Annotated in this window: 204 protein-coding genes, 5 tRNA genes and 2 pseudogenes (1 of these 211 cut by a window edge); 107 read left to right on the top strand and 104 right to left on the bottom strand. The window is 61.3% G+C overall.

Going from position 1 to position 230686, the window contains the following annotated elements:
* The 5 genes from kdgD to L9B60_RS16275 form a co-directional block, all read right to left on the bottom strand.
* A protein-coding gene (gene kdgD, locus L9B60_RS16295) for a 5-dehydro-4-deoxyglucarate dehydratase (protein WP_249671677.1) crosses the window boundary here: on the bottom strand, positions 1 to 186 show its 5' portion. The gene continues 726 nt to the left of window position 1, outside the view; only the first 186 of its 912 coding nucleotides appear in the window; its start codon is at positions 184 to 186; its stop codon lies off the left edge, out of view.
* A 218-nt stretch (positions 187 to 404) separates the two neighbouring features.
* Positions 405 to 1148 (bottom strand): FadR/GntR family transcriptional regulator, encoded by a 744-nt coding sequence (locus tag L9B60_RS16290; RefSeq protein ID WP_249671676.1) that lies wholly within the window; start codon positions 1146 to 1148, stop codon positions 405 to 407.
* Between the two features lie 68 nt (positions 1149 to 1216).
* Positions 1217 to 2956, bottom strand: coding sequence for an ABC transporter ATP-binding protein/permease (locus tag L9B60_RS16285; protein WP_249671675.1), 1740 nt, complete (start codon positions 2954 to 2956; stop codon positions 1217 to 1219).
* Between the two features lie 83 nt (positions 2957 to 3039).
* Positions 3040 to 3600, bottom strand: coding sequence for a response regulator transcription factor (locus tag L9B60_RS16280; protein WP_249671674.1), 561 nt, complete (start codon positions 3598 to 3600; stop codon positions 3040 to 3042).
* Entirely contained in the window at positions 3593 to 4855 is a 1263-nt protein-coding gene (locus L9B60_RS16275) for an ATP-binding protein (protein WP_249671673.1), read from the bottom strand. The genes L9B60_RS16280 and L9B60_RS16275 overlap by 8 nt, the downstream gene beginning before the upstream one ends.
* Positions 4856 to 5531: 676 nt before the next feature.
* Here L9B60_RS16275 and L9B60_RS16270 point away from each other — a divergent pair.
* The 13 genes from L9B60_RS16270 (at position 5532) to L9B60_RS16210 (ending at position 22440) form a co-directional block, all read left to right on the top strand.
* On the top strand, positions 5532 to 6236 hold the full coding sequence (locus L9B60_RS16270) for an SIMPL domain-containing protein (RefSeq protein WP_249671672.1): 705 nt from the start codon (positions 5532 to 5534) through the stop codon (positions 6234 to 6236).
* 65 nt (positions 6237 to 6301) lie between these two features.
* The gene (locus L9B60_RS16265) at positions 6302 to 7903 is read left to right on the top strand and encodes an ABC transporter substrate-binding protein (RefSeq protein ID WP_249671671.1); all 1602 of its coding nucleotides are present in this window, start codon (positions 6302 to 6304) and stop codon (positions 7901 to 7903) included.
* A 251-nt stretch (positions 7904 to 8154) separates the two neighbouring features.
* Complete coding sequence (locus L9B60_RS16260) at positions 8155 to 9762, top strand: ABC transporter substrate-binding protein (RefSeq protein ID WP_249671670.1); 1608 nt, start codon at positions 8155 to 8157, stop codon at positions 9760 to 9762.
* Positions 9763 to 10076: 314 nt separating this feature from the next.
* Positions 10077 to 11678 (top strand): ABC transporter substrate-binding protein, encoded by a 1602-nt coding sequence (locus tag L9B60_RS16255; protein ID WP_249671669.1) that lies wholly within the window; start codon positions 10077 to 10079, stop codon positions 11676 to 11678.
* 154 nt (positions 11679 to 11832) lie between these two features.
* On the top strand, positions 11833 to 13215 hold the full coding sequence (locus L9B60_RS16250) for an OprD family porin (RefSeq protein ID WP_249671668.1): 1383 nt from the start codon (positions 11833 to 11835) through the stop codon (positions 13213 to 13215).
* 69 nt (positions 13216 to 13284) lie between these two features.
* Complete coding sequence (locus tag L9B60_RS16245) at positions 13285 to 14880, top strand: ABC transporter substrate-binding protein (protein ID WP_249671667.1); 1596 nt, start codon at positions 13285 to 13287, stop codon at positions 14878 to 14880.
* Positions 14881 to 14957: 77 nt separating this feature from the next.
* A complete protein-coding gene (locus L9B60_RS16240) occupies positions 14958 to 15968 on the top strand; it encodes an ABC transporter permease subunit (RefSeq protein WP_249671666.1) in 1011 nt (336 codons plus the stop codon).
* 10 nt (positions 15969 to 15978) lie between these two features.
* Positions 15979 to 16890 carry an ABC transporter permease subunit gene (locus L9B60_RS16235; protein ID WP_249671665.1) on the top strand — a complete coding sequence of 304 codons (912 nt, stop codon included), beginning with the start codon at positions 15979 to 15981 and terminating at the stop codon, positions 16888 to 16890.
* Between the two features lie 10 nt (positions 16891 to 16900).
* Positions 16901 to 17869, top strand: coding sequence for an ABC transporter ATP-binding protein (locus tag L9B60_RS16230; RefSeq protein WP_249671664.1), 969 nt, complete (start codon positions 16901 to 16903; stop codon positions 17867 to 17869).
* Positions 17869 to 18840, top strand: coding sequence for a peptide ABC transporter ATP-binding protein (locus L9B60_RS16225; RefSeq protein WP_249671663.1), 972 nt, complete (start codon positions 17869 to 17871; stop codon positions 18838 to 18840). Before L9B60_RS16230 ends, L9B60_RS16225 begins: the two co-directional genes overlap by 1 nt.
* A 190-nt stretch (positions 18841 to 19030) precedes the next feature.
* Positions 19031 to 19837 (top strand): AraC family transcriptional regulator, encoded by an 807-nt coding sequence (locus L9B60_RS16220; protein WP_249671662.1) that lies wholly within the window; start codon positions 19031 to 19033, stop codon positions 19835 to 19837.
* Between the two features lie 48 nt (positions 19838 to 19885).
* The gene (locus tag L9B60_RS16215; protein ID WP_249671661.1) at positions 19886 to 21292 is read left to right on the top strand and encodes an NAD(P)/FAD-dependent oxidoreductase; all 1407 of its coding nucleotides are present in this window, start codon (positions 19886 to 19888) and stop codon (positions 21290 to 21292) included.
* Between the two features lie 68 nt (positions 21293 to 21360).
* Positions 21361 to 22440 (top strand): polyamine ABC transporter substrate-binding protein, encoded by a 1080-nt coding sequence (locus tag L9B60_RS16210; RefSeq protein ID WP_249671660.1) that lies wholly within the window; start codon positions 21361 to 21363, stop codon positions 22438 to 22440.
* Between the two features lie 63 nt (positions 22441 to 22503).
* Here the strand turns inward: L9B60_RS16210 and L9B60_RS16205 are convergent, their stop codons facing one another.
* Positions 22504 to 23388, bottom strand: coding sequence for a LysR family transcriptional regulator (locus tag L9B60_RS16205; protein WP_249671659.1), 885 nt, complete (start codon positions 23386 to 23388; stop codon positions 22504 to 22506).
* Positions 23389 to 23513: 125 nt separating this feature from the next.
* On the opposite strand from L9B60_RS16205, the gene L9B60_RS16200 reads away from it, so the two are divergent.
* Genes L9B60_RS16200 through catA form a run of 3 tightly spaced genes read left to right on the top strand, consistent with a single transcriptional unit; the run spans position 23514 to position 25950 of the window.
* A complete protein-coding gene (locus L9B60_RS16200; protein WP_249671658.1) occupies positions 23514 to 24662 on the top strand; it encodes a muconate cycloisomerase family protein in 1149 nt (382 codons plus the stop codon).
* Between the two features lie 12 nt (positions 24663 to 24674).
* A complete protein-coding gene (gene catC, locus L9B60_RS16195) occupies positions 24675 to 24965 on the top strand; it encodes a muconolactone Delta-isomerase (RefSeq protein WP_249671657.1) in 291 nt (96 codons plus the stop codon).
* Between the two features lie 52 nt (positions 24966 to 25017).
* A complete protein-coding gene (gene catA / locus L9B60_RS16190; RefSeq protein WP_249671656.1) occupies positions 25018 to 25950 on the top strand; it encodes a catechol 1,2-dioxygenase in 933 nt (310 codons plus the stop codon).
* Between the two features lie 131 nt (positions 25951 to 26081).
* Here the strand turns inward: catA and L9B60_RS16185 are convergent, their stop codons facing one another.
* A complete protein-coding gene (locus L9B60_RS16185; protein ID WP_249671655.1) occupies positions 26082 to 27665 on the bottom strand; it encodes a peptide chain release factor 3 in 1584 nt (527 codons plus the stop codon).
* 327 nt (positions 27666 to 27992) lie between these two features.
* On the opposite strand from L9B60_RS16185, the gene L9B60_RS16180 reads away from it, so the two are divergent.
* The 5 genes from L9B60_RS16180 (at position 27993) to L9B60_RS16160 (ending at position 33110) form a co-directional block, all read left to right on the top strand.
* Positions 27993 to 28706, top strand: a complete 714-nt coding sequence (locus L9B60_RS16180; protein ID WP_249671654.1) for an ABC transporter permease — start codon at positions 27993 to 27995, stop codon at positions 28704 to 28706.
* Between the two features lie 14 nt (positions 28707 to 28720).
* Positions 28721 to 29638, top strand: coding sequence for a glycine betaine ABC transporter substrate-binding protein (locus L9B60_RS16175; protein ID WP_249671653.1), 918 nt, complete (start codon positions 28721 to 28723; stop codon positions 29636 to 29638).
* Positions 29635 to 30288 (top strand): ABC transporter permease, encoded by a 654-nt coding sequence (locus L9B60_RS16170; RefSeq protein ID WP_249671652.1) that lies wholly within the window; start codon positions 29635 to 29637, stop codon positions 30286 to 30288. The genes L9B60_RS16175 and L9B60_RS16170 overlap by 4 nt, the downstream gene beginning before the upstream one ends.
* Complete coding sequence (locus L9B60_RS16165) at positions 30285 to 31454, top strand: osmoprotectant ABC transporter ATP-binding protein OsmV (protein ID WP_249671651.1); 1170 nt, start codon at positions 30285 to 30287, stop codon at positions 31452 to 31454. The genes L9B60_RS16170 and L9B60_RS16165 overlap by 4 nt, the downstream gene beginning before the upstream one ends.
* Positions 31455 to 31946: 492 nt before the next feature.
* The gene (locus tag L9B60_RS16160) at positions 31947 to 33110 is read left to right on the top strand and encodes a type III PLP-dependent enzyme (protein ID WP_249671650.1); all 1164 of its coding nucleotides are present in this window, start codon (positions 31947 to 31949) and stop codon (positions 33108 to 33110) included.
* Between the two features lie 69 nt (positions 33111 to 33179).
* Here L9B60_RS16160 and L9B60_RS16155 read toward each other — a convergent pair whose 3' ends face one another.
* Entirely contained in the window at positions 33180 to 33932 is a 753-nt protein-coding gene (locus tag L9B60_RS16155) for a tetratricopeptide repeat protein (RefSeq protein ID WP_249671649.1), read from the bottom strand.
* A gap of 2 nt (positions 33933 to 33934) precedes the next feature.
* Positions 33935 to 34615 carry a Fe2+-dependent dioxygenase gene (locus tag L9B60_RS16150; protein ID WP_249671648.1) on the bottom strand — a complete coding sequence of 227 codons (681 nt, stop codon included), beginning with the start codon at positions 34613 to 34615 and terminating at the stop codon, positions 33935 to 33937.
* 208 nt (positions 34616 to 34823) lie between these two features.
* Between L9B60_RS16150 and L9B60_RS16145 the strand changes: the two genes are divergently transcribed.
* Both L9B60_RS16145 and L9B60_RS16140 read left to right on the top strand, forming a co-directional pair.
* Positions 34824 to 37139: a TonB-dependent receptor gene (locus tag L9B60_RS16145; protein ID WP_249671647.1), complete on the top strand. Its 2316-nt coding sequence runs from the start codon at positions 34824 to 34826 to the stop codon at positions 37137 to 37139.
* A gap of 126 nt (positions 37140 to 37265) precedes the next feature.
* Positions 37266 to 39653 (top strand): PepSY domain-containing protein, encoded by a 2388-nt coding sequence (locus L9B60_RS16140; protein ID WP_249671646.1) that lies wholly within the window; start codon positions 37266 to 37268, stop codon positions 39651 to 39653.
* Positions 39654 to 39728: 75 nt separating this feature from the next.
* Here the strand turns inward: L9B60_RS16140 and L9B60_RS16135 are convergent, their stop codons facing one another.
* From L9B60_RS16135 to ptsP, 3 genes are read right to left on the bottom strand one after another with little or no spacing between them, the layout of a single operon-like run.
* Positions 39729 to 41468, bottom strand: a complete 1740-nt coding sequence (locus tag L9B60_RS16135; protein WP_249671645.1) for a PTS fructose-like transporter subunit IIB — start codon at positions 41466 to 41468, stop codon at positions 39729 to 39731.
* An 11-nt stretch (positions 41469 to 41479) separates the two neighbouring features.
* The gene (pfkB, locus tag L9B60_RS16130) at positions 41480 to 42421 is read right to left on the bottom strand and encodes a 1-phosphofructokinase (RefSeq protein WP_249671644.1); all 942 of its coding nucleotides are present in this window, start codon (positions 42419 to 42421) and stop codon (positions 41480 to 41482) included.
* A complete protein-coding gene (gene ptsP / locus L9B60_RS16125) occupies positions 42421 to 45282 on the bottom strand; it encodes a phosphoenolpyruvate--protein phosphotransferase (RefSeq protein ID WP_249671643.1) in 2862 nt (953 codons plus the stop codon). The genes pfkB and ptsP overlap by 1 nt, the downstream gene beginning before the upstream one ends.
* A 350-nt stretch (positions 45283 to 45632) precedes the next feature.
* Here ptsP and cra point away from each other — a divergent pair, with 350 nt between their 5' ends.
* Both cra and L9B60_RS16115 read left to right on the top strand, forming a co-directional pair.
* Complete coding sequence (gene cra / locus L9B60_RS16120; protein ID WP_249671642.1) at positions 45633 to 46628, top strand: catabolite repressor/activator; 996 nt, start codon at positions 45633 to 45635, stop codon at positions 46626 to 46628.
* A gap of 3 nt (positions 46629 to 46631) precedes the next feature.
* Positions 46632 to 47408: a TatD family hydrolase gene (locus L9B60_RS16115; RefSeq protein ID WP_249671641.1), complete on the top strand. Its 777-nt coding sequence runs from the start codon at positions 46632 to 46634 to the stop codon at positions 47406 to 47408.
* A 3-nt stretch (positions 47409 to 47411) separates the two neighbouring features.
* Here L9B60_RS16115 and ampE read toward each other — a convergent pair whose 3' ends face one another.
* The 3 genes from ampE to L9B60_RS16100 all read right to left on the bottom strand — a co-directional run bounded on the left by ampE (position 47412) and on the right by L9B60_RS16100 (position 51121).
* Complete coding sequence (gene ampE / locus L9B60_RS16110; protein ID WP_249671640.1) at positions 47412 to 48248, bottom strand: regulatory signaling modulator protein AmpE; 837 nt, start codon at positions 48246 to 48248, stop codon at positions 47412 to 47414.
* Positions 48245 to 48808 (bottom strand): 1,6-anhydro-N-acetylmuramyl-L-alanine amidase AmpD, encoded by a 564-nt coding sequence (gene ampD, locus L9B60_RS16105; RefSeq protein WP_249671639.1) that lies wholly within the window; start codon positions 48806 to 48808, stop codon positions 48245 to 48247. Before ampD ends, ampE begins: the two co-directional genes overlap by 4 nt.
* Positions 48809 to 48904: 96 nt before the next feature.
* Positions 48905 to 51121 (bottom strand): DUF1631 domain-containing protein, encoded by a 2217-nt coding sequence (locus tag L9B60_RS16100; RefSeq protein WP_249671638.1) that lies wholly within the window; start codon positions 51119 to 51121, stop codon positions 48905 to 48907.
* Between the two features lie 254 nt (positions 51122 to 51375).
* On the opposite strand from L9B60_RS16100, the gene nadC reads away from it, so the two are divergent.
* Both nadC and L9B60_RS16090 read left to right on the top strand, forming a co-directional pair.
* Positions 51376 to 52224 carry a carboxylating nicotinate-nucleotide diphosphorylase gene (gene nadC / locus L9B60_RS16095; protein ID WP_249671637.1) on the top strand — a complete coding sequence of 283 codons (849 nt, stop codon included), beginning with the start codon at positions 51376 to 51378 and terminating at the stop codon, positions 52222 to 52224.
* Positions 52225 to 52265: 41 nt separating this feature from the next.
* The gene (locus tag L9B60_RS16090; protein ID WP_249671636.1) at positions 52266 to 52541 is read left to right on the top strand and encodes a hypothetical protein; all 276 of its coding nucleotides are present in this window, start codon (positions 52266 to 52268) and stop codon (positions 52539 to 52541) included.
* 101 nt (positions 52542 to 52642) lie between these two features.
* Here L9B60_RS16090 and L9B60_RS16085 read toward each other — a convergent pair whose 3' ends face one another.
* A complete protein-coding gene (locus L9B60_RS16085) occupies positions 52643 to 53428 on the bottom strand; it encodes an EAL domain-containing protein (RefSeq protein ID WP_249671635.1) in 786 nt (261 codons plus the stop codon).
* A gap of 80 nt (positions 53429 to 53508) precedes the next feature.
* The gene (locus L9B60_RS16080; RefSeq protein ID WP_249671634.1) at positions 53509 to 54840 is read right to left on the bottom strand and encodes an aminotransferase-like domain-containing protein; all 1332 of its coding nucleotides are present in this window, start codon (positions 54838 to 54840) and stop codon (positions 53509 to 53511) included.
* Positions 54841 to 54934: 94 nt separating this feature from the next.
* Between L9B60_RS16080 and L9B60_RS16075 the strand changes: the two genes are divergently transcribed.
* Both L9B60_RS16075 and L9B60_RS16070 read left to right on the top strand, forming a co-directional pair.
* Entirely contained in the window at positions 54935 to 55816 is an 882-nt protein-coding gene (locus tag L9B60_RS16075) for a DMT family transporter (protein WP_249671633.1), read from the top strand.
* Positions 55817 to 55994: 178 nt separating this feature from the next.
* Positions 55995 to 57230 (top strand): site-specific integrase, encoded by a 1236-nt coding sequence (locus L9B60_RS16070; protein ID WP_249671632.1) that lies wholly within the window; start codon positions 55995 to 55997, stop codon positions 57228 to 57230.
* A gap of 57 nt (positions 57231 to 57287) precedes the next feature.
* On the opposite strand, the gene L9B60_RS16065 is transcribed toward L9B60_RS16070, so the two are convergent.
* Complete coding sequence (locus L9B60_RS16065; protein WP_249671631.1) at positions 57288 to 57872, bottom strand: hypothetical protein; 585 nt, start codon at positions 57870 to 57872, stop codon at positions 57288 to 57290.
* 99 nt (positions 57873 to 57971) lie between these two features.
* Here L9B60_RS16065 and L9B60_RS16060 point away from each other — a divergent pair, with 99 nt between their 5' ends.
* Positions 57972 to 58223, top strand: coding sequence for a helix-turn-helix domain-containing protein (locus L9B60_RS16060; RefSeq protein ID WP_349631951.1), 252 nt, complete (start codon positions 57972 to 57974; stop codon positions 58221 to 58223).
* A 284-nt stretch (positions 58224 to 58507) separates the two neighbouring features.
* Here L9B60_RS16060 and L9B60_RS16055 read toward each other — a convergent pair whose 3' ends face one another.
* The 5 genes from L9B60_RS16055 to L9B60_RS16035 all read right to left on the bottom strand — a co-directional run bounded on the left by L9B60_RS16055 (position 58508) and on the right by L9B60_RS16035 (position 66437).
* A complete protein-coding gene (locus tag L9B60_RS16055) occupies positions 58508 to 59287 on the bottom strand; it encodes a hypothetical protein (protein ID WP_249671629.1) in 780 nt (259 codons plus the stop codon).
* A 432-nt stretch (positions 59288 to 59719) separates the two neighbouring features.
* The gene (locus L9B60_RS16050; RefSeq protein WP_249671628.1) at positions 59720 to 60946 is read right to left on the bottom strand and encodes an anti-phage protein; all 1227 of its coding nucleotides are present in this window, start codon (positions 60944 to 60946) and stop codon (positions 59720 to 59722) included.
* Positions 60939 to 62075, bottom strand: a complete 1137-nt coding sequence (locus tag L9B60_RS16045) for a nucleoid-associated anti-phage protein (RefSeq protein WP_249671627.1) — start codon at positions 62073 to 62075, stop codon at positions 60939 to 60941. Before L9B60_RS16045 ends, L9B60_RS16050 begins: the two co-directional genes overlap by 8 nt.
* Positions 62076 to 62274: 199 nt before the next feature.
* The gene (locus L9B60_RS16040) at positions 62275 to 62991 is read right to left on the bottom strand and encodes a hypothetical protein (protein WP_249671626.1); all 717 of its coding nucleotides are present in this window, start codon (positions 62989 to 62991) and stop codon (positions 62275 to 62277) included.
* Positions 62988 to 66437 carry an ATP-binding protein gene (locus tag L9B60_RS16035; RefSeq protein ID WP_249671625.1) on the bottom strand — a complete coding sequence of 1150 codons (3450 nt, stop codon included), beginning with the start codon at positions 66435 to 66437 and terminating at the stop codon, positions 62988 to 62990. Before L9B60_RS16035 ends, L9B60_RS16040 begins: the two co-directional genes overlap by 4 nt.
* 197 nt (positions 66438 to 66634) lie before the next feature.
* On the opposite strand from L9B60_RS16035, the gene L9B60_RS16030 reads away from it, so the two are divergent.
* Positions 66635 to 67246, top strand: coding sequence for a recombinase family protein (locus tag L9B60_RS16030; protein WP_249671624.1), 612 nt, complete (start codon positions 66635 to 66637; stop codon positions 67244 to 67246).
* A gap of 48 nt (positions 67247 to 67294) precedes the next feature.
* Here L9B60_RS16030 and L9B60_RS16025 read toward each other — a convergent pair whose 3' ends face one another.
* A complete protein-coding gene (locus tag L9B60_RS16025; RefSeq protein WP_249679752.1) occupies positions 67295 to 67609 on the bottom strand; it encodes an HNH endonuclease in 315 nt (104 codons plus the stop codon).
* A gap of 356 nt (positions 67610 to 67965) precedes the next feature.
* Between L9B60_RS16025 and L9B60_RS16020 the strand changes: the two genes are divergently transcribed.
* Positions 67966 to 68184 (top strand): hypothetical protein, encoded by a 219-nt coding sequence (locus L9B60_RS16020; RefSeq protein ID WP_249671623.1) that lies wholly within the window; start codon positions 67966 to 67968, stop codon positions 68182 to 68184.
* Between the two features lie 161 nt (positions 68185 to 68345).
* Here the strand turns inward: L9B60_RS16020 and L9B60_RS16015 are convergent.
* The 3 genes from L9B60_RS16015 to L9B60_RS16005 form a co-directional block, all read right to left on the bottom strand.
* Positions 68346 to 68421: transfer RNA gene (locus tag L9B60_RS16015), tRNA-Thr, on the bottom strand.
* Between the two features lie 91 nt (positions 68422 to 68512).
* Complete coding sequence (locus L9B60_RS16010) at positions 68513 to 68929, bottom strand: pilin (RefSeq protein WP_249671622.1); 417 nt, start codon at positions 68927 to 68929, stop codon at positions 68513 to 68515.
* A 119-nt stretch (positions 68930 to 69048) separates the two neighbouring features.
* A complete protein-coding gene (locus tag L9B60_RS16005; RefSeq protein WP_249679751.1) occupies positions 69049 to 69444 on the bottom strand; it encodes a pilin in 396 nt (131 codons plus the stop codon).
* A 226-nt stretch (positions 69445 to 69670) separates the two neighbouring features.
* Between L9B60_RS16005 and pilB the strand changes: the two genes are divergently transcribed.
* From pilB to yacG, 5 genes are read left to right on the top strand one after another with little or no spacing between them, the layout of a single operon-like run.
* Positions 69671 to 71368 (top strand): type IV-A pilus assembly ATPase PilB, encoded by a 1698-nt coding sequence (gene pilB / locus L9B60_RS16000; protein WP_249671621.1) that lies wholly within the window; start codon positions 69671 to 69673, stop codon positions 71366 to 71368.
* Positions 71369 to 71371: 3 nt separating this feature from the next.
* Complete coding sequence (locus L9B60_RS15995) at positions 71372 to 72589, top strand: type II secretion system F family protein (protein ID WP_249671620.1); 1218 nt, start codon at positions 71372 to 71374, stop codon at positions 72587 to 72589.
* 2 nt (positions 72590 to 72591) lie between these two features.
* The gene (locus L9B60_RS15990) at positions 72592 to 73461 is read left to right on the top strand and encodes a prepilin peptidase (protein ID WP_249671619.1); all 870 of its coding nucleotides are present in this window, start codon (positions 72592 to 72594) and stop codon (positions 73459 to 73461) included.
* A complete protein-coding gene (gene coaE / locus L9B60_RS15985) occupies positions 73461 to 74084 on the top strand; it encodes a dephospho-CoA kinase (protein WP_249671618.1) in 624 nt (207 codons plus the stop codon). Before L9B60_RS15990 ends, coaE begins: the two co-directional genes overlap by 1 nt.
* Entirely contained in the window at positions 74081 to 74281 is a 201-nt protein-coding gene (gene yacG / locus L9B60_RS15980; RefSeq protein WP_249671617.1) for a DNA gyrase inhibitor YacG, read from the top strand. Before coaE ends, yacG begins: the two co-directional genes overlap by 4 nt.
* A gap of 140 nt (positions 74282 to 74421) precedes the next feature.
* Here yacG and L9B60_RS15975 read toward each other — a convergent pair whose 3' ends face one another.
* Positions 74422 to 75108 (bottom strand): energy-coupling factor ABC transporter permease, encoded by a 687-nt coding sequence (locus L9B60_RS15975; RefSeq protein ID WP_249671616.1) that lies wholly within the window; start codon positions 75106 to 75108, stop codon positions 74422 to 74424.
* Complete coding sequence (locus L9B60_RS15970; RefSeq protein WP_249671615.1) at positions 75105 to 75572, bottom strand: FAD/FMN-containing dehydrogenase; 468 nt, start codon at positions 75570 to 75572, stop codon at positions 75105 to 75107. Before L9B60_RS15970 ends, L9B60_RS15975 begins: the two co-directional genes overlap by 4 nt.
* Before the next feature lie 133 nt (positions 75573 to 75705).
* Between L9B60_RS15970 and L9B60_RS15965 the strand changes: the two genes are divergently transcribed.
* The 3 genes from L9B60_RS15965 to L9B60_RS15955 all read left to right on the top strand — a co-directional run bounded on the left by L9B60_RS15965 (position 75706) and on the right by L9B60_RS15955 (position 77978).
* A complete protein-coding gene (locus tag L9B60_RS15965; RefSeq protein ID WP_249671614.1) occupies positions 75706 to 76335 on the top strand; it encodes a DUF1780 domain-containing protein in 630 nt (209 codons plus the stop codon).
* Positions 76336 to 76424: 89 nt separating this feature from the next.
* Entirely contained in the window at positions 76425 to 76598 is a 174-nt protein-coding gene (locus L9B60_RS15960) for a DUF3094 family protein (protein WP_249671613.1), read from the top strand.
* An 84-nt stretch (positions 76599 to 76682) separates the two neighbouring features.
* The gene (locus L9B60_RS15955; RefSeq protein WP_249671612.1) at positions 76683 to 77978 is read left to right on the top strand and encodes an NAD(P)/FAD-dependent oxidoreductase; all 1296 of its coding nucleotides are present in this window, start codon (positions 76683 to 76685) and stop codon (positions 77976 to 77978) included.
* Between the two features lie 75 nt (positions 77979 to 78053).
* On the opposite strand, the gene L9B60_RS15950 is transcribed toward L9B60_RS15955, so the two are convergent.
* The gene (locus tag L9B60_RS15950) at positions 78054 to 79016 is read right to left on the bottom strand and encodes an isopenicillin N synthase family dioxygenase (RefSeq protein ID WP_249671611.1); all 963 of its coding nucleotides are present in this window, start codon (positions 79014 to 79016) and stop codon (positions 78054 to 78056) included.
* 352 nt (positions 79017 to 79368) lie between these two features.
* On the opposite strand from L9B60_RS15950, the gene hutH reads away from it, so the two are divergent.
* The 9 genes from hutH to hutC all read left to right on the top strand — a co-directional run bounded on the left by hutH (position 79369) and on the right by hutC (position 88619).
* Positions 79369 to 80898, top strand: a complete 1530-nt coding sequence (gene hutH / locus L9B60_RS15945; RefSeq protein WP_249671610.1) for a histidine ammonia-lyase — start codon at positions 79369 to 79371, stop codon at positions 80896 to 80898.
* A 6-nt stretch (positions 80899 to 80904) separates the two neighbouring features.
* On the top strand, positions 80905 to 82080 hold the full coding sequence (locus L9B60_RS15940; RefSeq protein WP_249671609.1) for an alpha-hydroxy acid oxidase: 1176 nt from the start codon (positions 80905 to 80907) through the stop codon (positions 82078 to 82080).
* Positions 82081 to 82103: 23 nt separating this feature from the next.
* Positions 82104 to 83510, top strand: a complete 1407-nt coding sequence (locus L9B60_RS15935; protein ID WP_249671608.1) for an FAD-binding oxidoreductase — start codon at positions 82104 to 82106, stop codon at positions 83508 to 83510.
* 151 nt (positions 83511 to 83661) lie between these two features.
* A complete protein-coding gene (locus L9B60_RS15930; RefSeq protein ID WP_249671607.1) occupies positions 83662 to 84498 on the top strand; it encodes a transporter substrate-binding domain-containing protein in 837 nt (278 codons plus the stop codon).
* A gap of 84 nt (positions 84499 to 84582) precedes the next feature.
* Complete coding sequence (locus L9B60_RS15925) at positions 84583 to 85242, top strand: amino acid ABC transporter permease (RefSeq protein WP_249671606.1); 660 nt, start codon at positions 84583 to 84585, stop codon at positions 85240 to 85242.
* Positions 85239 to 85910: an amino acid ABC transporter permease gene (locus L9B60_RS15920; RefSeq protein ID WP_249671605.1), complete on the top strand. Its 672-nt coding sequence runs from the start codon at positions 85239 to 85241 to the stop codon at positions 85908 to 85910. The genes L9B60_RS15925 and L9B60_RS15920 overlap by 4 nt, the downstream gene beginning before the upstream one ends.
* 23 nt (positions 85911 to 85933) lie before the next feature.
* Positions 85934 to 86734, top strand: a complete 801-nt coding sequence (locus tag L9B60_RS15915) for an amino acid ABC transporter ATP-binding protein (protein ID WP_249679750.1) — start codon at positions 85934 to 85936, stop codon at positions 86732 to 86734.
* The gene (hisC, locus tag L9B60_RS15910) at positions 86731 to 87885 is read left to right on the top strand and encodes a histidinol-phosphate transaminase (RefSeq protein WP_249671604.1); all 1155 of its coding nucleotides are present in this window, start codon (positions 86731 to 86733) and stop codon (positions 87883 to 87885) included. Before L9B60_RS15915 ends, hisC begins: the two co-directional genes overlap by 4 nt.
* Positions 87885 to 88619 (top strand): histidine utilization transcriptional repressor HutC, encoded by a 735-nt coding sequence (gene hutC, locus L9B60_RS15905; RefSeq protein ID WP_249671603.1) that lies wholly within the window; start codon positions 87885 to 87887, stop codon positions 88617 to 88619. Before hisC ends, hutC begins: the two co-directional genes overlap by 1 nt.
* A gap of 121 nt (positions 88620 to 88740) precedes the next feature.
* Here hutC and L9B60_RS15900 read toward each other — a convergent pair.
* The 7 genes and pseudogenes from L9B60_RS15900 to rluD form a co-directional block, all read right to left on the bottom strand.
* A tRNA-Pro gene (locus L9B60_RS15900) sits at positions 88741 to 88817 on the bottom strand.
* Between the two features lie 95 nt (positions 88818 to 88912).
* Positions 88913 to 88988 (bottom strand) — tRNA-Lys (locus L9B60_RS15895).
* Between the two features lie 5 nt (positions 88989 to 88993).
* A tRNA-Pro gene (locus L9B60_RS15890) sits at positions 88994 to 89070 on the bottom strand.
* A gap of 10 nt (positions 89071 to 89080) precedes the next feature.
* A tRNA-Asn gene (locus L9B60_RS15885) sits at positions 89081 to 89156 on the bottom strand.
* Positions 89157 to 89473: 317 nt separating this feature from the next.
* Positions 89474 to 92039: pseudogene (clpB, locus tag L9B60_RS15880) on the bottom strand (ATP-dependent chaperone ClpB).
* Positions 92040 to 92169: 130 nt separating this feature from the next.
* On the bottom strand, positions 92170 to 92904 hold the full coding sequence (gene pgeF / locus L9B60_RS15875) for a peptidoglycan editing factor PgeF (RefSeq protein WP_249671602.1): 735 nt from the start codon (positions 92902 to 92904) through the stop codon (positions 92170 to 92172).
* A complete protein-coding gene (gene rluD / locus L9B60_RS15870; RefSeq protein WP_249671601.1) occupies positions 92901 to 93863 on the bottom strand; it encodes a 23S rRNA pseudouridine(1911/1915/1917) synthase RluD in 963 nt (320 codons plus the stop codon). The genes pgeF and rluD overlap by 4 nt, the downstream gene beginning before the upstream one ends.
* A gap of 149 nt (positions 93864 to 94012) precedes the next feature.
* Between rluD and L9B60_RS15865 the strand changes: the two genes are divergently transcribed.
* The 4 genes from L9B60_RS15865 (at position 94013) to L9B60_RS15850 (ending at position 98378) form a co-directional block, all read left to right on the top strand.
* Entirely contained in the window at positions 94013 to 95041 is a 1029-nt protein-coding gene (locus tag L9B60_RS15865) for an outer membrane protein assembly factor BamD (protein ID WP_249671600.1), read from the top strand.
* A 178-nt stretch (positions 95042 to 95219) separates the two neighbouring features.
* The gene (locus tag L9B60_RS15860; RefSeq protein ID WP_249671599.1) at positions 95220 to 95453 is read left to right on the top strand and encodes a PP0621 family protein; all 234 of its coding nucleotides are present in this window, start codon (positions 95220 to 95222) and stop codon (positions 95451 to 95453) included.
* Positions 95443 to 97035, top strand: a complete 1593-nt coding sequence (locus tag L9B60_RS15855) for a sensor histidine kinase (RefSeq protein WP_283780516.1) — start codon at positions 95443 to 95445, stop codon at positions 97033 to 97035. Before L9B60_RS15860 ends, L9B60_RS15855 begins: the two co-directional genes overlap by 11 nt.
* Positions 97036 to 97037: 2 nt before the next feature.
* Positions 97038 to 98378 carry a sigma-54-dependent transcriptional regulator gene (locus tag L9B60_RS15850; protein ID WP_249671598.1) on the top strand — a complete coding sequence of 447 codons (1341 nt, stop codon included), beginning with the start codon at positions 97038 to 97040 and terminating at the stop codon, positions 98376 to 98378.
* Between the two features lie 81 nt (positions 98379 to 98459).
* On the opposite strand, the gene thiO is transcribed toward L9B60_RS15850, so the two are convergent.
* From thiO to L9B60_RS15815, 7 genes are read right to left on the bottom strand one after another with little or no spacing between them, the layout of a single operon-like run.
* Positions 98460 to 99563 (bottom strand): glycine oxidase ThiO, encoded by a 1104-nt coding sequence (thiO, locus tag L9B60_RS15845; RefSeq protein WP_249671597.1) that lies wholly within the window; start codon positions 99561 to 99563, stop codon positions 98460 to 98462.
* 19 nt (positions 99564 to 99582) lie between these two features.
* Positions 99583 to 99987 carry a type IV pilin protein gene (locus tag L9B60_RS15840; RefSeq protein WP_249671596.1) on the bottom strand — a complete coding sequence of 135 codons (405 nt, stop codon included), beginning with the start codon at positions 99985 to 99987 and terminating at the stop codon, positions 99583 to 99585.
* Positions 99988 to 99999: 12 nt separating this feature from the next.
* On the bottom strand, positions 100000 to 103191 hold the full coding sequence (locus L9B60_RS15835; RefSeq protein WP_249671595.1) for a pilus assembly protein: 3192 nt from the start codon (positions 103189 to 103191) through the stop codon (positions 100000 to 100002).
* A complete protein-coding gene (locus L9B60_RS15830) occupies positions 103178 to 103681 on the bottom strand; it encodes a pilus assembly PilX family protein (RefSeq protein WP_249671594.1) in 504 nt (167 codons plus the stop codon). The genes L9B60_RS15835 and L9B60_RS15830 overlap by 14 nt, the downstream gene beginning before the upstream one ends.
* A 9-nt stretch (positions 103682 to 103690) precedes the next feature.
* A complete protein-coding gene (locus tag L9B60_RS15825; protein WP_249671593.1) occupies positions 103691 to 104422 on the bottom strand; it encodes a PilW family protein in 732 nt (243 codons plus the stop codon).
* Positions 104419 to 104898, bottom strand: a complete 480-nt coding sequence (gene pilV / locus L9B60_RS15820; RefSeq protein ID WP_249671592.1) for a type IV pilus modification protein PilV — start codon at positions 104896 to 104898, stop codon at positions 104419 to 104421. Before pilV ends, L9B60_RS15825 begins: the two co-directional genes overlap by 4 nt.
* Positions 104895 to 105365: a GspH/FimT family pseudopilin gene (locus L9B60_RS15815; RefSeq protein WP_249671591.1), complete on the bottom strand. Its 471-nt coding sequence runs from the start codon at positions 105363 to 105365 to the stop codon at positions 104895 to 104897. The genes pilV and L9B60_RS15815 overlap by 4 nt, the downstream gene beginning before the upstream one ends.
* Before the next feature lie 154 nt (positions 105366 to 105519).
* Here L9B60_RS15815 and L9B60_RS15810 point away from each other — a divergent pair, with 154 nt between their 5' ends.
* Positions 105520 to 106059 carry a GspH/FimT family pseudopilin gene (locus L9B60_RS15810; RefSeq protein WP_249671590.1) on the top strand — a complete coding sequence of 180 codons (540 nt, stop codon included), beginning with the start codon at positions 105520 to 105522 and terminating at the stop codon, positions 106057 to 106059.
* Here the strand turns inward: L9B60_RS15810 and ispH are convergent.
* From ispH to murJ, 6 genes are all read right to left on the bottom strand, one after another.
* Entirely contained in the window at positions 106036 to 106983 is a 948-nt protein-coding gene (gene ispH, locus L9B60_RS15805; RefSeq protein ID WP_249671589.1) for a 4-hydroxy-3-methylbut-2-enyl diphosphate reductase, read from the bottom strand. The two genes, L9B60_RS15810 and ispH, sit on opposite strands and share 24 nt — an antisense overlap.
* Positions 106984 to 107016: 33 nt before the next feature.
* Positions 107017 to 107454: an FKBP-type peptidyl-prolyl cis-trans isomerase gene (gene fkpB / locus L9B60_RS15800; protein WP_249671588.1), complete on the bottom strand. Its 438-nt coding sequence runs from the start codon at positions 107452 to 107454 to the stop codon at positions 107017 to 107019.
* On the bottom strand, positions 107447 to 107962 hold the full coding sequence (lspA, locus tag L9B60_RS15795; RefSeq protein ID WP_249671587.1) for a signal peptidase II: 516 nt from the start codon (positions 107960 to 107962) through the stop codon (positions 107447 to 107449). Before lspA ends, fkpB begins: the two co-directional genes overlap by 8 nt.
* Complete coding sequence (gene ileS / locus L9B60_RS15790) at positions 107955 to 110786, bottom strand: isoleucine--tRNA ligase (RefSeq protein WP_249671586.1); 2832 nt, start codon at positions 110784 to 110786, stop codon at positions 107955 to 107957. The genes lspA and ileS overlap by 8 nt, the downstream gene beginning before the upstream one ends.
* Positions 110783 to 111733, bottom strand: coding sequence for a bifunctional riboflavin kinase/FAD synthetase (gene ribF / locus L9B60_RS15785; RefSeq protein WP_249671585.1), 951 nt, complete (start codon positions 111731 to 111733; stop codon positions 110783 to 110785). The genes ileS and ribF overlap by 4 nt, the downstream gene beginning before the upstream one ends.
* 129 nt (positions 111734 to 111862) lie before the next feature.
* On the bottom strand, positions 111863 to 113401 hold the full coding sequence (gene murJ / locus L9B60_RS15780; RefSeq protein ID WP_249671584.1) for a murein biosynthesis integral membrane protein MurJ: 1539 nt from the start codon (positions 113399 to 113401) through the stop codon (positions 111863 to 111865).
* Between the two features lie 251 nt (positions 113402 to 113652).
* Between murJ and rpsT the strand changes: the two genes are divergently transcribed.
* Positions 113653 to 113931: a 30S ribosomal protein S20 gene (gene rpsT, locus L9B60_RS15775; protein ID WP_007924739.1), complete on the top strand. Its 279-nt coding sequence runs from the start codon at positions 113653 to 113655 to the stop codon at positions 113929 to 113931.
* Positions 113932 to 114139: 208 nt separating this feature from the next.
* On the opposite strand, the gene L9B60_RS15770 is transcribed toward rpsT, so the two are convergent.
* From L9B60_RS15770 to rplU, 5 genes are all read right to left on the bottom strand, one after another.
* Complete coding sequence (locus L9B60_RS15770) at positions 114140 to 114601, bottom strand: CreA family protein (RefSeq protein WP_249671583.1); 462 nt, start codon at positions 114599 to 114601, stop codon at positions 114140 to 114142.
* 12 nt (positions 114602 to 114613) lie between these two features.
* Positions 114614 to 115732 carry a glutamate 5-kinase gene (gene proB, locus L9B60_RS15765; RefSeq protein WP_249671582.1) on the bottom strand — a complete coding sequence of 373 codons (1119 nt, stop codon included), beginning with the start codon at positions 115730 to 115732 and terminating at the stop codon, positions 114614 to 114616.
* Positions 115733 to 115838: 106 nt separating this feature from the next.
* Positions 115839 to 117062: an Obg family GTPase CgtA gene (gene cgtA, locus L9B60_RS15760; RefSeq protein ID WP_249671581.1), complete on the bottom strand. Its 1224-nt coding sequence runs from the start codon at positions 117060 to 117062 to the stop codon at positions 115839 to 115841.
* Positions 117063 to 117269: 207 nt separating this feature from the next.
* Positions 117270 to 117527, bottom strand: a complete 258-nt coding sequence (gene rpmA, locus L9B60_RS15755) for a 50S ribosomal protein L27 (RefSeq protein ID WP_008371588.1) — start codon at positions 117525 to 117527, stop codon at positions 117270 to 117272.
* 34 nt (positions 117528 to 117561) lie between these two features.
* Entirely contained in the window at positions 117562 to 117876 is a 315-nt protein-coding gene (gene rplU, locus L9B60_RS15750; RefSeq protein ID WP_003176051.1) for a 50S ribosomal protein L21, read from the bottom strand.
* A gap of 239 nt (positions 117877 to 118115) precedes the next feature.
* On the opposite strand from rplU, the gene L9B60_RS15745 reads away from it, so the two are divergent.
* From L9B60_RS15745 to L9B60_RS15735, 3 genes are all read left to right on the top strand, one after another.
* The gene (locus L9B60_RS15745) at positions 118116 to 119084 is read left to right on the top strand and encodes a polyprenyl synthetase family protein (protein ID WP_249671580.1); all 969 of its coding nucleotides are present in this window, start codon (positions 118116 to 118118) and stop codon (positions 119082 to 119084) included.
* A gap of 117 nt (positions 119085 to 119201) precedes the next feature.
* Positions 119202 to 119540, top strand: a complete 339-nt coding sequence (locus L9B60_RS15740; RefSeq protein WP_249671579.1) for a zinc ribbon domain-containing protein YjdM — start codon at positions 119202 to 119204, stop codon at positions 119538 to 119540.
* 148 nt (positions 119541 to 119688) lie between these two features.
* Positions 119689 to 119931 carry a PA4570 family protein gene (locus L9B60_RS15735; RefSeq protein WP_249671578.1) on the top strand — a complete coding sequence of 81 codons (243 nt, stop codon included), beginning with the start codon at positions 119689 to 119691 and terminating at the stop codon, positions 119929 to 119931.
* A gap of 81 nt (positions 119932 to 120012) precedes the next feature.
* On the opposite strand, the gene bamJ is transcribed toward L9B60_RS15735, so the two are convergent.
* The 5 genes from bamJ to L9B60_RS15710 form a co-directional block, all read right to left on the bottom strand.
* On the bottom strand, positions 120013 to 120630 hold the full coding sequence (bamJ, locus tag L9B60_RS15730) for a BamJ family beta-barrel-assembly machinery protein (RefSeq protein WP_249671577.1): 618 nt from the start codon (positions 120628 to 120630) through the stop codon (positions 120013 to 120015).
* A 96-nt stretch (positions 120631 to 120726) separates the two neighbouring features.
* Positions 120727 to 121032 carry a DUF6482 family protein gene (locus tag L9B60_RS15725; protein ID WP_249671576.1) on the bottom strand — a complete coding sequence of 102 codons (306 nt, stop codon included), beginning with the start codon at positions 121030 to 121032 and terminating at the stop codon, positions 120727 to 120729.
* Positions 121033 to 121139: 107 nt separating this feature from the next.
* A complete protein-coding gene (locus L9B60_RS15720) occupies positions 121140 to 121628 on the bottom strand; it encodes a TIGR00645 family protein (RefSeq protein ID WP_249671575.1) in 489 nt (162 codons plus the stop codon).
* A 199-nt stretch (positions 121629 to 121827) separates the two neighbouring features.
* The gene (locus tag L9B60_RS15715; protein ID WP_249671574.1) at positions 121828 to 122169 is read right to left on the bottom strand and encodes a PA4575 family protein; all 342 of its coding nucleotides are present in this window, start codon (positions 122167 to 122169) and stop codon (positions 121828 to 121830) included.
* A gap of 161 nt (positions 122170 to 122330) precedes the next feature.
* Positions 122331 to 124769 carry a Lon protease family protein gene (locus L9B60_RS15710; RefSeq protein WP_249671573.1) on the bottom strand — a complete coding sequence of 813 codons (2439 nt, stop codon included), beginning with the start codon at positions 124767 to 124769 and terminating at the stop codon, positions 122331 to 122333.
* A gap of 266 nt (positions 124770 to 125035) precedes the next feature.
* Between L9B60_RS15710 and L9B60_RS15705 the strand changes: the two genes are divergently transcribed.
* From L9B60_RS15705 to L9B60_RS15690, 4 genes are all read left to right on the top strand, one after another.
* Positions 125036 to 125524 (top strand): DUF3015 domain-containing protein, encoded by a 489-nt coding sequence (locus L9B60_RS15705; RefSeq protein ID WP_249671572.1) that lies wholly within the window; start codon positions 125036 to 125038, stop codon positions 125522 to 125524.
* Between the two features lie 84 nt (positions 125525 to 125608).
* The gene (locus L9B60_RS15700; RefSeq protein ID WP_249671571.1) at positions 125609 to 127462 is read left to right on the top strand and encodes an Lnb N-terminal periplasmic domain-containing protein; all 1854 of its coding nucleotides are present in this window, start codon (positions 125609 to 125611) and stop codon (positions 127460 to 127462) included.
* A 229-nt stretch (positions 127463 to 127691) separates the two neighbouring features.
* A complete protein-coding gene (locus tag L9B60_RS15695) occupies positions 127692 to 128042 on the top strand; it encodes a hypothetical protein (protein ID WP_249671570.1) in 351 nt (116 codons plus the stop codon).
* Positions 128039 to 128509 (top strand): GreA/GreB family elongation factor, encoded by a 471-nt coding sequence (locus L9B60_RS15690; protein ID WP_249671569.1) that lies wholly within the window; start codon positions 128039 to 128041, stop codon positions 128507 to 128509. Before L9B60_RS15695 ends, L9B60_RS15690 begins: the two co-directional genes overlap by 4 nt.
* Positions 128510 to 128560: 51 nt before the next feature.
* On the opposite strand, the gene ettA is transcribed toward L9B60_RS15690, so the two are convergent.
* Positions 128561 to 130225 carry an energy-dependent translational throttle protein EttA gene (gene ettA, locus L9B60_RS15685; RefSeq protein ID WP_249671568.1) on the bottom strand — a complete coding sequence of 555 codons (1665 nt, stop codon included), beginning with the start codon at positions 130223 to 130225 and terminating at the stop codon, positions 128561 to 128563.
* Between the two features lie 272 nt (positions 130226 to 130497).
* Here ettA and L9B60_RS15680 point away from each other — a divergent pair.
* Positions 130498 to 134326: pseudogene (locus tag L9B60_RS15680) on the top strand (sensor domain-containing protein).
* A gap of 192 nt (positions 134327 to 134518) precedes the next feature.
* The gene (glyA, locus tag L9B60_RS15675) at positions 134519 to 135772 is read left to right on the top strand and encodes a serine hydroxymethyltransferase (RefSeq protein ID WP_249671567.1); all 1254 of its coding nucleotides are present in this window, start codon (positions 134519 to 134521) and stop codon (positions 135770 to 135772) included.
* A 71-nt stretch (positions 135773 to 135843) separates the two neighbouring features.
* Here glyA and yjiA read toward each other — a convergent pair whose 3' ends face one another.
* From yjiA to L9B60_RS15660, 3 genes are all read right to left on the bottom strand, one after another.
* Complete coding sequence (yjiA, locus tag L9B60_RS15670; RefSeq protein WP_249671566.1) at positions 135844 to 136800, bottom strand: GTPase; 957 nt, start codon at positions 136798 to 136800, stop codon at positions 135844 to 135846.
* Positions 136801 to 136914: 114 nt separating this feature from the next.
* On the bottom strand, positions 136915 to 137112 hold the full coding sequence (locus tag L9B60_RS15665) for a YbdD/YjiX family protein (RefSeq protein ID WP_008371622.1): 198 nt from the start codon (positions 137110 to 137112) through the stop codon (positions 136915 to 136917).
* Positions 137113 to 137130: 18 nt separating this feature from the next.
* Entirely contained in the window at positions 137131 to 139197 is a 2067-nt protein-coding gene (locus L9B60_RS15660) for a carbon starvation CstA family protein (RefSeq protein ID WP_249671565.1), read from the bottom strand.
* Between the two features lie 281 nt (positions 139198 to 139478).
* On the opposite strand from L9B60_RS15660, the gene L9B60_RS15655 reads away from it, so the two are divergent.
* On the top strand, positions 139479 to 139847 hold the full coding sequence (locus tag L9B60_RS15655) for a PilZ domain-containing protein (protein WP_249671564.1): 369 nt from the start codon (positions 139479 to 139481) through the stop codon (positions 139845 to 139847).
* Positions 139848 to 139857: 10 nt separating this feature from the next.
* Here the strand turns inward: L9B60_RS15655 and radA are convergent, their stop codons facing one another.
* Positions 139858 to 141225: a DNA repair protein RadA gene (gene radA / locus L9B60_RS15650; protein ID WP_249671563.1), complete on the bottom strand. Its 1368-nt coding sequence runs from the start codon at positions 141223 to 141225 to the stop codon at positions 139858 to 139860.
* Between the two features lie 177 nt (positions 141226 to 141402).
* Between radA and mscL the strand changes: the two genes are divergently transcribed.
* On the top strand, positions 141403 to 141816 hold the full coding sequence (mscL, locus tag L9B60_RS15645) for a large-conductance mechanosensitive channel protein MscL (RefSeq protein WP_249671562.1): 414 nt from the start codon (positions 141403 to 141405) through the stop codon (positions 141814 to 141816).
* On the opposite strand, the gene L9B60_RS15640 is transcribed toward mscL, so the two are convergent.
* Positions 141817 to 142593 (bottom strand): ferredoxin--NADP reductase, encoded by a 777-nt coding sequence (locus tag L9B60_RS15640; RefSeq protein ID WP_249671561.1) that lies wholly within the window; start codon positions 142591 to 142593, stop codon positions 141817 to 141819. It abuts the gene before it with no gap.
* A 263-nt stretch (positions 142594 to 142856) separates the two neighbouring features.
* Between L9B60_RS15640 and L9B60_RS15635 the strand changes: the two genes are divergently transcribed.
* Complete coding sequence (locus L9B60_RS15635; RefSeq protein WP_249671560.1) at positions 142857 to 143561, top strand: autoinducer binding domain-containing protein; 705 nt, start codon at positions 142857 to 142859, stop codon at positions 143559 to 143561.
* Between the two features lie 154 nt (positions 143562 to 143715).
* Positions 143716 to 144840 (top strand): methyltransferase, encoded by a 1125-nt coding sequence (locus L9B60_RS15630; protein WP_249671559.1) that lies wholly within the window; start codon positions 143716 to 143718, stop codon positions 144838 to 144840.
* A gap of 92 nt (positions 144841 to 144932) precedes the next feature.
* On the opposite strand, the gene L9B60_RS15625 is transcribed toward L9B60_RS15630, so the two are convergent.
* The 3 genes from L9B60_RS15625 to L9B60_RS15615 are packed head-to-tail and all read right to left on the bottom strand — an operon-like array spanning position 144933 to position 147600.
* Positions 144933 to 145094: a DUF2474 domain-containing protein gene (locus L9B60_RS15625; protein WP_249671558.1), complete on the bottom strand. Its 162-nt coding sequence runs from the start codon at positions 145092 to 145094 to the stop codon at positions 144933 to 144935.
* A gap of 55 nt (positions 145095 to 145149) precedes the next feature.
* A complete protein-coding gene (gene cydB / locus L9B60_RS15620; protein ID WP_249671557.1) occupies positions 145150 to 146157 on the bottom strand; it encodes a cytochrome d ubiquinol oxidase subunit II in 1008 nt (335 codons plus the stop codon).
* A 3-nt stretch (positions 146158 to 146160) separates the two neighbouring features.
* On the bottom strand, positions 146161 to 147600 hold the full coding sequence (locus tag L9B60_RS15615; protein WP_249671556.1) for a cytochrome ubiquinol oxidase subunit I: 1440 nt from the start codon (positions 147598 to 147600) through the stop codon (positions 146161 to 146163).
* Positions 147601 to 147993: 393 nt separating this feature from the next.
* Between L9B60_RS15615 and L9B60_RS15610 the strand changes: the two genes are divergently transcribed.
* Positions 147994 to 149226: an MFS transporter gene (locus tag L9B60_RS15610; RefSeq protein WP_249671555.1), complete on the top strand. Its 1233-nt coding sequence runs from the start codon at positions 147994 to 147996 to the stop codon at positions 149224 to 149226.
* Positions 149227 to 149354: 128 nt separating this feature from the next.
* On the opposite strand, the gene L9B60_RS15605 is transcribed toward L9B60_RS15610, so the two are convergent.
* Genes L9B60_RS15605 through L9B60_RS15595 form a run of 3 tightly spaced genes read right to left on the bottom strand, consistent with a single transcriptional unit; the run spans position 149355 to position 153009 of the window.
* Positions 149355 to 151544: a xanthine dehydrogenase family protein molybdopterin-binding subunit gene (locus tag L9B60_RS15605; protein WP_249671554.1), complete on the bottom strand. Its 2190-nt coding sequence runs from the start codon at positions 151542 to 151544 to the stop codon at positions 149355 to 149357.
* The gene (locus L9B60_RS15600; RefSeq protein WP_249671553.1) at positions 151541 to 152530 is read right to left on the bottom strand and encodes an FAD binding domain-containing protein; all 990 of its coding nucleotides are present in this window, start codon (positions 152528 to 152530) and stop codon (positions 151541 to 151543) included. Before L9B60_RS15600 ends, L9B60_RS15605 begins: the two co-directional genes overlap by 4 nt.
* Positions 152527 to 153009, bottom strand: a complete 483-nt coding sequence (locus L9B60_RS15595; protein WP_249671552.1) for a (2Fe-2S)-binding protein — start codon at positions 153007 to 153009, stop codon at positions 152527 to 152529. Before L9B60_RS15595 ends, L9B60_RS15600 begins: the two co-directional genes overlap by 4 nt.
* A 333-nt stretch (positions 153010 to 153342) precedes the next feature.
* Here L9B60_RS15595 and L9B60_RS15590 point away from each other — a divergent pair, with 333 nt between their 5' ends.
* From L9B60_RS15590 to L9B60_RS15565, 6 genes are all read left to right on the top strand, one after another.
* The gene (locus tag L9B60_RS15590; protein ID WP_249671551.1) at positions 153343 to 154638 is read left to right on the top strand and encodes an NCS2 family permease; all 1296 of its coding nucleotides are present in this window, start codon (positions 153343 to 153345) and stop codon (positions 154636 to 154638) included.
* A complete protein-coding gene (trmA, locus tag L9B60_RS15585) occupies positions 154635 to 155720 on the top strand; it encodes a tRNA (uridine(54)-C5)-methyltransferase TrmA (RefSeq protein ID WP_249671550.1) in 1086 nt (361 codons plus the stop codon). Before L9B60_RS15590 ends, trmA begins: the two co-directional genes overlap by 4 nt.
* A 69-nt stretch (positions 155721 to 155789) precedes the next feature.
* Positions 155790 to 156500 carry a response regulator transcription factor gene (locus L9B60_RS15580; RefSeq protein ID WP_249671549.1) on the top strand — a complete coding sequence of 237 codons (711 nt, stop codon included), beginning with the start codon at positions 155790 to 155792 and terminating at the stop codon, positions 156498 to 156500.
* The gene (locus L9B60_RS15575) at positions 156500 to 157843 is read left to right on the top strand and encodes a HAMP domain-containing sensor histidine kinase (RefSeq protein ID WP_249671548.1); all 1344 of its coding nucleotides are present in this window, start codon (positions 156500 to 156502) and stop codon (positions 157841 to 157843) included. Before L9B60_RS15580 ends, L9B60_RS15575 begins: the two co-directional genes overlap by 1 nt.
* A gap of 99 nt (positions 157844 to 157942) precedes the next feature.
* Positions 157943 to 160183: a TonB-dependent siderophore receptor gene (locus L9B60_RS15570; protein WP_249671547.1), complete on the top strand. Its 2241-nt coding sequence runs from the start codon at positions 157943 to 157945 to the stop codon at positions 160181 to 160183.
* Positions 160183 to 161115, top strand: coding sequence for an alpha/beta hydrolase (locus L9B60_RS15565; protein ID WP_249671546.1), 933 nt, complete (start codon positions 160183 to 160185; stop codon positions 161113 to 161115). The genes L9B60_RS15570 and L9B60_RS15565 overlap by 1 nt, the downstream gene beginning before the upstream one ends.
* A gap of 816 nt (positions 161116 to 161931) precedes the next feature.
* Here L9B60_RS15565 and L9B60_RS15560 read toward each other — a convergent pair.
* Positions 161932 to 162576, bottom strand: coding sequence for a hydrolase (locus L9B60_RS15560; protein ID WP_249671545.1), 645 nt, complete (start codon positions 162574 to 162576; stop codon positions 161932 to 161934).
* 149 nt (positions 162577 to 162725) lie between these two features.
* Between L9B60_RS15560 and L9B60_RS15555 the strand changes: the two genes are divergently transcribed.
* Both L9B60_RS15555 and L9B60_RS15550 read left to right on the top strand, forming a co-directional pair.
* On the top strand, positions 162726 to 163610 hold the full coding sequence (locus L9B60_RS15555) for a LysR family transcriptional regulator (RefSeq protein ID WP_249671544.1): 885 nt from the start codon (positions 162726 to 162728) through the stop codon (positions 163608 to 163610).
* 291 nt (positions 163611 to 163901) lie between these two features.
* On the top strand, positions 163902 to 164786 hold the full coding sequence (locus L9B60_RS15550) for an EamA family transporter (RefSeq protein WP_249671543.1): 885 nt from the start codon (positions 163902 to 163904) through the stop codon (positions 164784 to 164786).
* On the opposite strand, the gene L9B60_RS15545 is transcribed toward L9B60_RS15550, so the two are convergent.
* Positions 164741 to 165685 carry a DMT family transporter gene (locus L9B60_RS15545; RefSeq protein ID WP_249671542.1) on the bottom strand — a complete coding sequence of 315 codons (945 nt, stop codon included), beginning with the start codon at positions 165683 to 165685 and terminating at the stop codon, positions 164741 to 164743. The genes L9B60_RS15550 and L9B60_RS15545 overlap by 46 nt on opposite strands.
* Before the next feature lie 110 nt (positions 165686 to 165795).
* Between L9B60_RS15545 and L9B60_RS15540 the strand changes: the two genes are divergently transcribed.
* On the top strand, positions 165796 to 166704 hold the full coding sequence (locus tag L9B60_RS15540; protein ID WP_249671541.1) for a LysR family transcriptional regulator: 909 nt from the start codon (positions 165796 to 165798) through the stop codon (positions 166702 to 166704).
* Between the two features lie 32 nt (positions 166705 to 166736).
* Positions 166737 to 168158: an MFS transporter gene (locus tag L9B60_RS15535; RefSeq protein WP_349631950.1), complete on the top strand. Its 1422-nt coding sequence runs from the start codon at positions 166737 to 166739 to the stop codon at positions 168156 to 168158.
* A 66-nt stretch (positions 168159 to 168224) separates the two neighbouring features.
* On the opposite strand, the gene L9B60_RS15530 is transcribed toward L9B60_RS15535, so the two are convergent.
* The 7 genes from L9B60_RS15530 to L9B60_RS15500 form a co-directional block, all read right to left on the bottom strand.
* Complete coding sequence (locus tag L9B60_RS15530) at positions 168225 to 169538, bottom strand: TolC family outer membrane protein (RefSeq protein ID WP_438865985.1); 1314 nt, start codon at positions 169536 to 169538, stop codon at positions 168225 to 168227.
* Positions 169535 to 170830: an HlyD family type I secretion periplasmic adaptor subunit gene (locus L9B60_RS15525; protein ID WP_249671539.1), complete on the bottom strand. Its 1296-nt coding sequence runs from the start codon at positions 170828 to 170830 to the stop codon at positions 169535 to 169537. The genes L9B60_RS15530 and L9B60_RS15525 overlap by 4 nt, the downstream gene beginning before the upstream one ends.
* A complete protein-coding gene (locus L9B60_RS15520; RefSeq protein WP_249671538.1) occupies positions 170827 to 172569 on the bottom strand; it encodes a type I secretion system permease/ATPase in 1743 nt (580 codons plus the stop codon). The genes L9B60_RS15525 and L9B60_RS15520 overlap by 4 nt, the downstream gene beginning before the upstream one ends.
* A 177-nt stretch (positions 172570 to 172746) precedes the next feature.
* Entirely contained in the window at positions 172747 to 173364 is a 618-nt protein-coding gene (locus L9B60_RS15515; RefSeq protein ID WP_249671537.1) for a heme acquisition protein HasA, read from the bottom strand.
* 82 nt (positions 173365 to 173446) lie between these two features.
* Positions 173447 to 176116, bottom strand: coding sequence for a TonB-dependent receptor (locus L9B60_RS15510; RefSeq protein WP_249671536.1), 2670 nt, complete (start codon positions 176114 to 176116; stop codon positions 173447 to 173449).
* A 118-nt stretch (positions 176117 to 176234) separates the two neighbouring features.
* A complete protein-coding gene (locus L9B60_RS15505) occupies positions 176235 to 176426 on the bottom strand; it encodes a FecR/PupR family sigma factor regulator (RefSeq protein ID WP_249671535.1) in 192 nt (63 codons plus the stop codon).
* A gap of 66 nt (positions 176427 to 176492) precedes the next feature.
* On the bottom strand, positions 176493 to 176999 hold the full coding sequence (locus tag L9B60_RS15500; protein ID WP_249671534.1) for an RNA polymerase sigma factor: 507 nt from the start codon (positions 176997 to 176999) through the stop codon (positions 176493 to 176495).
* A 187-nt stretch (positions 177000 to 177186) separates the two neighbouring features.
* On the opposite strand from L9B60_RS15500, the gene aroQ reads away from it, so the two are divergent.
* Both aroQ and L9B60_RS15490 read left to right on the top strand, forming a co-directional pair.
* Positions 177187 to 177636 carry a type II 3-dehydroquinate dehydratase gene (gene aroQ, locus L9B60_RS15495; RefSeq protein ID WP_249671533.1) on the top strand — a complete coding sequence of 150 codons (450 nt, stop codon included), beginning with the start codon at positions 177187 to 177189 and terminating at the stop codon, positions 177634 to 177636.
* 5 nt (positions 177637 to 177641) lie between these two features.
* Complete coding sequence (locus tag L9B60_RS15490; protein ID WP_249671532.1) at positions 177642 to 178502, top strand: shikimate dehydrogenase; 861 nt, start codon at positions 177642 to 177644, stop codon at positions 178500 to 178502.
* 20 nt (positions 178503 to 178522) lie between these two features.
* Here L9B60_RS15490 and L9B60_RS15485 read toward each other — a convergent pair whose 3' ends face one another.
* Positions 178523 to 179293, bottom strand: a complete 771-nt coding sequence (locus L9B60_RS15485) for an IclR family transcriptional regulator domain-containing protein (protein ID WP_249671531.1) — start codon at positions 179291 to 179293, stop codon at positions 178523 to 178525.
* Between the two features lie 138 nt (positions 179294 to 179431).
* On the opposite strand from L9B60_RS15485, the gene L9B60_RS15480 reads away from it, so the two are divergent.
* From L9B60_RS15480 to L9B60_RS15470, 3 genes are all read left to right on the top strand, one after another.
* Positions 179432 to 180241 (top strand): shikimate dehydrogenase family protein, encoded by an 810-nt coding sequence (locus tag L9B60_RS15480; RefSeq protein WP_249671530.1) that lies wholly within the window; start codon positions 179432 to 179434, stop codon positions 180239 to 180241.
* A gap of 67 nt (positions 180242 to 180308) precedes the next feature.
* Positions 180309 to 180629: an NIPSNAP family protein gene (locus L9B60_RS15475; RefSeq protein WP_249671529.1), complete on the top strand. Its 321-nt coding sequence runs from the start codon at positions 180309 to 180311 to the stop codon at positions 180627 to 180629.
* A gap of 11 nt (positions 180630 to 180640) precedes the next feature.
* Positions 180641 to 182365, top strand: coding sequence for an FAD-dependent oxidoreductase (locus tag L9B60_RS15470; RefSeq protein WP_249671528.1), 1725 nt, complete (start codon positions 180641 to 180643; stop codon positions 182363 to 182365).
* On the opposite strand, the gene L9B60_RS15465 is transcribed toward L9B60_RS15470, so the two are convergent.
* On the bottom strand, positions 182307 to 182975 hold the full coding sequence (locus tag L9B60_RS15465) for a TetR/AcrR family transcriptional regulator (protein WP_249671527.1): 669 nt from the start codon (positions 182973 to 182975) through the stop codon (positions 182307 to 182309). The two genes, L9B60_RS15470 and L9B60_RS15465, sit on opposite strands and share 59 nt — an antisense overlap.
* Before the next feature lie 111 nt (positions 182976 to 183086).
* Positions 183087 to 184997, bottom strand: coding sequence for a 3-dehydroshikimate dehydratase QuiC (gene quiC, locus L9B60_RS15460; RefSeq protein ID WP_249671526.1), 1911 nt, complete (start codon positions 184995 to 184997; stop codon positions 183087 to 183089).
* Positions 184998 to 185561: 564 nt separating this feature from the next.
* On the opposite strand from quiC, the gene L9B60_RS15455 reads away from it, so the two are divergent.
* Positions 185562 to 186893 carry an MFS transporter gene (locus tag L9B60_RS15455; protein WP_249671525.1) on the top strand — a complete coding sequence of 444 codons (1332 nt, stop codon included), beginning with the start codon at positions 185562 to 185564 and terminating at the stop codon, positions 186891 to 186893.
* 54 nt (positions 186894 to 186947) lie between these two features.
* Here the strand turns inward: L9B60_RS15455 and L9B60_RS15450 are convergent, their stop codons facing one another.
* Together L9B60_RS15450 and L9B60_RS15445 are read right to left on the bottom strand one after the other, a co-directional pair.
* A complete protein-coding gene (locus L9B60_RS15450; RefSeq protein WP_249671524.1) occupies positions 186948 to 187763 on the bottom strand; it encodes a sugar phosphate isomerase/epimerase family protein in 816 nt (271 codons plus the stop codon).
* Positions 187764 to 187833: 70 nt separating this feature from the next.
* Entirely contained in the window at positions 187834 to 188610 is a 777-nt protein-coding gene (locus L9B60_RS15445) for an IclR family transcriptional regulator (RefSeq protein ID WP_249671523.1), read from the bottom strand.
* Positions 188611 to 188802: 192 nt separating this feature from the next.
* Here L9B60_RS15445 and L9B60_RS15440 point away from each other — a divergent pair, with 192 nt between their 5' ends.
* Entirely contained in the window at positions 188803 to 190521 is a 1719-nt protein-coding gene (locus L9B60_RS15440; protein ID WP_249671522.1) for an FAD-dependent oxidoreductase, read from the top strand.
* A gap of 36 nt (positions 190522 to 190557) precedes the next feature.
* Entirely contained in the window at positions 190558 to 191391 is an 834-nt protein-coding gene (locus L9B60_RS15435) for an aldo/keto reductase (protein ID WP_249671521.1), read from the top strand.
* Between the two features lie 58 nt (positions 191392 to 191449).
* Here L9B60_RS15435 and pcaG read toward each other — a convergent pair whose 3' ends face one another.
* Positions 191450 to 192055 (bottom strand): protocatechuate 3,4-dioxygenase subunit alpha, encoded by a 606-nt coding sequence (gene pcaG / locus L9B60_RS15430; RefSeq protein WP_249671520.1) that lies wholly within the window; start codon positions 192053 to 192055, stop codon positions 191450 to 191452.
* Positions 192056 to 192067: 12 nt separating this feature from the next.
* Positions 192068 to 192787, bottom strand: a complete 720-nt coding sequence (gene pcaH / locus L9B60_RS15425) for a protocatechuate 3,4-dioxygenase subunit beta (protein ID WP_249671519.1) — start codon at positions 192785 to 192787, stop codon at positions 192068 to 192070.
* 152 nt (positions 192788 to 192939) lie between these two features.
* On the opposite strand from pcaH, the gene ypfJ reads away from it, so the two are divergent.
* Positions 192940 to 193836: a KPN_02809 family neutral zinc metallopeptidase gene (gene ypfJ, locus L9B60_RS15420; RefSeq protein ID WP_249671518.1), complete on the top strand. Its 897-nt coding sequence runs from the start codon at positions 192940 to 192942 to the stop codon at positions 193834 to 193836.
* Here ypfJ and L9B60_RS15415 read toward each other — a convergent pair whose 3' ends face one another.
* The 4 genes from L9B60_RS15415 to L9B60_RS15400 form a co-directional block, all read right to left on the bottom strand.
* Positions 193837 to 195114 carry a carbohydrate porin gene (locus tag L9B60_RS15415; protein WP_438865984.1) on the bottom strand — a complete coding sequence of 426 codons (1278 nt, stop codon included), beginning with the start codon at positions 195112 to 195114 and terminating at the stop codon, positions 193837 to 193839.
* 274 nt (positions 195115 to 195388) lie between these two features.
* Positions 195389 to 195976, bottom strand: coding sequence for an HAD family hydrolase (locus tag L9B60_RS15410; protein WP_249671516.1), 588 nt, complete (start codon positions 195974 to 195976; stop codon positions 195389 to 195391).
* Positions 195973 to 196842 (bottom strand): acyl-CoA thioesterase II, encoded by an 870-nt coding sequence (gene tesB, locus L9B60_RS15405; RefSeq protein WP_249671515.1) that lies wholly within the window; start codon positions 196840 to 196842, stop codon positions 195973 to 195975. Before tesB ends, L9B60_RS15410 begins: the two co-directional genes overlap by 4 nt.
* Before the next feature lie 66 nt (positions 196843 to 196908).
* Positions 196909 to 197472, bottom strand: a complete 564-nt coding sequence (locus L9B60_RS15400; RefSeq protein ID WP_249671514.1) for a GNAT family N-acetyltransferase — start codon at positions 197470 to 197472, stop codon at positions 196909 to 196911.
* Between the two features lie 34 nt (positions 197473 to 197506).
* On the opposite strand from L9B60_RS15400, the gene L9B60_RS15395 reads away from it, so the two are divergent.
* The gene (locus L9B60_RS15395) at positions 197507 to 198424 is read left to right on the top strand and encodes a histone deacetylase family protein (protein WP_249671513.1); all 918 of its coding nucleotides are present in this window, start codon (positions 197507 to 197509) and stop codon (positions 198422 to 198424) included.
* 59 nt (positions 198425 to 198483) lie between these two features.
* Positions 198484 to 199728: a TIGR03862 family flavoprotein gene (locus tag L9B60_RS15390; protein ID WP_249671512.1), complete on the top strand. Its 1245-nt coding sequence runs from the start codon at positions 198484 to 198486 to the stop codon at positions 199726 to 199728.
* 60 nt (positions 199729 to 199788) lie between these two features.
* Here L9B60_RS15390 and rhlE1 read toward each other — a convergent pair whose 3' ends face one another.
* Complete coding sequence (gene rhlE1 / locus L9B60_RS15385) at positions 199789 to 201123, bottom strand: RNA helicase RhlE1 (RefSeq protein ID WP_249671511.1); 1335 nt, start codon at positions 201121 to 201123, stop codon at positions 199789 to 199791.
* A 39-nt stretch (positions 201124 to 201162) separates the two neighbouring features.
* The gene (yedA, locus tag L9B60_RS15380) at positions 201163 to 202062 is read right to left on the bottom strand and encodes a drug/metabolite exporter YedA (protein WP_249679627.1); all 900 of its coding nucleotides are present in this window, start codon (positions 202060 to 202062) and stop codon (positions 201163 to 201165) included.
* Between the two features lie 156 nt (positions 202063 to 202218).
* On the opposite strand from yedA, the gene L9B60_RS15375 reads away from it, so the two are divergent.
* Complete coding sequence (locus tag L9B60_RS15375; RefSeq protein WP_249679626.1) at positions 202219 to 202662, top strand: Lrp/AsnC family transcriptional regulator; 444 nt, start codon at positions 202219 to 202221, stop codon at positions 202660 to 202662.
* A gap of 94 nt (positions 202663 to 202756) precedes the next feature.
* Here the strand turns inward: L9B60_RS15375 and L9B60_RS15370 are convergent, their stop codons facing one another.
* The 3 genes from L9B60_RS15370 to L9B60_RS15360 form a co-directional block, all read right to left on the bottom strand.
* Positions 202757 to 203365: a 3'-5' exonuclease gene (locus tag L9B60_RS15370; RefSeq protein ID WP_249679625.1), complete on the bottom strand. Its 609-nt coding sequence runs from the start codon at positions 203363 to 203365 to the stop codon at positions 202757 to 202759.
* Between the two features lie 16 nt (positions 203366 to 203381).
* Positions 203382 to 203861 (bottom strand): LabA-like NYN domain-containing protein, encoded by a 480-nt coding sequence (locus tag L9B60_RS15365; protein ID WP_249679624.1) that lies wholly within the window; start codon positions 203859 to 203861, stop codon positions 203382 to 203384.
* Positions 203862 to 203984: 123 nt separating this feature from the next.
* The gene (locus L9B60_RS15360) at positions 203985 to 204740 is read right to left on the bottom strand and encodes a DUF2076 domain-containing protein (RefSeq protein WP_249679623.1); all 756 of its coding nucleotides are present in this window, start codon (positions 204738 to 204740) and stop codon (positions 203985 to 203987) included.
* Positions 204741 to 204939: 199 nt separating this feature from the next.
* Here L9B60_RS15360 and L9B60_RS15355 point away from each other — a divergent pair, with 199 nt between their 5' ends.
* The 3 genes from L9B60_RS15355 (at position 204940) to L9B60_RS15345 (ending at position 207980) form a co-directional block, all read left to right on the top strand.
* Entirely contained in the window at positions 204940 to 205608 is a 669-nt protein-coding gene (locus tag L9B60_RS15355; protein ID WP_249679622.1) for a hypothetical protein, read from the top strand.
* Positions 205609 to 205672: 64 nt separating this feature from the next.
* Entirely contained in the window at positions 205673 to 206767 is a 1095-nt protein-coding gene (locus L9B60_RS15350) for an endonuclease/exonuclease/phosphatase family protein (RefSeq protein WP_249679621.1), read from the top strand.
* A gap of 283 nt (positions 206768 to 207050) precedes the next feature.
* The gene (locus L9B60_RS15345; protein WP_249677685.1) at positions 207051 to 207980 is read left to right on the top strand and encodes an IS110 family RNA-guided transposase; all 930 of its coding nucleotides are present in this window, start codon (positions 207051 to 207053) and stop codon (positions 207978 to 207980) included.
* A gap of 133 nt (positions 207981 to 208113) precedes the next feature.
* Here L9B60_RS15345 and hrpB read toward each other — a convergent pair whose 3' ends face one another.
* Entirely contained in the window at positions 208114 to 210639 is a 2526-nt protein-coding gene (hrpB, locus tag L9B60_RS15340) for an ATP-dependent helicase HrpB (RefSeq protein ID WP_249679620.1), read from the bottom strand.
* A gap of 120 nt (positions 210640 to 210759) precedes the next feature.
* Between hrpB and pmcY the strand changes: the two genes are divergently transcribed.
* Positions 210760 to 211179: a periplasmic Zn2+ metallochaperone PmcY gene (gene pmcY / locus L9B60_RS15335; protein ID WP_249679619.1), complete on the top strand. Its 420-nt coding sequence runs from the start codon at positions 210760 to 210762 to the stop codon at positions 211177 to 211179.
* An 8-nt stretch (positions 211180 to 211187) separates the two neighbouring features.
* Positions 211188 to 212099, top strand: coding sequence for a cation diffusion facilitator family transporter (locus L9B60_RS15330; RefSeq protein WP_249679618.1), 912 nt, complete (start codon positions 211188 to 211190; stop codon positions 212097 to 212099).
* On the opposite strand, the gene L9B60_RS15325 is transcribed toward L9B60_RS15330, so the two are convergent.
* Complete coding sequence (locus tag L9B60_RS15325; protein ID WP_249679617.1) at positions 212092 to 213141, bottom strand: DUF6515 family protein; 1050 nt, start codon at positions 213139 to 213141, stop codon at positions 212092 to 212094. The genes L9B60_RS15330 and L9B60_RS15325 overlap by 8 nt on opposite strands.
* 820 nt (positions 213142 to 213961) lie before the next feature.
* Between L9B60_RS15325 and L9B60_RS15320 the strand changes: the two genes are divergently transcribed.
* Both L9B60_RS15320 and L9B60_RS15315 read left to right on the top strand, forming a co-directional pair.
* Positions 213962 to 214441 carry an Lrp/AsnC family transcriptional regulator gene (locus L9B60_RS15320; protein ID WP_249679616.1) on the top strand — a complete coding sequence of 160 codons (480 nt, stop codon included), beginning with the start codon at positions 213962 to 213964 and terminating at the stop codon, positions 214439 to 214441.
* A 12-nt stretch (positions 214442 to 214453) separates the two neighbouring features.
* Positions 214454 to 214663 carry a DUF2788 domain-containing protein gene (locus L9B60_RS15315; protein WP_249679615.1) on the top strand — a complete coding sequence of 70 codons (210 nt, stop codon included), beginning with the start codon at positions 214454 to 214456 and terminating at the stop codon, positions 214661 to 214663.
* A gap of 10 nt (positions 214664 to 214673) precedes the next feature.
* Here the strand turns inward: L9B60_RS15315 and L9B60_RS15310 are convergent, their stop codons facing one another.
* From L9B60_RS15310 to L9B60_RS15295, 4 genes are all read right to left on the bottom strand, one after another.
* Positions 214674 to 215291, bottom strand: coding sequence for a pseudouridine synthase (locus L9B60_RS15310; protein ID WP_249679614.1), 618 nt, complete (start codon positions 215289 to 215291; stop codon positions 214674 to 214676).
* Between the two features lie 66 nt (positions 215292 to 215357).
* On the bottom strand, positions 215358 to 216857 hold the full coding sequence (amn, locus tag L9B60_RS15305; protein ID WP_249679747.1) for an AMP nucleosidase: 1500 nt from the start codon (positions 216855 to 216857) through the stop codon (positions 215358 to 215360).
* Positions 216858 to 216898: 41 nt separating this feature from the next.
* Positions 216899 to 218548 carry an acyl-CoA dehydrogenase family protein gene (locus L9B60_RS15300; protein WP_249679613.1) on the bottom strand — a complete coding sequence of 550 codons (1650 nt, stop codon included), beginning with the start codon at positions 218546 to 218548 and terminating at the stop codon, positions 216899 to 216901.
* 73 nt (positions 218549 to 218621) lie between these two features.
* Positions 218622 to 221018 (bottom strand): hybrid sensor histidine kinase/response regulator, encoded by a 2397-nt coding sequence (locus L9B60_RS15295; protein ID WP_249679612.1) that lies wholly within the window; start codon positions 221016 to 221018, stop codon positions 218622 to 218624.
* A gap of 266 nt (positions 221019 to 221284) precedes the next feature.
* On the opposite strand from L9B60_RS15295, the gene L9B60_RS15290 reads away from it, so the two are divergent.
* The 4 genes from L9B60_RS15290 (at position 221285) to L9B60_RS15275 (ending at position 224832) form a co-directional block, all read left to right on the top strand.
* Positions 221285 to 222082 carry a hydroxymethylpyrimidine/phosphomethylpyrimidine kinase gene (locus tag L9B60_RS15290; protein ID WP_249679611.1) on the top strand — a complete coding sequence of 266 codons (798 nt, stop codon included), beginning with the start codon at positions 221285 to 221287 and terminating at the stop codon, positions 222080 to 222082.
* A gap of 20 nt (positions 222083 to 222102) precedes the next feature.
* The gene (gene thiE / locus L9B60_RS15285; protein WP_249679610.1) at positions 222103 to 222729 is read left to right on the top strand and encodes a thiamine phosphate synthase; all 627 of its coding nucleotides are present in this window, start codon (positions 222103 to 222105) and stop codon (positions 222727 to 222729) included.
* 22 nt (positions 222730 to 222751) lie between these two features.
* Positions 222752 to 224035, top strand: a complete 1284-nt coding sequence (gene hemL, locus L9B60_RS15280) for a glutamate-1-semialdehyde 2,1-aminomutase (protein WP_249679609.1) — start codon at positions 222752 to 222754, stop codon at positions 224033 to 224035.
* Positions 224036 to 224283: 248 nt separating this feature from the next.
* Entirely contained in the window at positions 224284 to 224832 is a 549-nt protein-coding gene (locus L9B60_RS15275; RefSeq protein WP_249679608.1) for a tetratricopeptide repeat protein, read from the top strand.
* 43 nt (positions 224833 to 224875) lie between these two features.
* Here L9B60_RS15275 and L9B60_RS15270 read toward each other — a convergent pair whose 3' ends face one another.
* The gene (locus tag L9B60_RS15270; RefSeq protein ID WP_249679607.1) at positions 224876 to 225202 is read right to left on the bottom strand and encodes a DUF1820 family protein; all 327 of its coding nucleotides are present in this window, start codon (positions 225200 to 225202) and stop codon (positions 224876 to 224878) included.
* A gap of 130 nt (positions 225203 to 225332) precedes the next feature.
* Here L9B60_RS15270 and miaB point away from each other — a divergent pair, with 130 nt between their 5' ends.
* From miaB to lnt, 5 genes are all read left to right on the top strand, one after another.
* Positions 225333 to 226661, top strand: coding sequence for a tRNA (N6-isopentenyl adenosine(37)-C2)-methylthiotransferase MiaB (gene miaB, locus L9B60_RS15265; RefSeq protein ID WP_249679606.1), 1329 nt, complete (start codon positions 225333 to 225335; stop codon positions 226659 to 226661).
* Between the two features lie 133 nt (positions 226662 to 226794).
* Entirely contained in the window at positions 226795 to 227802 is a 1008-nt protein-coding gene (locus tag L9B60_RS15260) for a PhoH family protein (RefSeq protein WP_249679605.1), read from the top strand.
* Positions 227795 to 228289: an rRNA maturation RNase YbeY gene (gene ybeY, locus L9B60_RS15255; protein WP_249679604.1), complete on the top strand. Its 495-nt coding sequence runs from the start codon at positions 227795 to 227797 to the stop codon at positions 228287 to 228289. The genes L9B60_RS15260 and ybeY overlap by 8 nt, the downstream gene beginning before the upstream one ends.
* A gap of 6 nt (positions 228290 to 228295) precedes the next feature.
* Positions 228296 to 229135, top strand: coding sequence for a CorC family transporter (locus L9B60_RS15250; protein WP_249679603.1), 840 nt, complete (start codon positions 228296 to 228298; stop codon positions 229133 to 229135).
* Between the two features lie 23 nt (positions 229136 to 229158).
* Positions 229159 to 230676, top strand: coding sequence for an apolipoprotein N-acyltransferase (gene lnt, locus L9B60_RS15245; RefSeq protein ID WP_249679602.1), 1518 nt, complete (start codon positions 229159 to 229161; stop codon positions 230674 to 230676).
* Positions 230677 to 230686: the final 10 nt, after the last annotated feature.

Here is a 230686-nt window from a genome sequence, read left to right as displayed (position 1 = left end):
GGCAGCCAGCGAGAAGAACTCACCGGTGCCGCCGGCGGCGAACAGCGCGCTGGCGCCGTAGGGGGCCAGCCACTCCAGGCGCTTGATGTAGCCTGCGCGATGGAAGTCGCCCTGGGCGTTGAAATCGGTCACCGGGAAAGACAGCAGGCCGGCAGAAAGGATGGACTTCAGTTCTTGTGGATTCATTATTCGAACACCCTGGGTTGCATGGAATATGCGCTCAGCCGTGGCTGATGTCGTACGTCATCGTACAACCACACTTATAAATGCTCAATAGGGTGCATGATGAAATGTGGACCGGCGGTAGGGCCATTCGCGGATGAATCCGTGCCTACGGAATACCCTACCGTAAGCGCGGATTTATCCGCGAAAAGGTCAGCGCGGTTTAACCGTCACACCAGCCTTCAACCCTGCGCCGCCGCCTCTTCATGGGCATGGCGCAACCGTTCCCGGCTGTTGGTCAGGTGCAGCCGCATGGCCGCCCGCGCCGCATCGGAATCCTGACGGGCAATGGCCTCGTAGATTTCCTCGTGCTCGCGGCTCAGGCGGTTCATGTAGTGCTGCTGGTCATCATGGGCCAGGCGTGCCGAGTTCAGCCGCGTGCGCGGGATGATGCTGGTGCCCAGGTGGTTCATGATGTCGGTGAAGTAACGGTTGCCAGTGGCCAGCGAGATTTGCAGGTGGAACTGGAAGTCCGAAGCCACCGCGTCGCTGGCGTGTGCCACGCTTTCGCTCAGGGCATCGAGGGCTGCGCGCATCAACGCCAACTGCTCGGGCGAGCGGCGCTGGGCCGCCAGGCCCGCCGATTCCACTTCCAGGCTGATGCGCAGCTCCAGCACCGCCAGCACGTCACGCAAGGTGACGATGGTGGCCGGGTCGATGCGAAAGCCGCTGGGGCTTGGCGTATCGAGCACGAAGGTACCGATGCCGTGGCGGGTTTCCACCTGCCCGGCCGCCTGCAGGCGCGAGATCGCCTCGCGCACCACCGTGCGGCTGACACCCTGCTCTTCCATGATCGCCGACTCGGTGGGCAGCTTGTCGCCGCGCTTGAGTTCGCCGTTGAGGATGCGCTCGGTCAGCACGGTGACCAGTTCCTGGGCCAGGCTGCGGGGCTTTCTGCGGGCGCGCGGTGCGCTCTGAGTATCCATATCGAACATCTGTCTCGAAATGACGGTTATAGGCGCATCATAGCGCATTCTGGTTGTACGACCACAGTTCACACCGGTGAGGGCGCGCCCATAGGTTGTGTCACCAAGTGTCCACCTTCCAGGCGGATGTGCCGCGAATGGAAGCGCTTGAGGCTGCTGCGGTGGCCGACGCTGACCAGGGTGAGACCCGGCAGTTCATCGATCAAGGCTTGATATAGAGCGGCTTCGTCCTCTTCATCCATCGCTGAGGTGGCTTCGTCCAGGTACAGCCACTGCGGCGCATACAACAGCGCACGGGCGAAGGCCAGGCGCTGCTGCTCACCCGGCGAGAGCAGGCTCTGCCAGTGGTTGCTCTCGTCGAGCCGCTCGATCAGGTGCGGCAAACGGCAGGTGTTCAGTACCTGTTCATATTGCCCGGGCGTGTAGGCCTCAACCGGCTGTGGATAACTTAACGCCTCACGCAGGCTGCCAATCGGCAGGTAGGGCTTTTGCGGCATGAACAGCGAGCGCCCGGCGGGCATGTCGATACGCCCCTGCCCTTCGCTCAACAGGTTGCCCATGGCCCGCAACAGCGTACTTTTGCCACTGCCCGAACGGCCACTGAGCAACACCCGCTCACCCGCCGCCACGTTCAGCGAGGCCCCTTCAAACAACTGGCGACCGCTTTGCAGCTTCAGGCCCAAATCGCTGATCTGCAGCGCGCTGCCGGCGTGGTTGACCTGGATGCCGCTGCTGCGTTGCTCGTTGGCGTCCATGGCCGCGCGGAAACTGAGCAAACGATCACAGGTGGCGCGCCACGCCGCCAGGCTCACGTAAGCGTCGATGAACCAGCTCAGGCTTTCCTGCACGTTGCCAAAGGCGTTGGCCACCTGCATCAACCCACCCAGCTCCAACTTGCCGGCGAAGTAACGCGGCGCCGCCACTACCACCGGGAAGATGTTGGCGATTTGCGCGTAACCGTTGGTGAAGATGTTCATGCGCTTCTGCACGCGCATGATTTCCCAGTAGTTGCTCCACACCTGGCCAAAGCGTGCGCTCAGGCGCTGGTTTTCCACCGGCTCGCCGTCGAGCAGGGCAATGGTCTCGGCGTTCTCGCGCAGGCGCACCAGGCCAAAACGCAGGTCAGCCTCATAGCGTTGCTGGCGGTTGCTCAAACGGATCAGACGGCGGCCCAGCAAGTGAGTGATCAAGCTACCCGCCAAGGCATAGAGCACCGCGGCCCAGAACATGTAGCCGGGGATGGTGATGCCGAACACTTCGATGCTGCCGGAAATACCCCACAAGATCACCGAGAACGACACCAGGCTGACGATGTTGCTGATCAGGCCCAGGCCAATGCTCAGGGTGTCGGACGTAAAGCTGCGCAGGTCTTCGGTAAGGCGCTGGTCGGGGTTGTCGGTGCCACCTTGCCGTTCCAGCTGGTAGTAGTTCTTGTGGCCCAGCCACTTCTTGAAGTGTTTTTCGGTGAGCCAGCGCCGCCAGCGAATGGTCAGCATCTGCGTCAGATAGATGCGCAACACGCCGACCAGGATCGACACGGTGGCAATCACGCAGAAATACAGGATCAGGTGCACGAAGGTGTCGTACTGCTTGTCCTGCAGCGAGTTGTACATGTCGCGGTTCCAGCTATTGAACCACACCTGCAGCGCCACGCCCACCAGGGACAGGCCGATGACGGTAAGCAACAACAACCAGGCCTTGGCCTTCTCTTCACTTTTCCAATAGGGCGTGATCAGTTTCCAGACTTTGCGCAGGAATTGACCGTGCACGGCATCGTTGACCGCGGAATGCTCAGCGTTCTGATTCATTGTTCAGGCTCAAAGGAGAATGGCGGCGCCGGGCGGTTCGATCCTGAACCACCGGCACGGCAAAAACACTCACAGGTCAGCGCTCAGCGCCGGACCGGACGTTTCTGAAGCTTGCGCTGCAAGGTGCGGCGATGCATGCCCAGGGCGCGGGCAGTGGCGGAGATGTTGCCTTCGTGCTCGGTGAGCACGCGCTGGATGTGTTCCCACTGCAAGCGGTCCACCGACATGGGGTTTTCCGGCACCAGGGTGTCCAGGTCCGCGTGTTCGGACAGCAAGGCGGCCAACACGTCGTCGGCGTCGGCCGGCTTGCACAGGTAGTTGCAGGCGCCGCGCTTGATGGCTTCGACCGCCGTGGCGATGCTCGAATAACCGGTCAGGATCACCACGCGCATCTCTGGGTCCAGCTCCAGCAGCTTGGGCAGTAGCACCAGGCCCGAGTCGCCTTCCATTTTCAGGTCTAGCGCCGCGTAGTCGGGGATGTCCGCCAGGGCCAGCGCCAGGCCTTCTTCGGCCGAGCCTGCGGTGCTTACGCGAAAACCGCGGCGGGCCATGGCACGGGCCATTACCCGGGTAAAGGTGGCGTCGTCGTCGACCAGCAGCAGGTGCGGCAGCTCTTCGCTTTCGACCTGGGTTTCATCAGTCATCTCTGTCTCCTCGGGCGTCACGGGGCAGGCGCAGCTCGGTAAGCGTACCGCCCTCTTCATGACTATAGAGTTTTACCGAGCCGCCGGCGCGTGTCACGCTGGCCTTGCTCAAAAACAGGCCCAGGCCGAAGCCTTTGCCCTTTGTAGTGAAGAAAGGTTTGCCGATTTGCTCGGCGATAGCTAGAGGCACACCCGCGCCGTGGTCACGAATGCTGATGAAGATATCTTCAGTGTTCCAGTCCAGGCGCACTTCCAGGCCTTCGGCACAGGCATCGGCGGCGTTGTTCAGCAGGTTGAGCAAGGCCTGGGTCAAGTCCGGTGGCGGTGCCAGGCGCGGCACTTCGCCTTGGCCCAGGCGCTGAAAGCGGTAAGTGGCTTCGGGGCGCATCAGGTGCCAGCGGTTCAGCGACTCGTCCAGCCACAAGGTGACTTCTTTCTCTTCCACAGCCATGCGCCGGTTGGCTTCGGCGGCGCGTACCAGTTGCTGCAAGGTTTCCTTGCACAGCTTGACCTGGTCTTGCAGCACTTGCAGGTCTTCCTGCAGGGCCGGGTCGGGGTGGTCCTGGCGCATTTCCTTGAGCAGCACGCTCATGGTCGCCAAAGGCGTGCCCAACTCATGGGCAGCACCCGCAGCCTCGGTGGCCACGGCGAGCAATTGCTGGTCACGCAGGCCTTCTTCGCGGCGCTGGGCACGCAGTTGTTCTTGGCGGCGCAACTCTTCGGCCATTTTAGCAGCGAAGAAGGTGATCACCCCGGCCGCCAGGGCAAAGCTTAGCCACATGCCGTAGTTCTGCAGGTTTTCCCGGGCGATGGGCAAGGTTTGCAGCGGATAGAACCACACCAGCAGCAAGGTGTAGCAAGCCAGGGCGATGCCCGAGAGGATCAGCGAGTACAACCAGGGCAAGGTGACCGCAGCGATGGTCAGCGGTACCAGGTAATAAGAGACGAACGGATTGGTGGAACCGCCTGAGTAAAACAGCAACGCGCTGTGGATCGCCAGGTCGCACATCAGTTGCACGGCGTACTCAAGCTCCGTCACCGGCAGCGAAGTACGCAAGCGCATGGCCGTCACGGCGCACAGCACCACGGAAATGCCCAGCGTGATACCCAACTGCAGCCAAGGCAATGGAAACAGGTGCGTCAGGTAGGCAAACCCCAGCGAACCGGCCTGCGCGGCCAGCACCAAGGTGCGAATAAAGGTCAGGCGCCACAGGTTCTGGCGGGTTGCAGACAAAGGCAGTACGGGGGCGAGCATGAGCTCTCCTGATGAGCGCTCCAGGTAGATCGTTGCAAGTATACCCGTGTAAGGCTTGAGGCAGAGAAAAGTGCGGCAAAGCGCCGCAACACGCACTCGTGCCGGGCGCAAAATTCAATCAGGGCCACTACCGGCCGCCCCAGCGGCCTATCGCAAGCAAGCTTGCTCCCACACAAAGCCCCAAAAATGCAACTGCAGTACACCAAGGCAGGCAACCCCTCCCCACCAGACTGCGGCACGTTGCAACCCATGTGGGAGCAAGCCTTGCTTGCGATAGGTCTTGCAACACACCCATGCCTAAGTGCACGGCAAATGTACCTGCAGTTCAACCAAGGCAGGCACCGCCTCTCCATCAGAATGCGGTACGTTGCAGCACATGTAGGAGCAAGCTTGCTTGCTCCTACATTCTTGCAACACACCCATGCCTAAGTGCACGGCAAATGTACCTGCAGTTCAACCAAGGCAGGCACCGCCTCTCCATCAGAACGCGGTACGTTGCAGCACATGTGGGAGCAAGCTTGCTTGCGATAGGCCGCGCGGGCGGCCGGTCTCAGCAGCACTTGAGCCCTGAACCAAGCCCATCAAAGCCCCCCCCAGATACAGCCTGTAACACTCGCTTTATGAACCGGCGCCGCCGGTCTACAGTCTTAGCACTTTCCCCACAAGGAGTGCCTCAATGTCCACCCTCAGCCGCAGCGCCGCCATTGCCCTGGGCGCCAGCCTGCTTGCCAGCCTGCCTGCGCTGGCCGATGAGCCCCGTTACAACCAGATATCCCTGCGCGCCGAAGTCAGCCAGGAAGTGCCCCGCGACCTGATGCTGGTCACCCTCTACAGCGAAGCGCAAGACGCCGACCCGGCCAAGCTTGCCGCACAGATCACGCAAACCCTGAACAAGGCGCTGGGCCAGGCACGCGAAGTGAAGGACGTGAAAATCAGCCAGGGCAGCCGTAACAGCTACCCGATCTATGATGACAAAGGCCAGAAAATCACCGGCTGGCGCGAACATGCCGAACTGCGCCTGGAAAGCGCGAATTTCCCGGCGCTGTCCAAGCTCACCGGCGAGCTGTTGCAAGACCTGAAAATGGGCAACATGAGCTTCACCGTCTCGCCCAAGGCCCGCACCGCCAGTGAAGACGCCCTGCTCAAAGATGCAGTGGACGCCTTCAAGGCCCGCGCGCAATTGACTACCCAGGCCCTGGGTGGCAAGGGCTACAAGGTGGTCAACATGAACCTTAACAGCAGCGGCTACCAACCGCCGTTCCCGCGTGCGGCAATGATGATGAAAGCCAGCGCCGATGCAGCGCCCACCCCGGAAGTAGAAGCGGGCACCAGCCAGGTGACGATGAATGCCGATGGCACCATCGAAGTTCTAATGCCTTAAGGGCTGTCGCGGGGCGGCAACGGCGTTACTCTGTCACGCTGCCGTCCCCGCACCTTGAGGCCTTCATGGACTATCACGCCGTCAAACCGCTGCTTCTTGCCGCCGCCCTGCTTGCCTGCTCGCCCTTGGCCCAGGCGGCCAGCACCCTGGTCTACTGCTCCGAAGCCAGCCCCGCCGGCTTCGACCCCAGCCAATACACCAGTGGCACCGATTTCGACGCCTCGGCCGAAACCGTGTTCAACCGCCTGACCCAGTTCAAGCGCGGCGGTACCGAAGTGGAACCAGGCCTGGCCACCCACTGGGACGTGAGCCCGGACGGCCTGAGCTACACCTTCCACCTACGCCCCGGGGTGAAGTTCCACACTACCGACTACTTTACCCCTACCCGCGACTTCAACGCCGACGACGTGTTGTTCACCTTCCAGCGTTTGCTGGACAAGGACATGCCGTTTCGCAAGGCCTACCCGTCCGAGTCGCCGTACTTCAACGACATGGATTTGAACACCACCATCAAGTCCGTCGGCAAGACCGACGCGCAAACCGTGGTGTTCAGCCTCAACCATGTCGACGCCGCCTTTATCCAGAACCTGGCCATGAGCTTCGCCTCGATCCAGTCCGCCGAGTACGCCGATCAGTTGCTCAAGCAGGGCAAGGCCGAGCAGATCAACCAAAAGCCCATTGGCACCGGGCCGTTCGTGTTCAAGCGCTACCAGAAGGATTCGCAAATTCGCTACAGCGCCAACAAGGCCTACTGGAAGCCTGAAGACGTGAAGATCGACAACCTGATCTTCTCGATCAACACCGATGCCGCCGTGCGCCTGCAGAAGCTCAAGACCGGCGAATGCCAGGTCAGCGGCTACCCGCGCCCGCAAGACATCGAGCAAATGCAGAATGACCCCAACCTGGTGGTGCTGCACCAGGCCGGTTTCAACCTGGGCTTTCTGGCCTACAACGTAACCCACCCGCCACTCGACCAGCTCAAGGTGCGCCAGGCCCTGGACATGGCCATCGACAAGCCGGCCCTCGTCAAGGCCGTGTACCAGAGCGCCGGCCAGTTGGCACAAAATGCCTTGCCACCGGCGCAATGGTCGTATGACCCAAACATCAAGGACGCCCCCTACAACCCGGACAAAGCGCGTGAACTGCTCAAGGAGGCCGGGGTAAAACCGGGCACCGAGATCAAGTTGTGGGCCATGACCGTGCAGCGCGCCTCCAACCCCAATGCGCGGATGTCGGCGCAGATGATCCAGAGCGACTGGGCCAAGGTCGGCATCAAGGCCGATATCGTCAGTTACGAGTGGGGGGAATACATCAAGCGCGCCAAGGCCGGCGAGCATGATGTGATGATTTACGGTTGGACCGGTGACAACGGCGACCCCGACAACTGGCTGGGCGTGCTCTATAGCTGTGCAGCGGTGAAGGGCAGCAACTACGCGAAGTGGTGCGACCCGGCCTATGATCAATTGATCCAGAAAGCCAAGCTCAGTAGTGACCGCAACGAGCGCATCAGCCTGTACCAGCAGGCGCAAAAGATCTTGAAGCAACAGGTGCCGATCACGCCGATCGCCAACTCGACGGTGTTCCAGCCCATGCGCAAAGAAGTACAGGACTTCAAGATCAGCCCGTTTGGCCTCACCCCGTTTTATGGGGTCAGCCTGAGCAAGTGATACCAAATGCCCCAGCCCGGCTCACGAAATAACCGGGCCGGGCCGCTTTGGTGCGTGAAATGCCCGTTTTTGGGCGCGCGCAAACGTTCAACTTCGTATTTTTTATATCAATGCGACATTCTTGTACGTACGTTCCACGATTAGCTGCTCAACCGGTACTAAAGTATTGATTCGGGTACGACGCCTGCATAAGTATCGGCGGGTCGACCCACAAGGTCCCCTCTAATTAAAATGACAACACTGAGGCCACCATGCTCAAAACCGCGGTCATTCCGTTCCTCGTCAGTGCCGGCTTGCTAGCCGTTACACCGTTCGCCCAGGCGGCAGCACCCGTTAGCCTGGTGTTCTGCTCCGAAGGCAGCCCCGCCGGTTTCGACCCGGGCCAATACACCACGGGGACTGACTTCGACGCCTCAGCCGAAACCGTATTCAATCGCCTTTCGCAGTTCGCTCGCGGCGGCAGCACCGTGACCCCGGGCCTGGCCACCAGCTGGGACGTATCCCCGGACGGCCTGACCTACACCTTCCACCTGCGTGAAGGGGTCAAGTTCCACACCACCGACTACTTCAAGCCTACCCGCGAATTCAACGCCGACGACGTGCTGTTCACCTTCAACCGTATGCTCGACAAAGACATGCCGTTCCGCAAGGCGTACCCCACCGAGTTCCCGTACTTCACCGACATGGGGATGAACGAAAACATCACCAAGCTCGAGAAGATCGACGACCACACCGTCAAGTTCACCCTCAAGACTGTGGACGCCGCGTTCATCCAGAACATGGCCATGCCTTTCGCCTCGATCCAGTCGGCCGAATACGCCGACAAACTGCTTAAGGCAGGCACACCCCAGGACATCAACCAGAAGCCGATCGGCACTGGCCCATTCGTGTTCAGCAAGTACCAGAAGGACGCCCAGATCCGCTACAAGGGCAACAAGGACTACTGGAAGCCTGAAGACGTGAAGATCGACAACCTGATCTTCGCCATCACCACCGATGCCTCGGTGCGCATGCAAAAGCTGAAGAAAAACGAGTGCCAGGTAACCGCCTACCCGCGCCCGGCCGACATCAAGCCGCTGGAAGAAGACAAGGCATTGAAGATGCCTAACCAGCCAGGCTTCAACCTGGGCTACATCTCTTACAACGTGACCCACAAGCCGCTGGACAACGTGAAAGTTCGCCAGGCGCTGGACATGGCCGTCGACAAGCAGCAGATCATCAACGCGGTGTACCAGGGCGCAGGCCAACTGGCCGTCAACGCCATGCCGCCGACCCAGTGGTCTTACGACACCACCATCAAGGACGCCGCCTACAACCCTGAAAAGGCCAAGGAGCTGCTCAAGGAAGCGGGCGTAAAAGAAGGCACCGAGATCCAGTTGTGGGCCATGCCCGTGCAGCGCCCGTACAACCCCAACGCCAAGTTGATGGCCGAAATGCTGCAGTCGGACTGGGCCAAGATCGGTATCAAGGCCAAGATCGTCAGCTACGAGTGGGGCGAGTACATCAAGCGTGCGCACAACGGTGAAACCGACGCCATGCTGATTGGCTGGAGCGGCGACAACGGTGACCCGGACAACTGGCTGGGCACCCTGTTTGGCTGTGACGCGGTCAACGGCAACAACTTCGGCAAGTGGTGCGATGCCGACTTCGACAAACTGATCAAGGCGGCCAAGGCCACACCCGACCAGGCCAAACGGACTGAACTGTACAAACAGGCCCAGCACCGCTTGAAAGATCAGGTCCCCATGACCCCGATCGCGCACTCGACTGTCTACCAGCCGATGCGTGCCAACGTCACCGACTTCAAGATCAGCCCCCTGGGCCTGAACTCGTTCTACGGTGTCGGCATCAGCAATTAAGGTCTCTACCGAAGCGGCGCCCGATGACGGCGCCGCGGCGGCAGCTTCCCACCGATCATGTGGAAACGTCCTAAGAGCTTAATTACTGCATTTTCAAGCGGTACACACAGCTATTTGGGAATGGTCCTACACGACTGAAAGACTCTGCGCCTATACGGCTGGCCCTGACGAACCTAGTTTCGACAGGTAGCCCGCCGTTCGCGCCAGTGTGTCGGTGAAGCTGCAGCCATGGTTCATGCATCGGCCAGACAGGCGCCTGCAAAGGCCCTCAATCGAGTGCCCATGAACCCAGACCAGAAAGCATAGGGACCTTCATGCGCCATACCCATCTAGCAGCTTCATTGCTGAGCCTAGGCCTGTTGGCCGAGCTTCCACTCGCCCAGGCAGCCAGCAAGAACCTGGTGTTCTGCTCCGAAGGCAGTCCGTCCGGCTTCGACATTGCCCAATACACCACCGGCACCGACAACGATGCCGCCGAGCCTTTGTACAACCGCCTCACCGAATTCCAGAAAGGCGGCACGGCCGTCATCCCGGCCCTGGCGACCCGCTGGGAGGTGTCCGAGGACGGCCTGACCTACACCTTTCACCTGCGTGAAGGGGTCAAGTTCCATAGCAACCATGGGTTCACCCCGACCCGCGATTTCAATGCGCAAGACGTGGTGTTCACCTTCCAGCGCATGCTGGATCGCGACCACCCGTTCCGCAAGGCCTACCCCGCCGAGTTCCCCTACTTCGGCTCCATGAGCCTGGACAAGAACATCACCCAGGTCGAGCAAACCGGGCCAATGGAAGTAGCCTTCACCTTGCGCTCGGTGGATGCCGCGTTCATCCAGAACATCGCCATGGGCTTCGCCGCGATCCTGTCTGCCGAGTACGCCGACCACCTGCTTGAAACAGGCAAGCCCAGCGACATCAATCACAAGCCGATCGGCACCGGGCCATTTGCCCTGGCGCGCTACCAGAAGGATGCGCAGATCCGCTACAAGGCCAACAAACAGTACTGGGATCCCAGCCAGGTCAAGGTCGAGAACCTGATCTACGCCATCAACACCGACCCGTCGGTACGCGTGCAGAAACTGCGCAAGAACGAATGCCAGATCACCCTGAACCCGCGCCCGGCAGACCTTGCCACGTTGCACAAGGACCCGAAACTGAAGGTAGTCGAGCAGGCCGGCTACAACGTCGGCTACATCGCCTACAACACCCAGCGCGCGCCCTTCGACCAACTCCCCGTGCGCCAGGCGCTGGACATGGCGGTTAACAAGCAGGCCATTCTCGATGCCGTGTACGAAGGTTCCGGCCAACTGGCGGTAAACGCCATGCCACCGACCCAATGGTCCTACGACACCACGATCAAGGACGCTGCCTACAACCCTGAAAAAGCCCGCGAGCTGCTCCAGCAGGCCGGCATCAAGGAAGGCACCGAAGTGACCCTGTGGGCCATGCCCGTGCAGCGCCCCTACAACCCCAACGCCAAGTTGATGGCCCAGATGCTCCAGGCCGACTGGGCCAAGGTCGGCATCAAGGCGCGCATTGTCAGCTACGAGTGGGGCGAGTACGTGAAGCGAGTCAAGGACGGCGAGCACGACATCGTGCTGCTAGGTTGGACCGGTGACAACGGCGACCCGGACAATTGGCTTGGCACCCTTTACAGCTGCGATGCCATTGGCAGCAACAACGCCGCGATGTGGTGCGACGCCACGTACGACGCGCTGGTAAAAAAAGCCAAGGGCCTGACCGACCGCGAACAGCGCAGCGAGCTGTATCGCCAAGCCCAGCAATTGCTCAAACAACAAGTGCCCATCACCCCCGTCGCCCATTCCAAGGTCAGTCAGCCAATGAGTGCCAAGGTCGATGGGTTCCAGGTCAGCCCCTTGGGGCGCAACGACTTTTCCGGGGTCACCCTGATCGATTAACCCTGAGCCCTGATGCGCGGAGCATTGGCCCAGCGCATCACTGCACGCGAATTTCGCGTAGCAAACGTTTGCAATTATTTAATTGCAGCGAAAACAAAGCCAGATCACCAAAAAAGATCGGCATATAAGAAAGAAAAGTTAAAGGAGCTTCACCTTGAAATTCAAACAAACCGCAGTATTCGCACTGTCCCTGGGGGGCCTGATCCACCTGGCCCATGCCGAAGAAGTCAGCCAGGACTTTTTCCCCATCAGCCTGAAAAACAGCAGCGCCCAGGCCGATGCCAAAGGCTTTGTCGAAGACCAGAGCCTGAGCGGCTTCACGCGCAACTGGTATGCCCGCGAGCACACCACCCGCGGTACCCGTTTCACTTATTCGGACTCCACCGGCAAGCGCATCCCGACCCACAGCCGGACCAACTGGGTGCAGTCGACCGTACTGAACTACAGCTCCGGCTTCACCCAGGGCACCGTTGGCTTTGCCACCGAGGTGGCGGCCTACAACGCCGTGGCCCTGGAGCGTGACCGCCAGTCCGTGGCCGGCCCGCGCAGCAACCGTACCCTGACCGACAGCGATGGCGACGTGGTCGGCCAGTGGAGCAAGCTGGGCCTGGCCAACATCAAGGCGCGGGTGTCCAACACCACCCTGACTGCCGGCCGCCAAAGCATGGACACGCCCATGGTCGCGACCATTGGCAACCGTGCGCTGCCTTCGAGCTTCGAAGGCATCAGCATCAACAGCGAGGAGTTCGACAACCTGTCGTTTCAGGGCGGCACCTTCGACCGCGTGTCGCCGCGTACCGAGCAGAGCCTGAGCAAGTTCCGCACCGAGTACACCAATAACAAGGCCGAGACCGATCGCGTCAGCACCCTGGGGGTCAATTACCAGCCGTTCAAAAGCGTGAAGAGCAGCCTGTTCGCCACCAACGTCGAAGACTTCTGGAACCAGTACTACCTGGGCATCACCCACGAAATGGGCGACACCCAAGTGGTCGACATCACCACCGGGCTCAACTACTACAAGACCAAGGATGCCGGCAGCCGCAAGATGGGCAAGATCGACAACGACACCTATAGCCTGTCGTTGACCGCCACCCATCTGGCCCACAGCCTGACCTTCGCCTACCAGCAAGTGAACGGCAACGAGTACTTCGACTACCTGCACGAAACCAACGGCATCTTCCTGGCCAACTCGCTGTTCTCGGATTACAACGGCCCCAACGAAAAATCCTTCCAGGTAGCCTACGGCCTGAACATGGCCGAGTACGGCGTGCCGGGCCTGAAGTTCAGCATTTATACCGCACGCGGCTGGGGCATCGACGGCACGCACTACCAGGGCACTGCCTACGACGTCAAAAACCTGGATGGCGACAAGCACTACGAATACGGCATCGGCGCGTCCTATGCCGTGCAGAGCGGCCCGCTCAAGGCCAGCAGCATCCGCGTGAACTACACCGCCCACCGCGCCACGGCCAACCAGATCGACGGCAGCCTGGATGAACTGCGCGTGGTCACCACCATCCCGTTCAACATTTTGTAAGCCAGCAAGGGCGGCCGATTCGCCGAATCGGCCGCACCGACTAATCTGCAATGATCGTAGAGGGTACCCATGAAAACGCTTCCCCTTCGTGCCGCCATCGCGGCAGCACTGCTCAGCGTAACGGTCGGCGTCGCCGCCAAGCCTTTGGTCGTGTGCACCGAAGCCAGCCCGGAAGGGTTCGACATCGTGCAGTACACCGCCGCGACCACCGCCGATGCCTCCGCGGAAACGGTGTTCAACCGCCTGGTGGACTTCAAGCCCGGCACCACCGATATCCAACCTGGCCTGGCCGAGCGTTGGGAGGTGAGCGCCGACGGTACCGTCTATACCTTCCACCTGCGCCAAGGCGTGAAGTTCCAGACCACCGATTACTTCAAGCCAAGCCGCGAATTCAACGCCGACGACGTGCTATGGAGCTTCCAGCGCCAACTGGACCCCAAGCACCCCTGGCATGAAAAAGCCACCATGGGCTTCCCGTATTTCGAAGCCATGGGCATGAAGGACCTGATCAAGAGCGTCGACAAAGTCGACGACTACACCGTCACCTTCACCCTCGCCCGCCCTGAGTCGCCGTTCTTGCGCGACATGGCCATGGGCTTTGCCTCGATCTATTCGGCACAGTACGCCGATCAATTGCTCAAGGCCGATAAAACCGGCGATATCAACAGCAAGCCGATCGGTACCGGCCCGTTCATCCTGGTGCGCTACAGCAAGGATGCGCAAATTCGCTACAAGGCCAACCCGGACTACTACAAGGGCAAGCCGGCCGCCGACCCGTTGGTATTCGCCATCACCACCGACAGCAATGTGCGCCTGCAAAAGCTGCGGGCCAATGAGTGCCAGATCGCCGTTTACCCCAAGCCGGACGACATCAAAGGCCTGGCCGGCGACCCGAACATCCGGGTCGATCAGATGGAGGCGCTGCTGACCAGCTACCTGGCCATGAACACCTCGCACAAATACCTGAGCGATGTTCGCGTGCGCCAAGCCATCGCCATGGCCTTCGACAAAAAGACTTTCGTGAACACGCTGTTCGGCGAAGGCAACGCTGTGCCAGGCACTGGCCCCTACCCCTCCACCCTGCTGGGCTTCAATAAAGCCGTGCAAGACCCGCCCTATGATCCGGAAAAAGCCCGCGCCCTGCTCAAGGCCGCCGGCGTGCCCGAAGGCACCACCCTCACCGCATTCGCGCGCAACGGCGGTGGCCCCACCAACCCCAATCCACCGTTGGCGGCGCAATTGTTGCAAGCCGACCTTGCCAAGATCGGTATCAAACTGGATATTCGCATCCTCGAATGGGGCGAAATGGTCAAGCGCATCAAGCTGGGCGAGCACGACCTGGCGTTCTACGGCTGGGCCGGCGACAACGGCGACCCCGACAACTTTCTCAGCCCCAACCTAAGTTGCGATGCAGCCAAGAGCGGTGAAAACGCCGCACGCTGGTGCAACAAGGACTTCGACGCCCTGGTCACCCAGGCACGCACCGAAACCGAACCCAACGCACGCGCGGCGATCTATGAGAAGGCCCAGGTGATCTTCATGCAAGATCAACCGTGGATCACCTTGGCGTACCCAAAACTGTTTACCGTGCTACGCAAAAATGTCGAGGGCTACAACATCAGCCCTCTGACCAATAACAACTTCGCCACCACCCAGGTGAAGTAAAAAAGAAACACGCCACGCCCAGCCGACCCCGGCCGGGCGCGGGACATGCCTAACCGGCTGATGAGGTACCACACACGATGTTTAGTTTTATTGCTCGCCGATTGGGGCTGTTGATCCCCACCTTCTTCGGCATCACGTTGTTGACGTTCGCCCTGATACGGTTGATCCCCGGTGACCCCGTGGAAGTCATGATGGGCGAACGCCGCGTCGATCCCGAAATGCACGCGCAGGCAATGGAACGCCTGGGCTTGAACAAGCCCCTGTACGCGCAATACCTCGATTACGTAGGCAACCTGGCCCACGGCAACCTGGGCGAGTCGCTGCGCACCCGCGACAGCGTCTGGCATGAATTTTTGACCCTGTTCCCGGCCACCCTGGAGCTGTCCATCGCCGCGCTGATCTTCGCCGGCATCCTGGGCCTGCTGGCGGGGGTAATCGCCGCCCTCAAGCGAGGGTCGCTGTTCGACCATGGGGTAATGGGTATATCCCTGGCCGGCTATTCAATGCCGATCTTCTGGTGGGGCCTGATCCTCATCATGTTCTTCTCGGTAAGCCTGGGCTGGACGCCAGTGTCCGGGCGCATCGACCTGCTGTACGACATCGAGCCCAAGACTGGCTTCATGCTGATCGACACCCTGCTCAGTGACCAGGAGGGCTCGTTCATCGATGCGCTGCGCCACCTGATCCTGCCGGCCATCGTGCTGGGCACCATCCCACTGGCGGTGATCGCCCGCATGACCCGCTCCTCGATGCTGGAAGTGCTGCGTGAGGATTACGTGCGTACCGCCCGCGCCAAAGGCCTGTCGCCAGCCCGCGTGGTGTTCGTGCACGGCCTGCGCAACGCGCTGATCCCGGTGCTGACGGTGTTCGGCCTGCAGGTGGGCACCTTGCTCGCTGGCGCCGTGCTCACCGAAACCATCTTCTCCTGGCCTGGCATCGGCAAGTGGCTGATCGAGGCAATCGGCGCCCGCGACTACCCCGTGGTACAGAACGGCATCCTGTTGATCGCCTGCCTGGTGATCCTGGTCAATTTCGTGGTGGACATCCTCTACGGCCTGGCCAACCCACGCATCCGCCATCAACGCTGAGGTACAGAACATGAATACCCCAACCCCAGCGGTAGCAGTGGACCAAAGCCTGCTCTACCCCTCCCCGTACAAAGAATTCTGGCAAGCGTTCGCCAAGAACAAAGGCGCCGTCGCCGGCCTGCTGTTCATGTGCCTGATCGTGTTTTGCGCGCTGTTCGCGCCTTGGGTCGCGCCCCATGACCCCAGCGAGCAATACCGCGACTTTCTGCTGACCCCGCCGGTGTGGCTGCAAGGTGGCCAATGGCAGTTCATCCTGGGCACCGACGAGCTGGGCCGCGACCTGCTGTCGCGATTGATCCATGGCTCGCGCCTGTCGCTGCTGATCGGCTTGTCGTCGGTAGTAATGTCGCTGATCCCGGGCATCCTCATGGGCCTGCTGGCCGGGTTCTTCCCGCGCATCCTGGGGCCATCGATCATGCGCCTGATGGACGTGATGCTGGCCCTGCCTTCGCTGCTGCTGGCTGTGGCGATCGTTGCCATCCTCGGCCCTGGCCTGATCAATACCGTGATCGCCATCGCCGTGGTCTCGCTGCCCTCCTACGTGCGCCTGACCCGCGCCGCCGTCATGGGCGAACTCAACCGCGACTACGTGACCGCCGCCCGCCTGGCCGGTGCCACCCTGCCGCGCCTGATGTTCATCACCGTGCTGCCCAACTGCATGGCGCCACTGATCGTGCAGGCCACCTTGAGCTTTTCCTCGGCCATCCTCGACGCCGCGGCACTGGGCTTCCTGGGCCTGGGCGTGCAACCGCCAACCCCTGAGTGGGGCACCATGCTGGCCTCGGCCCGCGACTACATCGAACGCGCCTGGTGGGTAGTGAGCCTGCCTGGCCTGACCATTTTGCTCAGCGTGCTGGCAATCAACCTGATGGGCGACGGGCTGCGCGATGCGCTGGACCCCAAACTCAAGAATGCCGCCTGAGGAGCCGACCATGTCACTTTTGCAAATCAATAACCTGAACGTGCGCTTTGGCGACGCCAAGGCCGTGCCCGTGGTCGACGGGCTGGACCTGAGCGTGGAAAAAGGCGAAGTGCTGGCCATCGTCGGCGAGTCAGGCTCCGGCAAGTCGGTGACCATGATGGCGCTGATGGGCCTGATCGATCACCCCGGCATCATCACCGCCGACGCGATGAACTTCGACGGCAACGACATGCTCAAGCTCAGCTCGCGCCAGCGGCGCAAGGTGGTGGGCAAAGACCTGGCGATGATTTTCCAAGACCCCATGACCGCGCTCAATCCCAGCTACACCGTGGGTTTCCAGATCCAGGAAGTGCTGCGCCAGCACTTGGGGATGAACAACAAGCAGGCCCGCCAGCGCGCGCTGGAACTGCTGAAAAAAGTCGAGATCCCGGGCGCCGAAAGCCGCCTGGACGCCTACCCGCATCAACTGTCGGGCGGCATGAGCCAGCGCGTCGCCATCGCCATGGCGATTGCCGGCGAGCCGAAACTGCTGATTGCCGATGAGCCGACCACCGCCTTGGACGTGACTATTCAGGCGCAGATCATGGAGCTGCTGATCAGCCTGCAGCAGGAGCAGGACATGGGCCTGATCCTGATCACCCACGACCTGGCCGTGGTCGCCGAAACTGCCCAGCGCGTGTGCGTGATGTACGCCGGCCAAGCGGTGGAAATCGGCCACATCCCACAATTGTTCGATGTGCCCGGGCACCCGTACACCGAGGCGCTGCTGATGGCCATCCCCGAGCACAGCGAAGGTGCCGAGCGCCTGGCCACCCTGCCCGGCATCGTGCCCGGCCGCTACGACCGCCCGCAGGGCTGCCTGCTGTCGCCGCGCTGCCCGTATGTGCAAGACAACTGCCGCACGCAACGCCCAAGCCTGGACCCCAAGGTGCATAGCCAAGTGCGTTGTTTCTATCCGCTGAACCAGGAGGTGGCGTAATGAGCGTCGTACTGACCGCCCGCGACCTTACCCGTCACTACGAAGTGTCCCGCGGCCTGTTCAAGGGCCATGCGCTGGTGCGCGCCCTTAACGGCGTGTCGTTCGAACTGGAAGCCGGCAAGACCCTGGCCGTGGTCGGCGAGTCCGGCTGCGGCAAATCGACCCTGGCCCGCGCCCTGACCCTGATCGAGGAGCCCTCGTCCGGCTCGCTGAAAATCGCCGGCCAAGAGGTGCACGGCGCCAGCAAGGCCGAGCGCAAGCAACTGCGCAAGGACGTGCAGATGGTGTTCCAAAGCCCGTACGCCTCGCTTAACCCGCGGCAGAAAGTGGGTGATCAACTGGGCGAACCGCTGCTGATCAACACTAAGCTTACGGCCGCCGAGCGCCGCGAAAAAGTCCAGGCCATGATGCGCCAGGTGGGCCTGCGCCCCGAGCACTATCAGCGCTACCCGCACATGTTCTCCGGTGGCCAGCGCCAGCGCATCGCCCTGGCCCGCGCCATGATGCTGCAACCCAAGGTGCTGGTGGCCGACGAACCCACCTCGGCCCTGGACGTGTCGATCCAGGCCCAGGTGCTGAACCTGTTCATGGACCTGCAGCAAGAGTTCAACACCGCCTATGTGTTCATCTCGCACAACCTGGCGGTGGTGCGCCACGTGGCCGACGACGTGTTGGTGATGTACCTCGGCCGCCCGGCAGAAATGGGCCCCAAGGAAGACATCTACACCCGTCCGTTGCACCCTTATACCCAGGCGCTGCTATCGGCTACCCCGACCATCCACCCGGACCCGCTCAAGCCAAAGATCAAAATCGTTGGCGAGCTGCCCAACCCGTTGAACCCGCCGAGCGGCTGCGCCTTTCACAAGCGCTGCCCGTATGCCACCGAACGTTGCGCCAGTGAAATACCGGAGCTGCGCCAGGTTGATACGCGGCAGGTGGCTTGTCATTATGCGGAGCAGTTTTTGAACTGATGCCTACGGTTTGCTTGCGATGGCGGTCGCCAAACCGCCGTCGCGGGCACGCTTCCTTCTTGTAGGAGCGGATTTATCCGCGAAAAATCCAACGCGGTGTATCAGGGATAGCCGTGGCGTGCTTTTCGCGTCTAAATCCACTCCTACAGCGGCGCTGCGCGAGGCCCTCAACATCACCGCAGGAGCCTTGATGCTCGACGACACCCCCGCCCAAACCGCCATTACCCAGGCCACCGTCACGCGCTACCACCTGTGCTGGAAGCACCGCGACCTGGACGGCATCATGGCGCTGTACCACCCCGATATCGAATACCACGACTTCTTCCAGAACCGCCTGCTGCGCCTGCACGAGCTACGCGACTACGTGGGCGTCAGCCTGCCGCGCGGCCCCGACGAACTGCTTGAGCATACCGACCGCCTGCGCTTTGACGGCGACACCGCGTTCATCCAGTACAAAGTCACCCTGCGCGGCGGCCAAGGGCTGGTGTCCTTCCGTGCCAGCGAAGCCATCACCGTGCGCGAAGGGCTGATCTGGCGGGTCAACGAATACGCATCCCTGGTGCGCGAAAACGCCGAGGGCAAACAGGGTGACAACCTGCGCCCCACCGTCAGCCGCCTGGGCCTGTCGCCCCACCAGTTGAAGTTCATGGCCGAAGACCTGCAACAATACTTCCAGCGCAAGCAGCCCTACCTAAACCCCGACCTTGACCTGCAACAGGTCGCCCGCGAATGCGGCTACAGCCGCAACCAGATGTCTTACTTGCTGAACCAGGTGCTGGGCCAGAGCTTTTACCGCTACGTGACCCAGGCCCGACTGCACCACCTGCTGTCCGCCATCGACTGCACCCCCGGGGCGCGCATCGATGACCTGGCCTTCGCGGCCGGTTTCAATTCACTGTCGGCCTTCTACAAGAGCTTCCGCCAACACACCGGGCAATCGCCCACGGCCTACCTCAAGCAACTTTCTCTGCGGACACGCGCGCAAGACACACCCTGAGCCCAGCCACTAGCATCGACGCCATCGCAATGACGGATGGAGAACGGCATGTCGGCCTGGCGCAACATCAGCCTGTGGATGGACCAACTCGATGAACCCCTGACAGCCCGCGCCTCGCTGGCCGCGGACTTGAAGGTCGACGTGGCCATCATCGGCGCCGGTTTCACCGGGCTCTGGACGGCCTACTACCTCAAGCGCCAGGCACCCAACCTGAGCATCGCCATCATCGAAGGGCAAACCGCAGGCTTCGGTGCCTCGGGCCGCAATGGTGGCTGGGTGATGGGCAACCTGCTCAACGAAGACCGCATGCTTGCCGCACTGCCTGCCGAGCAACGCCGCGCTTCCTACGACTTGCTGCACGGCATCCCCGACGAAGTGGGCGCGGTGATCGAGCGCGAAGGCATCGCCTGCGACTACCGCAAGGGCGGCGCGCTGTATTGCGCGGCGCGCTACCCCGAGCAAGAGACCAGCCAGCGCGAGTGGCTCAAGCACTTGCACGGCCAGGGCCTGACCGAGGCGGACTATCGCTGGCTGGACACTGCGGCGCTTGCCGAGCAGATCCGCATCGCCACGCCTTTTGGTGGTATTTATTCACCACATGTGGCGACCATCCAGCCTGCGCGCCTGGTGCGCGGCCTGGCGCGTACGGTGGAGCGCATGGGCGTGGCCCTCTACGAAAACACCCCGGTTACCGACTGGCAACCCGGCAAGGTCACCACCGCTGGCAACACCGTGCGCAGCCATTGGGTCATCCCTGCCGTGGAAGGGTACGGCGTCACCCTGCCGCCCTTGGGCCGCTTTCAGTTGCCCGTGCAAAGTCTGTTGATCGCCACCGAACCACTGAGCGAACAGCTCTGGGCCAGCATCGGCCTTGAGCACGGCCAGGCCTTTGGCGAAAGCAGCCGGCAGGTCACCTACGGCCAGCGCAGCGCCGACAACCGCCTGGTGTTTGGCGCCCGTGGTGGCTATCAGTTCGGCGGCCGCCTGCGCCAGGACTTCAACCTTACCGACAGCGAGATCGGCCTGCGCCGCTACCTGTTTGGCGAGCTGTTCCCACAGCTCAAGGACGTGCGCGTGACCCACGCCTGGGGCGGCAACCTGGGCATGTCGCGGCGCTTTCGCCCGCACATGCTCTGCGACCACGCCAGCGGCATCGCCCTGGCCGGTGGCTACGGCGGCGAAGGCGTGGGCGCCAGCAACCTGGGCGGGCGCACCCTGGCCGACCTGATCCTGCAACGGGAAACCGACCTGGTACGCCAGCCCTGGGTCACCGCCACGGGCGGCCTTGCCAGCCTCAAGGCCTGGGAGCCGGAGCCCTGTCGCTGGCTGGGCTACAACGCCATCATCAAAAGCTTCGTACACGAAGACCAGACCCTGGCCAACCCGCACGCCGCCCCCTGGCGCCGCAAGCTGGCCAGCCAACTGGCGGGGTTCATGGAGAGTTTCATGCACTGACGACCCGGAGCCAACCGCCTGGGTCACCTGAAAGCCTGCCCTTACTTATAAACAGCAAGGAATAAGACATGCGCCGTATGACCATTGCCCCGCTGATGTTCGTCGCCTCGTTAAGCCAGGCGGCTGAAACGGTCAAAATCTACAACTGGTCGGACTACATCGCCCCCGACACCCTGCAAGGCTTTCAGGCAAGCACTGGCATCATCCCCACCTACGACGTGTACGACAGCAACGAAACCCTGGACGGCAAGTTGATGACCGGCCATTCCGGCTACGACGTGGTGTTCCCCTCCAACCACTTCATGGCCCGGCAGATCCAGGGCAAAGCCCTCAAGGACCTGGACAAGCGCCAACTGCCGAACTGGAAAAACCTCAACCCGGTGCTGCTCAAGGCCCTGGAAGTGAATGACCCCGGCAACCGCCACGGCTTCCCTTACCTGTGGGGCAGCACCGGCATCGGCTATAACATCGACAAGGTCAAGGCCGTGCTGGGCGACAACGCTCCGGTCGACTCCTGGGACCTGATCTTCAAGCCCGAATACATGAGCAAGCTCAAGGAGTGCGGCGTCGCCATCCTCGACAACGGCCCCGAGTTGCTGCCGGCAGCACTGAACTACTTGCACCTGCCACCGCACAGCAAAAACCCGGCCGATTACCAAAAAGCCGAAGCCCTGCTGATGAAAGTGCGCCCCTACGTGGCCTACTTTCACTCCTCCAAGTACACCAGCGACCTGGCCAACGGCAACATCTGCGTGGCGGTGGGCTTTTCCGGCGACATCCTGCAGGCCGAAACCCGCGCCAAAGAGGCGAAGAACGGCGTGAACATCGGCTACTCCATCCCCAAGGAAGGCGCCGCCATCTGGTTCGACATGGTCGCCATGCCCGCCGACGCCCCCGACGAGAAAGCCGGCTACGCGTTCATGAACTACCTGCTGGAGCCCAAGGTGATGGCCGGCATCAGCAACTACGTGCATTACGCCAATGGCAACGAAAAGGCCGACGTATTGATAGACCCTGAGGTGCGCAACGACACCAAGGTTTACCCCAGCGAGGAGATGATGGGCAAGCTGTTCGCGTTGGAGGCGATGCCGCTTGCGATCGACCGGATTCGCACGCGGTTGTGGACGAAGATCAAGTCGGGGAGTTGAAATCAGGGTGGGCCCAACCCTCTCCCACGGGGAGAGGGCTGGGTTGAGGGCAGTAGCCAAACGCTATCTGGCCCGCAATGCCTCCACCACCGCCAAACAATGCAGCACCCCTGGCGACACATCGCCCACCCGCCGGCTCAGGATAATTGGCGACGTCGCATTCGCCTCTACCAGCGACACATAACCAATGTCGTCGCGATGCTGCACCTGCACCGTCTCTGGCACCAGCGTGATGCCTATTCCTGCTGCAATCAGCCCTATCGCCGTCTGCAGTTCGTTGGTCCACTGCGCCACTTTTATACTCAGGCCATGGGCGGAAAACAGTGCCAGCACATGGTCGGCGTAACTCGGCCGTGGGTTGCCGGGGTAGAGCACGAACGGCTCATGGGCCAGGTCTGCCAGGCTCACCGTCCGGCCCAGCAGCGGGTGGCCGGCGGGCAGCACGGCAATCAGCCGGTCCTCGCGCAGCACGGTCTGCATCACCGCCGGGTCGTCGATATGAATGCGCCCGAAGCCCACGTCGATACGCCCGGCCTTCAAGGCTTCGACCTGCTGCAACGTGGTCATCTCGGACAGCCCCAACTCCAACTCAAGCTCGGCATCGGGGCTGCGCAGGCGGCGGATCAATTCCGGCAGCACGCCATACAAGGTCGATGGCGCGAAGCCGATGCCCATCCAGGTCTTTTTGCCCTGGCCGATGCGCCGGGTGTTTTCACACAAGGTATCGAGCTGATGCAGCAGCGTGCTGCTGTGCTCGTTGAAGTAACGCCCGGCTTCGGTCAGGCGCAGGGGCCGGGCACGCTCCAATAACTGCACGCCCAACTCGTCTTCCAACTGCTGGATCTGCCGGCTCAACGGCGGCTGGGCGATGTGCAGGCGCTCGGCAGCGCGGGTGAAGTTCAAGGTGTGGGCCAAAGCCTGAAAGTAACGCAGGTGCCTGAGCTCCATGACGAGCCTCCCGATCAGTCGACAATACCCGGCAGGTATCAAACAAGACCAATTCTATATTGGATTCCTCGATAACGGCGGATCACTATCGGCTTACACAAGAAAACGACTTCACGGGTATCGAAATGAGTCTTCCAACGATCACGTCCATCGAGACGATCATCGTCGACCTGCCAACCATTCGCCCGCACAAGCTGGCCATGCACACCATGCAGCACCAGACGCTGGTGATCATCCGCATCCGTGCCAGCGATGGCATCGAGGGCATCGGCGAGGCCACCACCATCGGCGGCCTGAGCTACGGCAACGAAAGCCCCGACAGCATCAAGACCAATATCGACACACACCTGGCACCCATGCTGATCGGCCAACCGGCCGGCAACATCAATGCCGCCATGCTGCGCCTGGAGCGCATCGCCCGTGGCAATACCTTCGCCAAGTCCGGCCTTGAAAGCGCCCTGCTCGACGCCCAAGGCAAACGCCTGAACATGGCGGTCAGCGAGTTGCTGGGCGGGCGCGTGCGCGACAGCCTGCCCGTGGCCTGGACCCTGGCCAGCGGCGACACCGCCCGCGACATTGCCGAAGGCGAGAAGATGCTCGACCTGCGCCGCCACCGCATCTTCAAGTTGAAGATTGGTGCCGGCGAGGTGAACAAGGACCTGGCCCATGTGATCGCCATCAAAAAAGCCATGGGCGAGCGCGCAAGCGTACGGGTCGACGTGAACCAGGCCTGGGACGAGGCCACGGCCCTGCGCGCCTGCCGCGTGCTGGGCGACAACGGCATCGACCTGGTGGAACAACCGATCTCGCGCAACAACCCGGCCGGCATGGCGCGCCTGAGTGTCAGCAGCCCGATCCCGATCATGGCCGATGAATCCATCGAGTGCGTGGAAGACGCCTTCAACCTGGCGCGCATCGGCGCCGGCAGCATCTTTGCCCTCAAGATTGCCAAGAACGGTGGCCCGCGCGCCGTGCTGCGTACCGCAGCCATTGCCGATGCCGCCGGTATCGGCCTGTACGGCGGCACCATGCTCGAAGGCAGCGTCGGCACCCTGGCCTCGGCCCACGCCTTCCTGACCTTGCCGCGTTTGGGCTGGGACACCGAACTGTTCGGCCCGCTGCTGCTGACCGAGGACATCGTGGCCAACAAGCCCGAATACCGCGACTTCCACCTGCACATACCGAACACCCCGGGCTTGGGCCTGGAACTGGACGAAGAGCGCCTGGCCTTCCACCGCCGCGACAAAGCCAGCACAACCTACAGCCATTCCTGAGGAGGCGTTGCGATGCTGTTCCACGTAAAAATGACCGTCAACCTGCCGGTAGACATGAACCCCGAGCAAGCCGCACGCTTGAAGGCTGACGAAAAAGCCCTGGCCCAGCGCCTGCAACAGCAGGGCAAGTGGCGCCACCTGTGGCGCATTGCAGGGCTTTACGCCAACTACAGCGTGTTCGATGTCGACAGCGTGCAAGAACTGCACGACACGCTGATGCAATTGCCGCTGTACCCCTACATGGCGATCGAGGTGGACGCAATGTGCCGCCACCCCTCCTCGATCCACGAAGACGACCGTTGATACCCGCCTGAACAGGCGAGCTGACTAATAATTACAAGATGAGGCCATAACCATGACTGCTATCAAAATCTCGCAAACCGAACCGGTGCAAAAATTCCTCGAAGAGGCCAGCGGCATCCTCAACGACGGCGGCAACCCACGGGCCAAGACGCTGATCCACCGCATCCTGAAAGACACGGTAAAAATCATTGAAGAGCTGGACGTCACCCCTGAAGAGTTCTGGAAGGCGGTGAACTACCTCAACGTGCTGGGCGCCCGTCAAGAAGCCGGGTTGGTGGTCGCAGGCCTGGGCCTGGAACACTACCTGGACCTGCAACTGGATGCCCAGGACGAGGCGGCCGGCCAACTGGGCGGCACCCCGCGCACCATCGAAGGCCCGCTGTACGTGGCCGGCGCACCGCTGAGCAAAAACGAAGCGCGCCTGGACGACGGCACCGACCCAGGCAAACCCCTGTTCATGAAAGGCCAGGTCAAGGACACCCAAGGCAAGCCCGTGGCCAACGCCATCGTCGACGTCTGGCAGGCCAACACTGGCGGCACCTACTCCTACTTCGACCCGAGCCAATCGGAATTCAACCTGCGCCGGCGCATCGAGACAGACGCCGAAGGCCGTTATCGCTTGCGCAGCATCGTGCCGTCAGGCTACGGCTGCCCACCGGACGGCCCTACCCAGCAGTTGCTCGACCAACTGGGCCGCCACGGCCAACGCCCGGCGCACATCCACTTCTTTATCTCGGCACCCGGCCACCGCCACCTGACCACCCAGATCAACCTGTCAGGCGAGAAGTACCTGCATGACGACTTCGCCTACGCCACACGTGACGAGCTGATCGCGCAGATCACTTTCAGCACAGACCAGGCACGTGCCAAGGCGTATGGGGTGAGCGGCGAGTTCGCCGAGATCGACTTCGACTTCACCTTGCAACCGACCGTGCAAGACCAGGCGCAAGAGCGCGGTGAGCGGGTGCGGGCCCTGGAAGAGTGAGGGCCTCTTCGCGGATAAATTCGCTCCTACAGGGGGACTTGTCGCCCTGTAGCGGAGTTATCCGCGAAAAAGCCACCGCTCAATTCCAGGCATAAAAAAGGGCAGCTCATGGCTGCCCTTTTTTCATTCCCTTAGTGATGCTCGCGCGTCGCGCGGAATTTCACGTCAGGCCAGCGCTCTTCCATCAGCGCCAGGTTGACCCGGGTCGGGGCCAGGTAAGTCAGGTGGCCGCCGCCATCCAGCGCGAGGTTTTCCACGGCCTTGACCTTGAACTCCTCGAGCTTCTTCTTATCGCTGCATTCGATCCAGCGGGCTGACCATACGGTGATCGGCTCGTAGGCGCATTCCACCTTGTATTCTTCCTTCAGGCGGCTGGCGACCACATCGAACTGCAGCACACCCACGGCGCCCAAAATGATGTCGTTGCTGCGCTCGGGGAAGAACACCTGGGTGGCGCCCTCTTCGGCCAACTGTTGAAGGCCTTGGCGCAGTTGCTTGGATTTGAGCGGGTCTTTCAGGCGCACACGGCGGAACAGTTCTGGTGCAAAGTGCGGAATACCGGTGAAGCCCAGCACTTCGCCTTCGGTAAAGGTGTCACCGATCTGGATGGTGCCGTGGTTGTGCAGGCCGATGATATCGCCCGCCCAGGCCTCGACCAGTTGCTCACGCTCCGAGGAGAAGAACGTCAACGCATCGCCCACGCGCAGGTCTTTGCCGGTGCGCACGTGGCGCATCTTCATGCCCTGGTCGTACTTGCCCGAGCAAATGCGCATGAACGCGATGCGGTCGCGGTGCTTGGGGTCCATGTTCGCCTGGATCTTGAACACGAAACCGGTGAACTTGGGCTCGGTGGGTTCTACGGTGCGCTCGTTGGCAACGCGGGCCAAGGGGCGCGGGGCCCAGTCGACGACCGCGTCCAGCACATGGTCGACACCAAAGTTGCCCAGGGCGGTACCGAAGAACACCGGGGTCAGTTGGCCGTTCATGAACTCTTCTTGGTTGAACTCATGGCAGGCACCCTGCACCAGTTCCAACTGGTCGACGAAACGATCGTACTCGTCACCCAGGTGCTCGCGGGCCTCATCGGAGTCCAGCTTCTCGATGATCTTGACCTCGGTGCGCTCGTGGCCGTGGCCTGGGGTGTAGACGATGATGTAGTCGTCGGCCAGGTGGTACACGCCCTTGAAGTCGCGGTAGCAACCGATCGGCCAGGTGATGGGCGCAGCCTTGATCTTCAGTACCGCCTCGATTTCGTCCAGCAGCTCGATCGGGTCGCGAATGTCGCGGTCCAGCTTGTTGATGAAGCTGACGATCGGCGTGTCGCGCAGGCGGCAAACGTCCATCAGGGCGATGGTCCGCGGCTCTACGCCCTTACCACCGTCGAGCACCATCAAGGCCGAGTCCACCGCCGTCAGGGTGCGGTAGGTATCTTCCGAGAAGTCTTCGTGGCCGGGGGTGTCGAGCAGGTTGACCATGTGGTCGCGATACGGGAACTGCATCACGGACGTCGTGATGGAGATACCACGCTGCTTCTCCATTTCCATCCAGTCGGAGGTGGCGTGACGGTCGGATTTACGCGACTTCACGGTACCGGCGACGGAAATCGCCTTGCCCATCAGCAACAGCTTCTCGGTGATGGTGGTCTTACCCGCATCCGGGTGGGAAATAATGGCGAAGGTGCGGCGTTTCGCGACTTCGGCGGCCTGTTGCGTCATGGGAACTCGCCTGGCGGGTGATTCAAAAAAGGGCGCAGATTATAGCTCAAAGTGAAGGCCGATCTGAACCGTTCGGTAAATTAAGGGTGGCCAAATGCTGTCTCAGATGGGAACCTTTTAATAAGCGGAGACGTCCACTCCCTGATTCGATCATTCGTCAGGGTTAGCAAAATCAGCTAGTTAGCCTGACGAGGCTGCGCTCATGGCACGCATCGACACTGTTTTCAAAACGTCTGCGTGCTGCTTCTCGCGACCCTGCAGTTGACCGCCAGGAATGGCCGGTCGCCACTGACTGCGGGCCGCCGACTGAAAAAAAGGAGTCCGCCTGTGGCTAATCGCTATGGCAAGGGGCTGATAGGATGCGTGGCAACGCTCGCGATCCTGGCCCTGCTGGTCCACTGGATCGGCATCAGTACCATCAAGCACTACCAGGATGACCTGCTGTTCTACCTGCAGGCTCATTTGATCCTGGTGCTGGCCTCGATGCTGGCCGCGTTGGTAGTGGGGATCCCCGCTGGCATTGCGTTAAGTCGACCGAACATGGTCGGCCGCGCCGAACGCTTCATGCAAGTCTTCAACATCGGCAACACCGTTCCCCCCTTGGCCGTCCTGGCCATCGCCCTGGGCATCCTGGGCATCGGCAGTGGCCCGGCGATCTTCGCCCTGTTCCTGGCCTCCCTGCTCCCCATCGTGCGCAACACCTACGAAGGCCTGAAGAATGTTCAGGGCTCTTTGAAGGAAGCCGCCGTGGGCATCGGCATGACCCCCCGCCAAGTGCTGTTCAAGGTGGAACTGCCCAACGCCGTGCCGATCATCATCGGTGGCGTGCGCGTGGCCTTGGCGATCAACGTCGGCACCGCCCCGCTGGCGTTCCTGATCGGCGCCAACAGCCTGGGCAGCCTGATCTTTCCCGGCATCGCCCTGAACAACCAGCCGCAACTGCTGCTGGGTGCCGCCTGTACCGCCCTGCTCGCCCTGCTGCTCGACGGCCTGGTGATCGTGGTGAGCCGTACCTGGCTGGAACGTGGCCTGACCCGCTGAGACAAGGAACTGCTATGAAGAAGTTATGCATGCTGCTGGGCCTGGCCCTGCTGTGCACAGGCGTTGCCCACGCTGCGCAAAAGCCAGTGATCCGCCTGGGCGCCCGAGTGTTCACCGAACAAACCATCCTGGCCGAAATTACCGCCCAGTACCTCAATGCCCGTGGCTACGACGTACGGACCACCGGCGGCCTGGGCAGCACCCTGGCGCGCAGTGCCCAGGAAACCGGCCAACTGGACATGGTGTGGGAATACACCGGCGTGTCGCTGGTGTCCTACAACCATGTCGATGAAAAACTCGACAGCGCCGCCACTTACGCCCGGGTGAAAGAGCTGGACGCGAAAAAAGGCCTGGCGTGGCTCGCGCCTTCCAAGTTCAGCAACACTTACGCCTTGGCGCTGCCTGAAGAAGTCGCCAAGCAATACCCGCAGGTGAACACCATCAGCCAACTGAACCAGGTGCTGCTGGACGAACCGAAGAAGGGCCACGTGCTGGCGCTGGACACCGAGTTCGCCAACCGTTCCGACGGTCTGGTGGGGCTGACCAAGACCTACGACTTGAAATTCACCCGCAACGACATCCGCCAGATGGACGCCGGCCTGGTCTACACCGCCCTGCGCAACGGCCAGGTATTCACGGGCCTGGTGTACACCACCGACGGGCGCCTGAACGCCTTCCACCTCAAGCTGCTGGAAGACGACAAGCACTACTTCCCCGACTACACCGCAGCCCCCGTGGTGCGCCAGGTGTTCCTCGACGCCCACCCGGACCTGGCCCCGTTGCTCAAGCCACTGGCCGAGTCGCTGGACGATGAAACCATGCGCCAACTGAACGCCAAGGTCGACGTCGAACACCAGAGCCCCAGCGTGGTGGCCGCCGACTTCCTGCGCCAGCACCCGCTGCCCGCCAACGCCGCGAAGGAGCAGCCATGAGTTTTCTCGATACCTTTTCCCACCTCGACTGGGCCCTGGTGCTGCACCTGACCTGGCAGCACATCACCTTGGTGGGCGTTGCCGTGACCCTGGCAATTGTCGTAGGCGTGCCCCTGGGCGTGCTGATGACCCGCTTCCCCAGCCTGGCCGGCCCGCTGCAAGCCAGCGCCACGGTGCTGCTGACCATTCCGTCGATCGCCCTGTTCGGCCTGCTGTTGCCGTTCTACTCCAAGTTCGGCCAGGGCCTGGGGCCGATGCCGGCTATCACCGCGGTGTTCCTGTACTCGTTGCTGCCCATCATGCGCAACACCTACCTGGCCCTGACCGGCGTGGAACCGGGCATCCGTGAAGCCGCCAAAGGCATCGGCATGACCTTCGGCCAGCGCCTGCGCATGGTCGAACTGCCCATCGCCGTGCCGGTGATCCTCGCCGGCGTGCGCACCGCCGTGGTGATGAACATCGGCGTGATGACCATCGCCGCCACCATCGGCGCCGGCGGCCTGGGCGTACTTATCCTCACTTCCATCAGTCGCAGCGACATGTCCATGCTCATCGTCGGCGCCGTGCTGGTCAGTGTTTTGGCAATTATTGCCGACCTGTTCCTGCAATGGCTGCAACGCGCCCTGACTCCAAAAGGATTACTCAAATGATCGAACTTCAAAACCTGACCAAGACTTTTCAAAGCAACGGCAAAGCAGTCAAAGCCGTGGACTCCGTGAGCCTGACCGTCAACGAAGGCGAGATCTGCGTATTCCTCGGGCCTTCGGGCTGCGGTAAAAGCACCACGCTGAAAATGATCAACCGCCTGATCATGCCGACCTCCGGCAAGGTATTGATCAATGGCGAAGACACCACCGGCCTTGACGAAGTGACCCTGCGCCGCAACATCGGCTACGTGATCCAGCAGATCGGCCTGTTCCCCAACATGACCATCGAGGAGAACATCACCGTGGTGCCACGCCTGCTGGGTTGGGACAAGCAGAAATGCCACGACCGTGCCCGCGAATTGATGAGCATGATCAAGCTGGAGCCCAAGCAGTACCTGCATCGCTACCCGCGCGAACTGTCCGGTGGCCAGCAACAGCGCATCGGCGTGATCCGTGCGCTGGCGGCCGACGCGCCATTGCTGTTGATGGATGAGCCGTTCGGCGCCGTGGACCCGATCAACCGCGAGATGATCCAGAACGAGTTTTTCGAAATGCAGCGCGCGCTGAACAAGACCGTGATCATGGTCAGCCACGACATCGACGAAGCCATCAAGCTGGGTGACAAGATCGCCATCTTCCGCGCCGGCAAACTGCTGCAGATCGACCACCCGGACACGCTGCTGGCGCACCCGGTGGACGACTTCGTCAGCAACTTCGTCGGCCAGGACAGCACCCTCAAGCGCCTGCTGTTGGTAAAGGCCGAAGACGCTGCCGACAACGCACCGTCGGTAAGCCCGCAAACGCCGGTGGCCGAGGCCCTGGAACTGATGGACGAACACGACCGCCGCTACGTGGTCATGACCGACGCGCAGAACAAAGCCATGGGCTACGTGCGCCGCCGCGACCTGCACCGCCAGCAAGGCACCTGCCAGGACTACCTGCGCCCATTCAACGCCACCGCCGCCTATGACGAGCACCTGCGCATCCTGCTGTCGCGCATGTACGAGTTCAACCGCGCATGGTTGCCGGTGCTCGATGCCGAGAACGTGTTCCTGGGCGAGGTGACCCAGGAGTCCATCGCGGCGTACCTGAGCTCGGGCCGTTCGCGCGGCATGAAGACCAACATCGTCTCGCCGGCTGATTTGGTGGAGCAGTCTCCGGCGGCCTGATCGGCGGCGTCTGGTTCGCGGATAAATCCGCTCCTGCAGGGTTACTCTGTAGGAGCGGATTTATCCGCGAAAGCCGTCACACGTTCTAGAACCCCACGTAGATCCCCGAAGCGCACAAATAGTAACGCTTCCCATTAAACCAGGCCGTCCCCCATTGATCCGCCCGACGGGGGGGAACATCAGCCTGTCATATCGGTCGGTTAGATAAGTGGCTGAACTGCAGTCGCGACGAACGTGTGTAAAAACGCGACATTTTTAGTTGATCTTGAGCCCCTCACGTCCTAAAGTTCGCGCCGAACGTCCATGCTGGAAACGATCCATCCGGCTCAAGTACTGACGACGAGACAGCAAGGCCATGTGGGAGTCCTCTCTTCTGATGGCCTTTTTGCTTTCGGCGACATGCCTTGGGAAGTAGGCGAACCAAAGTGGGGATACGGAGGGCGTTCATTTGCACCCATTTAATCAACGAGTTTGCCACTAGGAGTCCCTAGCATGTCGATCCAGGTCGAAGACTATTTCGCGCGCGCCACTTTTGACAAAATGAAGGCGTTCGCCGACAAGCAAGAAACCCCGTTCGTACTCATCGACACCGCCATGATCAGCCAGGCGTACGACGACCTGCGCGCCGGTTTCGAATTCGCCAAGGTGTACTACGCGGTCAAGGCCAACCCAGCCGTCGAAATCATCGACCTGCTGCGCGACAAGGGCTCGAACTTCGACATCGCCTCGATCTACGAACTGGACAAGGTGATGAACCAGGGCGTTGGCCCGGACCGCATCAGCTACGGCAACACTATCAAGAAGTCCAAGGACATCCGCTACTTCTACGACAAGGGCGTGCGCCTGTACGCCACCGACTCCGAAGCTGACCTGCGCAACATTGCCAAGGCCGCGCCGGGCTCCAAAGTCTACGTGCGTATCCTGACTGAAGGCTCCACCACTGCCGACTGGCCCCTGTCACGCAAGTTCGGCTGCCAGACCGACATGGCCATGGACCTGCTGATCCTGGCTCGTGACCTGGGCCTGGTGCCTTACGGCATTTCCTTCCACGTAGGCTCGCAGCAGCGCGACATCAGCGTGTGGGACGCGGCCATCGCCAAGGTGAAGGTAATCTTCGAGCGCCTGAAGGAAGAAGACGGCATCACCCTCAAGCTGATCAACATGGGTGGCGGCTTCCCGGCCAACTACATCACCCGTACCAACAGCCTGGAAACCTACGCCGAAGAGATCATCCGCTTCCTGAAGGAAGACTTCGGCGATGACCTGCCAGAGATCATCCTGGAGCCAGGCCGCTCGCTGATCGCCAACGCCGGCATCCTGGTGAGCGAAGTGGTACTGGTGGCGCGTAAATCCCGCACCGCCGTGGAGCGTTGGGTATACACCGACGTGGGCAAGTTCAGCGGCCTGATCGAAACCATGGACGAAGCCATCAAGTTCCCGATCTGGACCGAGAAAAAAGGCGAAGTGGAAGAAGTGGTGATCGCCGGCCCAACCTGCGACAGCGCCGACATCATGTACGAGAACTACAAGTACGGCCTGCCACTGAACCTGGCCATTGGTGACCGCCTGTACTGGTTGTCGACCGGTGCGTACACCACCAGCTACAGCGCAGTCGAGTTCAACGGCTTCCCGCCACTGAAGTCGTTCTACATCTAAGCGCTTCTGCAGTGATGAAAGCCCGGCCTGCATGCCGGGCTTTTTTGTCGGGTGTCAGGTCCGCGACCCTCAGGCGCCAGCCAACACGCTTGCCCGCGCCTGATACTCCACCGCCATTGCCTGAATCCGTGGATCAGCCGCTTGCAACAACGCCGGCCCACTCACCCGCAAGAAATTAAGATTGCCACCCGCCAACGCCACCCCAAGCCACTGCAGCGCCTGATCGATCAACCCCTGATCCGCCAACACCGCCGCATGGCTGAACTGCCCGCGAAAATCCCCCGCCTCGGCCGAGCGCCGATACCAGGCGTACGCCTGCGGCACGTCCACCGCACAGGCCAGGCCGCGCTCAAGATAACGCCCGTACAGGTTCATCGACTTGGCATGGCCCATTTCGGCGGCCCGCCGGTAGCAGGCCAGCGCTTGGCCATGGTCCAGGGGCACGCCGCGGCCGGTGCCCAGCAAATTGGCGTAGTTGTACAACCCCCAGTCCAGGCCGCCCATGGCCGCCTGGCGGTAATGGGTGGCGGCCAGCGTGGCATCGGCGTCGCCGCCCCAGCCGTGCTCCAGGCAGCGGCCGAGCATGTTGCGCGCCATCAGGTGGCCGCGCCGCGCGGCGATCTCAAACCAGCGCCGGGCCAGCACGGGGTCGCGCTCGATGCCCTGCCCGTCCAACAGGATCTGCCCCAGCAAAGCCTGGGCGTCGACCAGCTCGGCGCGGGCAGCCGACACAATCGCCTGCGCGGCCTGGGCCGGGTTGGCGTTGAGCATGGCCGCCAGTTGCTCGCCGTCGAGCACGTCTTCACGGCGCAGGTTGAACATGCTCAGACCTCGACCCAGCGGCGCAACAGGTTGTGGTAGGTGCCGGTGAGCTGGATCAGCGAGGGGTGATCGGGCACGTCGCGGCTCAGTTGCTGGATGGCGCCGTCCATTTCAAACAGCAACGCGCGCTGGCTGTCCTCGCGCACCAGGCTTTGGGTCCAGAAGAACGAGGCATAGCGCGCGCCACGGGTCACGGCGTTGACCTTGTGCAGGCTGGTGCTGGGGTACAGCAGCAGGTCACCGGCCGGCAGCTTGACCTGGCGGGTGCCGAAGGTGTCCTGGATCTCCAGTTCGCCGCCGTCGTAGTCCTCGGGGTCGCTGAAAAACAGCGTCGAGGACAGGTCGGTGCGCACCCGCTCGACGCTGCCCTTGGGCTGGCGCACGGCGTTGTCGACGTGGAAGCCGAAGCTGCCGCCGGCCTTGTAACAGTTGAGCAACGGTGGGAACACCTTGTTGGGTAACGCCGCCGACATAAACAACGGGTTGGCCCACAGGCGCTCCAGCAACGCGGCGCCAATTTCCACGGCCAGCGGGTGGCCTTCGGGCAACTGCAGGTTGTGCTTGGCCTTGGCCGATTGGTGGCCGGCGGTAATCTTGCCATCGGCCCAGTCGGCCTGCTCCAGCGCTTCGCGAATGCGCAGCACTTCCTCGCGGGAAAACAGGGCGGGAATGTGTAGAAGCATGGCCAAGGCACCAGAGAGCGAACGGGATGTCGATGATATTGATTCCCATTGACTGTGTACAACCGCCCGGACGAACGAATCGTCAGAAACCGTAACGCAAATGTGTAAAGAATGTAAATTCAGTGCGAATAGTAATCTGTCTCAATTGATACAAATACGTGTTTACAATATATTCCGCCGCCTCGTTACCTTGGGGAAGGCTAAAAATATGTCGCGTCAACACGTGCAAGTCCCGGTCAGTTCACCTCGCTTACTTGCCTCTGCCATCGGCATGGCGCTGACGGCGACTTCCGCCGTGCAGTTGGCCCACGCCGCTGAAGACACCGACGCGAAAACCACCGGCAAGTCGATTGCCCTGGACGCCACCAGCATTACCGGTGAAGCCCAGGAGGCCCAGTCCTACCAGGTGCAAAAGGCCTCGTCACCCAAGTACACCGCGCCACTGGTGGACACCCCGCGCTCGGTCACCGTGATCCCGCAGCAAGTGTTGAAAGACACCAACGCCACCAACCTGCAGGACGCGCTGCGCACGGTCTCGGGCATCACCTTTGGTGCCGGCGAAGGCGGCAACCCCCAGGGCGACCGCCCGATCATCCGTGGCTTCGACGCCCAGGGCGACACCTACCTGGACGGCGTGCGTGACACCGGCGCGCAAACCCGCGAGATCTTCGACATCGAATCGATCGAAGTCAGCAAAGGCCCCAACTCCACCTTTGGTGGCCGTGGCGCCGCCGGCGGCAGCCTGAACCTGGTGAGCAAGCAGCCCAAGGAAAACGACTTCCTGGATGCCGGCTTCACCTACGGCTCCGACCAGACCCGCCGCTACACCCTGGACGTGAACCGCAAGTTCCTCGACACCGCGGCGTTCCGCCTGAACCTGATGAGCCACGAGCAGAACGTCAGCGGCCGCGACTCGATCAACTACGACCGCTGGGGCGTGGCACCGTCGCTGACCTTTGGCCTGGGCACACCCACCCGCGTCAACTTCAGCTACTACCACATGGAAAGCAACGACCTGCCGGACTCGGGCATTCCGTACGGCTACGGCTCCAACTCGGCCACCGCCGTGCACGTGCACGACAAGCCCACCGATGGCGGCGACAGCAACAACTTCTACGGCCTCAAAGACCGTGACTTCCGCAAGACCCGCGCCGACATCAGCACCATCAGTTTCGAACACGATCTAAACGACACCATGACCGTGAAGAACACCCTGCGCCACGGCAGCAGCGGCCAGGACTACATCCTCACCCAACCGGACGACAGCCAGCACAACGTGAACCGCTTCGGTACTGTGTGGCGCCGTGCCAACGCCCGTGTCAGCACCACCGAAACCACCACCAACCAGACCGATCTGTTTGGCGAGTTCAACCTGGCAGGCTTCAAGAACAACTACTCCACCGGTATCGAAATTACCCGTGAAGAGAGCAAGGTCACCGGCTACACCTTTGCCAACCCGGCCAACAGCAACCCCGGCGCTACCTCGCCAGGCGGTGCTGGCTGCCAGGTGGGTGAAAGCAACGGCGGTACCTGCACCTCGTTGAGCGACCCTAACCCGAACGACGCCTACACCGGCACCATCAGCCGCAACTACGCGGGCACCAAGACCACCGCCGACACCCGCGCCATCTACGCCTTCGACACCATCGAACTGGACCCGCAATGGCTGCTGAACCTGGGTGCGCGCTACGACAGCTTCGACACCAAGGCCAACAACACCACCACCGGCAAGACCAAGAACGACAGCAACTTCTGGACCTGGCAGGCAGGCGTGGTGTTCAAGCCTACCGAAAACGGCAGCATCTACACCTCGTTCGCCACCTCGGCCACCCCGCCAGGCGCCATGCTCAACGAAGGCAGCGACGGCAACCCGCTGACCGCCGGCAACAGCACTTTGGCCAGCGACCTTGAGCCAGAAACCACCAAGAACTACGAAGTAGGCACCAAGTGGGACCTGTTCCACGACCGCCTGTCGTTGACCGGCGCGATCTTCCGCACCGAGAAAACCAACACCCGCGTGCTGACCTCCAGCAACACCTACACCAACGCCGGCGAGTCCCGCGTGGATGGCGTCGAGCTGTCGGCCAGCGGCAAGATCACCGAAAAATGGCAGTTGTTCGCCAACTACAGCTACCTGAAAAGCGAGCTGGTAGACCCAGGCCTGGTCGGCCGCAACGGCGCAGTCACCGTGGGTGCCGTTTCGCAGAAAGGCAACGAGATGCCTAACGTGCCTAAAAACAGCGCCAGCATCTGGACCACCTACGAGTTGATGCCAAAAGTCACCATCGGTGGCGGTGCCTTCTACGTCGGCGAAGTGTATGGCGACACGGCCAATACCGTGTACGTACCGTCCTACACCCGCTACGACGCCATGGCCAGCTACAAGCTGAACAAGAACGTCGACTTCCAGGTCAACGTGCAAAACCTGACCGACAAGGTCTACTACGACAAGGCTTACGCCGCGCACTTCGCCAACCAGGCCGCCGGCCGCACCGTGTTGTTCAGCACCAACTTCCACTTTTAAGTGAGGTTGGTGAAAAGCCCCGCCCATTTCGGTGAGCGGGGCTTTTTCGTGGTTGAGATGCATTCGCAATAAATGCGGCATAATGCGCGCCGCGGTCTCTTTTTCTGCAGGGCATGGTGGCTTGAAGTGTTGAAGAAAACACTGTTTCAACTGCATTGGTTTTTTGGCATCACCGCCGGGCTGGTGCTGGCATTCATGGGCATTACCGGTGCCATGGTATCGTTCCAGGATGAAATCCTGCGCGCGCTCAACCCCGACTCGCTCAAGGTCCAAGTGCTGGACAGCGGCGCATTGGCGCCCAGCGTACTGACGCAAAAACTGGAGGCCGCGCAAGGCGAGAAGGTCACCATGCTGTGGGTCGAGACCCAAAGCGACAACGCCGCGCGGGTGTTCTACGCCCCGCCCCCGGGCGAACGCCGCGGGCCCATGCGCTATTTCGACCCGTACACCGGCGAGCTGACCGGCGACGTCAACGGCCAGGATTTCTTCGGCCTGGTGCTCAACCTGCACCGCTGGCTGGCCATGGGTGAAGTCGGCAAGCAGATCACCGGCGCCTGCACCCTGATCCTGGTGTTTTTCTGCCTGACCGGGCTGTACCTGCGCTGGCCGCGCAAACCGCTGAACTGGCGCGTGTGGCTGACCCTGGACTGGGCCAAAAAGGGCCGCAGCTTCAACTGGGACCTGCACGCCGTGTTCGGCACCTGGTGCATGGTGGTGTACCTGCTGCTGGCCACCACGGGCCTTTACTGGTCTTACGACTGGACCCGCAACGGCCTGACCCAACTGCTGGGTGACAAGCCCGCCGCCGGCCAGGAGCGCAAAGGTGGCGAAGGCCGTGGCCGTCGCGGCCCACCCGAAGTCGCCAAAGACCAGCCCCCGCTGGTGGTGGACTACGATGCGGTCTGGGCCAGTATCCAGAAAGCCGCAGGGCCTGAGCTGAACGCCTACAACCTGCGCCTGCCACCGGCCGGCAACATGCCTGCCACGGTGTTCTACCTGCTGAGCACCTCGCCCCACGACCGCGCGCTGAACATGATCAACCTGGACCCGGCCACCGGCAAGGTCAGCAACGTTGAGCGCTACGCCGACAAAAGCCTGTCGGCGCAACTGCTCACCAGTAACTACGCGTTGCACGTGGGCAGCTACTTCGGCTTGATCGGGCGCATCGTGGTCACCCTGGCCGCGCTGACCATGCCGCTGTTCTTCGTCACCGGCTGGCTGCTGTACCTGGACCGCCGCCGCAAAAAGCGCCAAGTACGCCTGGCCCGCCAAGGCCTGAACAACCCCGCCGCGCACCCGGCATCGTGGCTGATCGGCTTTGCCAGCCAAAGCGGTTTTGCCGAACAACTGGCCTGGCAAAGCGCCGGCCAATTGCAGGCCGCGGGTGTGCCGGTGCGCGTGCAATCACTGGCCAGCCTGACCCAGGCCGACCTGCATAAAACCAGCAACGCGCTGTTTGTGATCAGCACCTTCGGCGACGGCCAGGCCCCCGACAGCGCCCGTGGTTTCGAGCGCAAGGTGCTCGGCCAGCCGTGGGTGCTGGACCACCTGAACTATGCCCTGCTGGCCCTGGGCGACCGCCAGTACCCGCAGTTCTGCGGCTTTGCCCGGCGCCTGCACCATTGGCTTGGCACCCGTGGCGCGCGCAGCGCGTTCGCCCCCGTCGAAGTCGACAGTGCAGACCCGCACGGCCTGCAACACTGGCAGGCGCAACTGGGCAGACTCACCGGCGCGCAACCCACCGTGACCTGGCAAGCGCCACTGTTCGAAGACTGGACGCTGAGCCAGCGCGAACTGCTGAACCCCGACAGCGCAGGCTCGCCGGTGTACCTGTTGGGCCTTACTCCACCTTCGGCACGCCAATGGGAAGCGGGCGACCTGATCGAGGTTAAACCGCGCTTGAGCACCGACGTGCCGCTGGACACCCAGCCGCGCGAATACTCGATCGCCTCCATCGCAAGCCACGGCGTGCTGGAACTGATCGTGCGCCAGGAGCGCCACCCCGACGGCAGCCTGGGCCTGGGCTCTGGCTGGCTGACAGAGCACGCGCCCTTGGGCTCGGCCATCAGCCTGCACCTGCGGCGTAACAGCGGCTTTCATCAGCCAGCCGATGATGCACCGGTGATTCTGATCGGCAACGGCACAGGCCTTGCCGGGCTGCGCAGCTTGCTCCAGGCGCGTATCGCGGCGGGGTATTCGCGCAATTGGCTGGTGTTTGGCGAACGCAACCAGGCCCACGATTTCTACCTGCGTGATGAGTTGCTGGGGGCGGGCTTAGCCCGGCTTGATCTGGCGTTCTCGCGGGACCAGGCCGAAAAGGTCTATGTGCAGGACAAGCTGCGTGAAGCAGCGGATGAACTGCGTGCCTGGGTTGATGACGGTGCGGTGATCTACGTGTGTGGCAGCCTGCAAGGGATGGCGGCAGGGGTGGATCAGGTGTTGCGCGAGGTGCTTGGGGTTGAGGGGGTGGAGCAGTTGGTGGAGCTGGGGCGGTATCGACGCGACGTTTACTGACCACTCACGCTACGTGTCGGTAGCTTCGCGGGTAAATCCGCTCCTGTAGGAGCGGATTTATCCGCGAAGGGGCCCTCAAGCCTTAACCGGCTCCACCGCCAACTCCACCATCTCCGGCCGCTTGACCACCGAATACACCACCGCCGTCAGCAACGAACCCGCCACGATCGCCAGCAAATACAGCAGCGCATGGTTGATCGCATTCGGTATCAGCATCACGAACAAGCCACCGTGCGGCGCCATCAGCTTGCAGCCGAAGTACATCGACAGCGCACCGGTCAATGCACCACCGGCGATGCTCGACGGGATTACCCGCAACGGGTCTTTGGCGGCAAAGGGAATCGCCCCTTCGGAGATAAAGCACAGCCCCAGCACCAGCGCTGCCTTGCCCGCTTCACGTTCGCTTTGGGCAAACTTGTGGCGGGCCAAAAAGGTGGCGATGCCCAGGCCGATCGGCGGCACCATGCCCGCGGCCATGGTAGCGGCCATGGGTGCGTAGCTGTTGGAGGCCAGCAGGCCCACCGAGAACGCGTAGGCGGCCTTGTTGATCGGCCCGCCCAGGTCGACGCACATCATGCCGCCCAGCAGCACGCCCAGCAGCAAGGCGTTGGTGGTGCCCATGCTGTCGAGGAAGTGCGTCAGCGCCTCGAGCATGCCAGCCACCGGCTTGCCCACCACGTAGATCATCACCAGGCCCGTGAACAGGCTGGCGAACAGCGGGATGATCAGGATCGGCTTCAAGGCCTCAAGGCTGGCCGGCAGGCGTGCGTAGCGGTTGATCGCCTTGGCCGCGTAGCCGGCGATGAAGCCTGCGACGATGCCACCGATAAAACCTGCGCCCAGGGTGCTTGCCAGCAAGCCACCGATCATCCCCGGCGCCAGGCCCGGGCGGTCGGCGATGGAGTAGGCGATGTAACCGGCCAGCAACGGCACCATCAGTTTGAAGGCGGTTTCGCCGCCGATCTGCATCAAGGCGGCGGCCAGGGTGCCCGGCTCCTTGAACGCGGTAATGCCGAACACGAACGACAGCGCGATCATCAAGCCGCCCGCCACCACCATCGGCAGCATGAACGACACGCCGGTGAGCAGGTGTTTGTAGACGCCGGTTTTTTCCTGCTTGGCCGGGGCCGAGCCGCTAGCGTTGGAGGCGCTTTCTTCCTTGGCTTCGGCCAGGGCTTTTTTCAGCGTGGCTTGCGCCTGCTTCAAGGCAATGCCGGTGCCGCAACGGAAGATGCGCTTGCCGGCGAAGCGCTCGGTGGCCACTTCGATGTCGCAGGCCAGCAGCACCACATCGGCGTCGCTGATGGTGGCGGCGCTCAACGGGTTGCGCGCGCCGACCGAGCCTTGGGTTTCCACCTGCAACTCATAGCCCAATTGCTTGGCGGCGGTTTGCAGGGCCTCGGCGGCCATAAAGGTGTGCGCCACGCCGGTTGGGCAGGCGGTGATCGCCACCAACCGTGGAGCACGCTCGACGGCGGGTGCAACTGCCGCTTGTGCCGGCGCCTGGTAGGGCGTGGCCTGGTCGGCGGCCATGCGCAGGAAGGCATCCGTGTCTTGCAGGGCGTAGGCCGGGGTGCTCTGGTACAGACGCTTGCCGGCGAAGCGGCTCAGGTCCAGGGCGCCGGTGTTCACCACCAGTACCCAGTCGGCCGCGTCGATGATGGCCTGGGACAGGCGTTTTTCCGGCTGGGCCGGGTCGTGCACTTCAACGCTGGTGCTCCAGCCTTGGCGCTGGGCCACGGCGTCGAGCAGGCGCGCACTGAGCACACTGGAAACCTTGCCGCTGGGGCAAGCCGTGATGATGGCAAGTTTCATTGCAACCCCTCTTATTGTTCTGTCAGTGCGCGAACGCAGACGCCGCTTTCCAGCCGCGCCAGGTGGTCCGTGTCGTTAATGCCAAAGCCGATCTGGGTGACCGCCATGGCGGCAATCGCCGTGGCGGTGCGCAGGGTCTGTTCGGGTGTGTGGTTGCTGAGCAAGCCGTGCACCATGCCGGCCAGCAGCGAGTCACCGGCACCCACGGTGCTGGCGACGTCGACCATCGGCGGCATGGCGTGCAAGTCGGGGGCTGCGCCAAACCAGCTCACGCCCTTGACCCCTTGCGACACCACCACGTTCTGGATGCCCCGGGCATGCAGCCGCTGGGCCACGGCCCATTGCTCAGCCGGCGACTCGACCGGGCTGCCGAGCACCTCGGCCAACTCGTCGGTGTTGGGTTTGATCAGCCAGGGTTGCGTGGCCAGGCCTGCGCGCAAGGCGGCACCGCTGGTGTCCAGAGCCACTTTCAAGCCCATCGCCACCAGGCGTTCGAGCAAAGCTTGCAACCACTGCGCACTCACGCCACGGGGCAAACTGCCGGCCACCACCACGGCGTCGTGACCGGGGGCGACAGTTTCGAGCAGGGTGAGCAATTGCTGCTGGGCTTCATCGTCGACGTGCGGGCCCGGGCCGTTCAGATCGGTGATGCGCCCGCCGGCTTCGGCCAGCTTGATGTTGCTGCGGGTTTCGCCGGGCACGCGAATAAACGCATCGGTAAAGCCGCGCGCCTTGAACAACTCGTCAAAGGGCAACGCATTGGCGCTGCCCAGAAAACCACCCACGGTCAGCTCATGGCCCAGGTCAGCCAGCACCTGCGCCACGTTCAGGCCCTTGCCAGCGGCATGGCTGTGCATCGCCAGGCTGCGGTTGACCTCGCCTGGCAGCAAGGCATTGAGCTCCACGGTCAGGTCCAGCGCCGGGTTCAGGGTCAGGGTCAGGATCTTGGCCATTAACGGTTCTCCACCAGGGCGCGCACTTCGCTGGCGCTGCCCAGTGCCAGCGCCTGTTGCGCCAGCTGTTGTGCCTCTACCAGGGTGAGTTCACGCACCCCGGCCTTGACTTCGGGAATGCTGCGCGCCGAAACGCTCAACTCGTCCACACCCAGGCCCACCAGCACCGGCACCGCCAGCGGGTCCGCCGCCAGCTCGCCACAAATGCCCACCCACTTGCCATGGGCATGGGCGGCACGCACGGTGATGTCGATCAGTTGCAGCACGGCCGGGTGCAGGCCGTCGGCCTGGGCCGACAGCGTCGGGTGGCCACGGTCGATGGCCAGGGTGTACTGGGTCAGGTCGTTGGTGCCCACACTGAAAAAGTCCACTTCCTTGGCCAGCACCGGCGCCAGCAAGGCGGCCGACGGCACTTCGATCATGATGCCCAGTTGCAGGTCGGCAACGGGAATTTCCAGGCGCAGGCGCTCGGTCATGTCACGGGCCTGGCGCCACTCTTCGACACTGCCCACCATCGGGAACATGATGCGCAGCGGGCGGTTGTCGGCGGCGCGCAGCAAGGCGCGCAACTGGCCTTCCATCACGTCGGGGCGTTGCAGGGTCAGGCGAATGCCGCGTACGCCCAGGAAGGGGTTTTCTTCCTTGGCGATCGGCCAGTAAGGCAGCGGCTTGTCACCGCCCACGTCCAGGGTGCGCACCACCAACGGCCGGCCGGCCAGGCCGTCGAGCACGCGGCGGTACTCGGCTTCCTGCACGGCTTCATCGGGCGCTTGGGAGTGGGCCATGAAAATCAGTTCGGTGCGCAGCAGGCCGACGCCTTCGGCGCCGTGTTCTACCGCCGCTTTCACGCCGGCGCTTTCGCCGATGTTGGCGAACACTTCCACGGCGTGGCCATCGCGGGTCACGGCAGTTTCGGTGCGCCGCGCGGCGGCAGCCTCCTGGCGCTGGGCTCGGGTTTCGCGCTCCTCGATGGCGCGTTGGCGCACCTCGTCGGTGGGCGCCACGATCAGGCTGCCGCGCTGGCCGTCGAGCAGCAGGGGGCAACCGGAGGCCAACAGCAACACGGCCTCACCGGCACCGACCACGGCAGGAATGCCCAGCGCGCGGGCGACGATGGCGCTGTGGGCGGTGGCGCCGCCACGGGCGGTCAGGATGCCGGCGACTTGCGCCGGGTCCAAACGCGCGACGTCAGACGGGCCGACTTCGTCCATTACCAGAATGTAGGGCTGGTCGGGCGCTTGCGGTGTTTCGATGCCGCACAGTTGGGCCAGCACGCGGCGGCCAATGTCGCGCAGGTCAGCGGCACGTTCGGCCAGCAGCGCGTCCTTGAGCGACTCTTGTTGGCGGGCGGCAGCTTCGATCACCGCCATCCACGCTGCTTGCGCGCTATCGCCCTGCTTGAGGCGGTTGGCAACTTCGTTGGTCAACTCGGGATCGTCGAGCATCTCCTGGTGGGTGACGAAAATCTCGCGGATCGCCTTGGACTTGCTGCGCCCAATCAACCCTTCGATGTCGACACGCACCTCGGCCAGTGCCGTTTGCAAGCGCTCGCGTTCATGGGCCGGCGACTCGCCGCGCAGCGGGTAGTCGATGTCGCGCAGCACTTGAATGTGCGCCGGGCCCATGGCGATGCCAGGGGCGGCGGCGATGCCTTGGATCTGCGTGCCGGGCAGCGGTGCCTCGACCTTGGCAGCGATCACCAGCACCTCTTCGGCCACGACAGCCACCGGCGGCAACGGCTCGATTTCTTCACCCAGGCCCTCTTCTACCGCAGCGATCAGCGCTGGCAGCGCATCGGCGGCCACGCCTGGCTCGGCGATAAACTCCAGGATCTGCCCACGGCGAGCGCCCAGGCTCAACAATTTGCTCAGGCTTTTGGCCGAGATGGCCGGCTCCGCGCTGTCGACGATGCGCAAGCGCACCTCACCCTCAAAACTTTTGGCCAACTGCGCCAGGATCTTCGCCGGGCGCGCATGCAGCCCGTGGGCGTTGGCCAGGCCGATGCGCGCGCTGGGCCAGTCGGCCGGCACTTCGCCGCCCAGCACTTCCAGCACCGCACGGGTGGTGGTGGCGCGGCCCAGTTCGCAGCCGCGACCTTCAATCAGCAAGGCGCACAGGCGCTCCAGCAAATTCTGGTGAGCTTCACCCAGGCTTGCCAGGCAGAAGAGCCCGTTCAGCGGCTGGCCCAAATAGCGCAGCGGGCGCTCGGGGGTGACAAAGGCCAGGCCCGGCTTTTTCACAGTTTGCTCGCTGTGCAGCCACCACAGGCCATCACCCAAAGGCAGCGCCTCAACCTGTTGCAGCACGGCGGCAAAACCGTTGCTCACGCACTCGGCCTGACGCAGCAGGCGCGCGCCACGCCATACCAGCTCTTCGAAGTCTTCGGCAGGCAACCCCAGGCCGATCATCTGTGCATCCAGCGCCAGCTCTTGCGGCGCCCCTTGCAGCAGTTTCAGCAAGGCCTCGGCGCTGCTCGCGCGGCGCAAGGCCTGGCCCAGGTCAGTTTCGCCCAGGGCGCGGGTCAGTAGTTGCAGCAGGCGCAAATGCTCGTCGGACTTGGCCGCGATGCCGATGGCCAGGTACACGATCTGGCCGTCGCCCCAGTCCACGCCGTCGGGAAATTGCAGCAGGCGCACACCGGTGGCGAACACCAGGTCGCGGGTGTCGGGGGTGCCGTGGGGGATGGCAATGCCTTGGCCGAGGAAGGTCGAGCCCTGAGCTTCCCGGGCTTGCAGCCCGTTGAGGTAGCCCTCGGCGACCAACCCATCGGCCACCAGTTTGTCGGCGAGCAATTGCAGGGCAGCGGGTTTATCCACGGCAGTCTGGCCCATGGATATCTGCTCTATAGTGAGCTCGAGCATTCCAATCTCCTTTGTAGCGCCGAGACGACGCTAAGGTATTGTTGTCAAAGATTCAGCATAGGGCCGATTGCATAAAAAGACGGCACCCGGCTGGTGTTCACCCTCAGCCCTGTTGGACAATCCAGAAACCTGACCAGTCCGACAGAAATAAAGCGGCAGAAAATACGTCGGCTGAAACGATTAATCTAGAATGACTGGCACGTTACCCGATAATCTTCAGCCATTGAAGCCCAACCTGTCGGTGGCCTTGCAACAAAGGTCGCCTGCCAGGCGTCGCCGTGATGGGTAAGAATGCCTGGGGAGGCGCGGTTCAGTTGGCCGCCATGCCCCGTAACACAAGGAATTTCCGGTTGAAACTCAGTGATATTGCCCGTCTGGCTGGCGTCTCGGTTACCACCGCCAGTTACGTGATCAACGGTAAGGCCCAGCAGCAACGCATCAGCAAGACCACGGTTGAGCGGGTACAGGCGGTGGTCGAAGCCCACGGTTTTACGCCCAACCCGCAGGCCGCCGGTTTGCGCAGCCGGCAAACCCGTTCCTTGGGCTTTATCCTCCCGGACCTGGAAAACCCCAGCTACGCGCGTATCGCCAAGCTGTTGGAACAGGGTGCCCGCGCCCACGGTTATCAGTTGCTGATTGCCAGCTCCGACGACGACCCGACCAGCGAGCGGCAATTGCAGCAACTGTTCCGCGCCCGGCGCTGCGACGCGCTGTTCGTGGCCAGCTGCCTGCCCGCCAGCGATGACAGCTACCGTGAGCTGCAAGCCAAAGGCCTGCCGGTGATCGCCATTGACCGTTTGATGGACCCGGCCCAGTTTTGTTCAGTGATCAGCGATGATCACCACGCCAGCCTGCAACTGACCCGCAGCCTGCTGGTGCCCGAACCCCAGCACATCGCCCTGATCGGCGCCCGCCCGGAGCTGAGCATCAGCCAGGACCGCGCGGCCGGCTTTCGCGAAGCCGTGCACGGGTTTGCCGGCAAGGTAACGGTGATCGAAAGCGAATCTTTCAACCGCGAAGGCGGCCGCCAGTCCATGCAGCAATTGGTCGCGGAACTGGGTCACTTGCCCGACGCCCTGGTGACCACCTCCTACGTGCTGCTGCAAGGCGTGTTCGACGTGCTGCAGAACCGCGAGGTGAACTCCCAGTCGCTGCACCTGGGCACATTTGGCGACACCCAGTTGCTGGACTTTTTGCCCCTGCCGATCAACACCGTGGCCCAGCAACACGACCTGATCGCCCACAAGGCGCTGGAACTGGCCCTGGCCGTGGTCGAGCAAAAGACCTACCAACCCGGCGTGCACGCCATCCCGCGCACCTACAAACAGCGCATCTTCGAGGCCTGACCGGTGCGGCTGATCGACACCCACACCCATCTGGACTTCCCAGCGTTCGATGGCGATCGGCCGCAATTGCTGGCCAACGCCCGGCAACTGGGCGTGGAGCGCATGGTGATATTGGGCGTGCACCAGCCAAACTGGCAGCGCCTGTGGGAGCTGGTGCAAAACGACAGTCAGCTGTACGCCGCGTTCGGCCTGCACCCGGTTTACCTGGATGAACACCGCGCCGAACACCTGGTTGAACTGCGCGGCTGGCTGGAACGCCTGGCCGGGCACCGCCAGTTATGCGCGGTGGGCGAGTTTGGCCTGGACTACTACGTGGAGCACCTGGACCGCGAGCGCCAGCAACGCCTGTTTGAAGCGCAACTTGAGCTGGCCGCCGAATTTGAACTACCGGTATTGCTGCACGTGCGTCGCAGCCACGCGCCGATCACCGCAGCCCTGAAAAAATTCAAGCTCAAGCGCGCCGGCATCATCCATGCCTTCGCCGGCAGCCGCGAAGAGGCCAACGAATACCTGAAGCTGGGTTTCAAGCTGGGCTTGGGGGGCGCACCGACCTGGCCCCAGGCCTCGCGCCTGCGCCAGGTGGTAGCCGGCCTGCCGCTGGACGGCGTGGTGCTGGAAACCGATTCGCCAGACATGGCGCCGGCGATGTTCGCAGGCCTGCGCAACAGCCCCGAGCACCTACCGCACATCGCCCAGGCGCTGGCCGAGTTGATGAACGTCAGCGCTGACGAACTGGCCGCCGCCAGTACCGCCAACGCCTGCGCTCTGTTTGGCTGGTAGCGGTCAGTAAAACAGCGTCCACAGGGCAAAGCCTGCGTACCACAGCACCGCCGAGCGCAGCAGCAGCTCCCACAGGCTGTTCAAACTGCTGACCCCCTCGGCGCCCACCACCGGCTCCGGGATCTCGCCAGCCACGTGGCCCACGTCGGCAATCAACTGCTTGGCGCTGATGTGCCAGTTCAACAGTTCATGCACCATCACCTTGGTGACCGCGACGAAGTTGCCGACCAGGGCAAAACTCGCAGCCAGCAGGCGCACCGGTACCCAGTCGAAGGCATGGCGCAGCTGCGCGGCGCGCTCGGCCACCGCGGGCACCTTGGAGTGTTCGGCCGCCAACGCCAACAGGCGATAACTGAGTGCCACCGCCGGGCCCAGCACGAAGTACCAGAAGATCACCGCGAAGAAGCTTTGGAACGCCTGCCAGAGCATGTGCGCCTGCACTTTTTCCAGCAGCGAGGGCGCGTTCTCGGCGGTCACGCCCAGGTCGCGCTCGGCCACGTGCAGCGCGGCCTGCTCTTCACCCCGGCGCCAGGCATCGCGGAACGGGCCCATGGTGGCTTGCAAGTCGCCCCGGCCCAGGCTGTACACCACCACCAGAAAGTGAATGGGCAAGGCCAACAAGCCATAGGCCACGGGCTTGAGCACCATCAGCAGCAAGGTCAGCAGCAATGCCGGCAGCAGTATCCACAGCGCCAGCACCAGCCACGGCTCCTTGGCCAAGCGCGGCGAGGCCTCCAGGCGCGCGAGCTCGCCCAGGTAATAGCGATCACGCTGAATACGCAGGCGCCAGCCCGAGAATTTCTCGGTCCAGATCACCAGCAACAACACCAGAAAACTCATCGTGCCTCCTTTTTGCCTTGCAGGCCGGCCAAGTAGCGCGGCCAGTCGAACGCCGGGCCCGGGTCGGTCTTGCGCCCCGGTGCTATGTCGCTGTGGCCGGTGATCCGTTGCGCCGTAATGCCGGGAAACTGCGCCAGCAACTGTTCGGTCAGGCGGGTCAGGGCCTGGTATTGGTCATCGGTGAACGGCAGCTCGTCGGTGCCCTCCAGTTCAATGCCGATGGAAAAGTCGTTGCAGGCTTCACGCCCCTCGAACGTCGACACCCCGGCATGCCAGGCGCGCTGCAGGCACGAGACGAACTGCGTCACCTGGCCCTCGCGCTCGATCAAAAAGTGCGCCGACACGCGCAGGTGGCTGATGCTTTCGAAATAAGGGTGTTCACTGGGGTCCAGGCGGTTCTGGAAGAACTGCTGAACCTTGCCGGTGTTGAATTGCGCCGGCGGCAGGCTGATGTTGTGGATCACCAGCAGGGACACTTCCGCTTCCGGGCGCTCGTTGAAATTGGGCGAGGGGCAGTGGGGCACGCCGTCGCACCAGCCGCTTGCGGGGTCCAGCTGCATACAGGTTCCTTGGCAGATCGGGTCGATGGCCCAGTATGCCGCGCCAAAGGCGCGCTGGGCAGTCATCAGGGGTGAAAGAGTTGTTACGCGGCCGGTCTACTTGACCTTGAGCTTGCGCAGGTTGGTGACCACCGAGTCCAGCGCCCGGTCGAACAGCAGCGCGTCGTCGAGCACACGCAGGCTGCCGCGACGAAACTCGACGGCCAGGCCCATGCGCGACTTCTCCAGCACCTTCATGCCGGTGCGGTTGACGAAGATGTATTTGCCGCTCGATTCGATGATCGCGGTGAGCTTACAGCGCAGGCGGTGCTCGTCATCTTCCTGGATCTCGACCCAACTGCCGGGGCGCAGAGTGTCGACCAGCAACAGGCCGGCATCGTCGTCGGGCAGGCGCACCTGAGCGTCGGCTGTGGGGCGCTCGCCTGGCTCGCCGAGGATGATTTCCTCGACCACGGCCACCATCGCCGGCGTGCCGCCGCCCTCCTCCACCCGTGTCGGTTGTTGCAGGTCGCGCTGGCAGGCCTGCACGTGCAACGCTTCGAGCTGGCTGAAAAACTCGCTGGTGGCGAACGGGTCGAACGCCGAACTGGTCAGCCCCTCGCGCAGGGCCTTGAGCAAGCCCGGTACCAGCTCCAGCAGGCGCATGCGCGCTTCGCTGCCGTCGTGCGGTTCGACGCTCCAGATCAACTCGTCCATGGTGTCCAAGCCGCTCTGCCATTCGGCCGAGTGGTCGCCGTGCTTGAGCCACAACAGCAACAGCACCTTGCTCCAGGCCTCTTCGAGCAGGCGCACCACCACCTCGGGCAGCACCTTGCCGAGCATGCGCTGGTTGAGCTCTTGCTGCACCCGCAGGCGTGCCAGCTCAGCCTTGGCACGGCCTTCCTCGGCATCACGGGTACGCTGCTCCAGCAGCTCGGCGCGGCGGCGCTCGTCGTTGCTAAAGGCCAGGAAATCCACCAGCAGTTCGGAGAACAGCGCCGGGTCATCGACAAAGTCGTTGAGCAGGCGCTGCACGATCTGTTCGACGCGCATGTACAGGCTGTCGCGCTGGTAGTCGTCGCGGTTGCCCCAGCCCATGGCCGCCGAGGCGATCTCGTTGAGCAGGCGCCGCGCCGGGTGGCTGCCGCGGCTGAAGAAGCTCTTGTCGAGCACCGCAACCTTGAGCATCGGGATTTGCAGCCGGCCAATCAGCGCCTTCAGCGAGTCCGGCAGGTTGCGGTCATCCAGAATGAATTCGAAAAGCATGGCGATCAGGTTGATCACATCCTCGTCCACCACCCCCACCACGCGCGACTTGCCGCTTTTGACGCTGACCCGGGTCAGCAGTTGTTCAAGCTGGTGGCGCAGGTCGTAGTCGTCCTGGGCCGCCTGGGAGTTAGGCACGTACTGCTGCAGGTGCGAGAGCAGGCGCATCAGGTCGCTGGTGGAGATGGGCTGCACCGGCACACTGCTTTCCAGGCGCGGCGCAACGCTGCCGCGCATCTGGTGCAACAAGTCTTGCAGCGCGGAAAATACTTCGGCCACGCCATCATCCAGTGGCGGGCTGACCGCGTGGGCAGGGCTGGCCGGGGTGCTGCGCGGGCGCTCGCGGGTGTGGTCGGAGGCGCGCCGCGCCGGAGCCGCCTTGAGTTCAGGCAGCACGCCGGTGGCGATCAGCAACTGGTTGGCTTCGGCGTACAGCAGCTCGGTGTTGGCCAGCACGTACTTCTCGAACAGCTTGAGAATGATCAGCTTGACCTTGATTTCCACGCCCAGGTTGCGCCCGGCCTGCAGGAAGTAGTCGCAAAGCATCGCCGGGCCCAAGGGGTTGCTGGCGTCGTCCAGGCGCTTGGTCACCAGCACATTGAGCCGCGTGGTCAGTTGCCCCAACGCGAAGCCGTCGCGGCTGATCACCTTGGCCACCATGGCGTCGAGGGCCACGGTACGTTCCAGCTCGTCGTTAGGCACCAGCGCCAGCTTGTCGTAACTGACGGCCACTGCCACGGCAGGCTCGCTCACGTCGTACTGGCCGATAGCAACGAAGGCTTCGTAGAATTTTTCGAGAAAGCCGCGCTCGATGCTTTTACGCTTGAGGCGCAGGTCGCGCATAGCTTCGAAGAAGGTGTTCTGGTCGACGTTGTTCTGGGCGCGGTCGGCCATTTCAAAGAGGGTGTCGTCGGCGTTGTCGAACAGGGCTTGCAGGCCCTGCTTGAGCTGCTGGGCGGCCTTGTCGCGCAGTTGCAATAGCACAACGGGCAGGCGCGCCAAAGGCGTCTGATTGGCCTGATCAGCAGCGGCCTTGTTCAAAGGCACTACTTTCCCGTCGTTATGCATCCCGTCCTCCTGAAAGGGTGTCAAAGCTATGACGCCAATAACTAGGCGCCCATTATCTTGCAAACCCACGCCGCGTGCCAGCGTCCCGGAGGCAAATATTTGCGATGCACAGCATGGACAGCAAAAAGCCGGAAAAGCTCCCCGGCGCCGATCAAATAATGCACAAATAACCGCTCGGCACACATGCACGCACAAGGCTTCGCCTGGGGCGGCCACTGCCCTATAATCCGGCCACTTTGTTTGTGGAGCCTGCTATGCCGAATCTACGCCTCGCCGACCTGACTGCCGAGATCGAAGCCAACGTGCGCCGTGCGTTACTCGAAGACATGGGCAGCGGTGACATCACCGCCCAACTCATTCCCGCCGAGCGCCTGGCCAAGGCCACTATCATCACCCGTGATGACTGTGTGATTGCAGGCACGGCCTGGGTGGACGCAGTGTTCCGCCAACTGGACCCACGCGTGGCGGTGCACTGGCAGGTGGTCGACGGCCAGCGCGCCAAGGCCAACCAGCCGCTGTTCCACCTTGAAGGCCCGGCCCGCTCCTTGCTCACCGGCGAACGCACCGCGCTGAATTTTCTGCAAATGTTGTCGGGCGTCGCCACCAAGGCGCAAAGCCTGGCCGACAAGGTGGCCGGCACCCAGGTCAAGCTGCTCGATACCCGCAAGACCCTGCCCGGCCTGCGCCTGGCGCAAAAATACGCGGTCACCTGCGGCGGCTGCCACAACCACCGCATCGGCCTGTACGATGCCTTCCTGATCAAGGAAAACCACATCGCGGCCTGCGGCGGCATCGCCCAAGCCATCAGCGCCGCCCACCGCATCGCCCCGGGCAAGCCGGTGGAAATCGAAGTGGAAAGCCTGGAAGAACTCAAAGAAGCCCTGGCCGGCGGCGCCGACATCGTCATGCTCGACGAACTGAGCCTGGACGACATGCGTGAAGCCGTGCGCCTGAACGCCGGCAAGGCCAAGCTGGAAGCCAGCGGCGGCATCAACGACAGCACCTTGCTGGTGATCGCCGAAACCGGAGTGGATTACATCTCCATCGGCGCCATGACCAAAGACGTAAAAGCCGTCGACTTGTCGATGCGCCTGAGCCTGTAACGAACACTACCGATACGTTGAACTACCACGGAGTTTTTGCAGTGACCAATGCATCCACCTTGGGTCCCGACAAGGTCTATATCGTCAGAATCGACAACGCCCGTTTCGGCCCTTACCAGACAACGCTTCAGGTCAGCGATGAACAGATCAAGGCGCTTATCTTTGAGGTGACCTTGAACGCAGGTGCCGGCGACATGCTGGAACACCACCTGGAAGATGGGCAGATCGAGTCGTACAAGATCACCAACACCCACTTCCAGCCACAGATGTCCGAAGTGGCGGCGCATTACACGGTGCGGATGCGCAAGGGCGCCTGATTGCGGCGGCGCCCACTCACGTAGGAGCGGATTTATCCGCGAAAATCACAACGCAGTGCATGCGGTGCACCGCAGCGTTCTTTTCGCGGATAAATCCGCGCCTACACACCTGCCGTAGCGGCTTGCGGCAGGCACTCCACCTGCGGACGGGCGAACAGGTAACCCTGCATCAGCTTGATCCCCAGCACCTTCAGTGCCTTGCATTCCTCGCGCGTCTCCACCCCCTCGGCCACCAGGGTGATGCCCAACCGCTGCGCCACCAACACAATCCCCGCCACAATCGCCTCCCGTACCGGGTCGCGGTCGATATTGCGGGTCAGGGCCATGTCCAACTTGAGCACATTGGGTTGGAAGGTCGCCAACAGATTAAGCCCCGAATAGCCCGAGCCAAAATCATCGATCGCCGTGGTGAAGCCCTGGCGCTCGTACTCCTGGAAAATCGACTTCAAATGCTCTGGGTCTTCCACCCGCTCGCCCTCGGTCACCTCGAACATCAAGCGGTCCAGGGGGAAACCAAAAGTGCGCGCCGCCTCCAGCGTGGCCCGGATACAGGTTTCAGCGCGGTACACCGCATTGGGCAGGAAGTTGATGCTCAGCTTGCAGCCTGGAATATCCGGCAAACCCAACCGCGCAGCCAACTCGATAGCCTTTACGCGGCACGCCTGGTCGAAACGGTAACGGTTGCCGTCATTCACCTGCCCCAGGATATGCGCAGCAGACTCGCCATTGAGCCCACGCACCAACGCCTCATAGGCATAGGGTTGGCCGCTGGTGATATCGATGATGGGTTGGAAAGCCATGGTGAACTGGAAGTCCAGGCTTTCAAGGTCACGGCACTGGTTGCAGCTGATGGCGTTGAAAGGCTGGGTGAAGAAGGTTTGGCTCATTGCGCCTCCCTGTTAGCGGTGGCGCCCTCCGGCACCTGGGTAAAATTGTGAGTACGCACGTGAGTGACGGTTCCCTCGGCCTAATCATAAACGCCTATCACGCGCCGCACCTTATCCAGCGCAACCGGCAACACCTCCAGCGCTACCGAACCCAGCGCCAAGCGTATTGCATGAGGCACGTTGACGGAGGTGGCAAACGGTTCGGCTGTGGAAACGGAGACGTTTTCGCGCAGCAGCGCCACAGCGACCTGGTCTGCCCTGAGCTCTTCGGCAAGCGGCAGCCATAAGAAGTACGAAGCCGGATGCCCGATCATCGGCATGCCCCTCAATACCCGCTCGGCCACGCTGAAGCGTACCTGTGCGTCCAGGCGCTTTTCCACTTCGCAGCGGCCGACAGTGCCGTCGTTCAACCAATTGCACGCCATAGCCGTCATCACGCCCGGCGTGTTCCAGGTGGTCGCACGAATCGCCCGCTCCATAGTGTGCACCCACGCTAGCGGCGCGGCCACGAAGCCAACCCGCAGCCCGGTCGCCACGCTTTTGGAGAGCCCGGACACATACACGGTTCGCTCCGGGGCAAAGGTTGCCAAGGGCGGCGGCGGGTTTTCGACCAGGAAGGCGTAGGCCGCGTCCTCGATGATCAGCAGGTCATACCTGCGCGCGATGGCGGCCAAGCGTTCGCGCTCAACTGCGCTCATCACCCAACCGAGCGGGTTGTGCAAGGTCGGCATGGTATAGATCGCGCGCACCCGCCGTTGCTTGCAGAGTTTTTCCAGCGCCTGCAGATCCATTCCTAAGCCCGAGGCGGGTATCGACGCCAATTCCAGGCGATGGGTTTGGGCCAATGCCTTGAAGCCTGAATAGGTCAGCGCATCCACCGCCACCACGTCACCGGGCTGCAACAGCCCCATCACCGTTATCGCCAGGCCGTGCTGCGCGCCGCTGACAATCAGCACCTGCTCACCACTCACGGGCAACCCAAGGGACTGCAAATGGCCCGCCACCACCGCACGCTCATGGGGGCGACCGCCGTGGGGCTGGTAGCGCAGCAAGGCTTCCAGGTCGCCGGAGCCTGCCAACTGGCGCAAGCCGTTGCGCAGCATGTCGGCTTGGCCGGGCAAGGTGGGGTAGTTGAAATTGAGGTCCATCGCCCCCGCCGGCACCGTCGGCTGATCGATACCCTGCCCTGGCGGCAGCAGCGCTTCACGCACGAAAGTGCCGCGCCCGGTTTCACCGCTGACCAGGCCCATGGTTTCCAACTCGGCGTACACCCGCGAAGCCGTCACCAGGGCCAGGCCTTCCCTGGCCGCCAATTCGCGATGGGTGGGCAGGCGCGTGCCGGGCAGCAAGCGACCGCCGCGAATATCCGCAGCGAGGGTGTCCACCAGTGTCTTGTACCGGGCACGGGGCATGGGCGATGTATCCATGACAATTATTTGATTGTGCTGATTGTCAGCCATAGCATCAGGGCACGCAATCCACTGCACTTCACGCACGGAGCTTTTGATGGAACACACAGGCACCTTGGCCAAACCTTCCAGCGGCTGGTTGAACGGTTTAATCGGCGTATTCATCTTCAGCGGTTCACTGCCCGCCACCCGCGTGGCCGTGCTCGACTTCGACCCGGTGTTCCTCACCGTGGCCAGGGCCACCATCGCAGGTTTGCTGGCGTTGTGCGTGCTGCTGATGTTCCGGGAAAAACGCCCTGCCCGCGCCCAGATCTTTTCGCTAGTGATCGTCGCACTGGGCGTGGTGGTGGGCTTTCCGCTGCTCACCGCGCTGGCCTTGCAGCATGTCACCTCGGCCCACTCCATCGTCTTCGTCGGGTTATTGCCGTTGGCCACTGCCGTTTTTGCCGTGAAACGCGCAGGCGAGCGGCCGCGTCCGGCGTTCTGGCTATTTTCGATCCTGGGCAGCGCGATGGTCGTGGGGTTTGCAATTGCCCAAGGCCTGTCCGCCGCCCCGATGGGCGATGTACTGATGCTGCTGGCCATCGTTGTGTGCGGCCTGGGCTATGCGGAAGGCGCCAAATTGTCGAAGACACTGGGCGGCTGGCAGGTGATTTCCTGGGCGCTGGTGCTGGCATTGCCGTTCATGGTGCTGGCCACCTGGCTTTACCGGCCCGACAGCCTTGCTGGGGTGCACCCGGCGGCGTGGCTTAGCTTGGGCTATGTCTCGGTGTTCAGCATGTTCGTGGGGTTTGTGTTTTGGTACCGCGGGCTGGCGCAAGGCGGGATTGCGGCGGTGGGGCAATTGCAGTTGCTGCAGCCGTTTTTTGGGCTGGCGTTGGCGGGGACGCTGTTGGGGGAGCGGGTAAGTGTTGGGATGGTGGGGGTGACGGTGGGGGTGATTGCGTGTGTGGCGGGGGCTCGGCGGTTTTCTAGGTGACGGGGGGGATTTGGTGCCGGGGATAGGAATCGAACCTACGACCTTCGCGTTACGAGTGCGAAATCAGCACCAGTCATCACACCGATACGCCAGTATCGACGGGGCTTTCAGTCCGGTTGCGTCTTCACAAACAGAAGAGTACAGTATTTTTTGCTGTCACACTGCTGTCAGGAAACCCGTGAAAGAAAAAATCACTGCCAAGCTATTGAAATCGCTCAAGCCACAAGAAAAATCATATCGCGTGCATGACACCATGCAGCCGGGCTTTTCGATCCGCGTCCTGCCAAGCGGTCATGCATCCTACATGGTGACGTGGGAGCGTAACAAAGCGATTACTCTAGGCCGCGTAGGAAAAATGACCTTAGAGCAAGCTCGCACCGAAGCCCTGCAGCATTTGGCCGAAGCACACGCTCACGGCGAACCGTTGGCAGTGACTCAAGGTAGACGCGATAATGGCGTAACGACGCTCCGCGCCTTCCTTGATGACGAGTATTACCCGTGGTTTCGCGCCCTGCATAAGAGCTATGACAAAACTCGGCTTGCAATAGAGCACGGATTCTCTGATTTCATGGAACTTCGGATATCAGACATATCAATCCGCGATCTGGAATCCAAACGTACAAACTGGCTAGGCTCCGGGCTGGCTAAGTCAACCACTAACAGAAAGATGGCATGCCTACGTGGTGTTCTATCCCGCGCGGTAGAATGGGGTCGTATAGATACCCATCCAATGGACAAATTCAAACAACACAAAACCGACGCACTTGGAAGTCTACGTTTCCTCTCGACATCCGAAGAGGAACGATTGCGTTCAGCATTAGATAGCCGCCAAGAAAAAATAAGAGCCAAGCGCGAAAATTATAATGCATGGAGGGCTGAGAGAAAAAAATCCCTGTTTCCCACTTTGAGAGAATCAAAGTTTGCCGACCACCTCTTACCTATGGTCCTAATTTCCTTGAATACAGGGATACGTCAAGGTGAACTATTCAACCTATGCTGGAGCGATATAGATCTAATTGGGAAAACGCTGACTATCAAGGGTGGCGGAGCAAAATCGGGTCAGACTCGCCACATACCCCTAAATAGCGAGGCCTACGAAACGCTGGTAGAATGGCAAAAAAGTCAAGCAATCAAAAGCTATGTATTCCCTAGCCAACAGGGAAACCGACTTGATAATGTCAGGAAATCTTGGGACGGTGTAAAAAAGGGTGCTGCGATTGAGAATTTCCGATGGCACGACTTAAGGCATACATTTGCTTCCAATCTCGCTATGCTTGGCGAGCCTATGAATACAATCAGGGAATTGCTTGGCCATTCAGATATGAAAATGACCCTTCGATACGCACATTTGGCACCCTATAACAAAGCTCGCGCAGTTGAAAAACTTTCTCAGGGTTTTGGACAGCGCGAATAAAAGCTCTCGGCTTTTTCAGGCGAGCCCAAAACCACGAAATTTTAGAAATTTAGCTATTCAGCTTTCGCGCTTTTTAAACCTCTCTAGCGTTTGTCTCGATGTGTCCTCTTCGATCATTCTCAAGAATTCCATATAGGAAGGAGATACAAGTTTATTCTTCAATCGAAACTCAGCATAATCTTCTAGTGAAGACCTTTTACTTCCAATTGAATCTAAGTCCACACTGAAAATTCTATGCTTGTCTGGATTCGTGATAACATTTTCAGACTTTTGAAAAATAGCAGTGGAACCGGAGAATATTCCTGCAGACCACAAAATCGCGAAGCAAACGAAGCGATCTTTAGGGCTGAGCCCCTCTTCAGCCAGAAAATACATTCTCAGCTTTCTGAGCATTGGGTCTTCGGCTACGTTAGCTAGCTGGAACGCCTTCAGCAGCGTCCAATCCCCACCCGACCACAACCGATCATCAACCGCAAAGTCCATCTCTAGAATCTTGACGCTCTCAACAGCCTGCACCAGTAGATTTTCGACTGTCTGTGTGGAGTTTTTGCCAGTTGCGTTCGCGAGTACTTCAAGATGCCCCTTCGAATCTGCGCTGACTCGCAAATGGATTGCCTCGGATTTTTTGCCCTTCACGGCCATTACTAAGTCCCGACCCCTATGGATTTCCTCAAGCATGGCAGAACGCAACCGTGCGCGCAATCTCAAAGCGTTTGACTTTCAAATGCCGCCGCATTTAGGATGAAGCCGCAGACGCAGCAGCCGCCGCGTCATACCATCCGAGGCACCGTGATGACACTAAATACCCCTCAACCCCCAATATCTGTGGGGGTCGATGAAGCCGCTCGCTTGATTGGCGTAGCCCGATCAATGTTCTACGAGATGATTGCCCGAGGCGACATCCAGACGTTCAAGGTTGGGAGGAGGCGTCTGGTTAGGGTAAAGGCCTTAGAAGCATACGTAAGGCGCCTAGCCAAGGAGAACGGCCGATGAGCGTTCGAATCATGGATTTCACTGGGAAGGTCCTAGGCGTGCTGATTCTGCCGGGGACGATCCTGTTGGCCGACTTAGAAGCGCTGAAGCGGCTTGGCGCGTACAGAATCGAGGTGCTACCCACGAAGGCTGACGAAGGGCCAGCTGTGTAGATTCAAGTCTCGGAGTGGTAATGGCGATTCGGACCTTCGAATCGTCACCCGCGCTTCTCACCTGGAAGACGATGCATACGAGCTCGCATCATGGCCGGAGAGCTCGCGAAGTAAACTAGACTATAGTTGTCGTCAAGAAAACTCCAAATAAGAAAGCAAACGGGATTTAAACTTGTTGATATTGAGCCCCCTACCCTGCAAAGTATTGAATGCAGTGTCATACATGAAATCTTTAAATTTTGACCAATCACTTTCGCGCTTCAATCGGGCGTTTCTAAATCCCAGGGGTAACATGTGACCGTACTCCCCTTCAAAGTTTTTATTGAACGTCTTGCTTGACGTTACTTTCGAAAGAACGGTGTAACCCACAATCAAAAGTTTCCGCAGACTGCGAAAGATTTTCGATCTACGCCCCCCATCATTGATGAATCGAGACACACTATCAATATAAGTTATATACTTAGACTCAGGGGAAGGAGATATTGCATGATATCTAGTGTGAGATAGAGAGGCCCACCTCTCTTGAAGATACTGGCTTTGGTGCATCATCAAAACATCAAAGGATGCAGACTTATCAACCTCTAGAATTTTATTGATCACAGAAACCTTTTTAGATTTTGTGACCGGGTACAGCTCCAGATACCGCGGAATGATATCCCCCAGGAACTTCTCAATCTTGAGAAGTATATCATTAGTACTCGTGGTATTGTCTATCGCCCACTCCTTAAGGAGCTCACTATTTGATATGAACATACCTCCAGACCAATATCGCCTACCATGTTTTCTATTTTGATGGCTCCCACCTACAAATAGGTTCAAACCGTGAAGCAGCCCAGTAAAGCCGTCTCCTTTGACAGGTGCAATATGGCATAAATGCACGCCGCTACCTCGCCTACTTTTATAAAGCTTCATCAGCTCCACATAAGACTCTAATGTATGATGTGTGAGACACTGAACAGATTTTGCCCTCCGACACTCGTTCGCTACATAAACCATGAAGTCATTTTGACGTAGGTTAGACCGCTTGCGCTCTATCCTCGACATTTGTCTATGCTTCTTGCGATGAGCATTTTTTCTGCAGTAATCTGTACAGTAAATCTGCCGAGATGACTGTTTAGATTTATTCTCAATTACAGATAGGCATTCTAAGCACTGTTTTGACATGATAGCTGCTCGATTATAGAGAACTATCATTTACAGTTATATTTTCTAAGCCGTCCCCCAATCCTGACTAGCTCAGGTAAGAGCTAATGGAGACAAAGACGTCCACTATTAGGAAATAGGCGCTCTGCAAAGACCTTTCAGTGCCAGTGGGAGGATCTTACTAATCCCGCACTAGTGTGATTACGATGCCCACAACCCTATAGAGCACATTTTGAATATGAAAGGCGAGACATAGATGGGTATTGCTCGGTACAGCATATATCCGAGCGCGACAAGTAACATAACATTGGATAAGCGATCAACACCCTTTATCCTAACTTTAGCCTTCGCAATCATACCCAACACTGATAACATCGCAGCGTCTGCCTTGCTTTTAACAGCGGCTTCCTCAGCGGTTTTACGATAACGAGTGAATGTCTGCCGAACCTCAAACTCCAAATTATCAAGCGTGGACAGCTGGATTTCATTGGTGCCTTTGGTTATTATTTTGACCATCCAGAGACCGACCAGCACAAGTACCGCTTCAGCGACGCCAAAAGTTCTGACAAGTGCAGCGATGGCAATCATCGCTCCAGGTATTGCAAATGCCTTATTTTGAGCAGTAGAAATGGTATCATTGAGCTTATTAACATAGTCAATACTCTTCTCCGCGACCTCCTCCAGAGCTTTATTGATTGAATATCTGTGTATTAGCGTATCGAAACTTTCCACATACTTAGAAAGCAGAGAATCATGCTTTTCCATACTTTGAGAAAACAAATCTTTAGCGCCGACCTCTAAATCATCAAAGAAATCCATCAAAGCGACACGCATGGTCTCACGTCGCTCAGTATCTTGAGCGTCTTTAATATGAAGATACTCCAGCAGCCGACGAGCCGTATCATGGGCAATGGGAGTTGCTATAGAGAGGACCTTATTGAGAGCCAATTGCGGCGTAACGCTATATTTCCTTGCTCCTTTTTCACCCCCGACAAAGAACACGAAGGTTTCGGATGAACTAGGTGTTCCTAAGTGATCTGACAACTCTAGAAATAGAGACCTCCAACTAGCATAGCAATTCAGCGCTACCGTCAAATCTGTTTCTTCAGCAGATAGGCTTGTAGAACCACATTCAGTAATATAAAAATAACAAAATTTCGGAATGGAACTATAATCTAGCCAGAACCCTTTTCTGTCTCTATAAAAATATAACGCACGGGCAGCGCTCCACGCCGCCTGCGCGTTAGAAACGCTGATCGTTAAGTCGGTCGTATCAAAATCGCGTTCATATCCTAACTTAGAGATAGCATCTTGTATAAAAGCAATGTCCGTCTTGTCACTAGGGGTGACTACGACATAGTCCTCGTCCCAAGCTACTACTGACCCCTTTAGTAACTTTGCAAGACGAACACGCTCCCCTTCAGTCATAGTCCACCCCTAGTAGTTCCATTAGGCGACTACGGGATACCTCATCAAGCGGAACCCTAAGAAATTGAAAGTTCTCATCCACAGTAATCGGCTTATCTGACCCTGCAACTCCAATAGACGAAGACTTAACACGACAGACATAGTTCCTACTATTATCCCTGACCTCCACCTCCAACAAAGTATTGACTGTTCTGCTAGTTACCTCAAAAAAATCATTAACCATGTATTCATTAGCATTCACAAATGTAGAATATTTATTTTTTAAGGGCGAGTCTAATGGTAACTCCTTATCAACCAAACTCTGAATCTCTACTAGTTTTATTATTTTGTCATTCTCAGACTTGGATTTAGCAGAAAACAAGTCAGTGATACTCGTCTCAATTTTATCTCTCACGGAAAGAGGGATCGCATTTTTTTTCGCGAACTCGCGAACCGCACTAATAATATTCTCCGCACTATCCCTATTAGTGACTGACTGCTTACAACCCAGTGCCTCTTGAAAAAATGCGCTCTTTGATCCGGCCTGGATAAATCTTAAATAAGCCTCTCTTCCAAGCTCAGGATACACTATTGAAAATAAATTCAAGTCGAAAAAAGCCGCCTGTTTCAGCTCACTAATATTGATCGATGTGAGCGATTTAGGCTGCAGATTCATGTCAAACTCAAAACCGCTCTGATTTCCAAGCATGACAATAAGTATGCGGCCTTGATCGTCCGCCTCAACAGTAGAATAGTGAATGAAAACTATATTACCGCCAACCAGGCCCTTACGCTCAGGGAGGTTGCCAGTTCTTTCAAGCGACTTACATAAAAGCTTGACCAACACTGTAAAGTCTGCGCTACCGATATAATTGTATAGATGCTCAGCGGTTTTGTGAATGGACGTGCTATCGAAAACCCCATGCAGCTTTCCTTTTTTTCGAAACTTCTCCTCAATCTTCTCCACGAACATCTGCGCCGTAGTGTCAGAGTTATCCCAGATCGCTCCAAGTGATGAGACGAAAGGGAAATCGGTAATACTTTTGTCGCGCTCAAAACCTGCGGTAATAGCGGACTTAACGATTACATTTACCTTCCTGATCTCATCTTCGACTACTACTTCTCCAGCCATCGGTTCTTCTACGCTCATATACACTCCATGTTTGAGGTGACCGCCTGCATTGGAAGCATCGGCTTATCCTACGCGGCAAACTAACAATCAATCGGCAACCCGTAAAGCTGCATAAAGGATGAAATCATGCCTATGTGAGGTGAGCAGAACAACGTCAAAGAGTTCGCACTCCCTCATGATGACGGATATTTCACCTGAAGTTAACGCCTTGTGATGCTCATAGGAATCTCGTTTTCAGCTCAGCCTGGATAATTCGCCGTAGTCCAGCCTCCGCATCTCTCCTGTTGGAAAAACAAGCCGATAGACTGAACCACTCTTTCAGACGAAGGTTCCGATAAGCGACGATATCCAAGCCGGGAATATTAAGGAGGTCAGCGGCTTCTTCAAGTATTCTATCCAGTTCGTGAGCCGCCCATTTATTTTCAACTGCATCACAAATCTGCTTAACAGCATTTTCTCTATCCGAAGTCTCTGCTGTGGCGCTTACCCAACAATTACTGAGGTTATCTATAATATCAATAACAGTTATGCATAGTGCAATACAGCATTTCTCCCAATCGACGGGTTCCCCCCCGTTCTGTAGAAGCCAAATATCGACTTGAGACCTAGCGCGATAACCTGAAGATTTTTCATCACCTGCTAGATTGTGAGTGAGTACTGTACGCAAGTCATGTACGTGTTTATTACCTATCCCGTTTCGCGTAGCAGCCGGAGGATCGGAAACTTTCAGCAAATTACCTACCTCCCGAAAAGCGGATTGCCCTGCTTCAACTAAAAAACCATAGCTCCAAGTCACCAGCTTTGTGAAGTAGAGCTCATCCATAGGCTCTTCAGGGCGCCGCAGTGTAACTACCTTTACCATGTCAGTGTTAGTAGAAGAGTTCAACAGCAGAGTGAACTCATCCGCTTTTTTCAAAACTTCTGAAAAGTTCATCGTGGACGGAGCCTCGCTGGATAAGGGTCAGCTAAGGTGCCCCTATAGTTAAACACTATAGAGAAATCTCTTACTACTTTCCCAACCGCCAGCTCTAGCCCTGGAAAGTAATTCTCAGTCAGGTCCACACACTGTCCAAGCCCTTCTACTCTAACAGACCATCTTTCAGGACCAATTCGACGCTCCACAATACCACTAAAGATTTTAGGCTGAAATGCTTCATCAGTAAGGACGTGCCGATTAGTAACTCTACCAGCCTCAACAAACTCTGTTTCATTCGCTAACCTTCGCCAAGCCTCGGCGCTAGCTCTCTCATTATTAGAAAGCCAGGTCATCACCGCTTCCAGATAGCGAAATCTTGGCTGCATTTGATTGACACCTATTGCCGCCATATCTAGCAATATGTCTTTGATTGCCAGGCGCTGGACTTCCCTAGTAGGTAGGGGTTGACGAGTTCCTTTAAATATCCATCGCCGAGTAAATACTAACCACTCCATTGCTAGCAACAGTTGGAGACACCTGATATCGGATGAAATATCAGAGTATACATTGCGCAAATAACCGGATGCCGCCTGGGCTTGCCGTACGACACTATCAGAAACCTCGTCATCCCCCTCCAACTTAAGAGGTGCTAAGGCTTTCGCCCGTATGTAATACCCGGCCGTAGAACCTGCCGCTATCAATGCATCAAAGGCATCGTCAGCGAGATCTGAATCGTCAAGCACCTCCGCCAAAATAAGCCTTTGGCGTTGGTACTGGTCATAGTGTGTTGAATCTAAGACACTAGTATCAATCAAATCTAAGGTAGCGCGTAAATCAGCTTGGATTTCAATTGTCTGCACTTCATTGAGTGCGTTAGTTTCTCTTAATATCCGAGCCGGCATCCACAAGGCGATATCTAACGGCACGTAACTATCTACTCTACCGGTTGCTATGCGTACTGCTTCTCTAGCTGCCTTATAGCTAGACCAAACCGCATTTCCGCTTTTATCTCTCTGTGCGCTATCAGTAGCCAGAAATCCGTAAGTCGCGGCACGTTCGACCCAGAGATGCTCTCTGGTTCGGCGCGAAGCAAAAATTCCTTTAGCCCCTTTCTGCTCTATAATCTGAAGCGCAGAATCAACTACCACAGTAGCTTCTTCCAGCAGCTTCTCTTTTTCATCAGGAAGGATGTCATTGTGAGTTCGAACGTACGCCCGCCGAAGTGCAGACTCTTGGAGCATCAAACGACCATTGCTTACACCAGTTACTCCTCTCAGAGTTGTTAGTGCTCTCCCAACATCGGCATAACTATTCGAATAGCGATTGCCCGCTGGGCCATCTGGTCCCAATGCATGCGCAATTTCTGCTACAAAGAAAGTCTCCTCACTATTGTCGGGCCCCGCTCTAGTCGCACAATGAATCAGGTGGATCAGAGCAGCCGCCTCAGCATCTGCGCCCCCCAATCTGCGATTACAGACAATTTCTGCCTCAATCTGTAACCTTGCTCCAATGAGGTATTCAGAACACTCATCATCAGCCTGTTTCCATCGAAAAAGATCTTGCCCTTCGAATAACTCCATGACTAAATCAAGATCGATTCCATGGCCTACATAACCTCGATCAACGGTAATAGCTCGGAATACTAGACTCAATGGAATACTTTTATAAAGACGAGACGCCGCCATTACGTAGTCAATCAACTTCCCAGCAGGACTATCACTGGAAATGTCAAAATCCCCTACCTCTGAAATTGTAGGAGATTCAGGATGTTTTAACCCTTCGGCTACAAGTAGTTGACCTAAAGTACCTAATGCTCTGATAGGTTTTGGTTTGGCGCCGCGCGTTCGTAACTCTCGCTCCACCACTGTAGCTTCTCGACCTAATCCATCAGAGATACGTCCTCTGCTTAATGGAAGCGACCAGTAGAAGTTTGCAAGTGCGTGTTCACTTGGTGCTTCAGAAGCATTATTTAAATCTGCATCCGGTGCAAAATTTGTGATGAGTACCGATAATGAGCTCTGTTCTTCCTTGGACAACGTCGAGCTGGCTTCGAAAAGCCGGCCTTGCATCGCGCCAATTTGCTCTATTTTATAAGATGTACCTACGACAACTACTTTATGGCCGCCGCTTCTGAGAGCCCTCAATAGGTCATCGTATCTTTGCGGAGATGCGGTAGCATCTACGATTAGAAGAGTTACTCCACCTGCCTTATCGACTGCTTGCAGGAATTCTGAAAGGTCACCTGGTTGCGGCACTCGCCCCTGAGCCATTAGTACTGCAGCGCCATGTTCTCGCGCGCGCAGAGCTAATCTGGCGATCGAAATTGATTTGCCTACGCCAGATTGACCATGAACAATTATGGCGCCCTGCTGTGTATGGTGTTGGCCGAGTGCTCTTTCCGTGCGACTCCATAAACCTGGTTCAAAGTCTCTTACGATAGCATAGTGACGCCTCACTCCCTCGAAAACCGCTCTCGCCCCGCCGATTATCCCGTGAAAATTATGAAAGTATAAGGATTCTTCATCCGGGCTATAAGGTGCCAAAAAACCCATCCATGAGTCATCTACAATAGATGCCGAAGCTTGGGTATGAAGACGCAACTTAGCCGAGGTTATAAGTTTTTTGCCATCTGAAAGCGACACAACCTCCGGTTCATTCCACGAGTCCGCTTCAGATGAGGAAAAGGTATTGTTAACATATGTCAATATTTGAGACAAACCACGTTCATCTCGGATAATTATTCCATTCTCTCGCAGCTCATTATAAAGCGCTGCGTCTTCCCCACTAAAAGAGGGCTCATCTCCACACCACAGTACGCCGCTTTTGGGGGCGCTGCATAGTCCTGTAAGTATCTCTTCAGGTCTAAGCCAATCCATGCCCGGGCTATAGCCATCTATGACTATCAGCCCCAGCATAGTTGCTGTTTCATCTAGATTTCGTAGCATAGCGCCTGTATGCCGTAATCTCCGGGTAGCTAGGCCTCTCACTGACAGAGGAGGCTGCATGTCCGGGATCCCCGCGCTAGCACGGCCAAACAAATAGTAAATTGGCGGCCGCCGGATACTTCTCAATGCTCTTGGAGTAGGTGTACCCAATAAAACCAACTCAGGCTCTCGCCCTCCACTAGCAAAAATGTTGCCAATCCCGGGATCAATTGAAGAAGTAAATACCGCGCTAAATCGAAACTCACTATTTATGACCAGTGACGCGGATGGCGTCCTTCTTGTAAATCTCTCCCCGAGCCACGTATAAAAACTTTCAGGCAGAGATTCTCGACCTAGGAGATCGCTCCAAGAGCTACCGCTCTTCCCAGCTTTTTCAATTGCCATGCCAAGCACCGGATCGGGTGCGCCAGTGCTGTAGCCGACAGTTTGGCCTAAAATGGCAACCACTGGCCTATTAGCTGTCACGAATTGGTGGAGGAGTTCCTCTCCCCTGCCGTCCTCACCTTGGATTTGAGTCAAGAACGATCCCTCCGCAGGTTCACATGAACAATAGTATGGAAGCTTATGTAGATAAGCATAACACCCGACTGTGTGGCTAGGGTATGCCTCAGCTGATACGGCCAAATGCCATCCCATGCTTGGACGCCATTTCATAGGTGACAGCCATATTGATACAGATGTATAGTGACACCCTAAGTGATACGGAAGGCTTTACAATGTTCATTCGCGCCTACCTTCGAGCTTCGACAGATGAACAGGACGCCGGTCGCGCACGAGCTGCGCTGGAGAAGTTCGTGTCTAGCTATGGCAAAGCTATCGCCAGTGAGTATTTGGAGAATGCTAGTGGTGCTTCCCCTGACCGAGTAGAGCTGCTTAGGCTACTCAAAGATGCTAGGCACGGAGATGTCCTACTCATCGAGTCTATCGACCGTTTGTCGCGTCTTCCCGTGGATGACTGGCAAAAGCTCAAAGCCACCATCGACGCCAAGGGACTACGTATCGTCGCACTGGATCTTCCCACGAGTCACCAGGGTATGCGCGACACTAAGGGTGACGAGTTCACTGACCGAATGCTCGGTGCCATCAACTCCATGCTGGTAGAAATGATGGCAGCCATTGCACGAAAGGATTATGAGCAACGCCGTGAGCGTCAGGCCCAAGGAATAAAGAAAGCTAAGGCTGCTGGCAAATACCATGGTCGGCAGATCGATGCAGATTTGCACAAGCGGGTGAGGGAATTGCTGTCCGCTGGATTAGGCATTCGTGCGACCGCACGCCACGCCGATTGCTCGACTACAACGGTGATGAGAATTCGGGATTTCAGCTGACCGACGAGGCATCGTTACACCGACGTATCCTGATAACCCTAATGATCCTCAAGGATCGCCGCTGGCGGTCTCGCCACTAATACGAGGCGATTGTATGGCACTGAGCTGACCAATACACGGATGCCACCCGCCCCGGCTGATCCGGGCCTGGACCAAAGCTCTGTAGGCTATGGGTTCTGGTGCGCATTTGCGCCTATGCCGTCGCGAATTACACGATAAGCATGCCGCTACGATATTGCTGCGCCCATCACGCCCGCCATCCTGACGAGCGACCAAATGCTCAGCCGTGCATTGGAACTGGCGAGCTTGGCTAAGGCTGATACCGTAAACGCTCGCAAAACATTCAACAGAAGAGCGCCACATTGGGTACTGGCAATAGAAGCAGCGCCCTTTCTGGTGTTCGAAGGCATTTGATCGGGATTTGACGAGAGTTTTGGAGTGTGTGGGCACAACGGCCTCCTAACGAATTAAGGAAGTCCGCTGAGCTCTCAGAGCGCTACACGGTACCAGTCGATTCGATCGAACTGGCCAAGCATCAAGCCCTATGGATCTCGACAGCTGGAATTTACCTCGCAGCACAGCCACCCGCAAGCATCGCAATAGCTCGCTGCCAAAATCGGAGGAATCCATCCCTCATGCGGCGGCGCTGAATCGGCCGCCTAGCACCAACCCTGCTACGCTTGTCTCAACAATCCCCCAATCTAGGCATGCAGGCTAATATGGCCAACCCACTCGATCTGAAAGACGCCCTCCGCCTGCTGAGCGTCAATCAGCTAGCCATCGCGGCAGCAGTCGAAGAGCTCGCCCTCTGGGCTAAACAGCAGGGGGCAACGGAAGCATTCCAGCACGTCCATGATTGCCTGGCGACGCTGGACGGAAACTCACACTCACTTACCGTAGCGATTGAAGGCACGAGCATGAATGAATCAGTGCATTGAGCGTCGCAATGCGCGTCCTAAACTGCAGAACCTGAAAATCAAGCAAAAAAAAGCCCCACCGGACGTACCGAGCGGGGCTTTTTCATTTGTCTGATGCTGTCACCCTGCTGTCACAGGGATTTTAGCTACCAGACCAAATCTGGGGAAAGTGCCGAATTCATTGGTGCCGGAGATAGGAATCGAACCTACGACCTTCGCGTTACGAGTGCGCTGCTCTACCGACTGAGCTACACCGGCTGGGTGTGGTGTGTACGCTAGCATTTGCTTGGGGAAAGGTTCAACCAGCAAAAAAAGCTCCGCGGGTGAGCGCGGAGCTCTAAAAACTACTTTAAGGCGTAGCAGCCGCTGCCGCAGCAGCACAACCTTTAGGCAGGTAGTCGGCATCTACACTACTGGCACTGCAACTCCAGCCCGTCGCTACACTACGGGTTAGTGTAATCACACCCGAACTAATAACGGTCGGCGCATTAAGCAAAGAGCAGGTAATAGTCGTACCAGTCACGCCCACGGTACAGTTTTGAGTGGTATCAGAGCCACCAATACCGGCAGCAGTGGAAGGCGTTACACCATTACCCAACTGTTCCTCGAAGCCATGCTGCAGTGCCGCGATCTCTGCAAGTCCTGCAGTGGCTTTCGCACGGGCCTGGTATTTCGAGTAAGCAGGAATAGCGATAGCCGCCAAAATACCGATAATGGCGACCACAATAAGCAATTCAATTAAGGTAAAGCCTTTCTGAGTTTTCATAGATCCGTCTATCTCAACAAGTAAAAAACCGGCCAGAATGCTAGCATTCTGGCGCAGTTTTAGTAAACACTTACGTCGATCAATATTGAAATGCTAACTCCAATACAGAACCGTTAAGATCAAGAACAGCCCTTTGGCTTGTAGTCGGCGGTGATAATGGCGTTAGTCGCACAGGTCCAACCGGTCGTTGCGTCTCGGGTCAACGTGATGGTGCCAGTCGAAATAACAGTCGGCGCCCCAACCAGAGCACATACGATAGTCGTACCAGTTACGGTGAGGGTGCAGTTCTGAGTCGGGCTAGTACCGCCAATGCTGGCCGCAGTTGATGGTACAACACTGCTGCTCAATGCATCTTCAAAGCCCGTTTTAAGAGCCGAAATTTCTGCCAAGCCAGCGGTGGCTTTAGCGCGTGCCTGATACTTGGAGTATGCAGGGATCGCAATAGCGGCCAGAATGCCGATGATCGCTACAACGATCAACAGCTCGATCAGGGTAAAACCCTTCTGTCCCTTCATATTTTCGTCTCCGAATGTGTAAAAAGGCTGATTGCCTGAAAGGACATCAGCAAACCCCATGCCATTCTCTGGGACCGTAACTACAGGCAGCAGGGTGGCCTCGGGATTCTGCAGGCGCAGACAGAATGAGGACGAAACTGACGTTTTTTGTCACACCCTTTTATCCGATTTGGCACCACCGCCCGACTACGCTATAAAACACGGATTAGTTGTGTCTGGTGCCTAAATGAACGATATCGCCCTCACTGGTTTGGCCAAGCATTTGGTCCAAGCCGAACTGCTCACTGACAAAAGCGCGCAACAGGCGTATCAGCAAGCCCAACGCAACCGAGTGCCGCTGGTACATTTCCTGGTACAAGCCAAGCTGGTGAAGAGCCGCGAAATCGCCGAGGTTGCCTCCGAGCAATTCGGAGTGGCCTTCATGGACCTCAGCACTTTGGACAAGGAAAGCCAGCCAAAAGGACTGGTCAGCGAGAAGCTCATTCGCCAGCACCACGCCCTACCTTTGTGGCGGCGCGGTAACAAACTCTTTGTGGGTGTATCCGACCCCACTAACCATCAGGCGATCACCGATATTCAGTTCAGCACCGGCCTGACCACTGAAGCCATCCTTGTCGAAGACGACAAGCTGATGGACGCCATCGATAAATTTTTTGATAACGGCAGCACCGGCCTTGAAGAAATGGCCGATGTAGATCTGGACGGACTCGACGTTCAAGTAGTGGACGACGGCAAAGATGAGCCAGTAGGCCAGGAGTCGGATGACGCGCCGGTGGTACGTTTCGTCAATAAGATGCTGCTTGACGCGATTCGAGGCGGCGCATCGGACTTGCATTTTGAACCCTACGAAAAGATCTACCGGGTGCGCGTCCGTACCGACGGCATCCTACGCGAAGTGGCCAAGCCTCCAATCAACCTGGCGGGCCGTATCGCCGCTCGCCTGAAGGTCATGGCCAGCCTGGACATCTCCGAACGGCGCAAGCCACAGGATGGCCGAATCAAAATGCGCATCTCGAAGAACAAGGCGATCGACTTCCGAGTCAATACCTTGCCCACCCTATGGGGCGAGAAGATAGTGATGCGGATCCTCGACCCTTCCAGCGCCCAGATTGGCATTGATGCGCTGGGTTACGAAGCAGAACAAAAAGAACTCTACTTGCAGGCACTCCGCCAACCACAGGGCATGATTTTGGTCACCGGCCCTACCGGCTCCGGTAAAACCGTATCGCTCTACACCGGCCTAAATATTCTCAATACCGTGGATATCAACATTTCCACCGCCGAAGACCCGGTGGAGATCAACATGGAAGGTATCAATCAGGTCAACGTCAACCCCAAGCAAGGACTGGACTTCGCCCAGGCACTGCGCTCGTTCCTGCGTCAGGATCCGGACGTGATCATGGTGGGTGAGATACGCGACCTGGAAACTGCGGAAATTGCGATCAAGGCCGCACAGACCGGCCACTTAGTGCTGTCGACGCTTCACACTAATAGCGCTGCGGAAACACTGACTCGCTTGCAGAACATGGGGGTAGCCGGTTTCAATATCGCGACCTCGGTCAACTTGATCATCGCCCAACGGCTCGCACGCAAACTCTGCACCCACTGCAAGAAAGAGATTCAGATCCCTCGCGAAACGCTTATAAAAGAGGGGTTCCCTGAAACCCGCATCGGCACCTTCAAGGTCTACGAACCGGTTGGTTGCGACCAATGCAATGGCGGTTACAAAGGCCGCCAAGGGATTTACGAAGTGGTCAAAAACACCCAGGCACTGCAGCGCCTGATCATGGAGGAAGGTAATTCCATTGATATCGCCCGCCAAATGCGCAAGGAAGGCTTCAATGACCTGCGTACCTCCGGGCTGGACAAGGTCATGCAAGGTGTCACCAGCCTTGAGGAAGTCAACCGGGTTACCAAGGACTAAGCGATGGCGGTCAAAGCGGCAAAAGTCAGCGTCTATGCCTGGGAAGGCACGGACCGTAAAGGCACCAAGATAACCGGCGAACTGAGCGGCCCCTCGCTGCCGTTGATCAAGGCACAACTGCGTAAGCAGGGCATCAACCCAATCAAGGTTCGAAAGAAATCCACGTCACTGTTCGGCAAAGGTAAAAAGATCAAGCCGCTGGACATTGCACTGTTCACACGCCAGATGGCGACCATGATGCGCGCAGGCGTACCACTGCTCCAGTCCTTTGACATCATTGGCGAGGGCTTCGAGAACCCAAACATGCGTAAGCTTGTCGACGATCTCAAGCAACAAGTCGCTGCCGGTAATAGCTTTGCAAGCGCCCTGCGACAACGACCGCAATACTTTGACGACTTGTACTGCAACCTAGTCGACGCAGGCGAACAGGCCGGCGCTCTGGAAACACTCCTGGACCGCGTGGCCACCTACAAGGAAAAGACAGAAGCACTCAAAGCCAAGATCAAAAAGGCCATGACCTATCCAGCAGCGGTGCTGGTGGTTGCCTTTATTGTTTCGGGCATTTTGTTGATTAAGGTAGTGCCTCAGTTCGAGTCCGTTTTCAAAGGCTTTGGTGCAGAACTGCCTGCCTTTACGCAGATGGTAATCGATCTCTCAGTCGTGCTGCAGGAATGGTGGTATCTGGTATTGGCGGCAATCATTGCTGCTGTTTATGCGTTTAAATATGCCCATAAAAACAACCAGCGTTTTCATGACGCAGTTGATCGCCTACTGCTCAAACTTCCCGTGATCGGTGGCATTCTTTACAAATCAGCGGTCGCCCGGTACGCCCGCACACTATCTACAACATTTGCTGCTGGCGTTCCCTTGGTTGAAGCACTGGACTCCGTCTCGGGCGCAACAGGAAATATCGTCTTCAAAACAGCCGTCAACCGCATCAAGCAAGATGTATCCACAGGTATGCAGCTTAATTTCTCCATGCGCACAACTGGCGTTTTTCCCAGCCTGGCCATCCAAATGACAGCCATTGGTGAAGAGTCGGGCGCCCTGGACGATATGCTCGACAAGGTCGCCAGCTTTTATGAAGCCGAAGTCGATAACATGGTCGACAGCCTAACCAGCCTAATGGAACCACTGATTATGGTCGTCCTCGGCGTCGTCGTCGGCGGCCTGGTAGTCGCCATGTACCTCCCCATCTTCCAACTCGGCAACGTCGTCTAACCATGCCCCTATCCGAATACCTGGCCAGCTCCCCCCTGGCCTTTACCCTCTGCGCGCTCATCCTGGGCCTTGTCGTCGGCAGCTTCCTGAACGTGGTCATCCATCGCCTGCCGAAAATGCTCGAAGCCGACTGGAAAACCCAAGCCCGCGACATCCTCGGCCTGCCCGCCGAACCCGCCGGCAAGACTTACAACCTATTACTCCCCCACTCCCACTGCCCGCACTGCGACCACAAGATCCGCAGTTGGGAAAACATCCCGGTCATCAGCTACCTCGTCCTGGGCGGCAAGTGTTCGGCCTGCAAGGCGCCGATCAGCAAGCGCTACCCGCTGGTTGAACTGGCTTGCGGTCTGCTGTCCGCTTTCGTCGCCTTGCACTTCGGTTTCGGCTGGCAAGCCGGCGCATTCCTGCTGCTGACCTGGGGCCTGTTCGCGATGAGCATGATCGATGCCGACCATCAGTTGCTGCCCGACGCCTTGGTGTTGCCGCTGCTGTGGCTGGGGCTGATCGTCAATGCGTTCGGCTTGTTCACGTCACTGACCGATGCGCTGTGGGGTGCGGTGGCGGGCTACCTGGTGTTGTGGCTGGTGTTCTGGCTGTTCAAGCTGGTGACCGGCAAAGAGGGCATGGGCCATGGCGATTTCAAGCTGTTGGCCATGCTGGGCGCTTGGGGTGGCTGGCAGATTTTGCCGTTGACGGTACTGTTGTCGTCGCTGGTGGGGGCCATTCTGGGGGTGATCATGCTGCGCATGCGCAATGCGTCGAACAGCACGCCGATCCCGTTTGGTCCGTATCTGGCCATTGCGGGGTGGATCGCATTGCTCTGGGGTGATCAAATAACCACCTCATACATGCATTTCGCTGGTTTCTGATGACAACAGCAGTTTCCAAACCCTGGGTGCTGGGGCTTACCGGTGGTATCGGCAGCGGCAAGAGCGCTGCGGCGCAGCGGTTCAGCGAGTTGGGCATTCACGTGGTGGATGCCGACCAGGCCTCGCGCTGGGTGGTCGAACTTGGCCGCCCTGCCCTGGCTGCGCTGGCTGAACACTTCGGCAACGGCGTGTTGCAGGCCGATGGCACCTTGGACCGCGCAGCATTACGCCAGCTGATTTTCGAAGATGCAGGCGAGCGGCGCTGGGTCGAGGCCTTGCTGCATCCGCTGATCGGTGAAGAGATCGCCCGCTCGCTGGCCAGCGCCACGTCGCCCTATGCGGTGTTCGTGTCGCCGTTGATGGTGGAGTCTGGGCAACACCGTATCGCCCAGCGGCTGTTGGTGATCGATGCCCCCCGCGAAGTGCAGATTGAGCGTACGCTGCGTCGCGACGCGACCAGCCCGGAGCAGGTGCAGGCCATTCTAAAGGCCCAAGCCAGCCGCGAAGACCGCCTCAAGCATGCGGACGACGTGGTGCTCAACGACCGCGATCTGGTCTGGCTGTATGCCGAGATCGATCGCCTGCATCACTTTTACCTGACCTTGCGTGGAGGCCAATCATGAGCCAAATGACCGTAGACTGCCCAACCTGTGGCGCCCCGGTGGAATGGAGCGCGGCCAGCCCGAACCGGCCGTTCTGCTCGGACCGTTGCAAACTGATCGACTTGGGGGCGTGGGCCTCCGAAGAGCACAAGATCCCGGTGGCACCGGATGCCGAGGATGAGATGTTCAGCGGGGATTTTCCGCATAACGAGCATTGAGCCCTGCCCTCAAGGCGTCGCTTGAAAACTGACCGCAGAATATAGCCCCTGTAGGAGCGGATTCATCCGCGAATGGCGCGCCGCTCCCATCAGACATCCCGCGGCGCATTCTTCGCGGATGAATCCGCCCCTACCTGGAGTCAATGTGAATCATCGTCCTTCCAGGGCGCTTGCAGGTACCGCGTGCGGTTGAAGGTTTCCAGCCACTCGGGGCAAAACACCACCAGCGCGCTGACGATCATCCCGTTGATAAACGCCTCGGGGAATATGATCAGCCACAGGTAGCCAATAAAGTCCCAGATCCACTCCGGCATCGCGAAGCGACCGTCTACCCAAAGCAAACCCAGCCCCGCCAACACGCACAGCAAGGCCGCCAACGCCGCAGGAAAGAACCCTGAGCAGAAGATGTACACGAAGGGATTTTTCGGCTGTGCCCGCTCGACCAGAATCGCGCACACCTCGGTCACCAACACCGGCAGGCCGATCAGCAGCAAGCCATTGATCCCGCCTGCAACCAAGTCCTGGCGCCCCATCAGGATCAGCCCGACCTGCGCCACCAGCCCGCCAAGAATCGCCAACGGCCAGTCCAACAGCAAGGTGACCGCCGTCATGCCGATAAAGTGATACGAGACACCGGTATCAAAGTCGCGCCGCACCAGCCACAACAGGAAAAGGCCCAACACCGTGCCAAACAGCAAGTGCTGGCGGCGGGTGTCGCTGAACAGCTCAACCCAAGGTGCGCGCAACGCGGCCCACGCCAGCAACGGCACATACAGGCACCAGCCAACGCTCAACGTCTCGCTGGACAGCACCTGCGCGCTGATCATTTTTTCGCCTGTTCCAACGCTTGGCGCAGGGCGGTGGCATCGCTGAACTCATGCTGCGCTACCACGCGCTGGTGATCGAGCTCGACCCACAACACTTGGCCGGCCTGGGCCGGATACTGCGGTGCGATACGCCCTTTGCGATCCAGTATCACCCGGTAGTTGTAACCGCGCATCGCCGGCACCGCGAACAGCTTGGCGATCAACGCCGGCATTTTCTCGACATCCGCCAGGAACACCGCGTCACGCTGCTCCAGATACCCCTTGGGCTGGCCCTGCATCGCCGTGTCCAGCAACTTGGCGCCGTCCATGTCCCGCGCCACCAGCAAAACCCGCGCCTGTGGGTTCAAGCTGTAGGGCTGATCGAACTGGTCCAGTAAGGTCCAAGGCGCCACGCTGTCGCCGGTTTCCAGGGCCATGGCCCAGGTGGGCAGCAGGCTGAGCAGAGCGATGGGCCAAAACTTCATAAGGCAATATTCCTCAGGTAAAACCACTGAATAGACTTTAGCCAGTTTACACCCGTGGCGTTTTCCACTGGTTTTGCCTTGCCAATGGAACAGCGCTTCCAGCAATGCGCATTTGAACGCTAAGCTTACCCCCATGGATGACTCAGACTACTTGCGCCTGCTCACCATTCAGGCCGAACAAGCCAATACGTTCCTCTCCAACGCCCGCAAGTGGGAACGCGAGCGCTGGGTGTGCGAGCGTTTGCTGCAGGGCTTGAACATTCCGTATCGCGCCGAGGATTTCGCCGCGGCAGGCCAGGAGCCGCCGGACGTATTGTTCCGCGATGCCAGTTTCGAGGTGTTTTTTGTCCTCGACGAAGGCCGTCGCCTGAACGATGAGTGGCGTGAGGAGTTGCAGCGCCGGCGCAGTGCCTTTTCCCTCAGCCAACTGGTGCGCCGCGAGGCCCGGCCCAAGCGCATTGGCGCGCCGGAGCTGTTGCAGCGCCTGGCGCCGACCCTGCGCAAAAAGGCCCACAACTACAAGGAGCGCGGCCTGGACCTGGGCGAGCTGGACATCATCGCCTTCGCGGCGCTGAAGCGTGAGGTGCTGGACCTCAACAGCCATTTCCCTCCACCCACCGAATACCTGCGCCAGGGCTGGCGCTCGCTGTCCTTGGTGGGGCCGACCTTTGCCCGGGTGCTGTTCGCCCACCCGGATGCACCGGACTTTTTGCGCAGCAACCTGGGCCGCAGCATCGTTTTTGATGTGGGCATCAGCCTTTAATGGATTGCTGGCCGCGCCAGTGTTACAAAGAGTGACTGCTGAACGCTGTAGCGTTTACGCAGTCTGAAGCGTCTACCGAAGAGGCCAACATGACCAGCCGACTCAACCCCGACGACCAGCAACGGGTCGATGAGTACCTGCAACTGCCCCAGCATCGAGTCGAGCGCCGCGCCTTTCGGCCCTGGCTGCTCCTTGTGGTGGTATTGGTTGCAGTGATCGGGTTGGGCCTGTTGAGCCGATTCTTGAGTTACCTGGTGCTATGAGCTGCCTTGCGCTCGCCCATTTCGCCCGCCATGCGCGGGCGCCCTCTATTGAGCCGAATTTTGTAAACCTTATGAGTACTTTCCATGACACATCGTATCGTGATTGTCGGCGGCGGCGCCGGCGGCCTGGAGTTGGCGACCCGCCTGGGTAAAACCCTGGGCAAGCGCGGCACCGCCAACGTAACCCTGGTAGACGCCAACCTGACGCACATCTGGAAGCCCTTGCTGCACGAAGTGGCGGCCGGCTCCTTGAACTCGTCCGAAGATGAGCTGAACTACGTCGCCCAGGCCAAATGGAACCACTTCAAGTTCCAGCTCGGGCGCATGAGCGGGTTGGACCGTGCTGGCCAGCAAATCCATTTGGCGGCGACCCTGGACGAAAACGGCGAAGAGTTAGTGCCAGCCCGTTCCATCGGCTACGACAGCCTGGTGATCTCGGTGGGCAGCACCACCAACGACTTCGGCACCCAGGGCGCGGCCGAGCATTGCCTGTTCCTGGACACCCGCAAGCAGGCCGAGCGCTTCCACCAGCAACTGCTCAACCACTACCTGCGGGCCCACGCCGGTGATGACACGCAACAGCAAATCAGCGTGGCCATCGTTGGCGCCGGTGCTACTGGCGTGGAACTGGCCGCCGAACTGCACCACGCAGCCCACGAACTGGCCGCCTATGGCCTGGGCAAGATCGAGCCGCAGAACCTGCGCATCACCGTGATCGAGGCCGGCCCACGGGTGTTGCCAGCCCTGCCCGAGCGTATCGGCCAGCCGGTGCACAAGACCCTGGAAAAACTCGGCGTGACCGTGCTCACCAACGCCTCGGTCAGCCAAGTGACCGCCGACAGCCTGATCACCGCCGACGGCAAGGTGATCCCGGCCAGCCTTAAAGTGTGGGCGGCGGGCATTCGTGCACCGGGCTTTTTGAAAGACATCGACGGCCTGGAAACCAACCGCATCAACCAACTGCAAGTGCGCCCGACGCTGCAAACCACCCGTGACGACAACATCTTTGCCTTCGGTGACTGCGCTGCCTGCCCGCAACCGGACAGCGACCGCAACGTGCCACCCCGCGCCCAGGCGGCTCACCAGCAGGCCTCGTTGCTGGCCAAGTCGTTGAAGCTGCGCATCGAGAATAAGCCGCTGCCGGAGTACCGCTACAAGGACTACGGCTCGCTGGTATCGCTGTCGAGCTTCTCGGCGGTGGGCAACTTGATGGGTAACCTGACCGGCAGCGTGATGCTGGAAGGGTGGCTGGCGCGGATGTTTTACGTGTCGCTGTACCGCATGCACCAGATGGCGCTGTACGGGATGTTTCGCACGGCCATGTTGATGCTGGGCAGCCGGATCGGGCGCGGGACAGAGCCGCGGTTGAAGTTGCACTGATAGACCGCAGCTCTTTTCGCGGATGAATCCTACAGGCGATGGTTGCCTGTGGAATTCATCCGCAAACCAGCCGAGTCACTGCTTCTTGCGATACGCCATCGAATCATCGATGCGCTTCAAAATATAATCCCCCGCCGCCACCGGCGCGTAACGACTCTCCCCTGCCGCTATCCCCAGATCACAGGGGTCCACCACTGCCTCATAGGTGGGGTCAAAAAACGTCGCGATCGAATAGCGCTCGTGCCCGGACTTATTCACCACCCGGTGCAAGGTCGAGCGGAAGCGATTGTTGGACCAGTGCGCCAGCAAATCCCCGACGTTAACCACCAAGCTGCCCGGGATCGGCGTGGCATCTACCCAGCTGTCGTTGCGCAACTCGCGCACCTGCAGGCCGCCGCTGTTGTCCTGGTACAGCAAGGTAATGCAGCCGTAGTCGGTGTGCGGCGCCACGCCGAATTGGTCGGCCTGGGCCATGGGCGGGTGCGGTGGGTAGTAGACCATTTGCGTGCGCTGCAAGGGCTTGCGGTACTTGCCCAGGAAGAAGTCTTCGGCGATGCCCAGCCCCGATGCCACGGCGGTCAGCAGGTCGGCGCCGGCCTTGCCGATTTCCTGGTAGTACTCAGCCAACGCCGGTTGCAGTTCGGGCATGAACGCTGGCCACTGGTTAGGCCCGCGCAAGGCCTGGCCGGCCACCACGCAAGGGTCGTCCTCGGGCAGCTCCAGGCCGATGCTGAAAAATTCCTTGTGGTCGGGCTTGGTGGCTTCATACATCAACGCCCCGCCCAAGGCGTGCCAGCCGCGATGGCGAGTGTTGACCGCGACCTGGCGCTTGGCATCGGCAGGGTGGGCGAAGAAGGTGCCGGCGGCGGCCATGGCGCGGTCGATCACCGGTTGTGGCACACCGTGGTTGATGATGTAGAAAAAACCGATGTCGACACAAGCCTGGCGGATGGCCTCGCCCGCACGGCGGATGCTGGCCGGGTCTCGCTCGCGAACACCCGACATGTCGATCAAGGGCAATTGTGCTGGGGCGGTCATGCTTCACTCCTGTTCAGGGATGAGGGGCCGGACGACTACCGGTATATACAGGAATAAGCATTTACTGTGCCGCCCTTTCCCGCGCGTGCCACAACACCTGACACCAACGCCTCGGCCAACCTCACGGCGACAAAAGCCCCGCACACATTGCCCCACGGGTGTGCACGAAGACCCCATCTGGTGCAACTTTAGGTGACAGCGCCCTGCGCCAACCTTGACCTATAATTTCAGCCAGGCCCGTGGAAACGGCCCGCCGGGTAGAAAACAAAGATCTGGCCTGCATCTTGCCTAACCTGTATATACAGGATCATATAGCTATCCTCACCCATCCCTCTTCATCAGGATTCCCGTCATGCCAGCGACTCTGCATATCCAGCCCGGCCACTTCGACCTCGACCAGTTGCGCGCCATCTACCAGCAGCAGGTGCCGTTCGAACTCGACCCGTCCGCACGCCAGGTGGTTGCCGACAGCCAGCGCACCGTGACCGAAATCATTGCCAGCAAACGTACCGTGTACGGCATCAACACCGGCTTCGGCCTGCTGGCTCGTACCTCGATCCCCACCGAGTCCCTGGCCAAGCTGCAGCGCAACCTGTTACTCAGCCACTGCACCGGCACCGGCGTGCTGCTGGATGACGCCAGCGTGGCGCTGATCATGGTGCTCAAGGTCGCGTCCCTGGCGCGCGGCTTCTCTGGCGTGCGCTGGGAAGTCATCGAAGGCCTGAGCAAGCTGTACGCGGCGAAGGTGTTCCCGTGCATTCCTTCGCAAGGCTCGGTAGGCGCCTCGGGCGACCTGGCGCCGTTGGCGCACATGTCGGCGGTGCTGATCGGCGTGGGCCGCGTGCGCCACCAAGGTCGCGAAATGGATGCGGTCGAGGGCCTGGCCCTGGCTGGCCTGGAACCGATGACCCTGGGCCCGAAAGAAGGCCTGGCGCTGATCAACGGCACACAGGTGTCGACCGCCCTGGCCCTGCGCGGCCTGTTCGCCACCGAGAAACTGTTCAGCGCTGCCGTCGTGGCCGGTAGCCTGACCGTTGAAGCCCTGAAAGGCTCTGACGTGCCGTTCGACCCGCGCATCCAGGCCGTTCGCGGCCAGCCGGGGCAGATCGACGTGGCGGTGTATTACCGCGAGCTGCTGGCCACCAGTGAGATCCGCGAATCGCACCGCGACTGCACCCGCGTGCAAGACCCCTACTCCCTGCGCTGCCAGCCACAGGTGATGGGCGCCTGCCTGGACCACATGCGTTTTGCCGCCGGCGTGTTCCTGCGTGAGGCCAATGCCGTGTCCGACAACCCGTTGGTGTTCAGCGCCGACGGTGACGTGCTGTCGGGCGGCAACTTCCACGCCGAGCCGGTGGCCATGGCCTCCGATGTGCTGGCCTTGGCCATCTCGGAAATCGGCGCGCTGTCGGAGCGGCGCATCGCCCAACTGGTAGACCCGGCACTGTCTGGCCTGCCAGCCTTTTTGGTGCGCGAAGGCGGCCTGAACTCCGGTTTCATGATCGCCCAGGTAACCTCCGCCGCCCTCGCCTCGGAGAACAAGACCCTGGCCCACCCGGCCTCGATCGACAGCCTGCCGACCTCGGCCAACCAGGAAGACCACGTGTCCATGGCCACCTTCGCCGCCCGCCGCCTGCTGGACATGGCCGGCAACAGCAGCGCCGTGGTCGCCATCGAGCTGCTCGGCGCCGCCCAAGGGGTGGACTTGCACGCACCATTGAAAACCTCGGAGCTGCTCACCGAGGTCATGGCCTTCATCCGCGAAGAAGTCGCCCACTACGACGAGGACCGCTACTTCGCCCCAGACATCGCCGCCGCGCGCGCCTGGGTGGAAAACGGTGCGTTCGGCCGCTGGTTGCCGTTCGCCCGGCTGCACGGCTAAGCCGCCATGCGCCGCTACCACTCGGGCCGCGACTTTACCCGCGCGCACAGCATCGCCGAGTTGGCGCACCTGGCTCGGCGGCGCCTGCCGCACTTTGCCTGGGAGTACCTGGAGGGCGGCGCCGAAGAGGAACACACCCTGGCGCGCAACCGCCAGGGCTTCGCCGACATCGGCCTGGCACCGCGCACCCTGGTGCCCTGCAGCACCACGCACACCGGCCGAACCCTGTTCGGTCGCGACTTGCCGCTGCCCATGGCCATCGGCCCGACCGGCTACAACGCGATGCTATATCGCGATGCCGACATTCATTTGGCCCGCGCCGCAACCGAACGCGGGCTGCCGTTTACCTTGAGCACGGTGTCCACCAGCTCCCTTGAGGAGGTGGTGCAGGCCGTGCCGGAGGTGAACCTGTGGTTCCAGCTGTATTGCCTGCGCAGTGCCCAGGTCCAGGAAAGCCTGCTGGCCCGCGCCGAGGCGGTGGGTTGCAGCACCCTGCTGCTGACCAGCGACGCGGTAGTGCTGGGCAATCGCGAATGGGACCGGCGCAACTTCAGCCAGCCCCGCCAGTTGAGCTGGCGCAACAAGTTCGACGTGCTCGCCCACCCGCGCTGGATGCTTCAAGCGTTATGGCCAAAGGGCATGCCGAGCATGGGCAACTTGCAACCGTACCTGCCCGCCGAACAGCGCACCGCCGCCGGGGCCGCGCATTTTATCGGCGCGCAGATGGACACCGCGCTGGATTGGGACGCCCTGGCCCGCCTGCGTGACCGCTGGCAGGGCCGCCTGTTGCTCAAGGGCGTGCTGCACCCGGCCGACGCCGAGCAAGCCGTCGCGCTGGGCCTGGATGGCCTGGTGATCAGCAACCACGGCGGTCGCCAACTGGACGGTGCACCGGCCAGCATCGATTGCCTGCCCGCTATCGCCGCCGTGGCCCAGGGCAAGCTGAGCCTGTTGCTGGACAGCGGCGTGCGCCGTGGCAGCGACATTCTCAAGGCTTGCGCCCTGGGCGCCGATGCGGTGCTGCTGGGGCGCGCCACCCTGTACGGCGTGGCAGTCGGCGGCCAAGCCGGCGCCGGCCATGCGCTGGACGTGCTGGCCCGGGAATTGCGGCTCGCGCTGGCCTTGCTCGGCCAACCGAACCTCGCCCAACTGGACCGCCACTGGCTGAACACGCGCCTTTAACTTTCATTGCTTGAGTGCACGCCATGAACGATTTGCCCCACGTACTCGAACTGCTGCGCCAGGCCCTCGGCGAGTCTGCCGTGTTGACGGGCCAGGCCATCAGCCCGCGCCACCACAGCGACTGGACCGGCCACGCCCCGCAGTGCCCCGCCGCCTTGCTGCTGCCGGGCAGCACCGAACAAGTGGCCAGCGCCTTGCGCCTGTGCAATGCCGCCGGCATCAGCGTGGTGCCCCAGGGCGGCATGACGGGGCTGGCCGGCGGGGCCGTGCCGCGTGCCAATGACATCGCCCTGAGCCTTGAACGGCTGCGCGGCATCGAAGAGATCGACAGCGCCAGCGCCACCATTACCGTGCGTGCCGGCACCACCCTGGAGCAGATCCAGCAGGCGGCCAACGAGGCCGGCTTTTTGTTCCCGCTGGACCTGGGCGCGCGCGGCTCTTGCCAGATCGGCGGCAACATCGCCACCAACGCTGGTGGCAACGCAGTGATCCGCTACGGCATGACTCGCGACCTGGTATTGGGTCTGGAAGTGGTGTTGGCCGACGGCCGCGTGTTGAACCTGATGAACAAGATGATCAAGAACAACTGCGGCTATGACCTGAAACAGTGCTTTATCGGCAGCGAAGGCACGTTAGGGGTCATAACCCGCGCGGTGCTCAAGCTGGCCCCGCAACCGGCTGAGCAAACGACCCTGCTGTGCGCCTTGCCCGACTACGCCAGCGCCGTGGCCCTGTTGCGCAAGGTGCAACGCGAGGTGGGTACGCCCCAAGCCTACGAATTGATGTGGCAAGACTTCTTCCGCCTGGGCGTGTCGTGGCTGGAAACCCCCGTGGCGCCAATGCCCGACGACTACCCGCTGTACGTGCTGTTCGACACCGCCGCGCCGCGCGAGCAACTGGAGCGATGCCTGGAAGCGGCCATGGCCGAGGGCCTGGTCAGCGACGCGATCTTTGCCAACTCCCACGCCCAGGCCCGCGCCCTGTGGAAAATTCGCGAGGCCACCGGCGAGTTCCCGATCCGCATGGTGCCACTCAATTTCGACGTCAGTCTGCCCATCGGCCAGATCGGCGATTTCGCCGACCTGTGTCGCCAACGCCTGGATCAGCGCTGGCCGGGCAACCACAGTGTGTACTTCGGCCACATCGGTGACAGCAACCTGCACCTCACCGTGGACTGTCGCTCGCTGCCGGTGCCCACGCCGCTGCTGGAAGTGGAAGAGCTGGTCTATACCGCCGTCGGCGAGCTGGGCGGTTCGGTGTCGGCCGAACATGGCATCGGCCTGCTCAAGCGCGAGTTCCTGCACCATTCGGTGGGGCCCGAGGCGCTGCACGCCATGCGCCAACTCAAAGACAGTTTCGACCCCAAAGGCATCCTCAACCCCGGCAAGATTTTTGAAAGCCAACCTGTATATACCGGTATGGCACGCTAACTGCAGCAGTCAAATCGGCAACCTATTTCCTGTAGGAGCATCCGCGAAGAACGCGCCGAGGTGTATCTGATGTAACACGGCGTGGCTTTCGCGGATGAACCGCTCCTACAGGGACGCAGCATCCCCCCTGGTTCTGATGAAGGAGTTTTCCATGCAACTCGATTTTCAGTTCAGCAAGACACTCGTTAGCCTGTGCCTGGCCCTGACATTGGGCACGGGTGCGGTCGCCGCCCATGCCGACCAACTGGCCGATGTAAAAAAAGCCGGCGTGCTGGAGGTGGGCACCGAACTGCAGTTCGCGCCTTTCGATTTCCTGGAAAACGGCAAGCAGACCGGCATGAACGCCGAACTGTTCGCCGAGCTTGGCAAGGAACTGGGGGTGAAAGTGCACTTCCTAGACCTGCCATGGCCGAGCGTGCTGCCGGGGCTTGAAGCGAAGAAATTCGACGTGGTGGCCGGGCCGATCATCGTCACCCAGGCGCGCAAGGAGCGTTACCACTTTATGCTGCCGATCGCCGAGGCCACCGTGGCGCTGATGGTCGGCGCCAAGGATGACAGCATCACCAAGCCTGAAGATATTTCCGGCAAGACCGTGGGTGCCGGCAAGGGCTCGGCCCAGCTCGAAGAGCTGAAGGCCTTCGCCAAGACCCTGCCCAAGGAGGTGACCATCCGCGAGTACGTCGACAATAACCAGGCCTATGCGGACCTGGCGGCCAAGCGCATCGTCGCCGTGGCCAACTCGCTGCCCAACGTGTCCTACGTCGCCGCCCAGCGCAGCAACCTGTACAAAGTGGTGATGCCGCCCTTTGGCAAGAAATCCTACTTCGCCTTCCTGGGCCGCAAGGATGCCGACGCCGACAGCCTGATTGCCGCCCTGGACGCCGCCCTGCTGAAAATGCACGACGACGGTCGCCTGGCCGCCCTGCAGAAAAAATGGCTAGGCGCGCAAATGGATGTTCCCAAGGCGGACTTCACGCCCACCTGGTAACCCGCCGCCCCGGTGGTCGGCCCTCACAGGCCGGCTGCCGCGTGCGATCCCGTCACCACCGTTTTCCACGCTGGAGTCGCCACGATGTTCGATTGGCCCCTGCTGCTACAGAACCTCCCCCTATTGCTCAACGCGCTGCTGATCACCTTTGAGGTATCGGTGGCGGCCTTGTTCATCGGCTTCTTCATCGGCGTAGGCGTGGGTGCGTTGCGCCTGTCGCCAGTACCCGCTCTGCGCCGCATCGGTGGCGCCTACATCTTCGTGTTCCGCGGCATTCCGCTGTTGGTGCAGTTGCTGTTCATCTATTACTTCTTGCCCCGTGCCGGCCTGCCTAACGTGTCGCCCATGGCTGCGGCGGTCATCAGCCTGTCGCTGTGCGCCGGCGCCTACATTGCCGAAATCATGCGCGGCGGCTTTCTGGCCATCCCCGGCGGCCAACTGGAAGCGGCCGGCCTGCTGGGCCTGAGCGCCGGGCAGATGCTGGTGCGCATTCGCGTGCCCCAGGCGGTGCGCCTCACACTGCCTGCGCTGGTGAATGAAATGATCCTGCTGATCAAGGCCTCATCGCTGGTGTCGGTGGTGGGCCTGGCCGACCTGACCCGCACCGCGCAAAACATCGCCGCCAGCGACTACATGTTCGTGCAGGACTACCTGATGCTGGCGGCCTTCTATTGCCTGATCAACATGCCCCTGGCCGCCTGCGGTGGTTGGCTGGAGCGGCACATGAAGGAGTCTGGCGCATGATTTTCGACCCCAGCGTCATCACCGATCATTTGGGCGAAATCGGCCACGGCTTCCTCGTTACCCTCGGTACATGGAGCGGCGGCGTGATACTGGGCCTGGCGCTGGGCATGCTGATCGCCGTGGCGCAGTTGTTCGGCAACGCCTTTGTCCGCGCGCCTCTGCGGGTATTTATCGAGGTCATCCGCAGCACACCGTTCCTGGTGCAACTGTTCCTGATCTACTACGGCGGGCCGTCGTTCGGCCTGGAACTGGACCCCGTGCCCGCCGGTGTTCTGGGCTTGGCGGTGTACGGCAGCGTGTATTTCGCGGAAATCTTGCGCACCGGTTTCGAGTCAATCAACCGCGGCCAACTGGAGGCCGCCGACTGCCTGGGCATCAGCCGTTGGCAATGCATTTTCCGCATCCAGGTGCCACAAATGCTGGTGATCATTTTGCCGGCGCTGGTCAACCTGGTGACCATCCTGTGCAAAGAAACCGCCGTGCTGTCGATTATCACCATCCCGGAACTGACCCTGGTGCTGACTGGTATCGGCTCGCAGACTTTTGCCTTTGTCGAAACCCTGCTGGTGCTGTGCATCGGCTATCTGTTGCTGGTGGAAGCCTGCTCGCGCGTGGGCATGTTGCTGGAAACCCGTGTTGGCCGATTCATGCAAAGAGGTACCCGATGAAAACGAACAGCAGCCGCGAAACCATGCTCAGCCTGCACCAGGTGGGCAAAAGCTTTGGGCCCAACCGCGTGCTCAAGGGCATTGACCTGACCGTCAGCCACTCCGAGGTGGTATGCCTGATCGGCCCCTCGGGCTCGGGCAAAAGTACCCTGTTGCGCAGCATGGCGTTCCTGGAGGAATACGATGAAGGCCAGGTGCTGATCGAAGGCCAACTGCTCGGTTGGCTGCCTGACACCGGCAAGGGCCGCAAACGCGCGCCCCAGGCCAGCATCAACCAGGTGCGGCAGAACGTCGGCATGGTGTTCCAGCAGTTCAACCTGTGGCCGCACATGACCGCCATCGGCAATGTCAGCGAAGCGCTGCTGCGGGTGCGTAAGCTGGGCAGCAGCGAAGCCCGCAAACGCGCCCTGGCGATGCTCGACAAGGTGGGCCTGGCGCACAAGGCCGACGCTTACCCTGCGCAACTGTCCGGCGGCCAGCAGCAACGGGTGGCCATCGCCCGGGCGTTGGCCATGGAGCCGCACATCATGCTGTTCGACGAACCCACCTCGGCCCTTGACCCAGAGTTGGTCGGCGAAGTGCTGCAGGTGATGAAGACCTTGGCCCGCGAGGGCATGACCATGGTGGTGGTCACCCACGAGATGGGCTTTGCCGCCCAAGTGGCCGACTCCGTGGTATTCCTCGACCAGGGCGAAGTGGTGGCCAAGGGCACGCCACAGCAGATTTTCCACAACGCCGAGCATCCGCGCCTCAAGCAGTTTTTGCAGAACTACCTGGACCGCAATGCCTTCTGGCAAGACAGCAAAGAGAGCGTCGAACTATGAGCCGCCTGGACACCCACAACCCCGACCTGCAGCGCCTGGCCCGGCCGCAAGTCCGCCAATTGGCGAGCTACAACGCCGGCCTTTCTGCCGAAACCGTGCGCGAGCGCTATGGCTTGCAGCGCGTCGCCAAGCTGGGCAGCAACGAGAACCCGCTGGGCCCGGCGCCGGCGGTCAGCACGGCGATGGCCCAGGCCTGCGCCCAGGTGGCGCTCTATCCTGATGCAAACTGTGGCTTGCTGCGCCAGGCGCTGGCGAAAAAACTCCAAGTGCCCACCGATCATTTGGTGTTCGGCAACGGCTCGGAAGACTTGCTCAGTATCATCAGCCGGGTGTTTTTGGACCACGGTGACGAAGTGGTCACGGTGGTGCCGTCTTTTGGCCTGCATTTTATCTACCCGATCGCCGCCGGCGCCCAGGTGATCGGCGTGCCGATGCGCGCCGATGGCAGTTTCGATGTGCCGGCAATGCTCGCTGCGTTGAGCAGCAAGACTCGCCTGCTGATGTTCTCGTGCCCCTCCAACCCGGTGGGCACCACCCTCAATGCCGCCGAGCTGGGCCAATTGCTGGCGGCCCTGCCGGCCGACTGCCTGTTGGTGTTTGACGAAGCCTATTACGAATACGCCCAACACGAAGCCGACTACCCAGACTGCCTGGGCATCATCCAGGCAAGCGGCAAGCCCTTCGTGCTATTGCGCACCTTTTCCAAGGCCTACGCCCTGGCCGGCCTGCGCATCGGCTATGGCATCGTCAGCGACCCGCTGCTGGCCGACTTGATCGACCGCCTGCGCACACCCTTCAATATCAACCGCGTGGCCCAGGCCGCAGCCTTGGCCGCCTTGGCCGACGAAGCGCACCTGAACCGGGGCTTGGCCCATGTCGCCAGCGAACGCACGCGCATGGCCCAGGCATTGGCTCAGTTGGAGGTTCACGCCGTTCCCTCCCACGCCAATTTCCTGTACTTTGCCACCCCGTTCGAGGCCGAGGCGCTGAACCTCGCGCTGCTGGCCGAGGGCGTGATCGTCAAGCCTTGGCGTGAAGCCCGTTACACCCGGTACCTGCGCGTGTCGATTGGCAGCGTCGAAGACAACGACCTGTTCCTGGCGGCATTGGCCAAGGTGCTGGCCACTGAACACAAGCGGACCTCCGGCTGATGAAAAACCCACCGCAAGCCCTGTACCAGCGCGCCAAGGATTACGTGCAAGGCAAACTGCGCGCAGGCGATTGGAAGCCCGGCGACCTGATCCCCTCGGAGAACCGCCTGGTGCAAGAGCTGGGCATGTCGCGCATGACGGTCAACCGCGCCTTGCGTGAACTGACCGAAGAAGGCCACCTGCTGCGTATCTCCGGGGTCGGCACCTTTGTCGCCGAGAGCAAGCCGCAGTCCAACCTGCTGCGCATCACCAACATCGCCGACGAAATCATCGCCCGCGGCCACCGCTACCAATGCCAGGTGCTGCACCTGGGCCGCGAGTCAGCGAGCATGGCGGTCGCGGCCGCGCTGTCGCTACCCACCGGCGCTTCGGTATTCCACCTGCTGTGCGTGCACCTGGAAGAAGGCGTGCCGGTGCAGTTGGAAGACCGCTACGTGAACCCCGAACTGGTGCCCGAATTTGCCCAGCAAGCCTTTGGCGAGCAACTGCAACCGGCGCGCTACCTGCTGCAGGTACTGCGGCCCAGCGAGATGGAACATATCGTCGAAGCCGACCACCCCACTAGCGATGAGGCGCGGCATCTGCAGATCGACGTGACCGAAGCGTGCCTGGTGTTGCTGCGGCGCACTTGGAACAGCGGGAAGGTGGTGACGTATGTACGGTTGGTGCACCCATCGTCGCGGTATCGGCTGGGCAGCCGGATGGCGGTGAATGGCGCTCAAAGGGATAGCTGAACCCTTCGCGGATAAATCCGCTCCTACAGCCCCCTGTAGGAGCGGATTTATCCGCGAATGCCCTACAAAAACACAGACGAAAAAAAAGGCGCCCTTCGCAGGTCGCCTTTTTTTCTGAATATGGTCGGGGTAAGGGGATTCGAACTCCTGACATCCTGCTCCCAAAGCAGGCGCGCTACCGGACTGCGCTATACCCCGGTACAAAAAAGGCACCCATAAGGCGCCTTTTTCGCTGCCTGACGCTGTTACACGTCAGGGCTTTTAAGATCTGACCCGGCGTACCGAATCAAAAATGGTGGGTCGTGTGGGATTCGAACCTACGACCAATTGGTTAAAAGCCAACTGCTCTACCAACTGAGCTAACGACCCAAAAATGGTCGGGGTAAGGGGATTCGAACTCCTGACATCCTGCTCCCAAAGCAGGCGCGCTACCGGACTGCGCTATACCCCGATATGAAATTTGGCTCCGTGACCAGGACTCGAACCTGGGACCCAATGATTAACAGTCATTTGCTCTACCGACTGAGCTATCACGGAACTATCAATTTCAGTACTGCAAGTTTCAAGATTGTATCGCTACCGCCTTGAACTCTTCGGCTTTCCCGCATCGCTGCGTTAGTGCCTCTGAGGCGCGCTATTCTACAATTTTCAAAACCCTTGTCAACCCCTAAGTTTCATTCAACACACTGAATTTTCAACTTTTTTCAGATCCCCGGTGAAGCGTGGTGATCTGCGTGGCGACTTACAGCGGGGCGCACTTTACTAGCAACGAATTGAAAATGCAAAGAAAAATCTCATGGCATTTTCGAAACCGGCGCAGGCCGGGGGTTTGCGCCCCAGGCCTGGCCTTTTGCTCAAGCAAACACGATCTCGTCGCCTTCCACCTTGGCCTGCACGCTGCTGCCCGGCAGGAACTGCCCGGACAAGATCAGTTGCGCCAACGGGTTCTCGATCCAACGCTGGATCGCCCGTTTCAGCGGCCGTGCACCGTACACCGGGTCGTAACCCACGGCGATCAGCTTGTCCAACGCCTCGGCGGTCAACTCCAGGCTCAGGTCGCGCTCGGCCAGGCGGCTGCGCAGGCGGCCCAACTGGATCTGGGTGATGCCGGCGATCTGGTCGCGAGCCAGCGGCTCGAACACCACCACCTCGTCGATACGGTTGACGAACTCGGGGCGAAAGTGCGAACTCACCGCATCCATCACCGCCGCACGCTGCGCCTCGCGATCACCCACCAGCTCCTGAATCTGCGCCGAGCCCAGGTTGGAGGTCATCACGATCACCGTGTTACGGAAGTCCACCGTGCGCCCGTGGCTGTCGGTCAGGCGGCCGTCTTCCAGCACCTGCAGCAACACGTTGAACACGTCTGGGTGGGCCTTCTCGACCTCGTCCAGCAGCACCACCGAGTACGGCTTGCGACGCACCGCTTCGGTCAGGTAACCGCCCTCCTCGTAGCCCACGTAACCTGGTGGTGCGCCGATCAACCGCGCCACGGAATGCTTCTCCATGAACTCGGACATGTCGATGCGCACCATCGCCTCTTCGGTATCAAAGAGGAACTCGGCCAACGCCTTGCACAGCTCGGTTTTACCGACGGCCGGTGGGGCCCAGGAACATAAACGAGCCACTTGGGCGGTTCGGGTCCGACAGCCCGGCACGGGAGCGCCGCACGGCATTGGAAACGGCCACCACGGCCTCGTTCTGGCCGATCACACGTTGGTGCAACAGGCTTTCCATTTTCAACAGCTTCTCGCGCTCGCCTTCGAGCATTTTCGAGACGGGGATGCCGGTCCACTTGGACACCACTTCGGCGATCTCTTCCTCGGTGACCTTGCTGCGCAGCAACTGGTTGTCGCTTTTACCGTGCTGGTCGACCATCTGCAGGCTGCGCTCCAGGTCCGGGATAATCCCGTACTGCAGCTCGGCCATGCGGCTCAGGTCGCCCCGCCGGCGCGCGGCTTCCAGCTCCTGGCGCGATTGCTCGATCTTCTGCTGGATCTGCGCGGAGCCCTGCACTTCGGCTTTTTCCGAGGTCCAGATCTCTTCCAGGTCCGAATACTCACGCTCCAAGCGCTGGATTTCTTCCTGCAGTTTTTCCAGGCGCTTGATCGCCGCGTCGTCGTCTTCTTTCTTCAAGGCCTGGGATTCGACCTTCAGTTGGATCAGACGGCGCTCAAGGCGGTCCAGCACTTCGGGCTTGGAGTCGATCTCCATGCGGATGCGGCTGGCGGCCTCGTCGATCAGGTCGATGGCCTTGTCCGGCAACTGACGATCGGTGATATAGCGATGGCTGAGCTTGGCCGCGGCAATGATCGCGCCGTCGGTGATCGCCACCTTGTGGTGAACCTCGTAGCGCTCTTTAAGGCCACGCAGGATGGCAATGGTGTCTTCCTCGCTCGGCTCGTCCACCAGCACTTTCTGGAAGCGCCGCTCCAGGGCCGCGTCTTTCTCGATGTACTGGCGGTACTCATTCAACGTGGTCGCGCCCACGCAATGCAGCTCGCCGCGGGCCAGGGCCGGTTTGAGCATGTTGCCCGCGTCCATCGAGCCTTCGCCTTTACCGGCGCCGACCATGGTGTGCAACTCGTCGATGAACAGAATGATCTGCCCTTCCTGCTTGGACAGCTCGTTGAGCAGGCCTTTGAGGCGCTCTTCGAACTCGCCGCGAAACTTCGCGCCGGCGATCAGCGAGCCCATGTCCAGGGACAACAGCCGCTTGCCGCGCAGGCCATCCGGCACTTCGCCGTTGATGATGCGCTGGGCCAGGCCTTCGGCAATGGCGGTTTTACCCACGCCAGGCTCACCGATCAGCACGGGGTTGTTCTTGGTGCGGCGCTGCAACACCTGAATAGTGCGGCGGATTTCGTCGTCACGGCCGATCACCGGGTCCAGCTTGCCTTCTTCGGCGCGCTTGGTGAGGTCCACGGTGTACTTTTCCAAGGCCTGGCGGGACTCTTCGGCGTTGGGGTCATTGACCGCATCGCCACCGCGCAGGTTGGTGATGGCATTTTCCAGGGCCTTCTTGCTCACGCCCTGGCCGAGCAGCAACTTGCCCAGCTTGCTGTTCTCGTCCATGGCGGCCAGCAATACCAACTCGCTGGAAATGAACTGGTCGCCCTTCTGCTGGGCCAGGCGGTCGGCCTGATTGAGCAGGCGCGCCAGGTCCTGGGACATGTTCACGTCGCCCGTGGGGTTCTGGATTTTTGGCAGTTGGTCGAGCTCTTTGCTCAATGCCTTGCGCAGGCTGTTCACGTCAAAGCCTGTCTGCATCAACAGCGGCTTGATCGAGCCACCCTGCTGGTCGAGCAGAGCTTGCATCAAATGCGCCGGCTCAATGCCGGGGTGGTCCATGCCGACGGCCAGGGATTGGGCGTCGGACAAGGCTAACTGCAACTTGCTGGTTAAACGGTCTATACGCATAAGTCACCTTCCTGATGGGCAGGCCGGAGCAATGAACACACCTGTAAAGAAAACCTGCCGAGATACCGCTATAGATGCGGACGATTGCGCAGGATTCAAGCTTAGCGGATGTATTGCCCTACCCTGTGGGCTATTCCAGCCACACCAACGAGGCAAACCGCCCGGTACGCGCACCACGACGGTAAGAGTAGAAGCGCGAGTCGCTCACGGTGCAAAAACCACCGCCATACACCGCTTCAATGCCGTGGGCTGCCAGGCGCAGGCGCGCCAGGGCATAGATGTCGGCAATGAACTTGCCAGGCTGGGCACCCGGCACAAAGGCTTGATCGCTTTGCGGATGCGTGGCGATAAACGCCTCGCGCACCTCGGCGCCCACCTCGAACGCTTGCGCGCCAATGGCCGGGCCCAACCACACCAGGATGTCTTCACCCGGCACCTGCAAGCTATCGGCCGCAGCTTCCAGCACTCCCGCTGCCAACCCGCGCCAGCCGGCATGGGCCGCCGCGACGCGGGTGCCGGCACGGTCGCAAAACAGTGCTGGCAGGCAATCAGCGGTCATCACCGTGCAGGCAATGCCCGGCGTTGCGGTCCAACTGGCGTCGGCCTCGGCGATTTCATCGGGGTTGGCGTGGGCCACGGCAACGCCATGAACCTGGCTCAACCAGGCAGGCTTTATGCCGAAATGATCGCTAAGCCGCCGGCGATTCTCGGCGACCGCGGCAGGCGCATCGCCCACGTGATCGCCCAGATTCAAGGATTCGAACGGCGCCAGGCTGACGCCGCCTGCGCGGGTGGTCACGCAGGCCTTGACCCAGGCTGGCGCAGGCCAATCCGGGGTCAACAGGCTGTGCGTGAAGTCATTCACCCGACAAACGCCTCGCGATCCTGCTTGAGCAGGGTCAGCAGCCAGACCAGGTCGTCGGGCAGCGGCGATTCCCAGTTCATGCGCACACCCGTGGTCGGGTGGGTCAGTTCCAGGAAGCGTGCATGCAGGGCCTGGCGCGGGAAGGTCTTGAGCGCCTCGACCATGGTCGGGTTGGCTGCCGGCGGAATGCGGAAGCGACCGCCGTAGGCCGGGTCACCCACCAACGGGAAGTTGATGTGCGACATGTGCACGCGGATCTGGTGGGTACGCCCGGTTTCCAGCTTGACCCGCACGTGCGTGTGGGAACGGAAACGCTCCAGCACGCGATAGTGGCTGACGGCAGGTTTGCCACCTTCCATCACCGCCATGCGCTGGCGCTGCTGGCCATGGCGACCGATCGGGGCGTTGATTTTGCCCCCGGCCGTCACCACACCAATGACGATACATTCATAAATCCGACTAACGGTACGATTTTGTAGCTGCGTAACCAGTTGAGTCTGAGCCTGAATGGTCTTGGCGACCACCATCAGACCGGTGGTGTCCTTGTCCAGGCGATGCACGATACCCGCGCGCGGCACATTGATAATGTCCGGCACGTGGTGCAGCAAGGCGTTGAGCAAGGTGCCATCGGCATGCCCGACGGCCGGGTGGACCACCAGGCCGGACGGCTTGTTGATGACAAGGATCTGGTCGTCTTCGTAGACGATGTCCAGTTCGATGTCCTGGGCAACCCACTCGCCCTGGGCTTCCTGTTCAGCGTTCAGTTCGAGGATCGCGCCGCCATGAACGATGTCACGCGGGCGTACTACGCCCCCGTCCACAGTCAGGAGGCCTTCTTTGATCCAGGCGGAAAGGCGCGAGCGCGAGTGCTCAGCGAACATTTGTGCGGCGACTTGATCGAGGCGTTGGCCGCCCAATTCGGACGGCACCTCTGCGCGAAGTTGTATGATCTCGGACATGCTCGGACTAGGCGGCGGCACAGCCTTTGGTTTCGGCTGCACGCTTGTGGTTAAATACGGCGTCTTTTGCCCCGAGGGTTCCACGGGGCGCCCATCATAACAGGACGGCCACGCCCAAGACAGCGGCCGTCATAGGGACGCTAGCCGCCATGCAAGTGAAACACCTGCTGCTGATCGCCATCCTCGGACTTACTGCCGCCTGTTCGTCGAAGAAGGAAGTTGTCGACGAAAACCTGAGCGAAGTCGAGTTGTACCAGCAGGCACAGGCCGACCTGGACAACCATAGCTATACCAGCGCGACCGCCAAGCTCAAGGCGCTGGACTCACGCTACCCGTTCGGCCGCTACGCCGACCAGGCCCAGTTGGAGCTGATTTACGCCAACTACAAGAACTCGGAGCCGGAGGCCGCGAAGTCTGCTGCCGAACGTTTCATCCGCCTGCACCCCCAGCACCCGAACGTCGACTACGCCTACTACCTCAAGGGCCTGACCTCGTTCGACCAGGACCGTGGCCTGCTGGCGCGCTTCCTGCCGCTGGACATGACCAAGCGTGACCCGGGCGCTGCCCGCGACTCCTACAACGAGTTCGCCCAGCTGACCAGCCGCTACCCCAACAGCCGCTACTCACCGGATGCCAAGCAGCGCATGGTCTACCTGCGCAACCTGCTGGCCTCCTACGAGATCCACGTGGCCGACTACTACCTGACCCGTCAGGCGTATGTAGCCGCTGCCAACCGTGGCCGTTACGTGGTGGAAAACTTCCAGGAAACCCCATCGGTCGGCGACGGCCTGGCGGTGATGGTCGAGGCCTACCAGCGTCTGCACCTGGACGACCTGGCCGCTACCAGCCTGGAAACCCTGAAGCTGAACTACCCCAACCACCCAAGCCTGAAGGATGGCGAGTTCGTGCCGCAGCAGGCCGAAGCGGACAACCGCTCGTGGCTGTCCAAGGCCACCCTGGGCCTGGTGGGCTCCGAGCCGCCGCTGCCGCCGGGTGAAACCCGTGGCAACCAGGAAGTCGTCAAGCAATACGAAGACGCCAAGGAAGCCATCCCGCACGAACTGCTGCCTAAGGATCAGGGCGGTACGCTGGAAGACCAGCCTGCCGAGCCTGCCGCCGACGCAGCACCGGCCAAGCGCTCATGGTTCAGCCACCTGACGTTCGGTTTGTTTGACTGATCGTTGCGGTGAGTTAAAAAAGGCGGCCTTCGGGCCGCTTTTTTTTGTGGTGTGCTTTTCGCGGATAAATCCGCCTCTACAGTGGGCAGGTCCGCAAACCTGGGCATACAAAACGAAGCTTGCTGACCGCTCGCCCCCCTCCTACACTGCCCGCTCTTCCCCGCCTGAGCCGTTCATCATGATTCGCCTGATTTTCTGGATCGTCATCGTTTTTGCCGGCATTTGGCTGTGGCGCAAATTCAAGGCTGGCGTTTCCCAGCCACAAAGCCCTCCCGGGCAGAAAACCCTGCAAATGGTGCGTTGCGCCCATTGCGGCGTGCACCTGCCCCACGACCGTGCCCTGCACCGTGGCCAAGAGTGGTATTGCAGCCAAGCACACCTGGAGCAGGGCCCAGGCCCACGTGAACGCTGAAACCCTGACCCCGGGCGGGCCTCAGGCGCAGCGCATGCTGCGCCTGTATCACCTGTACCGCCTGACCATCGGTATCACCCTGGTGCTGCTGATATCCAGCGACATGGACGACCGCTTGCTGGAACTGGCCGAAGGCCACTGGTTTCGCATCGGCAGCTGGGCCTACCTGCTGATCAACCTGCTGTTGGTAGTGCTGGTGGAGAACCTGCGCTACCGCGGCCAGGTGTTTGGCGTAGCGCTGTTCGACATCCTCATGCTGGCCGGGCTGTTCTACGCCGGGGGCGGCACCGCCAGCGGCATCGGCAACCTGATGGTGGCGTCGGTGGCCATGAGCAACCTGCTGCTGCGCGGCCGCGCCGGCCTGATGATTGCCGCGCTGGGCTCGATCGGCGTCATCTACCTGACCTTCTACCTCAACTTCAGCCACCCCTCGCCCATCAGCAACTACGTGCAGGCCAGCACCCTGGGCGTGCTGTGTTTCGCGGTGGCGCTGTTGGTGCAAGCCCTGACGCGCCTGCTGCGCACCAGCGAAAGCCTGGCCGAGCAACGCGCCAGCGCCGTGACCAACCTGGAAGAGCTCAACGCGCTGATTTTGCAACGCATGCGCACCGGCATCCTGGTACTGGACACCGTCAACCGGGTACTGCTGGCCAACGAGGGCGCGCTGAAACTGGTGGGCCGCTATAACCTCACCGGCAAACTGATCACTGCCTACTCCCCCGACTTGATCGAGCGGCTGTTGCAGTGGCAGAACAACCCGACCCTGCGCCTGCCCAGCCTGAAATTCAGCCCCACCGGGCCCACGGTGCAAGCCAGCTTCATTTCCCTGCGCCGTGGCGACCAGCAGCAAACCCTGGTGTTTCTAGAAGACATTTCGCAAATCGCCCAGCAGGCCCAGCAACTCAAGCTGGCCGCCCTGGGCCGCCTGACCGCTGGCATCGCCCACGAAATTCGCAACCCGCTGGGCGCCATCAGCCACGCCGGCCAGCTGCTGCAAGAGTCCGAAGCCCTGGACAGTGCCGATCGGCGCCTGACCCAAATCATCCAGGACCAGTCCAAGCGGATGAACCTGATCATCGAAAACGTGCTGCAGCTGTCCCGTCGCCGCGAGGCCGCACCGCAGTTACTCGACCTCAAGGCGTACCTGGAACAGTTTCTCGCCGAGTTCCGCGCCACCGCCCGCTCCCACGAACAGTTGCACCTGTACGTCAGCGACGGCCCACTCGAAACCCGCATGGACCCGCACCAACTGACCCAAGTGCTGACCAACCTGGTGGAAAACGCCCTGCGCTACAGCGCCCACACCCATGGCCGCGCCCAGGTGTGGCTGAACCTGTTCGTGGAACCGACCAACGGTCTGCCGATCCTCGACGTTCTCGACGACGGCCCCGGGGTTACGCCCGAACAACTGGAGCACCTGTTCGAGCCGTTTTTTACCACCGAGGCCAAAGGCACCGGGCTTGGGCTGTATATTTCCCGGGAGCTGTGCGAAAGCAATCAGGCCCACCTAGACTACAAACCACGTGAAAGAGGCGGCAGTTGCCTGCGCATCACTTTCGCCCATGCACGCAAACTGAGTTGAACATGAGCCCACGGCAAAAAGTCCTGATCGTCGATGATGAGCCGGATATCCGCGAACTCCTGGAAATCACCTTGGGGCGGATGAAGCTCGACACCCGCAGCGCCCGCAACGTCAAGGAAGCCCGCGACTGGCTGGGCCGCGAAGCCTTTGACCTGTGCCTGACCGACATGCGCCTGCCCGATGGCACCGGGCTGGACCTGGTGCAACACATCCAGCAGCGCCATTCACAGGTGCCGGTGGCGATGATCACCGCCTACGGCAGCCTCGACACCGCCATTAACGCGCTGAAAGCCGGGGCCTTCGACTTCCTCACCAAGCCGGTGGACCTGGCCCGCCTGCGCGAGCTGGTCGGCACCGCGTTGCGCCTCAATGGCCCCACGGGCGAGTCGCCCACCATCGATGACCGCCTGCTGGGCGACTCGCCGCCCATGCTGGCGCTGCGCAAGCAAATCGGCCGTCTGGCCCGCAGCCAGGCGCCGGTGTACATCAGTGGCGAGTCGGGCAGCGGCAAGGAACTGGTCGCCCGGCTGATCCATGAGCAGGGGCCGCGCTGCGATGCGCCGTTCGTGCCGGTCAACTGTGGCGCCATCCCGTCGGAGTTGATGGAGAGCGAGTTTTTTGGCCACCGCAAAGGCAGCTTCACCGGTGCCGTCGAAGACAAACCCGGGCTGTTCCAGGCCGCCCACGGTGGCACGCTGTTCCTCGACGAAGTCGCCGACCTGCCGTTGACCATGCAGGTCAAGCTGCTGCGGGCGATCCAGGAAAAAGCCATCCGCAGCATCGGTGGGCAAACCGAAACCGTGGTCGACGTGCGCGTGCTGTGTGCCACCCACAAGGATTTGAACGCCGAAGTCGAGGCCGGGCGCTTTCGCCAAGACCTCTACTACCGCCTGAACGTGATCGAGCTGCGCGTGCCGTCCTTGCGCGAGCGCCGCGAAGACATCGGCCTGCTGGCCGGCAAGGTGCTCAAGCGCCTGGCCCTGGGCAGCGGCTCGCCACCGGTGCAAATCAGCACCCAGGCCATGGAAACCCTCAAGGGCTATCGCTTCCCCGGCAACGTGCGTGAGCTTGAGAACATGCTCGAACGCGCCTACACCCTGTGTGAGAACGAACGCATCGAAGCCAGCGACCTGCGCTTGGCCGAATGCTCGCCGGGCAAGGACGGTGGTGAGCTGGACCTGACCAAGATCGACAACCTGGAAGATTATTTGGAAGGGATCGAGCGCAAGCTGATCCTGCAGGCCTTGGAGGAGACTCGCTGGAACCGCACGGCGGCGGCGCAGCGGTTGAATTTGTCGTTCCGGTCGATGCGTTACCGGTTGAAAAAATTGGGCTTGGATTGAGGCGTTTTTTTCGCGGATAAATCCGCTCCTACAGAAGGAATACAATCGTCTGTAGGAGCGGATTTATCCGCGAAGAGGCCCTCACCCCAACCGCGCGCCCGGATCGTAAGGCGCCGGATCAATAATCGGCGCACGCCCCAGCATCAAGTCGGCAAACAGCTGGCAAGAGGCCGGCGCCAGCACCAAGCCGTTGCGGTAATGCCCGCAGTTCAGCCAAAGCCCGTCAAACCCCGCCAGCGGCCCGATAAACGGAATGCCTTCCGGTGACCCCGGCCGCAGCCCAGCCCAGTGCCCTACCGGCGTGGCGTTCGCCAGGGCCGGCAATAACTCCACCGCCGAGGCCTTGAGGCTTTCCAGCGCGCTCAGCGTCGGCGTCTTGTCGTAGCCCTCATGCTCCAGGGTGCTGCCGATCAAAATGTGCCCATCGCGCCGTGGGATCGCGTAGCGCCCCTTGGCCAGCACCATGGCCGGCAAAAAGTCTGCATCGCACTTGTACAGAATCATCTGGCCTTTCACCGGTTCCACCGGCAAGTCCACGCCCAAGGTGCGCAGCAGGTCGCCGCTCCAGGCCCCGGCCGTCAATACCACCTGATCGGCCCGCAACTCGCCCTGGGCCGTGTGCACGCCCACGACTTGCGCGCCATCACGGATAAATCCGCCCACCTCGCACTGCTCGCGCAAGGTCACGTTGGGCAGCGCGCGCAACGCCGCCTGCAACGATTTGACCAACCGCGGGTTACGCACGTTGGCCACGTCGGCCATGTAGATCGCCCGCGAATAACCAGCGCCAAGCACAGGCACGGCGTCGTAGGTGGCCGACATGTCTACCACGCTCAACGGGCGGTTCTGGCGCGCAGCCCAAGCCAGGGCCTCGGCTTCGTCGTCCAGGTCCAGCCAGTAAAGGCCAGTGGTGTGCACCTCGGGGTCCAGCCCGGTGCTGGCAAACAAACGCTCGCCCAGGTGCGGGTAGAAGTCTTGCGACCAATGCGCCAGCGCGGTGACTGCCGGGCTGTAGCGCCACGGGTACAGCGGCGAGACGATACCGCCGCCGGCCCAAGAAGATTCCTGGCCCAGCCCGGAACGGTCGAGAACGGTAACGTGCTTGACCTCGGGGGCGAGGTTCAACGCGGTCAGCAGCCCGATGACACCGGCGCCGACGATGATGATTTCCTGTTGCTTGGGCATGGTGGGTCCAGACAGAAGGTTAACGACCCCAGCAGGTCGCTACGGTAGCGGTGGCATTGGTGTTCTGACGCAGGCCGGTGTTGTCGATGACAAAACTGCCGCAGGCGTCGCCTGCCATCATTGTCCCCGCAATGGGTGCGGCCGTCAGTGTAAACGAAGTCGCGCTGCGCACCGGTGTCACGCTGTACCAGGCGTTACCTACCGGGTCGGCCAGTGTTTGCGTGCCGTTGGCGTAGCTGCCGGTCTTGGAATAAAAACGCTCCAGGTTTTGCGCCGACTCGGACAACGCCTCGGCTATCTCGTAGCGGTGCGCCCGTTTCACGTAGTTGGTGTACAGCGGATAGGCGATCGCCGCCAGAATACCAATAATCGCGACTACGATGACCAACTCGATCAAGGTAAAGCCTTGGCTGGGTTTACGCATGGTGTCGTTCCTTCATTGAATTTGTCGCCACATGATTCGCTGGCCATTGGTGGCCGTGCCAACCGGCCCACCGAGCCCAGTGTTGATGGGGTTGCCGCTGGAGTCGGTACCGACCATTTCCTGGGTCGCAGCCCCGGTGGTGGTCAGGGCACCGGAGGAAGCGCCGGTGGCGCTGAAACTGATGATGGCATTGATCCGCGGAATGCCCGTGGTGGTCAGGTAACCACTGGTGCGGGTGTCACTGGTGTTATACAAGCCGTCGCCACTGGTATCGAGTACCACGTAGCTCAGCTTGCTACCACTGAGAGCATCGAGGATGAACGTGGCACCAGAGCCTTGCGTCGAGCACACGTCTGCAGCCGTGACCCCGGCGGTGGTGAAAATAATCCGCCCGTTGCTGTAGATCGCCTGGTAGATCACCCGTTGCCCGGTCAACGTCGTGCCGTAGACGATCGGAAGGTACCAGCCCTTCTTGGTGGTGTAGTCGACGGTGTTTTCCGTGGTGTTGAGGTACTGGGTGGTGCCTGAGGTTATCAGCCCTGTCACCGATTGCGCCTGCAGGTTGGCCACCGTGTAGTTGCCCGTGCCGCCGTCGGCGTCCCAGATGGCATAGAAACCCTGGGCATCGGTGGTGGTGCGGTCGGCGGTTTCGTTGAACTTGCCGGTGCCGATGTAGACCATTTTGCCGCTGGTGGAGTTGGTGACCAGCAAGGGTTGCGCGGTGATCGGCTGGGTGGTGGTGCCGGGCGCCGTGAACAGCGGTTTGCCAGAAAATGCGGTGGTCCAGGCGCTGGTCGAAGAACTGCTCAGGTCAAACTTCCACACTCGTCCTTTCAGGTCGCCAGCGTAGGCTGCCTGAACGATATTGTTGCCATCCACCTTGAGTTTCACCGACGACAGGCCGTTTGTGGTTTCGGTCTTGTCGACCACGATCTCGGTGATCAGCGAACCATCCACCAAGCTCACCACATAGAGAGACGCGACCCCAGAGTTGCTGCCGTAACCATTGGCAATGAACGCTGCCCAGTCACCATTGGGCAAGCGCGCGACTTCCGGGCGGGCGTAGGCATAACCCAGATCGTTATACACGTTGCTGGTGTTGGCGGTGGCCGGTGCGCGGATTTCCCACAATGCCTTGATGGTGTTGCCTGCGGTGGCGTCGTACAACTGGATGGCGTAGAACGCCTTGCCTCCCGCCCCCGTACCGCCCAGGGCCAGGGTTTTCCACCCACCGCTGACAATGGCATCACTGACGTTGATCTGGCCGTCATTAAGGAATACGTGGGAGTTGCCGTTGATGTAACCGGCGTCTGCCACCTTCACCAGCGAGGCCAGCGCCGTGGACGGCATGTAGGCATAGCGCCGGCTGAAGTCCGTGGGGTTGATCACGTTGGTGAAACCGTCGTTGGCGTTGGCAATCAGGCTGGCATTCATGCCCTTGGCCTTTGCCGTGAGATAGGTGGTGTAGCTGGTATTACCAGTGAAATCCGACGCGGTCTTGTCACTGGGCGAGGCCAGGGTCAGCGGCGAGTTGATCACATCACCCAGCAGATACGTACGGGTCTTGAGGCCCGTGGCGTTGGTGCCCTTGCTCCACTCCACCAGTTGAGTTGCCGTGACACCCGTGGGCAGGCCGGTCGCCAAGGTGGTTTGCTGCGCCGGGGAAAAGTTGCCCAGCGCCATGGTGATCGACTTGGCTGGCGACACGTCCGGGTTCCATGACTCGAACAACGGTGTGGTGGAGCCTGGGATCAGGGTTTTATCGGTACTCAAGGTCGCCGTGGTACTGATCGCACCCGTGGTGCTGCTGACCGCATAGGCATTGACCGTGCCGTGCCAATCGGCTGGGTTGTAGAGCGTCTGATAGTAGTAGGTGCTCGAGGTCAAGGTCGACGAACTGGCCGAGCCACCGCCCCCGGAGCCTGCCTTGGAGGTAATGTCGCTGAGGGCCGAGCCCAGTGCCGTGGAAAGGCTGGCGCTGTCGGTGGCCTGGTAATACTTGCCCTGGCCGTAGCTGGCCGCCGCAGATAGCATGTCGTTACTGGCCGTGAACCCCACCGTATAGGTCAGCAGGTTCTGCTTGGTAAAGTCCGTGGCATCCCAACTGGTACCGGTCAGGTCCGTGCCGTTGGCCGCCGTACGCATGTCGATGTCATAGGCAAACTTGGCAATGTCATCCAGGTACAGCGTGTCGCCCTCGCTGTCGCCATTGAGGTTGTTACCGTCGTTGTTCACCTTGTCCCAGTTAGGCAGGTTGCTGCCACCCAGTGGGTCGTTGGTGGGGAACGTACGGTCGTAGGTGGGCAAGCCGTCGGTGATCACCACGCCGAAGTTTTTCTGGCAGCGGTACTGGATGGGGCTGGTGTAAGTCAGCGATGACGAGTTGTAGTAGGAGGTCATGCCGCGAAAGTAGCGGGTGATCTCGTAATAGGTCTCGGCCAACGGGGTGTTGGCCACCGCGGCCAGGCCATTGATGGAGCTGATCAGGTTGTTGTAGTTGGTAGTGGCCTGGGCTGCCGTCGTGGAGCTGGCGGTCGTAGGCCCGGTCACTGCCTGCAGGTCGCTGATGGCTCGGGCAATATAGCCGCCCGGCCCACTGTCCCGGCTGGTGGGCGGGTTGAAGGTAGCCAGGCCGATGCGCAGGTTGGTGTTGCTGGCAACCAACGATTTTGAAACCGTGCGCGCGACGTTGATGCGGTAGTCGTTGGGGATGTTGCCCGTGGTGAAGTCGGTGTTCGAACCATTGGCCTTGGTTATCAGGTAAGCCAGGTAATTGGCGCTGTAGCGGGTGTTGGAGCTGCCTACGGGATCGGGCAGTTTCAGGCACAGTGGTGTGCTCAACGAACCTTTGTAAAAGGCGTAGTAACCACTGGAACACGTGCCGCGGTTAAGGTCTGACAGAAAAATGCTGGTGTCTGTCATGTCCAAGGCTGACGGCGAGCAATTGGAAAAAAATGTCTGGTTGCAGATATACACTTGCACTTGGGTCGCAGTCTGGTCGAAACCCGTGTCCCAGATAATGCTGTTCATACTGCCGGAGTCATCCACCAGCAACATCACGTTGGGCGTCACTGCCGCGGCGCTCAGCAACGGCCCGGAAGACGGCGTGAAGGCGGCAAATGCCGGCATGCCCATGTATACGAGCAGCAGCACCCCGAGCAACGCGCTCAGCCAGCGTGGCGACGAGGTTTTACCACTTGGCATAAATGCTCTCCAGAACCGATTTGGACGTGCCCGAGGTGCCCACCGCAGTCACGCGGTAAAGGCTGGCAGTGGCGTTGCTGGTGGAGGCGTTGACCGGGTTGTTGCTGGTGCCGATGAACTGCACGCCATAGAAACCGGTGCCGGCAGCCACCCAGGTCACCCCAGAGGAGGCATTGGTGCCCGCCACGATCGCCGTTGCCGAGGTGGCCTCCGCCGGCGGCTGGCAGGTCACCACGGAGGTGCATTGCGCCAGGGTGTAACCCACCACCGCCACCGCATTCTCGCCTACCCGCAGCGCCGCCTCGGCCAGCTGGAACGATTCGTTGCGCCGCTGCACGCTGCTGGTCATTTTTTCCTGCAACGTTGCATTCTGCATCGACGAGATGCCGATCATGGTCAGCAGCAATAGCATCACCAGGCTGATCAACAGCACCATGCCGCGCTGGTGGGCGGGACCTGGCAATTGAATGGAGCCCATTCGAACGTTCATCATCTCCCCCTATTGCAGCCGGTTGCGCATGGCCGCGACAACGACGAACTGTTGCGATTTGACCCGGGCATTGGGGTCGGTCAAGGTCAGCGAAATACGCACGCTGCGAATCAGGCTGGGGGACGTGGGGGTAGCCGTATAAGCGCTGACCGAGGTGCTGGTACTGCTGCTGGCCACCCCGAACAGCAGGCTGAAGGCACTGACGTTATTGATCAGTACCGAGCTGGTGCCGCCGCTGACCGTCATCAACTGGTTGTTCTGGTAGGTGTAGAGCGACTTGCGCACGGGAAAGGACAGCATCCCCGCCACGGTTTTGCTCCCGGCATAAGCGGTGGCAGTGGAGTAGCAATCAGTCACCACCGTCCAGTTCGGCGCGGTACTGGAGCCACTGTTGACGCTGCTGACATCGGCCGTGATCAACGTGAGCGTGCTGCTGGTCACCGTACCGACGGTGGTAGTGACGTAGCTGATGGGCAGCAGGTAGGCCGCGGCAAAATCAGCCGCCGTGGCATCCGGCGTCACGGTCGCCAGGCAACCGAACATGCCGGTCATGCGGATTTCCTGGACCATTTTGCTCAGGGCGTAGCGCGCGTCTTCCTGCATGGCTGCCGAAGCGTTCTGGGCCAGGTAGGTGTTTTTCGCCGCGATGAAAATCTGCGTCACGCCCAACACCACGATCAGGCCGATGAGCATCGACACCATCAATTCGATCAGGCCAAAGCCTTGTTCGCGTCTGTTCATGGCGTGGCCACCGCGTCGTCGGCGACCCGACTGGTCAAGGTAAAGGTCTGAATACCCGTGGAACTGCTCGCCGTGTTCGTGGCGTTCACCGATTTGTCAGCGCGGCTGTCATCCCAGTTAATGGTGATGGTGACGACGCGGTTGAAAACGCCAATGCTTGCGGTAGTGGTACTGCCCACGAAGTTGATGAGGCTGGATTTAAAGTCTGCCAGGTCTTGGTCCCGGGCCGCATTGAGATTGGCCGCCGGGGCGTTGTCCAGAGAGGTCAACGCATAGCTGCCATCCGGGTTGGCGCGAATACGGTCCATCATGTCGTAGGCAATGAAACTCACCTGGCTGCGCAAGGAGGAACTGTCGGTGTACTTCAACGCATTAAGCTGAATGGCCGCCGCCCCGAGTAAACCGATGGCCATGATCAGCAGCGCCACCAGCACCTCGATCAGGCTGAAACCGCGCTGTCGATTAGCTCGTTTCATGAGCACGTACCACTCTGGATAACCCGGCCATTGAGGCACACGCTGACGTTACGGGTGGCCGTGCCCTGGGTGTAGGCCAGGGTGAGTGCGGCGGCCGGGTAGTTGAGTGCGCCCAGGTTGTTGAATTCGATGTAGCCCGCGGTACTGACGCTGATCGTCACGGTGGCCTTGCTCGACATCGCCGACACACTGCGCAATGGCGTGGTCAGGTCAGCGGAGGCATAAACGTTCAAGATGCCGTTCCAGGTACCGGCGGTGGCCGGCACCACGCGCACGTTCACGCCGCGGGTGATGGCCTCCAGGCGCGCGTAGTTGAGGGTTCGGTACAGGTCGCTGGTTTCGCTGTCGGCGCGGTTGTTGTTGATCAGGCTGGTGAACGACGGTATGGCGATGGTCGCCAGAATCCCAAGGACCACAACGGTGACAAGCATTTCGATCAAGGTAAAGCCGTTGCGTCTTGAAGCCATTTACCACACTCCCTCCGAATGGCCTGGACTATAAACCAGCAGTACCGCCGGTAAATCCCGCGACAGGATATACGGTTGTTCCAGCCGGATCAGCGTCATGTTCACAGGTTTTGGCATAAATGCCCTGCCCTCTTTTCCAAGGTTGGAAAACAACATGCAACAGCACGGTTTCAATTTGATTCAACTGATGATCAGCCTCGCCATCGTGGCCACGCTGTTTCAACTCGCCAGCCCCACCTTCAGCCGGCTGCTGGAAAACCATCGCCGCGAAGTGCTGGCCAATGAACTGGCCGCCAGCTTGCGCGCGGCCAAGACTGAAGCGGTATTGCGCAGCCAGGACGTACTGATTCATGCCTTGGAAGGTGATTGGAGTGCCGGTTGGCGAATCATCGTCGACATCAGCGGCCAGGGCGCCGCTGACGACAGCAACCCGGTGCTGGTGCAACGCAACGCCAAGATGGCATTCAAGGTGGTGGGTAACCAACCGGTGCAGAGCCACGTACGTTTCACCGGCATGGGCTGGCCGAGGCTGGACGCCGGCGGCTTTCAGGCAGGCACACTGCACCTGTGCGAGGCGGGCGAGCCGTTCAGCCATTACCGGGTGGTATTGTCCCGTTCCGGGCGGATACGGGTAGAAAACCAAAGGGCCGAGGCGGCCCTTTGTTCAGCGTCAGATCAACGAGCGAACACGTAGCTCTTTAGGCATGGAAAACGTGATGTTCTCCTCGCGCCCGGCCAACTCGTCGGCACCGGTCGCGCCCCAGGCCTGCAACTGCTGGATCACGCCGCGCACCAGTACTTCCGGAGCAGAGGCGCCGGCGGTAATGCCGATGCGCTCGACGCCGTCGAACCAGCTTTGCTGCAGGTCTTCGGCGCCGTCGATCAGGTAGGCCGGGGTGGCCATGCGCTCGGCCAGTTCGCGCAGGCGGTTGGAGTTGGAGCTGTTTGGGCTGCCCACTACCAGGACCACGTCGCATTCGTCAGCCAATTGCTTGACCGCGTCCTGGCGGTTTTGCGTGGCGTAGCAGATATCGTCCTTGCGCGGGCCGCCGATGTTCGGGAAGCGCGAGCGCAGGGCATCGATGACGCGGCTGGTGTCGTCCATCGACAGGGTGGTCTGGGTCACGAAGGCGAGCTTGTCGGGGTTGCGCACGTCGAGTGCGGCCACGTCTTTTTCGTCTTCGACCAGGTAAATGGCGCCGCCGTTGCTGGCGTCATACTGGCCCATGGTGCCTTCCACTTCCGGGTGGCCGGCGTGGCCGATCAAAATGCACTCCCGGCCGTCACGGCTGTAGCGTGCCACTTCGATGTGCACCTTGGTCACCAGCGGGCACGTCGCATCGAACACCTTCAGGCCACGGCCAGCGGCTTCCTGGCGTACGGCCTGGGAAACGCCATGGGCGCTGAAGATGACGATGACGTCGTCGGGCACCTGGTCCAGCTCTTCGACGAAGATCGCGCCACGGCTGCGCAGGTCTTCGACGACGAATTTGTTGTGCACCACTTCATGGCGCACGTAGATTGGCGGCCCAAAGACCTCCAACGCGCGGTTGACGATTTCGATCGCCCGGTCCACGCCAGCGCAGAAGCCACGGGGGTTGGCGAGTTTGATTTGCATGCTATGCCTCGTGCTTGCGCGCTGGGGCAAGGCTCAGAGAGCCTTGACCTCGATGATTTCAACTTCGAAGTTCAGGGTCTTGCCGGCCAGCGGGTGATTGAAGTCGACGGTCACTTGCGCGTCGTCGAACACTTTCACCACGCCGGGCAGTTCGGTATTGGCTGCATCGTTGAAGATCACCAGCAAACCTTCCGACAGTTCCATGTCCTGGAACGAAGAGCGTGGCATGACCTGCACGTTTTGTGGGTTGGGCTGACCGAAGGCGTTCTCCGGCGGGACCACCACGGTGCGCTTGTCGCCGGCCTTGAAGCCGAACAGCGCGGCCTCGAAGCCTGGCAACAGGTTGCCGTCGCCCACTTTGAACACGGCAGGTGCCTTGTCGAAGGTGCTGTCGACGGTGTCACCGTTTTCCAGGTGCAACGCGAAATGCAGGGTGACTTCGGTGTTTTGAGCGATACGCTGCTCAGTCATTGACGACCTCTCCAGGCTTTTTCGCCTTGAACATGTCCAACGCCAGCATGATTGCGCCGACGGTGATGGCGCTGTCGGCCAGGTTGAACGCCGGGAAATACCAGCGGTTCTGCCAGTGCACCAGGATGAAATCGATCACGTGGCCCAGCACGATGCGGTCGTACAGGTTGCCCAGCGCACCGCCGAGTACCAGCACCAGCGCCACGGCCAGCCAGTTTTCGTTGCGCCCCAGGCGCTTGAGCCACACCAGTAGCACCGCGCTGACCACCACGGCGATCAGGGCGAACAGCCAGCGCTGCCAGCCGGAGCTGTCTGCCAGGAAACTGAAGGCAGCACCGGTGTTGTAGGCCAGGGTCCAGCTGAAGTAGTCGGGGATGACCACGATCTGCTGGTACAGGCTCAGCGTGCCCTGGAAATAGAACTTGCTGACCTGGTCGAGAACCAGGACCAGCACGCTCACCCAGAGCCAGCCCAGGCGCCCGAAGCGCCCGGCAGCAGGATTAGGCATAGTGACGAACCTCGCCTGCACCGCTGATGTTGTCGGCGCAACGGCCGCAGATTTCAGGATGCTCGGGGTTCACACCCACGTCATCGCTGAAGTGCCAGCAACGGGCGCACTTGGTGTAGCCGGACTTGACCACCTTCAGCTTCAGGCCCGCCACTTCGGTGACCACGGCATCGGCCGGGGCATCGACGAACGGCGCCACGCTGGCCTTGGAGGTGATCAGCACGAAACGCAGTTCGTTGCCCAGCTTGGCCAGGTCAGCGCCCAAGCCCTCTTCGGCATACAGGGTGACTTCGGCTTGCAGGTTGCCACCGATAGCCTTGGCCGCACGCTGGTTTTCCAGCTCCTTGTTGACCGCGGTCTTCACCGCCATCACGCCTTCCCAGTACTCGCGACCCAGCTCGACGCCTTCCGGCAGCTCGGTCAGGCCCTGGTACCAGGTGTTGAGCATCACCGATTCGTTGCGCTCGCCCGGCAGGTACTGCCACAGCTCGTCGGCGGTGAACGCCAGGATCGGAGCGATCCAGCGCACCAGCGCTTCGGAGATGTGGAACAACGCGGTCTGGCACGAGCGACGCGCGGTGCTATTGGCGCCGGTGGTGTACTGGCGGTCCTTGATGATGTCCAGGTAGAAACCACCCAGCTCCTGCACGCAGAAGTTGTGCACGCGCGAGTACACGTTCCAGAACCGGTATTCGCTGTAGTGCTCTTCCAGTTCGCGTTGCAGCAGCAGCGCGCGGTCCACGGCCCAACGGTCCAGGGCGAGCATCTCTTCGGCCGGCAGGATGTCGGTGGCCGGGTTGAAGCCGCTCAGGTTGGAGAGCAGGAAGCGCGCGGTGTTGCGGATGCGGCGGTAGGCATCGGCGCTACGCTGCAGGATGGTCTCCGACACGGCCATTTCGCCCGAGTAGTCGGTGGACGATACCCACAGGCGCATGATGTCGGCGCCCAGGGTGTCGTTGACCTTTTGCGGCGCGATCACGTTGCCCAGCGACTTGGACATTTTGCGGCCGTTCTCGTCCACGGTAAAACCATGGGTGAGCAGTTCGCGGTACGGCGCGTGGTTGTCGATGGCGCAACCGGTCAGCAAGGACGAATGGAACCAGCCGCGGTGCTGGTCGCTGCCTTCCAGGTACAGGTCGGCGCGCGGGCCGGTGGCGTGGCCCATCGGGTGCGAACCACGCAGCACGTGCCAGTGGGTGGTACCGGAATCGAACCACACGTCCAGGGTGTCGCTGATCTTGTCGTACTGGCCCGCTTCGTCGCCCAGCAGTTCAGCGGCGTCCATCTTGAACCAGGCCTCGATGCCTTCGACTTCGACGCGCTTGGCCACTTCTTCCATCAACTCGACGGTGCGTGGGTGCAACTCGCCGCTTTCCTTGTTCAGGAAGAACGGGATCGGCACACCCCAGTTGCGCTGGCGGGAGATGCACCAGTCCGGACGGTTGGCAATCATCGAGTGCAGGCGCGCCTGGCCCCAGGCCGGGACGAACTTGGTTTGCTCGATGGCTTTCACCGCGCGCTTGCGCAGGGTGTCGCCTTCGGTCGGCTGCTTGTCCATGCCCACGAACCACTGCGCGGTGGCGCGGTAGATCAGCGGGGTCTTGTGGCGCCAGCAGTGCATGTAGCTGTGGCTGATGGTTTCGGTGAACAGCAGCGCGCCCACTTCGGCGAGCTTGTCGACGATGCCCTGGTTGGCCTTGAAGATGAACTGGCCACCAAAGAACTCCAGCGATTCGCTGTACACGCCGTTGCTTTGCACCGGGTTGATGATGTCGTCGTTGACCATGCCGTACTGCTTGCAGGTCACGAAGTCGTCGACGCCATAGGCCGGGGCGCTGTGGACCACGCCTGTGCCGGCACCCAGTTCAACGTACTCGGCCAGGTACACCGGCGACAGGCGATCGTAGAACGGGTGACGGAAGTTGATCAGCTCAAGGTCTTTACCTTGGGCGGTGGCGACCACGCTGCCTTGCAGGTTGTAACGCTTGAGGCAGGCTTGGACCAGCTCTTCGGCCAGCACCAGTTGCTTGTCACCCACGTCGACCAGCGCGTAGGTGAACTCGGGGTGCACGTTCAGCGCCTGGTTGGCCGGGATGGTCCACGGGGTGGTGGTCCAGATCACGATCGAGGTCGGCTTGGCCAGTGCTGGCAGGCCGAAGGCCGCGGCCAGCTTGGCCTCGTCGGCGACCGGGAAGGCCACGTCGATGGTTGCCGATTTCTTGTCTTGGTATTCGACTTCGGCTTCGGCCAGGGCCGAACCGCAATCAAAGCACCAGTTCACGGGCTTGAGGCCCTTGAACACGAAGCCACCCTTGACCATCTCGGCCAAGGCACGGATTTCACCGGCTTCGTTGCTGAAGTTCATGGTTTTGTAGGGGTTGGCCCAATCGCCCAACACACCCAGGCGGATGAACTCGGACTTCTGCCCTTCGATCTGCTCGCTGGCGTAGGCGCGGCACAGTTCGCGGGTTTTATCGCCGCCCAGGTTCTTGCCGTGGGTCACTTCGACCTTGTGCTCGATCGGCAGGCCATGGCAGTCCCAACCCGGTACATACGGCGCATCGAAGCCGGACAGGGTCTTGGAACGGATGATCATGTCCTTGAGGATCTTGTTGACCGCGTGACCGATGTGAATATTGCCGTTGGCGTACGGAGGGCCGTCGTGCAGGACGAACTTTGGACGATCCTTGCCAATTTCACGCAGCTTCTGGTACAGGCCAATGCTGTCCCAGCGCTGCAGAGTTTGCGGCTCGCGCTGGGGCAGGCCGGCCTTCATTGGGAAGGCGGTGTCCGGAAGGTTTAGCGTGGCTTTGTAGTCGGTCATTTCAGGCTCTTGGTTAGCGGTTGGCCGTGCCAGTAGGCACGAGCGGCGGCGACGTCCGCATCGATCGCCGACTTCAGCGCCTCAAGGGAGGCGAAACGCTGCTCATCACGCAGCTTGTGGTGGAAAGCCACCGTCAAACGCCGGCCATACAGGTCACCGGCAAAATCCAGCAGATGTACTTCCAGGTGGGCACTGCCATCACCTGCAACCGTGGGCCGTACGCCGATATTGGCGACACCGGGCCACAGTTTGCCGTCGATCTCGGCGCTCACCAGATACACCCCGGTAAACGGCACGCGACGACGCTTGAGCTGCACGTTGGCCGTCGGCCAGCCCAGTTGACGAGCCAGTTTCTGGCCGTGCAGCACCCGCCCGGCGATGCGGTACGGGCGGCCGAGCAGTTGCTCGGCCAAGGCGAAATCAGCCTTGGCCAAGGCTTCACGCACTTGCGTGCTGCTGACGCGAACGCCGGCAAGCTCCACGGTTTGCGCAGCCTCGACGGTAAACCCTTGCAGGCTGCCGGCCTGGGTCAGGAAGTCGAAATCGCCGACCCGGTCGCAGCCAAAGCGAAAATCATCACCCACTTCCAGGTGCTTCACGCCCAGGCCATCGACCAGGATGGTGTCGACGAACTCCGAGGCGCTGAGTTTGCACAGGCGTTGGTTGAACGCCAGGCACAACACCAGGTCGACGCCCTCCTCGGCCAGCAGCGCCAGCTTGTCGCGCAAGCGGGCCAGGCGGGCAGGCGCCGTTTCGGGGGCGAAGTACTCACGCGGCTGTGGTTCGAAAATCACCACGCAGCTGGGTACGCCCAACTCCAGTGCACGCTCGCGCAGCCGCGCCAGGATAGCCTGGTGGCCACGGTGAACACCGTCAAAGTTGCCAATAGTGGCGACACAGCCCCGATGTTGGGGCCGCAGGTTGTGGAGGCCTCGAACCAGCTGCATAACGCGCTTCTTGCTCATAAAGTGGTCGATTATAACCACACAAGGCCTTCGGTGACAGGCGACTAAACGACGGGCAGGGTCGGAAACTGTAAAACCGACGCCTGACCCCGTTCCGATAAGCCTGCCAGACTACACCAGGCCCTTGCGTGCGAAATCCCTGAGGCGAAAGCCCTGGGCGAACAGCAGGCCAAAATACACCACCACGCCGGCCACCACCAACGCGCCCAGGCGCAGGAACCGCGCCAGCATCAGGCCCTGGTCCCAGGCCGGCATCACGTGCATCAGCCCCAACAGCACCGCGGACATCGCCGCCACGGCCACCAGCAGCTTGAAAAAGAACGTGCCCCAGCCCGGTTGCGGCTCGAACATTTTCTGTTTGCGCAGCTGCCAGAACAACAAGCCGGCGTTCATGCAGGCGCCCAGGCTGATGGCCAGGGCCAGGCCTGCATGCTGCAGGTGGGTAATCAGCAGCAGGTTGAACAGCTGGGTGGCGATCAACGTGCTGATGGCAATCTTCACCGGCGTGCGGATGTTTTGCTGGGCATAGAAGCCCGGCGCCAGCACCTTGATCAAGATGATCCCCAGCAACCCCACTGAATAGGCGATCAGCGCGCGCTGGGTCATGGCCGCGTCAAAGGCACTGAACTTGCCATACTGGAACAGCGCCACGGTCAGCGGCTCGGCCAGAATCCCCAAGGCCAGGGAGCACGGCAACACCAGGATGAAACACAGCCGCAGGCCCCAGTCCAGGATGCGCGAGTACTCGTGGCGGTCGCGGTTGGCGTAGGTCTTGGCCAAGGTGGGCAGCAATATAGTGCCCAAGGCCACGCCCAATACGCCGGATGGCAATTCCATCAGGCGGTCGGCGTAGTACATCCACGACACCGAGCCTGCGGCGAGAAACGAGGCGAAGATGGTGTTGATGATCAGCGAGATCTGGCTCACCGAGACACCGAGGATCGCCGGCCCCATCTGTTTCATCACCCGCAACGCACCGGTGTCGCGCAGGCTGAAGCGTGGCAGCACGAGCATGCCGATCTTTTTCAGGTGCGGCAGTTGATACAACAACTGCAACAGGCCGCCCACCAGGGTCGCCCACCCCAGTGCCATCACCGGCGGGTGAAAGTATGGCGTGAGGAACAGCGCGAAAAAAATCATGCTGATGTTGAGCAGCGTCGGCGTGAAGGCCGGCACCGAGAAACGGTTCCAGGTATTGAGGATGGCGCCGACGAAGGACGATAGCGAGATCAATAATATATAAGGGAAGGTCACCCGTAGCAGGTCGGCGGTGAGCTCGAATTTTTCCGGCGTGTCGGCAAAACCTGGCGCCGTGGCCCAAATCACCCAGGGCGCAGCCAGGATGCCGGCCACGGTAACCACCGACAGCATCAGCGTGAGCATGCCGGCCACGTAAGCGACGAACGTGCGCGTCGCCTCCTCGCCCTGCTGGCTTTTATATTCGGCCAGGATGGGCACGAACGCCTGGGAAAACGCGCCCTCGGCAAAGATCCGCCGCAACAGGTTGGGGAGCTTGAAGGCGATGAAAAAGGCGTCGGTGGCCATGCCGGCACCGAAAATGCGCGCCAGGATGGTATCGCGCACAAAGCCCAGCACCCGCGAAATCATGGTGATGGAGCTGACGGCAGCCAGGGATTTAAGAAGATTCATCGAAAGTTTTCGCGCCTTTTAGACAAAGAGCAGGCGGTTAGCCACCCAGTTGTGCGATACTCCGCGCCGCATCAGCAGACAGAGCCAAAATTCGCGAGTTTACAGGTCATGCGCCAGAAGTGAATCACTTCACCGGCGAAGGTGACCACTCAGCGGAACGTCTCAAGCGCCCTTGACAACTCATCAACTCATCGGCATGATTCGCGGCCTATTTTGTTTGCTATTTAACAAGTCTTTCGAGGAGCTCGACGGTGGCCAACTCACCTTCCGCCAAAAAACGTGCAAAACAGGCTGAGAAGCGTCGCAGCCACAACGCCAGCCTGCGTTCCATGGTCCGTACCTACATCAAAAACGTAGTTAAGGCCATCGACGCAAAAGACGCCGAAAAAGCACAAGCTGCTTACGTTCTGGCTGTTCCTGTTATCGACCGTATGGCCGATAAAGGCATCATCCACAAGAACAAAGCTGCTCGCCATAAAGGTCGTCTGAATGGCCACATCAAGGCACTGAATCTGGCTGCTGCAGCCTAAGCGATTCGCCTGATGTAGAAAAACCGACCCTAGGGTCGGTTTTTTGTTGTCTGTGATTTATGGATACAGCCGCAAAACGGTCATGGACCCACCCTGCAGTAGCGGATTTATCCGCGAAAAATACACCGCACAGAATCAGACATCGATCACCGCGCTTTTCACGGATAAATCCGCCCCAACAGGCAATACGCGCCGCCTCTGGGTCGCGCTACTGCTGGGCCCACGGCAAGATCGGAATCGCCGTCACCGCATTCTGCGGACTGCCTTCGATCAACCGGTCGCTGTACACCAGGTACACCAGCGTATTGCGCTTCTTGTCCAGGAAACGCACCACCTGCATGGTCTTGAACACCAGCGAGGTGCGCTCCTTGAACACCTCCTCGCCATCCTTCAGGTTGTCCGGCAACTGGATCGGGCCCACTTGGCGGCAGGCAATCGACGCCTCGGCACGGTCTTCGGCCAGGCCCAGGCCACCCTTAACCCCACCCGTCTTGGCGCGGGACAGGTAGCAGGTGACGCCCGGCACCTTGGGGTCATCGAACGCCTCGACGACGATACGATCATTAGGGCCGACGAACTTGAACACCGTCGACACCTGGCCAATCTCTTCGGCCGACGCCAACATCGGCATCAACAGCAGCGCGCCGAGCACACCCTTGATCATACGCATCAGGACTTCCTTCTAGACCAGTATCAAATTGTCGCGGTGCACCAGTTCCGGCTCCGCCATGTAGCCCAGCAGGCTCTCGATAGCCTCGGAAGACTGGCCGATGATTTTTTGCGCCTCCACGGCACTGTAGTTGGCCAGGCCACGGGCGATCTCACGACCATCCGGGGCCACGCACACCACCATCTCGCCACGGCGGAAGCCACCCAGTACGCCCTTCACGCCCACTGGCAACAAGCTCTTGCGCCCCTGCAGCAAGGCCTGCACCGCGCCGTCGTCCAGGGTCAAGGTGCCGCGGGTTTGCAGGTGGCCAGCCAGCCACTGCTTGCGCGCCGCCAGCATGCCGCGCTCGGGCGACAACAGCGTGCCCAGGCGCTCGCCGGCCTTCAGGCGATCCAGCACGCGCTCCAGGCGCCCACCCACGATGATCGTGTGCGCACCCGAACGAGCCGCCAGGCGCGCCGCGCGCAGCTTGGTCTGCATGCCGCCACGCCCCAGCGCGCCGCCGGTACCGCCAGCCACCGCATCCAGGCTCGGGTCATCGGCGCGGGCCTCATAGATAAGCTGCGCATCAGGGTTGTTGCGCGGGTCGGCGTCGAACATGCCGTCGCGATCGGTGAGGATCACCAGCAGGTCAGCCTCGACCAGGTTGGCCACCAGCGCCGCCAGGGTGTCGTTGTCGCCAAAACGGATTTCGTCGGTGACCACGGTGTCGTTTTCGTTGATCACCGGGATCACACCCAACTGCACCAGGGTACGCAAGGTGCTGCGCGCGTTGAGGTAACGCTTGCGGTCGGACAGGTCGTCGTGGGTCAACAGGATCTGCGCGGTGTGGCGCGAGTGCTCGGCAAAGCTCGACTCCCAAGCCTGCACCAGGCCCATCTGGCCGATGGCGGCCGCCGCTTGCAGTTCGTGCATGCCACTGGGTCGCTTGGCCCAGCCCAGGCGGCTCATGCCGGCAGCCACGGCCCCGGAAGACACCAGCACCAGCTCCACGCCCGCCTCGTGCAGCGCGACCATTTGCTCAACCCAGACGCCCATTGCGGCGCGATCCAGGCCCTTGCCATCAGCTGTCAGTAGCGCGCTGCCGATCTTCACGACCCAGCGCTGCGCACCCGTCACCTTGCTCCGCATGTTCTTCCAACCTTTGCCCGGTAGAAACTGTCTGTAGAAACCACGTGTAAAAACCAGAAACCAAAACGCCGCTCATAAGAGCGGCGCTGTAGTTTATCGCAAGAAATCAGTCGCGGACGTAAATGATTTCCGGACCGTCTTCTGCATCTTCCTCATCCCAGAAGCCATCGTCTTCGCCGATATCGTGCACGCTCTTCACGCCAGTACGGCGCAAGGTACGCGCATCGTCCAGCGCTTGCAGTTGGGCACGCGCCTCGTCTTCGATGCGCTGATCCAGGTCACGCAACTCGGCGGCGTAGGCCGGGTCGTTGGCCAGGCGATCGGCACGATCTTCCAGATAACGCATCAGGTCACGGGTCAGGCGCTCGGTGCCTTCTTTGGCAATGGCCGAGATCACGTAGACCGGACCTTCCCACTCCAGGCGGTCGACGATTTCCTTGACGCGCGCTTCGTGTTCTTCTTCCAGGATCTGGTCGCACTTGTTCAGCACCAGCCAGCGCTCGCGCTCTGCCAGGGACGGGCTGAACTTGGTCAGCTCGTTGACGATCACCTCGGCCGAATCGGCAGCGTTGGTTTCATCCAGCGGCGCCATGTCTACCAGGTGCAGCAGCACGCGGGTACGCGCCAAGTGCTTGAGGAAGCGGATACCCAGGCCGGCACCGTCGGAAGCACCTTCGATCAAGCCCGGGATGTCGGCAATCACGAAGCTTTTCCAGCGGTCGACACTGACCACGCCCAGGTTTGGCACCAGGGTGGTAAACGGGTAGTCGGCGACTTTCGGCTTGGCGGCCGATACCGAGCGAATGAAGGTGCTCTTGCCAGCGTTCGGCAAGCCCAGCAAGCCGATGTCGGCCAGCACTTTCATTTCCAGCTTCAGGTCACGCTGCTCGCCTGGCTTGCCTGGCGTTGTCTGGCGCGGTGCACGGTTGGTGCTGGACTTGAAACGGGTGTTACCCAGGCCGTGCCAGCCGCCATGGGCAACCAGCAACTTTTGACCGGCCTTGACCAGGTCACCGATGACTTCCTGGGTAGCGGAGTCGATCACAGTGGTGCCGACCGGCACGCGCAGCACCAGCTCTTCACCTTTTCTACCGGTGCAGTCGGTGCTGCCGCCATTCGAACCGCGCTCGGCGTCGAAGTGACGGGTGTAACGGTAGTCCACCAGGGTGTTGAGGTTTTCGTCGGCGATCATGTAGATCGAGCCGCCGTCACCACCGTCACCGCCGTTGGGGCCACCGTTCTCAATGAATTTTTCCCGACGGAAGCTCATGCAACCATTGCCGCCGTCGCCAGCTTTTACGCGGATCGAAACTTCATCTACAAACTTCATTTAAAAAAACGCCTCTCGCCACACGGACGAGCTTGGTAAAACACAAAGACATAAGGCTCTTGCAAAGATGAGCGCGGCGGACCCGATAAACGGTCATAAAACAACCAACGCCAGCAGCCCATGCAAACAGCTTTGCAAGAGACTCACCAGAACCCCACAAACGAAAAAGCCCCGTCGCAAGACGGGGCTTCTCCAGCATTCTCGCGATTAGGCCGCGACAACGCTCACGTAACGACGACCGAAGGCGCCCTTTACTTCGAACTTGATCACGCCTGCTACTTTAGCGAACAGGGTGTGATCCTTACCCATGCCAACACCGTAACCGGCGTGGAATTGGGTACCGCGCTGACGCACGATGATGTTGCCCGGGATGATAGCCTGGCCGCCATACATCTTCACGCCAAGGCGTTTGGCTTCTGAGTCGCGACCGTTACGGGTACTACCACCAGCTTTTTTGTGTGCCATGAGTCAATTCTCCTAGTGAGGAATTAGGCTGAAATTAAGCCTGAATACCGGTGATTTTGATCTCGGTGTACCACTGGCGGTGGCCCATACGCTTCATGTGGTGCTTACGACGACGGAACTTGATGATGCGGACTTTATCGTGACGACCTTGGGAGATCACTTCAGCCACAACGGTAGCGCCAGCAACAACTGGAGCGCCGATGTTCACGTCATCGCCATTGGCGACCAACAGAACGCGATCAAAAGTCACGGATTCGCCAGTGGCGATTTCCAGTTTTTCGATCTTCAGGTATTCACCTGGGGCGACCTTGTATTGCTTGCCACCAGTAACAATTACTGCGTACGACATGGTATTTCTCCGATTATCCTGCTCACCCAGCGCTTTATAAGTAGAGTGTCGGCTGGCATGGCTGCATGGGGTGGAACGACCCGAATGCAATTGCGTAAGGCAGGTGCTGCCCAGGAAGTTCAGGGTGCGCGATTGTACGCAAGCCACGCGCGCCTTGCAAGTAGCCGTCCATCGCGCCTTGACAGGGCGGAACCTGCGACCTAGCATGCCGCGCAACCCTTTTGGAGCACCTGTCGCTGATGCAACCCCAAGCTTTTTACCGCGTGGTGACGGATGATTTTACCGCCGTCGACGCCATCATCAAGAAGCAGCTGACTTCTCGGGTCCCGCTGGTCTCGAAAATCGGTGATTACATCACCTCGGCCGGTGGCAAGCGCCTGCGTCCTTTATTAGTGTTGCTGTGTGGCAAGGCCCTGGGTCGCGAAGGCGACCAGTTGCGCCTGCTGGCCGCCACCATCGAATTCCTGCACACCGCCACCCTGCTGCATGACGACGTGGTCGACATGAGCGGCATGCGCCGTGGCCGCTCCACCGCCAACGCCATGTGGGGCAATGCCCCGAGCGTGCTGGTGGGCGACTTCCTGTACTCGCGCTCGTTCGAGATGATGGTCGAACTGGGCTCGATGCCGGTGATGAAGATCCTGTCCCAGGCCACGCGCATCATCGCCGAAGGCGAAGTGCTGCAACTGTCCAAGGTTCGCGACGCCAGCACCACCGAAGAAATCTACATGGAAGTGATCCGCGGCAAAACCGCGATGCTGTTCGAGGCCTCCACCCACAGCGCCGCAGCGCTGGCCGACGCCACGCCGGAGCAAAGCGAAGCGTTGCGCACCTTCGGTGACCATCTGGGCGTGGCCTTCCAATTGGTCGACGACCTGCTGGACTACCGCGGCGATGCCGAAACCCTGGGCAAGAACGTCGGTGACGACCTGGCCGAAGGCAAGCCAACCTTGCCGCTGATCTACACCATGCGCGAAGGCACGCCCGAGCAGGCGGCCCTGGTGCGCCAGGCCATCCAGAAAGGCGGCATCGAAGACCTGGAAAGCATCCGCGCCGCGGTCGAGAGCTCGGGGGCACTGGACTACACCGCCAACCTGGCCCGCGACTACGTCAAGCGCGCCATCGCCTGCCTTGACGCCCTGCCGGCCAGCGAATACCGCGACGCATTGGTTGAGTTGAGCGAGTTTGCGGTGGCACGCACGCACTGATTTGATTGGCGGCGCGGCTTTCGCAGATGAATCCGCTCCTACGGGAGCCGGATTCGCCCCTACCGATTAAAACCCTATATAATATGCGCCTTTATTTTCCTGAACCAAGGAACGCGCGTGAGCCTGCCTGCCTGCCCCAAATGCAATTCTGAATACACCTACGAAGACGGCACCCAACTGGTGTGCCCCGAATGCGCCCACGAGTGGTCGGCCAACGGCGAAGCCGAGGCTGCTTCCGACGACGCGGTGAAGAAGGATTCGGTCGGCAACGTGCTGCAGGACGGCGACACCATCACCGTGATCAAGGACCTGAAGGTCAAGGGCACCTCGCTGGTGGTCAAGGTCGGCACTAAGGTCAAGAACATCCGCCTGTGCGATGGCGACCACGACATCGATTGCAAGATCGACGGCATCGGCCCGATGAAGCTGAAGTCGGAGTTCGTCCGCAAAGTTTGAGAAACGCCTGCTGACGAATGGTCCGCAGGCCGCCCGCCGTGGCTTGCACCCTGCCCCGCTATACCTGTGTCGGCTTTTTTACCAATAGTGCCTTGCTATTCTTTGAATAAGAATTATTCTCATTGAACGCCTTCAAGGAGAATATCTCATGACCTACCTCATCGACGCCTGGCTGGACCGCCCACACCCTTACCTGCGCATCCTGCACCGTGAAACCGGTGAAGTGTGTGCGGTGTTGGAGGAAGAAGCGCTGGATGAACTGCGCGACCAGGGCGACCTGGACCTGCATGGGCTCAATTCAAGTGAACCGATCGTGCTCAAGGAGCTGGTGCGAAACCTGTTTCTATTCTGCTATGCGCGGGCATTGCGCCCGGTGGCGGGGCTGCATTGAAAATGCGAAGAGCTTCGCGGATAAATCCGCCCCTACACGCAATAGCGTCTGTAGGAGCGGATTTATCCGCGAACAACGGTATTACAGAACGTCGAGCAGCTCGACGTCGAACACCAGCACGCTGTGCGGCGGGATGCTGCCCACGCCTTGAGCGCCGTAAGCCAGTTCGCTCGGCACGTACAGGCGCCATTTGCTACCGGCGTTCATCAGTTGCAGCGCTTCGGTCCAGCCAGCGATAACGCCGCCGACCGGGAATTCCGCAGGCTCGCCACGCTCGTAGGAGCTGTCGAACACGGTGCCGTCGATCAGGGTGCCGTGGTAGTGAGTGCGAACGCTGTCGTCACGCGATGGCTTGGCGCCCTCGCCTGCGGTCAGCACTTCGAACTGCAGGCCCGAGGCCAGGGTGGTGATGCCGTCACGCGTGGCGTTTTGCGCCAGGAACTCAAGGCCAGCGCCAGCGGCAGCTTCGGCCTTGGCAGCGGCTTCAGCCTGCATCACTTCACGGATAACCTTGAAGCTGGCCGACAGGTCTTCCTGGCTGACACGGCTGGCTTGGCCATTGAAGGCGTCGGTCAGGCCGGCCAGGATCGCGTCCAGGGCCACGCCTGGTGGCGGGTTGTCACGCAGCTGGTCGCCCAGCTGGCGGCCGATGCCGTAGCTGACGCGAGTTTCGTCGGTGCTCAGATTTACTTCGGACATGTCACTGCTCCGCTGTAGGGCCGCGCTGAAAACACCCCGCGTGGGGATGCCAACTGCGGCGCGCCCTGACTAAAAGGGCGAGCAGCCTAGCACGCTCTAATGCGTGGCGCGAAATGAGATCGGCACCTTCAGGTCCTCTTCGGCACTGTCACCCAGGCCGCACATTTCGTCGTGCACGGATTTATGGATCAGGTGGAAGGGCAACACCGGCACCAACTGGAGCATTTGCCGCGCATGCTCCACCGAACGCAGGTGAATGGCGTGGCCGGGCTTGTCGTGAAGCACGTGCACCTTGCCGTGCATGCGGGCTTCGAGCAGGTAAATGCCACCTTCGAGGGAGATCAGGTTGAGCTCGTCGATCTGGCCGGCTTTTGCGTGGGTGGTCAGTTCCTGAACGTTCATGACTGCACCTTCTTGTTGGAAGCGGGTTGTACGCAGTTTATTTTTTGTACAGGAATGCAGAAAGCACAAGGCGGCCGGACGACCGCCTGTCTATTAGCTCAAAACACTCAATGCTTGGTGAGCTTGTCGAGGTAGCCCATGGCAAAGGCCGAGATGACGAAGGTCATGTGGATGATCACGTACCACATCAAGTACTGCGGTTCGATGTTCTTGGCGTCCATGAACACCCGCAGCAGGTGAATCGAGGAAATTGCCACGATCGAGGCTGCCACCTTCATCTTCAGCGACGTGGAGTCCATCTTGCCCAGCCAGCTGAGCTTCTCGACACCATCGTCGATATCCAGTTGGGAAACGAAGTTCTCGTAGCCGGAGATCATCACCATCACCAGCAGGCCACCCACCAGCGCCATGTCGATCAGCGACAGCAGCACCAGGATCAGCTCCGACTCGGCCATGGCGAAGACGTTGGGGATGACGTGAAAGATTTCCTGGAAGAACTTCAGTGCCAGGGCCAGCAGGCCCAGGGACAGGCCGACATAGATCGGCGCCAGCAGCCAGCGCGAGGCGTACATTGTTCGTTCGATAAAGCGTTCCATTACCACTCACACAAGGCCAGAAATGGGCTCGATTATACCCATTGGCTTGGCATGAGTAAGCCTGCGACCCCCTGTCGCACGGCCCAGTTTGTAGTAGCGGATTCATCCGCAAAAAGGTCTGCGCGGTGTATCAGGCATATCGCGGATACCTTTTCGCGGATGAATCCGCTACTACCGGTGGGTTACACCCCGTTACCAATTAATGCTCGGGATGAAACTGGTAGTCGCCGATGTTTCGCGTTCGCTCGCCGTTCATCTTGCGCAATTCGGCTTGCAAGTGCAGGCACCAGATCTGCGGGTCGTGGGCCACCTGATAGCCGTGCAGGGTCAGGCTGTCGACGATGGCATCCATCACTGACTCGGCCACGAAGGGCCCGGCAAAGGGCCCCTGGCATTTGATCGCGGAAGGTTGTTCGCCGGACATTCCGGCAGCAAACAGCAAGGTCCACATGCCTGTGTCGCCGGCAAGGGGGCGGATGCTGCATTCGATGCGGGTCACCAGACCCAGGCATTGGCGGGTGAGGCAGAGGCTGCGCGGCATGGCGAAGTCCCTCGGATGAAGCCTTTCTTCAGCCCGCAGGGGGGCTGTTTCAATCCAGCGACCAGTGGATATCCTTGAGCTGAGAATAGAAGAAATCCGCCACGCGCAAGTTCTTTCAGAATGGTCGGGCGCCGAATGGTCGTTCGGCACCCACCATCGGCCTACACCGGTTTGACTTCAGCCAGTTCCTGCTGCAGCAACTCCTTTTCGGCTTCCTTGAGGTCATCTTCACTGATCATTTCGGCAATGGCACGCAGGCGCTCCACCACCCGACCATTGACGCTGCCCTCGGGGAAGTTGCCATCCTCGTCCGGCGCCCCCGCAGGTTCGCCCACCAGCAGGCTCAGGGCCTCGTCGGCCTGGCGCACCGCATACACGTGGAACTGGCCGTTGCGCACCGCCTGCAAGACTTTTTCGTCGAGCATCAGGGTCGCGACGTTGGCCTGGGGGATGATCGCGCCCTGCTCACCGGTCAGGCCGCGGGCTTCGCACAGGCGGAAGAAGCCTTCGATCTTCTCGTTGACCCCACCCACCGCCTGCACTTCACCGAACTGGTTGATCGAACCGGTAATGGCAAAGCATTGCTTGAGTGGGGTTTTCGACAGCGCCGAAATCAGCGTGCAGGCCTCGCCCAGGGAAGCGCTGTCGCCGTCCACGTAACCGTAGGATTGCTCCAGGGCGATGCTTGCCGAAATCGCCAGGGGGAATTCCTGGGCATAGCGGCTGCCCAGGTACCCGGTGAGGATCATCACGCCCTTGGAGTGGATTGGCTGGCCCAGGTTGACCTCGCGCTCGATGTCGACGATGCCGCTGCCACCGGGGTATACCGTGGCGGAGATGCGCGCCGGCACGCCAAAGGCCGAATCACCGACTTCCAGCACCGTCAGCCCGTTGCACTTGCCCACGGCAGCGCCAGCGGTGTCGATCAGGATGATGCCGGCCAGCATGTCATCGAGGATGCGCGCCGATACCCGACCGGTACGGGTGGCCTTGGCCTTGAGCGCACGCTCGATATGGCCGGCGTCGGTCATCTCGTCGCTGGCCAGGTGGCGGATGAAATCGGCTTCGCTGACCAGTTGGAACAGGTCGCCGATGCGCGCCGACAAACGCCCCTGGTGCTCGGCCAGGCGCGCGCTGTAGGTTGCCAGGCGCGCCACGGCGTCGGCGGTCAGCGGCGCCATGCCCTCTTCCGAGGTGCGGGTCTTGAGCAACTGGGCGAACTGCTCCAGGCTCTCGTCGACCATGGGGATGTCTTCGTCAAAATCCACCAGTACCCGGAACATCTCCTGGAAGTCCGGGTCGGCGTCCTGCAGTGCGTAGTACAGCTGGCGCGCGCCGATGATGATCACCTTGACCTGCAGCGGGATGTGCTGCGGCGTCAGCGTCACGGTGGCCAGGCGGCCGAACTCGCCCAGCGGCGACTCCATCTTCAGCTTGCGCGATTGCAGGGCGCGCTTCAGCGCATCCCACACAAAGGGCTCGCCGAGCATTTTCTCGGCTTCCAGGATCAGGAAACCGCCGTTGGCGCGGTGCAGTGCACCCGGGCGCAGTTGCCGGTAGGTAGTGAACAGCGCCCCTTGGTCATTGCCGTATTCGATACGGCCGAACAGGTTGTCGTAGGTGGGGTGCGGCTCGAACACCACCGGTGCGCCACCGTTGATCGGGTGGCCCACCACCAGGCTCGGGGCGTATTGCTCCTCGAGCAGCTTGCGCGCCTGGGCGTCGGTCTTGGCGTCGTCCACCAATTGCTCGACCACGGTTTTCAGCAAGTACACCTGCATGGCTTGCAGGTAGGCGCACACCGCGGCGTTCTCCGCGTATTTTTCCGACAACGGCGCCAGCAAAGGCTGAAGGGCCAGGGTGATGGTTTCTTCGTTCAACTGGCGCAACTGGTTGCCCGACTCGCGCTTCCATTGCGGCAGGCTGGCCAGTTCTTCATTGAGGCGCTCCTCCAGCTCCGAGATATCGGTGTGGAAACGCTCGCGATCGGCTTCCGGCAACTGGGCGAATTCGGCTTCGTCCAGGGCCTTGCCATCGAGCATCGGAGTAAAGGCGATGTTAGTGCTGTCGCGGTACAGGGCCACGTCCTTTTCCAGGGACAGGCGCTCGATCACATCCAGGGCGCGGTCATAGCGCTGGTTGAAGGCGCGGTCGATGGCGCTCTTCTTCTGCTGGTAGGAGGGGTGTTCGAACACAGCTGGAAAGGTCGACAGCAGGTTGTCGATCAGCCCATTGATATCGGCGATGAAGGCCCCCGCGCGGCCCGGTGGCAGCTCCAGGGCTCGCGGTTCACGGGGTTCGTCGAAGTTGTTGACGTACACCCAGTCGGAAGGGGTTTGCAGCCGCTTGCCTTCGGCTTTCAGGTAGCGCTTTACGAATGAGAACCGGCCGGTGCCGGGCTCGCCCATGACAAACACGTTATACCCAGGGCGAGGCATGGCGACGCCAAATTGCAAGGCTTCGACAGCACGTTCCTGGCCAAGCACACCGCGAAAGGGCTCCAGATCATTGGTGGTGGAGAAGCTGAACTGTTCAGCGGAAAACGGACGTGTCAGCGCTTCTGGCGCAAGACGCAGGCTGGCAGCAACAGGATCAGGCATCGGGCATCCTTACTTCGGCGGGGCAGATGACGGCATTCTGGCGCTGAAGCGCCGCAAGCTGCAAGCTGAAACCCGCAAGTTGAGCGCGGCGGCCTTCGCTTGACGCTTAGCGCTAAAAGCTTGCCGCAGGCCAAAAAATCACGGAACTGCGAGAACCTGCCTAAACTCCAAACTGCGCGACTGGGTAAATAACCGGTCCACCCTGGAGCCGAGACGTGCCAGGCAACCCTGACCTATGGTTTGCACATCAAAAAGAGAACAAAGCTATGAAACGGATTCTTCTGGGTACCTTGATCTCCGTAGCCTCGCTCCATGCCATGGCCCAAGCGCCCGGCGGACCGGACTGCGGTTGGGGCAACATGCTGTTCGAAGGGCAGCGCGGCACCCCGGCTCACTTCCTTGCATCCACCACCAACGGCACCTCGGGCAACGCCACGTTCGGCATGACCTCGGGCACCAACGGTTGCTCGACCAACGCAGCGCTGACCTACGGCGGCAAGTCCTGGATTGCCATGAACGGCATGATGGACGAGCTTTCCGAAGACATGGCCAAGGGTCAGGGCGAAGCGCTCACCACCTACGCGGTGGTACTGGGCGTTGCACCACAGGATCGCGCCTACTTTGAATCCGTGACCCATCAGCACTTCCAGGAAATCTTCAAGACCGCCGACGTGACCGCCGACGACGTTCACAGCAACACCATGGCGGTGCTCAAGGGCGACTCTCGCCTGGCCAAATACGCCACACAAGCCTAAGCTCGAACCCACCCACCCCTTCACGGGGGTGGGCTTGGCCTTGCCTGCGAACAGCCGACCAACTTCCTGAATTAGTTGCCCGACATGCTAAAACGCCTGGCCTTTATGGCGCTCTGTGTGTGCGCCCCGCTGCATGCTGCTCCCTTCGTCGACAACGCGCGTTTACAGCAACTGGCCAATGATCCGTACTGGATCTCCCTGGGCCACTATGAAACCGGCAAGCTGGGTGGCTGGCGCAGTTACGTCGATGATGACAAATTCTTCCTGGCCGCCGACGGCGCGCATCATCCGGATGCGGAACTGGCAGCCACGCTAAAGGCCCTGTATGCCCCGGCCAGCCTGGGCGACAAGCACGCCCAGTGCACCTTCCCGGCGCGCACCCGCTGGCTGCGCAGCCAACTGCAGCTCACCGACCTGCCGAGCGTGGACTGCACTGAATTCAACCAGTGGTTCAAGGACGTGGCGCCCCACAGCGCGGTGTTGATTTTCCCGGCGGCCTACCTCAACAGTCCCTCGTCGATGTTCGGCCACACCCTGCTGCGCATCGACCAGGCCGACGTGCAGCGCGACAACACCGCCCTGCTCAGCTACGCGATCAACTTCGGGGCCTACATCGAGGGCAGCGACAACAGCATCCTCTATGCCTGGAAAGGCCTGATGGGCGGCTACCCAGGGCTGTTCGCCATGGTGCCGTACCAGGAAAAGCTCTCCGAATACCGCAGCCTGGAAAACCGCGACCTGTGGGAATACCGCCTCAACCTCACGCCTGAAGAAACCTCGCGCATGGTCGAGCACGTGTGGGAACTGCGGCAGATCCGCTTCGGTTATTTCTTCTTCGACGAAAACTGCTCCTACCGCCTGCTCGAACTGCTGCAAGTGGCGCGGCCCAGCCTGAAACTGACGCCGCAATTCCAGCTCACCGCCATCCCTACCGACACCGTGAAGGCAGTGAAACAGGCAGGGTTGGTGGAAAAGATCGACTACCGCCCTTCCCGCGAACGCGAACTGCTGGCCCGGGCCAAGCCACTGGACCCCGAAGAGCAGCAATGGGTGCTGCAGATCGCCGCCGATACCGACCTGCTGCAGAGCACCGGCTTCAAGGCCCTGCCGCGCCCGCGCCAGGCGCTGATCCAGGACGCGGCATTTCGCCTGGAGCGCTACCGTGCCACCGCCCAGGAACGCGATAAAAGCCGTACCCAGCGCAGCTTCCAGTTGCTCAAGGCGATCAACCAGAACCCACCGCCGCCCTTGGACATCGAGCGCCCAGGGCTGCCGGAAGACGGCCACGACTCGCGCACCTGGCAAGTGGGTGCCGGCAGCCGTGACAACCGCGCCTTCGCCGAATACGGCCTGCGCATGGCCTACCACGACCTTAACGACAACGCCTATGGCTTTCCGTTGGGCGCGCAGATCGAAATCCTTGGCCTGAAGGTGCGCCAGTACGAAGGCAACCACTGGCAATTGCAACGCCTGGACCTGGCCACCATCCGCTCCATGACGCCGCGCAACGAACTGCTGCAACCCCTGAGCTGGCAAGTGACTGGCGGCCTTGAACGGGTGCTGGGCAAGCATGGCGACGAAACCCTGGTCAGCCATGTCAACGGCGGCGCCGGCGGTACCTGGCAACTGGGCGACAACGCCCTGGGGTTTGCCCTGGGCACGGTGCGCGTGGAACACAACAATGACTTTTCGGCGTTGGTGTCTCCTGCCGCCGGCTTTGATACCGGCCTGCTGTGGCGCAACCCGCTGGGCAACTTGAGCTTAGAGGCCAAGGGCGATTACTTCACCAACGGCGAAGTGCGCCGCACCCTTAGCCTGAACCAGCAATGGGAGCTGTCGCGCAACCTGGGCCTGCGCCTGAGCGCACAGCGCGACTTCAGCCAACTGACGTCGGCGCGCAATGAGGTCATGCTGGAATTGAAGTGGTACCACTACTGAGCCAACGGATTTATCACATGGGCTTGACGCGCCCTGCACACGATCACTTCTAGACTCTGATTAACCGCGTTGATTTGTTCGCGGATAAATCCGCTCCTACAGGCCTTGCATGCTGTTGTGGGGGCGGATTTATCCACGAAAAGAACGCCGCTGTGCTTCAGGAGAAACCGCGTTGAATTTTTCGCGGATAAGTCCGCTCCTAAAGGTATGGGGTGCGAGGAGAGTGATCATGTGGCGATGGATGGTGGTGGGTGCGTGGCTACTGTTGGCGGGTTGTGCTTCGACCCACGACACCATGGTGCAACAAGGATACCCACCGGCCTTCGCCGATGGCTTTCAGGATGGCTGCGGCAGTGGTCGCCAGGCCGCAGGCTCGATTACCGGGCAGTTCACCAAGAATGTGCCGCGCTATTTGAAAGACAAGCAGTACAGCACCGGCTGGGATGACGGTTTCCGCCAATGCCAGGCCAGCGTGCAAAACCATAATAACGATGACTGGGCCACGCAGCATGGCGATGACCGCGAGCGGGCCTGGCAGCAGCAGAAAACCCAGGGTGAAGGGCGGGCTTATCATCCATGAGCCGAGCTTTCGTCAATGAAGACCAGGCCGCCGCCCAGGCCAACGCCCCTGTCGAGCGCCGGGTCAGCGAGCAACCCAACTACGTCACGCCCCAGGGCCTGCTGGAACTGCAAGCGCGCTTGCAGCAATTGCTGGCACAAACCCCGGGCGAGAACGATGCCCAGCGTCAGGCCGACTTGCGCTACATCACTCAACGCGTGCAAAGCGCCCAGGTTATTCCCACGCAGAACACCACGGGCAAGGTGCAGATCGGCAGCTGGGTAACCTTCGCCGACGAGCATGACAACACCCAGCACATCGCGCTGGTGGGCGAAGACCAGGCCGACGCGGCCAAAGGCCTGATCAACTGGGGATCGCCGCTGGGCAAGGCACTGCTCGGCGCCAAGGTCGGGGACGAGGTGCGCTGGCAGCGCCCGGCCGGCGATGTGCTGATCGAAATCATCGAGATCGCCCAACAACCTGCGTAAACCGCAGGCATAAAAAAACGGAGCCCGCAGGCCCCGTTTTTTACTGTTGCCTTACGCCAGTTTCTTGTGGCGTACGCGGTGCGGCTGGGAAGCGGCATCGCCCAGGCGTTTCTTGCGATCGGCCTCGTACTCGGTGTAGTTACCTTCGAAGAAAATCGCCTGCGAATCGTCTTCGTAAGCCAGGATGTGCGTGGCCACACGGTCCAGGAACCACCGATCGTGAGAGATCACAATGGCGGCGCCAGGGAAGTCCAGCAGCGCTTCTTCCAGCGAACGCAGGGTTTCGACGTCGAGGTCGTTGGACGGTTCGTCGAGCAGCAGGACGTTGCCACCCTCCTTCAGCGTCAGGGCCAGGTGCAAGCGGCCACGTTCACCACCGGACAGGTCCTTGACGAACTTCTGCTGGTCGCCGCCCTTGAAATTGAAGCGCCCCACGTAGGTACGCGACGGGATCTCGTAGTTGCCGATGCGGATCTGGTCCGAACCGTCGGAGATCTGCTGGAACACAGTCTTGCTGCCGTCCAGGTCGTCACGGCTCTGGTCCACGCAGGCCAGTTGCACGGTGTCGCCGATTTCGATGCTGCCCGAATCCGGTTGTTCCTTGCCCATCAGCATGCGGAACAGGGTCGACTTACCGGCACCGTTACCGCCGATCACGCCGACGATCGCGCCTTTTGGCATGGCAAAGGACAGGTTGTCGATCAACTGGCGATCGCCGTAGCCCTTGCTGACGTTCTTGAACTCGATGACCTTGTCGCCCAGGCGTGGGCCAGCCGGGATGTAGATCTCGTTGGTTTCCGAACGCTTCTGGAATTCCTGCGATTGCATTTCTTCGAAGCGCTGCAAGCGAGCCTTGGATTTGGACTGGCGGGCCTTGGCGCCTTTGCGCACCCACTCCAGTTCTTCCTTCATGGCTTTTTCGTGGGCCGACTGCTGCTTGGACTCCTGCGCCAGTCGATCGGACTTGGCTTCCAGCCAACCCGAATAGTTGCCCTCGTAAGGGATGCCCGCGCCGCGGTCCAGTTCCAGGATCCAGCCAGCCACGTTGTCCAGGAAGTAACGGTCGTGCGTGATCGCGACCACGGTGCCCGGGAAATCGTGCAGGAAGTGCTCCAGCCACGCCACGGAGTCAGCGTCCAAGTGGTTGGTTGGTTCATCGAGCAGCAGCATGTCGGGGGCCGACAGCAACAGGCGGCACAGGGCCACGCGGCGCTTTTCACCACCCGACAGGAACTCTACCTTGGCATCCCAGGCCGGCAGGCGCAGCGCATCGGCGGCCACTTCCAGTTGGCGTTCCAGGTTATGCCCGTCGCTTGCCTGCAGGATGGCCTCGAGCTTGGCCTGTTCGGCGGCCAGTTTGTCGAAGTCGGCATCAGGTTCTGCGTAGGCGGCGTACACCTCGTCCAGGCGAGCCTGGGCATCCTTGATTACACTAACAGCTTCCTCGACCACTTCACGCACGGTCTTGGTAGGGTCAAGTTGTGGCTCTTGCGGCAGATAACCCACGTTGAGCTCGGGCATCGGGCGTGCTTCGCCGTCGAATTCCTTGTCGACACCGGCCATGATCTTCAGCAAGGTGGATTTGCCCGAACCGTTCAGGCCCAGTACGCCGATCTTGGCGCCCGGGAAGAACGAGAGGGAGATGTTCTTGAGAATTTCCCGCTTCGGCGGAACAACTTTGCTCAGCCGATGCATGGTGTAGACGTATTGAGCCATGGAAAACCTGGTGTCTGTAGACAGATGAAAAAAGTGCGAAAGGAGAGTCGGGCGCTGCAACTCCCCGAAGAATGCCAAAGCTACCGGAATGCGCGTGGCAGGGCAAACGGGCGACGAACAGAGCTGGCACTTTGCCATAACTCAAGGCATGCTAGCCGCCCTTCGGGCGTCAGGCTTATAGTGCACGGCGTTTTGTCCGAATCGTGGTTACCCCGATACGTGACCCGGATCGTTTTTACCTGCCACCGCCCGTCAGATCGCAGGATCACAGTTTGACCAATCTCTCCCAACCGTCACCCCTGCGACCGGCGAACCGTGCCAATGGCGAACCCCTGCGCGGCACCTTGAAAGGCGCCCTGGCCCTACTGGTACTGCTGCTGGTGGCGCTGCTGTTCTGGCAGTTGATCGATCAATACCAGCGCACCGTGGCCGAACAACGCCGGCACACCATTGAACACAACGCCGTGCAGGCCGACTACACCCGCCTGAACCATGGCGCTCAACAGCCAGATTGCGCTCAACCAATTGCAGGCGAGCGCCCCAGCGCCTTCGGCCCACGACAAACAGATCATCGCCACCACCCTGCGCCAGGCCCTGCCCCACCTGCAGAGCGTCACCTGGCTGGACGCCAATGGCGTGGGCGAGGAACCCGACGCCGACGCCCAGGCACTGATCGAGCACAGCGACAACCAGGCGTTCTTCTACAGCAATAGCCCGGACCGCCAACAGGTGTTGTTGCTGCTGCGCCGGCCCGGGCAACCGACCAGCGGTTATTGGTTGCTGCGCATGAGCGCCAACGTGTTGCCGCTGTTCACCCGCCAGATCAACCAGAAAAATGGCCCGCAGTGGCTGCTGGAAAACGCCCGGCAAGGCCAGGTCATCTACCGCGACGCCCCCCAGGCGACCGACTTGCCGGCCCTGACCGAGCGTGAACAACGCTTGAGCGTGCGCGTATCGCCCTTGCCCAACAGCGACTGGCAACTGCACAGCCTGTTCGACCCCCAGCAGGCGCGCCTCAAACTGCTGCCGGCCCTGGTGGGCAAATGCCTGGTGGGGTTGATCTGCTCGCTGTTCCCGTTCCTGGCCCTGGTCAACCTGCGCCGCCGCCAACGCGCGCTGCAAGAAGGCCGACGGCGTTACCAGGACATCTTCGACGGTACCGGGGTGGCCCTCTGCGTGCTCGACCTGTCGGGGCTGCACGGTTTCCTGGGCCGCCAGCAACTGCACAGCCAGGCCGACTTCGACCGCTGGCTGCTGGCCGCTGGCGAACAGCGCTTCACGTTGCTGGAGCAATTGCGCATCACCGAAGTCAACACCATCGCCCTGGGCCTGCTCAACGTCGACGCAAGCCAAGGTGCCTGGGAGCGGCTGATGCATGGCTGCCCGCTGAATGCCGACAGCGTCTGCTACCGCATCGTGCACGCGTTGCTGGGCCAGGCCAAACAGCTGGAAATGGAACTGCAGATTCATGATCGTACCGGCCAGGCACAATACCTGTGGCTGACCGTGCGCCTGCCCGAGCAATCGCAGGACTACTCGGCGGTGATCCTGAGCATCAATGACATCACCAGCCGCAAGCAGGTCGAACTGTCGCTGGTGGAGCGCGAAAGCTTCTGGTCGGACGTGGTGCGCACCGTGCCCGACCACCTGTACGTGCAAGATGTACTCAGCCAGCGGATGATCTACAGCAACCACCACCTGGGCCAGACCCTGGGCTATGGCAAGGCAGAGCTGGCCGAGATGGGCGAGTACTTCTGGGAGATTTTGCTGCACCCCGAAGATGCCGATGACTACCATCGCATGCGCCTGGAAAGCCGCGCCCACGTCGACCTGCAACTGCTGCAGTGCCAGTTGCGCTTTCGCCACAAGAATGGCCGCTGGCGGCGCTTCGACATCCGCGAGCAGGTACTGAGCCGCGACAGCAACGAGCAGGTCACGCGCATCATCGGCGTGGCCAAGGACGTCACCGACCAGATCGAAGCCAGCGAGTCGTTGCGCGACAGCGAGCAGCGCTACCGCATGCTCGCCGAAAGCATCAGCGACGTGATCTTTTCCACCGACAACCTGCTCAAGCTCAACTACGTCAGCCCCTCGGTACAGGCGGTGCTGGGCTACGAAGTGGACTGGATATTCGACAACGGCTGGCAGTCGATCATCGCCAACCCGCAGCAATTGAACGGCATTTTCAGCCTGATCGAACGGGTCAGCCGGGTGCTCGACAAGCCCGAACAACTGGCCGAACTGCGCAGCCAACTGACCACCCAACTGTTCCTGCTCGATTGCCTGCGTGCCGACGGGCGCAAGATCCCGATCGAACTGCGCCTGGTACTGGTGTGGGACGAACACAACACGTTCGAAGGCATCCTCGGCGTTGCCCGTGACATCAGCCAGCAACGCCGCGCCGAAAAAGACCTGCGCATGGCGGCCACGGTGTTCGAGCATTCCACCTCGGCGATTTTGATCACCGACCCTGCCGGCTACATCGTCCAGGCCAACGAGGCCTTCAGCCGCGTCAGCGGCTACGAAGTGGCGCAGGTATTGGACCAGCTACCCAATATCCTCACGGTGGACGAGCAGCAGGAAGCCCACCTGCGCTATGTGATCAAGCAGTTGCATCAAACCGGTACCTGGGAAGGCGAGGTATGGCTCAAGCGCCGCAGCGGCGAGCACTACCCGGCCTGGGTGGGCATCACCGCGGTGCTGGACGACGAAGGCGACCTGGCCAGCTACGTGTGCTTTTTCAGCGACATCAGCGAACGCAAGGCCAGCGAACAGCGCATCCACCGTTTGGCGTACTACGACGCCCTGACCCACCTGCCCAACCGCACCCTGTTCCAGGACCGCCTGTACACGGCACTGCAACAGGCCGAACGGCAGAAGTCCTGGGTGGTGCTGATGTTCCTGGACCTGGACCGTTTCAAGCCGATCAACGACTCCCTGGGCCACGCCGCCGGCGATCGCATGCTCAAGGACATGGCCACGCGACTGCTGGCCTGCGTGGATGACGACGACACCGTGGCGCGCATGGGTGGCGACGAGTTCACCCTGCTGCTGCAGCCACGCGTCAGCCGCGAGATAGCCCTGAACCGCGCCATCAGCGTGGCCGAGCAGATCCTCGCAAGCCTGGTGAAACCTTTTGTGCTGGAGAACCGCGAGTTCTTCGTCACGGCCAGTATCGGTATCGCCCTGAGCCCCCAGGACGGCAACGAGCTGAGCCAGCTGATGAAAAACGCCGACACGGCGATGTACCACGCCAAGGAGCGCGGCAAAAACAACTTCCAGTTCTACCAGGCCGACATGAACGCCAGCGCCCTGGAGCGCCTGGAGCTGGAAAGCGACCTGCGCCATGCCCTGGAGCAACAGGAATTCATCCTGTATTACCAACCGCAGTTCAGCGGTGACGGCAAGCGCCTGACCGGTGCCGAAGCCCTGCTGCGCTGGCGCCACCCGCGTCGCGGGCTGGTGCCGCCAGGTGACTTCATCCCGGTGCTGGAAGAACTCGGCCTGGTGGTGGACGTCGGCGACTGGGTGCTGCGCGAGGCCTGCCGCCAGTTGAAAACCTGGCACCAGGCCAAGGTGCGCGTGCCCAAGGTCTCGGTCAACATTTCGGCACGGCAGTTCTCCGATGGCCAGCTAGGTGAGCGCATCGCCAGCATCCTCAAGGAAACCGGCCTGCCGCCGGCGTGCCTGGAGCTGGAGCTGACCGAAAGCATCCTGATGCGCGAAGTCAACGAAGCCATGCAGATCCTCGACAGCCTGAAGAACCTGGGCCTGAGCATCGCGGTGGACGACTTTGGCACCGGCTACTCGTCGCTCAACTACCTCAAGCAGTTCCCCATCGACGTGCTGAAAATCGACCGCACCTTCGTCGACGGCCTGCCCGAAGGCGAACAGGACGCGCAGATCGCTCGCGCCATCATCGCCATGGCCCACAGCCTGAACCTGGCGGTGATCGCCGAGGGCGTGGAAACCCACGAGCAGTTGGAGTTTTTGCGCGAACACGGCTGCGACGAGGTGCAAGGCTACCTGTTCGGCCGACCGATGCAGGCCAGCCGGTTCGAGGCGCAGTTCAGCAACGATGCCCTCTTCATGTTCGACTGAAGGTCGGCATTGGCTTCTTCACGGATAAATCCGCTCCTACAACATTGCCCGTAGGAGCAGATTTACCGCGAAGAAGCCACCTCGGTCGACATGAACACCACTCGTCCACGCAATGACTCCCTTTCATATGCCAGATAAAAGCCGATGGGGTAGAATGCCCACCTTTTCCAGCCCCGATCCTTGAGGACCGCCATGTTCAGCCGTGATTTGACACTTGCCAAGTACGACGCCGATCTCTTTGCCGCCATGGAGCAAGAAGCTCAGCGCCAGGAAGAGCACATCGAGCTGATCGCTTCGGAGAACTACACAAGCCCCGCGGTGATGGAAGCCCAGGGCTCGGTCCTGACCAACAAGTACGCCGAAGGCTACCCAGGCAAGCGTTACTACGGCGGCTGCGAATTCGTCGACGTGGTCGAGCAGCTTGCAATCGACCGGGCAAAGGAGCTGTTCGGCGCCGATTACGCCAACGTCCAGCCACACGCCGGCTCCCAAGCCAACAGCGCCGTGTACCTGGCCTTGCTGCAAGCGGGCGACACCATCCTGGGCATGAGCCTGGCCCACGGCGGTCACCTGACCCACGGCGCCAGCGTCAGCTCGTCGGGCAAGCTGTACAACGCCGTGCAGTACGGCATCGACGCCAACGGACTGATCGACTACGACGAAGTCGAGCGCCTGGCCGTTGAGCACAAGCCAAAAATGATCGTGGCCGGTTTCTCTGCCTACTCGCAGATTCTCGACTTCCCACGCTTCCGCGCCATTGCCGACAAGGTCGGTGCCTACCTGTTCGTCGACATGGCCCACGTCGCCGGCCTGGTCGCCGCTGGCGTGTACCCTAACCCGGTGCCGTTCGCCGACGTGGTGACCACCACCACCCACAAGACCCTGCGCGGCCCACGTGGCGGCCTGATCCTGGCGCGCGCCAACGCCGAGATCGAGAAAAAGCTGAACTCGGCCGTCTTCCCGGGCGCCCAGGGCGGCCCGCTGGAGCACGTCATCGCCGCCAAGGCCGTGTGCTTCAAGGAAGCGCTGCAGCCTGAGTTCAAGGCTTACCAGCAACAAGTGGTGAAAAACGCCCAGGCCATGGCCAGCGTGTTCATCGAGCGCGGTTTCGACGTGGTCTCCGGTGGTACTCAGAACCACCTGTTCCTGCTGTCGCTGATCAAGCAGGAAATCTCCGGTAAAGACGCCGACGCCGCCCTGGGCCGCGCGTTCATCACCGTGAACAAGAACTCCGTGCCAAACGACCCTCGCTCCCCGTTCGTCACCTCCGGCCTGCGCTTCGGTACCCCAGCGGTCACCACTCGCGGCTTCAAAGAGGCTGAGTGCAAAGAGCTGGCTGGCTGGATCTGCGACATCCTGGCAGACCTTTCCAACGAAGCGGTGATCGACGCCGTTCGCGAGAAGGTCAAGGCCATCTGCGCCAAGCTGCCGGTTTACGGCAACTGATAGCGCAGTAACCCTTCGCGGATAAATCCGCTCCTACCGGAGCGGATTTATTTGCGAAAACCGCGCCGACATCAATCGGCCAACGCGGCAAACCCCGCCCGGATCTTGTCCTCCGGCAGTTCATCGGCGATGAACACCATCACGCTCTCGCGCTTTTCATCTTCCGCCCATTCGCTGTCCCAATCGAAACCGTACAATTTCAATACGCCTTGGAACACCAGGCGCCGCGACTCCCCCGCGATACTCAACACGCCCTTGTAGCGCAGCAATTGCTTGCCGTGCGCCTCCAGAAGCGCGTTCATGAACTCGCTGAGCTTGTCGATATCCAGCGGCGCGTCGGTACGCAACACCATGCTGCTGATACGGTCGACACTGCCTGCCGGCACCACCGGGCGCAGGTTGAGGGCGCCGTTGAGGTTGAAGCCGCGCACATCCAGCAGTTCGCTCAGGTCGATATTGCCGTGCTCTACCACCCGCACCGGGGCGCGTCGGTTGATACGCGTCAAACGCTGGCCAAGGGCTTCGAAAACCTCTGGCGTGACCAAGTCAGTCTTGCTTACCAGCAAGCGATCGGCGAACCCGACCTGTGCCTGGGCAATGGTCTGGGCCAGGTGAGTGTCGGCATGAGCGGCGTCCACCAAGGTGATGATGCCGTCGAGAATGTAGCGCTCGCGCAGTTCTTCATCGATGAAAAAGGTTTGCGCCACTGGCGCAGGGTCCGCAAGGCCGGTGCATTCGATCACCAAGCGGTCGAAGGCAATTTCGCCACTGTCCAGGCGCTCCAGCAGCAGGTACAGCGCCTTGGTCAGGTCGGTGTGGATGGTGCAGCACACGCAGCCGTTGGCCAGGGTCATGACCTGCACCGGCGCGTCGCCCAGCAACTGGGTGTCGATGCCGGCGTCGCTGAACTCGTTTTCGATCACGGCGATTTTAAGACCGTGCTCGGCCTTGAGCAGGTGGCGCAGCAAAGTGGTCTTGCCGGCACCCAAAAAGCCGCTGAGGATGGTGACGGGGATGGGCAGGGTCAACTTGGTTCTCCATTAAATGACTGTGGGAGCACAGCTTGCTGGCGATGGCGTCGGTAAATCCGCCATAGCCGGCAAGCTGTGCTCCCACAGGGTCAGGCATCGACCGTTAGCAGATCAGCAGCACTTGGGGCCACCCTTGCCGCCGTAACGGGCTTCCTGGCGCTCGCGAAAGAACGCCTCGTAGTCCATCACCGGCTTGTCCGGGTGTTTGGTTTGCATATGCTCGACATAGTTGTCGTAGTCGGGCATGCCGACCATCAGGCGCGCGGCCTGGCCGAGGTATTTGCCCAGCCGACTCAGGTCATTGAACATGCTTGCAACCCTCGGTTATCACGCGTCTGGAATCGCCTGGAAAGGCGTTTCCTTGTCGGTGCGCTCGGTCTTGTTCCAGGCCCCGACGCCCACCTTGATGGCATAGAACAGGATGCTGAACACCACCAGCAGGAACAGCGCGGTCAGCGTCGCGTTGGTGTACGCGTTGTAGATCACGTGTTGCATCTGGTTGATGTCCTTGGCCGGTGCAATCACCTGGCCTGCAGCCAGCGCATCGCTGTACTTCTTGGCCAGGGCCAGGAAGCCGACGGCCGGGCTTGGGTCGAACAGCTTGATGAAGCCGGCCGTGGTGGTGCAGATCAGCAGCCAGGCCGCGGGAATCAACGGTACCCAGATATAGCGCTGGCGCTTCATCTTGATCAGCACGACCACGCCCAGCATCAGCGCGATACCGGCGAGCATCTGGTTGGAGATACCGAACAGCGGCCACAAGGTGTTGATACCGCCCAGCGGATCGATCACGCCCTGGTACAGCAGGTAGCCCCACAGCGCCACGCAGCCGGCCGTGCCGATCATGTTGGCCACCCACGACTCGGTGCGTTTGAGCGCCGGCACGAAGGAGCCCAGCAAGTCTTGCAACATGAACCGCCCGGCACGGGTACCGGCATCTACCGCCGTGAGGATGAACAGCGCCTCGAACAGGATCGCGAAGTGGTACCAGAACGCCATGGTGTTTTCACCCGGCAGTACGTGGTGCAGGATTTGCGCGATACCCACCGCCAGGGTCGGTGCACCGCCGGCACGGGCCAGGATGGTGGTTTCACCGATGTCCTTGGCCACCGCCTGCAGCGCGTCCGGGGTAATCGCAAAACCCCAGCTGCTGACGGTTTGCGCCACGGTCACCACGTCGCCACCGACGATGGCAGCGGGGCTGTTCATGGCAAAGTACACCCCCGGCTCGATCACCGAGGCGGCAACCATCGCCATGATCGCCACGAACGATTCCATCAACATGCCGCCGTAGCCGATGTAGCGGGCGTTGGCTTCGTTATCCAACAGCTTGGGCGTGGTGCCCGAGGAGATCAACGCGTGGAAACCCGACACCGCGCCACAGGCGATGGTGATGAACAGGAACGGGAACAGCCCGCCCTTCCACACCGGGCCCGTGCCGTCGATGAACTGGGTCAGCGCCGGCATCTTGAGGTCAGGGTTGGTGATCACGATACCGATCGCCAGGGCGATGATGGTGCCGATTTTCAGGAACGTCGACAGGTAGTCACGCGGCGCCAACACCAGCCACACTGGCAGCACCGCCGCCACGAAGCCGTAGCCGATCAGCATCCAGGTGATCTGGATCCCGGTGAAAGTGAACACCTTGGCCCACTCTGGCGTCGCGGCGATCTGGCCCCCCAGCCAGATAGAACCGAGCAACAACACCACGCCCATGATCGAGATCTCGCCGATGCGGCCCGGGCGGATGTAGCGCATGTACACGCCCATGAACATCGCGATCGGGATGGTCGCCATCACCGTGAACATACCCCATGGGCTGTCGGCCAGGGCCTTGACCACGATCAGCGCCAGCACCGCGAGGATGATGATCATGATCAGGAAACAGCCGAACAGGGCGATGGTGCCCGGCACGCGGCCCATTTCCTCGCGCACCATGTCGCCCAGGGAGCGACCGTTGCGGCGGGTGGACATGAACAGCACCAGGAAATCTTGCACGGCGCCTGCCAGCACCACGCCGGCAATCAGCCAGAGCGTACCGGGCAGGTAGCCCATTTGCGCCGCGAGTACCGGGCCCACCAGGGGGCCGGCGCCGGCGATAGCCGCGAAGTGGTGACCGAAAAGAATGTGTTTGTTGGTCGGCACGTAGTCCAGACCATCATTGTTGAGCACCGCAGGCGTCGCCCGGCGAGGGTCCAGTTGCATGACGGTGTTGGCGATGAACAGACTGTAGTAACGATACGCGACGAGGTAGATCGCCACCGCCGCCACCACGATCCACAAGGCATTGACTGCCTCGCCGCGGCGCAATGCCACGACGCCCAGTGCGCAAGCGCCCACGATTGCCAGCAGCAGCCAGGGTAAATGGCGTAGCGGGCTATTATTATTTTTCATTTTTTATATTCCAGCGAAGTGGATACGAAGTCAGCCCTGCGAGTCTAGCGAGACTGGTGGGAAAGACCACCCCCCACCTTGGTCTAGAGCCGCGTTTTAGCGGTTGACATGACATTTTTATCCGCCCTTGGCCATCCGTTGGCAAGGGGCAGCAGACCAGTGATCATCGCCGCCCCCTTGTAAGCGCACTCTTTGAGGCCCAAGCACGAGTAATGTCGACCGGTTCGAAGATGGCTTTAAGACACTAAGCTATAGTGAGTTCGACAGCAGAGGACTCCGCCATGCCTGATTCCCATGCCGAACGCCGGCGCTTCAAGCGCATCGCCTTCGACGCCAAGACCGAACTCACCCAAGGCCGCTTCACTTGGCCTGTGAAACTGATCGACTTGTCGTTGCGCGGCATGCTGATCGAGCGGCCCTCGCCCTGGCTGGGCGACGCCAAACTGCCTTTCATCGTGCACATCCATCTGAGCGATGCCATTGAAGTGCGCATGGACGCTGAATTGGTCCACGAAGAGCCCGACAGGCTGGGGTTTCACTGCCTGCACATCGGGCTGGATTCCATCGAGCACCTGCGCCGCATCATTGAATTGAACCTGGGCGATACGAAGGAACTGGAGCGGGAGTTGGGGGCGTTGATCGAGGTTTGACCGCAACCCTTTATTCGAACAACGCATCCAGCGCCTGTTCCAACCGCGTGACCGCGATCACTTTCAACCCCGGCGGCGACTCCTTAGGGGCGTTGCCCTTGGGCACAATGGCGCGTTTGAAGCCATGCTTGGCCGCTTCCTTCAAGCGTTCCTGGCCGCTCGGCACCGGACGCACTTCGCCCGACAGGCCAACTTCGCCGAACACCAGCAGGTCGTGGGGCAGCGGGCGGTTGCGCAGGCTGGACATCACGGCGGCCATCAAGGCCAGGTCCGAGGCGGTTTCCAGCACCTTGACCCCGCCCACCACGTTGAGGAACACGTCCTGGTCATGGGTGGGGATGCCACCGTGGCGGTGCAGCACGGCCAGCAGCATGGCCAGGCGGTTCTGGTCCAGGCCCAGGGTCACGCGGCGCGGGTTGGCCATGTGGCTGTCGTCGACCAGGGCCTGCACCTCCACCAACATCGGCCGCGTGCCTTCCCAAGTGGCCATGACCACACTGCCAGGCACTTCTTCCTGGGCACGCGTCAGGAAAATCGCCGAAGGGTTGGAGACTTCCTTGAGGCCCTTGTCGGTCATGCCGAACACGCCCAATTCATTGACCGCGCCGAAGCGGTTTTTCACCGCGCGCAACAGGCGCAGGCGGCCGTCGGACTCGCCTTCGAAATACAGCACGGTGTCGACCATGTGCTCCAGCACACGTGGACCTGCCAGCGCACCTTCCTTGGTGACGTGGCCTACCAGGAAGATCGCCGTGCCGCTCTGTTTGGCGTAGCGCACCAGCAGGGCCGCACTTTCACGCACCTGGGACACGCCACCGGGCGCCGACTGCAGGGCCTCGGTGAAGATGGTCTGGATGGAGTCGATCACCATCACCTTGGGTTTTTCGACGCGGGCCGTGGCGATGATGGTTTCGATGCAGGTCTCGGTCATCACCCGCAACTGGTCCTGGGGCAGGCCCAGGCGGCGGGCACGCATGGCCACCTGCTGCTGGGATTCCTCGCCAGTGACATACAGCGCGGGCATGCGCGTGGCCAGGTTGCACAGGGTTTGCAGCAGGATGGTCGACTTGCCGATGCCTGGGTCGCCGCCGATCAGAACCACCGAACCGTCGACCAGGCCACCGCCGAGCACGCGGTCTAGTTCGGCGGAGTTGGTGGAGAAGCGTGGGATTTCTTCTACGCTGACCTCGGCCAGGGTCTTGATCTGCGCCTGCTGCCCGGCCCAGCCGGTCCGACCGGCCGGGGCAGCAGCGCCGCCGCTCTCGATCATGGTTTCGGTCAGGGTGTTCCAGGCCCCGCATTCACCGCATTGGCCGGCCCATTTCGGGAAGGTGGCGCCGCACTCAGTGCAGCCGTACATGCGCTTGGCCTTGGCCATCGGGATACCTGCTTGGCAAAACCACCATCATAACGGAGTACGGGCACCGACAGGCCACGGCAAACCGAACAAAACTATTCGGTATAACGTCGGTCACTTGCACCAGGCGCAGCGCATGAAACGCTTAGCTGATTTACACTGCGCTGACTAACCTCCATTTGTTACAAGGAATAAACCATGGGCGTGATAAGTGAGTTCAAGGCCTTCGCGGTCAAAGGCAATGTGGTCGACATGGCCGTGGGTATCATCATTGGTGCCGCCTTCGGCAAAATCGTGTCGTCGTTTGTCGGCGACGTGATCATGCCGCCAATCGGTCTGCTGATCGGCGGCGTCGATTTCAGTGACCTGGCGGTTACCCTCAAGGCTGCAGAGGGCACGACACCCGCCGTGGTGATGGCCTACGGCAAGTTCATCCAGAGCATCATCGACTTCATCATCGTCGCGTTCGCCATTTTCATGGGCGTGAAGGCCATCAACCGCCTCAAGCGCGAAGAAGCCGTGGCGCCGACCGTACCGCCAGTGCCAACCCCCCAGGAAATACTGCTGGCCGAGATTCGCGACCAGCTCAAGAGCTTGAACAACAAGCCCTGACTACCAGTAGTTTTCCACGGCGACCGCTCCGGGTCGCCGGGTAAGGCTTAACTGCATATCGCGCTGTTTGAGCATTTGCCGGGTGTCATCGATCATTTGCGGGTTGCCGCAGATCATTACCCGCGAATGCTCAGGCGTGAGGTTCACGCCGGCGGCCTCTTCCAGGGCGCCACTTTCGATCAGTTGGGTGATACGCCCGTGCAATGCCCCAGGTACTTCTTCGCGGGTAACCGTGGCAATGAACTGCAATTTGCCAGCATATTCGGCCAGGTAATCGCGGTCAGCGAGCCCGTCGATCAACTCACGGTACGCCAACTCCCGACCCTCGCGCGCGCTGTACACCAGGATGATGCGCTCGAATTTCTCCCACACCTCGAAGTCCTGCAGTATCGACAGGAACGGCGCCACACCGGTCCCCGTGGATAACATCCACAGATCACGACCGTCGACAAACCGGTTCAGGGTCAAGTAGCCGGTGGCCTGGCGCTCCACCAACAGCTCATCACCCTCGCGCAGCCGGCTCAGTTCACTGGTGAACTCCCCCCCGGGCACCACGATGGAAAAAAACTCCAGAAATTCGTCATGCGGCGACGACACCAGCGAATAGGCGCGCCATACCACGCTGCCATCGGCCTTGGTGACACCCAAACGTACGAACTGCCCTGCAACGAAGCGAAAACCGACATCACGGGTGGTGCGCAAGGTGAACAGGCTGGGAGTCAGGGGCTGCACGTGAAGCAGGGTCTGGCGGGTGAATTTCTCTGCGCTGGCAGTCATGGTGCGCTCCATTTGGTTCGATTGCGCACAGTGTCCCGCATTGAAAGGCGAATAAACACCTGTGGTTTGTAGTGGGATATGCGTAAACGCTGTTTCTAATTGCAGCCAACGTGTCTGTTGTTTTCAGCAAACAGCGGTTAATTGTGCCGTTCGACGGACACAGCAAAATTAAATGGGTGCCCGCCATTTTGTTTTCTAGAATAAGGTGACGATCAATATTGGATCCCAATACAGTCGCTACATAAGCCTGCGAGGTTTGCATCATGGAACACTGGAAGGCCGAACAACTGCGAGACTTGCAGTGCCAGACCGACGAGCGCGTGATCACCCGCAGGGCGGTCGACCTCGTCAGGCAACTGGGATTTGATTACCTGGCGTTTGGTACCTATTCCAGGACGATCGCCAGTGCACCGAAGATCATCGCCCTGACCAACATGCCCAAAGCCTGGACCCAGCGCTACCAGAGCATGAATTACGTGGCGCAGGACCCTACCGTTGCCCACTGCACCCGCAGCATGGTGCCCCTGCACTGGACCGATGAGGTGCTGGCCCGTTCGCCCTGTTTCCGTGACGATGCCCATGCCCACGGCATACGCCATGGCGTCAGCCAGTCAGCCCACGATCACCGCGGCAGCATCAGCGTCTTGAGCCTGGTGCGCAGGGAGGCAGTCACCACCGAGGAGTTCTACGACAAGGCCGGCCAGGTGCTCTGGCTGTGCAACGTGATGCATTCACTGTTGAGCGATCAACTGCTGCAGAAGGTAGATGGCGCCACCCCCTCGCTAAGTGTTCGCGAAATCGAAGTGCTGCGCTGGTCGGCCGAAGGCAAGACGGCGGCGGACATTTCCATGATCCTTTGCCTGTCCGAGCGCACGGTCAACTTCCACGTCCACAGTGCGATCAAAAAACTCAACGCCAGCAACAAAACCTCGGCCGTGGTGCAGGCCGCCATGGGTGGGCTGCTGTAATCGCGTCGTGTGTTTTAGCCAAGCCTGGAAAAAAACCGTAGAATTCCCTGGTTGCACGCAACTCCCCCGATCGGGTCTTGGCGCGTGCACCCTGCGAGTTTTAAGCCTCCCAAGACTTGCGTAATCACTGCCCATTACCCAGAGTCTTCGCCCCATGCCCGTGTTCACCTCCGCCTTCGCCGCCCTCGACCTGATCCGCCAGCCCGAGCAGGCCAGCGAACCGCTGCAGGCCTTCGATGCCGCCGACGAATACCTGCTCGGCCACCTGGCCGAGCACCCCTTGGGCAAGCAGGCGCGGGTATTGGTCCTCAACGACAGCTTTGGTGCCTTGGCGGCCAGCCTGCTGGGCCATGCCGAAGTGGTCAGCAGCGGTGACTCGTACCTGGGCGCGCAGGCGCTGGAGAAAAACCTGGTGCGCAATGGCCAACCGTTCGATGCCCTGAGCGTGCTGCCTGCCAGTGAGCAGTGGGGCGGCCTGTTCGATCGCGTGCTGGTGCGCGTGCCCAAGACCTTGGCGCTGCTGGAAGAACAACTGATCCGCCTGCAGGGGCACCTCAAGCCCGACGCGCTGGTGGTCGCGGCCGCCATGGTCAAGCACTTGCCCCGTGCGGCCGGCGACTTGCTGGAGCGCTATGTAGGGCCGGTCAGCGCCTCGCTGGCAGTGAAAAAGGCCCGCCTGCTGATCGCCACGGCCCAAGCGAAGGCACCTTTCACCTCGCCCTACCCAAGTCGCTATGCACTCGAGCAGCCGCCGATGGTACTGCTCAACCACGCCAACGTGTTCTGCCGCGAAGGGTTGGACATCGGCACGCGTGCGTTCCTGCCCCACCTGCCGCGGAACCTGGGCAGCGCGCGGGTGGCGGACCTGGGGTGTGGCAACGGCATCCTGGCCATCGCCAGCGCCCTGGCCAACCCGCAGGCGCAGTACACATTGGTGGACGAGTCTTACATGGCCGTGCAATCGGCCAGCGAGAACTGGCAGGCGGCCTTGGGCGAGCGCCCGGTGACGGTACGTGCCGACGACGGCCTGGCCAGCCAGGAGCCCCAGTCACTTGACGTGGTGCTGTGCAACCCGCCCTTCCACCAGCAGCAGGTGGTGGGTGATTTCCTGGCCTGGCGCATGTTCCAGCAGGCCCGCGAGGCGTTGGTCGTGGGCGGCGCCCTCTACATCGTGGGCAACCGCCACCTGGGCTACCATGGCAAATTGACCAAGCTGTTTCGCGGCGTGGAACAAGTAGCGGCCACGCCCAAGTTCGTGATCCTCAAGGCACGCAAATAATCACGCCGAGGCCCGCCCACCCAAGGCAAAAAAAAACCCTCCGAAGAGGGCTATAAAAAACCGCTGCCTGTGCAATACAGCGGGATGGGATATCAGTGGGATTTCATGCCTGCAGCCGTCATGAACATGCGCAACACCTCGGCCGCGATGGCCAGGGCCACCACGCTGCCGGTCCAGATGATCAGCAGCCAGCCAACCTTCTTCCACCATGGCTTGTCGGCGGCCGGGTCTTGCTCGGTTTCATTGCCAGTCATTGCCTGATCTCCTTTGCAGGTCCCGGGCAAACGACCGGGACGCTGCAACGTTCGACTAGTGGTAGCCATCCTCGTGGGTGACCTTGCCGCGGAACACGTAGTAGCTCCAGAAGGTGTACCCCAGGATGAACGGGATGATGAACAACGTGCCGACCAGGATGAAGCCCTGGCTTTGCGGCGGCGAAGCGGCGTCCCAGATCGAAATCGACGGCGGGATGATGTTCGGCCACAGGCTGATGCCCAGGCCGCTGTAGCCCAGGAATACCAGCACCAGGGTCAGCAGGAACGGCGTGTAGTGGGCACGGCGTGCCACCGCCTTGAGCAAGCCGTACAACGACACCAGCACCAGCAACGGCACTGGCATGAACCACAACAGGTTGGGCATGCTGAACCAGCGCTCGGCAATCTCGCCATGGGTGATCGGTGTCCACACGCTGACGATACCGGTCACCAGCAACAGCACCAGCGCCAGCGGCTTGGCCAATTTATGCATCGACTCTTGCAGCGGGCCTTCGGTTTTCATGATCAGCCAGGTGCAGCCGAGCAAGGCGTAGGCCACGATCAGGGCCACGCCGCAAAACAGCGAGAATGGCGTCAGCCAGTCCAGGCCACCGCCCGCGTAGGTACGATTGACCACCGGGATGCCGTCGATGAACGCGCCCAGCGCCACGCCCTGGAAGAACGTCGCCACCAGCGAACCGCCGATGAAGGCCTTGTCCCAGATGTGCCGCTTGTGGTCACGGGCCTTGAAGCGGAACTCGAACGCCACGCCGCGGAAGATCAAGCCGAACAGCATGAAGATCAACGGCAGGTACAACGCCTCCAGCACTACCGAATAAGCCAGCGGGAAGGCGCCGAACAACGCGGCGCCGCCCAGTACCAGCCAGGTTTCGTTGCCGTCCCAGACCGGTGCCACGGTGTTCATCATCACGTCACGGTCGCTGTCGCCCTTGATGAACGGGAAGAGAATCCCGATCCCCAGGTCGAAGCCGTCCATGATCACGTACATCATGATGCCGAAGATAATGATCACGGCCCAGATCAGTGGAAGATCAATACCCATGATTCAATTCCCCTTGTTCAGGCTGTCGGCGTTGCCGGCTTCGTTGCTGTCATCAGCAGCGGAAAGCGGACGTGCAGGCGTACGTTTCTGGCCCGGGCCACCGTGGGTCGCTTCAGCGCCTTCGTGGGTTTTCGGCCCTTTGCGCACCAGGCGCATCATGTAGCCAAAGCCGGTACCGAACAGCGAGAAGTACACCACCACGAACAGCACCAGGGTCAGGCTCATTTGCCCGACACTGTGGTTGGACGAGGCATCGGCGGTGCGCAGCAAGCCATACACCACCCACGGCTGACGGCCGATCTCGGTGGTGAACCAGCCCGCCAGCATCGCGATCAGGCCTGCCGGGCCCATGCACATCACCAGCCGCAGGAACAGGCGGTTGCTGTACAAGCCGCCGCGCCAGCGCAACCAGGCACTCCACAGGCCGACGAAAATCATCAGCATGCCCAAGCCGGCCATGATGCGGAACGACCAGAACACGATGGTGGAGTTAGGCCGATCTTGCGGCGCAAAGGATTTGAGCGCCGGGATCTGACGGTCCAGGCTGTGGGTCAGGATAAGGCTGCCCAAATACGGAATTTCGACCGCGTACTTGGTTTTCTCGGCCTTCATGTCGGGCCAACCGAACAGGATCAATGAGGTTGGCTCGTCGCCGACGTTTTCCCAGTGGCCTTCGATGGCAGCAATTTTTGCCGGTTGGTGCTCCAGGGTGTTCAAGCCGTGGGCGTCACCGACCACTGCCTGGATAGGCGCGACGATCAGTGCCATCCACATGGCCATGGACAGCATCCGGCGGATGGCCGGGTTGTCGCGGCCACGCAACAGGTGCCAGGCAGCCGATGCGCCGACGAAGAACGCGGTCGCGACGAACGCGGCAATGGCCATGTGGGCCAGGCGGAACGGGAACGAGGGGTTGAAGATCACCGCCAGCCAGTCCACCGGAATAACGCGACCGTCGACGATCTCGTAGCCCTGTGGGGTCTGCATCCAACTGTTGGAGGCCAGGATCCAGAAGGTCGAGATCAGCGTGCCGACCGCCACCATCACCGTCGAGAAGAAGTGCAAGCCACGGCCCACGCGGTTCCAGCCGAACAGCATCACGCCCAGGAAGCCGGCTTCCAGGAAGAACGCCGTCAGTACTTCATACGTCAGCAGAGGCCCGGTTACCGCACCGGCGAAGTCCGAGAAACGGCTCCAGTTGGTGCCGAACTCGTAGGCCATGACCAGGCCCGAGACCACGCCCATGCCGAAGTTGACCGCAAAGATTTTCGACCAGAAATGGTACAGGTCACGGTAGGTATCGTCTCGGGTCCTGAGCCACATGCCTTCCAGCACGGCCAGGAAACTGGCCAGGCCGATGGTGATGGCAGGAAACAGGATATGGAACGAGACCGTAAACGCGAACTGCATTCGGGCGAGATCTAGTGCCTCTAAACCGAACATATGGCTTCCTCTATCAGATGACTCGGCTGCGGGCGCCGAAAATACCGGCAGCCCCACGCCAACGGCCCCCACGGTAGTTGAGTGCGGCGCGTCGGGATTGTTCTAAATACTTCTGACCCTGGGGGTACGGCGAACACCGCTGCACACTTGGCCTGCGCAAAACGTGTTGACCTGGATCAATTACCCTTGAAAGAGTAGACCCATTCAAGCAAGACAACCGCGTGGTCTATTGTCACGCGACAGGTTGCCTCACCCTTCTAAAGTAGGCCCTGTGGTGAACTTCGTCGATTGCTCCCAAGCCGTGTAGCGAACGCCTGCGACCTGTATTTTTGCAACCTGCTGTTACAAGTAATGATAATCTCGCGCATCTTGCCCGCGAGGTCACCCTGCCCCATGTCCAGTCCCGCTACGCCGTTGTTGTTACGTCATCACCGCCCGTTTCTGGCGTTCTGGTTGGCGCGGGTGTGCACCGCCAGCGGTTTTCAAATGCTCACGGTGGCCATTGGCTGGCACCTTTACCAACTGACCGGCAGCGTGCTCGACCTGGGCCTGGTGGGCTTGGTGGAATTCACCCCACGGGTGCTGTTCATGCTGCACACCGGGCACGTGGCCGACCGCTACGACCGGCGCAAGGTGGCGGCGATCTGCCAAACGGGCCAAGCGTTGGTGGCGTTGGCCCTGGTGATTGGCAGCAGCACCGACAATGTCAGCCGCGAGATGATTTTTGTCTTGGCCTTCCTGCTGGGCAGCGCCCGCGCCTTCGAAATGCCAACCACCCAGGCGTTGCTGCCGAACATCGTGCCCACCGCCTTGTTTCCTCGGGCAGTAGCGGCCTCGGCATCGGCCATGCAGACAGCAACCATCGTCGCGCCGGCCATGGGCGGCTTCCTGTATGCCTTCGGTAGTATCTGGGTGTATGGCCCAACCGTAGTGCTGTACGTGTTGGCGTTATCGTTGATGCTCAGCTTGCCCGCCCGCCAGACACCCCTGCACAAAGGCAAGGCCACGCTGCAATCGCTGCTGGCCGGGATCAATTTCATTCGCAGCCGGCCGGACATCCTCGGGGCGATTTCCCTGGACCTGTTCGCTGTGCTGCTGGGCGGAGCCACGGCGCTGCTGCCGGTATTTGCCCGCGACATTCTGCTGACCGGTCCCTGGGGCCTGGGCATGCTGCGCTCGGCACCGGCGGTGGGCGCGCTGTTGATGTCATTCTGGCTGTCGCGCTTTCCCATCGAACGCAATGTTGGCCGGGTGATGTTCACGGGCGTCGGTGTGTTCGGCGTTGCGACCATCGGCTTTGGCCTGTCGACCTCGTTCTGGTTCTCGCTGGCGGTGCTGGCGGTGCTGGGCGCCGCCGACATGATCAGCATGGTGATCCGCGGGGCTTTCGTTCAATTGGAAACACCGGACGAGATGCGCGGGCGAGTGAGTGCGGTGAACGGCCTGTTCATCGGTGCATCAAACCAGCTGGGCGAGTTTGAATCAGGGGTCACGGCGCACTGGCTGGGGACCGTGCCTGCGGTGGTATTGGGCGGCGTGGGGACGCTGGCGGTGACGGGGATCTGGATCAGGTTGTTCCCCTCGCTGGCCAAGCGCGATCGGATGGTGTCCAAAGAATTGGCGTGAGGCCCAGGCCCGGCCCTCTGTAGGAACGGATTGATCCGCGAAAAGATCGCTGCGGTTTACCTGCTGCACCGCGTTACGGCCTTCGCGGATGAATCCGCTCCTACACGGGAAACGAGCGCCAGCCCGTGCTACAAAACCCGATCCAAGGTAATCGGAAACTCTCGCACCCGCTTGCCCGTGGCGTGATAGATCGCATTGGCCACCGCCGCCGCCACGCCGACGATGCCGATCTCCCCTACCCCCTTGGAACCCAGCGCATTGACGATGGCGTCCTGCTCCTCGACAAAGATCACGTCCACCTCGCCAATGTCGGCCTGCACCGGGATGTGGTATTCAGCCAGGCTGTGGTTCATGTAGCGGCCCAGGTTGTGGTCGATCTGGGTTTCTTCATGCAAGGCCATGCCGATGCCCCACACCACCCCGCCGAGGATCTGGCTGCGGGCCATCTTGGGGTTGACCACGCGCCCGGCGGCAATCGCGCTGACCACCCGGGTGACCTTGATGCTGCCCAGGTCCTCGTCCACTTCCACCTCCACGAATACCGCCGAGTGGGTGGCCGTGGCGAACGCCTCGCGTTTTTTATCCGGCTGGGCGTCGACCTGGACCTCCAGAGCCTCACGGCCACTGGCCTGGATCAGTTCGGCAAACGAGCGGCGGGCTTGATTGCAGCGCAGCTCGCCGTGCTCGAAGCTAGCGCGTTCCAGAGTGACGTCGGCAAAGTCCGGGTCCACCTGGCGGGCCAGGTTCAACAGCTGTTCTTTCAACGCTTCGCATGCCTGCTGCACGGCAGTCCCGACTGAGGACACGGTAAACGAGCCGCCTTGCAGCGGCGCCGTGGGCAATGACGAATCGCCCAGTACAAATCGAATATTTTCCGCCGCCACACCTGAAGCATCGGCGGCGATCTGGGTCATCACGGTGTAAGTGCCTGTGCCGATATCGGTGGTTGCGCTGCTGACCACCAATTTACCGTCGGCATCGAGCCGCGCCTTGGCGCTGGCCTTCATCTGCAACGCCTCCCACACCCCACCGGCCATGCCCCAACCCACCAGTTGGCGGCCACGGCGCTGGCTGCGCGGCTCAGGGTTGCGCTTGTTCCAGCCGAAGCGCTCGGCGCCCTGGGCATAACAGGCGCGCAACTGCTTGCTGGAATAAGGCTTGTCTTCATTCTGGTTGCGCTCGGCAAAGTTCAGCAGGCGCAACTGCACTGGGTCGATGGCCACCGCGCAGGCCAGTTCGTCCATGGCGCATTCAAGGCCGATCAGGCCCAAGGCGGCGCCGGGTGCGCGCATGTCCAGAGGCGTGTACACGTCCAGCGGCACCAGGTTGTACTTCAGTTCGACGTTATCGCAGTGGTAAAGCATGCCGCTCCACTCCACCACGTGCTCGGTGAAGTCTTCGAAGCGCGAGGTCTGCCCAGTGGCTTCATGGCCGACCGCAAGCAGGCGGCCATTGGCTGCACAGCCCAGTCGCAAACGCTGCACGGTGCGCGGGCGGTAGCCGAAGGTGAACATCTGCTGACGCGTGAGAGTGACCCGCACCGAGCGTTTGAGCTGCAAGGCCGCCATCACTGCCAAGGGCAGTTGGTACTGGGGTCGCAAACCTGAGCCGAAGGCACCGCCGACGAAAGCTGCGAGGATACGGACTTGATCTTTTTCAAGGCCGAAAACTTTTTGCACGTAGGCCTGGCAGTTCTGCGGGCCCTGGGTTTTGTCGTGGATCACCAGGCTGCCGTCGGCCTGGTACAGCACCGTGCTGGCGTGGGGCTCCATGGGGTTGTGGTGCTCGATGGCGGTGACGTAGGTGGCATCGATGCTCAGCGCCGCGCCTGCCAGTTCGGCCTGGAAGTTGCCACGCGGCTTGGGCGTTTCGGCCGGTGCGCGATGGGCCTGCGCCAGGTGGGCCAGCAAATCGGTGTCGTGAGGCTCTTCGGCGTATTCGATGCGCACCAGCGAGCCTGCATGCCGGGCCAGTTCCAGGTTACTGGCCACCACCAGCGCCAGCGGCTGGCCGCTGTACAGCACCCGGTCGTTGTACAGCGGGCGGAACGGCGAGCCTTCGGCCGCATCGGCGTCAGTGTAGGGTTTGTCGTAGCTGGCCACGGCTGGACGGTTCTGATGATCGATGATCGCTACCACGCCAGGCAAGGCCAATGCCGCCGAAGCATCGATCGAGATCACCCGGCCACGGGCGATGGTGCTCGATACCACGCTGCCGTGCAGCAGGTCGGCCTCGGGAAACTCACCGGCATAGCGCGCCTGGCCGGTCACCTTGAGCAGGCCGTCGACGCGGTCCATGGGTTTGCCCAATTCGCTCATGATGGCTGCCCTCCCAAGGCTGCGGCACTCAGGGCGCGGATTACCGCGCGCCGGGCCAGTTTGATTTTGAAAGCGTTGTGGGCCAAGGGTTCGGCAGGCTTGAGCAGTGCTTCGGCGGCCGCCGTGAAGGTTTCGTGGCTGACCGTTCGGCCGACCAGCGCCGACTCTACCGCGCGGTCACGCCAGGGCTTGTGTGCCACGCCGCCCAGTGCCAGGCGGGCCTCGCGGATCACGTCACCGTCCAGTGCCAGGGCCGCCGCCACTGAAACCAAAGCGAAGGCGTAGGAAGCGCGGTCACGGATCTTCAGGTAATGGCTATGTTGGGCAAAACCTGCGGCAGGCAACTCGATCGCGGTAATCAGCTCATCGTCGGCCAACTGATTGTCCCGCTCCGGGGCCTGCTCCGGCAGCCGATGGAAGTCGGCGAATTCGATAGTGCGTGAGCCCGCGCGGCCCTGAACGTGCACCACCGCCTCCAGCGCCGCCAGGGCCACGCACATGTCCGAGGGGTGAGTGGCGACGCACTGGTCGCTGGCCCCAAGGATCGCGTGGATGCGGTTGAGGCCGTCCCTGGCCGGGCAGCCGCTGCCCGGTTCACGCTTGTTACAGGGCACGCCGGCGTCATAGAAGTAATAGCAGCGGGTGCGTTGCAACAGGTTGCCGCCCGTAGTTGCCATGTTGCGCAACTGCGGCGAGGCGCCTGCCAAAATCGCCTGACTGAGCAACGGATAACGGGCCTCGACCAGCGGGTGCCAGGCCAGGTCGGCATTGCTCACCAAGGCGCCGATCAGCAGGCCACCCTCGGCCGTTTCCCGCACATCGCGCAACGGCAGGCCGGTGATGTCGATCACCTGGTCCGGCCGCTCGATATTTTCTTTCATCAGGTCGAGCAAGTTGGTGCCGCCTGCGATGAAGCGGCTATGGGGGCCCGTCAGGCCAATGGCTTCACTGACGGCACTGGGCTTGCGGTAGGCAAAAGGGTTCATGACGGCGAGCCCTCCCGCACATCTTCGATGGCCGCGAGGATATTGCTGTAGGCGCCGCAGCGGCACAGGTTGCCACTCATCAGTTCGCGCACCTGCTCGGGGTTGTGCGCCCGTCCTTCCTGCAACAAACCGACCGCCGAGCAGATTTGCCCCGGGGTGCAGTAACCGCACTGGAAGGCATCGTGCTTGATGAAGGCAGCCTGGATCGGGTGCAGTTGCTCGCCGGTGGCCAACCCTTCAATGGTGGTCAACTCGGCGCCGTCGCACATCACTGCCAGGGTCAGGCAGGCGTTCACCCGCTTGCCGTTGAGCAACACGGTGCAGGCGCCACACTGGCCGTGGTCGCAGCCTTTTTTGCTGCCTACCAGGTCCAATTGCTCGCGCAACAGGTCGAGCAGGGTGGTCCAGGGCAATATGTGCAGGTCGCGGGCCTGGCCATTCAAGGTCAGGCGGACGGGAATCGGGGCGTGGCCGGGCATGTGGCACCTCACGGTCGTCAGGTTGATTACGCGCTGCTTCTGCCGAGCGGCGTCATTAACCGGTACGACTTGCGGGGGCCGGCGATCGTTCAGGTGGAGTGACGGGCGTGGTTTTGGGGTGGCGCTTTCGCGGATGAATCCGTTCCCACAGGTTGCAGCTTGCGTAGAAGCGGATTTATCCGCGAAAAAGCGCGATTCACCCCCGGCCAGCCATGCTGTTATGATGCGCGGCTTTTTTCCGACCTGTAATAAAGCCGGGCTCCTGCGCGAGTCTGTGCTTTGCTATTTGGGTCGATACATTCACGGCGCCGGGGCGCGCCACGGGGAGCAGGCATGCTGGAAAGGCTGTTTCAACTCAAGGCACACAACACCAACGTGCGCACCGAGATACTTGCGGGCATCACCACGTTCCTGGCCATGGCCTACATCCTGTTCGTCAACCCGAGCATTCTCGGCGAGACCGGCATGGACAAGGGCGCGGTCTTCGTCGCTACCTGCCTGGCCGCGGCCATTGGCTCGACGATCATGGGCCTGATCGCCAACTACCCGATCGCCCTGGCGCCGGGCATGGGCCTGAACGCCTTCTTCACCTACACCGTGGTGCTGCACATGGGCCACACCTGGCAAGTGGCGCTGGGTGCGGTGTTCATCTCAGCGGTGCTGTTCTTCCTGCTGTCGATCTTTCGTATTCGCGAATGGATCGTCAACAGCATCCCGCTGCCGCTGCGTTCGGCAATTGCCGCCGGTATCGGCCTGTTCCTGGCGCTGATCGCCCTGCACAACGCCGGCATCGTGGTCGGCAACCCGGCCACCCTGGTGGGCCTAGGCGACCTCAAGCAACCGGCGCCGATCCTGGCGGCCGTAGGCTTTGCCGTGATCGTTGCCCTGGAAGCGCTGAAAGTGCGTGGCGCGGTGCTGATCGGCATCCTGGCCGTGACCATCATCTCGATCCTGGCCGGCTTCAGCCCGTTCGGCGGCGTGATGTCGATGCCGCCTTCGCTGGCACCGACCTTCCTGCAACTGGACATCAAGGGCGCCCTGGACATCGGCCTGGTCAGCGTGATCTTCGCGTTCCTGTTCGTCGACCTGTTCGACAACTCCGGCACCCTGATCGGCGTCGCCAAGCGCGCAGGCCTGATGGGCAAGGACGGCCACATGCCAAAAATGGGCCGCGCACTGATCGCTGACAGCACCGCGGCCATGGCCGGTTCCCTGCTGGGCACGTCCACCACAACCAGCTACATCGAGTCGGCGGCGGGCGTGAGCGCCGGTGGCCGCACGGGCCTGACCGCCGTGGTGGTGGCCATTCTGTTCCTGCTGGCGCTGTTTTTCGCCCCGCTGGCCGGCAGCGTGCCGGCCTTCGCCACCGCGCCAGCGTTGCTGTTCGTCGCCGTGTTGATGATGTCGGGCCTGGCTGAAATCAACTGGGACGACATCACCGAAGCCGCACCCGTGGTGATCACTGCCCTGGCCATGCCGTTCACCTATTCGATCGCCAACGGTATCGCTTTCGGCTTCATTTCCTGGACGATGATCAAGCTGTTGTCGGGCCGCCTGCGCGACCTGAACCCGGCGCTGATCATTCTGTCGATTTTGTTCGTTATCAAGTTGGGCTGGTTCAACGCATGAGTACGGTTCTGGACCCGGCTGACTACAGCCGTCAACTGGACGCCAAGGTCGCGCGCCTGCGCGATTTGCTGGCCCCCTTCGACGCACCGGAGCCTGCGGTGTTCGACTCGCCGCGCGAGCATTACCGCCTGCGTGCCGAATTCCGCCTGTGGCGGCAAGACGGCCAGCGCCATTACGCCATGTTCGCCCCGGGCGAGAAGCACGTGCCGATCCTGATCGAGGACTTCCCGATCGCAAGCCTGCGCATCAATGAATTGATGCCCAAGCTCAAATCGGCATGGCAAGGCAATGCGGCCCTGAGCAACAAGCTGTTCCAGGTGGAGTTCCTGACCACCCTGGCTGGCGATGCGATGGTTACCCTGTGCTACCACCGCCCGCTGGACGAGCACTGGCAGGCCGCCGCCGAGCAGTTGGCCAGTGAGCTGAGCGTGAGCATCATCGGCCGTTCCAAGGGCAAGCGCGTGGTCATCGGCCGCGATTTCGCCGTGGAAAAACTCGACGTGGCCGGGCGCACTTTCAGTTACCAGCAACCCGAGGGCGCCTTCACCCAGCCCAACGGCACGGTCAACCAGAAGATGCTCAACTGGGCCTATGAAGCCTTGGGCGAGCGCCAGGACGACCTGCTGGAACTGTATTGCGGCAACGGCAACTTCACCCTGCCCCTGGCCACCCGGGTGCGCAAGGTACTGGCCACCGAAATCAGCAAGACCTCGGTGAACGCGGCGCTGAACAACCTGGCCGACAACCAGGTGGATAACGTCACCCTGGTGCGCCTGAGCGCCGAAGAGCTGACCGAAGCGCTGAACGAAGTACGCCCGTTCCGCCGCTTGCAGGGCATTGACCTGAAAAGCTACGAATTTGGCAGCGTGTTCGTCGACCCACCGCGTGCCGGCATGGACCCGGACACCTGCGAACTGACCCGGCGTTTCGACAATATCCTGTACATCTCCTGCAACCCGGAAACCCTGGCCGCCAACATCGCCCAACTGCACGACACCCACCGCATCGAGCGTTGCGCCCTGTTCGACCAGTTCCCCTACACCCACCACATGGAGTCGGGTGTGTTACTGGTTCGTCGCTGAGCCCTACGGCGCCGCCTGCTCGCAGGCGGCATTGCCGCCCTGTGAAGCAAATGAGATACTGTCACTATTGTGAACAGTTCTCATCAATACCCCATCCAACTGCTGCTGATCGAAGACGACATCGAGCTTCGCGAACACCTGCGCACGCATTTCGTGGGGCGTGGCTTTACCGTGACCTGCTGCGACAGGGGCGACACCGGCCTGCAACTGGCCGAACGGCAAACCTTCGACCTGATCCTGCTGGACATCATGCTGCCGGGGCTCGATGGCCTGGGCGTGCTCGCCCACCTGCGCCGCGAGCAGGGCATACCGGTGATATTGATGTCGGCCCTGGGCGCCGAGCAGGACCGCATTGCCGGCTTTACCCAAGGCGCCGACGACTATCTACCCAAGCCATTCAGCCTGGCCGAGCTTAACGCTCGGGTCGACGCGCTGCTGCGCCGGGTGGCCATGGACCGCCGGGCGCCCGCAGCACTGCCCGTCGACAGCCAGGCACTGCAACTGAATGCAGACCTGCAGGACGTTGCCTTGGCCGGGCGCAACGCCGGGCTGACTTCGTCGGAATACCGCCTGCTGGTCACCCTGCAGCAACACGCAGGCGAAGCATTGAGCAAAGCCTTTCTGTACCAGCAGGTGCTGCACCGTGGCTACACCCGCCTGGACCGCGGGCTGGACGTGCACGTGTGCAACCTGCGACGCAAGCTGGCAGCTATCGAGGTGCGCGACCTGCAGATCCAGGCCGTGCGCAACCAGGGCTACGTACTGGTACGGGCCGGCTGATGCCCCGCCGCCATTCCTTGCTGTGGAAGCTGGCGTTTTTACAGGCCGGCTTCTGCCTGCTACTGACCTGGCTGATCTGGTTCTGGGGGCTGGAGGTGGAGCGCAGCACCTATTTCCTCGATATACCCGACCGTGTGCTGCTGGCTGACTACGCCGCCCAGGCCGAACAGGTCTGGGAACAGGGCGGCACGCCTGCCGTCGACCGTTGGCAGGCTGCGACGCGGCACAAGGAGAACACCTGGGTGGCGGTGATCGGCCCGCACCTGGAAAGCTTGAGCAGCCAACCGCTAACCGCCGAGCAATCGAGCCACTTGACCTTCATGCGCAAGCTCGACTGGCCCATGAGCCGGCGCCTGCAGGATGAGCTGCCGTACGTCAGCATCGACTTTCCCCGCCACCCGGCAAACGGCCGGGTGGTGCTGCAACTGCCCGAGCGCCTGCTGCCCGCAGGGCTCACGCCCTGGACCCACGTGCTGACCCATGGCGTGGTACCGGCGTTGCTGGCGATCATGCTGGGCGCCCTGCTTTACCGTCACCTGGTGGCGCCGCTCAACGAGTTGCGCGAACGGGCCAACGCACTGCGCGCCGATGACCTGGAAAAAGGCACCCGCAGCCGCGTCGCCCGCCGCCGCGACGAACTGGGCGAACTGGCCAAGGCGTTCGACCACATGGCCGAACGGGTCAAGCAAAGCCTGCATCAGCAACGCCAACTGCTGCGCACGCTGTCCCATGAAATCCGTACGCCCCTGACCCGCCTGCGGGTAGCCAGCGAGAGCAACCTGCCACCGGCGCAATTGCAGCAACGCCTGGCACGGGAAGTCGACGACATGCAGCGGCTGGTGGACGATGCCCTGGACCTGGCCTGGCTGGATGCCGAACGCCCCCAGTTACCCACCGAACCTGTGGTCATGCTCTCGGTATGGGAGGCCTTGGTGCAGGATGCCTGCTTCGAAACCGGCTGGCCGCCCGAGCGCCTGCGCTGCGAACTGAGCGCCGATTGCCTGATACAGGCGCACCTCGACAGCCTGGCCCAGGCGGTGGAGAACCTGCTGCGCAACGCCATCCGCCACTCGCCGCCCGACGGCCTCATCACCCTGCGTGGCAGGCCTGCGGGCGACTGCTGGCTGTTGCAGCTGGAAGACCAAGGGTGCGGGGTGGCCGACAGCGAACTGGAACGGATTTTCGAACCGTTCCTGCGCCTGGACGGCACCCCGGGCAAAGGTTTCGGCCTGGGCCTGAGCATTGCCCGCCGGGCGATTCAATTGCAAGGCGGCGAACTGTGGGCCAGCCGGGGCGAAATCGGCCTGTGCATGAACCTGCGACTACCCCGGGCAAATGTTTAGAAAGTTAATGCGCTTTACTCGCAATTGTTAGTCATTATCATCCGTGATCTTCCATGGCTTTGCGCTATCAGCCTGCCCCGACGTACCCGGAGATCACCGATGTATCTGCGATTGCCACCCCTGCCCTTTTTCGCCCTGTTGCTAAGCAGCTGCAGCCTGTTTTCCGTCACTGCAAAGGCCGCCGAAACCACGGCGCCAGCGCCGATCGTGCTGGAGTCCCAGACCGTGCTCGGTACGGCTGAAGAAGAGATCAAGCAGGCGCCGGGGGTTTCGATCATCACTGCCGACGACATCAAGAAACGCCCACCGGCCAACGACCTGTCGGAAATCATCCGCACCATGCCGGGCGTCAACCTGACCGGCAACTCCAGCAGTGGCCAGCGCGGCAACAACCGGCAGATCGACATTCGCGGCATGGGCCCGGAAAACACACTTATCCTGGTGGACGGCAAACCGGTGGGCAGCCGCAACTCGGTGCGTTACGGCTGGCGCGGCGAGCGGGACAGCCGTGGCGACACCAACTGGGTGCCGGCCGACCAGGTCGAACGCATCGAAGTGATCCGCGGCCCGGCTGCGGCCCGGTACGGCAACGGCGCGGCGGGCGGCGTGGTGAACATCATCACCAAAAAAGCCAGCACGCAGACCCACGGCTCGGTCACTGTGTACGACTCCTTCGCCCAACACAGCGAAGAGGGCACCACCAAACGCATGAACTTCGGCCTGAACGGCCCGCTGACCGACAACCTCAGCTACCGGGTGTACGGCAACGTGGCCAAGACCGACTCGGACGACGCCGACATCAACAGCGGCCACGAGTCGGTGCGCACCGGCAACCAGGTCGGTACCTTGCCAGCGGGCCGCGAAGGCGTGCGCAACAAAGACTTCAATGGCTTGCTGAGCTGGAGGCTGTCCCCCGAGCAAACCCTGGATTTGGAGGCCGATTACAGCCGCCAGGGCAACATCTATACCGGCGACACCCAGAACACCAACTCCAATAGCACGGTGAAAGCCCTGCTCGGTACCGAGACTAATCGCCTATACCGCAATACCTACTCCATCACCCACCGTGGCGATTGGGACTTCGGCAGCTCGTTGGCCTACGTGCAGTATGAAAAAACCCGCAACAACCGTATCAACGAGGGCCTGGCGGGCGGTACCGAGGGGATCTTTTCCAACAGTGACTTCTACACCACTACCCTGCAAGACCTGACCGCCCACGGCGAGGTCAACCTGCCGCTGCACTGGGGCGTGGACCAGGTCATGACCCTGGGCACCGAATGGGTCGAGTCCAAGCTCGACGACCCCAGTTCCAACACCCAGACCACCACGGCGGGCGGCACGGTATCGGGCATCACCAGCACCCACCGCAGCACCGAGTCGTCGGCGCGCATCGCCTCGTTGTTCGTCGAGGACAACATTGAATTGCTGCCTGGCACCCGCGTGACTCCCGGCCTGCGCTTCGACCACCATGACATCGTCGGCGACAACTGGAGCCCGTCGCTGAACCTGTCCCAGGTTCTGACCGACACCCTGACGCTCAAGGCCGGCATCGCCAAGGCCTACAAGGCACCCAACCTTTACCAACTGAACCCCAACTACCTGCTGTACAGCAACGGCCAGGGTTGCTACGGCCAGACCACCGCCTGCTACCTGCAAGGCAACGCCGACTTGAAAGCTGAAAACAGCATCAACAAGGAACTGGGCATCGAGTACAAGCACGACGACCTGGTTGCCGGCCTGACCTACTTTCGCAACGACTACAAAAACAAGATCGAGTCGGGCCTGACCCCGGTCGGCACCGCGACAGGCGGCACCGGCAGCACCGCCAATGCCAGCATCTACCAGTGGGAAAACATCCCCAAGGCGCTGGTCGAAGGGCTGGAAGGCAACCTGAGCCTGCCGTTGTCCGAGCACGTGAAATGGAGCAACAACTTCACCTACATGCTGCAATCGAAGAACAAGGAAACCGGCGACGTGTTGTCTGTCACGCCTAAATACACCTTGAACTCGATGCTGGACTGGCAGGCCAGCGAAGACCTGTCGCTGCAACTGAGCGTTGCCTACTACGGCAAGCAGAAGCCCAAGAAGTATGACTACCACGGCAACCGCGTCACCGGCACCGCCAACCAGGAACTGTCGCCCTACGCCATCGCGGGCCTGAGCGGCACCTACGCCATCACCAAGAACCTGAGCCTGACTACCGGCATCGACAACCTGTTCGACAAGCGCCTGTGGCGCGAAGGCAATGCCCAAGGGGTGACCAACATCGAAGGCGCCGGCGCCGCCACTTACAACCAGTCGGGCCGCACGCTATACACCAGCCTGACGGCGTCGTTCTGATGCGCGCCCTGCTCCTGCTGGCATTGGCAGCCCCGCTGGCCATGTCGCAACCACGGCCCGAGCAGCCCATGGACACGCACATCCTGCAATCGCCAAACCTGGCCTATCAGTTCAGCACGCAAACGCTGGGCTCGGCGGACGGCCAGCGCCACTACCGGCTGTGGATCGCCCGGCCGCAACGCCAGGCGCCCGCAGCCGGTTACCCGGTGGTGTACCTGCTGGACGGCAACGCCGCCTTGGGCGCGCTGGACGCTAACCTGCTGCAGCAGTTGAGCCGTGGCAGTGCACCCGTGCTTGTAGCGGTGGGTTATGACACGCCGCTGCGTATAGAGCGTACGGCGCGCACCTTCGACTACACCCCGCAGGTGGCGGGTGCCGAGCAAAAAGATCCGCTGACTGGCCAGCCCAGCGGTGGCGCCGATGCGTTCCTGGACCTGCTCGAGCAACGCATAAAGCCCTTGGTCGCCAGCGGCATGCCGCTGGACAGCCAGCGCCAGGCGCTGTGGGGGCATTCCTATGGCGGCTTGCTGGTGCTGCATGCGTTGCTGACTCGGCCGGGGGAATTCCAGACCTACGCCAGCGCCAGTCCGTCGTTGTGGTGGGGCCCCGCGCCCCTGCAAGCCGAGGCGCCAGGTTTTGCCCAGCGCCTGGGCAAACAGCGCGCGCAGTTGCTACTGATGCGCGGCGATAATGAGCCGGGGTCACCCCGCGCGGCGCCTTCCGGTCAGCCGGCGGACAGTGCTGCACGGACTCTGCTCAGCACCCTGCAACCGGTCAAGGGTTTGCACACCGAGTACAAAACCTTCCCCGGGCTTGGCCACGGTCCGATGCTCGACACCTCGCTGCGCTACACCCTGCAATGGCTGGAAGATCATGCCCCCCACCCTGTAGGAACGGATTCATCCGCAAAAAAAACACCGCTGGGTACCTGATACTCAGCGGTGCTCTCTTCGCGGATAAATCCGCTCCTACCGGTCGGGGGTGTAGCCATTACACCTCGGCGGCACGACTTCTGTAGGAGCGGATTCATCCGCGAAAAAAACACCGCTGGGTACCTGATACTCAGCGGTGCTCTCTTCGCGGATAACTCCGCTCCTACCGGCCCGGGATGTAGTCATTACACCTCGGCAGCACGACTTCTGTAGGAGCGGATTCATCCGCGAAAAAAACACCGCTGAGTACCTGATACTCAGCGGTGCTCTCTTCGCGGATAAATCCGCTCCTACCGGTCGGGGGTGTAGCCATTACACCTCGGCAGCACGACTTCTGTAGGAGCGGATTCATCCGCGAAAAAAACACCGCTGGGTACCTGATACTCAGCGGTGCTCTCTTCGCGGATAAATCCGCTCCTACCGGTCGGGGGTGTAGCCATTACACCTCGGCAGCACGACTTCTGTAGGAGCGGATTCATCCGCGAAAAAAACACCGCTGGGTACCTGATACTCAGCGGTGCTCTCTTCGCGGATAAATCCGCTCCTACCGGCCCGGGATGTAGCCATTACACCTCGGCAGCACGACTTCTGTAGGAGCGGATTCATCCGCGAAAAAAACACCGCTGGGTACCTGATACTCAGCGGTGCTCTCTTCGCGGATAAATCCGCTCCTACCGGCCGGGGATGTAGCCATTACACCTCGGCGGCACGACCTCTGTAGGAGCGGATTCATCCGCGAAAAAAACACCGCGTAATACCTGACACTACGCGGTGTTCTTTTCGCGGATAAATCCGCTCCTACAGTGGGGGCAGGGGTTAGCTGACTTTGCGTTGCGGCGCGCCGTGCACCATGGTGTAGGCGTAATCCACGCCCATGCCGTAGGCGCCGCTGTGTTCGCGCACCAGCGCCATCACCGCGTCGTAAGTCTCTTTGTGCGCCCAGTCACGCTGGTATTCGAGCAGTACTTGCTGCCAGGTCACCGGCACTGCACCGGCCTGGATCATGCGCTGCACCGACATGTCGTGCGCCTCCTTGGTGGTGCCGCCGGAGGCATCGGTCACGATGTACACCTCAAAGCCTTCGGCCAAGGCTTCCAGGGTCGGGAAGTTCAGGCACACTTCGGTCCACAGCGCGGCGATCACCAGTTTCTTGCGACCGGTCGCCTTCACCGCTTCCACCAGTTTCTTGTCTTCCCAAGAGTTCATCGAGGTGCGCTCGATGGGCTGCTGGTCCGGGAACACGCCCAACACTTCCGGCCAGATGTAGCCGCTGAAGCTTTCGCTTTCCACCGAGGTCAGGATCGTCGGCACATTGAACAGCTTGGCGGTCTTGGCCAGGCCTACCGTGTTGTTCTTCAGGGTCTGGCGATCGATCGATTGTACGCCGAAGGCCATTTGCGGCTGGTGGTCGATCAGGATCAGGGCGGAGTTGGTTGGGTTGAGCAGTTCGCGGATAGACATGGCGTGTTCCTTTTGCAGTCGAGGCGTAGGGTTGAATTCAGTTTGCTCGGCGCTGGTTTGCTGCCGGCTTGGTCGCTAATTTAGGCCCTGGCCTTCCTCGAAACAATTACCCATAATTGAGACTTATTGATTCCATAAAAGGGACAGTCATGGATCGTATCGACTGCATGCGCGCCTTCGTCGCCACCGTTGGCCACAACGGCTTCGCCGCCGCCGCCCGCGCGCTGGACGTACCACGCTCGAAAGTGAGCAAACAGATCGGCGCGCTGGAAGAAGCCATCGGCGTGCAATTGCTGCAACGCACCACGCGCAGCCTGCACCTGACCGAAGCGGGCGCTGAGTACTACGACGCCTGCCGCGAGGTGATCGCCTCGCTCGACGAAGCCGAACAGCGTGCGCGCAATGGCGTGGGCGAAATCCGTGGGGTGCTACGGGTGAACGCGCCGATGTCCTTCGGCCTGCGCCAGCTCGGGCGCTTGATCCCGCTGTTTCACCAACAGCACCCGCTGGTGGAAGTGCAACTGGTGCTTAGCGACCAACAGGTAGACCCGGTGCGCGGCGGCTTCGACGTGACCATCCGAATTGCCAGCCTGACCGACTCGACCATGGTGGCCCGTGAACTGGCGCCTGCGCCGCGGGTACTGGTTGCCTCGCCTGGTTACCTGGAGCGTGCCGGCACGCCGCTTGAGCCAACCGACCTGGCCCAGCACCAATGCCTGAACTACGGCTACCTGCAAAGTGGCGTGAGCCTGGCCCTGAGCAATGGCAAGGAAACCCGCCGCGTGCACGTCAACGGCCCGCTACACGCCAACAACGGCGACGTATTGGCCCAGGCCGCCGAAGCCGGCATGGGCATCGCCCTGCTGCCGCTGTTTATCGTTGAAGACGCTGTCGCCGCCGGGCGCCTGGTGCCGGTAATGTGCCAATGGCAGGCACCGCCCATCAGCATCAACGCGGTGTACCCCTCGGCGCGGCGGGTGCCACAGAAAACTCGGGCGTTTCTGGACTTCCTGGCACAGGCATTGAGCGCTTGAACATAGCTGGTCATATATACGTACTTGCCGATGGAGCGGCCGAGCGTCAACACTAACGCACTCATTGGACTGCTGCCACGGATGGCTCATGAAACACTTAATTCCCCTTTAGTTTAATTCAAAAAAATTAACACTCCTTCCTTTACTGGCCCATGCCCGCGAAGCGCGCAATGCTGCGCGCTAAACGGCACGATGGACAATAAAAATGACAATACAAAATCTTTCAGGTCGACTGAAAAACCCTCATACAAAACATTGCAAACATCCTTCTTACCCAGAGGCCTGCGAACAATGAAAATGACTCATCTATTACTCGCCTTGTTAATCATGATTATCTGGGGTTTAAATTTTTCAATCACAAAAGTTGGCCTTGAATCGATCAACCCGCTGATACTGGCCGGCATTCGCTTCCTGCTCTGCGCGCTACCGGCAATATTTCTGGTAGGCCTTCCCCGAACGCTCTGGCGTCACGTCGCAAGCTACGGGCTGCTATTCGGCGTAGGCGTATGGGGGCTGGTCAATCTGGGCATCAGCAGCGGGCTGTCGGCGGGGATAGCCTCACTGGTATTACAGACAAGCGCATTTTTCAGTATTGCCATGGGTGTCTGGTTTTGCCGCGAGAGCTTCAACCGCGTCCAACTGTACGGGATGCTTATCGCGGCCTTGGGCCTGGCTAGCGTATTGTTGATCGATGATGGTTCAGTCACGTTCGATGGCTTGATACTGGTGGTCGTTGGCGCATTCGCCTTGGGGGCGGCCAATATCATCATCAAGAAAGCCGACACCCGCGAGGTGTTCAATTTCCTGGTGTGGGCCAGCCTGTTTGCGCCACTGCCACTGTTTGCCTTGGAACTGTTACTCAACGGCACGCAAGGTTTCACATCATTGGCCACGCAATTGGACAATGCCGCGATCACCTCCATACTGTTTCAAGTGTACCCCAACACACTATTCGCCTATTGGGTTTGGAATACTTTACTCAACCAATACTCGGTATCCACCGTGGCCCCTTTGACCTTACTCGTGCCTGTATTTGGCATGCTCGGGTCGATACTGATCTTTAACGAAGCCATTACGCCAGACAAGGTAGTAGCGGCCACGCTGATTCTATTGGGGCTTGCTGTCGGGCTTTATGGCAGGTGGTTGCGGCCAACGCCTGGGGTCATCAACACTTGAGAGCCACCCCCCGGCGAGGCAGGCAGAACACTGCGGCCGGGGCGCTGTAGGAAAACCACCATCAACCCGCTGCCGCAAATCAGGCCAATGCCTGCATAGGCGAAGACATCGGGGGTATCGCCAAAGACCAAATAACCTATGGCTCCGGCAAACACGATCTGCAAATAGCTGAACGGCGCCAGCACCGCCGGCGGAGCGTGCTGAAAGGCGTGGGTCAGCAACAGGTGGCCGAGCATGCCGCAGCAGCCCATGCACAGGGCGATCAGCGCGTGCTCCAGGTGCAGGTCTTGCCACACCAAGGGCAGCATCGCGCTCAGGCACACCGTGTTGACCAGGCCAGTAAGGAAGTTGCTGGTGTTGGGGCTGTCAGTGGCCCGCAACACTCGGGTCAGCAATTGATAGCCACTGAAGCACAGCGCGGCCATCACCACCAACAGGGTCGCCGGGTTGAACATCGCGCCGCCCGGGCGAACGATGAACACAATGCCCAGAAAGCTGGTGCACACTGCCAGCCACTGGCCGGGTGTCACCCGCTCCTTGAGCAGGGGTGCCGACAGCGCGGTCACGAACAGCGGGGCCATGAAGTTGATCGCCGTGGCTTCGGCCAACGGGATGAACACCAGGCTTGAGGTAAAAAACAGGCTGCTGCCCAACAGGCAGATGGCACGCACAACCTGCAGCCCTGGGCGACGAGTGCGCACCAGTGAAAGTCGATATTTGGGGGCGAACAACGTGAACATCGCCAAGGTGTGCACCGTGTAGCGGGCCCACACCACCATGATCACCGGGTACAGCCCGGCCAAGTACTTGGAGCACAGGTCATGGCCGGAAAACAGCATGACCGCCACCACCACCTGAAATATCCCCAGGGGTGCCCGGTCCGCCGTTGGCTTGATCATGTGTGTTTCTCGGGTTGTTCGCGTTGTTATAGCCCCACACGTTACGTTTGTGCCGGGCTATCGTCTATGCAATGATCTAAATCCTCAGTATTGCCCCAGACAATAACAACATGCCTGAGCCTCTCTACCCGATCGATTCAAAACAGTTGATCCTGTTCGATGAGATCTACCGCACCCAAAGCATTACCCGCGCCGCCGAACGCCTGGGCCTGGCGCAACCAACCGTGAGCATCTGGTTGAAGGAATTGCGCCGGCGCTTCGACGACACGCTGTTCGTGCGCACCGGTGCCGGCATGCTGCCCACGGCCAAGGCTGACGCGCTGATCAGCATCGTGCGCCAGAGCTTGGAAAGCTTGCGCAGCCTGGACGACAAGGGCGCTCTATTTGACCCGGCCACGTGCCGGCGCACCTTTCGCCTGGCCATGAACGACGCCAGCCATATCTCGGTGCTGCCGCGCATCCTCGGCCATTTGCGCCAGCAGGCGCCCTTGGCCAGTCTCAATGTGGTTGCCTTGGGCAAGGACACCGCCCAGCACCTGGAGATGGCCGAGGTGGACCTGGCCATCGGCTATAGCCCGGAACTCGGCAGCGGGGTCTACCAGCAAGCACTGTTCAGCCAGGACTTTATCTGCCTGGTCAGCGCCCAGCACCCACGCATCGGTAACAGCCTGTCGCGCGAAGACTTCGAGCGCGAGGCGCACATCGCCATTGCCCAGACCGGCTCGGTGACCTCGGAAATTTCCGGCTTGCTGGCCCAGCAAGACATCAAGCGTAACGTCGTATTGCGCGTGGAGAGCTTCATGGGCCTCAATACGCTGATCGCCACCTCGGACCTGATCGCCACCGTGCCCCGCCAGATCGGCGACATCCTGGCCCTGACCGGTGCTACCAAGGCCCTGGAATGCCCGGTGAAATTGCCCGCGTTCGTGCTCAAGCAACACTGGCACGCACGGTTTCATGAAGAAAGCGCCAACCGTTGGCTGCGCAGCAGCACTGCCCGGTTATTTGAACGAGGCTGATCCAGCCTTAACGCCTTGCAAGGAGCCACCGTTTGAACAGCCCGACCGCCGCCCCGTTATCCGCCTCCCGCTCGCGCCTGATGGCGTTGCTGGTAGCCGGCGCCTTCTTCATGGAAAACCTCGACGCCACGGTGATCGTCACGGCGCTGCCGGACATGGCCCGCTCGTTCAACGCCAGTGCCGTGGACCTGAACATCGGCATCACCGCCTACGTGCTGACCTTGGCGATTTTCATCCCGGCCAGTGGCTGGGTGGCGGACCGTTTCGGCCATCGACGGGTGTTCATGGCGGCGTTGGCGCTGTTCACCTTGGCATCGGTACTGTGTGCAGGTTCCCAGTCGCTGCTGCAATTCACCGCCGCGCGGGTGCTGCAGGGCGTCGGCGGGGCAATGATGGTGCCGGTCGGCAGGCTGGCGGTACTGCGCAATACCGAGAAGAGCGACCTGCTGCGAGCCATCGCGTACATCACCTGGCCGGGGCTGGTGGCCCCGGTACTTGGGCCGCCCGTGGGCGGTTTCATCACGACCTATGCCTCGTGGCACTGGATTTTCTTGCTCAACGTGCCGCTGGGCTTGATAGCGCTGGCATGTGCCTGGCGCTTGATCCCCAAGAACGTCAGCGACGCCGAGTCCAAGCCTTTCGACCTGCTGGGCTTCGCGCTGTGTGCCCTGACCTGCGTAGGCCTGCTGTACGGCCTGGACCGCCTGGGCCAAGCGCCCAAGGACTGGCATGCCTACGTGTTGCTGGCCGTCAGCGCCGTGTTGATGGTGGCGATGGTCAAGCATGCCCGCCAGCATGCGGCACCACTGCTGAGGCTCGATGCGCTGAAGGTGAAAACCTACTCGGTGACCTTCAACGGCGGCTCGCTGTTCCGCGCCATGGTCAGCGCCCACCCATTCTTGCTGCCGTTGATGTTCCAGCTGGGCTTTGGCTATGACGCCTTCACCTCGGGCCTGTTGGTGTTGACGCTGTTCGCCGGCAATATCGGCATGAAGCCAATGACCACGTGGGTACTTCGCCGCTACGGCTTTCGCCAGACACTGATCGGCAGCGGCCTGGTGCTGACCGTTACCACTTTCGCTTGCGCCTTCATGAGCCCGGGCACGCCGCTGGCGTTGATCGTGCCGGTGCTGCTGATCTCCGGCATGGCCCGCTCCATGGGGTTTACCGCCTACAGCAGCATGGCCTTCGCCGACATGCCCAAGCCGCTGATGTCGTCGGCCAACACCCTGTTCAGCATGGCCCAGCAACTGGCCTTCGGTTTGGGCGTGGCCTTGGCGGTGATCATCCTGCGCCTGAGCGAATCGGCGCTGGGCGTGGACGGCAATAGCCTGGCCAGCTACCACATGGCGTTCGGGGTGATTGGCGTGCTGACGTTGTTGTCGATGGCCGATTTGTGGCGTTTGCCAGCAGACGCCGGGGCACAGGTTTCCGGGCACACGCAACGTACCTGACCGATGCGGCGTGCCCTTCGCGGATAAATCCCGCGCCTACGGGTGGGCGCGGTAGCCCTGGTTGGATCAATGGCGAAAATACCCATCCAGCCGCACCACATCATCCTCCCCTAACCCACCCGCCAGGTACCTGAGCTGCACATCCGCCAACAGCCAGGCGTGCCTGGCTTCGGCCAGTTCGCGCTGGCTGGTGTAAAGCTGTTGCTCGGCGTCCAGCACGTCCAGGTTGATGCGCTCGCCGCCCTTCACGCTTTGCCGGGTAGCGTGCACCCGCGCGCGGGCCGACTCGACGGCCAGGCGGTAGGCGCGCACCCTGGCCGCCCCGCTGACACGGGCATTGAAATGCCGGCGTAACTCGTTGAAGGTGCTGGCGGTCAGGGCATCCAGCTCGTATTGCGCCTGGGACAGCTGGCGGCTCGCCTGGCGGGTAGAAGCCATGACGGCCCCGCCGGCAAACAACGGCACGCTGACCTGAACCCCGATACTGTTAGTGTCGTAGCGCTGTTCGTAGGTACTTTCGGAGTCCGAGCGGGTTTGCCGGTTGTTGGCAAACAGGTTCACTTTGGGCAGGTGGCCGGCGCGCTGGCGCCGAACTTCGTGTGCCGCAACGTCCAGGCCGTGGCGCTTGCTGGCCAGTTCCCAATTGTTGGCCTGAGCCTGCCCGCGCCAATGCTCAAATTGAGCAGGTAGCAGGGGCGTGATGGGCAGATGTTCGGCCAGCGGCCTGAGCACTTCGGGGTTGATGCCAAGCATACCTTGCAGCTCATCAAGCGCCACGGCTTGCAGATCCAGGGCCTCGATCAGTTCGGCATCGGCCAGGCTAAGCCGCGCCTGTGTCTCCAGGACGTCGGTACGGGTGCCTTCGCCACCGGCCAGCAAACGCTGGTTCAAACGCAAGCGCTCGACCAGCGCACGCTGGCGCGCAGCGCCCAATTCCAGCCGCTCACCGGCCAGCAGGGCCTGGCTGTAACTGCGCAATACCCGCACCAGCAACTGCGCACTTTGCCCCCGCCAGCGCTCATCGGCCATGGCCGTCTGGGCTTGGCCCTGGCGGTAGCGGGCCATGGCTTCGAAGTCGAGCAACGGTTGTGAAAGGCTCAAGGTCGCGGCATAACTGCGGTAATCACGCTCAGTGCGAATCGCCCCTTGCCACACCTCGGACTGGCTGCGTGAGGTGCTGTACTGCCACGACAGGCTCGGCAATAACCCCGCACGCCCCACGTTACGGTGCTCTTGGGCAGCGGCATGTTGCTGTTGCTCGGCCTGCAACGTCGGGTCATTGGCCAGGGCCAGCTCATAGGCCTGCTTGAGGCCCAAAGCCTGGGTATTCGTCGCATACAGCATGCACAGCACGATAAGTATCGAACGGGTCATGCTCATTCCTCTGCCAGGGCCACGTGGGCGCGATCACGCAACGGCTTGGTCAAGTAACTGAGCAGCGTGCGCTCACCGGTGCGCACAAACGCTTGCACCGGCATGCCGGGCCGCAACGTCAAGCCCACCAACTGCGCAGCGCCCGCCTCGCTGACGTCGATCTGCACGCTGTAATAGGGCTCGCCACCGGCGGCGTCCTGCTGGCGGTCAGCCGACAGCAGGCTCACCCGCCCCGCCACCCGTGGCGTGGTGCTCTGGTTGAAGGCCACGAACAGCAACTCGACAGGCGCCCCGACCTGGACCTTGTCCACCAATGCCACGGGTAGGCGCGCCTCGACCTGCAACTGCACGCCCTGCGGCACGATGTCCAACAAGGTGTGGCCTGCCTGGATCACCCCACCTTCAGTGACCACCTGCAAACCGCTGACCACCCCTGCCACCGGCGCGCGGATCGAGGCGTTAGCCAATTCGAACTGCGCGGCCACCAAGCGATTTTCCAGGTCTGCCCTGTTCACGCGGACCTGCGCCAGTTGGCGACCCACTTCTTTGTAAAAGTCCTCGGTCAACTGCCGACGCTGCAGGCGCAAGCTTTCGATCTGCCCGTGCAACTGGCCAACCCGGCCCTCTTGCTCGTTGATCAAGGCCACCAACTGCGCCTGTGACCGCTCGTTGTCGAGCAAGCGGCCGCGAGTGATATAGCCCTCTGACGCCAGCCGACGAAGGTTGAGCAGTTGCTCGCCCGACACCCGACGCTGTTGCTGATTGCTGGCGAGGGCCCGCAGCACACCTTGCAGCTGCGAGCGCGTGCCGCTGATGTTTTGATCAAGGCCTTGCTGTTCCAGGCGCAACGCCTGGGCACGATGGCTGAACAACTGTCGTTGCAACGCCATGCCGGGCTCGGCTTGGGCGCCGGCACTGTGCAGGGCTGCGGCGAACGCAATCTGTGCCTGGCGAGCGAGCTCGGCCTCCAGCCGCGACTCGTCGGCCAGCGCGCTCAGCCATTGCGCATGCAGTGAATGCACCTGGGATTGCACTGGTACCTGCTTGAGGCTCAGCAGTACCTGGCCGGCCTCTACTGCTTGGCCATTGTGTACATGAATGCGCTCGATGATGCCGCCAGCCGCGTGCTGCACCACCTTGCGCTGGCCTGTGACCACCACCGTGCCGGGCACCGCGACACCCTGGGCCAGCGGTGCCAGGGCCGCCCAGGCCAAAAAGCCGAGAAAGCCGACGAGCACCAGCGCCCAGCCGCACCTGGCATATCGACGCTCATCCACGTGCAGGGCAATGCCGCTCATGCCGGCCACCCTGTTTGGCCAAGCCGGTAGCTCAGCGCCGGTAGCACGGCAGCAGGCTTTTCGGCCAGGGCGGCGAGCACTTTGGCGGTAGGGCCGATCATCTGCAGATGCCCCTTGCGCAGCACCAACAGTTGCTCGGTGACGCCCAGAATGCCCGGCTTGTGGCTGATCAATATCAACGTGCGGTGCAGTTGTTTAAGCCGCTCCACTGCCCGCAACAACGCGTGCTCGCCTGCGGCGTCGAGGTTGGCATTGGGTTCATCCAGCACGATCAGCGCCGGCAGCCGATACAGCGCACGGGCCAAGGCGATGCGTTGCTTTTGCCCGCCGGAGAGCCCGGCCCCGCCCTCGCCCAGCAAGGTTTCGTAGCCTTGCGGCCATTGCAGAATCAGCCCATGCACGTCAGCCAGTTGCGCGGCCGCCAGCACCGCGTCGCTGTCCACCGGGCCAAAGCGGGCAATGTTTTCGGCAATTGTGCCGGCGAACAACTGCACATCTTGGGGCAGGTAACCGACATGCGGGCCTAACTGTTCACGGTCCCAGTGCGCCAGCGATGCCGCATCCAAGCGTACCTGGCCGGTCAACGGAGCCCACGCCCCTACCAGCAACCGGGCCAGGGTCGACTTGCCACCTCCCGAAGGGCCCATCACCCCCAGCACCGTACCCGCCGCCAGATAGAAACTCAGATCATGCAAGGTGCGCCGGCGAGTACCCGGCGCAACGGCGCATACTTGCTCCACCGAGAGCTGCCCGGTAGGCGGCGGCAGAGCCATGCGCACCGACCGAGGTGGGTGCGCCTGCAGCAGTTCATCCAGCCGCCCGAACGCCTGGCAGGCCGAAGTCCACTGCTTCCATACTCCAATCACTTGGTCGATAGGGCTCAGCACCCGCCCCATCAGGATGGACCCAGCGATCATCATCCCGGCGCTGATCTGCCCATCAATCGTCAGCATCGCCCCCAGGCCAAGTACCAGCGACTGCAGGGCAAGGCGCACACACTTGGCCCCCGCGCCGAGCAGCGCCGCGCGCTCACTGGCCAGGTTCTGCCGGGCTAGAAAACCATGGTGTCGTTGCCGCCAGCGGCCGCGCAAGGCAGCCAGCATGCCCATGGCCTCGATGGTTTCGGCATTGTTCAATTGCGCGCTGGCCAGGCGGCTGGCCTGCCCGGCCAGAATACCGGCGTCGGCGAGCGGCTGATGGGTAAGGCGCTGGTTAAGCCAGGCCAGGCCCAGCAGCAGCAACGCACCGCCCAAGGCAAAGGCCCCCAGGGCGGGGTGAAAGAGGTAGATCACCCACAGGTAAATCGGGAACCACGGTGCATCGAACAACGCAAACAGCGCGTTGCCCGTCGCAAATTGACGCAGGCTGGTAAGGTCGTCCAGCGCCTGCCCAGCCGAGCCCTGCCCGCGCCTCAATTGCGATTCGAACGCGGCGTCGTATACCCGCGGGTTCAACGCGACGTCCCATTGCGAACCCAGGCGAATCACCAACAGCCCCCTCGCCCATTCCAGCGCCCCCATCAGGGCAAACAGCCCCAGGATCATCAGCGTCAGCATCAACAGGGTGGTCGGGTTACCAGAGGCCAACACCCGGTCGTACACCTGCAACATGTACAACGCCGGGGCCAGCATCAACACATTGATCACCGCCGAAAACACCGCGACGTTAAACAGCGCTCCCTTGCTGGCTTTCATCACCGCCAGCAACTCGTTACCAGCACGTACCTGTGGCCGTGTCATGGCTTACATCCTTGATAGGCATGGCTTCGCCCCGCGCATTGACAGCCGCGCGTGGCTAAACTCAAAATTCGGTGACCGGCGCAGCCCTGGCCTTCGAAAACTCGGGCTGAGCCGGTGCTCAACAAAGGCGGATGGGAGATTGCTCTTCCATCCGCTTTTCCATGGTGTCGCTATAAATCAGGCCACCATGGCCCAGTCGTCAAACTCTGCCATCCCCACCAGTGCTGCGGGCACGGTCGACGGCGCGGCCGCCAGGCCAGCCGCCACTTGGTCAAAGGTCGATGCAGTGGACAGGTTGTAGTCGTCCAACAGATCGTTGAGGCGCGCTTCCAGTTGGGTGGTTTCACCTTTCATCAGGCCATAGACCAGTTCATGGACAGGGTTGCCGGCACGACCTGCACCGAACTCGGCAGTGAGGTCGAGGCCGTTGAAACTGACTTCGTTTTGCTCGAGGGTGAAGTTTGTGCCTTTGCCTCCTTGCAGGCCTTCACCGAGCTTGATGTTGTCCAGGTTGCCCCAGAGGTAGTGGTTTTGGTTGCTGCTTGGCAGGCCGAAAATACTGAACTCATAGTGCAAACCCATATCGGTGTTGCTTTCAGCGACAAAGGCATAATTACCCACCTTTGCTTGAGTACCATATTGCTCCCCTCCAGGGTTGAAGCCGTTATTTTTATTAAACGATCCAGTATTCGCTTTGCCATGCCCGGCGGTATCAAACTCAGACGCCCATGAATTCAGATAGCCCTGAATCGAGGTAGCACCCTGGGTAGCTGGATAATTAACAGAGATAGCCATATTTACTTCCTTCTTAATTGGCGGATAAAGCCGCCCCTTCTCTGCTCAACACTGAGCAAAATCCATCAAATTGTTTTAACCATTAGAAAGAGTACTGCAAGGTCCCCGTCAGGGTCCGTCCCTTGGCAAAGCTCAGGTTCTCTTGGTCAGCCATACCCACAAAGTAGGTTTCATCCGTGGTATTTTCCAATACAAACATTACACCTAATTGTTTGCTCAGTTGGGCACTCGCGAATACATCATAGGTACCGTACTGCGGCCAACCTACGTTTCCAAACCCCGTGATGTCCTCCCCACTACCATCACTGAACTTGTAACGCAAACCGACATCTAACTTTCTATCGAAAAATCGCGAACCCAATGTGACCGCCCCTCGATCAACCGGCATATAACTGGCATTCCCAAATATATTATTGCAATGCGCTCTGCGATTACCAGCCGCATCATCAACGTAACCATACTCACCTGTAACGGGATTCACATGCATTTTAAGTGCACCGCCCAGTGGAGAACTTCGAGAACAGAACCTATTTGAACCGATCATCTGAGTATATACAAAATCACCATAAACCCTACCCATATCATAATTCAATTTGTAATCAAACCCGCGAAACCTGGCAGCATTCAAACTATTGACCCCCATGATCTCGCCCAAGCCACCAACCCCCCTACCTGGCATAGTTATACCCATCGCCGTATAAATGAAATTATCAATACGCGTATTGAAGTAAGCAATCTTGGCAACCAGTCGATCATCGGTAGTAAACAGCGAATGCTTAAAGATATTCAAACCCAACTCCCAATCCCGAGAGCGCTCGTCTTTAAGAAACGGATTGGCATAGACAAACTCACTGCCACCGGCATGTGGTGGCCCCGACATGAACGTTTCCGTGGCAACAGGGGTTCGCGCGCCTCGCCCCCATTTCCCATACACCTCCAACCAATCCACACCGGGCTTTATACCAACAGAGAGCGTGGGCAAAAAATGTCCCGATTGACGATCCACGTCGTAAACCTTGACAAACTTTTGATACTTCCTCCTTTCTGTCGTGGGCGCCCAGTAAGTGTTGCCAGTTCTTCCCTGCAAGCGGGCCTGGTCATATCGAAGGCCACCCTCCACCTGCAACCAATCGCCATACTCATAGCCCAAACCAGTCAACACACCCGCCACCGTCCGAATACCCTTTGGGTTCATGGCTTCCACGTAGGGTAATCCTTTACCCGGCTGCTCTTTACGATCGGTGGAGGCATACGAACGATCTTCGTAGATATCCACCCCCTGGCTCCACTTCAACGCCCCCCACGCGCCTAGCTCGAAACTGGACTTGTTCCCCACCTGCAAGCCCCAGGTGTTGGTTTGGAAGAGATTATTATATTCAGGCAGATGATTAGCTGAGTCCAGAGATCGTCCGTTATCAGCACCCCAACGTTTCAATTGAGTCCTGACAAAATAGAGTTTTGCACTTGCATCCACCCAAGCATTATCCGGCACATAGGTATAGTCCAGCGAATAATTATGCGCTGCGATATTATCCCTGCCAGTCAGCTTATGCCCGATAAAGTTACCTTCATTATCTGACCACGCCCAAGAGTTTTTACTATCCGCGTCCGTACGCAAATAGTTAACTTGCACCCGCTGATCATGGGGCAGATTCAAGCCAAACTTGAACATTTGCGAACGGGTAACACTGCCACTGTCTCCAATTTCACTGGCGAGCCAGTCGTTGTAGAAGTTGCTTCGCCCCCAATGCTTTCGGATTTTATCATCGAGCCTCGTATCATTATTCTGCCCCGCCGTATAATTCCCGAAATGCCGTTCACTGACCCCCACCAACAGATCCCCCACCTCATTCCCCACAGCAACCACGCCGCTGCCATTGAAGTAAGTTCCATTGCCCATCACTCCCAATCCATGGCCGGCGCGCAACCTTCCTCCGTATTCCTTGTCGGCGGTCAAAAAGTCACTAGCCTCCCAAGTGCGGAAGGTGGCGATGCCGCCCAGTGCTCCTGCCCCGCCCATGCCGGATTGGCTGCCTTTATCGATTTGCACGCCGGAGAGCATTTCCGGGTCCACCAGCAAGGTGCCGTTGCGTTGCTGGTGGCCGTTGACGTTGAAGTTCTGGCGCATGCCGTCGATGTTCATGTTCACCCGGCCGTAGTCCTGGACACCGCGGATGTTGACCGACAGGCCAGGGTCGCGCTGGTTGACGGCGGTGTACACGCCCGGGGTTTCCTCAAGCATGTCGGCGGCGTGGCGCGGGGGGCGTTTGTCGATTTGCTCGCGGCTGATCAGCGAGATCGAACGCGGTGCCCGGTACACCCAGTCGTCGGGTTTTTCGGCGCTGGCGGTGATGTCCGTCGGCTCAAGCTCGACGGCGCCCTGGCTGGCCGGTTGCGGGATCAGGGTCAGTTGCTGGTCCCCGGTAAACTGGTAGCGCACGGGGTGGCCGGCCAGCAGGTGCTGCAGGGCGGCTTCAAGGTTGAGGGTTTGTTTGAGTTCGGTACTGCGCAGGCCCTGGAGCAACTGGCGGTCGAACAGCACTTGCACACCTGCCTGCTGCGCCAGCACCTGGACGGCCGTGTCCAGTGGCTGTGCGGGAATATCGACGTCAATCGGCAGCGCCTGGCGAGCGGTGTGTTCCCGCCCTTCGCGCTGCTCGGCTGCACAGACCAGACTTTCCCCGGCCAGCAGTCCGAATATTCCCAGGTTGAGGGCAAGGGCGCGCAGGCCCTTGCGTTGCAAGACGATCATTATGGTTTTCCCTTGATTGGCAGATCTTGTGGGTGAGAATCGATCTCACTGACAAAACGACCAAGGCGGGAAAACTCAGTAAATTTAGTTGAACGCTTTACGCACGATCAGACGCGGCCTACAGGTCGGCCGCCGTCATCTGGCCGAGCGCAGCCCAAGTCCGCTCTGCGTAGGCCAAGGCTTGGGCGTGCTGCGGGTTTTGCGCCAGCCATTGCTCAAGTGCGCTCTGCTCGATCAGGTTCAATGGCCCGGCTTGCTGGCGCACCGCCCAATGGGCGGCGGTTTCATTGATGCTCTGCGAATGGTCCACGGGTGAATCTCAACGGTTGGGGATGGCGTTACTATGCCATCGTCCTTCAGCAATTGCCGTAGGACGTTAGTAAGACTTTTCCTTCAGACGCTGCATGATAAATACCAGCCCCTGTGCCAGATGCTTCTGCACGCTACTGTCGGATATATCCAACTGGCGTGCAACCTCCGCATGGGTCATGCCTTCAATGCGATTCAACCTGACGATTTCGCGCGTGCGCTCGGGCAATGCCCGCAGGGCCGCCGCCAAGGCTTGCCGTTGCTGGGCGGCGATCGCCTGGGTTTCGAGACAGGTAGTTTCGTCCACCACCGGCTCGAGCCCTTCCTCGGAAAACGTGTGGGTCTTGCGCCGATGCTCCTGGCGCATGTGGTCGATCATCAGGTTGCGCGCCACCCGGTACAAGTAGGCCGCCGTCAGCACATTGGCACTGCCCGATGGCTGTTCGGCCAGGCGCAAGAAACTCTCCTGAACCAAGTCGGCTGCCAATTGCGGGTCTTTTACCTGTCGCGTCAGGTAACGCTGCAAATTATGCGAATGCCCGTCAAACAGGGCCTTGAGATCCTTATCCAACACTCCTTTTCCCTAAGTGCAATGCGAGAGGCGGGCATCTTAAGCCGCATTGAGAATGGGTATCAAATGTAACAGAGGTAGGCAATCAGACGAGGTGACGTCAAATTCATTTGACCAAATTAACTAGTTAGTACAATTTAGAGGCACTCGCTCCATCGATACACACCAAAAATAACAAGGGAGTTTCCCGATGAGTCGTACCGTTCTGGTGCTTAACGGCCCGAACCTCAACATGCTCGGCACCCGCGAACCGGCTACCTATGGCCACGAAACCCTCGCGGACGTCGACGCCCTGTGCCAGCGCAGCGCTGCCACGCTCGGGCTTGAAGTCGAATTTCGCCAGACCAACCACGAAGGCGTTGCCATCGACTGGATTCACCAGGCGCGCGGCCGTTGCGCGGCAGTGGTGATCAACCCTGGCGCCTGGACCCACACCTCGATTGCCCTGCGCGACGCCTTGAGCGCCGCTGAATTGCCGGTGATCGAAGTGCATATTTCCAACGTGCATGCGCGCGAAGAATTCCGCCATCACAGCTACATCTCCGGCATTGCCGTGGCCGTGATGGCAGGCTTCGGCACTAACGGCTACCGCCTGGCGCTCGAACACGTCGGCCACCTGCTGAACAATAAAAAAGGTTGAACCCCATGTCCCAGAACAAAAAAACCAGCATTCTGGCCGGCCTGATCGGCTCCGGCATCCAGGCTTCCCGCACCCCTGCCCTGCACGAGCGCGAAGGCGCGGCGCAAGGCCTGGGCTACCTGTACCGGCTGATCGACCTGGATCAGTTGAAGCTCGACACCAGCGCCCTGCAGGACCTGCTGACCGCCGCCGAGCGCATGAGCTTCACCGGCCTTAACATCACGTTCCCCTGCAAGCAGGTGATTCTGCCGCTGCTCGACGACCTGTCGCCGGAAGCCCGTGGCATCGGCGCGGTGAACACCGTGGTGCTCAAGGACGGCAAGCGCATCGGCCACAACACCGACTGCCTGGGCTTTGCCGAAGGCTTTCGCCGTGGCATGGCCGAGGCGCCGCGCAAGCGCGTGGTGCAAATGGGTGCCGGCGGCGCCGGTGCCGCCGTGGGCCATGCGCTGTTGATCGAAGGCGTGGAGCAGTTGAGCATTTACGACGTGGAACTGAGCCGCGCCCAGGCATTGGCCGACAACCTCAACCAGCACTTCCCGGGCAACCGTGCTCGTGCCGGCAAGGACCTGGCCGGTGACATGGCCCAAGCCGATGGCTTGGTCAACACCACGCCGATGGGCATGGCCAAGCTGCCGGGCATGCCCGTGCCCAAGGACATGTTGCACAAAGGCCTGTGGGTGGCCGAGATCGTCTACTTCCCGCTGGAAACCGAACTGCTGCGCGAAGCCCGCGCCCTGGGCTGCCGCACACTGGACGGTGGCACCATGGCGGTGTTCCAGGCAGTCAAAGCGTTTGAATTGTTCAGCGGCATCGAGCCGGATTCGGCGCGCATGATGGAGCATTTCGCCAGTATGAATGGCTGAGTCAGCGCCACGAGCAGCCGTTATTCGATAATCGGCTTGAGCAACCCCTGCGCTTCGTACAGCGCCGTCAAGTAGCGCTGCTGCATCGCCCCCACCGTCAACCGTGACGCGTGGGTGGTGATCGACAGCGCCGCTTTCAACTCGCCCTTGCGATCTGGCAACGGCACGCTCAGCACCCGCATCCCCGCTTCGAACTCCTGGTCGACACAACAAAACCCTTGGCTGTGCACTTGCGCCAGTTCGGCTTTAAGCCTTTGGGCTGAAGTTATCGTGTAGGGCGTCAACGCCTCCAGCCGAGTGCGCGCCAGGTACTCATCCAACTGCGCTTCATCCAACACAGACAACCAGATCCGCCCGCTGGCCGTGCAATACAGCGGCAGGCGCGAACCGGGCCGGATCGACAGTGACGAGACATGGCTGTAGCGGCTGCGCACCACGTGCACGATGTCATCGCCGTCGCGCACACCTACCGAAATGTGTTCCTGGGTGGCACGCGCCACCTGTTCGACGATCGGCCGCAGCATGCGCGGCAACTGCGCCGAATCCACATAGGCTTGGCCAATGCGCAGCGCCTTGGCGGTCAGCCAATACTGGCGCCCGTCGGTCTCGACGAAGCACTCTTGCACCAGGGTCAGCAAAAACCGCCGGGTGGCACTCTGGGTCATGCCGGACAACTGCGCGGCCAGCGGCACGGTGAGCTTGGGGTGGTCGGCGCTGAACAGTTGCAGCAACGCCAGGCCTTTTTGCAGCCCCACGATCAGGTCGCGGGAATGGATCTGCGGTGTTGTCACGCATCAGCCCCTTTTTGTCATTTGACTGCGATTATCGCACTGCCCCCGCGATTAACAACCAAAAGCCTGATCAGCGCCGTTGTTGTCCGCCGACGCTCGCCGCACCATGGGCCTACAACAACGCCAACGGAGCACTTCATGATTCGCGGCTCAACAGCATTGGTGGCCATCCTTGGCTCGCCCATCGCACAAGTTAAATCCCCGGAAAATTTCAACGCCTGGTTCGCCCAGCACGATTGCGATCTGGTCATGCTGCCCATCGACCTGCAACGCGAGGCCCTGCCGGCGTTCGTCGACACCCTGCGCGGTTGGAACAACCTGCGCGGCTGCGTGGTGACCGTGCCCTACAAGCAAGCCGTGTTCCCCCTGCTGGACGGCCTGAGCCCGCGGGCCGAAGCGCTGCGCTCGGTGAACGTGATCCGCCGCGAAACCGATGGCCGGCTGATCGGTGACAACGTCGACGGCGAAGGCTTTGTAAAAGCCGCCCGCGCCCACGGGTTCGATGCGGCCGGCAAGCAGGCACTGGTGGTTGGCAGTGGTGGCGTGGGCGCAGCCATTGCCTACGCCCTGGCCGAAGCAGGCATCGCGAAGCTGGTGATCACCGATGTGCGCGAAGGCCAGGCCCAGGCGCTGGCCGATGTGCTGGCCATGGACTTTCCGAAGCTGACCCTGGCCCTTGCCTACGGCGACCTGGCCGCTTTTGACCTGGTGGCCAACGCGACGCCTGTGGGCATGGGCGACACCGGTGAGATGGCCTTGCCGGCCAGCCTGCTCGACACCCTCAAGCCACAGGCACTGGTGGCTGATGTGGTGACCCAACCGGTGATTACCCCCTTGCTGGCCTACGCCCGCGAGCGCGGCTGCCGGGTGCAGGCCGGGCCCGAAATGGCCAAGGCGCAGATGGGCAACCTGGGCGCCTTCATGGGCGTGATGCCGCTGGACGCCTGAGCCGTCACACGCGCCGCTTGCAGCAACGGGCGCACCTACACTCAATTCAATCATCCGGAGATAGACCATGTTCTACGAACTGCGCACCTACACCATCAAGCCGACCAAACTGGGCGACTGGCTGGCCCTGTACAAGAGCGATGCATTGGCCGTGCAGACCGAGCACCTGGGCCAATTGATCGGCTTTTTCACCACCGAAGTCGGCGCCGTCAACCAGGTGGTGCACATCTGGGCCTACACCAGCCTGGACGATCGCATGGCCCGCCGCACCTCGATGGCCGCCGACCCACGCTGGCTGGAGTTCAGCCGCAAGAACAAGGAACTCGACGCCGTGGTCACGCTGGAGTCGCGCCTGATGCGCCCTACCGCGTTCTCGCCGCTGCAGTGAAGGAATAAGCCATGAGCGCACCTGAGCATCTGCACTGCGATGTACTGGTCGTGGGCTCCGGTGCCGCGGGCCTGGCCACCGCGGTGACGGCCGCACACCAAGGCCTGAAAGTCATCGTGGTAGAAAAGGAAAGCCAGATCGGCGGCACCAGCGCCTGGTCCGGCGGTTGGCTGTGGATCCCCGGCAACCCGCTGGCTGTGGCCGAAGGCCGGGTCGAAAACCCCGGCGAGGTCGAGCGCTACCTGCAGCACGAACTGCACAGCGAAGTGCTGGATGATCGGGTGCGGGCCTACCTTGCGCACGGCCCGCAAATGGTCGAGTTTTTCGAGCAATATACCCAGCTCAAATTCTATTCGGGCAGCCGTATGCCCGACATGCACCAAGCGCCTGGCGCTGCCCCCGGTGGCCGCTCGCTGTGCGCGCAGCCATATGACGGGCGCCTGCTTGGCCCGTGGTTGAGCAAACTGCGCGAACCGCTGGACCTGATCAGCCTGGGCGGCATGGGCATCGCCGGCGGGGCCGAGCTGGCGCATTTTTTCAACGCGACACGCTCGCCCCGTTCGGCTTGGTACGTGGGCCTGCGCCTGCTGCGGCATTGGCGTGATCGCCTGTTGCATGGTCGCGGCCTGCACCTGGTCAATGGCAACGCGCTGGTGGCCCGGCTGCTGCGCAGTGCGCTGGACCAAGGCGTGCAAGTGCTGACCCAGGCGCGGGTAGAGCGGCTGCTGCAGGCGCACGGCCGGGTCAGCGGCGCGCAACTCAATGGCGGCCCGCAGATCCACGCGCGCCGGGCTGTGGTACTGGCGGCGGGCGGCTTCCCCCACGACCGGCGGCGCATCGCCGAACAGTTCGCCCACCCCGAGCATTGCTCGGCAGCGCCGCCCGGCAATACCGGCGACGGCCTGCGCCTGGCGGAACAGGCCGGCGCGCTGATCGCCACCGGCTTGAGCAACGCGGCGGCCTGGGCCCCGGTGTCCAAGGTGCCGCGCAAGGACGGCAGCTACAGTGGTTTTCCGCACTTGATGGACCGGGCCAAGCCAGGCTTCATTGCCGTACGCGCCAATGGTCGGCGGTTCACCAACGAGGCCGACTCGTATCACGATTTCATGCAGGCATTGTTCAGGGTGACGCCAACCGGGGAAGCGCCCGAGGCCTGGCTGATCTGCGACCAGCGTGCGCAGCGGCGTTACGGCATCGGCGCGGCACGGCCCTTTCCGTTTCCAACGGCAAGGCACGTTCGCCAGGGCTATCTGTTCAAGGGCCGTACGCTGGCAGAACTGGCGCAACGCTGCGGCATCGAGGCCACGGCATTGCAAGCCTCGGTGGCGCGTTTCAACTTGCACGCCGAGCGCGGCGAAGATCCGGACTACCAGCGTGGCGCCAGCGCCTACAACCGCGCCCAGGGAGAGCCGTTGCATGCCCCCAACCCATCGCTGGGCGCTCTGACAAAAGGCCCCTATTACGCGGTGAAACTGGTGTCGGGCAGCCTGGGCACCTTTGTCGGCGTGCGCACCGACGCCAGCGCCCGTGCCCTGGATTCGCAGGGCAGGGTGATCGAGGGATTGTTCGCGGCGGGCAATGACATGGCCAGCATGATGGGCGGGCACTACCCCAGTGGTGGCATCACCCTGGGGCCGGCGTTGACCTTCGGCTATATCGCAGGCCTGGCGATTGCGCTTACGGGTGCAGGTAGCGCAGCACCGAGTCGCCAATCATGTCGCGATGACGCTGCCTGACTTCGGCATTGTGAAAGTCGACGTTGAACAGTTCGCCAAAGGTGTGTTGGTTGGATACGCGGTAAAAGCAGAACGAACTGATCAGCAGGTGCACGTCCAGCGCCGTCAGGCCGTCGCGGAACTTGCCTTCGGCCACGCCGCGGGCGAGCAACTCGTCCAGGGCGTTGAGCACGGTCTTGTTCATCGCGCGGATGGCGCTGGACTGCTTGATGTATTCGCCCTTGTGCATGTTCTCGTTGCACACGATGCGCACAAAGTCGACATTGCGGTCGTGGTGGTCGAAGGTGAACTCCACCAATCGGCGAATGCCCACCTCCGGCGCAAGCTCGGCCAGGTGCAGGTTGCTTTCGGTGCGGCGAATGTCGCCGTAGAGTTTTTCCAGCACCTCGACGTAGAGTTGCTCTTTACTGCCGAAGTAGTAATAGATCATGCGCTTGGACGTTTGGGTGCGCTCGGCGATGGCATCGACGCGGGCGCCGGCCAGGCCTTGCTGGACGAATTCGGTGATTGCCGCCTGAAGAATGTTCTCGCGGGTTTTCTCGGGGTTGTTCTTGCGACTCTTGCGCGGCGCCTCGGCGGGCTCAGCTTGGAGTTCTGTACTTATTGTCATTATGGGCTCAGGCCATCGTTTAACAGCGGCAATTATGGAGCGACCCGCGCAACGAAGGAAGCCTGCAAGCCCTTGTTTACCTCCAAAGGCTTACAGGTTGGCGACATATCCCTACAGTTTCGCGTGGCGCACACCTTTGTTGCGCGCCTTGGCCATGGCGGCCAGGCGCACCGCCACGTTGGCCGCACCGTAGCCGGTGTAGCCGTTGCGGCGCTGGATCACTTCGAAGAAGAAGCGGTCTTCGAACGGTTCGGTGTACACGTGGAACAACTCGCCGCCATTGGCGTCACGGTCGTACAGCACGTTGTAGTAGGCCAGTTCGCTGAGGAATTCTTCATCGAATTCAAAGCGCGCGGCCAGGTCGTCGTAGTAGTTCAGCGGGATGTCCAGCAACGCAACGCCGGCTTCCTTGGCTTTGCTCACGGCCTTGAAGATGTCGTCGCAGTCGAAGGCGATGTGGTGCACGCCCGAGCCGCGGTAAGTCGACAGCGCGTGGGAAATCGCCGTGTTGCGGTTTTCCGAGACGTTCAGTGGCAAGCGGATCGTGCTGCAGCGGCTGCGCAGGGCACGGCTTTTGACCAGGCCGTAGGGGTCTGGCAGCACCACTTCGTCATCAGCCTTGAAGTCCAGCAGGCTTTTGTAGAACAGCACCCAGCTGTCCATGCTGTCTGGCGGGATGGCCATGGCCATGTGGTCGATGCGCTTGAGGCCCAGATCGCTGGGCGCCACGTCTGCGAGACTGAAGTCGGTGTCGTAGATGGTGCGCCCGGCATCGTCGTTGTCTACCAGGTAGATCAGGCTGCCATCAGGGGCGCGCACTGCGGCCAGTTCGCGCTCGTTGGGCCCCACCAGGCCACGGAACGGCTGGCCTTTGTAAGCCACCGCGCGCTCCAGCGCCGCGGCACTGTCCTTGACCCGGATGGCCGTGGCGCACAGCGACGGGCCGTGGGACTCGAAGAAGTTGTGGGCGAACGAGTACGGCTCGGAGTTCAGGATCAGGTTGATATCACCCTGGCGCAGCAGGCTCACGCTCTTGGACTTGTGCTGGCCGGCCTTGGCGAAACCCAGTTGCTGCAGCCAGTGGCTCAGTTTGGCGCCCAGCGCTTCGTCAACCGCGAACTCCAGGAACTCAACGCCGTTGTATTCGCTGGCCGGGGCCGGGTTGAACAGGATGTCCAGGTTGGCAACTGGCGTGGCCTCCTGCTCCAGCAGCGTGCGGGTTTTCTCTTCCAGGTACAGCAGCGAGCGCAGGCCGTCGGCGGCATTGGCCCGTGGCGGCGCGGCGCGGAACCCGTCGTTGAAGATTTCCAACGACAGGGGGCCGGTGTAGCCGGTCTTGATGATCGGCGCCAAAAAGTTCGGCAAGTCGAACTCACCCTGGCCCGGGAAGCAGCGGAAGTGGCGGCTCCACTCCAGCACGTCCATCTGCAGGATCGGCGCGTCGGCCATCTGCACGTAGAAAATCTTGTCGCCGGGGATCTGGGCGATGGCGGCCGGGTCGCCCTTGAGCGACAGGGTGTGGAAGCTGTCGAGGATCACGCCCAGGCTTTTGTGATTGACCGTGCTCACCAAGTCCCACACTTGCTGGTAGGTGTTGACGTGCTTGCCCCACGCCAGAGCTTCGTAACCGATGCGCAGGCCACGGGCACCCGCGCGCTCGGCCAGCAGGTTAAGGTCGTCCAGCAGGATCTGACGGTCACCCAGGGAGTCGGGCTGGCAGTTGCTGCACACCAGCACCAGGTCGGTACCCAGCTCTTGCATCAAGTCGAACTTGCGCTCGGCGCGCTCGACGTTGCGCTTGAGGAAGTCACGGCGGCAACCTTCAAAGTCGCGGAACGGCTGGAACAGGGTGATCTCGATGCCCAAGTCGGCGCACATCTGGCGAATTTCGCGAGGGCTGCCGTCGTAGTACAACAAGTCGTTTTCGAAGATCTCGACGCCGTCGAAGCCCGCCGCTGCGGCCGCCTCGAGTTTTTCCGGCAGGGTACCGCTCAACGAGACGGTGGCAATAGAACGATGCATGTTTCAGCTCCATTTGGCTGCTGGCCGAGCCTGTCAGGGCAGGCCCGAATGCTGCAGCGAGCCGGTTTCCGGTCGGTGCCCGGTTTCAGGTGCAAGACCTTGCCAACCGGGGGATTTGAATTCTTTGAGAGTGATTTTATACCGCAAATCACTGCGTACGAACCAGTTAGTTTTCTGTGCGATTATCGGTCAGATGACGGTGCTTTTAATTGACGATTTTTCGAGCAGTGAGCAACATCCTCCCCACATTGAAGTTCGTCCGACGGCCAAAAGCCAGTCGGCGGACCCGATCACAAGACTCAGACCCAGAGTTACACGATAAAAATTTCAATAACGGGTAATACTCCATGCTACCAGCCCTTGCTCCCTCCCCCGGTTTACCCGTGGCTTCATTGCCCAACCCAGAACAGCCCCGCACGCCGGCTTGATCGGTATCCTGTGCCCCTGCCCTCTAGCGGGTACAAGACTGTGCACGATTAACCTGCGCAGCGCCGTCAGCGTCTCATAGAAGTCGAAGTTCGATGGTGTGTGCCTGCACCGTCCAAAACGAATGGTTACAATAATATGATCCAGACCAATTCATCTCGCCTGGCCCAAGCGGCCGGCGCCAGCGTCGGCGACAAAGTGCGCGGCGCCCTGGCCATCGGCAAAACCCGCTGGGGCATGCTCGCCCTGGTGTTCTTCGCCACTACCCTGAACTACATCGACCGCGCCGCCCTGGGCGTGATGCAGCCCATCCTGGCCAAGGAGATGAGCTGGACGGCGATGGATTATGCCAACATCAACTTCTGGTTCCAGGTGGGCTACGCCATCGGCTTCGTGCTGCAGGGTCGGCTGATCGACAAAGTCGGCGTCAAGCGCGTGTTCTTCTGCGCCGTGTTGCTGTGGAGCCTGGCGACTGGCGCCCATGGCCTGGCCACCTCGGCGGTGGGGTTCATGGTGTGCCGCTTCATTCTCGGCATGACGGAAGCAGCCAACTACCCGGCCTGCGTCAAGACCACCCGGCTGTGGTTCCCAGCCGGCGAGCGCGCGGTGGCCACCGGCATCTTCAACGCCGGCACCAACGTCGGCGCGATGATCACCCCGGTGCTGCTGCCGTTGATCCTCACCGTGTGGGGCTGGCAGGCGGCGTTCCTGGCCATCTCTTTCCTGGGCCTGACCTGGGCCGTGCTGTGGGCGCGCAACTACTACGACCCGGAAAACCACCCCAGCGTGAACAAGGCCGAGCTTGAGTACGTGACCGGCGAGCCGGAGCCGAACCAGGCCGCCGTGCCGTTCCACCGCATCTTGCGCATGCGCGGCACCTGGGCTTTCGCCGTCGCGTATTTCCTGACCGCGCCGGTGTTCTGGTTCTACCTGTACTGGCTGCCGCCGTTCCTCAACCAGCAATACCACCTGGGCATCAACGTGACCCAGATGGGCATCCCGCTGATCATCATTTACCTGAGCGCCGACTTCGGCAGCGTGGGCGGCGGTATCCTGTCCTCGTGGCTGATAGGCCGCGGCGTGTCGCCGGTGAAGGCGCGCATGACGTCGATGTTGATGTTTGCCCTGTGCATCGTCGCCGTGGTGTTTGCTGCGGGCACGGCCAACCTGTGGGTGGCGGTGCTGGCGATTTCCCTGGCGATTGCCGCGCACCAGGCCTGGACCGCGAACATCTGGAGCATGGTGATGGACTACACGCCCAAACACATGATGAGCACGGTGTTCGGCTTTGGCGGCATGTGCGCGGCGATTGGCGGGATGTTCATGACGCAGATCGTGGGCTACATCCTGACCGCGACGAACAACAACTACACGGTGTTGTTCATGATCATTCCGGGGATGTACTTCATTGCACTGGCGTGGTTGTACTTCATGGCGCCGCGCAAGGTGCCGGTGGTTCAGGAAGGTTAACCCCAGGTGGTTGTTTCGCGGATAAACCGGGCCCCGGTTTATCCGCGAACAGCGTTACACCCGCGCCAACACTTCCCGCGCGCTGTCGATCGCCATCTGCGCCCGCTCCAGCGCACTGATCCCCTGCTCCAGCAACTGGCGCGTGGGGATCTCCAGGCTCACCGGCAGATCCGCCGGCAGCGCCTGCAACAACCCCACCAGGTCACAGTCACCCTGCCCCGGGAAGCGCCGTTCGTTGCGCGCCTGGCGCAGGATTTCGGCCATGTCGTACGGTCGCGGGCCTGCCACGTCGCACAATTGCACGTAGTGCGTGCGGAAGGCCGGCAAGGCCTTCAGGTCGTGCAGGCGCGAGGCCGAACGGTCGAAGTGGAAGGCGTCGACCAGCACGCAAGCGTTTTCCCGCCCAGCGTTCTCGACAATGCGCATGGCCTGGGCCAGGTCCTTGGCATCGGTCCAGGGCATGAATTCCAGGTGCGGGCGTATCCCGTAGGGCCGCGCCAAGTCGCACAGTTGCGCAAAGCGCTCGGTGAGCCGCGCCTCGTCCGGGTCATTGCCGGCCACCAGCAACTCGGTGGCGCCAAACTCGGCACCCACGGCCAAGTGCGCGGCAAAGTCCGCCACCACGGTATCGGGCTTGAGCCGCAGGATCTCGATGTCGAGCACCTTGATGCCAGTGTCACGCAGGCGCGCGGCAGTCTGGCGGCGCAGTTCGGCGTCGCGCACCAGCGGGAAGTGATATTCCTCTGCGGTCGCAGGCTCGGTGCGCAGGCCCACGTGGCTGTAGCCGGCACGGGCAGCCACTTCGACCATGTCGGGGGGCGACAGCTCGAGCACGGTCAGGGCAGCCAGGGAAATGATGCGATCGGTCAAAACGGCAATCCTCGAAGATTGTTGTTGTCTTCGAATATTTAGAACCGAGTTCCAGTTTTGTGCAAGCTGTTCAGTTGAATAACTCTGAAGCCGGGCACGCCTGCGACAACTCCACCGCCGCCGCCAGCAACACCGGCGCCCAGTCATGCAATTTGGCTTCGCTCAAGCGTGCCGTCGGCCCGGCCACGCTGAGCACGCCCAGCACATGCCCATCCTGTGGGTGGCGCACCACCGCCGCCAACGCCGAGGTGCCAATGGCCGAACTCTCGTTGACCCAGGCATAGCCGCGTTCGCGGGCCAGGCGCAGGCGCTCCAGCAACGCGGCGTTGTCTGCCGGCGCATTGGGGCCGAAGTCTTCGCGCTTGGCGATCCCCTGGGCCTCCACCAGCGCCAACGCCTGGCTATCACTTAGGCTGGCCAGCCAGGCATGCCCGGAGGCGGTGTAGAACAGCGGCGCGTCGCGGCCCATCTCCGGGTCGTAACGCAGGCCCGAGCGGGCGCCCTGGGCCTTGGCGATCCAGGTTTGCCGCTCGCCATCGATCACCCCCAGGCGCACCAACTCGCCGGTTTCCTGGGCCAGGCGATCGAGGATCGGCTGCACGATATCGGCGCCACTGCAGGCCAAGTACTGGAACCCCAAGGCCACCAGCTTGGTGCTCAGGTGGTAGCGGCTATTCTCGGGGTTCTGGCGCACATAGCCCAGGCGCACTAGCTCGCCGAGCATGCGGTGGGTAGCGCTCTTGGGAATGTCCAACTGCTCGGCGAGGGTCTGCATGGGCAGCCCGCGCGGGTCGCTGGTAAGGCTTTCCAGAAGGCTGAAAGCGCGTTCGATCTGACTGCCGGCCATGGGTCACGGTCCTGAATTTTCTGGCGATTCTAAAGACGCCGGGCAAAAGCGCAAACACTGTCCGATCTTCGCCCGCTTTCCATCGGCAGCCCACTTGGCGGGCCTTGCCGCAGCATCTAGAATATGGAACTCGGTTCCAAAATAATACAACTTTCACTTTACAAACCGAGCTGCCGCCCGAGGAGATTTTGCATGCCTGCCGACACCCCTCCCTACACCACCGTGGACTGCGACGTGCTGGTGATTGGCTCAGGCGCCGCGGGCCTGGCCGCTGCCGTGACCGCCGCCTGGCACGGCCAGAAGGTTATCCTGGTAGAGAAAGACCCCGTGTTCGGCGGCGCCACGGCCTGGTCTGGCGGCTGGATGTGGGTGCCGTGCAACCCGCTGGCCAAGCGCGGCGGCATCGATGAAGACCGCTCGCTGCCGCGCACTTACCTGGAGCACGAACTGGGTGATCGCTTTAACCCGGCCATCGTCGACGCCTTCCTGGAGGCCGCGCCGAACATGGTGGCGTTCTTCGAGAAGCACACCGCGCTGCAGTTCGCCGACGGCAACGGCATCGCCGATATTCACGGCGACACGCCTGGCGCCGGCACCGGCGGGCGCTCGGTGATTGCCGCGCCCTACAGCGGTTACAAGGTCGGCAAACTCCTCAAGCGCCTGCGCAAGACCATGCGCGAGACCTCGTTCCTGGGCATGCCGATCATGGCCGGTGCCGACCTGACCGCCTTCCTGACCATGACCCGCAAGTGGCAGTCGTTCCTGCACGTGACCAAGCGCTTCAGCAAGCACCTGCTGGATCTGGCGCTCAATGGCCGCGCCATGCACTTGGTCAACGGCGTGGCGCTGGTGGCGCGGCTGGCCAAGTCGGCCGAAGACCTGGGTGTGTTGCTATGGGAGTCGGCGCCGGCCAAAAGCCTGATCCACGCCGACGGTCGTGTCACTGGTGCGGTAGTCGAAACCGCCAAGGGGCGCGTAACGATCAATGCGCGCAAGGGCGTGGTGCTGGCTGCGGGTGGTTTTCCCAATGACATCGAGCGGCGCAAGGCGCTGTTCCCGCGCACGCCCACCGGCCAGGAGCATTTGGCCCTACCGCCGCTGGGCGCCAACGGTGATGGCCTGCGCCTGGGCGAAAGCGTCGGCGGCAAGCTGGCCGATGACCTGGTCAGCCCCGCCGCCTGGTGCCCAGTGTCGAAAGTGCCATACAAAGACGGCAGCTTCGGCCACTTCCCGCACATCATCGAACGCGGCAAGCCAGGCATCATCGGCGTGCTCGCCAACGGCCAGCGTTTCGTCAACGAGGCCGGCGGTTACTACGACTACGCCAAGGCCATGGTCGACCAGGCACCGGGCGACGAAGTGGCCTCCTGGCTGATTTGCAGCCACCCCTTCCAGCGTCGCTACGGCCTGGGCATCTCGCGGCCGTTCCCGCTGCCAGTGGGCCCGTATATTCGCTCCGGCTACTTGAAAACCGGCAACACCATCGAGGAGTTGGCCATCGCCTGCGGCATCGACCCGGCCGGCCTGGGCCACACGGTCAGCGAATTCAACCGCCATGCGCGCAACGGCCAGGACCCGCAGTTCGGCCGCGGCGCCACGGCCTATAACCGCAAACAGGGTGATGCGCTGCACCAGCCTAACCCCTGCGTGGCGCCGATCGAACAGGGCCCGTTTTACGCGGTCAAGGTTCAAGCCGGCAGCTTCGGCACCTTCGCCGGCCTGAGCACCAACGAACATGCCCAGGTACTCGACGCCCAGGGCCAGGCCATCACCGGGCTCTATGCTGCGGGCACCGACATGGCCAGCATGATGGGCGGCTACTATCCGGCAGGTGGCATCAACCTAGGCCCGGCCACCACCTTCGGCTACATCGCCGCAAGGCACATGGCCGCCGCCTCGCAGTACGAATAAGCACCGCCCATACATTCACGCTAGGGAACAACGACCATGCACAACCTCGTCAATCGTCACCACCTGAACATGCCGAAACTCGGCCTGGGCACCTGGCCCATGGTCGGTGAGGAATGCACCCGCGCCGTGGCCCTGGCGCTGGAGGTGGGCTACCGGCACATCGACACCGCCGCTGGTTACAACAACGAAGACGCCGTGGGCAACGCCCTGGTGCAATCGAGTGTGCCCCGCGAGCAGATCCACGTCACCAGCAAGGTGTGGTGGGACAAGCTGGCCCCGCAAGACATGCGCGCCTCGTTCGACAACACCCTCAAAGCGCTGCAAAGCGATTACGTGGATCTGTTCATGATCCACTGGCCAGGCAAGGATTGGGACGTGGCCAAGGCCATCGAGACCCTGGTGTCCTTCAAGGAAGACGGGCGCGCACGCAACATCGGCGTGGCCAACTTCCCGCTGCCGCTGTTGCGCAAGGTGGTTGAGGAGTTCGGCGCACCGCTGTCGGTGCTGCAGGTGGAATACCACGTGACCCTGGGCCAGAACGCCCTGCTGGACTTCGTGCGCCAGCACGACATGGCCCTGACGGCCTATAGCCCGATCGTGCGCAACAAGGTGTCCGAGATGCCGGTGATCCGTCAGATCGCCGAGAAACATGGCGTGCTGCCGACCCAGGTGGCATTGAAGTGGCTGTTGGACCAACCGAACGTGGCGGCCATCCCGAAGGCGGCGAGCAAAGAGAACCAACTGAGCAACCTGGCGTCGTTCAAGGTTGAGCTCGATGATGAGGACCGCGCCATGATCGCGGCACTGCCCAAGGATCAGCGCATGGTGAGCCCACCGTTCGCGCCGCAGTGGGATGCCCCACAGCGATAATCGGAAAACCACAAAAAAACCGCCAATCAATGGCGGTTTTTTTGTGCATGCTTATCGATCAGAAGTCGAAAAACACCGTCTCGCCTTCACCCTGGATGCGGATGTCAAAACGGTAGGCCGTCTTGCCGTCGATTTCGCAGCGGGTTGCCACCAAGGTCTCGCGACGCTGTGGCTGTTCGATCAGGTTCAGCACCGGGCACTTGCCGTTGGCTTCGCCTTCGTCATCGAAGTACAGGCGGGTTTGCAGGTGGATGTTGATCCCACGGGCAAACAACGTGACGTTGATGTGCGGCGCCATCGGTACACCGGCGCCGTTTTTCACGACGCCCGGCTTGATGGTGTTCAAGGTCCAGCCACCGGCATCGAACGTGGTGGCGGTGCGGCCGAAGCTGTTGAACGGCTTCTCCAGGTTGTAGTCCATGTCGTAGTGGCCGCTGGCGTCAGCCTGCCAGAACTCCAGGAACGAATCGCGCACCAGGTGGCCGTTGCCGTCGTAGACGTTGCCCACCAACAGGATGTGTTCGCCGGGGGCGCCAGGCTTGGCCATCTCGTTCCAGATTTCCTGGTCGCGCGGCGGGTTGCCGGCAGCGGACAGGGCCAGGCCGATATGCACATACGGGCCAGCGGTCTGAGAAGGAGTTTCCTTGAGCAAAGTAATAGGCATGGTCGTTGCTCCTCAGCGGTTTTCGAAGTGAGTCTTGCGCTGACCGCGCAAGACGATGTCGAAGCGATAGGCCAGCGCGTCCATGGGGTTGGCGTGGTTCATATCAAGACGGGCGATCAGGCTTTGCACGGCTTGCGGGTCGTTGATCGATTTGACGATCGGGCACATCGGAATCAGTGGGTCGCCTTCGAAATACAGCTGGGTGATCAGGCGGGTCGAAATCGACGGGCCGCTGACGGACACGTGGATGTGCGCCGGGCGCCAGTCGTTGGGGCCGTTGCGCCAAGGGTACGGGCCCGGCTTGATGGTGCGGAAGTTGTAGTAGCCTTCGCTGTCGGTGAGCATGCGGCCCACGCCCCCGAAGTTGGGGTCCAGCGGCGCCAGGTAACGGTCGTTCTTGTGGCGATAGCGGCCACCGGCATTGGCTTGCCAGATTTCCACCAGGGTATGGGGGATCGGCTTGCCGTATTGGTCGCACACGCGGCCGGCCAGGATGATGCGCTCACCGATCGGCAAGCCGCCGTTGTTGAAGTTCAGCAGCAGGTCATTGTCGTGCTGGCCGAACTTGAGGTGCGAGAAATCAGGGCCGGTGGATTCGCTGGCAGATTGCGGAATGCTCACCAAGGCCTGGCGCGGTGAACGCGGCACGGAGGTCTTGTAGTCAGGGGTCAGGGCTTTGGGGTGCCAATTACGATCACGGATAATGAAGCGACTGGTGTCTTGGGAAGACATGTCGTTCTCCTATTATTTGATTTATAGAGGACCTGCGGACAGGCTTCAGACTAGTCTCAGGGATTAAACCTACAACGAAAACTGAATTTAACCCTTTAACCCATAACCATATGGTTATGGATACTGCCACAGGCCCTGAAGAGGAATGCCCCATGCTCTGGAAAAAAGGCAGGCGCAGCGACAACGTCGTCGATGCACGCGGCGATGATTCGGGAGCCGGCGGTGGCGGCGGCCTGCGCATTGGCGGGAAAGGCTTGAGCCTGACCGCCGTGGTGTTGATCGTCGGCTTCGGCCTACTCACCGGGCAAGACCCCATGCAGATACTGGGGCAACTGACCGGGCAACTGAGCCAGCCGCAAACCGCCCCCGTGGATAACCGCAGCCGCCCTGCCCCGCCTGCCAACGACGAACAGGCGGATTTCGTGCGCGCGGTACTGGGCGACACCGAAGACACTTGGGGCCAGATTTTCCAGCAGGCGGGTCGCCAATACTCAGACCCCAAACTGGTGCTGTTCAATGGCCAAGTCAGTTCGGCCTGCGGTTACGCCACCTCGGCCACGGGCCCATTCTATTGCCCGGGTGACCAACGGGTGTACCTGGACATGGCGTTTTTCAAGGAAATGGCCCAGCGCTTCTCCGCGGCGGGTGACTTCGCCCAGGCCTACGTGATCGCCCACGAAATCGGCCACCACGTGCAGACCCTGCTGGGGGTGTCGGCCAAAGTGGATGCGGCGCGCAAGGCAGGGCAACGCATGGAAGGCGCCAATGGCTTGTTGGTACGGCAGGAATTGCAGGCCGATTGCCTGGCGGGGGTGTGGGCCTATCACGCGCAAAAACGCCTGAACTGGCTGGAGCCTGGGGATGTGGAAGAGGCGCTGAACGCGGCCAACGCCATTGGCGATGACCGGTTGCAGCAGCAGGGCCAGGGCCGGGTAGTACCCGACTCCTTCACCCATGGCACGTCGGCGCAGCGGGTGCGCTGGTTCAAGACCGGGTTTGCCCAAGGCCAGTTGAACCAGTGCGACACCTTTGGCGCCAAGAGCCTGTAGTCAGAACGTGCTTTTGATCTGCAGGCCGGCCAGCAGCGCGTTGTCACGCTTCACGCCGTAAAAGGCGCCCGGCTCCTTGATGTATTGAAGGTCTGGGCGCAGCAGCAACCACGGGGTGATTTGCGCGCCGTAGCTGAGCTCCAGTAACTGCTCGCCGGTGTCCAGGTTATCGATCTGGTCGGCGGCAGCCAGGCTGGCAGCGGCGTTTTCCTGCACGGCACGGGTGCGCGGGTTGACCACCGCGCGGCCAAAGGCCACGCCCACGGTGTCGGCCGGGCGATTGGCGAACGGCTTGTGCAGCACCACGCCCACCGAGTACCAGTGGCGGAACGGCGAGGTGGCGGCGTCGGCTTCGGTCGCCTGGCCAAACACGTGCAAGCTGCGGGCACTGTCGGCTTCGTCTCGCCACACGGTCTGGTCAGCCAGCACGTAGGCGCCGCTGCGACCGCTGGCCTTGGAGGTGCCACCGATTTTCTGCACGTTGGAGCTGTCGTAGTACCAGCCGAACTTGTACTGGCCTTCCAGGTAGCCGGAGCGGGTGTAGATCGCCTCGATCGGGGCGATGGCGCCGGTGCCTTTGTCGGTGGTCATGCGCATGCCATAGCGCGACGCGCTGTTGGCGTCCGGGTTGACCTGGAACACGGCGGTCTGCACGGTCCACTCGGGGTTGATCTTGTAGCGCAACTCGGCGCCCCAGTGGCCGGTGGGGTAGTTACCCCAACCGCTGCCACCGGACATCGACAACGGGTGCGCGCAGAAGCCGGCGTTGACGAAGTTGGTGAGCACGCCCATGCCACCGAAGTCGTTACCCATGGACATGAAGCCGACCTTGGTGGTCAGGTCCGGGGTGAAGAGGCTGCGCTGGTAGCTAAGCTCGGCGATACGGGTGTACATGCCACCGTAGGACTCCTGCGCGGGCAAGCGGTTGCCCACCAAGTCGTCGGAGGCGCTGTTGCCGCGGCGGTCGTTGATCGTGAACTGGACGGTGCCGGCGTTTTCCATGCCCAGCAATTTGTTCAGGTCGAATTGCGCGCCCAAGCGGATCTGCTGGGTATAGCGCGTGCCCTTCTTGATCCCACCCTGGAAATTGCGCAGGGTTTCGGAGACGTAGTCACCGGTCAGGTTCACGCCCGCGTCCATCAGCTTCTTGCGCTCGCCACCCCAGTCACCGGTCATGGTCGAGCGCGTTGCCCAATCATCATCGTCGGCAAATGCGGCATTGGGGATAACAGCCAGAAGCGAGCCCAAAGACAGGCCCGCCACCAGACCCGAAGTCATGATGGTGCGTGGGGATAGGGTAAACATAGGTCTCTACAGAATCGGAGGAGCAAGGCAGACAGCCGAAAAAAAGACGGCGTTTCAATGGCTTGATCGTAATCGTTAGCAAGGCAATGATTAAGCCGGGTACATGTAATTCTTTATTGCAAGAATTCACGCAATGTTCGTAATAGTTAGTTTACATCCATGGATCGAGGTGATCGGTTCGCCGATAAACCCGCTCCTACTGGGGCCGTGCAGGAGCGGATTTACCCGCGAAGAAGACGCCACCTTTTCAAATCAACCGCGCCAGTGCCCCGCAATCCGGCGCATGCCAATCGGCCAACTCCGGCCACGGGTTCTGCGCCAGGTTCACCAATACGGTCTTGGTGCCTGCCGCGCGCCCGCAGTCCAGGTCGAAGCGGTAGTCGCCCACCATGACCATTTCTTCAGGTTTTACCCCCCAGGCCCGTGCCAGTTTGAGCAGGCCGTCCGGGCTGGGCTTGGGCGCGGCATCTTCGCGGCCGAGCACGTCGGGCCGGGCAAAACAGTCATCGATGCCAATGGCCGCCAGGGTGATGTGCGCCAGCTCCTGGGCGTTGCGGGTCAGGATGCCCAGGCGATAGCCACGCCCGGCCAGCTCGCGCACCAGTTCCACCGCACCGGCGGCAGGCTTGGAGGCGACGGCTAGGTCGCGCTCGTGCTCCAGCAACCAGGCGTGCTTGGCTTGGGCGACCTCGGCGGGCAACCCGGCCAAGTGGGTAAGGATGTCGTCCTCGGCGGGTATCTGCAGCGCCTCGCGGATGGCGGCGAAGTCATGCGCCGCCACTGTCAGGGTACCGTCCATGTCGAACACCCAGTGACGAATGGCGGCCAGGCTCATGCCCAATCCTTGCGGTGGCGGATCAGGCCTTCCTGGGCAGACGAGGCTACCAATTGGCCGGCGCGGTTGTAGATACTGCCGCGGCAGAAGCCACGGGAGTTGGCGGCCCAGGGGCTGTCCATCGCGTACAGCAGCCACTCGTCGGCACGCAGGTTGCCGTGGAACCACAGGGCGTGATCCAGGCTGGCCAGTTGCATGTCCTTGTGCCAAACCGATTTGCCATGGGGCATCAACGCGGTGGTCAACAGGCCGAAGTCCGAGGCATAGGCCAGCAGGTATTTATGCAGGGCCGGCACGTCGGGCAGGCTGCCGTCGGCGCGAAACCACACGTACTTGAGCGGGTCGCCCGGCAACGGGTTGTAGGGGTCGCGCTCGGTGACCGGGCGAACCTCGATAGGCTTGGCGCACAGCAGTTTTTCGCGGATGTGCTCGGGCAGCAGGTGGGCCACGCGCTCGGTCAGCTCAAGTTCGGTGGGCAGGTTTTCCGGGCCCACCACCTGCGGCATGCTGGCCTGGTGCTCGAAACCTTCCTCGTCGTACTGGAACGACAGGCTGCCGGTGAAGATCGGCTGGCCCTTCTGCACCGCAGTCACGCGCCGGGTGCTGAAGCTGCCGCCATCGCGCACGCGGTCAACCATGTACACCACCGGCAACTGGGCATCACCCGGGCGCAGGAAATAGCCGTGCAGCGAGTGCACGTGGCGCTCGTCCTCGACCGTCTGGCTGGCCGCCGACAACGACTGGCCCAGCACCTGGCCGCCGAACAACTGGCGGAAGCCCAGGTCCTGGCTGCGGCCACGGAACAGGTTTTCTTCGATCGGCTCCAGGGTCAACAGATCGACCAGATCGTCCAGCACATGGCTCATGTGTTATCTCCCAAACTTTAATGAGCAAATGATACAGGCTTGACTGGCCCATTGCCGCATCAGACTTTAGCCGTGCAACGTCTCCAGCCACTGGGCGCGGCTGATCCGGTACAGCAGGTGGCGCTCCAAGGGGTGCCTCTGGGGGAGTTTGGGGTGGTCGAAGTCGCCGTCCTTGACGCGTTGCATGCCGATGGCCTGCATGACTTTTTCCGACGGGGTATTGGACAGCGCGGTGAACGACACCACTTGCTCCAGGCCCAGTTGCCCGAAGCCACAGCGCAGGGCCGTCCAGGCGGCCTCGCTGGCAAAGCCCAAGCCCCAGTGGCGACGACCCAGACGCCAGCCGATCTCCACGGCCGGGGCGAAGGGCGCATCGAAACCCACCACGCCCAGCCCGGTAAAGCCGATAAATGCCCCGGTGTCCTTGCGCTCCAGCGCCCACAGGCCGAAACCGTGCTCGTTGAAATGGCCGCGGATACGGCCGATCAGCGCGGCACTCTCCAGCCGGCTGAGAGCCTCGGGGAAATAGCGCATCACCTGGGGGTCGGCGCACAGGGCGGCAAACTCCGGCAAGTCCTCGTCGCGCCATTGGCGCAACAGCAGGCGCGCGCTTTCCAGCTCCACAATCATTATTCATCCCCTTGTTTGTGGCACTATGTTCGGCATGCCGCTGCCACTGATCTACCACGACGACTACAGCCCTGAGTTCCCACCGGAACATCGCTTCCCGATGGACAAGTTCCGCCTGCTGCGCGATCACCTGGTGGCCAGCGGGCTGACCACCGACGCCGCTTTGCTGCGCCCTGAGCTGTGCCCCTCCGAGCTGCTGGCGCTGGCCCACGACCCTGACTATATCGATCGATACATGAGCGGCGAGTTGCCCCGCGAAGACCAGCGGCGCCTTGGCCTGCCCTGGAGCGAAGCGCTGGCCCGGCGCACGGTGCGCGCGGTCGGTGGGTCGGTGCTGGCGGCCGAACAAGCCTTGCAGCACGGCCTGGCCTGCCACCTGGCCGGCGGCACCCACCATGCTCATTATGACCATCCTGCCGGTTTCTGCATTTTCAATGACCTGGCAGTGATCAGCCGCTACCTGTTGGCCAGCGGCCGGGTGGACCGGGTGCTGATTTTCGACTGCGACGTGCACCAGGGCGACGGCACCGCGCGCATCCTCGCCGATACGCCGCAAGCCATCACCGTGTCGCTGCACTGCGAGAAGAACTTCCCGGCGCGCAAGGCCGACAGCGACTGGGACATCCCGCTGCCCATGGGCATGGGCGACGCGGATTACCTGCAGGTGGTGGACGACACCCTGAATTACCTGTTGCCGCTGTACCAACCGGACCTGGTGCTGTACGACGCTGGCGTCGACGTGCACAAGGACGATGCCTTGGGCTACCTGCAACTGACCGATCAGGGGGTCAGCAGCCGCGACGAGCGGGTGATGCGCCACTGCCTGGGCCGTGACATTCCCGTGATGGGCGTGATCGGCGGCGGCTACAGCAAGGACCGCCCGGCCCTGGCCCGCCGCCACGGCCTGTTGCACCTCAGCGCGCAACGGGTGTGGACCGATCTTGGGCTGTAACCCAAAGCCTGGGGCCGTTAAACTGGCGCGCTTACCCTTGCCGATTGCAGCCCGCCCCCATGCCCGATTCCAGCCCTGCCCTGCCTGAACGCGTCGCCATCATCGGCGGTGGCCCGGCCGGCCTGATGGCCGCCGAAGTGCTGGGCACCGCCGGTGTGCAGGTGGACCTGTACGATGGCATGCCTTCGGTGGGGCGCAAGTTCCTGCTGGCGGGCGTGGGCGGCATGAACATTACCCATTCGGAACCCTACCCGGCCTTTGTCAGGCGCTATGCCGAGCGCAGCGCCCAGATCGACACCCTGCTGCAGGGCTGTGACGCCGAGCAGCTGTGCGCCTGGATTCACGGGCTGGGCATCGAAACCTTCGTCGGCACCTCGGGCCGCGTATTCCCTACCGACATGAAGGCTGCCCCGCTGTTGCGCGCCTGGCTCAAGCGCCTGCGCGACAGCGGCGTGGCCATCCACACCCGGCACCGCTGGCTGGGCTGGAACGCCGACGGCACCTTGCGCATCGCCCACCCCGACGGCGAGTTGGCCATCAGTGCCGATGCCGTGGTGCTGGCCTTGGGCGGCGGCAGTTGGGCCCGGCTGGGCTCAGATGCGGCCTGGCTGCCGTGGCTGGCACAGCGCGGTGTGGCTATCGCCCCATTGCAGCCGGCCAACTGCGGCTTTGAAGTGGCGGCCTGGAGCGATCTACTGCGCGAAAAATTCGCCGGCGCGCCACTGAAAAACGTCGCCATGCAGTTATCCGGGCAGCCGCCGCGCCTGGGCGAGGCAGTGCTGACCGCTGGCGGCGTGGAAGGCAGCCTGGTCTACGCCCTGTCGGCGCAGATTCGCGAGCAGATCAACCAGGCCGGCACGGCCACCCTGTACCTGGACCTGCTGCCGGACCGACCTGCGGCTAAAATTGAAGCGCTGCTGCGCAAACCCCGTGGCTCGCGTTCGATGGCCAAGCACCTGCACAGTCAACTGGGCATCGATGGGGTAAAAGCGGCGTTGTTGCGTGAGCTGACTGGCAAGGACTGCTTTGCCGACCCAGCGTTGCTGGCGCGGGCGATCAAGGCGTTGCCGATAACGTTGGTGCGCCCGCGGCCGCTGGACGAGGCGATCAGTACGGCTGGTGGGGTGCGGTTCGAAGCGATGGATGCAGGCTTGATGCTCACGCAGGTGCCAGGGGTGTTCTGTGCCGGCGAGATGCTCGACTGGGAGGCGCCGACGGGTGGCTACCTGTTGACCGCCTGCTTTGCCAGCGGGCGCCGCGCGGGGTCTGGTGCGCTTGAATGGCTGCGCGGCCTTCGCGGATGAATACGCGCCTACAGGGCCTGTAGGAGCGGATTCATCCGCGAAAAGCACGACGCTGCCTTCTTAAGGCTTACGCTTGCGCGGCCCGGTATTGAACACCGGCACCTTGCGCACCGGCTTCACCGGCGGCGCCGCATCGATCGGGCTGTCGCCGCTGTCGGTCCATTTACCCAAGGTTTTCTTGCCGCCCGACACCTTCGGCTTTTTCGGTTTTTTCGGCTTTTTGATCACTTCGCCGCTGGCGGTGGTTTCCGGTACGCGGTGATCGGGCTCGAAGCCACTCTCGTCGACCCGCTTGAGGGCCTGACGGGTCAAGGTCTCGATGGCCGAGAGCAGTTGCACCTCGTCGGCACACACCAGCGAGATCGCCTCGCCGGTCAAGCCGGCACGCCCGGTACGGCCAATGCGGTGGATGTAGTCTTCGGCAACGATCGGCAGGTCGAAGTTGACCACGGTCGGCAGGTCGTCGATGTCCAGGCCACGGGCGGCCACGTCGGTGGCGACCAGGATCTGTACTTCGCTGGCCTTGAAGCGGTCCAGTGCCCGCTGGCGGGTCGCCTGGGGCTTGTCGCCGTGGATGCCGTCGGCGTTGATGCCCAGCCCTTGCAGGCGCTCGACCAAAGCGTCGACACCGTTACGGGTCTTGGCGAACACCAGCACTTGCGTCCACTTCTGCTTTTTCAGCAGGTGGATGAACAGTTCCGCCTTGCGCTTCTTGTCCACGGTAACAATCCACTGCTTGACCGAGGAGGCCGCCACGTTGCGCGGGCTGACCTCGATGCTGAGCGGATCGTTGAGCATCTGCCCGGCCAGCAGGCGGATGGCGTCGGAGAAGGTGGCCGAGAACAGCAGGGTCTGGCGCTTTTTCGGCAAGGCCGCGTAAATATCGCGCAGCTCTTCGGAAAAGCCCAGGTCGAGCATGCGGTCGGCTTCGTCCAGCACCAGGGTTTCCAGTTGGCTGAACTTGACGGCGTTCTGGCGATACAGGTCCAGCAGGCGACCGGGGGTGGCCACCAGCACGTCGACGCCCTTGCGCAGCTTCATCATCTGCGGGTTGATGCTGACCCCGCCATACACCGCGTAAGTGCTCAGGGGCAGGTGCTCGCCGTACTCCTGAATGTTGGCGTGCACCTGCTCGGCCAGTTCGCGGGTCGGCACCAATACCAAGGCCCGTACGCAGTTGCTGGCCACTTTAGGCCCTTCCATGGTCAGGCGCTGCAGGATCGGCAAGGCGAAACCTGCGGTTTTACCGGTGCCGGTCTGGGCAGCGGCCATCAGGTCGCGCCCGGCCAGTACCGCCGGGATGGCCTGGGCCTGGACAGGGGTCGGCGTCTGGTAGCCAAGGGTTTCCAGCGCGCGCAGCAAGGGTTCGATCAGGCCAAGGGTGGCGAATGTCATGGGGGGTACCGTCAAGATAAGTTCTGCAATGCGCGCAGTTTACCTTGTCAGCGCCCCTTCCTGCTTGCGCCATTGCGGCAGGCCGATCAATACCACGGCGCCAATGATCACCGCCATGGCCAGGCACTCGGCCGGGCCGACGGTTTCACCGGCAAAGGCGATGCCCAACAACACCGCCACCGCCGGGTTGACGTAGGCATAGCTGGTCGCGGCTGCCGGGCGCACGTGCTTGAGCAGGTACATGTAGGCGCTGAACGCCAGGATCGAGCCAAAAAATATCAGATAGGCCAGCGCGCCCCACCCGGCTGCGGTTGGCATCGCCGTCATGCGTTCACCACTGACCAGGCTGCCCAGCAACAACACTGCACCGCCCACCAGCATCTGCGCGGCGCTGGCCATGGCGCCCTGGGGCAGCGGCAATTTCTTGCTCCACACCGAGCCGAAGGCCCAGGAGGCGGCGGCGAACAGGATCAACGCCGAACCCATCGGGCTGGATTGAAGGTTTGAGCCCAGGTTGAGCAAACCGATACCGACCAGGCCGAGCAGGATGCCTGCCCATTCCAGCCGGGTATTGCGGTGGCCGAACCACAGGCTGAACAGCAAGGTGAACAGCGGCACCGTGGCCACGGCCAGTGCTGCCACGCCGGAAGCCACACCCGCGTGCTCCGCCACCGTGACCCCGCCATTGCCGCAACTGAGCAGCAAAAAGCCAATGCAACCGGCCGCCTTCCATTGCTGCCAGGTGGGTGCCGGCGCGCCACGCCAGCGCAAGAAGGCATACAACAACGACCCTGCGACCATGAAGCGGATACCCGCCATCAGCATCGGCGGCCAGGACGCCACGCCAATCCGAATGAACAGGTAGGTAGACCCCCACACCAGGTACAACGCCAGGAAGGAGCCGATCAATAGCAAAGGGAAGCGCGGGGAGGCAGGCATTGGAATGACTCTGAAACAGATCTTGTTGGTAGCGTTAGTTTAGTAAGGCAGGCGTTAAAAAATAAGACCGAACACCGCGTAATAGCGCCTGCAAACCTTGTAAAACAAAGTAATAGATCCAGTAATCTATGTTTTCCAAACAGGGGAAACCAGGCGATGGATAAATACGATCAAATTCTGCTGCGCGAACTGTTGGCCAACGGCCGTGCCTCATTCGCCGAACTGGCGCGCAAGGTCAACCTGTCTGCCCCTGCCGTGGCCGAGCGGGTGGCCAAGCTTGAATCCAGCGGCGTGATCACCGGTTACCAGGCCCAGGTCGACTTGAGCAAGATTGGTTTGCCGATCCAGTGCGTAATCGAATTGCGCTTGGCCCAGCACGGCAACCAAAAAGCCTACGACGACCTGACGCAAATCCCACAAATATTGGAATGCTACCGGGTGACCGGCGATTCCTGCGTGTTCATGCGCGCGGCGGTGGGGTCGATGCCGGAGCTTGAGGTGCTGATCGATAAAGTGGCGCGGCTGGGGTTCAGCAAAACGTCGATTGTGCTGTCCAGCGCCATAGAGCCTCGGGTGCCGCTGGAGCAGCTTTCGCGGTAAGGCTTGCCCTCACCCTAGCCCTCTCCCGAGGGGAGAGGGGACTGACCGAGTTGTGAATGCAATCTGCTTTCAGCCCTCTCTCAGTGAACAACCGCTACCCTCGATGCCGCCTCAACGCCTCGGCCATCTTCGCCGCCGGCACCTTCTGCAAAGTACAGAACAACTGGTGCGACACTTCGCTCAAGCCATGCCGACCGCGCAACTCACCGGCCAGATGCTGCGCCAGGTTGGCGGCCATCTCGGCGTCGGCCATGGCCCGGTGGGCCTGGCCGGTGTTGGGCAGGTTGGCGTAGCGGGTCAGGGTGCCGAGCTTGTGGTTGGGCGCCGCCGGCATCAAGCGCCGAGCCAGCAGCATAGAACAGGCGAAGCTTTGCACGCGGTTGCGGCGGATCAGGCCCAGCTCGAAGTCCCAGAACTTCTGGTCGAACGAAGCGTTGTGCGCCAGCAGCGGCGTATCGCCGACGAACTCGGCCACTTCGTTCATCACCTGGGTGGCCGGTGGTGCACTGCGCACCATGGCGGTGGTGATGCCGGTCAGGCTGGCGACGAATGCCGGCACCGCCACGCCGGCGTTCATCAGGCTCTGATAACGGCCGACGATTTGCCCGCGCTCGAGCATCACCACGGCGATTTCGGTGGCACGGCAATAGGCACCGGGGGAAATCCCGGTGGTCTCGAAGTCGATGACGGCTATACGTTCCACAACAGCTCCAATACGTTCAATTCTTCAACAACAACGCGCCTTCGATCGGCACGTAGCGGCTGGCGGCACGGATCAGCGAGTTGGCGGTAAGCCCCGGCACGCCATAGGCCACGGCCTGTACGCCGTGCTTGGCGATGATACGGTCCAGCAGCATGTCAAAATCGCCATCGCCGGAGGCCAGCACCACTTCATCGACGTGGTCGGCGGCATCCATGATGTCCAGGGTAATGCCTACGTCCCAATCGCCCTTGGCCGAGCCGTCGCTGCGCTGGATGTACGGTTTGAGTTTTACCGTGAAACCCAGGTTGCGCAGGATCTGCTGGAATTGCTGCTGTTTGCTGTCACCGCGATCGATGGCGTACGCATACGCCTCGACGATCTGCCCCTGCTTGCTGATGTCAGCCCACAAGGCGGCATAGTTGAAATGGCAACCATAGGCCTGGCGCACGGTGTAATAGAGGTTTTGTACATCGGCAAACACCGCGATTCTTTTCACCGCACGTCCTCGGGGCGCCACTGGCGCTGATAAGGCGCCCAGTATGCCAGCCCGAAGCGGCTTGCTGTGAAAAACGCGGTGCTAAGTGGCCCGCAAGAGCTTGCGGGCCGAGGTCAGCAGGGCTTAGACAAAAGAGTCGTCGTCATCGAAGAAACCGCCACCACCGCCACTGTCGTCGCTGTAGTCGGAATCCATGAAGCCGCCCTGGTCGTTGCCGGCAAAGGAATCGTTATTGCTCAACCGCTCGTCGTTGCCGTTGTTCCAACCGCCCTGGTCCGCCAGTTGCGCGGGCTGCTCCTGGAGCACCTCGACGATTTCCTGTGGCTGCGAGTTGTGGTGGAACAGGCTGCTGATGCCTTCAGCCAGCATCACGCCGCCGGCCACGCCCGCTGCGGTTTGCAGGGCGCCACGCATGAAACCGCCGCCAGCCGGTGCCGCCGCTTGCTGCTGCGGTGGTGGCGCGTAGTACGGTTGCTGCGGGGGCGGTGCCGGTTGGCTGTACTGATTGCCGGCCGGTTCACGCCAGCCGCCGGAAGCCTGCGGCGCAGGCGCTGGCGCTGCGGGGCGCGAGCTGCTGCCACCAAAGATGCTCGACAAAAAGCCGCCGCTCTGCTGCGGCGGGTTGGCCTGGGCTTGCTGCAATTGGGCCTGCGCCTGGCTCAGGTCGGCCTGCAGTTTTTTGTTCTGCTCGTCCAGGCGCTTGATCGCCGCTTCCTGGACCAGAATCGATTGAGCCATGTAGTAAGGCACAGCCGGCTGGGCGGCCACGTGCCCCCTGATCCGCTCATCCGCCTGGGCGTCGCGGGGCGCGGAATCCGTTTCGGCTTGTTTCAGCCGTGCAAACAGTCCATCGATCAGGTTTTGCTCTTCGCTGTTCATGGCGACCTCGTTAGATTGCCGGTAGTAAACACCTGCCCCGCCGAGATGGCGTGGGCATGGGAAAATAATGGGGGCACAGGCGCCGGTTTCAATATCAGGCCAGATGAAACTTAGTTCAGCTTGCCGCCCCAGCCGGTGGTTGGACCGGCCTGCGTCATCGGCTAAAGTGTCGTCCTGCTTTTCATGGCGATACCAACCGATGACCCCGTTTAGCGTCCTGCGCGACTCGTTGTACTTTTTCCGCCGCCACCTGTGGGCGATCCTGCAACTGTGCCTGCCGCTGGTGGTGCTCGAATCCGTCAGCAAGCAGGTGGTGGACCACGTTGTCGGCGTGGACGGTTCTCCTGTCTATGACATCGTCACAGGGCTACTGTTCTACCCGCTGTACACCGCCGCGCTGATCCTGTTCCTGGATGCGCGCAGCGACGGCTATTCGCCGCGCACCCGCGACCTGCTGGCCATGGCCGTGCGCCTGTGGCCGATGTTTGCGCTGCTGGCGGCCATGAGCACCATCCTGATCATGCTGGGCGTGTCGATGTTCGTGTTGCCAGGGCTGTGGGTGATGGTCAAGCTGGTGTTTTCCGAATACCTGCTGGTGCTGCGCGGCTACACGCCCATGGCGGCGATGACCGAGAGCTTTCGCATGAGCCAGGGGCATTTCTGGCGCATCCTGACCTGCGTGCTCGGCGCGCTGGTGCCGCTGTGGGCCATCGACCTGCTGAGCGGGGTGATCTGGCCAGAGCCTGGCAACCTGCTGTCGCTGTTGCTGGACAGCCTCAATGGCTTCCTGCAACTGTTCACCAGCGTGGTGCTGTACCGCCTGTACATGCTATTCATGGACAAGGCGCCCACCAGCCAGGTGCAATGACGTGGGCGCGCGGCTCGCACTCGGTTATGCTCGGGCAACCCACGCAAAGCCATAAGCCGAGCCGATGACCCGACGACTGCGCAACACCCTGCTGGTACTGCTGATCCTGGCCGCTCTGCTTTGGGTGCTGGTCTACAACCTGACCTGGCACCCCGAGCCACGCGAGCAGCAAACGCAATTGTGCAACGCCCCGGCGCCCACGCTTATACCTGGCCAGGCCCTCAAGGTGATGACCTGGAACGTGCAGTACCTGGCCGGCAAACGCTATGTGTTCTGGTACGACCTGGCCGACAACAGCGGCCCGGACGAGCGCCCTACCCCGCAAGACCTGGCGTACAACCTGGACGAAGTGGCCCGGGTGATCCGCGCCGAAGAGCCCGACGTGGTGCTGCTGCAAGAACTCGACGAAGGCGCCAAGAGCACCGATTACCAGGACCAACTGGCGCTGCTGCGCGAGCGGGTGATCGACCTGTACCCCTGCGCCGCCCAAGCGTTCGAGTGGAAGGCTGACTTTATCCCCAGCCGGCATATCTTCGGCAGCGTCGGCCGCAAGCTGGTCACCCTCAGCCGCTTCCAGATCAAACAGGCCGAGCGCCTGCAATTGCCCCAGGCGCCAGGTAACCCGCTGCAAACGCCCTTCGAACCCAAGCGCGCCTTGCTCACCAGCTACCTGCCGCTGCGTGACGGCGGCCAATTGGCCGTGCTCAACACCCAGCTGGACCGCTACCACCCCGGCCGCGACACCCAACGCCAACAGCTCGAGCTGATCGCCTGGCAGGTAGACACGCTTGAAGGCCAGGGTACCCCGTGGATCATCGGCGGCGACTTCAACGCCCTGCCGCTGGGCCAGTACCGCCGCCTGACGCCAGCCGACCAGGCCAGCTTCTCGCCCGACAGCGACCTGCACCTGCTGTGGGACCGCTACCCGATGATCCCCAGCAACAGCGAAGCCGGCGGCGTGGACCGCGAAGACTGGTTTACCCACTACCCCAACGACCCCGCCGTGCAGGGGCCGGTGCGCACCCTGGACTATTTGCTGTACAGCCCGCGGATCAAGCGGGTGCAGGCGCAGGTAAGGCAGGAGGATACGCTGGAAATTTCCGACCATTTGCCGCTGGTAGCGCGGTTTTTGTTGCCTTCGCCGCCTGCCACGCCCTGACCTGGGCGGTGCTCTTTTCGAGGATTATCCGCGAAGGCCGCACTGCGGCGGCGGCCTTTTCGCGGATCAATCCGCTTGTATCTGCAGAGGTGGTTAGACTTTGAGGTGAGAGCGGTGAGTAGCAAGCTGTTAATCCGTTGTGCTTGAAGCACGTGTAGGAGCAAAGCTGCTACCCACCTCTTCACTCTGGCGATAAAGCCCGAACAGTTGAACGAGCACCACTCGAATACAAGCGTGGGCCACGCCAGAGCGCTCTCACTCACAAGTGTAGGAGGGTCTGGCCATGTTGTCTTGGATTGGGATCGACGTTGCAAAAGCTAGCCTTGAAATTGGGATCAAGCCTCAAGGCATCACTTTCACTACTTCAAACGACAACGAGGGCCTAGCCCAGCTAGAGACTTGTCTTGGCCAACTTGAGGTCGGGCGAATTTTAATGGAGGCGACCGGCGGATACGAAAAGCTGGCCCTGCGCACGCTTCAGAAGGCTGGTCACAACGCCGTTTGTATCAATCCTGTTCGGGCTCGCCAGTTCGCAGAGGCGATGGGCAAAAGAGCTAAAACGGACAAGATTGATGCAATGGTCTTAGCCGACTTCGCATCGAAAATCGACGATTGTCCTAGCCAGGCATCGACTCCGGAGCGCGATGAGCTCAGGGAGCTGGTCAAGCAGCGTGATCGGTTCGTCCAGCAGCGTGATGACAATAAGCGTCGGCTCAAGCAAGCCAACTCGGCGGTGGTCATCGCCAATTTCAACCAGCACATTAAGCACTTGCGCGAGTTGATCAAACAGCTGGACAAGGTAATCAAGCAAGCCACGAAAAGCGTGGACTCCGACAGAGCGAAGCAACTGATGTCGGTAAAAGGCGTCGGCCCTGTCACAGTGGCAAGCTTGCTGTGCTACTTGCCAGAGCTTGGCTCACTGGACCGACGTGAGATAGCGGCCCTGGTCGGTGTGGCGCCCTATAACAACGACAGCGGCAACCGCTCTGGGCCGCGAAGTATCTGGGGTGGCCGAGCAAAAATGCGACGAGTTCTATACATGGCGTGCTGGGCTGCCATCCTGAGCAACCCGGAATTCAAAATGCGCTATAGCACGTTATGCGCGCGCGGAAAGTGCTCTAAAGTCGCTGTAGTAGCCTGTATGCGAGTATTTATCGTGAGGCTCAACGCGATGGTCAGGGATGGCACGGCCTGGAAGGCACAAGCGGCATGAAAGACTTGATCGCACTGCAAAGCAAGGCTTTGCAGTGCGATCAAAATTTAAGGCGGAAGACAGTTGCTCCTACAGGCGCATTTTTACCCCTGTAGGAGCGGATTCATCCGCGAAAAAGACCCCGCGCTACAGGCTACTTACGCGGTTTGATCCGAGCCGTCGCCTCCGCCACCAAGGGGTCATCCGGCCAATAATGCTTGGGGTAGCGCCCCTTCAGGTCCTTCTTCACCTCGGCATAGGTGGTACGCCAGAAGTTGGCCAGGTCCTGGGTGACCTGCACCGGCCTCCGGGCCGGGGACAGCAGGTGCAACTTCACTTCCAACCGGCCATTGGCAATGCGTGGAGTTTGCGCCAGGCCGAACAACTCTTGCAGGCGCACGGCCAGAATCGGTGGCTGCTCGGTGTAGTCCAGGCGGATCGAGGAGCCGGATGGCACGCTGAGGTGCTGCGGCGCCCATTCGTCCAGACGCTGCGGCAACGGCCACGGCAAGGCGTTGCGCAGGATCGAGGAGAAGTCCAGGTTGGCAAAATGGCTGAGCCGGGTGACTTTGCCCAGATAGGGCTGCAGCCAGTCTTCCAGGGTGTCGAGCAGGGCCTCGTTGCTCACCTCGGGCCATTCGCTTTTACCTTGGCTGGCCATGTCCAGTTCGCGCAGCAACATGACCCGGGCCTGCCATTGGCGCAGTTCCGGAGTCCAGGGCAACAGTTCAAGGCCCTTGCGCCGCACCAGGCCGAGCAAGGCCTGCGCACGCGCCGACTCGTCGAGCCCGGTCAAGGGCTCACGGCTCAGGATCAGTTCGCCCACTTTGCGCTGCCGTTCGGCGCGAAGCACGCCCTCGCGCTCGTCCCAGTCCAGCAAGTCCAGGTTGCGCACCTGCTCGGCAAGCACCGTATCGAACAACTGCGGGTCGAAATCGCTGGCCAGGTAGATACGCTCTTCGCGCTGGCCTTGGCGGCTGCCCAGGTCGGCGATAACGATCCAAGGGTTTTTCATCAAGGCATCGGCTTCGCCGAACAGCGCTGCCCGGCCATTCGCCAGTCGATACTCGGCGCCACCTTCGCGCCGCTGCTGGGCGACGCGGTCGGGATAAGCCAGTGCCAACAGGGCGCCGAGCCAGCGCGGATGGTCCGGGTCGGCCACGGGGCTGCTGGCGTTGCCGCGCAGGTAGCCACGATATTGCCGGGCCAACTGGCGGACCCGTTGCACGCCACCTTGGCCGCCACGCTGGGCTTTTTGCTCCCCCGACACCAAGCCGAGCCGGCTGTGCAGGTCGGCGCCGGCGCCGCGCAGGATGTCACGCTCGCCCAACAGCGCGGCGACGTCACACGCAAGCTCTGCCAGGCCGAAGGAATGGCCACGCAGCAGCAGGTGCGCAATGCGCGGGTGCGCTGGCAACTGCGCCATGCGTTGGCCGTGCTCGGTCAGGCTCACCGCCTTGGCGTCGCTGACGGCGCCCAGGCGCACCAGCAAATCCAGTGCTTGGCCATAGGCCGCAGTGGGAGGCAGGTCCAGCCAACTGAGCTGGCCGGGCGTCACGCCCCAACGGGTCAGTTGCAACGCCAGCCCGGCCAGATCAGCCTGCAGGATTTCGGCAGCGCCGTAGGCGGCCAACTGATCATGCTGGGCCTCGGACCACAGCCGATAACATACGCCTGGCTCCAGCCGCCCTGCCCGGCCGGCCCGTTGGGTCGCACTGGCACGGGAGATACGCTGGGTATCCAGGCGGGTCATGCCGTTGCCCGGATCGAAACGCGGCACCCGCGCAAGGCCGGCATCCACCACCACGCGCACGCCATCGATGGTCAGGCTGGTTTCGGCGATGTTGGTGGCCAGCACGATCTTGCGCTTGCCCACTGGTGCCGGGTCGATGGCCGCACGCTGCGCCGCTAGGTCCAGTTCGCCGTGCAAGGGGCAAAGCAGGATGTCTGCGCGCGCGCCCAGTGCCTCGCCCAATTGCTGGTGCACACGGCGGATCTCGGCTTGGCCGGGCAGGAACACCAGCACGCTACCGGTTTCGTCGTTGACCGCTTCCAGCACGGCCTGCACCACCCGTGGCTCGATGTATTCGCCCACCTGGAACGGCCGGCCCCAGCGCATCGCCACCGGGTACATGCGGCCTTCGCTGCGCACCACCGGGGCGTCATTCAGCAGGCTGGACAGGCGTTCGCCCTCCAGGGTGGCCGACATCAGCAAAATCTTCAGCGGCGGATCATCACGCAACAACTCGCGGCCATTAAGGCTTAATGCCAACGCCAGGTCGGCGTCCAGGCTGCGCTCGTGGAATTCGTCGAAAATGACCAGCCCCACGCCATCCAGCGCCGGGTCATCCTGCAAGCGCCGGGTGAGGATGCCCTCGGTCACTACTTCGATGCGGGTATTGGGCCCCACGCGGCTTTCCAACCGGATGCGATAGCCCACGGTTTCGCCGACCTTTTCACCCAACTCGCTGGCCAGCCGCTCGGCCGCTGCGCGCGCGGCCAGGCGCCTTGGTTCGAGCATCAGAATGGTCTGCCCGGCCAGCCACGGCTCATCCAGCAGCGCCAGCGGCACGCGGGTGGTCTTGCCCGCGCCGGGCGGGGCTTCGAGGACGGCTTCGTGGCGCGCCGCAAGGGCCTGGCGCAAGGCCGGGACGACGGCATCAATCGGCAATGAAATCATGGTGGCTCCCAAACAGGCCGAGCAGTATAACGGCGAACCCTGCGTTCATATTCATGGTCTTAACTGTGAGTGCGGGCGCTTTGCCTTGTATAGTTGTGGCCTTCCTGTCTGGAGTTCTTCATGCGCATCCCTTCCCGTGTAATCGGTGGCGTCGTGGTCGCTGCCCTGCTGACCCAACTGACCGCCTGCGGCACCCTGTTCTGGCCTGATCGTCGCGGCCAGATCGACGGCAAGATCGACCCGGTGATCGCCGTGCTCGACGCGGTCGGCATCTTGTTTTACGTGATCCCCGGCCTGATCGCCTTCGGCGTCGACTTCGCCACCGGCGCCATCTACTTGCCAGGCGGCAGCACGGCGCAAGTGGCCCCGGAAAAACTCAATGAAGCCATCACCGCCGACGGCAAGGTCGACAAGGCCAAGCTGCAAGCCATCCTGCAATCGGAACTGGGCAAGAACCTGCCCCTCAACGACCCACGCCTGATCCAGCATCGCGGCAGCGTCGAGCAACTGGCGATGTACGGCTTCAAGCCCGCGGCATAAGGGATTCCATGGCCAACTCCGAGCGACACCTCAAGCTGTTGCGCCTGGCGACCCGCGCGTCGCTGGGCGTGGCCACTGTGCTGATCATTGCCAAGGCCATTGCCTGGTGGCTGAGCGGCTCGGTCAGCCTGCTAGCCGGCCTGACCGACTCGATACTGGATGGCGCCACCTCGTTCCTCAACCTGCTGGCGGTGCATTACGCGCTGCGCCCAGCCGACGAGGACCACCGTTATGGCCACGGCAAGGCCGAAGCGCTGGCAGGCATGGCCCAGGCACTGTTTATCGGCGCCAGTGCGGTGATCATCGCCTACCAAGCCTTCGAACGGCTGCATAACCCGCAGCCTATCGGCGAAGCGGGCGTGGGCATCGCGGTAATGATCCTGTCGCTGGTGCTCACGGCCGGGCTGCTGACGATTCAGTTCAAGGTGATCCGCGAAACTGGCTCCACGGCCATTCGCGCCGACTCGCTGCACTACCGTTCCGACATGATGCTCAACGGCAGCATCCTGGTGGCGTTGGTGTTGGCCCGCTTTGGCTTTCCACAGACGGACGCGTTTTTCGGCTTGGGGATTTCCCTGTACATCCTTTGGAGCGCCATCCAGATCGCCCGGGAAAGTACCGCCATCCTGATGGACAAAGCACTGGACGTGGAAGTCAGCGAGCAGATGCTTGCCTTGGCCTGCAGCGTGCCGGGCGTACTCGGCGCCCATGACCTGCGCACGCGCATGTCCGGCACACACTGGTTCGTGCAGTTGCATCTGGAATTGCCGGGTGACCTGACCCTGACCGCCGCGCACGCCCTGTGCGACCAAGTGGAAGCGGCCATCAAGGCCGAGTTCCCGCGGGCCGAGGTGCTGGTGCACGCCGACCCGCAGGAACTGGTGAAAGCGAGCCGCGAACGGGCTCAGCCGATCAATTGACCTGGTAACCACGCCCGCTCAGGCACGAGGCCGTGGCGTTGCGAAAGCTTGCCACCACCGAGGGGTCCGGGGCGTAAGTGGCCGATGCCGGGTCGAAGTGGGTTTGCTCGACCGCCCAGCGGTAGCAGTCGTAGCGGTCTTGCTGGACTTGTTCAGGGCTTTGGCCATACGCCGGATACGAGGCCACGTCATACGGGCTGGCCTGCTGTTCCTGCTGTTGCACCTGTACCGGTTGCTGCGGCGGGTTGACGACCACGTAATCCTGACTGTCGTCCTGCCACTGGTAGTAACTGCCGGCGGCCACAAAGAACAGCGCGCCACCAATCCACATCTCTTGGGCGTAGTCGGGAATGTAGCGGGTACGGATGCCATAAGGCGGCGTCACCACTTCATAGCGGGTGCCCAGCGGGCGATACCAGTAGCCACCTGAATAGAAAAAGTCCTGGCCACGGTACGGCACACGATATTCCTGGCCGGGGAAGCGTTCGATCATTTGCCCTGGGCGATAACGCGGGCCACCCCCCCAACCGTTGCCATGCCCATCAGGGCGGCCCGGCCAACGGTGATCATCGGGGCGACCACCGGCTTGCCAGTTGTTATGGCCGCCGTTCTGCGGGCGTAGGTCCTGATAGTTGCCACGGATCGGCTCCTGGGTCTGGCGCACGGTGTCTGGCCGCGGCTGGATCGGGGGCTGATTTACGTGCTCGGGCTGGTGATATTGGTTCTGTGGAAACTGGTTCTGCTGGGGCTGCTGTTGACGGTATTGGTTCTGCGGGAATTGATTGGGTTGCACGCGATTCTGCTGCGGCGCACGATTTTCCTGCGGGGGGGCACGGTTTGCCGACGGCGTGCGGTTGTCTTGCTGCGGTGCACGGTTCTGCTGGCCACCGCCATGCTCCCCGTTATGCTGGCCACCTTGCGGGCCATGTTGCTCGCCCCGTTGTTGTTCTTGCTGACTGTTAGGCCCTTCAGCCAAGGTCTGGGCGCTGACGCCCAAACAGAGCAAACCAACACCTGCCAAACGCCAGATGCGCGACTTCATGCTTATCCTCACGGGGTTAGGGCGTATACGTATACGTAAGACTTAAAAAACCGATTTCGGTTCTGGTACAAGTCTATCAGTCCGTCTGAAACAGGTATCGGCGGCACCTGGGCTTTTCTGCAGGCATAAAAAATGCACCTGCAGTACACCCAAGGCAGTCAATACCTCTCCACCAGACTGCGGCACGTTGCAGCAAATGTGGGAGCAAGCTTGCTTGCGATAGGCCGCGCGGGCGGCCGGTGGTGGCCGTTATTGAGTCGCCAGCCCATCGCAAGCAAGGCTTGCTCCCACATTGGTAAGAGCGGAGTTAAGCCAAAAAAAATGCACCTGCAGTACACCCAAGGCAGTCAATACCTCTCCACCAGACTGCGGCACGTTGCAGCAAATGTGGGAGCAAGCTTGCTTGCGATAGGCCGCGCGGGCGGCCGGTGGTGGCCGTTATTGAGTCGCCAGCCCATCGCAAGCAAGGCTTGCTCCCACATTGGTAAGAGCGGAGTTAAGCCAAAAAAAAAGGAGGCCCGTCGGCCCCCTCTATCGAACTTCGTCCGTGCGCAACGCTTTTGACGTTGGCTCACCTCACGCCGTCTTCTGGACAGTGTGTAACCCGGGGGCCGCCTCAACCCTGTGGGGAGGAGTGGCCGCAGCTTGCCTGCTTGGGTCTAGCTGCAGTGGACTCATGTCCGGGTAGTGATTCTGGGTATAAGAATAGGCCGCAATGGACGACGAAGGATTGCGAAGATTGCTCAATCAATCATCACTTGCGCAATTTTTAACTTCGGATAGATAATTTACCGCAATAGAAACGACAAAGGCCTGAAACGTGAGCAAACTAGACCGCTATGACCTGAGTATTCTTGCCGAATTGCAGCGCGATGCGCGCATTTCCAACCAGGAACTGGCCGAACGCATCGGCCTGTCGCCCTCGCCTTGCTCACGGCGGGTCAAGCAACTGGAAGATGACGGCTACATCACCCGCCAGGTGGCCCTGCTGGACCGCAAGATGCTCGGCTTGAGCCTGACGGCCTACGTGCACATCGGCATGGACCGACACACGCCCGAACGCTTCGAGAATTTCGAGCAGGCCATTCGCAGCCTGCCCCAGGTGCTGGAATGCAGCCTGGTGACCGGCATGGAGGCCGACTACCAGCTCAAGGTGGTGGTGCCCGACATGGACCATTATCAAAAACTGCTGCTCGGCCACCTGACCCGTATCGAGGGCGTAACCAGCGTACGCTCAAGCTTCGTGCTCAACCAGGTGCTGGCCAGCACCGAGTTGCCGTTGACGCATCTGCGTACCTGACAGGAGAACGACATGGACCCAGGCGTATTCGAAGAATGGATGATGACCATCCTGGTGACCGTGCTGATCGGCTTCATGGGCTTTATCGTCTGGGACTTGGCGAAAAAGTCCAAAGCCGGTCGGTTTGGCACGATGATCTTGTTTGCGGTGCTGGGGTTGGGGATTCTCGCGTTCGTGATCAAGAGCGTGGTGATTGCGGTGCTTGAGGGGCGATCGGGGTGAGGGCTGGCAGCTACAACTTCGCAGCCACTTCCTTCCACTGCCCCTGATCCAGCCCCTCGATGCTCCACTCGCCGATCCTGACCCGCACCAGCCGCAGCGTCGGCAAACCCACCGCCGCCGTCATGCGCCGCACCTGGCGGTTGCGGCCTTCCTTGATCACCAGCTCCAGCCAGTAGGTGGGGATGTTCTTGCGAAAGCGCACCGGTGGGTTGCGCGGCCACAACTCAGGCTCTTCCAGGCGGCGAGCCTCGGCGGGCAGGGTCATGCCGTCGTTCAGTTCTACGCCCTGGCGCAGGCGCTGCAACTGCTCTTCGCCAGGCTCACCTTCCACCTGCACCCAGTAGGTTTTGGCCAGCTTGTGCTTGGGGTCGGCGATGCGTGCCTGCAACTGGCCGTCATTGGTCAGCAGCAACAAGCCTTCGCTGTCGCGATCCAGGCGCCCGGCTGGGTACACGCCGGGCACGTCGATGTAATCCTTGAGGGTAGCGCGCCCGTCACCATCGCTGAACTGGGTGAGCACGTCGAATGGCTTGTTGAACAGGATCAAGCGTGGCGCGGCCGGCGGCGCCTTGGCGACACGGCGCGGGGCAGCGGGTTTGCGGTGGGAGGTACGCGGAGGTAGGGACATGGCCAACAAACAATTCAAACCGGCAGGGCCGCCTATGCTAGAGGGCCCTGCCGGTTTGAGCAAACCTCAACGGAACGGCGGTTCGTCGAAGCTGCGCAGTTTGCGCGAGTGCAGCGAGTTGAGCTGGTTACGCAGCAGGTCCAGGGCCGCGATCCCGATGTTCAAGTGCTGGCTGACCGCACGGTTGTAGAACGCGTTGGCCGAGCCCGGCAGTTTGATCTCGCTGTGCAGCGGCTTGTCGGACACGCACAGCAAAGTGCCGTAAGGCACACGCAGGCGGTAACCTTGGGCGGCGATGGTGCCGCTTTCCATGTCCACGGCCACGGCGCGCGACAGGTTGATCAACGGCCGCTCCTGCGCCCAGCGCAGCTCCCAGTTACGGTCGTCATAGGTCAATACGGTGCCGGTGCGCAGGCGTTTTTTCAGCTCGTCGCCACGCTCGCCGGTGACCTGCGCCGCCGCTTCCTGCAACGCCAGCTGCACCTCGGCCAATGCCGGAATCGGGATGTTGGGTGGCAGCACGCGGTCGAGAATGCCGTCCTGGCGCATGTAGGCGTGGGCCAACACGTAGTCGCCGATGGTTTGCGACTGACGCAGGCCGCCGCAGTGGCCGATCATCAGCCAGCAGTGCGGGCGCAGCACCGCCAGGTGGTCGGTGATGTTTTTGGCGTTGGAGGGGCCTACGCCGATGTTCACCAGCGTTACGCCGTGACCGTCTTCGGCGATCAGGTGGTAGGCCGGCATCTGGTAACGGTGCCACACAACGCCTGCAGCCAGTGCCTGGGCTTCATCGTGGCTCATGGCTTTGTCGATGATGACGTTGCCCGGCATGACCATGCGCACGAAGCGCGGGTCATTCTGCAGCTGCTCCAGGCCATGCATCACGAACTGATCGACATAGCGGTGGTAGTTGGTCAGCAGAATCCATGGCTGCACGTGGCGCCAGTCGCTGCCGGTGTAATGCACCAGGCGGCGCAGCGAGAAGTCGACGCGCGCCGCGTCGAACAGCGCCAAGGGCAGCGGGTCGACGTTCGCCCAATCGTACAGGCCGTCGGCGATACCGTCGGTGGCCGCCGACAGGTCGGTACTGGGGAATACCCGCGCCAGCGCAGCCGCGGTCACGCCGGTGCCGGCCAGCTCGTCGCCTTGCTCCACCACGTAGGGGTACGGGATGTTCTGTTCACTGACGCCCACTTCCACCACCACGGTGAAGTCGCTCATCAGCGGCTTGAGCTGTTCGAGCAGGTAGTTGCGAAACGCCGCCGGGTGGGTGACGGTGACGCTGTAAGTGCCCGGCAACTGCACCTTGGCGTAGGCGCGGGTGATGGTCGGCACTTCGCCCTGCACGCGATAGGTCAGGCGCAGTTCGGGGTAACGGAACGTCACGCGTTGCGCGGCGTCGGGTTCGGTGCGGTCCTTGAGGTAGCGCTTCAACGCCTGGCTCAAGGCAGTAGTGGCCCGTTCATGTAAGGCCGCGAGCCGGTCAACGGCTTCCTCGGCAGACTCTACAACTACAAATGCATCGGCTGTACTGGTCACGGTGAACTTCCTGTCTGACTCTTGCAGAGCTCCATCTTGCCTGTATCCCGGCGCAAAGGCACGTGTGTTTAAGGCCAGGCGGGCGTGGAGCGCAGCACCAGCGCCTCTACATCAAGGCCTCGCGGCAGGCCACCATATACACGGCCAGAGCCGCTCAGGCGGCTTTCGATGAAGGCATCGCTGACGGTCGCGTTGCCACCTTCAAGCAGCAGTTTGGCTTGCAGCCCCAAGGCGATGTCTTCGGTGAGTTGGCGGGCGCGGTACTGGATGTCGGTGCTGTCCTTGAGGTCGGCCTTGAGCTGCTGGATGTGCGCGGCCAGGCGCCGGTCGCCGTGGCCATCGCCCAGCTCCGCGAACAAGGCATCGAGCACACCAGGCTCCTTGGACAGCGCGCGCAATACGTCCAGGCATTGCACATTGCCCGAGCCTTCCCACGTGGAGTTCACCGGTGCCTCGCGATACAGGCGCGGCAGGATGCTGTCTTCGACATAGCCTGCGCCGCCCATGCATTCGGCAGCCTCGTTGATCATGGCGGGGGCACGCTTGCAGATCCAGTACTTGCCCACCGCCGTGACCAGCCGGGCAAAGTGCGCTTGCTGCTCATCGCCCGGGCAGTCCAACGCCAGGCCCATGCGCATGCTCAGGGCCAGTGCCGCTTCGCTTTCCAGCGCCAGGTCGGCGAGCACGTTCTGCATCAGTGGCTGGTCGGCCAAGCGCTTGCCACCCACCTGGCGATAGGCGCAGTGATGCGCGGCCTGGGTCAGGGCCTGGCGCATCAAGGCGCTCGAGCCGACCATGCAGTCGAAGCGGGTCATGGCGACCATCTCGATGATGGTCGGGACGCCCCGCCCCTCCTCGCCGATCATCCAGGCCAGGGCGCCGCGAAACTCCACTTCGCTGGAGGCATTGGAGCAGTTGCCCAGCTTGTTCTTGAGGCGCTGGATATAGAACTCGTTGCGAGTATCGTCTGGCCGATGGCGCGGCAGCAAAAAGCAACTGAGGCCCTTTTCAGTCTGCGCCAAGGTGAGAAAGGCATCGCACATGGGCGCCGAGCAGAACCACTTGTGGCCCACCAGTTCATAGGCCTGGCCTGGCCCCCCCGCGCCCACCGGGTAGGCACGGGTAGTATTGGCACGCACATCGGTGCCCCCCTGTTTTTCGGTCATGGCCATGCCCAGGGTCACTCCCCCTTTATGCGCCATGCCGACGTTGCGCGCATCGTAAGTGGTGGCCAGCACCTTGGGTAGCCAGCGCTCGGCCAGATCGGGCTGCAACTTGAGCGCCGGTACGCTGGCGAAGGTCATGGTCAGCGGGCAGCCGCTGCCAGCTTCGGCCTGGGTGTGCATATAGGTCATGGCCGCACGGGCTACGTGCGCGCCAGGCTGCGGATCAGTCCAGGGCAAGGAGGGCAAGCCGTGCTCGATGGCCGTGCGCATCAGCTCATGATAGGCAGGGTGAAATTCCACCAGGTCGATGCGATGGCCGTAACGGTCGTGGCTGCTGAACACCGGCTTGTTCTGGTTGGCCAGAAAACCCGCGGCCATGAGTGGGCCGCCCGCCAACGCACCGTAGGCGTCGATGCGTTTGTGTGCCCAGTCACCCTTGAAGTGGCCAGTCCACTGCTGCAAAGGCAGGTCGATGCGCCACAGATTGGCACCGTCCAGCGATGGCGGCTGGTTGCTCACCTCGTGGGTTTCGGCGAACTGATGCAGGTTCATGGGGGGCTCCTTCGACGGGCAGGTAAGTACCAGTGAAGCACGCCCCCATGGGCTTAAACAGTGGCATTTCGGCCTAAATGTCGGCGCTTTCGCCCTTGGCCGTGGTCAGTAACCAACCGTGCAGCACGGTTTGCAGGTCTTCAAACCGCACCGGCCGGCTCAACGCTTCGGTCATGCCGGCGGCGATGCAGCGCTCGCGCTCGCCGCGCTGGCCGCTGGCAACCACGGCCAGCACCGGCAGTTGCCCGCAACCTGGCAGCTCGCGCAGTTTGCGACAGGTGGCAAAGGCGTCGGTGAGCGGCATGTGGCAATCGAGCAGCACTGCGTCAAACTGTTCGCGACGCATCAGCTCTATCGCCGTAGTGCCATCTTCGGCGGTGCGCACGCGGTAGCCAAGCTTGAGCAACATGCCGCGCAGCACCAACTGGTTGACGGTATTGTCATCCACCAGCAATACCGTGCAGTCCTGAGCTGAGCGCCTTGAATTGAAACTGACCGGGCGCAGCAGCGGCTCTGGAGATTGCTGCCACTGGACGACGGTCAGCTTCACGGTCAGCTCAAAGCAACTGCCGCGGCCAGGCTCGGACTGGTGGTGCAAGTGCCCGCCGAGCAGCTCGGCCAACTGCCGACAAATCGCCAGGCCAATGCCCAGGCCGCCGTATTCTCGGGTCATCGAACCGTCGACCTGGAAGAATCGCTGATACAACACGTCATCCAGGTGGCTGAAGCCAATGCCGGTATCGCGCACCTGGAAGCTCAGCTCCTGGCTATCGCCCTGTGCGGGGCTGGCTTGCACCCGCAAGCTGACAGCGCCCTTGCGGGTGAACTTGATTGCGTTGTCCAGCAGGCAGCCCAGGCACAGGGCGAGCTTTTTGGAGTCACCCTGCAAGCGGTCAGGCAGGTTCGCATCGGTTTCCACCGAGAAGCTCAGGCCCTTGGCATGGGCTTGGCGCACGTACTGCATCTGCAGGCTGTCGAGCAGTGCCTGCAAGCCGAACGGCTCGTGCCGCGGGTAAAGCTTGCCGGCCTGCAGCTCGGTCAGGATGAGGATGTCATCGACCATGCGCATCATGTCCCGCGCAGAGCCTGCGGCAGTCTGCTGGTACTGCTCGAGCTCGGTGTCCATGGGCACCGTTTGCATCAGTTCCAGCGAGCCGATGACGCCATTCATGGGCGTGCGCAACTCATGGGTGACGGTCGCCAGGAACTCGTCTTTCAAGCGGTTGCTGTTAGCCAATTGCTGGTTCAGCAACTCCAGCTTCTGCCCGGCTTCCAATAAGGTTTGGGCCTGGTGCTCGCGCATGGTGTTGATGCGGTCGGCCAGCGCCAGCGACAGCAGGCCGACCTCCAGCGCCGAGCCGATCTGGCTGGCGTACATGGTGATGAAGACGTTCGGCAGGTAGCCCAGCACCATCAGCGTGTTGACGATGCCGCCCAGCAGGAACGCGGTCCAGGCGATCACGAAATAGCGCGCCAGGCGCAAGCCACGCCACCAGGCAATGATGCCCGCACTGAAGATCACCACGGTGAAGATCAACGCCAGCGCCGTGGCCAGGCGCAGTGCCAGCCCGTAGCTCGTGGCCAGCGACATCAGCATCACGATCGAGCCGCAGGCCATCAGGGCCATCAGCAGGCGATCCAGCCAGCGGGTGTGGTCGGCGGTTTGCAGGAAGCTGCGGGCAAACTGGCTGCCGAACAACGCCGAAGAGCCGATCAGAAATGGCGTGGCGGCGTTGGCCCACCAGGGGTTGTCGGGCCAGAAGTATTCGATGCCCGCGCCATTGACCGAGACCTGGTACAGGCCGAACGAGGCGATGTAGAGGATGTAATAAAGGTAGCTGGTGTCCCGCACGCTCAGGTAGATGAACAGGTTGTACACCAGCATCCCCAGCAGCACGCCATAGATCAGGCCCAGCACGTACAGCCGCGTGGGCTGCTCTTCGATATAGGCGGTGTACGACCATAGGTTCAGCGGCGCTTGCACCGAGCCTTCGCTGTGAATGCGCAAGTAGACGGTCTTGAGCTCGTACGCCGGGAAAGGGATGGCGAACAGGTAGTTGTTCTGCTTGATCTCGCGCACCGAGTACGGCAGCGAATCGCCGGTGCGCTGGGCCAGGGCGAAATTGCCGAGTTTGTCGGGCAGGTACAGCTCGATGCTGTCCATCGGCGGGTAGGCCAGTTCCAGCAGCCAACTGCGCGCGACCGAGGGGTCGTGCGGGGCATAGCGCAGGTCCAGGCGCAACCAGAATACCGAGCGCGAATAGCCCGCGTTGAGCACGGCTTCACGCTGGCGATGGAATTTGCCGGCCATGGCCGCAGAAGTGATCTGGCCAATCGTGGCGCTGCCGTCGACATCTTCGAACACTTGGGTAGAGTGCCCAAGCGAAAGGGTGCGGGTGGACTCGTCAAAGTCGACCGCGCAGGCCAGCATTGGGAGCAAGCCCACCAGCATTATCAGCAAATAGCGCATACAGCCCCAGCATGGCCCGTTGTGCCGCGTCGGGAAGCCCCCAATTCCCTGTGAGACGACGCTGGCCGACAGTGCCTGTTATCGGTTATCGAAGCACTCTAGCATAGCTTCCGAGGCCCGGTTAACGCCATTGAAAAAAAGCCTTTGAAGGCTCTAGCGCAGTACTTTCAGCTTATCCGTAATGAATAATACAGCGGCTTTGTATCAAAAAACATAAAATTGCCGGGCAACGCCGAAAAACTTGTTTGGTGGTAAGCTCGCGCACCATGAATATCTATAGCTCCCGCCCCGTTGTCCTCTGTCTCTCCGGCCACGACCCCAGTGGCGGTGCCGGCCTGCAGGCAGATATAGAAGCCCTGATCGCTCAAGGTTGCCATGCCGCCCCCGCGGTAACGGCCCTGACCGTACAGGACACCGTCAATGTCAGCGATTTTCGCGTGCTGGACCGCGAGTGGGTGATGGCCCAGGCCAACGCCGTGCTCAACGACTCGCCCGTGGCCGCCGTGAAACTGGGCATGCTTGGCTCGCTGGACATGGTCCAGACGGTGGTCGACCTGCTGAGCGCCCACCCGCACCTGCCGATGGTCTGCGACCCGGTACTGCGCGCCGGCGGCGGTGGCCGCCTGGGCAAGGACGAAGTGGGCTACGCCATGCGCGAACAGCTGCTGCCGCTGGCCATTATCGCCACCCCCAACCTGCCTGAAGCGCGCATCCTGGCCGAACTGCCCGAGGGCACTGCCGATCAATGCGCTGAAAAACTGCTGCCCTACTGCCGCAACCTGCTGATCACTGGCGGGCACGGCGACGAAGTCGAGATCCACAACCGCCTGTACAGCCGCGACGGCCGCCGCCAAACCTTTACCTGCCAGCGCCTGCCCGGCAGCTATCATGGTTCTGGATGCACCCTGGCCAGTGCTTTGGCCGGTCGCCTGGCCCTGGGCGAGCACCTGGACAGCGCCGTGCAGTCGGCCCTCAATTACACGTGGCGCACCCTGCGTGATGCCGAACAGCTGGGCAAGGGCCAATACGTCCCGCGTCGCTTGCCGCTGGATTTCTGCCAGTAATACCGGCCTGAGGTTTGACCATGAAATTACGTGGCTTGTATGCCATTACCGACAGCCAACTGTTGGCCGGCAAGTTCCTGGACTACGTCAAGGCTGCGCTGGACGGCGGCATCGTGCTGCTGCAATACCGCGACAAGAGCAGCGACGAAGGCCGCCGCCTGCGCGAGGCCGATGCCCTGCTCAAACTGTGCGAAGGCTATAAAACCCAACTGATCATCAACGATGACGCCGACCTGGCTGCCCGCCTGGGCGTTGGCGTGCACCTGGGCCAGACCGACGGCCCGCTGGCCCAGGCCCGCGCCCTGCGCAGCCGCCAAACCATCATCGGCGCCACCTGCCACGCCAGTATCGAGTTGGCCGAGCAGGCCGCCCGCGAAGGCGCCAGCTACGTCGCCTTCGGCGCCTTCTACAGTTCCAGTACCAAACCCAATGCCGCCCCGGCCAGCCTAACGCTGCTGGAGCAGGCCCGCAGCCGCCTGAAGCTGCCGATCTGCGCGATCGGCGGGATTACCCTGGACAACGCCCCGGCGTTGATCGAGCGTGGCGCCGACCTGCTGGCCGTGGTGCATACCCTGTTCGGTGCCGACAGCGCCCAGGAAGTGACCCGCCGCGCGCGGGCCTTCAACGCCCTGTTCACACCTGCCTGATTCCGATTCAAGAGAGCCCATCATGTCTCGTTCCGAAACGCTGTTTGCCAATGCCCAGAAACACATCCCCGGCGGTGTGAACTCCCCTGTTCGCGCTTTCAAGAGCGTCGGCGGCACCCCGCTGTTTTTCAAGCACGCGGCCGGCGCCTATGTCACCGACGAAGATGACAAGCGCTACGTGGACTACGTTGGCTCGTGGGGCCCGATGATCCTTGGCCACAGCCACCCGGACGTGCTCGACGCGGTGCGCAAGCAGTTGGAACACGGCTTGTCCTACGGCGCACCTACCGAGATGGAAACCCAGATGGCCGATCTGGTGTGCTCGATCGTGCCGTCCATGGAAATGGTGCGCATGGTCAGCTCCGGCACCGAAGCCACCATGAGCGCCATTCGCCTGGCCCGTGGTTTCACTGGCCGCGACAGCATCATCAAATTCGAAGGCTGCTACCACGGCCACTCCGACAGCCTGCTGGTGAAAGCCGGCTCCGGCGCCCTAACCCTGGGCGTGCCAAGCTCCCCTGGCGTGCCGGCAGCCTTTGCCAAGCACACCCTCACCCTGCCCTTCAACGACATCGCTGCCGTGGAGCAAATGCTCGCCGAAGTGGGCACGGAAGTGGCCTGCATCATCGTTGAACCGGTGGCCGGCAACATGAACTGCGTGCCGCCAGCACCCGGATTCCTGGAAGGCCTGCGTACCCTGTGCGACAAACACGGCGTCGTGCTGATTTTTGACGAAGTGATGACGGGCTTTCGCGTGGCCCTGGGTGGCGCCCAGGCGCATTACGGCGTAACGCCGGACCTGAGCACCTTTGGCAAAATCATCGGTGGCGGCATGCCAGTCGGGTGTTTCGGCGGCAAGCGCGAAATCATGTCGCACATCGCCCCGCTGGGCCCGGTGTACCAGGCTGGCACCTTGTCGGGCAACCCGTTGGCCATGGCCGCCGGCCTGACCACCCTGAAGCTGATCAGTCGCCCGGGCTTCCACGCCGAGCTGACCGAGTACACCACCCGACTGCTCGACGGCCTGCAACAACTGGCCGATGCCGCCGGCATCCCGTTCGTGACCACCCAGGCAGGCGGCATGTTCGGCCTGTACTTCAGTGGCGCCGACGACATCGTCACCTTCGAAGACGTGATGAGCAGCGATGCCGACCGCTTCAAGCGCTTCTTCCACTTGATGCTCGAAGGTGGCGTTTACTTGGCGCCGAGTGCCTTCGAAGCCGGCTTTACCTCGATTGCCCATGGCGATGCTGAGCTGAAGATCACCTTGGATGCGGCCGAAAAAGCCTTCGCCGCCCTCAAATAACCCTCACCTGCTCTTGTAGGGGCGGATTTGTCCGCGAAAAGAACGCCATCGTCTTTACTGATGCAACAGTGGTGCTCTTTTCACGGATAAATCCGCCCCTACGGTTACCCCGTTCGGCATTCGATTTCCCAAAGCGCAGAAAAACGAGTAAAGACTTTGTAACGACGGCCTTTGTTATTTCATAATGTGCCACCCGTAGTTTCTTCTGGTCGGGTCCGCCCGCATCTTGCAGAGGTAAGTCGATCCCCATGAACCGCACCGGCCGCGCCCTTGCCTTGGGCTGCCTGTTGCTTCTTCAACCGCTGCTGGCAACTGCAGGCGGTAACTCGTTGTTGATCCCAGCGATGGGTCGCTGCACCCTCAATACTCAGCCGCAAGACCTGCCACAGGCACTCGCCTCGTGCCAACAGGCGGCCAAGTCCGGGGATGCGCAAGCGCAATATGAGTTGGGGCAGTATTACTACGACGGCAAGAATGCCCCGCGCGATCTTACCCAGGCCCTCAATTATTTCGAGCAAGCTTCGCTGCAAGGCCAAGCCGACGCGCAATATCACCTGGGCGTGATGTTCTTCCATGGCGAAGGCGTACCTGCCAACAAGATCCAGGCCTACATTGTGCTGAAGATGGCTGCGGTCAACGGCAATGAAGATGCGCTGGATATCGCCGACGAAGTGTCTGAACAAATGCAGCGCGACGAACTGGAAACCGCCACTCAAGTGCTCGGCCAGATCTTCCGCAAATATCTGCAAGAGCTGCAAACAGCTGACGGGCGCTCGCCCTTCTCGCCCCTGCCTTGATACTGGCGTGGCGGCCTTGCGCCACCACGCCCCCTGCTATTGTTTACTTGTCGGGCATTGGCATCGGAAACGGCATCACATTACTGGTGCCGCGGGCTTCGCTGATTTTTGGCGTGCCCAGGCGTTCGACTTCGTCGATACGCACGATCGAATGCATCGGCACGAAGCTGCGCACCACGCCTTCGAATTGAGCCTTGAGCTTTTCTTCGCTCGGGTCGACCACGACCTGGGTACGTTCGCCAAAGACGAACTCCTCCACTTCAAGAAACCCCCAGAGGTCGCTCTGGTAGATTTGCTTGGCATACATCTCGAAAACCTGGCCCTGGTTGAGAAAAATCACTTTGTAGATTGGCGCTTCGCGTTTGGTCATCTGGGCGGGTAACAGTCGGGGAATGTGAAGAGGGCGAAAACTATAGCATAGCCGCCAGATGAGCAACGCTAGGAACCCTGAGCGATGGCCCCTATAATGCTCGGTTCTTTGAACCCGCTGAAGAACCCCCATGGCCAAGAAGCTTTATATCGAAACCCACGGTTGCCAAATGAACGAGTACGACAGCTCGCGCATGGTCGACCTGCTGGGCGAACACCAGGCCATGGAAGTGACCGCGCGCGCCGAAGACGCCGACGTGATCCTGCTTAACACCTGCTCGATCCGCGAACGAGCCCAGGACCGGGTGTACTCGCAACTGGGCCGCTGGCGCGAACTGAAGCTGGAAAAACCCGACATGGTGATCGCCGTGGGCGGCTGCGTGGCCAGCCAGGAAGGCGAGGCCATCCGTATTCGCGCCCCTTACGTGGACGTGGTGTTCGGCCCGCAAACCCTGCACCGCCTGCCAGAAATGATCGACGCGGCGCGCACCACAAAATTGCCCCAGGTGGACATCTCCTTCCCCGAGATCGAGAAGTTCGACCACCTGCCCGAGCCACGCATCGACGGCCCTACCGCCTACGTGTCGGTGATGGAGGGCTGCAGCAAGTACTGCACTTTCTGCGTGGTGCCCTACACCCGCGGCCCGGAAGTGAGCCGGCCGTTCGATGACGTGCTCACCGAGGTCATCCACCTGGCCGAAAACGGCGTTCGCGAAGTGACCCTGCTGGGGCAGAACGTCAACGGCTATCGCGGCTTGACCCACGACGGCCGCCTGGCAGACCTGGCCGAGTTGATCCGCGTGGTCGCCACGGTGGACGGCATCGACCGCATCCGCTACACCACCTCGCACCCGCTGGAGTTCTCCGACAGCCTGATCCAGGCCCACGCCGAAGTGCCAGAGTTGGTCAAACACCTGCACCTGCCGGTGCAATCGGGCTCTGACCGGGTGCTGGCGGCGATGAAGCGCAACCACACGGTGCTGGAATACAAATCCAAGCTGCGCAAGCTCAAGGCCGCCGTGCCAGGCATTTGCATCAGCTCGGACTTCATCGTCGGCTTCCCCGGCGAAACCGAGAAAGATTTCGAAAACACCATGAAGCTGGTGGCCGACGTGGGCTTCGACTTCTCCTACTCGTTCGTCTACAGCCAGCGCCCGGGCACCCCGGCGGCGGACCTTGCCGACGACACCCCGGAGGCCTTGAAGAAGCAACGGCTGGAGGCCCTGCAGCATCGCCTCAACCAGCAAGGCTTCGAGATCAGCCGACAAATGGTTGGCAGCACCCAGCGCATCCTGGTCACCGACTACTCGCGCAAAGACCCAGGCGAACTGCAGGGCCGCACCGAGAACAACCGCATCGTCAACTTCCAGTGCGCCGACCCTAAGTTGATCGGCCAATTCGTCGATGTGCACATTGGCGAGGCACGCCCGCATTCGCTGCGCGGCACCCTGATCCAGTAGCCCTGCATTTAACCGCTCTTGCAGGAGCGGATTGTGCTGGTTAGACCACTGGTTATTTAAGGCCTTTCGCAGGTCGGCCACTGGGGTTATCCTTGAGACCATCTTAATTGCCGTCGGGCGGCTTAAAACGACCTTGAACGCACCCATAGAACCTCATCGCTTCACACTCGAGCCCTTCGAGGCTCGCCGCTTCGCCAATCTGTGCGGGCAATTCGACGAGCATTTGCGCTTGATCGAACAGCGCCTGGAAATCGAGATCCGCAACCGCGGCAATCAGTTCGAGCTGATTGGCGAACCCCAGACCACCTCCTCTGCCGAGCAACTGCTGCGTCGCCTTTATCGCGAAACGAAGGGCACCGAGCTGTCGCCGGACATGGTCCACCTGTTCCTGCAGGAATCGGCCGTGCAGGAGCTGGACAACCCAGCCTCCAACGAAGTGCCGGTGTCGCTGCGTACCCGCAAGGGCATGATTCGCCCGCGCGGCCTGAACCAGCAGCGCTACGTCAAAGAGATCCTGGGCAACGACATCAACTTCGGCATCGGCCCAGCCGGCACCGGCAAGACCTACCTGGCCGTTGCCTGCGCGGTAGACGCGCTGGAGCGCGAACAGGTGCGGCGCATTCTATTGGTGCGCCCGGCGGTCGAAGCGGGCGAAAAGCTCGGCTTCCTGCCTGGCGACCTGGCCCAGAAGATCGACCCGTACCTGCGCCCGCTGTACGACGCCCTGTACGAGATGCTCGGCTTCGAGCACGTGGCCAAGCTGATCGAGCGCCAAGTGATCGAGATCGCCCCGCTGGCGTACATGCGCGGCCGCACGCTGAACAACAGCTTCATCATCCTCGACGAAAGCCAGAACACTACCGTCGAGCAGATGAAGATGTTCCTGACGCGCATTGGCTTTGGCTCCACCGCCGTGATCACCGGTGACATCACCCAGGTCGACTTGCCCAAGGGCACCAAGTCGGGCCTGGCCCATGTCATCGACGTGCTCGATGGCGTGCCCGGCATCAGTTTCACCCACTTCAAGCCCAAAGACGTGGTGCGCCACCCGCTGGTGCAGCGCATCGTCGAAGCCTATGAGCGCTTCGAGGCACGGGCGGTGGAAGACAACAGCCCGCGAGGCAACCGCCACAATGGTTGAGCTCGATCTGCAACTGGCTACCCAAGCGCCTGTACCTGATGAAGCCGAGTTTCGCCGCTGGTGCGAGCTGGCCCTGCGCCAACGCAAGGGCGATTCGGAGCTGACCATCCGTCTGGTGGATGAAGCCGAAGGCCGTGAACTGAATCACACCTACCGCCACAAGGACTACGCCACCAACGTGCTGTCGTTCGAGGCCGACGTGCCCGACGACATGCTCGACATTCCCCTGCTGGGGGACCTGGTGATTTGCGTGGCCGTGGTGCAGCGCGAGGCGGTCGAACAAGGCAAGGCCCTGGAAGCGCATTGGGCGCACTTGGTCATCCATGGTTGCTTGCATCTCCTGGGCTACGATCACATCGATGATGATGAAGCCGAGGAAATGGAAGCGCTGGAACGAACGTTGCTTGACGAACTGGGTCACCCGGACCCCTACGCCGACGACGAAACCGAATTCCCCATCAAAGCATTTGGCAAGGATCACGAGTAAAGGGCTATGAGCGAAGACCGATCGAGCAACGGGCAAAAGAGTTGGCTGGGTAAAATCACCCAAGCTTTTGCCCACGAGCCGAAAAACCGCCAGGAGCTGCTGGAGCTCCTGCGCGAAGCCCACCAGAACAAGCTGCTCGACAGCGAAGCGCTGACCATTGTCGAAGGTGCCATTCAGGTTGCCGACCTGCAGGTGCGTGACATCATGGTCCCGCGCTCGCAGATGATCAGCATCAAGTCGACCCAGACCCCACGCGAATTCCTGCCGGCAGTGATCGATGCGGCGCACTCGCGCTACCCGGTGATCGGCGAGAGCCATGACGACGTCATGGGCGTGTTGTTGGCCAAGGACCTGTTGCCACTGATCCTCAAGGAGAACGGCGACAGTTTCAACATCAAGGACTTGCTGCGCCCGGCCACCTTCGTGCCCGAATCCAAGCGCCTGAACGTGCTGCTGCGCGAATTTCGCGCCAACCACAACCACATGGCCATCGTCATCGACGAATATGGCGGCGTGGCAGGCCTGGTGACCATCGAAGACGTGCTGGAGCAGATTGTCGGCGACATCGAGGATGAGCACGATGTCGAGGAAGACAGCTACATCAAGCCCCTGCCCAGCGGCGATTTCCTGGTCAAGGCGCTGACGCCCATCGAGAACTTCAACGAGTTCTTTGACAGCGAGTTCTCCGACGACGAGTTCGACACCGTCGGCGGCCTGGTGATGAATGCCTTCGGCCACCTGCCCAAGCGTAACGAGACCACTGAAATCGGTGCTTACCGATTCCGCGTTCTCAACGCCGACAGCCGCCGGATACACTTGCTGCGCCTGACCCCCATTTCCCGATAAGCAAGACGTTTTTAAGGACAAAGATGCGCTGGATTTCCCGCCCCGGCTGGCCCGGTAACCTGCTGGCCGTGGCGGCTGGCGCTCTCACTCCGCTGGCCCTGGCCCCCTTCGATTTTTGGCCGCTGTCGATTTTCTCGCTGGCGCTGTTTTATTTCGGCATGCGCGGGCTCAGCCCTCGCCAGGCCTTTGGCCGTGGCTGGTGCTACGGTTTCGGCCTGTTCGGCGCCGGCACCAGCTGGATCTACGTGAGCATCCACACCTACGGCGGCGCTTCGGTGTTCCTGGCAGGGTTCCTGATGCTGGCGTTCAGCGCCGCCGTGGCGCTGTTCTTTGCCCTCCCCGCGTGGCTCTGGGCGCGCTGGGTGCGCCGCAACGAAGCCCCTTTGGCCGATGCCCTGGCCTTTGCCGCCCTGTGGGTCGCTCAGGAAGCCTTCCGCGGCTGGTTCCTGACCGGCTTCCCTTGGCTGTATGCCGGTTACAGCCAGCTTGATGCACCGCTGGCAGGCTTGGCGCCGGTCGGCGGCATGTGGTTGGTGTCGTTCACCCTGGCGTTGACCGCAGCCCTGCTGTGCAACCTGCATCGGCTGCGCGAGCGCAAGGCCTTCCTGGCCGCAGGCGTGGTGCTGCTGCTCGGCCCCTGGGCCATCGGCCAGGCGCTCAAGGGCCATGCCTGGACCAGCCCGGCCGGCGAACCGCTGAGCGTGGCGGCGGTGCAGGGCAACATCGAACAAAGCATGAAATGGGACCCTGCCCAGGTCAACGCGCAACTGGCGCTGTACCGTGACATGACCTTCCGGGCCAAGCGCACCGACCTGATCATCTGGCCGGAAACCGCCGTGCCGGTGTTGATGGACAACGCCCAGGGCTTTCTCGACATGATGGGCAACTTCGCCTCCAGCCGTCAGTCGGCGCTGATTACCGGCGTGCCGATCCGCCAGGAAGTGCGCCACGAGAAACGCTACTTCAACGGCATCACCGTGGTAGGCCAGGGCGATGGCACCTACCTCAAGCAAAAGCTGGTGCCCTTTGGTGAGTACGTGCCATTGCAGGACCTGCTGCGCGGGCTGATCGACTTCTTCAACCTGCCCATGTCGGACTTCGCCCGCGGCCCGGCCGACCAGGCGCTGTTGCAAGCCAAAGGCTACGAAATCGCCCCGTTCATCTGCTATGAAGTGGTGTACCCGGAATTCGCCGCAGGCGTTGCCAGGCACAGTGACTTGCTGTTGACCATTAGCAACGACACCTGGTTCGGCACCTCGATCGGCCCGCTGCAGCACTTGCAGATGGCCCAGATGCGCGCCCTGGAGGCCGGCCGCTGGATGATCCGCGCCACCAACAACGGCGTGACCGCGCTGATCAACCCGTACGGGCAGATCACCACGCAGATCCCGCAGTTCACCGAGGCGGTGATGTATGGAGACGTGGTGCCGATGCACGAGCTCACGCCTTACCTGCGCTGGCGCTCGTGGCCGTTGATCATTGTGTGCGGGTTGTTGTTTGGCTGGGCATTGTTGGCCAGCCGGATTGCCAAGACCGTTTGAGATTGAGGCG

The sequence above is a fragment of the Pseudomonas abieticivorans genome (genome assembly GCF_023509015.1).
GTDB classification, from domain to species: Bacteria; Pseudomonadota; Gammaproteobacteria; order Pseudomonadales; family Pseudomonadaceae; genus Aquipseudomonas; species Aquipseudomonas abieticivorans.
Note: the sequence above shows the minus strand (reverse complement) of the source record. Positions and strands in the feature narration are given on the sequence as shown.

Bases quoted from the DNA above. Each gene is read 5' to 3' on its own strand.
- L9B60_RS16290 (WP_249671676.1), bottom strand. From the start codon at position 1,148: ATGGATACTCAGAGCGCACCGCGCGCCCGCAGAAAGCCCCGCAGCCTG.
- L9B60_RS16285 (WP_249671675.1), bottom strand. From the start codon at position 2,956: ATGAATCAGAACGCTGAGCATTCCGCGGTCAACGATGCCGTGCACGGT.
- L9B60_RS16280 (WP_249671674.1), bottom strand. From the start codon at position 3,600: ATGACTGATGAAACCCAGGTCGAAAGCGAAGAGCTGCCGCACCTGCTG.
- L9B60_RS16275 (WP_249671673.1), bottom strand. From the start codon at position 4,855: ATGCTCGCCCCCGTACTGCCTTTGTCTGCAACCCGCCAGAACCTGTGG.
- L9B60_RS16270 (WP_249671672.1), top strand. From the start codon at position 5,532: ATGTCCACCCTCAGCCGCAGCGCCGCCATTGCCCTGGGCGCCAGCCTG.
- L9B60_RS16265 (WP_249671671.1), top strand. From the start codon at position 6,302: ATGGACTATCACGCCGTCAAACCGCTGCTTCTTGCCGCCGCCCTGCTT.
- L9B60_RS16260 (WP_249671670.1), top strand. From the start codon at position 8,155: ATGCTCAAAACCGCGGTCATTCCGTTCCTCGTCAGTGCCGGCTTGCTA.
- L9B60_RS16255 (WP_249671669.1), top strand. From the start codon at position 10,077: ATGCGCCATACCCATCTAGCAGCTTCATTGCTGAGCCTAGGCCTGTTG.
- L9B60_RS16245 (WP_249671667.1), top strand. From the start codon at position 13,285: ATGAAAACGCTTCCCCTTCGTGCCGCCATCGCGGCAGCACTGCTCAGC.
- L9B60_RS16240 (WP_249671666.1), top strand. From the start codon at position 14,958: ATGTTTAGTTTTATTGCTCGCCGATTGGGGCTGTTGATCCCCACCTTC.
- L9B60_RS16235 (WP_249671665.1), top strand. From the start codon at position 15,979: ATGAATACCCCAACCCCAGCGGTAGCAGTGGACCAAAGCCTGCTCTAC.
- L9B60_RS16230 (WP_249671664.1), top strand. From the start codon at position 16,901: ATGTCACTTTTGCAAATCAATAACCTGAACGTGCGCTTTGGCGACGCC.
- L9B60_RS16225 (WP_249671663.1), top strand. From the start codon at position 17,869: ATGAGCGTCGTACTGACCGCCCGCGACCTTACCCGTCACTACGAAGTG.
- L9B60_RS16220 (WP_249671662.1), top strand. From the start codon at position 19,031: ATGCTCGACGACACCCCCGCCCAAACCGCCATTACCCAGGCCACCGTC.
- L9B60_RS16215 (WP_249671661.1), top strand. From the start codon at position 19,886: ATGTCGGCCTGGCGCAACATCAGCCTGTGGATGGACCAACTCGATGAA.
- L9B60_RS16210 (WP_249671660.1), top strand. From the start codon at position 21,361: ATGCGCCGTATGACCATTGCCCCGCTGATGTTCGTCGCCTCGTTAAGC.
- L9B60_RS16205 (WP_249671659.1), bottom strand. From the start codon at position 23,388: ATGGAGCTCAGGCACCTGCGTTACTTTCAGGCTTTGGCCCACACCTTG.
- L9B60_RS16200 (WP_249671658.1), top strand. From the start codon at position 23,514: ATGAGTCTTCCAACGATCACGTCCATCGAGACGATCATCGTCGACCTG.
- catC (WP_249671657.1), top strand. From the start codon at position 24,675: ATGCTGTTCCACGTAAAAATGACCGTCAACCTGCCGGTAGACATGAAC.
- catA (WP_249671656.1), top strand. From the start codon at position 25,018: ATGACTGCTATCAAAATCTCGCAAACCGAACCGGTGCAAAAATTCCTC.
- L9B60_RS16185 (WP_249671655.1), bottom strand. From the start codon at position 27,665: ATGACGCAACAGGCCGCCGAAGTCGCGAAACGCCGCACCTTCGCCATT.
- L9B60_RS16175 (WP_249671653.1), top strand. From the start codon at position 28,721: ATGAAGAAGTTATGCATGCTGCTGGGCCTGGCCCTGCTGTGCACAGGC.
- L9B60_RS16170 (WP_249671652.1), top strand. From the start codon at position 29,635: ATGAGTTTTCTCGATACCTTTTCCCACCTCGACTGGGCCCTGGTGCTG.
- L9B60_RS16165 (WP_249671651.1), top strand. From the start codon at position 30,285: ATGATCGAACTTCAAAACCTGACCAAGACTTTTCAAAGCAACGGCAAA.
- L9B60_RS16160 (WP_249671650.1), top strand. From the start codon at position 31,947: ATGTCGATCCAGGTCGAAGACTATTTCGCGCGCGCCACTTTTGACAAA.
- L9B60_RS16155 (WP_249671649.1), bottom strand. From the start codon at position 33,932: ATGTTCAACCTGCGCCGTGAAGACGTGCTCGACGGCGAGCAACTGGCG.
- L9B60_RS16150 (WP_249671648.1), bottom strand. From the start codon at position 34,615: ATGCTTCTACACATTCCCGCCCTGTTTTCCCGCGAGGAAGTGCTGCGC.
- L9B60_RS16145 (WP_249671647.1), top strand. From the start codon at position 34,824: ATGTCGCGTCAACACGTGCAAGTCCCGGTCAGTTCACCTCGCTTACTT.
- L9B60_RS16135 (WP_249671645.1), bottom strand. From the start codon at position 41,468: ATGAAACTTGCCATCATCACGGCTTGCCCCAGCGGCAAGGTTTCCAGT.
- pfkB (WP_249671644.1), bottom strand. From the start codon at position 42,421: ATGGCCAAGATCCTGACCCTGACCCTGAACCCGGCGCTGGACCTGACC.
- ptsP (WP_249671643.1), bottom strand. From the start codon at position 45,282: ATGCTCGAGCTCACTATAGAGCAGATATCCATGGGCCAGACTGCCGTG.
- ampE (WP_249671640.1), bottom strand. From the start codon at position 48,248: ATGAGTTTTCTGGTGTTGTTGCTGGTGATCTGGACCGAGAAATTCTCG.
- ampD (WP_249671639.1), bottom strand. From the start codon at position 48,808: ATGCAGCTGGACCCCGCAAGCGGCTGGTGCGACGGCGTGCCCCACTGC.
- L9B60_RS16100 (WP_249671638.1), bottom strand. From the start codon at position 51,121: ATGCATAACGACGGGAAAGTAGTGCCTTTGAACAAGGCCGCTGCTGAT.
- nadC (WP_249671637.1), top strand. From the start codon at position 51,376: ATGCCGAATCTACGCCTCGCCGACCTGACTGCCGAGATCGAAGCCAAC.
- L9B60_RS16085 (WP_249671635.1), bottom strand. From the start codon at position 53,428: ATGAGCCAAACCTTCTTCACCCAGCCTTTCAACGCCATCAGCTGCAAC.
- L9B60_RS16080 (WP_249671634.1), bottom strand. From the start codon at position 54,840: ATGCCCCGTGCCCGGTACAAGACACTGGTGGACACCCTCGCTGCGGAT.
- L9B60_RS16075 (WP_249671633.1), top strand. From the start codon at position 54,935: ATGGAACACACAGGCACCTTGGCCAAACCTTCCAGCGGCTGGTTGAAC.
- L9B60_RS16065 (WP_249671631.1), bottom strand. From the start codon at position 57,872: ATGGCCGTGAAGGGCAAAAAATCCGAGGCAATCCATTTGCGAGTCAGC.
- L9B60_RS16060 (WP_349631951.1), top strand. From the start codon at position 57,972: ATGAAGCCGCAGACGCAGCAGCCGCCGCGTCATACCATCCGAGGCACC.
- L9B60_RS16055 (WP_249671629.1), bottom strand. From the start codon at position 59,287: ATGAAGCTTTATAAAAGTAGGCGAGGTAGCGGCGTGCATTTATGCCAT.
- L9B60_RS16050 (WP_249671628.1), bottom strand. From the start codon at position 60,946: ATGACTGAAGGGGAGCGTGTTCGTCTTGCAAAGTTACTAAAGGGGTCA.
- L9B60_RS16045 (WP_249671627.1), bottom strand. From the start codon at position 62,075: ATGAGCGTAGAAGAACCGATGGCTGGAGAAGTAGTAGTCGAAGATGAG.
- L9B60_RS16040 (WP_249671626.1), bottom strand. From the start codon at position 62,991: ATGAACTTTTCAGAAGTTTTGAAAAAAGCGGATGAGTTCACTCTGCTG.
- L9B60_RS16030 (WP_249671624.1), top strand. From the start codon at position 66,635: ATGTTCATTCGCGCCTACCTTCGAGCTTCGACAGATGAACAGGACGCC.
- L9B60_RS16025 (WP_249679752.1), bottom strand. From the start codon at position 67,609: ATGTGGCGCTCTTCTGTTGAATGTTTTGCGAGCGTTTACGGTATCAGC.
- L9B60_RS16020 (WP_249671623.1), top strand. From the start codon at position 67,966: ATGGCCAACCCACTCGATCTGAAAGACGCCCTCCGCCTGCTGAGCGTC.
- L9B60_RS16010 (WP_249671622.1), bottom strand. From the start codon at position 68,929: ATGAAAACTCAGAAAGGCTTTACCTTAATTGAATTGCTTATTGTGGTC.
- L9B60_RS16005 (WP_249679751.1), bottom strand. From the start codon at position 69,444: ATGAAGGGACAGAAGGGTTTTACCCTGATCGAGCTGTTGATCGTTGTA.
- pilB (WP_249671621.1), top strand. From the start codon at position 69,671: ATGAACGATATCGCCCTCACTGGTTTGGCCAAGCATTTGGTCCAAGCC.
- L9B60_RS15995 (WP_249671620.1), top strand. From the start codon at position 71,372: ATGGCGGTCAAAGCGGCAAAAGTCAGCGTCTATGCCTGGGAAGGCACG.
- L9B60_RS15990 (WP_249671619.1), top strand. From the start codon at position 72,592: ATGCCCCTATCCGAATACCTGGCCAGCTCCCCCCTGGCCTTTACCCTC.
- coaE (WP_249671618.1), top strand. From the start codon at position 73,461: ATGACAACAGCAGTTTCCAAACCCTGGGTGCTGGGGCTTACCGGTGGT.
- yacG (WP_249671617.1), top strand. From the start codon at position 74,081: ATGAGCCAAATGACCGTAGACTGCCCAACCTGTGGCGCCCCGGTGGAA.
- L9B60_RS15975 (WP_249671616.1), bottom strand. From the start codon at position 75,108: ATGATCAGCGCGCAGGTGCTGTCCAGCGAGACGTTGAGCGTTGGCTGG.
- L9B60_RS15970 (WP_249671615.1), bottom strand. From the start codon at position 75,572: ATGAAGTTTTGGCCCATCGCTCTGCTCAGCCTGCTGCCCACCTGGGCC.
- L9B60_RS15965 (WP_249671614.1), top strand. From the start codon at position 75,706: ATGGATGACTCAGACTACTTGCGCCTGCTCACCATTCAGGCCGAACAA.
- L9B60_RS15960 (WP_249671613.1), top strand. From the start codon at position 76,425: ATGACCAGCCGACTCAACCCCGACGACCAGCAACGGGTCGATGAGTAC.
- L9B60_RS15955 (WP_249671612.1), top strand. From the start codon at position 76,683: ATGACACATCGTATCGTGATTGTCGGCGGCGGCGCCGGCGGCCTGGAG.
- L9B60_RS15950 (WP_249671611.1), bottom strand. From the start codon at position 79,016: ATGACCGCCCCAGCACAATTGCCCTTGATCGACATGTCGGGTGTTCGC.
- hutH (WP_249671610.1), top strand. From the start codon at position 79,369: ATGCCAGCGACTCTGCATATCCAGCCCGGCCACTTCGACCTCGACCAG.
- L9B60_RS15940 (WP_249671609.1), top strand. From the start codon at position 80,905: ATGCGCCGCTACCACTCGGGCCGCGACTTTACCCGCGCGCACAGCATC.
- L9B60_RS15935 (WP_249671608.1), top strand. From the start codon at position 82,104: ATGAACGATTTGCCCCACGTACTCGAACTGCTGCGCCAGGCCCTCGGC.
- L9B60_RS15930 (WP_249671607.1), top strand. From the start codon at position 83,662: ATGCAACTCGATTTTCAGTTCAGCAAGACACTCGTTAGCCTGTGCCTG.
- L9B60_RS15925 (WP_249671606.1), top strand. From the start codon at position 84,583: ATGTTCGATTGGCCCCTGCTGCTACAGAACCTCCCCCTATTGCTCAAC.
- L9B60_RS15920 (WP_249671605.1), top strand. From the start codon at position 85,239: ATGATTTTCGACCCCAGCGTCATCACCGATCATTTGGGCGAAATCGGC.
- L9B60_RS15915 (WP_249679750.1), top strand. From the start codon at position 85,934: ATGCTCAGCCTGCACCAGGTGGGCAAAAGCTTTGGGCCCAACCGCGTG.
- hisC (WP_249671604.1), top strand. From the start codon at position 86,731: ATGAGCCGCCTGGACACCCACAACCCCGACCTGCAGCGCCTGGCCCGG.
- hutC (WP_249671603.1), top strand. From the start codon at position 87,885: ATGAAAAACCCACCGCAAGCCCTGTACCAGCGCGCCAAGGATTACGTG.
- rluD (WP_249671601.1), bottom strand. From the start codon at position 93,863: ATGTCCGAGATCATACAACTTCGCGCAGAGGTGCCGTCCGAATTGGGC.
- L9B60_RS15865 (WP_249671600.1), top strand. From the start codon at position 94,013: ATGCAAGTGAAACACCTGCTGCTGATCGCCATCCTCGGACTTACTGCC.
- L9B60_RS15860 (WP_249671599.1), top strand. From the start codon at position 95,220: ATGATTCGCCTGATTTTCTGGATCGTCATCGTTTTTGCCGGCATTTGG.
- L9B60_RS15850 (WP_249671598.1), top strand. From the start codon at position 97,038: ATGAGCCCACGGCAAAAAGTCCTGATCGTCGATGATGAGCCGGATATC.
- thiO (WP_249671597.1), bottom strand. From the start codon at position 99,563: ATGCCCAAGCAACAGGAAATCATCATCGTCGGCGCCGGTGTCATCGGG.
- L9B60_RS15840 (WP_249671596.1), bottom strand. From the start codon at position 99,987: ATGCGTAAACCCAGCCAAGGCTTTACCTTGATCGAGTTGGTCATCGTA.
- L9B60_RS15835 (WP_249671595.1), bottom strand. From the start codon at position 103,191: ATGCCAAGTGGTAAAACCTCGTCGCCACGCTGGCTGAGCGCGTTGCTC.
- L9B60_RS15830 (WP_249671594.1), bottom strand. From the start codon at position 103,681: ATGAACGTTCGAATGGGCTCCATTCAATTGCCAGGTCCCGCCCACCAG.
- L9B60_RS15825 (WP_249671593.1), bottom strand. From the start codon at position 104,422: ATGAACAGACGCGAACAAGGCTTTGGCCTGATCGAATTGATGGTGTCG.
- pilV (WP_249671592.1), bottom strand. From the start codon at position 104,898: ATGAAACGAGCTAATCGACAGCGCGGTTTCAGCCTGATCGAGGTGCTG.
- L9B60_RS15815 (WP_249671591.1), bottom strand. From the start codon at position 105,365: ATGGCTTCAAGACGCAACGGCTTTACCTTGATCGAAATGCTTGTCACC.
- L9B60_RS15810 (WP_249671590.1), top strand. From the start codon at position 105,520: ATGCAACAGCACGGTTTCAATTTGATTCAACTGATGATCAGCCTCGCC.
- ispH (WP_249671589.1), bottom strand. From the start codon at position 106,983: ATGCAAATCAAACTCGCCAACCCCCGTGGCTTCTGCGCTGGCGTGGAC.
- fkpB (WP_249671588.1), bottom strand. From the start codon at position 107,454: ATGACTGAGCAGCGTATCGCTCAAAACACCGAAGTCACCCTGCATTTC.
- lspA (WP_249671587.1), bottom strand. From the start codon at position 107,962: ATGCCTAATCCTGCTGCCGGGCGCTTCGGGCGCCTGGGCTGGCTCTGG.
- ileS (WP_249671586.1), bottom strand. From the start codon at position 110,786: ATGACCGACTACAAAGCCACGCTAAACCTTCCGGACACCGCCTTCCCA.
- ribF (WP_249671585.1), bottom strand. From the start codon at position 111,733: ATGCAGCTGGTTCGAGGCCTCCACAACCTGCGGCCCCAACATCGGGGC.
- murJ (WP_249671584.1), bottom strand. From the start codon at position 113,401: ATGAATCTTCTTAAATCCCTGGCTGCCGTCAGCTCCATCACCATGATT.
- L9B60_RS15770 (WP_249671583.1), bottom strand. From the start codon at position 114,601: ATGCGTATGATCAAGGGTGTGCTCGGCGCGCTGCTGTTGATGCCGATG.
- proB (WP_249671582.1), bottom strand. From the start codon at position 115,732: ATGCGGAGCAAGGTGACGGGTGCGCAGCGCTGGGTCGTGAAGATCGGC.
- cgtA (WP_249671581.1), bottom strand. From the start codon at position 117,062: ATGAAGTTTGTAGATGAAGTTTCGATCCGCGTAAAAGCTGGCGACGGC.
- rpmA (WP_008371588.1), bottom strand. From the start codon at position 117,527: ATGGCACACAAAAAAGCTGGTGGTAGTACCCGTAACGGTCGCGACTCA.
- rplU (WP_003176051.1), bottom strand. From the start codon at position 117,876: ATGTCGTACGCAGTAATTGTTACTGGTGGCAAGCAATACAAGGTCGCC.
- L9B60_RS15745 (WP_249671580.1), top strand. From the start codon at position 118,116: ATGCAACCCCAAGCTTTTTACCGCGTGGTGACGGATGATTTTACCGCC.
- L9B60_RS15735 (WP_249671578.1), top strand. From the start codon at position 119,689: ATGACCTACCTCATCGACGCCTGGCTGGACCGCCCACACCCTTACCTG.
- bamJ (WP_249671577.1), bottom strand. From the start codon at position 120,630: ATGTCCGAAGTAAATCTGAGCACCGACGAAACTCGCGTCAGCTACGGC.
- L9B60_RS15725 (WP_249671576.1), bottom strand. From the start codon at position 121,032: ATGAACGTTCAGGAACTGACCACCCACGCAAAAGCCGGCCAGATCGAC.
- L9B60_RS15720 (WP_249671575.1), bottom strand. From the start codon at position 121,628: ATGGAACGCTTTATCGAACGAACAATGTACGCCTCGCGCTGGCTGCTG.
- L9B60_RS15715 (WP_249671574.1), bottom strand. From the start codon at position 122,169: ATGCCGCGCAGCCTCTGCCTCACCCGCCAATGCCTGGGTCTGGTGACC.
- L9B60_RS15710 (WP_249671573.1), bottom strand. From the start codon at position 124,769: ATGCCTGATCCTGTTGCTGCCAGCCTGCGTCTTGCGCCAGAAGCGCTG.
- L9B60_RS15705 (WP_249671572.1), top strand. From the start codon at position 125,036: ATGAAACGGATTCTTCTGGGTACCTTGATCTCCGTAGCCTCGCTCCAT.
- L9B60_RS15700 (WP_249671571.1), top strand. From the start codon at position 125,609: ATGCTAAAACGCCTGGCCTTTATGGCGCTCTGTGTGTGCGCCCCGCTG.
- L9B60_RS15695 (WP_249671570.1), top strand. From the start codon at position 127,692: ATGTGGCGATGGATGGTGGTGGGTGCGTGGCTACTGTTGGCGGGTTGT.
- L9B60_RS15690 (WP_249671569.1), top strand. From the start codon at position 128,039: ATGAGCCGAGCTTTCGTCAATGAAGACCAGGCCGCCGCCCAGGCCAAC.
- ettA (WP_249671568.1), bottom strand. From the start codon at position 130,225: ATGGCTCAATACGTCTACACCATGCATCGGCTGAGCAAAGTTGTTCCG.
- glyA (WP_249671567.1), top strand. From the start codon at position 134,519: ATGTTCAGCCGTGATTTGACACTTGCCAAGTACGACGCCGATCTCTTT.
- L9B60_RS15665 (WP_008371622.1), bottom strand. From the start codon at position 137,112: ATGTTCAATGACCTGAGTCGGCTGGGCAAATACCTCGGCCAGGCCGCG.
- L9B60_RS15660 (WP_249671565.1), bottom strand. From the start codon at position 139,197: ATGAAAAATAATAATAGCCCGCTACGCCATTTACCCTGGCTGCTGCTG.
- L9B60_RS15655 (WP_249671564.1), top strand. From the start codon at position 139,479: ATGCCTGATTCCCATGCCGAACGCCGGCGCTTCAAGCGCATCGCCTTC.
- radA (WP_249671563.1), bottom strand. From the start codon at position 141,225: ATGGCCAAGGCCAAGCGCATGTACGGCTGCACTGAGTGCGGCGCCACC.
- mscL (WP_249671562.1), top strand. From the start codon at position 141,403: ATGGGCGTGATAAGTGAGTTCAAGGCCTTCGCGGTCAAAGGCAATGTG.
- L9B60_RS15640 (WP_249671561.1), bottom strand. From the start codon at position 142,593: ATGACTGCCAGCGCAGAGAAATTCACCCGCCAGACCCTGCTTCACGTG.
- L9B60_RS15635 (WP_249671560.1), top strand. From the start codon at position 142,857: ATGGAACACTGGAAGGCCGAACAACTGCGAGACTTGCAGTGCCAGACC.
- L9B60_RS15630 (WP_249671559.1), top strand. From the start codon at position 143,716: ATGCCCGTGTTCACCTCCGCCTTCGCCGCCCTCGACCTGATCCGCCAG.
- L9B60_RS15625 (WP_249671558.1), bottom strand. From the start codon at position 145,094: ATGACTGGCAATGAAACCGAGCAAGACCCGGCCGCCGACAAGCCATGG.
- cydB (WP_249671557.1), bottom strand. From the start codon at position 146,157: ATGGGTATTGATCTTCCACTGATCTGGGCCGTGATCATTATCTTCGGC.
- L9B60_RS15615 (WP_249671556.1), bottom strand. From the start codon at position 147,600: ATGTTCGGTTTAGAGGCACTAGATCTCGCCCGAATGCAGTTCGCGTTT.
- L9B60_RS15610 (WP_249671555.1), top strand. From the start codon at position 147,994: ATGTCCAGTCCCGCTACGCCGTTGTTGTTACGTCATCACCGCCCGTTT.
- L9B60_RS15605 (WP_249671554.1), bottom strand. From the start codon at position 151,544: ATGAGCGAATTGGGCAAACCCATGGACCGCGTCGACGGCCTGCTCAAG.
- L9B60_RS15600 (WP_249671553.1), bottom strand. From the start codon at position 152,530: ATGAACCCTTTTGCCTACCGCAAGCCCAGTGCCGTCAGTGAAGCCATT.
- L9B60_RS15595 (WP_249671552.1), bottom strand. From the start codon at position 153,009: ATGCCCGGCCACGCCCCGATTCCCGTCCGCCTGACCTTGAATGGCCAG.
- L9B60_RS15590 (WP_249671551.1), top strand. From the start codon at position 153,343: ATGCTGGAAAGGCTGTTTCAACTCAAGGCACACAACACCAACGTGCGC.
- trmA (WP_249671550.1), top strand. From the start codon at position 154,635: ATGAGTACGGTTCTGGACCCGGCTGACTACAGCCGTCAACTGGACGCC.
- L9B60_RS15575 (WP_249671548.1), top strand. From the start codon at position 156,500: ATGCCCCGCCGCCATTCCTTGCTGTGGAAGCTGGCGTTTTTACAGGCC.
- L9B60_RS15570 (WP_249671547.1), top strand. From the start codon at position 157,943: ATGTATCTGCGATTGCCACCCCTGCCCTTTTTCGCCCTGTTGCTAAGC.
- L9B60_RS15565 (WP_249671546.1), top strand. From the start codon at position 160,183: ATGCGCGCCCTGCTCCTGCTGGCATTGGCAGCCCCGCTGGCCATGTCG.
- L9B60_RS15560 (WP_249671545.1), bottom strand. From the start codon at position 162,576: ATGTCTATCCGCGAACTGCTCAACCCAACCAACTCCGCCCTGATCCTG.
- L9B60_RS15555 (WP_249671544.1), top strand. From the start codon at position 162,726: ATGGATCGTATCGACTGCATGCGCGCCTTCGTCGCCACCGTTGGCCAC.
- L9B60_RS15550 (WP_249671543.1), top strand. From the start codon at position 163,902: ATGAAAATGACTCATCTATTACTCGCCTTGTTAATCATGATTATCTGG.
- L9B60_RS15545 (WP_249671542.1), bottom strand. From the start codon at position 165,685: ATGATCAAGCCAACGGCGGACCGGGCACCCCTGGGGATATTTCAGGTG.
- L9B60_RS15540 (WP_249671541.1), top strand. From the start codon at position 165,796: ATGCCTGAGCCTCTCTACCCGATCGATTCAAAACAGTTGATCCTGTTC.
- L9B60_RS15530 (WP_438865985.1), bottom strand. From the start codon at position 169,538: ATGAGCATGACCCGTTCGATACTTATCGTGCTGTGCATGCTGTATGCG.
- L9B60_RS15525 (WP_249671539.1), bottom strand. From the start codon at position 170,830: ATGAGCGGCATTGCCCTGCACGTGGATGAGCGTCGATATGCCAGGTGC.
- L9B60_RS15520 (WP_249671538.1), bottom strand. From the start codon at position 172,569: ATGACACGGCCACAGGTACGTGCTGGTAACGAGTTGCTGGCGGTGATG.
- L9B60_RS15515 (WP_249671537.1), bottom strand. From the start codon at position 173,364: ATGGCTATCTCTGTTAATTATCCAGCTACCCAGGGTGCTACCTCGATT.
- L9B60_RS15510 (WP_249671536.1), bottom strand. From the start codon at position 176,116: ATGATCGTCTTGCAACGCAAGGGCCTGCGCGCCCTTGCCCTCAACCTG.
- aroQ (WP_249671533.1), top strand. From the start codon at position 177,187: ATGAGTCGTACCGTTCTGGTGCTTAACGGCCCGAACCTCAACATGCTC.
- L9B60_RS15490 (WP_249671532.1), top strand. From the start codon at position 177,642: ATGTCCCAGAACAAAAAAACCAGCATTCTGGCCGGCCTGATCGGCTCC.
- L9B60_RS15480 (WP_249671530.1), top strand. From the start codon at position 179,432: ATGATTCGCGGCTCAACAGCATTGGTGGCCATCCTTGGCTCGCCCATC.
- L9B60_RS15475 (WP_249671529.1), top strand. From the start codon at position 180,309: ATGTTCTACGAACTGCGCACCTACACCATCAAGCCGACCAAACTGGGC.
- L9B60_RS15470 (WP_249671528.1), top strand. From the start codon at position 180,641: ATGAGCGCACCTGAGCATCTGCACTGCGATGTACTGGTCGTGGGCTCC.
- L9B60_RS15465 (WP_249671527.1), bottom strand. From the start codon at position 182,975: ATGACAATAAGTACAGAACTCCAAGCTGAGCCCGCCGAGGCGCCGCGC.
- quiC (WP_249671526.1), bottom strand. From the start codon at position 184,997: ATGCATCGTTCTATTGCCACCGTCTCGTTGAGCGGTACCCTGCCGGAA.
- L9B60_RS15455 (WP_249671525.1), top strand. From the start codon at position 185,562: ATGATCCAGACCAATTCATCTCGCCTGGCCCAAGCGGCCGGCGCCAGC.
- L9B60_RS15445 (WP_249671523.1), bottom strand. From the start codon at position 188,610: ATGGCCGGCAGTCAGATCGAACGCGCTTTCAGCCTTCTGGAAAGCCTT.
- L9B60_RS15440 (WP_249671522.1), top strand. From the start codon at position 188,803: ATGCCTGCCGACACCCCTCCCTACACCACCGTGGACTGCGACGTGCTG.
- L9B60_RS15435 (WP_249671521.1), top strand. From the start codon at position 190,558: ATGCACAACCTCGTCAATCGTCACCACCTGAACATGCCGAAACTCGGC.
- pcaG (WP_249671520.1), bottom strand. From the start codon at position 192,055: ATGCCTATTACTTTGCTCAAGGAAACTCCTTCTCAGACCGCTGGCCCG.
- pcaH (WP_249671519.1), bottom strand. From the start codon at position 192,787: ATGTCTTCCCAAGACACCAGTCGCTTCATTATCCGTGATCGTAATTGG.
- ypfJ (WP_249671518.1), top strand. From the start codon at position 192,940: ATGCTCTGGAAAAAAGGCAGGCGCAGCGACAACGTCGTCGATGCACGC.
- L9B60_RS15415 (WP_438865984.1), bottom strand. From the start codon at position 195,114: ATGACTTCGGGTCTGGTGGCGGGCCTGTCTTTGGGCTCGCTTCTGGCT.
- L9B60_RS15410 (WP_249671516.1), bottom strand. From the start codon at position 195,976: ATGAGCCTGGCCGCCATTCGTCACTGGGTGTTCGACATGGACGGTACC.
- tesB (WP_249671515.1), bottom strand. From the start codon at position 196,842: ATGAGCCATGTGCTGGACGATCTGGTCGATCTGTTGACCCTGGAGCCG.
- L9B60_RS15400 (WP_249671514.1), bottom strand. From the start codon at position 197,472: ATGATTGTGGAGCTGGAAAGCGCGCGCCTGCTGTTGCGCCAATGGCGC.
- L9B60_RS15395 (WP_249671513.1), top strand. From the start codon at position 197,507: ATGCCGCTGCCACTGATCTACCACGACGACTACAGCCCTGAGTTCCCA.
- L9B60_RS15390 (WP_249671512.1), top strand. From the start codon at position 198,484: ATGCCCGATTCCAGCCCTGCCCTGCCTGAACGCGTCGCCATCATCGGC.
- rhlE1 (WP_249671511.1), bottom strand. From the start codon at position 201,123: ATGACATTCGCCACCCTTGGCCTGATCGAACCCTTGCTGCGCGCGCTG.
- yedA (WP_249679627.1), bottom strand. From the start codon at position 202,062: ATGCCTGCCTCCCCGCGCTTCCCTTTGCTATTGATCGGCTCCTTCCTG.
- L9B60_RS15375 (WP_249679626.1), top strand. From the start codon at position 202,219: ATGGATAAATACGATCAAATTCTGCTGCGCGAACTGTTGGCCAACGGC.
- L9B60_RS15360 (WP_249679623.1), bottom strand. From the start codon at position 204,740: ATGAACAGCGAAGAGCAAAACCTGATCGATGGACTGTTTGCACGGCTG.
- L9B60_RS15355 (WP_249679622.1), top strand. From the start codon at position 204,940: ATGACCCCGTTTAGCGTCCTGCGCGACTCGTTGTACTTTTTCCGCCGC.
- L9B60_RS15350 (WP_249679621.1), top strand. From the start codon at position 205,673: ATGACCCGACGACTGCGCAACACCCTGCTGGTACTGCTGATCCTGGCC.
- L9B60_RS15345 (WP_249677685.1), top strand. From the start codon at position 207,051: ATGTTGTCTTGGATTGGGATCGACGTTGCAAAAGCTAGCCTTGAAATT.
- hrpB (WP_249679620.1), bottom strand. From the start codon at position 210,639: ATGATTTCATTGCCGATTGATGCCGTCGTCCCGGCCTTGCGCCAGGCC.
- pmcY (WP_249679619.1), top strand. From the start codon at position 210,760: ATGCGCATCCCTTCCCGTGTAATCGGTGGCGTCGTGGTCGCTGCCCTG.
- L9B60_RS15330 (WP_249679618.1), top strand. From the start codon at position 211,188: ATGGCCAACTCCGAGCGACACCTCAAGCTGTTGCGCCTGGCGACCCGC.
- L9B60_RS15325 (WP_249679617.1), bottom strand. From the start codon at position 213,141: ATGAAGTCGCGCATCTGGCGTTTGGCAGGTGTTGGTTTGCTCTGTTTG.
- L9B60_RS15315 (WP_249679615.1), top strand. From the start codon at position 214,454: ATGGACCCAGGCGTATTCGAAGAATGGATGATGACCATCCTGGTGACC.
- L9B60_RS15310 (WP_249679614.1), bottom strand. From the start codon at position 215,291: ATGTCCCTACCTCCGCGTACCTCCCACCGCAAACCCGCTGCCCCGCGC.
- L9B60_RS15300 (WP_249679613.1), bottom strand. From the start codon at position 218,548: ATGAACCTGCATCAGTTCGCCGAAACCCACGAGGTGAGCAACCAGCCG.
- L9B60_RS15295 (WP_249679612.1), bottom strand. From the start codon at position 221,018: ATGCGCTATTTGCTGATAATGCTGGTGGGCTTGCTCCCAATGCTGGCC.
- L9B60_RS15290 (WP_249679611.1), top strand. From the start codon at position 221,285: ATGAATATCTATAGCTCCCGCCCCGTTGTCCTCTGTCTCTCCGGCCAC.
- thiE (WP_249679610.1), top strand. From the start codon at position 222,103: ATGAAATTACGTGGCTTGTATGCCATTACCGACAGCCAACTGTTGGCC.
- hemL (WP_249679609.1), top strand. From the start codon at position 222,752: ATGTCTCGTTCCGAAACGCTGTTTGCCAATGCCCAGAAACACATCCCC.
- L9B60_RS15275 (WP_249679608.1), top strand. From the start codon at position 224,284: ATGAACCGCACCGGCCGCGCCCTTGCCTTGGGCTGCCTGTTGCTTCTT.
- L9B60_RS15270 (WP_249679607.1), bottom strand. From the start codon at position 225,202: ATGACCAAACGCGAAGCGCCAATCTACAAAGTGATTTTTCTCAACCAG.
- miaB (WP_249679606.1), top strand. From the start codon at position 225,333: ATGGCCAAGAAGCTTTATATCGAAACCCACGGTTGCCAAATGAACGAG.
- ybeY (WP_249679604.1), top strand. From the start codon at position 227,795: ATGGTTGAGCTCGATCTGCAACTGGCTACCCAAGCGCCTGTACCTGAT.
- L9B60_RS15250 (WP_249679603.1), top strand. From the start codon at position 228,296: ATGAGCGAAGACCGATCGAGCAACGGGCAAAAGAGTTGGCTGGGTAAA.
- lnt (WP_249679602.1), top strand. From the start codon at position 229,159: ATGCGCTGGATTTCCCGCCCCGGCTGGCCCGGTAACCTGCTGGCCGTG.